Origin of the sequence: Micromonospora sp. RTGN7 (assembly GCF_033804645.1) — a bacterium.
Lineage (GTDB): Bacteria > Actinomycetota > Actinomycetes > Mycobacteriales > Micromonosporaceae > Micromonospora.
On record NZ_JAPZLF010000003.1, the window covers coordinates 172,346 to 403,031 of the forward strand.

Annotated in this window: 149 protein-coding genes, 4 pseudogenes and 1 riboswitch (2 of these 154 cut by a window edge); of the genes and pseudogenes, 103 read left to right on the plus strand and 50 right to left on the minus strand. The window is 70.1% G+C overall.

Annotated features, from left to right (window positions below; translation table 11 throughout):
- Positions 1-3,850, plus strand: partial view of an AAA domain-containing protein gene (locus tag SNR22_RS06215; protein WP_320065489.1) — the 3' portion only. The gene continues 551 nt to the left of window position 1, outside the view; 3,850 of the gene's 4,401 nt are visible here — the last part of the coding sequence; the start codon falls outside the window, past its left edge; its stop codon occupies positions 3,848-3,850.
- A gap of 8 nt (positions 3,851-3,858) precedes the next feature.
- Positions 3,859-4,677, plus strand: a complete 819-nt coding sequence (locus SNR22_RS06220; protein WP_320065490.1) for a hypothetical protein — start codon at positions 3,859-3,861, stop codon at positions 4,675-4,677.
- A 421-nt stretch (positions 4,678-5,098) separates the two neighbouring features.
- On the opposite strand, the gene SNR22_RS06225 is transcribed toward SNR22_RS06220, so the two are convergent.
- On the minus strand, positions 5,099-5,386 hold the full coding sequence (locus SNR22_RS06225) for a hypothetical protein (protein ID WP_320065491.1): 288 nt from the start codon (positions 5,384-5,386) through the stop codon (positions 5,099-5,101).
- A gap of 673 nt (positions 5,387-6,059) precedes the next feature.
- Here SNR22_RS06225 and SNR22_RS06230 point away from each other — a divergent pair.
- The 4 genes from SNR22_RS06230 to SNR22_RS06245 are packed head-to-tail and all read left to right on the plus strand — an operon-like array spanning position 6,060 to position 14,402.
- Entirely contained in the window at positions 6,060-7,634 is a 1,575-nt protein-coding gene (locus tag SNR22_RS06230; RefSeq protein ID WP_320065492.1) for a DUF2397 domain-containing protein, read from the plus strand.
- Complete coding sequence (locus tag SNR22_RS06235) at positions 7,631-8,797, plus strand: TIGR02678 family protein (protein WP_320065493.1); 1,167 nt, start codon at positions 7,631-7,633, stop codon at positions 8,795-8,797. Before SNR22_RS06230 ends, SNR22_RS06235 begins: the two co-directional genes overlap by 4 nt.
- Positions 8,794-13,161 carry an SbcC/MukB-like Walker B domain-containing protein gene (locus SNR22_RS06240; protein WP_320065494.1) on the plus strand — a complete coding sequence of 1,456 codons (4,368 nt, stop codon included), beginning with the start codon at positions 8,794-8,796 and terminating at the stop codon, positions 13,159-13,161. The genes SNR22_RS06235 and SNR22_RS06240 overlap by 4 nt, the downstream gene beginning before the upstream one ends.
- Positions 13,162-13,211: 50 nt before the next feature.
- Positions 13,212-14,402: a TIGR02679 domain-containing protein gene (locus tag SNR22_RS06245; protein ID WP_320065495.1), complete on the plus strand. Its 1,191-nt coding sequence runs from the start codon at positions 13,212-13,214 to the stop codon at positions 14,400-14,402.
- Here the strand turns inward: SNR22_RS06245 and SNR22_RS29345 are convergent.
- The gene (locus tag SNR22_RS29345; protein WP_413775600.1) at positions 14,374-14,610 is read right to left on the minus strand and encodes an IS3 family transposase; all 237 of its coding nucleotides are present in this window, start codon (positions 14,608-14,610) and stop codon (positions 14,374-14,376) included. The two genes, SNR22_RS06245 and SNR22_RS29345, sit on opposite strands and share 29 nt — an antisense overlap.
- Entirely contained in the window at positions 14,586-15,095 is a 510-nt protein-coding gene (locus tag SNR22_RS06255) for a YbfB/YjiJ family MFS transporter (protein WP_320065496.1), read from the minus strand. The genes SNR22_RS29345 and SNR22_RS06255 overlap by 25 nt, the downstream gene beginning before the upstream one ends.
- An 84-nt stretch (positions 15,096-15,179) precedes the next feature.
- Between SNR22_RS06255 and SNR22_RS06260 the strand changes: the two genes are divergently transcribed.
- Both SNR22_RS06260 and SNR22_RS06265 read left to right on the plus strand, forming a co-directional pair.
- Positions 15,180-15,503, plus strand: a complete 324-nt coding sequence (locus SNR22_RS06260) for a hypothetical protein (protein ID WP_320065497.1) — start codon at positions 15,180-15,182, stop codon at positions 15,501-15,503.
- 59 nt (positions 15,504-15,562) lie between these two features.
- A complete protein-coding gene (locus tag SNR22_RS06265; RefSeq protein ID WP_320065498.1) occupies positions 15,563-15,760 on the plus strand; it encodes a helix-hairpin-helix domain-containing protein in 198 nt (65 codons plus the stop codon).
- Between the two features lie 117 nt (positions 15,761-15,877).
- Here the strand turns inward: SNR22_RS06265 and SNR22_RS06270 are convergent, their stop codons facing one another.
- Genes SNR22_RS06270 through SNR22_RS06325 form a run of 12 tightly spaced genes read right to left on the minus strand, consistent with a single transcriptional unit; the run spans position 15,878 to position 26,064 of the window.
- Entirely contained in the window at positions 15,878-16,357 is a 480-nt protein-coding gene (locus SNR22_RS06270; RefSeq protein WP_320065499.1) for a RidA family protein, read from the minus strand.
- Positions 16,354-17,067 (minus strand): 2-keto-4-pentenoate hydratase, encoded by a 714-nt coding sequence (locus SNR22_RS06275; protein ID WP_320065500.1) that lies wholly within the window; start codon positions 17,065-17,067, stop codon positions 16,354-16,356. Before SNR22_RS06275 ends, SNR22_RS06270 begins: the two co-directional genes overlap by 4 nt.
- On the minus strand, positions 17,064-18,086 hold the full coding sequence (gene dmpG, locus SNR22_RS06280) for a 4-hydroxy-2-oxovalerate aldolase (RefSeq protein ID WP_320065501.1): 1,023 nt from the start codon (positions 18,084-18,086) through the stop codon (positions 17,064-17,066). Before dmpG ends, SNR22_RS06275 begins: the two co-directional genes overlap by 4 nt.
- Positions 18,083-18,994, minus strand: coding sequence for an acetaldehyde dehydrogenase (acetylating) (locus SNR22_RS06285; RefSeq protein ID WP_320065502.1), 912 nt, complete (start codon positions 18,992-18,994; stop codon positions 18,083-18,085). The genes dmpG and SNR22_RS06285 overlap by 4 nt, the downstream gene beginning before the upstream one ends.
- Entirely contained in the window at positions 18,991-19,785 is a 795-nt protein-coding gene (locus SNR22_RS06290; protein WP_320065503.1) for a 2-keto-4-pentenoate hydratase, read from the minus strand. The genes SNR22_RS06285 and SNR22_RS06290 overlap by 4 nt, the downstream gene beginning before the upstream one ends.
- Positions 19,782-21,299, minus strand: coding sequence for a 2-hydroxymuconic semialdehyde dehydrogenase (locus SNR22_RS06295; protein WP_320065504.1), 1,518 nt, complete (start codon positions 21,297-21,299; stop codon positions 19,782-19,784). The genes SNR22_RS06290 and SNR22_RS06295 overlap by 4 nt, the downstream gene beginning before the upstream one ends.
- Before the next feature lie 19 nt (positions 21,300-21,318).
- Complete coding sequence (locus tag SNR22_RS06300) at positions 21,319-21,567, minus strand: EutN/CcmL family microcompartment protein (RefSeq protein WP_320065505.1); 249 nt, start codon at positions 21,565-21,567, stop codon at positions 21,319-21,321.
- Positions 21,567-21,893, minus strand: coding sequence for a BMC domain-containing protein (locus tag SNR22_RS06305; protein WP_320065506.1), 327 nt, complete (start codon positions 21,891-21,893; stop codon positions 21,567-21,569). The genes SNR22_RS06300 and SNR22_RS06305 overlap by 1 nt, the downstream gene beginning before the upstream one ends.
- Before the next feature lie 20 nt (positions 21,894-21,913).
- Positions 21,914-22,204 (minus strand): BMC domain-containing protein, encoded by a 291-nt coding sequence (locus tag SNR22_RS06310; protein WP_320065507.1) that lies wholly within the window; start codon positions 22,202-22,204, stop codon positions 21,914-21,916.
- A gap of 20 nt (positions 22,205-22,224) precedes the next feature.
- Positions 22,225-23,052, minus strand: a complete 828-nt coding sequence (locus tag SNR22_RS06315; RefSeq protein ID WP_320065508.1) for a 2-amino-5-chlorophenol 1,6-dioxygenase subunit alpha — start codon at positions 23,050-23,052, stop codon at positions 22,225-22,227.
- Positions 23,045-24,031, minus strand: coding sequence for a tRNA U-34 5-methylaminomethyl-2-thiouridine biosynthesis protein (locus SNR22_RS06320; RefSeq protein ID WP_320065509.1), 987 nt, complete (start codon positions 24,029-24,031; stop codon positions 23,045-23,047). The genes SNR22_RS06315 and SNR22_RS06320 overlap by 8 nt, the downstream gene beginning before the upstream one ends.
- On the minus strand, positions 24,028-26,064 hold the full coding sequence (locus tag SNR22_RS06325; RefSeq protein ID WP_320065510.1) for a hydantoinase B/oxoprolinase family protein: 2,037 nt from the start codon (positions 26,062-26,064) through the stop codon (positions 24,028-24,030). The genes SNR22_RS06320 and SNR22_RS06325 overlap by 4 nt, the downstream gene beginning before the upstream one ends.
- A 121-nt stretch (positions 26,065-26,185) precedes the next feature.
- Here SNR22_RS06325 and SNR22_RS06330 point away from each other — a divergent pair, with 121 nt between their 5' ends.
- Positions 26,186-27,013: an IclR family transcriptional regulator gene (locus SNR22_RS06330; RefSeq protein ID WP_320065511.1), complete on the plus strand. Its 828-nt coding sequence runs from the start codon at positions 26,186-26,188 to the stop codon at positions 27,011-27,013.
- Between the two features lie 5 nt (positions 27,014-27,018).
- On the opposite strand, the gene SNR22_RS06335 is transcribed toward SNR22_RS06330, so the two are convergent.
- Genes SNR22_RS06335 through SNR22_RS06370 form a run of 8 tightly spaced genes read right to left on the minus strand, consistent with a single transcriptional unit; the run spans position 27,019 to position 37,033 of the window.
- The gene (locus tag SNR22_RS06335) at positions 27,019-28,641 is read right to left on the minus strand and encodes a thiamine pyrophosphate-binding protein (RefSeq protein WP_320065512.1); all 1,623 of its coding nucleotides are present in this window, start codon (positions 28,639-28,641) and stop codon (positions 27,019-27,021) included.
- On the minus strand, positions 28,638-29,399 hold the full coding sequence (locus SNR22_RS06340) for an enoyl-CoA hydratase/isomerase family protein (RefSeq protein WP_320065513.1): 762 nt from the start codon (positions 29,397-29,399) through the stop codon (positions 28,638-28,640). Before SNR22_RS06340 ends, SNR22_RS06335 begins: the two co-directional genes overlap by 4 nt.
- Positions 29,396-30,754 carry an adenylosuccinate lyase gene (purB, locus tag SNR22_RS06345; protein WP_320065514.1) on the minus strand — a complete coding sequence of 453 codons (1,359 nt, stop codon included), beginning with the start codon at positions 30,752-30,754 and terminating at the stop codon, positions 29,396-29,398. The genes SNR22_RS06340 and purB overlap by 4 nt, the downstream gene beginning before the upstream one ends.
- Positions 30,754-32,319 carry a class I adenylate-forming enzyme family protein gene (locus tag SNR22_RS06350; RefSeq protein WP_320065515.1) on the minus strand — a complete coding sequence of 522 codons (1,566 nt, stop codon included), beginning with the start codon at positions 32,317-32,319 and terminating at the stop codon, positions 30,754-30,756. Before SNR22_RS06350 ends, purB begins: the two co-directional genes overlap by 1 nt.
- 3 nt (positions 32,320-32,322) lie before the next feature.
- Positions 32,323-34,332: a hydantoinase/oxoprolinase family protein gene (locus tag SNR22_RS06355; protein WP_320065516.1), complete on the minus strand. Its 2,010-nt coding sequence runs from the start codon at positions 34,330-34,332 to the stop codon at positions 32,323-32,325.
- Between the two features lie 30 nt (positions 34,333-34,362).
- Complete coding sequence (locus SNR22_RS06360; protein ID WP_320065517.1) at positions 34,363-35,193, minus strand: ABC transporter permease; 831 nt, start codon at positions 35,191-35,193, stop codon at positions 34,363-34,365.
- Positions 35,190-36,074, minus strand: a complete 885-nt coding sequence (locus SNR22_RS06365; protein ID WP_320065518.1) for an ABC transporter ATP-binding protein — start codon at positions 36,072-36,074, stop codon at positions 35,190-35,192. The genes SNR22_RS06360 and SNR22_RS06365 overlap by 4 nt, the downstream gene beginning before the upstream one ends.
- Positions 36,071-37,033, minus strand: a complete 963-nt coding sequence (locus tag SNR22_RS06370; protein ID WP_320065519.1) for an ABC transporter substrate-binding protein — start codon at positions 37,031-37,033, stop codon at positions 36,071-36,073. The genes SNR22_RS06365 and SNR22_RS06370 overlap by 4 nt, the downstream gene beginning before the upstream one ends.
- Before the next feature lie 142 nt (positions 37,034-37,175).
- Here SNR22_RS06370 and SNR22_RS29350 point away from each other — a divergent pair.
- Together SNR22_RS29350 and SNR22_RS06375 are read left to right on the plus strand one after the other, a co-directional pair.
- A pseudogene (locus tag SNR22_RS29350) lies at positions 37,176-37,412 on the plus strand (hypothetical protein); the annotation flags it as partial.
- The gene (locus SNR22_RS06375; RefSeq protein ID WP_413775604.1) at positions 37,307-37,903 is read left to right on the plus strand and encodes a MaoC/PaaZ C-terminal domain-containing protein; all 597 of its coding nucleotides are present in this window, start codon (positions 37,307-37,309) and stop codon (positions 37,901-37,903) included. The pseudogene SNR22_RS29350 and the gene SNR22_RS06375, both read left to right, overlap by 106 nt.
- Before the next feature lie 488 nt (positions 37,904-38,391).
- Here the strand turns inward: SNR22_RS06375 and SNR22_RS06380 are convergent.
- Positions 38,392-39,154, minus strand: a pseudogene (locus SNR22_RS06380) (transposase family protein).
- Between the two features lie 617 nt (positions 39,155-39,771).
- Here SNR22_RS06380 and SNR22_RS06385 point away from each other — a divergent pair.
- Entirely contained in the window at positions 39,772-40,215 is a 444-nt protein-coding gene (locus SNR22_RS06385) for a hypothetical protein (RefSeq protein WP_320065521.1), read from the plus strand.
- Between the two features lie 188 nt (positions 40,216-40,403).
- Here the strand turns inward: SNR22_RS06385 and SNR22_RS06390 are convergent, their stop codons facing one another.
- On the minus strand, positions 40,404-41,489 hold the full coding sequence (locus SNR22_RS06390) for an IS630 family transposase (RefSeq protein ID WP_413775601.1): 1,086 nt from the start codon (positions 41,487-41,489) through the stop codon (positions 40,404-40,406).
- A 908-nt stretch (positions 41,490-42,397) separates the two neighbouring features.
- Between SNR22_RS06390 and SNR22_RS06395 the strand changes: the two genes are divergently transcribed.
- Complete coding sequence (locus tag SNR22_RS06395) at positions 42,398-43,573, plus strand: ISAs1 family transposase (protein ID WP_320065522.1); 1,176 nt, start codon at positions 42,398-42,400, stop codon at positions 43,571-43,573.
- A gap of 210 nt (positions 43,574-43,783) precedes the next feature.
- On the opposite strand, the gene SNR22_RS06400 is transcribed toward SNR22_RS06395, so the two are convergent.
- Both SNR22_RS06400 and SNR22_RS06405 read right to left on the minus strand, forming a co-directional pair.
- Positions 43,784-44,863, minus strand: a complete 1,080-nt coding sequence (locus SNR22_RS06400; protein WP_320065523.1) for a cyclase family protein — start codon at positions 44,861-44,863, stop codon at positions 43,784-43,786.
- A gap of 5 nt (positions 44,864-44,868) precedes the next feature.
- Positions 44,869-45,951 carry a CaiB/BaiF CoA-transferase family protein gene (locus SNR22_RS06405; RefSeq protein WP_320065524.1) on the minus strand — a complete coding sequence of 361 codons (1,083 nt, stop codon included), beginning with the start codon at positions 45,949-45,951 and terminating at the stop codon, positions 44,869-44,871.
- Between the two features lie 762 nt (positions 45,952-46,713).
- On the opposite strand from SNR22_RS06405, the gene SNR22_RS06410 reads away from it, so the two are divergent.
- The 12 genes from SNR22_RS06410 to SNR22_RS06465 all read left to right on the plus strand — a co-directional run bounded on the left by SNR22_RS06410 (position 46,714) and on the right by SNR22_RS06465 (position 58,947).
- Complete coding sequence (locus tag SNR22_RS06410) at positions 46,714-47,901, plus strand: thiolase family protein (RefSeq protein ID WP_320065525.1); 1,188 nt, start codon at positions 46,714-46,716, stop codon at positions 47,899-47,901.
- Entirely contained in the window at positions 47,898-48,674 is a 777-nt protein-coding gene (locus SNR22_RS06415; protein ID WP_320065526.1) for an SDR family oxidoreductase, read from the plus strand. The genes SNR22_RS06410 and SNR22_RS06415 overlap by 4 nt, the downstream gene beginning before the upstream one ends.
- Complete coding sequence (locus SNR22_RS06420) at positions 48,671-49,831, plus strand: acyl-CoA dehydrogenase family protein (protein ID WP_320065527.1); 1,161 nt, start codon at positions 48,671-48,673, stop codon at positions 49,829-49,831. Before SNR22_RS06415 ends, SNR22_RS06420 begins: the two co-directional genes overlap by 4 nt.
- Positions 49,824-51,878 (plus strand): 3-hydroxyacyl-CoA dehydrogenase NAD-binding domain-containing protein, encoded by a 2,055-nt coding sequence (locus tag SNR22_RS06425; protein WP_320065528.1) that lies wholly within the window; start codon positions 49,824-49,826, stop codon positions 51,876-51,878. The genes SNR22_RS06420 and SNR22_RS06425 overlap by 8 nt, the downstream gene beginning before the upstream one ends.
- A gap of 30 nt (positions 51,879-51,908) precedes the next feature.
- Positions 51,909-53,285 (plus strand): acyclic terpene utilization AtuA family protein, encoded by a 1,377-nt coding sequence (locus tag SNR22_RS06430; RefSeq protein WP_320065529.1) that lies wholly within the window; start codon positions 51,909-51,911, stop codon positions 53,283-53,285.
- 2 nt (positions 53,286-53,287) lie between these two features.
- Positions 53,288-53,611 (plus strand): hypothetical protein, encoded by a 324-nt coding sequence (locus SNR22_RS06435; protein ID WP_320065530.1) that lies wholly within the window; start codon positions 53,288-53,290, stop codon positions 53,609-53,611.
- A gap of 46 nt (positions 53,612-53,657) precedes the next feature.
- Complete coding sequence (locus SNR22_RS06440; RefSeq protein WP_320065531.1) at positions 53,658-54,728, plus strand: CoA transferase; 1,071 nt, start codon at positions 53,658-53,660, stop codon at positions 54,726-54,728.
- The gene (locus SNR22_RS06445; RefSeq protein WP_320065532.1) at positions 54,728-55,600 is read left to right on the plus strand and encodes a branched-chain amino acid ABC transporter permease; all 873 of its coding nucleotides are present in this window, start codon (positions 54,728-54,730) and stop codon (positions 55,598-55,600) included. The genes SNR22_RS06440 and SNR22_RS06445 overlap by 1 nt, the downstream gene beginning before the upstream one ends.
- Positions 55,597-56,574, plus strand: a complete 978-nt coding sequence (locus tag SNR22_RS06450; protein ID WP_320065533.1) for a branched-chain amino acid ABC transporter permease — start codon at positions 55,597-55,599, stop codon at positions 56,572-56,574. The genes SNR22_RS06445 and SNR22_RS06450 overlap by 4 nt, the downstream gene beginning before the upstream one ends.
- Positions 56,571-57,335 (plus strand): ABC transporter ATP-binding protein, encoded by a 765-nt coding sequence (locus tag SNR22_RS06455; RefSeq protein WP_320065534.1) that lies wholly within the window; start codon positions 56,571-56,573, stop codon positions 57,333-57,335. The genes SNR22_RS06450 and SNR22_RS06455 overlap by 4 nt, the downstream gene beginning before the upstream one ends.
- Positions 57,332-58,096 (plus strand): ABC transporter ATP-binding protein, encoded by a 765-nt coding sequence (locus SNR22_RS06460; RefSeq protein ID WP_320065535.1) that lies wholly within the window; start codon positions 57,332-57,334, stop codon positions 58,094-58,096. Before SNR22_RS06455 ends, SNR22_RS06460 begins: the two co-directional genes overlap by 4 nt.
- A gap of 68 nt (positions 58,097-58,164) precedes the next feature.
- A complete protein-coding gene (locus SNR22_RS06465) occupies positions 58,165-58,947 on the plus strand; it encodes an enoyl-CoA hydratase/isomerase family protein (protein WP_320065536.1) in 783 nt (260 codons plus the stop codon).
- 515 nt (positions 58,948-59,462) lie between these two features.
- Here the strand turns inward: SNR22_RS06465 and SNR22_RS06470 are convergent.
- From SNR22_RS06470 to SNR22_RS06480, 3 genes are all read right to left on the minus strand, one after another.
- Complete coding sequence (locus SNR22_RS06470) at positions 59,463-59,999, minus strand: MarR family transcriptional regulator (protein WP_320065537.1); 537 nt, start codon at positions 59,997-59,999, stop codon at positions 59,463-59,465.
- A gap of 308 nt (positions 60,000-60,307) precedes the next feature.
- Positions 60,308-60,577, minus strand: a complete 270-nt coding sequence (locus SNR22_RS06475; RefSeq protein ID WP_320065650.1) for a transposase family protein — start codon at positions 60,575-60,577, stop codon at positions 60,308-60,310.
- A gap of 95 nt (positions 60,578-60,672) precedes the next feature.
- Positions 60,673-61,896 carry an ABC transporter substrate-binding protein gene (locus SNR22_RS06480; protein ID WP_320065538.1) on the minus strand — a complete coding sequence of 408 codons (1,224 nt, stop codon included), beginning with the start codon at positions 61,894-61,896 and terminating at the stop codon, positions 60,673-60,675.
- A 499-nt stretch (positions 61,897-62,395) separates the two neighbouring features.
- Here SNR22_RS06480 and SNR22_RS06485 point away from each other — a divergent pair, with 499 nt between their 5' ends.
- Positions 62,396-62,728, plus strand: a complete 333-nt coding sequence (locus SNR22_RS06485; protein WP_320065539.1) for a hypothetical protein — start codon at positions 62,396-62,398, stop codon at positions 62,726-62,728.
- A 395-nt stretch (positions 62,729-63,123) separates the two neighbouring features.
- Here SNR22_RS06485 and SNR22_RS06490 read toward each other — a convergent pair whose 3' ends face one another.
- From SNR22_RS06490 to SNR22_RS06500, 3 genes are all read right to left on the minus strand, one after another.
- Positions 63,124-63,699, minus strand: a complete 576-nt coding sequence (locus tag SNR22_RS06490) for a CDP-alcohol phosphatidyltransferase family protein (RefSeq protein WP_413775605.1) — start codon at positions 63,697-63,699, stop codon at positions 63,124-63,126.
- 111 nt (positions 63,700-63,810) lie between these two features.
- Positions 63,811-64,359 (minus strand): hypothetical protein, encoded by a 549-nt coding sequence (locus SNR22_RS06495; RefSeq protein ID WP_320065541.1) that lies wholly within the window; start codon positions 64,357-64,359, stop codon positions 63,811-63,813.
- Positions 64,360-64,788: 429 nt separating this feature from the next.
- A complete protein-coding gene (locus tag SNR22_RS06500) occupies positions 64,789-65,445 on the minus strand; it encodes a TetR/AcrR family transcriptional regulator (RefSeq protein ID WP_320065542.1) in 657 nt (218 codons plus the stop codon).
- A gap of 94 nt (positions 65,446-65,539) precedes the next feature.
- Between SNR22_RS06500 and SNR22_RS06505 the strand changes: the two genes are divergently transcribed.
- Positions 65,540-66,607 carry a hypothetical protein gene (locus SNR22_RS06505; RefSeq protein WP_320065543.1) on the plus strand — a complete coding sequence of 356 codons (1,068 nt, stop codon included), beginning with the start codon at positions 65,540-65,542 and terminating at the stop codon, positions 66,605-66,607.
- A 204-nt stretch (positions 66,608-66,811) separates the two neighbouring features.
- Here SNR22_RS06505 and SNR22_RS06510 read toward each other — a convergent pair whose 3' ends face one another.
- Positions 66,812-67,423 (minus strand): TetR family transcriptional regulator, encoded by a 612-nt coding sequence (locus tag SNR22_RS06510; protein ID WP_320065544.1) that lies wholly within the window; start codon positions 67,421-67,423, stop codon positions 66,812-66,814.
- 130 nt (positions 67,424-67,553) lie between these two features.
- Here SNR22_RS06510 and SNR22_RS06515 point away from each other — a divergent pair, with 130 nt between their 5' ends.
- The 24 genes and pseudogenes from SNR22_RS06515 to SNR22_RS06630 all read left to right on the plus strand — a co-directional run bounded on the left by SNR22_RS06515 (position 67,554) and on the right by SNR22_RS06630 (position 138,098).
- Complete coding sequence (locus tag SNR22_RS06515; protein ID WP_320065545.1) at positions 67,554-68,507, plus strand: ABC transporter ATP-binding protein; 954 nt, start codon at positions 67,554-67,556, stop codon at positions 68,505-68,507.
- On the plus strand, positions 68,504-70,096 hold the full coding sequence (locus tag SNR22_RS06520) for a multidrug ABC transporter permease (protein ID WP_320065546.1): 1,593 nt from the start codon (positions 68,504-68,506) through the stop codon (positions 70,094-70,096). The genes SNR22_RS06515 and SNR22_RS06520 overlap by 4 nt, the downstream gene beginning before the upstream one ends.
- Before the next feature lie 331 nt (positions 70,097-70,427).
- Positions 70,428-71,411, plus strand: coding sequence for a Gfo/Idh/MocA family oxidoreductase (locus tag SNR22_RS06525; protein ID WP_320065547.1), 984 nt, complete (start codon positions 70,428-70,430; stop codon positions 71,409-71,411).
- Complete coding sequence (locus tag SNR22_RS06530; protein ID WP_320065548.1) at positions 71,408-72,379, plus strand: Gfo/Idh/MocA family oxidoreductase; 972 nt, start codon at positions 71,408-71,410, stop codon at positions 72,377-72,379. Before SNR22_RS06525 ends, SNR22_RS06530 begins: the two co-directional genes overlap by 4 nt.
- Positions 72,380-72,583: 204 nt before the next feature.
- On the plus strand, positions 72,584-72,802 hold the full coding sequence (locus SNR22_RS06535) for a DUF5988 family protein (protein ID WP_320065549.1): 219 nt from the start codon (positions 72,584-72,586) through the stop codon (positions 72,800-72,802).
- A 44-nt stretch (positions 72,803-72,846) separates the two neighbouring features.
- On the plus strand, positions 72,847-74,040 hold the full coding sequence (locus SNR22_RS06540) for a cytochrome P450 (protein ID WP_320065550.1): 1,194 nt from the start codon (positions 72,847-72,849) through the stop codon (positions 74,038-74,040).
- Between the two features lie 37 nt (positions 74,041-74,077).
- Complete coding sequence (locus SNR22_RS06545; protein ID WP_320065551.1) at positions 74,078-89,527, plus strand: type I polyketide synthase; 15,450 nt, start codon at positions 74,078-74,080, stop codon at positions 89,525-89,527.
- 34 nt (positions 89,528-89,561) lie between these two features.
- On the plus strand, positions 89,562-105,356 hold the full coding sequence (locus SNR22_RS06550) for a type I polyketide synthase (RefSeq protein ID WP_320065552.1): 15,795 nt from the start codon (positions 89,562-89,564) through the stop codon (positions 105,354-105,356).
- Between the two features lie 45 nt (positions 105,357-105,401).
- Positions 105,402-110,840, plus strand: a complete 5,439-nt coding sequence (locus SNR22_RS06555; RefSeq protein WP_320065553.1) for a polyketide synthase — start codon at positions 105,402-105,404, stop codon at positions 110,838-110,840.
- Between the two features lie 73 nt (positions 110,841-110,913).
- The gene (locus SNR22_RS06560) at positions 110,914-116,289 is read left to right on the plus strand and encodes a polyketide synthase (RefSeq protein WP_320065554.1); all 5,376 of its coding nucleotides are present in this window, start codon (positions 110,914-110,916) and stop codon (positions 116,287-116,289) included.
- 52 nt (positions 116,290-116,341) lie between these two features.
- A complete protein-coding gene (locus SNR22_RS06565; protein ID WP_320065555.1) occupies positions 116,342-126,793 on the plus strand; it encodes a type I polyketide synthase in 10,452 nt (3,483 codons plus the stop codon).
- Between the two features lie 25 nt (positions 126,794-126,818).
- Positions 126,819-127,595, plus strand: a complete 777-nt coding sequence (locus SNR22_RS06570; protein WP_320065556.1) for an arylamine N-acetyltransferase — start codon at positions 126,819-126,821, stop codon at positions 127,593-127,595.
- A 29-nt stretch (positions 127,596-127,624) separates the two neighbouring features.
- Positions 127,625-127,792, plus strand: coding sequence for a hypothetical protein (locus SNR22_RS06575; RefSeq protein ID WP_320065557.1), 168 nt, complete (start codon positions 127,625-127,627; stop codon positions 127,790-127,792).
- Positions 127,789-127,974 (plus strand): annotated as a pseudogene (locus tag SNR22_RS29355) (hypothetical protein); the annotation flags it as partial. The gene SNR22_RS06575 and the pseudogene SNR22_RS29355, both read left to right, overlap by 4 nt.
- Positions 127,975-128,012: 38 nt before the next feature.
- Positions 128,013-129,281: a 3-deoxy-7-phosphoheptulonate synthase class II gene (locus SNR22_RS06585; RefSeq protein ID WP_320065558.1), complete on the plus strand. Its 1,269-nt coding sequence runs from the start codon at positions 128,013-128,015 to the stop codon at positions 129,279-129,281.
- Between the two features lie 44 nt (positions 129,282-129,325).
- Entirely contained in the window at positions 129,326-129,550 is a 225-nt protein-coding gene (locus SNR22_RS06590) for a hypothetical protein (RefSeq protein WP_320065559.1), read from the plus strand.
- A gap of 143 nt (positions 129,551-129,693) precedes the next feature.
- A complete protein-coding gene (gene rifK / locus SNR22_RS06595; RefSeq protein ID WP_320065560.1) occupies positions 129,694-130,860 on the plus strand; it encodes a 3-amino-5-hydroxybenzoate synthase in 1,167 nt (388 codons plus the stop codon).
- Positions 130,857-131,933, plus strand: coding sequence for a Gfo/Idh/MocA family oxidoreductase (locus SNR22_RS06600; protein WP_320065561.1), 1,077 nt, complete (start codon positions 130,857-130,859; stop codon positions 131,931-131,933). Before rifK ends, SNR22_RS06600 begins: the two co-directional genes overlap by 4 nt.
- 14 nt (positions 131,934-131,947) lie before the next feature.
- The gene (locus tag SNR22_RS06605; protein ID WP_320065562.1) at positions 131,948-132,643 is read left to right on the plus strand and encodes an HAD-IA family hydrolase; all 696 of its coding nucleotides are present in this window, start codon (positions 131,948-131,950) and stop codon (positions 132,641-132,643) included.
- Between the two features lie 389 nt (positions 132,644-133,032).
- A complete protein-coding gene (locus SNR22_RS06610) occupies positions 133,033-134,193 on the plus strand; it encodes a glycosyltransferase (RefSeq protein WP_320065563.1) in 1,161 nt (386 codons plus the stop codon).
- A 19-nt stretch (positions 134,194-134,212) separates the two neighbouring features.
- On the plus strand, positions 134,213-135,199 hold the full coding sequence (locus SNR22_RS06615) for an NAD-dependent epimerase/dehydratase family protein (protein WP_320065564.1): 987 nt from the start codon (positions 134,213-134,215) through the stop codon (positions 135,197-135,199).
- A gap of 117 nt (positions 135,200-135,316) precedes the next feature.
- A complete protein-coding gene (locus SNR22_RS06620; protein ID WP_320065565.1) occupies positions 135,317-136,090 on the plus strand; it encodes a class I SAM-dependent methyltransferase in 774 nt (257 codons plus the stop codon).
- A gap of 192 nt (positions 136,091-136,282) precedes the next feature.
- The gene (locus SNR22_RS06625) at positions 136,283-136,867 is read left to right on the plus strand and encodes a dTDP-4-dehydrorhamnose 3,5-epimerase family protein (RefSeq protein WP_320065652.1); all 585 of its coding nucleotides are present in this window, start codon (positions 136,283-136,285) and stop codon (positions 136,865-136,867) included.
- A gap of 238 nt (positions 136,868-137,105) precedes the next feature.
- Positions 137,106-138,098 carry a Gfo/Idh/MocA family oxidoreductase gene (locus SNR22_RS06630; protein ID WP_320065566.1) on the plus strand — a complete coding sequence of 331 codons (993 nt, stop codon included), beginning with the start codon at positions 137,106-137,108 and terminating at the stop codon, positions 138,096-138,098.
- A gap of 60 nt (positions 138,099-138,158) precedes the next feature.
- Here SNR22_RS06630 and rfbH read toward each other — a convergent pair whose 3' ends face one another.
- On the minus strand, positions 138,159-139,466 hold the full coding sequence (gene rfbH, locus SNR22_RS06635; RefSeq protein ID WP_320065567.1) for a lipopolysaccharide biosynthesis protein RfbH: 1,308 nt from the start codon (positions 139,464-139,466) through the stop codon (positions 138,159-138,161).
- Positions 139,467-139,757: 291 nt separating this feature from the next.
- Here rfbH and SNR22_RS06640 point away from each other — a divergent pair, with 291 nt between their 5' ends.
- Positions 139,758-140,921, plus strand: a complete 1,164-nt coding sequence (locus SNR22_RS06640; protein WP_320065568.1) for a glycosyltransferase — start codon at positions 139,758-139,760, stop codon at positions 140,919-140,921.
- A gap of 40 nt (positions 140,922-140,961) precedes the next feature.
- On the opposite strand, the gene SNR22_RS06645 is transcribed toward SNR22_RS06640, so the two are convergent.
- Positions 140,962-142,278, minus strand: coding sequence for an aspartate aminotransferase family protein (locus SNR22_RS06645; RefSeq protein WP_320065569.1), 1,317 nt, complete (start codon positions 142,276-142,278; stop codon positions 140,962-140,964).
- Positions 142,279-142,467: 189 nt separating this feature from the next.
- Positions 142,468-143,682: a phthiocerol/phthiodiolone dimycocerosyl transferase family protein gene (locus SNR22_RS06650; protein WP_320065570.1), complete on the minus strand. Its 1,215-nt coding sequence runs from the start codon at positions 143,680-143,682 to the stop codon at positions 142,468-142,470.
- 890 nt (positions 143,683-144,572) lie between these two features.
- Here SNR22_RS06650 and SNR22_RS06655 point away from each other — a divergent pair.
- The 7 genes from SNR22_RS06655 (at position 144,573) to rfbA (ending at position 150,963) form a co-directional block, all read left to right on the plus strand.
- Complete coding sequence (locus SNR22_RS06655; protein ID WP_320065571.1) at positions 144,573-145,397, plus strand: SAM-dependent methyltransferase; 825 nt, start codon at positions 144,573-144,575, stop codon at positions 145,395-145,397.
- Positions 145,398-145,459: 62 nt separating this feature from the next.
- Complete coding sequence (locus tag SNR22_RS06660) at positions 145,460-146,152, plus strand: thiamine pyrophosphate-dependent enzyme (protein ID WP_320065653.1); 693 nt, start codon at positions 145,460-145,462, stop codon at positions 146,150-146,152.
- Positions 146,149-147,060 carry a transketolase gene (locus SNR22_RS06665; protein WP_320065572.1) on the plus strand — a complete coding sequence of 304 codons (912 nt, stop codon included), beginning with the start codon at positions 146,149-146,151 and terminating at the stop codon, positions 147,058-147,060. The genes SNR22_RS06660 and SNR22_RS06665 overlap by 4 nt, the downstream gene beginning before the upstream one ends.
- Positions 147,061-147,171: 111 nt before the next feature.
- Complete coding sequence (locus tag SNR22_RS06670; protein WP_320065573.1) at positions 147,172-148,437, plus strand: cytochrome P450; 1,266 nt, start codon at positions 147,172-147,174, stop codon at positions 148,435-148,437.
- Positions 148,434-148,631: a ferredoxin gene (locus SNR22_RS06675; RefSeq protein WP_413775602.1), complete on the plus strand. Its 198-nt coding sequence runs from the start codon at positions 148,434-148,436 to the stop codon at positions 148,629-148,631. Before SNR22_RS06670 ends, SNR22_RS06675 begins: the two co-directional genes overlap by 4 nt.
- 15 nt (positions 148,632-148,646) lie before the next feature.
- Positions 148,647-150,062, plus strand: a complete 1,416-nt coding sequence (locus tag SNR22_RS06680; RefSeq protein ID WP_320065574.1) for an NDP-hexose 2,3-dehydratase family protein — start codon at positions 148,647-148,649, stop codon at positions 150,060-150,062.
- A gap of 31 nt (positions 150,063-150,093) precedes the next feature.
- On the plus strand, positions 150,094-150,963 hold the full coding sequence (gene rfbA / locus SNR22_RS06685; protein ID WP_320065575.1) for a glucose-1-phosphate thymidylyltransferase RfbA: 870 nt from the start codon (positions 150,094-150,096) through the stop codon (positions 150,961-150,963).
- Positions 150,964-151,067: 104 nt separating this feature from the next.
- On the opposite strand, the gene SNR22_RS06690 is transcribed toward rfbA, so the two are convergent.
- Both SNR22_RS06690 and SNR22_RS06700 read right to left on the minus strand, forming a co-directional pair.
- The gene (locus tag SNR22_RS06690; RefSeq protein WP_320065655.1) at positions 151,068-152,660 is read right to left on the minus strand and encodes a bifunctional 3-(3-hydroxy-phenyl)propionate/3-hydroxycinnamic acid hydroxylase; all 1,593 of its coding nucleotides are present in this window, start codon (positions 152,658-152,660) and stop codon (positions 151,068-151,070) included.
- Between the two features lie 288 nt (positions 152,661-152,948).
- Positions 152,949-154,205: a cytochrome P450 gene (locus tag SNR22_RS06700; protein WP_320065576.1), complete on the minus strand. Its 1,257-nt coding sequence runs from the start codon at positions 154,203-154,205 to the stop codon at positions 152,949-152,951.
- A gap of 650 nt (positions 154,206-154,855) precedes the next feature.
- On the opposite strand from SNR22_RS06700, the gene SNR22_RS06705 reads away from it, so the two are divergent.
- Positions 154,856-155,992, plus strand: a complete 1,137-nt coding sequence (locus SNR22_RS06705) for a helix-turn-helix transcriptional regulator (RefSeq protein WP_320065656.1) — start codon at positions 154,856-154,858, stop codon at positions 155,990-155,992.
- A 100-nt stretch (positions 155,993-156,092) separates the two neighbouring features.
- Here SNR22_RS06705 and SNR22_RS06710 read toward each other — a convergent pair whose 3' ends face one another.
- From SNR22_RS06710 to SNR22_RS06720, 3 genes are all read right to left on the minus strand, one after another.
- Positions 156,093-158,030, minus strand: coding sequence for a multicopper oxidase family protein (locus tag SNR22_RS06710; RefSeq protein ID WP_320065577.1), 1,938 nt, complete (start codon positions 158,028-158,030; stop codon positions 156,093-156,095).
- A 1,607-nt stretch (positions 158,031-159,637) separates the two neighbouring features.
- Positions 159,638-160,684, minus strand: a complete 1,047-nt coding sequence (locus SNR22_RS06715) for a ribonucleotide-diphosphate reductase subunit beta (protein ID WP_320065578.1) — start codon at positions 160,682-160,684, stop codon at positions 159,638-159,640.
- Complete coding sequence (locus SNR22_RS06720) at positions 160,684-163,089, minus strand: ribonucleoside-diphosphate reductase subunit alpha (RefSeq protein ID WP_320065579.1); 2,406 nt, start codon at positions 163,087-163,089, stop codon at positions 160,684-160,686. The genes SNR22_RS06715 and SNR22_RS06720 overlap by 1 nt, the downstream gene beginning before the upstream one ends.
- A gap of 133 nt (positions 163,090-163,222) precedes the next feature.
- Positions 163,223-163,442: riboswitch (cobalamin riboswitch) on the minus strand.
- A 259-nt stretch (positions 163,443-163,701) separates the two neighbouring features.
- Between SNR22_RS06720 and SNR22_RS06725 the strand changes: the two genes are divergently transcribed.
- Positions 163,702-165,324, plus strand: coding sequence for a serine/threonine protein kinase (locus SNR22_RS06725; protein WP_320065580.1), 1,623 nt, complete (start codon positions 163,702-163,704; stop codon positions 165,322-165,324).
- 130 nt (positions 165,325-165,454) lie between these two features.
- Here the strand turns inward: SNR22_RS06725 and SNR22_RS06730 are convergent, their stop codons facing one another.
- Positions 165,455-167,818 (minus strand): AbfB domain-containing protein, encoded by a 2,364-nt coding sequence (locus SNR22_RS06730; RefSeq protein ID WP_320065581.1) that lies wholly within the window; start codon positions 167,816-167,818, stop codon positions 165,455-165,457.
- 64 nt (positions 167,819-167,882) lie between these two features.
- Positions 167,883-168,035: a hypothetical protein gene (locus tag SNR22_RS06735; RefSeq protein ID WP_320065582.1), complete on the minus strand. Its 153-nt coding sequence runs from the start codon at positions 168,033-168,035 to the stop codon at positions 167,883-167,885.
- Positions 168,036-168,098: 63 nt separating this feature from the next.
- Between SNR22_RS06735 and SNR22_RS06740 the strand changes: the two genes are divergently transcribed.
- Complete coding sequence (locus tag SNR22_RS06740) at positions 168,099-169,451, plus strand: phytase (protein ID WP_320065583.1); 1,353 nt, start codon at positions 168,099-168,101, stop codon at positions 169,449-169,451.
- A 56-nt stretch (positions 169,452-169,507) separates the two neighbouring features.
- Here the strand turns inward: SNR22_RS06740 and SNR22_RS06745 are convergent, their stop codons facing one another.
- The gene (locus tag SNR22_RS06745) at positions 169,508-170,248 is read right to left on the minus strand and encodes a GntR family transcriptional regulator (RefSeq protein ID WP_320065584.1); all 741 of its coding nucleotides are present in this window, start codon (positions 170,246-170,248) and stop codon (positions 169,508-169,510) included.
- A gap of 171 nt (positions 170,249-170,419) precedes the next feature.
- On the opposite strand from SNR22_RS06745, the gene SNR22_RS06750 reads away from it, so the two are divergent.
- The 16 genes from SNR22_RS06750 to SNR22_RS06825 all read left to right on the plus strand — a co-directional run bounded on the left by SNR22_RS06750 (position 170,420) and on the right by SNR22_RS06825 (position 187,635).
- Positions 170,420-171,463, plus strand: coding sequence for a Gfo/Idh/MocA family oxidoreductase (locus tag SNR22_RS06750; RefSeq protein ID WP_320065585.1), 1,044 nt, complete (start codon positions 170,420-170,422; stop codon positions 171,461-171,463).
- Positions 171,460-172,329, plus strand: coding sequence for a TIM barrel protein (locus SNR22_RS06755; RefSeq protein WP_320065586.1), 870 nt, complete (start codon positions 171,460-171,462; stop codon positions 172,327-172,329). Before SNR22_RS06750 ends, SNR22_RS06755 begins: the two co-directional genes overlap by 4 nt.
- Positions 172,326-173,279 carry a 5-dehydro-2-deoxygluconokinase gene (gene iolC / locus SNR22_RS06760; protein WP_320065587.1) on the plus strand — a complete coding sequence of 318 codons (954 nt, stop codon included), beginning with the start codon at positions 172,326-172,328 and terminating at the stop codon, positions 173,277-173,279. Before SNR22_RS06755 ends, iolC begins: the two co-directional genes overlap by 4 nt.
- Entirely contained in the window at positions 173,272-174,141 is an 870-nt protein-coding gene (locus SNR22_RS06765) for an aldolase (protein ID WP_320065588.1), read from the plus strand. Before iolC ends, SNR22_RS06765 begins: the two co-directional genes overlap by 8 nt.
- A gap of 14 nt (positions 174,142-174,155) precedes the next feature.
- Complete coding sequence (iolB, locus tag SNR22_RS06770) at positions 174,156-174,998, plus strand: 5-deoxy-glucuronate isomerase (RefSeq protein ID WP_320065589.1); 843 nt, start codon at positions 174,156-174,158, stop codon at positions 174,996-174,998.
- Positions 174,995-176,872 carry a 3D-(3,5/4)-trihydroxycyclohexane-1,2-dione acylhydrolase (decyclizing) gene (gene iolD / locus SNR22_RS06775; protein WP_320065590.1) on the plus strand — a complete coding sequence of 626 codons (1,878 nt, stop codon included), beginning with the start codon at positions 174,995-174,997 and terminating at the stop codon, positions 176,870-176,872. The genes iolB and iolD overlap by 4 nt, the downstream gene beginning before the upstream one ends.
- Positions 176,869-177,828 carry an inorganic phosphate transporter gene (locus SNR22_RS06780; RefSeq protein ID WP_320065591.1) on the plus strand — a complete coding sequence of 320 codons (960 nt, stop codon included), beginning with the start codon at positions 176,869-176,871 and terminating at the stop codon, positions 177,826-177,828. The genes iolD and SNR22_RS06780 overlap by 4 nt, the downstream gene beginning before the upstream one ends.
- Entirely contained in the window at positions 177,825-178,478 is a 654-nt protein-coding gene (locus tag SNR22_RS06785; protein WP_320065592.1) for a DUF47 domain-containing protein, read from the plus strand. The genes SNR22_RS06780 and SNR22_RS06785 overlap by 4 nt, the downstream gene beginning before the upstream one ends.
- Positions 178,479-178,619: 141 nt before the next feature.
- On the plus strand, positions 178,620-179,810 hold the full coding sequence (locus tag SNR22_RS06790; RefSeq protein WP_320065593.1) for an ABC transporter substrate-binding protein: 1,191 nt from the start codon (positions 178,620-178,622) through the stop codon (positions 179,808-179,810).
- Positions 179,811-179,883: 73 nt separating this feature from the next.
- Entirely contained in the window at positions 179,884-181,737 is a 1,854-nt protein-coding gene (locus SNR22_RS06795) for an iron ABC transporter permease (RefSeq protein ID WP_320065594.1), read from the plus strand.
- Positions 181,738-181,739: 2 nt separating this feature from the next.
- Positions 181,740-182,915 (plus strand): ABC transporter ATP-binding protein, encoded by a 1,176-nt coding sequence (locus SNR22_RS06800; protein ID WP_320065595.1) that lies wholly within the window; start codon positions 181,740-181,742, stop codon positions 182,913-182,915.
- Positions 182,912-183,700 (plus strand): HAD family hydrolase, encoded by a 789-nt coding sequence (locus tag SNR22_RS06805; RefSeq protein WP_320065596.1) that lies wholly within the window; start codon positions 182,912-182,914, stop codon positions 183,698-183,700. The genes SNR22_RS06800 and SNR22_RS06805 overlap by 4 nt, the downstream gene beginning before the upstream one ends.
- Entirely contained in the window at positions 183,697-184,542 is an 846-nt protein-coding gene (locus tag SNR22_RS06810) for an inositol monophosphatase family protein (protein ID WP_320065597.1), read from the plus strand. The genes SNR22_RS06805 and SNR22_RS06810 overlap by 4 nt, the downstream gene beginning before the upstream one ends.
- The gene (locus SNR22_RS06815) at positions 184,539-185,387 is read left to right on the plus strand and encodes a Cof-type HAD-IIB family hydrolase (RefSeq protein WP_320065598.1); all 849 of its coding nucleotides are present in this window, start codon (positions 184,539-184,541) and stop codon (positions 185,385-185,387) included. Before SNR22_RS06810 ends, SNR22_RS06815 begins: the two co-directional genes overlap by 4 nt.
- A complete protein-coding gene (locus tag SNR22_RS06820; RefSeq protein ID WP_320065599.1) occupies positions 185,384-186,088 on the plus strand; it encodes an MBL fold metallo-hydrolase in 705 nt (234 codons plus the stop codon). Before SNR22_RS06815 ends, SNR22_RS06820 begins: the two co-directional genes overlap by 4 nt.
- Positions 186,089-186,150: 62 nt before the next feature.
- Entirely contained in the window at positions 186,151-187,635 is a 1,485-nt protein-coding gene (locus SNR22_RS06825) for a CoA-acylating methylmalonate-semialdehyde dehydrogenase (RefSeq protein WP_320065600.1), read from the plus strand.
- 517 nt (positions 187,636-188,152) lie between these two features.
- On the opposite strand, the gene SNR22_RS06830 is transcribed toward SNR22_RS06825, so the two are convergent.
- A complete protein-coding gene (locus SNR22_RS06830; RefSeq protein ID WP_320065601.1) occupies positions 188,153-190,585 on the minus strand; it encodes a glycoside hydrolase family 95 protein in 2,433 nt (810 codons plus the stop codon).
- 412 nt (positions 190,586-190,997) lie between these two features.
- On the opposite strand from SNR22_RS06830, the gene SNR22_RS06835 reads away from it, so the two are divergent.
- The 9 genes and pseudogenes from SNR22_RS06835 (at position 190,998) to SNR22_RS06875 (ending at position 199,255) form a co-directional block, all read left to right on the plus strand.
- Complete coding sequence (locus SNR22_RS06835; protein ID WP_320065602.1) at positions 190,998-191,300, plus strand: urease subunit gamma; 303 nt, start codon at positions 190,998-191,000, stop codon at positions 191,298-191,300.
- Positions 191,301-191,341: 41 nt separating this feature from the next.
- Positions 191,342-191,677 (plus strand): annotated as a pseudogene (locus SNR22_RS06840) (urease subunit beta); the annotation flags it as partial.
- 190 nt (positions 191,678-191,867) lie between these two features.
- A complete protein-coding gene (locus SNR22_RS06845; RefSeq protein ID WP_320065604.1) occupies positions 191,868-193,586 on the plus strand; it encodes an urease subunit alpha in 1,719 nt (572 codons plus the stop codon).
- Between the two features lie 71 nt (positions 193,587-193,657).
- On the plus strand, positions 193,658-194,221 hold the full coding sequence (gene ureE, locus SNR22_RS06850) for an urease accessory protein UreE (RefSeq protein ID WP_320065605.1): 564 nt from the start codon (positions 193,658-193,660) through the stop codon (positions 194,219-194,221).
- Between the two features lie 24 nt (positions 194,222-194,245).
- Positions 194,246-194,923: an urease accessory protein UreF gene (locus SNR22_RS06855; RefSeq protein WP_320065606.1), complete on the plus strand. Its 678-nt coding sequence runs from the start codon at positions 194,246-194,248 to the stop codon at positions 194,921-194,923.
- Between the two features lie 51 nt (positions 194,924-194,974).
- A complete protein-coding gene (gene ureG / locus SNR22_RS06860; protein ID WP_320065607.1) occupies positions 194,975-195,604 on the plus strand; it encodes an urease accessory protein UreG in 630 nt (209 codons plus the stop codon).
- On the plus strand, positions 195,601-196,518 hold the full coding sequence (locus tag SNR22_RS06865) for an urease accessory protein UreD (RefSeq protein WP_320065608.1): 918 nt from the start codon (positions 195,601-195,603) through the stop codon (positions 196,516-196,518). The genes ureG and SNR22_RS06865 overlap by 4 nt, the downstream gene beginning before the upstream one ends.
- Positions 196,519-196,537: 19 nt before the next feature.
- Positions 196,538-197,584 (plus strand): urea transporter, encoded by a 1,047-nt coding sequence (yut, locus tag SNR22_RS06870; protein ID WP_320065609.1) that lies wholly within the window; start codon positions 196,538-196,540, stop codon positions 197,582-197,584.
- Between the two features lie 6 nt (positions 197,585-197,590).
- The gene (locus SNR22_RS06875; protein ID WP_320065610.1) at positions 197,591-199,255 is read left to right on the plus strand and encodes an ammonium transporter; all 1,665 of its coding nucleotides are present in this window, start codon (positions 197,591-197,593) and stop codon (positions 199,253-199,255) included.
- 77 nt (positions 199,256-199,332) lie between these two features.
- On the opposite strand, the gene SNR22_RS06880 is transcribed toward SNR22_RS06875, so the two are convergent.
- Positions 199,333-200,076, minus strand: coding sequence for a YoaK family protein (locus SNR22_RS06880; RefSeq protein ID WP_320065611.1), 744 nt, complete (start codon positions 200,074-200,076; stop codon positions 199,333-199,335).
- Positions 200,077-200,417: 341 nt separating this feature from the next.
- Between SNR22_RS06880 and SNR22_RS06885 the strand changes: the two genes are divergently transcribed.
- Together SNR22_RS06885 and SNR22_RS06890 are read left to right on the plus strand one after the other, a co-directional pair.
- A complete protein-coding gene (locus SNR22_RS06885; protein ID WP_320065612.1) occupies positions 200,418-202,091 on the plus strand; it encodes a glycoside hydrolase domain-containing protein in 1,674 nt (557 codons plus the stop codon).
- A 66-nt stretch (positions 202,092-202,157) separates the two neighbouring features.
- Positions 202,158-203,231, plus strand: coding sequence for an N-acetylmuramoyl-L-alanine amidase (locus SNR22_RS06890; RefSeq protein ID WP_320065613.1), 1,074 nt, complete (start codon positions 202,158-202,160; stop codon positions 203,229-203,231).
- A 215-nt stretch (positions 203,232-203,446) separates the two neighbouring features.
- Here SNR22_RS06890 and SNR22_RS06895 read toward each other — a convergent pair whose 3' ends face one another.
- A complete protein-coding gene (locus SNR22_RS06895; RefSeq protein ID WP_320065614.1) occupies positions 203,447-205,921 on the minus strand; it encodes an Hsp70 family protein in 2,475 nt (824 codons plus the stop codon).
- A gap of 109 nt (positions 205,922-206,030) precedes the next feature.
- Here SNR22_RS06895 and SNR22_RS06900 point away from each other — a divergent pair, with 109 nt between their 5' ends.
- Positions 206,031-206,696 (plus strand): response regulator transcription factor, encoded by a 666-nt coding sequence (locus tag SNR22_RS06900; RefSeq protein ID WP_320065615.1) that lies wholly within the window; start codon positions 206,031-206,033, stop codon positions 206,694-206,696.
- 24 nt (positions 206,697-206,720) lie between these two features.
- Positions 206,721-209,060, plus strand: a complete 2,340-nt coding sequence (locus SNR22_RS06905) for a hypothetical protein (protein WP_320065616.1) — start codon at positions 206,721-206,723, stop codon at positions 209,058-209,060.
- A 71-nt stretch (positions 209,061-209,131) separates the two neighbouring features.
- Here SNR22_RS06905 and SNR22_RS06910 read toward each other — a convergent pair whose 3' ends face one another.
- Complete coding sequence (locus SNR22_RS06910; RefSeq protein WP_320065617.1) at positions 209,132-210,250, minus strand: sensor histidine kinase; 1,119 nt, start codon at positions 210,248-210,250, stop codon at positions 209,132-209,134.
- A 34-nt stretch (positions 210,251-210,284) separates the two neighbouring features.
- Positions 210,285-210,851, minus strand: coding sequence for a sigma-70 family RNA polymerase sigma factor (locus tag SNR22_RS06915; RefSeq protein WP_320065618.1), 567 nt, complete (start codon positions 210,849-210,851; stop codon positions 210,285-210,287).
- 262 nt (positions 210,852-211,113) lie between these two features.
- Here SNR22_RS06915 and SNR22_RS06920 point away from each other — a divergent pair, with 262 nt between their 5' ends.
- The 12 genes from SNR22_RS06920 to SNR22_RS06975 all read left to right on the plus strand — a co-directional run.
- Complete coding sequence (locus SNR22_RS06920) at positions 211,114-212,589, plus strand: glycosyltransferase family 2 protein (RefSeq protein ID WP_320065619.1); 1,476 nt, start codon at positions 211,114-211,116, stop codon at positions 212,587-212,589.
- Positions 212,590-212,671: 82 nt separating this feature from the next.
- Positions 212,672-213,919, plus strand: a complete 1,248-nt coding sequence (locus tag SNR22_RS06925) for a hypothetical protein (protein WP_320065620.1) — start codon at positions 212,672-212,674, stop codon at positions 213,917-213,919.
- 122 nt (positions 213,920-214,041) lie between these two features.
- Positions 214,042-216,258, plus strand: coding sequence for a hypothetical protein (locus SNR22_RS06930; RefSeq protein WP_320065621.1), 2,217 nt, complete (start codon positions 214,042-214,044; stop codon positions 216,256-216,258).
- Positions 216,259-216,270: 12 nt separating this feature from the next.
- On the plus strand, positions 216,271-219,777 hold the full coding sequence (locus SNR22_RS06935) for an AAA family ATPase (protein WP_320065622.1): 3,507 nt from the start codon (positions 216,271-216,273) through the stop codon (positions 219,775-219,777).
- Between the two features lie 139 nt (positions 219,778-219,916).
- Complete coding sequence (gene eccCa, locus SNR22_RS06940; protein ID WP_320065623.1) at positions 219,917-223,882, plus strand: type VII secretion protein EccCa; 3,966 nt, start codon at positions 219,917-219,919, stop codon at positions 223,880-223,882.
- Positions 223,879-225,735 carry a hypothetical protein gene (locus tag SNR22_RS06945; protein WP_320065624.1) on the plus strand — a complete coding sequence of 619 codons (1,857 nt, stop codon included), beginning with the start codon at positions 223,879-223,881 and terminating at the stop codon, positions 225,733-225,735. The genes eccCa and SNR22_RS06945 overlap by 4 nt, the downstream gene beginning before the upstream one ends.
- Before the next feature lie 60 nt (positions 225,736-225,795).
- Positions 225,796-227,199, plus strand: coding sequence for a type VII secretion integral membrane protein EccD (gene eccD, locus SNR22_RS06950; RefSeq protein WP_320065625.1), 1,404 nt, complete (start codon positions 225,796-225,798; stop codon positions 227,197-227,199).
- 1 nt (position 227,200) lies between these two features.
- The gene (eccB, locus tag SNR22_RS06955; protein ID WP_320065626.1) at positions 227,201-228,550 is read left to right on the plus strand and encodes a type VII secretion protein EccB; all 1,350 of its coding nucleotides are present in this window, start codon (positions 227,201-227,203) and stop codon (positions 228,548-228,550) included.
- A 95-nt stretch (positions 228,551-228,645) separates the two neighbouring features.
- On the plus strand, positions 228,646-228,963 hold the full coding sequence (locus tag SNR22_RS06960; protein WP_320065627.1) for a WXG100 family type VII secretion target: 318 nt from the start codon (positions 228,646-228,648) through the stop codon (positions 228,961-228,963).
- Between the two features lie 151 nt (positions 228,964-229,114).
- Positions 229,115-229,405: a hypothetical protein gene (locus tag SNR22_RS06965; protein WP_320065628.1), complete on the plus strand. Its 291-nt coding sequence runs from the start codon at positions 229,115-229,117 to the stop codon at positions 229,403-229,405.
- An 83-nt stretch (positions 229,406-229,488) separates the two neighbouring features.
- Complete coding sequence (locus SNR22_RS06970) at positions 229,489-229,866, plus strand: hypothetical protein (protein ID WP_320065629.1); 378 nt, start codon at positions 229,489-229,491, stop codon at positions 229,864-229,866.
- On the plus strand, positions 229,866-230,686 hold the start of the coding sequence (locus tag SNR22_RS06975) for a hypothetical protein (RefSeq protein WP_320065630.1). It continues 1,948 nt past the right edge of the window; the window shows 821 of its 2,769 coding nt (coding positions 1-821); its start codon is at positions 229,866-229,868; its stop codon lies off the right edge, out of view. Before SNR22_RS06970 ends, SNR22_RS06975 begins: the two co-directional genes overlap by 1 nt.

The window sequence follows — 230,686 nt, forward strand, 5'->3', positions numbered from 1 at the left end:
TCTTGCCGTCGACCAACGGGTAAGGGTTGAGCACCAGGATTTCCTCACCGCTGATGACGGCTACAAGGCGAGCCGGGGCCGCCTGCCCTGGTCCGACACCGAAGCCGTCGGGCTGCAACCGTTTTCGCCGCAATTGTCTCAGTGGTTGGCGGGGTGGAAACGGCGATTCTGGGACCGACCGCTTCAACTCGCCGCGGATCAGTGGGAGCCGCCGCCCCTCGCCGAGGGCGACGAAGCCCAGTTGACAGTGGCTCCCGCACTGTTCCTGCGTCCTCGCGACCGCAGCGGACTGGAGAGGTTCTACAGTGCGATCGCGGACAGCCTCGATCGGCAGGACAGTCCGGCACCTCTCGGACTGGCGCAGCTGGTCACCTCCATTGAGCCGGAACATCGGCTGACCATGCTGAAACACGCAGGCAGCAGTGACCGTCCGAGCGTCAGCGGTGATCCGTTGTTCCCCCTTGCCAGCAACCGCGAGCAGCGTAGGGTGCTCGAGAAGCTAAGTGCTGACACCACCGTCGTCGTGCAGGGCCCGCCAGGAACGGGCAAGACGCACACGATCGCGAATTTGATCTGTGCCCTGCTGGCCGACGGTCAACGTCTGCTGATCACAAGTCAGAAAGATCAGGCACTTCGGGTACTGCGAGACCAGCTCCCACCAGCCGTGAGGCAACTCTGTGTCCTCATGACGGGAATGCAGCGTGCCGGTGCCAGCGAACTCGAGCGCAGCATCACCGCCTTGTCGGAACTAGCCGCAACTGTCAGTCCAGATGAACTCCGCCGAGACATCGCACAACTGCGCGACCGACGCGACGACCTCACCATCGCGCTCACCCAGGCAGTCCGAGACCTACGGTTCGTCCGCGAGCAGGAGTACCTGACGCATCCTTCGGTAGCCCCGGGATACACCGGCACCTTGGCGACACTCGTCGAACTGATCGCCGCAGGACGCGATCGGCATAGCTGGATCGACCCGTTGCCTGCCAGCGCCGCCGCAGGTGTGCCGCTATTGGACGGTGAGGCCCGAGAGTTGTGGAACCTGCTGACCTCGGCTACGCAGAAACGCATCGCACGCGCCCGACAACGTGTCCCTGGAGCCAACATGGTCCCGCCTGCGGCTGAGATCATCGCGTTGATTTCCAAGATCGACCAGGCGGAGCGGATTCTCGGCCCCGACCATACTGGTGCCCGCTGGGCCATGGCGACCCTCGATGACGCCGCCCTAGCCGATATCGAGAGACATGTCGACACCGCAGCCGACGCCCTGGCAATCTGCGGCTTGCCCGACTTCATCTCGAACTGGGAGCAGTCGGACTGGCGGCGCAGCGCCGCAGACGCGCTCCTCGCGCGCCGCAGTCCTGCATATTGGGACGCACTGTTCACGGAACTGCGAGATGTTGAGCCGCACGTCCGTGCACTCGCCGCACTCAACGGCAGCGACATCGACCTGGGCACCACGCCGCTGACCGCAGCGAACCTCAACCGTCTCGCTGGTCAAGCCAAACGCCTGCGTAGCCATTTCTCCAGGGGAGGTCGACTCCGCCGGTACCTACCTGCCCGCGCGCAGCTCAACGCGACGGACCTGCTGGAGGTGTGCACCATCGACGGCGCTGCACCGTCGACGGCCAGTGAGCTCGCCGCACTGATCACCTTTCTGAAGGCCGAGGCTGCCGTTACCGCCGCACTGGAGGCATGGGTGCCGGTTGGTGTGCCCGTCGTATACGGGCCGCTTCGCCGACGGGTAGCGCACCTCGATGACGTCTCGCACAACGCCTCCGCCCTGCGGTCACTCGTCGCCGCTCGTGACGCGATCGAGCAGGTACTGCGCCGCCACAACATCAGGTACGCAGTCCGCAGCCCTGAAGACTGGGACCTTCTGGTCCGCATCGCTCGAGGACGATCGGTCATCGCTGGGGCACGGCACGCTACCGAAACCCTGACCCGCACCAGCGAAACAGTGTGGACCTGGTCTCTGCAGGCTGAGTCAGCCCCTGAGGTAACCGAGGTCGCTGCGGCGCTGCGCCACCGGGATGTCGACCGTTATGCCGTCGCTCGAGCGGCCCTCGACCGCGCCAGGGACGACAAGGAAGCCCAAGATCGCAGCGAGAGCCTCTACCATCGGCTCGTCGACGCCCATCCGGCCTTAGCTCAGGAGTTGACCGACAATCTCGACGACCCGATCTGGGGCCAACGGCTCGATGAGATCGAGGCGGCGTGGGCCTGGGGCGCGGCGGCAACCTACCATCGGCTCGTCCGGCAACCCGACGCCGACCGCACCCACGAGCAACGCATAGACGACATAGAAGCCCAGCTCAGCACTGCGACCGCGGAACTGGCGGGCAAGCAAGCCCTCCTTCAATGTTTGACTCGTATGACGGAGCGGCAGCGGCAAGCGCTGCAGGCGTACAAGACCAACATGAGTGGCCTCGGTCGCGGCCAAGGAAAGAGCAAAGACCGCTATCTCGCGGCAGCCCGAGAAGCGATGCAGGACGCCCAGCAGGCCGTCCCCGCATGGGTCATGCCCCTGGCGACCGTCACCGACACCATCACGCCGCGCCCGGATATCTTCGACGTGGTCATCGTCGACGAAGCCAGCCAAGCCAGCATCGATGACCTCTTCCTCCTGTGGCTGGCGCCACGAGTCATCGTCGTCGGGGACGACAAACAATGTGCCCCCGGCCTCAAGGGAGCAACCGAACTGAAGGTCAGGGAAGAGAGCCTGGACCGTCACCTCGCCGACATGCCCCTGAGTCTGCGCAACGGCTTCAGCCCCACCTCCAACCTCTATGAGCTTCTGTCCACGCGTTTTCCTGACGTGGTCCGGCTATCCGAACACTTCCGATGCATGCCCGAGATCATCGGATGGTCCTCCGCGCAGTTTTACGACAACCGCCTGATCCCCCTTCGTCAGTTCGGTGCCGATCGGCTTGACCCCCTCAAGGTGGTTCACGTCGAAGATGGTGTAGAGATAGGACGCAATTTCACTCTGCGAAACCAAGTTGAAGCTGAAACGGTGATTGACTATCTAGCTAAGATCATCGACGATCCCAGGTACCGGAACAAGAGCATCGGAATCATCGCGCTGCAAGGTGGCAAACAGACACAAATTCTGGACCAGTTGCTCAACGAGCGCATCGATTCCACTGAGATCCGACGGCGAAGAATCCGTGTGGGTCAACCACCGGAGTTTCAAGGAGACGAACGCGACATCGTCATGCTCTCGATGGTCGTCACCAAGGCCAAACGCGCCCTGACCAGTCGAACAGAGCAACGCCGGTACAACGTCGCTGTGACCCGCGCCCGGGATCAGCTGTGGCTTTTCGCCTCCGTGCATGCCAGCAGCCTCAACCCCGCCGACCTACGCCACTCTCTGCTGACCTACATGCTGCACCCGCCGGCCACCCTCGCCATCGACCCCGACCTCGACGACATCACCGCCGACACCCGCGCGGAACCCTTTGACTCGCTACTGCAGCAGCGAGTCTTCCTCGAACTTCGCCGTCGCGGCTACGCCGTCGTGCCCCAGTACCCAGTCGACCACCGCACCATCGACCTCGTCGTCGTCGGCGACAACGGACGACTCGCCGTCGAATGTGATACGCCCAGCCGACCTCTACAGCCTGACGAGGTCGAGCAGGAACTCCACCGTGAACGCGAGCTACGCCGAGCCGGCTGGCAGTTCATCCGCCTCCGCGACAGCGAGTACCTGCTCGACTCGACCGCGGCGCTTGAACCCCTGTGGCAACAGCTGCAGCAACGACGGATCGAACCGCGTTCACTGCCCGCAGCTCCCCGGCAGGAAGCACGGTGGAGACCGACCCTCCTGTCCAACGATGATGACGACTCCTAGGAGACGCTGTGCTTGAAGACATTGACGACAACGCCCTCGACGAGGTCGCCCGTGTCGCCTGCGGGGGAGACGACTACCCGGTCTACCGGCGCGGCGGAGAATTGCCCAAGCTGCTGCAGCAAGCTGGCTGGGACAACGTAGCCCGCTACAACAACGAACCACGCCGCGCCTGGCTCACCAACCAACTCCGCGCTCGCCGGCACGTGCCCGGGGCGATCGACGCCTTCGTGTGCCGCCTCGCCGACCGGCGAGAGTACGTTCACCGCAACGAACCCCTCGCCGCGGCGGAAGTCACCCAACTACTCAACACGATCCTCGCCACTGAAGGCTTTGAGATCGCGCACAGCCAAGGACGACCCATCATCCGGCCCTACAAGCCGCCAACCGACCAGGAACAGCAAACCCCAGACGTGATACTGCACGTCGCCATGGCCGACCTCGTCCGCGACGCCGACCTTGCCACCGTGCTCGAAAGTCGGCTCAACGAAGCCCGCATCTGCGACCGCAACGGCGCCTACGCCAGCGCCGTCATCATGCTCGGCAGCCTCCTCGAAGGCGTGCTGCTCGACGCAGTGAAGGCCCGCATGTCGGGCTCCGAGAAACCGCCTGAGCGGTGGACGCTGCATGACCTCATTGAAACGGCCCACCGAGAGAAGTGGATTCAAGCCGATGTCCGCGGCTTCGCCGGAAAATTGCGGGAGTATCGCAACCTCGTCCACCCGAACGCGCAGGTGAAGATTGGCCACGCTCCAGATCGGGATACGGTCAGCATGTGCTGGCCCGTCATCAACGCAGCACTGAACGACCTCGCGGCAACCGCCACATGATCGATGCGCAACCGGAGGGCGCCGGGACCGGCTGAGCGGACATCGACGGGAGAGGTGTGTTACAGCCGAGTACGGTAGCCGACGATGTGGACCCTGTTGGCCTACGGCCGCCCGGTCACCGCGCGCAGGCCGGAAGCCTGATCAGCGTGCAAGGTGGCCGGGCCAGGTATTCGGCGAGCTTGCGCACGCTCCACCGGGTGAACGGCTGGTCGAGGGCGGGCGGGTGGTGGCCGACATGACGATGAACGCTTGGTCGCCCTCGCTGGTCCGGCGGGCACAGCCACCCACCCAGCTGCCACCCCAACACCCTGACCCTCGACCACCACCAGACCGCGAACGCTGACCGGCGTGTCACCCAACCCGGCAGACGTCCCCCAGTACTCTGAGGGTGTCGAGGCTGAGGCGTCGCTTAGGTCCGCCGCTAGATCAACGGGATCGCCGTCGACAGCGTCGGGCCATGTTGGGTTTTGGTTTGTGTTGCCCCTCGGACACATTTTTTCCCCATGAAGCGTGATTTCTCTTCGCGTTTCGGGCGATCCCCGTCCCGTTGGGCGGAGATCTTTGCTGTGCGGGTCAGGACGCTCGTCGGGGCGGTGAGCGGGAAGACCGCCGTGTCAGTTTCGATGGTCCAGGCGTCGTGGTCACACACGATGATCATGTTGTTGAGCCGCAGGTAGCACGCGACGCTGTCTGGATCCTGGTCGCGCATCGCCGGGTGGTGCCGACGCAGGCAGCTGTCGTGTCGAATCCTGTCCAGGAGATGGTCCTCTCGGACGTAGAGGGTCTTCTGTCGTCTCGATGAGGTGGGTCGGGTGCTGGTGTTGCCGTGTCGGCATCGTCGCGGACGGCCGCACCATCGGATCGCTGCCTGTCGACAACCCGATCACCCCTGGAATGCTGCTGATCTTCAGCGGCCGACGCTGGAAGGTCGTCGCGATCGACACGAGGCAGAAAGTCATCGACCTGGTCAGATCCGGCGGTGGCCGCCCCCCGAGCTTCTCAGGAAGCGGCGGCGAAGTCGCCGACGCCGTCCGACAACGCATGCGCACGATCTACACAACAACCGCGCGGTGTCGGGCTTGGGAAACCTCCTGGTAGGCCGAACCTGGGAAGCCCAACAACGCCAAGTGCCGTGCGCCTTGTTCAGGTTGCGACTGTCGGTGACCCGACAAAACCTAGAGCTTGGGCATGCGGCACTGGTCAGGGGCCGGCTGGCGCTACGAGTGACCAGTCGATCATGGTCGAGTAGGTCGCCGGGCGCCCTTGCGAGCCGGATGTGACAATGCGCAACATTATGCTCGCGTAGCGGCTCGTTCTTGGACTTGACAAGCGCGTCTCGTGCTTGCCCGGAGCGCGAGCCCTGGGATGTGGTGTGGAAGGGGATGCGAGTGCGGCCGGACGGCGCAGAGCTCGACGACCATGAGGAACGGTCGGCTGACGGCCCGGATCTGTGGCAGCTGGCCGGGCTGCCCGGCGGGTTGTTGCAGGCCAGCTATCTGACAAGCCGGTTCTCGGCCCAGTACCGGCTGATCGTCGATGTGCTGCTCGCCGAGCAGGAGCACACCCTGACCGGGGTCGCGGCCACTGAGCTTCCCGGGCTACTGCGCCGCCGTCTGCAGGTGCTGGGTGTCGATCCGGGGCTCCTCGACGATCCCGCGTTCAAGCTGAAGGATCGGATGGGCCGACTCGAACGGTGGGGTGTCGTCTACCGGTTCCAGGACAAAGCGGTCCGAGACGCGGAGTTCGTTCTCGACCGGGACCGGTACCAGCTGACCGAGACCGTCGCCGAACTACACCGGGCGATCACGTCCCTCGGCGACGACACCGCCGCAGCCGCCGCTGCAACCCTGGCCCCCGGAATCCTGATGGCCAACCTGGCCCTGCTGCACGAAAGCTCAGAGGCAGATCCGGCGGGGGCGGCGGCTGCCTGGTCCGTGATCGCGACGACGCACCAGTCAATGGTGAAGGCCGCCGCCGGCTGGCAGGCTCGGCTCGCCGGTGCGCTCGCTGGCCCGCCGACACTGGAGAAGATCACCACGGTCCAGGAGACCCTGCGCCGCTACGTGGACATGTGGGGCGCCGGCGTCGACACGCACTCAGAAGCGATCACCAATCTCGCGGCGAAGCTCGCGATGCTGCCGATACCAGTGTGGCGGCGCATCGCTGTGCACACCCTAGGCGCGAACGCGGACGAGCCTGCGATCGAAGCGCTCGTCAACACCCACTTGCTCACCCTAGAGACGCTGCACCGCTGGTTCGACGGACCGGACTGCCAGGCCCGCAAACTACGCCGACAGATGCGCGACACGATCGGACCGCTATTGCGCGGGCAGCGGACCTTGGCCGCCGTCGGCGGGCACGTCTCTCGCCGAGCGGAACTCATCGAGCTGGCCACCCGCCTGGAATCGACCGCGGACGACGACGCCGCCTGGCGGCTGTGGTGCAGCTCGACCGGGCTATTCTCCGCTCGGCATCTGCCGGGCGCAGGGGACCCACCAGCGGGCAACCCCGGCGCGGTGTCGTTCTGGGATGCCGATCCGATCCCCGTGGAGGCCCGCCTGCGCAAGCAGGGCCCGAAAGCAACGACCGGGACCGCAGCGCGGATTCCCGACCGGACCGGCGCGAAACGCGCTGCCCGCGAACGGGCCGCACAGGCTGCCGCGCAGGCCGCAATCACCGAATCGGCACTCCTCGCCCGCTCCGGGCAACGGCTGTCGCAGTGGCGGGACCTGACCTCCGCCGAGCTGCAAATGCTGCTGGTCCTGCTCGGCGCGGTCGCCGCCGCCCAACCGGACGGCACCGGCCGGCGATCTGCGACCACCGGCGACGCCCGGTGGCTCCTGCGCGCCGACCCGCCGGAGGACGGCGTCCCGGCCGCGGTCGTGCACACACCGGACGGCCGGCTGGTACACCCCGACGTCGTCCTGCACATCACCCCAGCCGGGAGCCGGCCGTGAACACATCTACCTCCGCGTCCGTACGGGAGGTGCAGCAGGCGTTCCTCGGCCTGCTCGCCCAGCCACTCGTTACTCCGGCCACGAACCGGGTCCTGCACCGACACGTCCTGCGCCACCAGCGGCAGATCACCGAGCATGCCCGTCGGGCCGGGTACCGCATCCAGCGGGTCGGCCGGGCCGTACGCCTGATCCGGGTTCCGATCGCCGGGACTGTTACGGCCCCACCCCGCCCGGTGGACGCACCTGGCCGCCGGCTGCTCTCGCTCGTCTGCTGCCTAGCCGCATGCTGCGAGGAGATCTCCGGGACGGTGACGCTGCAGCGGCTGTCCGACATGGTGCGGGACTTGACCTCCACACCCGGGGTCACCGTTACCGGCTACGACCCGGAGCAGAAGCCGCAGCGTCGGCTGCTGCGTGACGCGGCTGCCCTACTCGCCGGGTGGGGCGTGCTGCGCCGCCGGACCAGCGACGAGAAGATGCTCTACGACTGGACCGAAGACGGGGCCGGGCCCGGTGTCGGCTACGAGGTTGACCGGGACGCGCTGCTGCTGTTGACCAGTCCTGATGTGCTCGCCGCTGCCGTGCAACCGCAGGACATCGACGCCGAACAGGTCGCCGCAACCCGCACGGTCCGGCAGCTGCGTGCCCTGCTGGAAACTCCGGCCGTCGTGTACGCGGATCTGGACGAGCAGGACGCCGACGCGTTGCGTAGGGCCCGCGGGCTGCGCACCACCGACCTCGCGCAAATGACCGGCGGGACGGTCGAGGCCCGCGCTGAAGGTCTCGTCCTCGTGCTGCCCGACGACCCGGATCGGTCGCCGACCGTGGCCGACTGGCCGCGCGCGCGAGCGGCTGATTGGGTGGCGCTGTTGATGGCTGACCTTGCTGGACGGCATGGCACCCGTACCGCGTCCGGCACGGTGGTACTCACCGACGGGCAGGTGGACGAGGTCGTCGAAGACCTGATCGGCTGGCGCGGCGAGTACATGTCCAAGGACCAGAAGACCGTGCCCGGCACGGTCCGCGCCGACGCGGAAAGGATCCTGACCGAGCTCGGCCTGCTGCGCGTCGGCCCAGACCAGTCATGGACTTTGTCTCCGGCAGCAGGCCGGTATCGCGACCCCGACGTCACCCTCATCGACCCGACGGAGACGACTCGATGACCACGACCGGCTTGTCGACCCCAGGCCCGGCCGCCACGGACGCGCAGCTGGCCGCGTGGCGCGATGCGGTCACCACCGCCGGCCTGCCCGACCCGGCCCGCCCCCGCTGGCAGGTGCTGCGCGCCGGGGTGGTCGGCCTGTGGGAGTTCGACGTGGCCGAGTACTGGTTCGCCGACGGCCGCGCCCAGTTCGTCGGGCAGAACCAGTCCGGCAAGTCGACGCTGATGGCGCTGACGACCCTGCTCATGCTCGCCGGCAGCCTTGACCGCAGATACGTCGACACGTTCGGCCAGTCCGACAAGGAGTACCGGTACTACGTCGAACCGGTCGCCGACGACCGAGACCGGCGGGATGCCTCCGCCTCCACGAACCGCGGCTGGGCGTGGGTCGAATACGGCCGGATCGGCTCGCTCGGTATGCCGGAGTTCTTCACCACCATGCTGTACACCCAGACCAAACGCGGCGTGGCGCAGATGACCCGCGCGTGGGTCGTCTGCCACGGCACCGCCCGGGTCCGGGCCGGCCTAGACCTGGCCGCTGGCCAGGCGGTCACCGAACCCAAGGCTCTCGAAGCCGTCGACGGCGTCACTGTGTACCCGAAGGGCCAGACCTACGCCGAGCGGCTCGCCACTGACCTGTTCGGGTTCGACGACACCGACCGGTACGCGACCGTGATCGAGATGCTGAAGGTGCTGCGCACCCCACACCTGGGGCAGAAGCTCGACCCTGATTGGTTCACCACACAGATCCGCTCGGCGCTGCCACCGGTTGCGAAGAGCGAGGTAACCGAACTCGCCCACGGCTGGCAGGAACTCGAACAGCTGGCCCGCGATCGGGACTCGGCCGAGGAGGCCCGCAAAGCAATCGCCGTCTATCTCACGCGGGCATGGCGGCCGTGGGCCGACGCCGTCCTTCGTCTGCACGCCGACACCCTGATCGCCGCCGACACCGGTGTCACAGAGGCACGTGTCCAGGTCGGCGCCGCGAAGGCCGCCCTGGACAAGGCCCGCAAACGTCTGGACGAGGAGTCGAGGAACACCCAGTACCTCGAAGAAGCTCGCGACCGTACGCGCATGGAACTGATGCAGTTGTTGCGCTCCGCGGCGTACACGAGCGCGGTAGAGCGGGCCAACGACGCCAAGCGGCTGCGCACGGAAGCGAACGCGGCGAAACGCCGCTCGGAGAAAGCCGCCGCTCACCTCGGACGGACCCGCGCTGACCTCGAAGCGGCCAAGTCCGAGCAGGAGAAAGCCGACGAAAAACTCCGAAATGCTGAGCAGGAGCTGAACCTCGCCGCCCGCCGTGCGGCCGACACAGCGGCGGTTGCCAGGCTCGGCGACCAGGTTCCGCAGTGGGCGGCATCCGGCGACGTCGACCGGTTCGATGCAGCGATCACCGCCCGCCGCGCTCAGGTCGGCACGTTGCGGAAACTGATCCGTGCCGCCAGTAGAGCGTCCTCGGCGTGGCAAGCCCTCGACGACGTGGCTCAGAAGGCGCAGGAGCAGCTCAAGGAACGGATCGAGGTAGCGGAGGCCACCGAGCACGCCCTAGCGCAGGCAGTGCAAATCCTGTCCGACGATCTGGAGCGGTGGGCAACAACACTCGGCGATGCGCGCCCGCCGGTCGAAGTCCGTGACGTGTGGATCACCGCCGTTACGGCCCAGACAGGAACGCTCCGGCCACGGGAGGTACTGACCGGCCTGCTGGCCAGGGAGTGGCTCGACCCAGCAACCCGGCCACTCACCACCCGCGTCGCTGAACTACGGGCCGCAGCGAAAACCGCAGCCGCCCGCGCCGCCGATGCCGAACGCGACGCTGACGCACTCGAGAATGCCGGCGACCCGACGCCCGATCCGCCAGTGCGGTGGATCCGTCGTGCCCGGCCATCATTCCCGTCCGATGCAGGCGCCCCGCTGTGGCGTCTGGTCGACCCGGTCGACGGTCTCAACCCAGTAGTCCTAGACCGGGTGGAGGCCAGCTTGTCGGCCGCGGGTTTGCTGGACGCCTGGGTGACTCCCGACGGTGTCTGGGCACCGGACCGCGACGGAGACGAACTCATCATCGTCCCCGGCACCGTCCCCGCCAGCACGGGAAGCCTTGCGCAAGTGCTGCAACCGGCCGAGGACGCCGGCAGCCTATCCGCCGCGGTACTGCGGACCCTCGCCGGCATCGGATACACCACCGACGGGCCGTTGACCGCACCGACTTGCCTGGCCGCCGACGGACGCTGGCAGACCCCCGTCGCGGCGGGCCGGGCTGGAACCGCGACGCATGGTGCCGAGCTCATCGGCACCGCCGCTCGGGCTGCCGCCCGCCGCCGTGAGATTACTGAGTTGCGCGCGCAGGCGACCGGGTTTCGGGCCGAATTTGGGCAGCTGGCAGGTGAAGCGGACCAGGTCAGTGAGCAGATTGCGAGCCTGCGGGCGGCAGCGGATCAAGCGCCTACCGACGCGGATGTCGTAGCAGCCGCTGCTGCACACACTGCTGCAGCCGACGAGGCGGATAAGGCATCCAGCGCTTACCGTGACGCTCGCGGCCGCGAGCAGGAAGCCCGCCGTGTCTCGGACGCGGCGACTGGAGAGGTGACCAGGTACGCCGCCGAGCACCTGCTGGCAACCGGCGAGGAGCAACTCGACACCCTCGCGGGGGCTCTCGATGAGGCTGCGGCCGCCGCCGGTGGTCTACGTCTCGCCCTCTCTGCACAGAAGGCGGCCATGTCGGCGGTCATGGCCGCAGCCGGACGGGTCGCGATCGAGGACAGCCGAGTCCATGAGGCTGCCAGCACCGCCGAGGATGAGGCGCAAACAGCGCAGACCGCAGACGTGAGCGCGACGTTGGCCGAAAAGTCCGTGGACGCTGACGCCCAGCAACTGTTCACCCAGGCCGAACGCCTAGAACTCCAGGTTGAGGAATACGGGCCGTCGATCTTGGCGAGCAAACGCGAAGGCCTTGCCCGCTCGGCGGCGGCCGGGGAGGCGAACTCCACCTGGCAGCAGCGCTGCAACGACCTCACCGCCGCTCTCGAACGCCAGGACCTCGCAGCTGCGGCATGGTGGGTACCGGTCGACGCCGGCCTGGCCGCAGCCCGCAACCTCACCACCCCGGACAGCCGCGATCTGGATGCCGCGCTCGCGCATGCTCGCACGGCTGCCGACCAGCTAAGACCTCAAATGTGGCCGGTGCGGCTCGACGAAAAGGCCCGACGAACCGAGGCGGCCTTGTCGCGCATGCTCGGCTCGTCGCTAGTCGACCTTCGCACAGTTCTGGAAACCTCTGGCGGCCGATCTGTGATCACCACAGAGGCGGACGAGCAGCATCCCCTGCCATCGGTCACCCTGATCGTGGACGCCTCCGGCACCCAGCTCGATCCCGCTGACGCCATCCGGCATCTACAGATTCTGGTCGAGGATCTGTCGCGCACCCACGACGAGAAGCTGCACCAGATGTACACCGAGCTGCTGTCATCGACTTTCATCGACCATCTCGCCGAGCGGATGAAGAAAGTCATCAAGCTCATGGACGTCGTCAACGACGTACTCAGAAAGCATCCGACTGGGGCGAACAAGACCACGCTGCGGCTGCGCCGCGTCCCGGCCGAAGGACAGGAGCCGGGATTCAAGATCCTCAAGGCATTGCAGGAAGGATCGATCGAATCAGAAAGCGCACAGCAGCAAATCCAGCTGTTCCTCGGCGCCCGGCTGCGCGAGGCGCAAGACGCCGGCCTGGTCGGCACCGAAGACTGGACCGACCGCCTCGCGGAACTCCTGGACTACCGAGCCTGGTTTGACATCGTCGCCCAATACAAGGTGGGTAACGGCGACGACGAGAACCGCTGGAAAGACCTGACAAGGAAGGTCCACGGCGTCGACTCCGGCGGCGGGAAGGTGATCACTCTCCTCCAGCCGCTGCTGGCGACGCTGGTCGCCTTGTACTCCGAATCGGAGGACGCGCCGCGGCCGTTGTGGCTCGATGAGGCGTTCGAAGGCGTCGACCCGGGTAACCGGGCCACGATGATGCGAATGCTCATTGACTTCGACCTGGACTTCCTCTTCGCCGGACCGGCGCCGCTCGTCGCGGTCGCGCAGGTCCCGACAGCCGCGCTATGGATCATCACCCGCGCCCCAGCACCGGCCGACGGCGTTGATCTGTCCCTGATGCTGTGGGCTGGGAAAACCCTAGAGGAGGTTCCGGTCGGCGACTACGCAACCCGAATCCTCACGCCGCGTCGCCCAACCGACGACGCCGGTCCGGACTTGTTCACCACCATTGCCGAAACAGGTGGCCCAGCCGGGTCGAACCACAACGGCAACGACGTGGGCGTTCCAGCGAGCATCGTCGCCGTGGACATGGGCGGGCCGGCATGACCGCCGCAACGGATCGATGGGCGGCTCAGGCCGGCCCGCAGAAGGTACTCGTGGCAGTCCGCAAGCTGTTGGAAGAGCACCGCACAGGAACCGGGGTAACCGTCCGTGTAGCCCTCACCGAGCCTGAACGGGCGCAGGTCGGTCGGATCCTCGGCCTCGACTGGGAAACGTCCGGCCGACCGCTCACCCTCGGCAAGCTGCGGGCCGCGCTGGCCCGCGCCGGTGACGACCTGCTCGACCTGCTGACGCGCACCGGCGGCCCAATCGTCGACGTCCGCGGCTGCAGGGAGCAGGCCGCCGCGCTGGCGGCCGCCACCATCGAATCCGCCTATACCACCCTCGACAAAGCCGGGCTGCCCACGCACGCAGTGGAACTGGCCCGGACCCGGCGCTGGCTTGAACGCCCCAACCCGGACCTGGCCACCAGCCGAGCCGCTGACCTCACAAGGCTGTGGCAGACGCTACCCGGCACCGGCCGACCCCTGGCGGAGGTGGCGAACAGCCTCTTCGCCGACCCGCACCGGCTGGACCGCGACACCGACCTGGGCCGGATCTCCGCCCGCCTCCTCGCCGCCGCCACCGCCGTACCCGCCGACGCCGCAGCCGCCGCTGACACGGCGCTCGGCGCAGCCCGGTGGCGCCAGGTGTGGGCCGGACACGGAATCAGCTGCGACGAGGTGTCCGCCACCGTCCTGGTCCTCAACCTCCCGCTCTCCGGGACCGCGCCGGCAACGAGGATCGCGGCAGCGGCTGCCGGGTGCGGCGAGCCACTGTGGCTGACCAGCCGATCACTACGTGGCTACTGGGCACCCTGCCCGGACGTGGACGTGGTCCGGGTCTGCGAGAACCCGGCAGTAGCGGAAGCTGCTGCCGAGCGTCTCGGCCAGACCTGTCTGCCGCTGGTGTGCATCTACGGTCGGCCATCGTCGGCGGCCTGGACACTCCTGCGCGGCCTGGCCGGCGCCGGCGTGCGGCTGCTGGTAACTGCGGACAGGGACGATGCTGGTCGTCGGTTCCTCACGGAAATGCTCGCTCTCCCCGGCGCCACCGAATGGCTCACGGACGTCGACGGTGTGTACGAGGAGGCCCGCCTGGACGCGCTGATCACCGACCTGACCCCGGCACTGAGCAACGCTGCTACGCGTACGACAGACGATCCTGGCTGCGTACCAGGCCCTGCTCTGAGTTCCCCCCGCTTTGATGGAGCGGTGGTTACCTGCTGCCGGTCGGTGCAGGGGTGACGTTATCTGGCTTGGTCAGGTTGGCCTGTTGGTGGTGCCAGGCGGTCTCGTACTCGTCGGGGCTGAGGTCGCCCAGTTCTTTCTGGATGCGGCGGGTGTTGTACCAGCCGTCGATGTAGGCAAAGATCGCGTTCTCGGCCTCGTCGCGGGTCCGCCAGCTCGTGCGGTAGACGAGTTCGATCTTCAGCGTTGACCAGAAGTTCTCCATTGATCCCCTAGCGCTGGGATCGTCGCGCCGCTGAGGACGATGCCCAACCCGGTGCCCGCGAAGTAGACGGTGATGGGCACGCCGGAGGCGACTCGGGCGGCGATGCGCGATGCGATCACGCCACCGGCGATGAACACCACTGCCCCCGCCGCTCCGGCCGCGGCTCGCGCGGTCAGTAGCGCCAGGTAGTCCTCGCCGGCCGCAGTCGTGGCGAGCGCCACCGCGGTGAGGGCCATCCCCCATCGGAAAGCGGCGGCGGCGCCCAAGCGGTGGACGACGGGGGCGGTCGCCAGTGCGCCGACGAGGTAGCCGAGCCCGTTGGCGGTGCTCATGGCCCCGGCTTCGGCCAGGGTCCATTGCAGGTCGTCACGCATGGCTGGCAGAAGCAGTCCGTAGGCGAAGCGCGCGAGACCGAGGGCCGAGGCGGTGCCCAGAGCCAGTCGCGCCGCCTGCCGCACCCCCTGGCGCAGGACCGGTGACCTCATTGGTCCTGAGTGTGGGACGTCGCGCGGCAGCCGCGGGACGGGACAGGCCAGGCAGCCGCAGTGCCCCGATCGCTGCGAGGGCCGATGAGGGGCAGGTTCGACGTACTACAGCAGTGGTACGACGAGCCTGTCTTCCGCGGCTGCGCGATGCTGAACGCTGCCGCCCAGCACCATGTCGAGGCAGTACGTGCCATCACCGCGCGTCACCTGGGCCGCTACCTCGAACTCCTGACCGGCATCGCCAGCCGCGCCGGAGCCGCCGATCCGCACCTCCTGGGGAGGCAGTTGCTCATCCTGCTGGAGGGTGCAACGGTCGTCGCCGCACATCACTCCGCAGTCGGCGCCGGCGACCACGCTCGCCGCGCCGCCCTCACCCTGTTGTCGGCCGCCCGGAGCGTGTCCGGCTGATCGCGGCGCGCCACACGAGAACGATGCAGCCATAGGCCGGACGCGACATGATGGAGAGCGTGAATTCCTCCCTCGGCACTCTGCCGAAGATCGGTGCACCAGCGACGCGGGCCTTGAACAACGCTGGTTACACGGCCCTGCGTGACCTTGTAGGGGCGTCGCGCGCCGAGCTGGCCAAGCTGCACGGCATGGGGCCGAAAGCGCTCGAGATCATCCAGAGTGCGCTCGAGCAGCACAACCTGAGTCTGGGTGGGTAACTCAACGTCCGCGGGCACCCCGAGACCGGCTTCGGCGGCGAGTAGCCGGCCGAGGGCTGTACGTGTCCGACCATCCGCTGGCTCGGCACCGAGCGGAGGATTTAGGGACCGGAGCACTTAGCGCCCGCCGCCATCGTCTCCGCTGCACCGGCAAGCCGCAGCCTCGCCTGCTCGGGGTCTTCCTCGGACCGGCAACACCGCGATCCCCTGCATCTCGATCAGCAGGTGCGGGTGGGGCAGCTGGTGTACGGCCACGGTGGTGCGAGTCGGCCCGGTCTCGTCGAAGAACTCGGCGTACACGGCGTTGTAGCCGCCGAAGTCGTTCATGCTGACCAGGTACGTGGTGACCTGCACCAGGTCGGACAGGTCCGCGCCAACGTCCCGCAGGATGTCGCGCATGTTCTCGATCACGGCGCGGGTCTGCACGGCGACATCCAGCGACGCGGTGCCCAGGGCGTCCACCGTCGCACCGGCGATCGTGTTGTCGGGGCGACGGCTGCTCGTACCGGACACGAAGGCGAAACCGCCCGCGACCTTGACGTGCGGGAACCGGCCGCGCGGCACCGCCTTGCCGGCGACGACCCGTGCCCCGCTCATGCTGACGCCCTCAGCGACGTCGTGCCGAGCTGCTCGACTGTGACCCGCACGTGCGCGCCCGGCGTCAGCGGCACGGCGGCGGTCGCCGCGCCGGCCAGCAGCACCCAGCCGTCGCGCAGCTCCCCGGCGAGGCGTGCCGCCGCGGGCAGGGCGCGGCGCGGGTCGCCGAGTATCGCGGCGGTGGAGCCGATCTGCGTGACCCGGCCGTCGACCTCCAGCAGCACGCCGAGGTTGTCGACGCCGTCCGGCACCGGCCGCCACGGCCCGAGGACGAAGCCGGACGCGGACGTGTTGTCGGCGATCACCTCCGGCAGGGTGAACCGGAAGTCCACGTAGCGGGAGTCGATGATCTCGATGGCGGGGGCGATCGCGGCGATCGCGCCGCCCTCGATGAGGAATGCGACCTCTGGCTCGACCTTCGGGTGGATGCGCTCGGACAGATCCACCGTGCCGCCGTCCGGTATGTGCATCGCGTCGGTGAGCCGGCCCCAGATCACCTCGTCGACGCCCATCTGGGCCATCTTGGCGCGGCTGGTCAGGCCCAGCTTGAGCCCGACCAGGGCCTCACCGCGGTCCAGCCGCCGCGCCACCAGGGTCTCCTGCACGGAGTACGCGGTAGCCACGTCGAGACCGGCGTCGACGCCGAACTGCGCGACCGCGGTGTGTGACACGGCGGCCTCGTCGAGGCGGATGGCGAGAGTGTCGATCACTGTGGGTCCTTTCCGGCGTGCCGGACCAGGTCCAGCGCCACGTCGACGATCATGTCCTCCTGGCCGCCCACCATCCGGCGGCGGCCCAGCTCCAGCAGGATCGTGCGTACGTCCACCCCGTAACGCCCGGCGGCGCTCTCGGCGTGCCGCAGGAACGACGAGTAGACCCCGGCGAAGCCCAGCGACAGCGTCTCCCGGTCCACCCGCACCGGCCGGTCCTGCAACGGGCGGACCAGGTCCTCGGCGGCGTCCATCAGCGCGAAGACGTCGCAGCCGTGCTGCCAGCCGTTCAGCTCGGCCACCGCGACGAACACCTCCAGCGGTGCGTTCCCCGCCCCGGCACCCATCCCGGCCAGCGAGGCGTCTACCCGGCGCACCCCGTGCTCGACCGCGACGAGGCTGTTCGCCACCCCCAGCGACAGGTTGTGGTGTGCGTGGATGCCGATTTCCGTCGCCGGGTCGAGCACCTGCCGGTACGCGTCCGCCCGCTGCGCCACATCCGCCATCGTGAGTCGGCCACCGGAGTCGGTGATGTAGACGCAGTGCGCCCCGTACGACTCCATCAGCTTCGCCTGCTGTGCCAGGGTGCCCGGGTCGGCCATGTGCGACATCATCAGGAACCCGGCGACGTCCATGCCGTTCTCCCGGGCCCACGCGATGTGCTGCGCGGAGATGTCCGCCTCGGTGCAGTGCGTCGCCACCCGCACGCTGGTGACGCCGAGATCGCGGGCGGCCTTCAGGTCGGCGATCGTGCCGATGCCCGGCAGCAGCAGCGTGGTCAGCTTCGCGCGGGTCAGCACGGCCGCGGCCGCACTGATCCAGTCGGCGTCGGTCGCGGCACCGTGGCCGTAGTTGACGCTGGATCCGGCAAGGCCGTCGCCGTGCGCCACCTCGATCGCCGCCACCCCCGCCGCGTCCAGCGCCGCCGCGATCTCGGTGACCTGCCCGACCGTGTAGCGGTGCCCGATGGCGTGCATGCCGTCGCGCAGGGTGACGTCCTGGATGTAGAGGTCGGTCACGACAAGGCCATCCGTTCGGCGGTGCGCAGCGCGGCGCTGGTCATGATGTCGAGGTTGCCGGCGTACGCGGGCAGGTAGTGACCGGCGCCGGAGACCTCCAGGAAGACGGAGACCTGCAGCCCGGTGAAGTGCCCGCCGAGCGCCGGCACGTGCGCGTCCACCTCGGTGAACTGCACGTCCTGCTTGAGCCGGTAGCCGGGCACGTACTGCCGCACCGCCGCCGCCATCGCCTCCACCGACGCGGCGATCGCCGCCCGGTCGGCGCCCGCGTCCGGGCACAGGCAGTAGACGGTGTCGCGCATCAGCAACGGCGGCTCGGCCGGGTTCAGCACGATCACAGCCTTGCCGCGGCCCGCCCCGCCAACCACCTCGATGGCGCGGGCCGTGGTCTCGGTGAACTCGTCGATGTTGGCGCGGGTGCCCGGCCCGGCCGAGCGGGAGGCGATCGAGGCGACGATCTCGCCGTACGCGACCGCGGCGACCGCGGCGACCGCGGCGACGATCGGCACGGTCGCCTGGCCGCCGCAGGTGACCATGTTGACGTTGCGCTCGCCCAGGTGGGCATCGAGGTTCACCGGGGGTACGACGTACGGGCCGATCGCGGCCGGGGTCAGGTCGACTACCCGAGTGCCGTGCCGGCGCAGCACCGCGTCGTTGTGCCGGTGCGCTCCCGCGCTGGTGGCGTCGAAGACGATGCCGACGTCGGCGAACTGCGGCATCGCGACGAGCCCGTCGACACCCGTCGCGGTGGTGGCCACGCCGAGCCGGCGGGCCCGGGCGAGGCCGTCGGAGTCCGGGTCGATGCCGGCCATCGCCACCATCCGCAGCGACTTCGACAGCCGCAATACTTTGATCATTAGGTCGGTGCCGATGTTGCCGGAACCGATTACCGCCACGCCGGTGGTCATGCGTCACCCTTCGAGAAGCAGGCCCGGACGCTGCCCAGGCCGGAGATCCGAGCCTCGTACGCGGCGCCCGGAGTGACCGTCACCATCGGCCCGAGCGCGCCGGACAGCACGGTGTCCCCGGCGCGCAGCGGCCGACCGTTCGCGGCGAGCGTCGCCGCCAGCCAGGCGACGGCGTGCAGCGGGTTGCCCAGGCACGCCGCCCCGGCCCCGACGGAGACCGGCTCGCCGGCATGCTCCAGCACGGCCCCGCACAGCCGCAGGTCGACGTCACGTATCCGGCGCGGGGTGGTGCCGAGCACGTACCTGCCGCTGGAGGCGTTGTCTGCCACCGTGTCCACGATGGAGATGTCCCAGCCCGCGATCCTCGAGTCGACGATCTCGATGCTGGGCAGCAGGTGATCGGTGGCCCGTACCACGTCGGCGACGGTGACCTGCTCGTCGCAGAGGTCGCGGCCGAGCACGAACGCCACCTCCACCTCGACGCGCGGCTGCAGCAGGCCGCGCGGGTCGATCTCGGCGCCGTCGGGGACGGCCATGTCGCCGAAGATCACACCGAAGTCGGGCTGGAAGACCCCGAACGACTCCTGCACAGTCCGCGACGTCAGGCCCACTTTCGCCCCGACCAGCCGGCGGCCCTCGGAGAGCCAGGCACTGACCTGCGCCTGCTGCACGGCGTACGCGGCCGTCACGTCGCCGGCCGGTAGCAGGTCGTCGCGCAGCGGCGCCCGGGCGACCCCGGTGGCGTACGCGTCGCGCAGCGCTGCGGCCGCGCCGTCGATGTCGGCGTTCATCCGAGGTCCACGCAGACGTTGGTGAGTTCGGAGTAGAAGTGCAGCGAGTGCGCGCCGCCCTCGCGCCCCACGCCGGACGCCTTCACCCCGCCGAACGGGGTGCGCAGGTCCCGCAGGAACCACGTGTTCACCCAGACCAGGCCGGCGTCGAGCCGCGCACCGGCCCGGTGCGCGCGGCCCACGTCGCGGGTCCAGACGGTGGCGGCCAGGCCGTATTCGCTGTCGTTGGCGAGCGCGAACGCCTCGTCCTCGTCGTCGAACGGCGCGATGTGGCAGACCGGTCCGAAGATCTCCTCGCGGACCGTCCGGGCGTCCTGCCCGAGCCCGGTCAGGACGGTGGGCTGTACGTACGAGCCGCCGTCGCGGTTGTCGCCGAACGCGGGCACGCCGCCGCCGGCCAGCACGGTGGCGCCCTCGGCGCGGGCCAGGTCGTAGTGGCCGAGCACCTTTTCCCGGTGCTTACCGGAGATCAGCGGCATCGTCATCGTCGCCGCTTGCGACGGCCAGCCGAACGCCAGTTCCCCGGCGCGCTCCGCCAGCCGGGCCGCGAATTCGTCGAAGACCGGGCGCTGCACGTACAGCCGCTCGGTGCACAGGCACACCTGGCCGCCGTTGGTGAAGCTGGACCGCACGGAGCCTTCGACGGCCGCGTCCAGGTCGGCGTCCGCGAAGACCAGTCCGGCGTTCTTGCCGCCGAGCTCGAACGAGACGGCCTTCACGCCGTCCGCGGCGGAGCGCATGATGGCCGAGCCGGTCGCGGACTCGCCGGTGAAGGTGATCGCGTCCACGCCGGGGTGCCGGGTGAGGAACTCGCCCGCCGAACCGGGGCCGAAGCCGTGCACCAGGTTGAACACGCCCTCGGGTATGCCGGCCGCGGCCATCACCTCAGCCAGCACGGTCGCCGACGAGGGGGTCTCCTCGCTGGGCTTCACGACCACCGCGTTGCCGCACGCCAGCGCGGGCGCCACCTTCCAGGTCAGCAGCAGCAGCGGCAGGTTCCACGGAACGATGATCGCCACCACGCCGACCGGCTTGCGGACCGCGTAGTTCAGCGCCCGCCCACCGCCCGCCGTGACGGTGGTGAACGACTCCGTCGGCGTGGCCGTGATGATGTCGGCGAACGCCCGGAAGTTCGCGGCGCCGCGCGGAATGTCCAGGGTACGGGCCTGTGTCACCGACTTTCCGGTGTCGGCGACCTCGGCCGCGACGAGGTCGTCGAAGCGGCGCTCCAACTCGTCGGCGACCCGGCGGAGCACGACGGCCCGCTCGCCCTCGCCCATCGCGCCCCACGGCCCGTGCAGCGCGGCCCGGGCGGCGGCCACCGCGGCGTCCACGGTGGACGCGTCGGCTTCGGCGACGTGCAGGATCGTCTCGCCGGTCACCGGCGACACCTTCGCGAATGGGGTGCCGCCGGTGACGAATTCGCCGCCGATGTAGTTCGGCAGCAGCAGGTCGCCGCTCGGATGGCCGTCGATCAGGCCGCTCGGCCAGCGGGTGGTACGCCCGGATGTCATGGGCAACGCCTCTCGGTCCCTATCGTTCGGTCGGGGAGTCAGCGACGAGCGCCACGACGGCCGCGTCGGCCGTCGGCTCGCCCGTGGCTGCGGCGGCCGCCTCGTCTGTGACGACCAGCACGATGGTGCCGACGCCCACGTTGAGCGGGTCGATCGCGACGAGGTCGGGCCCGTCGGTGCGGGGCCGGACCAGTACCAGCCGGCGGCCCTGCAGCGACGGCAGGATCTTGTCCGGCCAGACCTTGGCGATGACCTCACCGAGCATCATCAGCTGTCTCCCCGCAGGCTCGCCATGACCTCGCGGATCCGGGCGGCCTCCGGGTCCTCCAGCAGCGCGGCCGTGGTGGGGTGCGGCTTGGGGTACACCTGCGAGCTGCGCAGGTCGCCGTGCGCCCGGATGGCAGCCTCGCCGGAGGCAACGGCCTGTCGGACGGCCGCGAGGGTGCCCTGCACGGCGACGGCGAGGTAGCCGCTGGTTACCCGCTCCACGGCGATACAGCGGACGTCCGCGGTTTTGATCATGGCTTCGATTCCGGCGGACAGGGCCACCACGCCCCGGGTCTCGACGATGCCGATGGCGATGTCAGAAGGCATTAGCTGTTCTCCTTACCGGGTCAGTTGCCGACGAGGCGGGGGTCGACGGCGAGCGCCGACACCGCGTCACAGGGGCTGGCGAAGACGATGGAGTGCACCGTCCGGCTCTTGGCCTTGGCGGTCGCCTCGCCGATGTCGACGGCCTCCTCGACGGTGGCCAGGTCGCCGCGCAGCGCGACGGCGACGATGCCGCCGCCGAGGCGGACGACGCGGGTCACCTCGACCTCGGTGGCCTTCACCATCGCGTCGACCGCGTCGAAGATGGCGGTGTAACCCTCGGCCTCGACGAAGCCGACAGCCATGTTCCGCATGGGTTCTCCTTTTCCGATGTTTAGGGCAGGTTCCAGGACAGGACGGCGCCGCCGGTGCCCCAGAGCGGTCCGTACGCGTGCAGCTGCGCCGGTCCGGCGGCCGCCCCGGCCCCAGCGGCGAACGCCAGCGCGCGGAACTGGCTGTCGGCCTGCGCCTGGCGGGCGAAGTCCTCGCGGATCTTCAGCACCTCGTCGACCTTGCCGGCGGTCAGCAGGTCCAGCACCCGCCGGTTCCAGCGGTCGTGCGCGGGGTCGCCGATGTGATCCTCGTGCGGCTCGATCCACTGCTGGATCAGGCCGGACGACATGCCGCTGACCACCACGACGGCGGCGCGTACGCCGGCCTCGCGGGCCGCGGCCGCGCCGGCCGCGCCGACGTCGGCGAGCGTCTGCGCGTCGGCGTAGAGGTTGCACGACACCTGCGACCAGCGCAGCTCGCGGCCAGGGTCGAGCAGCGCCGACGTGATGATCGTGCCGGTGTCGATCGGGAAGCCGTCGTAGCGGGTGCGCCGGGCCTGCATGCCGCTTTTCTGCACGTGATCGGCCCACCGCTCGGTGAACGGCACGTCGAAGCGCAGGTCGTAACGGAGCTCGCCGTAGTCGTAGGCGTACCAGTTCTCGTCGACGTGCTCGCCGCGCGGGTTCGGGTCGCACTGGAACTGGTGGCCCAGGACGGTGAACCACTGTGTGGACAGCAGCAGCACCACGTCGGGCTTGAGCCGGCGCAGCCGGTCGCCGACGTCGCGGGCGGCGCCGGCCAGGTCGGCCCAGCACTGCGCGGGCTTCTCCGCCAGCAGGTGCGGCATGCCGGGCAGCAGCGCCCCGGCGATGATTCCGGTGTCAGGCACGGCGTTCTCCCTCGGGCACCCACTCGACGACCGCGTTGCCGGTGCCGATGATCGTGCCGTAGCCCAGGACGTCGCCGGGCACCTGCGGCCAGCCCATCGCGGCCAGCATCCACGTGAGGCTGCCGGCCTTGGTCTCCGACGAGGTCGCCTCAATGTGCTCGGGGATCAGCTCGCGCAGCGGCGCGGTCGGCCCGCGGCGGATCGCCTCCAGCAGCTTCATGTCCCAGCGATACTGGTGGTTGTTGTACGGGTGCTCGCGCTCCATGTCCTCTGGCAGGTCCGGCTCCTCGTGCCAGTGCAGGTGCGACAGGGAGTTGGAGGCCAGCAGCACGGCGCGGCGGCCGGTGCGCTCGATGGCCCGGCGGGTCGCCTCGCCCAGCACCTCCATCTCCTCCAGCGACGCGTCGGAGTAGAAGTACGGGTTGTTGTTGGCCGACAGCGACACCACCGGGATGTCCCAGGCCGGGTTGACCAGGTGCAGCGCGCCAATCGTGGCGTAGTCCACCCGCACCCGCGGGTCGCGCAGCTTGCGGGTAACCAGGCCCAGGTCGCTGGCCTCGTCGGCGATGGCCTCGCCCAGCTCGACGTCGGAGCGGAAGTCGTAGGAGTACCGGAACAGGTGCGGGAAGATCGGCTCGACGGAGACGCCGCGCGGGTTGGGCACACAGTTGACGTGGTGGCCGACCATCGTGATCCAGTGCGGGGCGTGCACGATCAGCACGTCTGGGCGGTGCACCTCGCGGATGCGCTGCCGCAGCCGCTCGTACGCCCAGCGCAGCACCTCCCAGCCGCCGGTGGAGCGCGGCTCGTTCTGCGGCGGGTTCTCCGCGTAGATCAGGTGTGGCGGGTGCGGGCTCATCACCCCGGCGATGATGCCGGCGCGGGCGGGCGCCGTCTCCGGCACCCGGTCCGCGGTGTCGCCGCGGCGGGCGCCGCCCAGGCGGGCGGGCGTCACGGGCACCCGGAAGACTCTGCTCATGCCGGTCCCTCCCCGGTCGTGCCCCGGTCGGCCAACACCCGCACGAACGTGCGCTCGTCGGGTTCGGCGCCGAGGATCTGCAGCCCGTCGTCGTTGAGGGCCAGTTGGTCGTCGGCCAGGCCGGCGTCGTGCCGGACCCAGGCCCGCAGGGGAGCGGGGTGCGTGCCGTGGATCTCCACGAGGGCTCCCTCGGCCAGGCCGGCGCCGGGAGCCAGGTAGACGAGCCGCCGCCGGCCGCGCTCCCCGGCGTACGGCGCCCAGTCGGTGGTGGTGACGCGCAGCCATCGCCGCCTCCCGCGCATCTCCTGCCGGGTCGTCGCGGTCCCGCCGAGGTCGACGCGGCCGTCGTCGAGCCGCAGGCCGTAGCGGCTTTCGGCGTCGGCGGCACTGAGGTATCCCTGCGTTACGTCGTCGGCGACGTCGGCGGGTTCCCGGTCGAGCGGGTCACCCCAGCCGCCACCACCCGCGGACTCCATGACGAGGACGTCGCCGGCGCGCATCGGAAAGCCGGCGACCTTGCCGGGGGTCTCGAAGTCGACCCGCTCGCCACTCGCGCGGAGCACGAACGTGACGGTGGGGGCGCCGGGGCCGCCGTGGCGCAGACCGTACGGCGGCACCGTGGTGCGGTCGGTCTGCACGGAGTAGGCGCCGGTGCTCGCGAGCAGCCGGGTTTCGCGCCGGCTGCCGAGTCCGCCGCGGCGCGCCCCGTCGCCGCACGAGCCGAGGCGCAGCTCGGATGCGTCGACGTGGATGGGGATCTCGGTCTCCAGCCGTTCGACGGACTGGATGGTGGAGATGTCCCCCAGGTCGACGGGGTTCATCGCGCTCGGGCCGTCGGATTCGAGGAATCCACCGTTGCCACCCGCCGGGTAGTCGTAGTACAGGTAAGGCCGGCCGGTGCGTTGGTCCACGCCGCCGATGAGGTTCTGGAAGGTGGTTCCGAATTGGTCGGCCGCGATGAGGTCGGGCGCGACCTGGCTCAGCGCGGCCATGACGGCGGAGATGACGCGTTTGCGCACCTCGCTGTGCGCGTTTGCGGGCGCCGGGTAGGTGACGTGCACGACGGTGCCCGGCTCGGTGTGCACCCGCAGCGGGCGGAAGGCACCGTGGTTGACCAGGCCGCCGGGGTCGAGTGCGCTCTTGACGGCGATGAAGACGCCGGCGACGGTCATGGCACGCGAGGAGTTGACGACCGCGGCGACCTGTGTGGACGATCCGCGGAAGTCGGCGTCGATCTCGTCACCGTCGATGGTGAGTACGCAGCGCACCAGCGCGGGATCGTATCGGCCGTCGGTGTAGAGGTCGAGGTAGTCCTCGTAGCGGTAGACACCGTCGGGCAATTCGCGGATGCGGTCGCGCAGCCGCTGCTCGGTGCGGTCCATGTTTGCGGTGACACTGTCGACCAGGAGCTCGGCACCGTAGCGGCCGACGAGTTCGCGCAGCCGCCGCTCGGCGGTGTGGCAGGCGGCGATGCAGCTTTCCAGGTCGCCGCGCCGCTCGTCGGCCATCCGTACGTTGGCGAAGAGGATGGCGTACGCGGCGGCGTTGGGGCGGCCCTGCTCGATCAGTTTGATCGGCGGGATCCGCAGCCCTTCCTGAAGGATCTCGGTTGCCTGCCCGGAGACGCTGCCGGGGGTCATCCCGCCGATGTCGGCCCAGTGCATGCGTACGCAGGGAAAGAGGAACAGCTCGCCGTCGACGAAGACCGGGGTGATCAGGGTGACGTCGTTGAGGTGGCTGCCGCCGCGGTACGGGTCGTTGACGATGTAGAGGTCGCCGGGGCGCATCTCGTCGGCGAAGTCGGCGAAGATCTCGGCGACGGAGGCCGGCATGGCGATGACGTGCCCGGGCATGTCGCGCCCCTGGGCGACCATCTGACCCTTCGGGTCGAACAATGCACAGGAGAAGTCCTGCGCGTCGGCGATGACGGGGGAGTGCGCGGTGCGGAAGATCGTCTGGCGCATCTCGCGCACGATCGAGATCAGACCCTCGGTGACGATCTCGAGGTCGATCGGGTTCAACGTCTTGGTCATGCGACGCCTCATGTGTTCCGGCTCGTGGTGCCGAGCGGTTCGGCCTTGACCTCACGTGGACCACATCGTGGTCCGTGGTTTATATTGTGGGACACTACCAAGTGAGAAAGTGGGAAGCAAGATGTCGCAGGCCGCAGAACCCCCTCCAGCTGCGGAGGAGCCCGTCAGCCGGGAGTCCGGCACCCAGGCGCTCGACCGCGCCCTCAACGTGCTGCTGGCCTTCCGCAGCGGCAGCGTCGAACGCAAGGTCAGTGACGTCAGCCGCGAGCTGGGACTGCACAAGTCGACCGCCAGCCGGCTGTTCCGGGCCCTCGCCGACACCGGCTTCCTGCAGCGCAACGACGAGACCGGCGCTTACCGGCTCGGCGTCACCGTCTTCGAGCTGGGCGCCCGCTTCCTCTCCGGGCTCGACATGCACGCCCTGGCCCGGCCGCTGCTGCACCAGCTCGCCCAGGACGAGGGCGAGTCGGTCAACCTGTCCATCCGCGACGAGTTGGGCGCCCTGTCGATCTACATCGAGCACGGCACCCGCAACGTGCAGCTCGTCTCCCGCCTCGGCCGGCGCATCCCGCTATGGTGCAGCGCCGCCGGCAAGGCCCTGCTGCTCGACCTCGACGACGAGCAGATCCGCGCCATGTTCGCCGACACGCGGTTCACGCCGCTGACCCCCAACACCGTCACCGACCTCGACACGTTCGCCGAGCGTATGCACCAGGTCCGCGAGCAGGGGTGGGCACTTAACGACGAGGAGAGCGAGGAGGGCCTGCGCGTCGTCGCCGCGCCCGTGCGCGACCAGTTCGGCCACGTCACCGCCGCGATCAGCGTGTCGGGGCCGATCTTCCGCCTCGACGAGGCCCGCGTCGCCGAACTGGCCGCCGCCGCCGTGCGCACCGCCGACGAACTGTCGCGTCAGATGGGCCACGGCGTGGGCGCGGTCTGGGGGCACTGACCGGCTCAGAAGTGTTCCTGTACGGCGCCGGGATGCACCCGTACGTGCAGCAGGGCGGGGCCGGTGACCGGCAGCACCGCGTCGAACGCGGCATCGGCACCGGCCTCGTCCGTCACCGTCCAGGCAGGCACACCCAGTGCCCGTGCCACCGCGGCGAGGTCGCGCTCGGGGAAGCGGGCCAGCGACGGATCCACCCCGCGCGGGCGCAGCTTGCGCACTTCTGCGCCGTACGCCGCGTCGTCCAGGACGATCAGCAGCACCGCGGCACCCGTGCGGGCCAGCGTGTCCAGCTCACCCAACCCGGTGAGCAGGCTTCCGTCGCCCTCGAACGCCACCACCGGACGGTCCGGGCGGCCCACCGCGGCGCCCACCGCGAACGGCAGCCCCACGCCGATGCTTCCGAAGTCCCACGGGGCGATCAGCGCCCGATCCACCGCGGGCGAATCCAGCAGCAGGTTCGGCCAGCCACCGAAGTGCCCCACCCCCACCACAGTGGTACGGCGTCGGGGCAGCCGCCGGGCGCACACCCGCAGGAACGCCCGCGGGTCGATCCGGTCCGCCGCCTCCAGCGGGACAAGCCCGGCGAACGGGTCGGCCGTCGCCACCTCCCGCGCCAGCTCCGCCGAACGCCACTGCGGACGCGAGATCAGCGGCAGAACCGCCGCGACCGCGGCCGCCACCGCACCCGCGTCACCCACCACCTGGGCGTCCACCGGCCAGCGGGCGCCCAGCGCCGCCGCGTCGATGTCGACGCCCACCACCTCGGCCTGGGCGAACAGCCGGCCGTGGTCCGCAGTCCACCGATTCAGCCCGGCGCCGAACGCCAGCACCAGGTCCGCCTCGCCCAGCACCCGCCGGGTCAGCGGCCGGGCCAACCCACCCGCAACCCCCAGGCAATACGGGTGGCCCTCGAAGACGCCCGCGCCCATCAGTGTGGTGGCCAGCACCGCCCCGCTGTGATCCGCCAGGTCCCGTACCGCCGCCGCGGCCGCCTCCGCGCCCCGGCCGGCCAGCACCACCGGCCGCTTCGCGTCCCGCAGCCGCTCAGCGAGCATCGCCACGTCGTCCGGATGCGGGACCGGCGGCCCCGGCGGGCGCGGCGCGGCCACCGTGGCGGGCGCCAGCACCCCGTCCGTGACGTCCTCGTCCTGCAGGTCCATCGGAACGTTCAGCACCACCGGCCCACCGGCCGAGCGGGCCAGCCGGAACGCCGCCGCGACGTCACGGGCCGCGCCCGCCGCGCCCTCCACCGGCACCATGCGGCCCGCCGTCGCCAGGGCGAACGGCTGCTGCGGGAAGTTCTGTACGTGCCCCGGGTCCCCGGACGGGGTGTCGCCCGCGACCAGCACCAGCGGGGTACCCGCCTGGCGGGCGATCGTCAGCGCCGCGCCCGCCACGGCCAGCCCCGGCCCCTGGGTCACCGTGGCCACCGCGCACCGGCCGGTCACGCGGGCGTACCCGTCGGCCATCATCACGGCGGCGTTCTCGTTGCGGGCCGCGACGAACCGCACGCCGTGCCGGCCCACCAGGTCGCTGACGAGGAACATGTTGGCGTCGCCGAGCAGGCCGAACACCGTGTCGACGCCGTGCTTGACCAGCGCGTCCGCCAGCAACTGGTACACCTTCACCGGTGCCCGCCCTTCGGATAGGCGCCCGCCGGCCGCAACGCGACGCTGAGCGCACCCAGGTAGGAGTCGTGGGCGGCGGCCTCGAACCGCGGCCCGGCCAGGCGCGCGGCCCGTTTCGTCATGGACCGGCCCACCGGCGAGACGGCGAGCAGCCGCTCGACCACCGCGTCACACGTCACGCCCAGCTCGTCCGCCGGCACCGCCGCCGTGACCAGGTCGTGGCGCAGCATCTCGGCCTGGCCGATCCGCTCGCCCAGCAGCAGCCAGCGCTTCGCCCGGTCCGCCCCCACCAGGTCGGCCAGGATCGCCATGCCGCTCCACGTCAGCGGGATGCCGAAGGTGACCTCCGGGAACGTGAAGAAGCAGCTGTCCGCTGCCACGCGCAGGTCGGCGGCCAGCCCGAGCACCGCGCCGGAGCCGATCGCCGGGCCGTTGAACGCGGTCACCGTCGTCTGCTCCAACCGGTACCAGCGCTCCACCAGCTCGGCCGTGCGGCGCTGCACGTGCATGGTGGCGGACGCGTCCAGGGTGGCCAGCTCGTCCAGGTCGGTGCCAGCGCAGAACGCCGACCCAGCACCGGTGAGCACCAACACCTCCACCTCGGGGTCGCGGCCCACCTCGTGCAGCACGTCCTCGAACCGGGCCAGCATCGCCAGGTCGAAGCTGTTGCGCCGGTGCGGGCGATTCAGCGTGATCCGGGCCAGCCGGCCCGCCCGCTCAAGCAGCACAGACGACTCGGCGGACCGTTCGGTGATCATGGCGACTCCGAGGTGAGTAGGGCGCGGTCCACCAGGGCGGCGGCGTGACCGACGTACGACAGTGGGTCCAACAGCCCGGCGATTTCCTCGCCGGGCAGGGCGGCGGCGACCTGCGGGTCGGCGCGCAGCACGTCGGCGAACGGGCGGTCCTGCTCCAAGCTGTCGCGCACCACCCGCATCACCAGGTGGTGCGCCTGCTCGCGGCCCAGCGCGCCCGCCAACCGCAGCATCACTGCCTCCGACAGCACCAGTCCGCCGGTGACGTCGAGGTTGGCGCGCATCCGGTCCGGATTGACGCCCAGGTCACGGAAGACCTCGACCAGGCGCTCCAGGGCACCGCCGATGAGGATGAAGCACTCCGGCAGCAGCTTCCACAGCGTCATGCCGACGCCCATGTCCCGGTCGTCCTGCGCGACCATCGTCTGCAGGGCCAGCGGCACCTGCGCGCGCAGCGTGCCGGCCGCCGCGATCACCGCCTCGCAGCGGATCGGGTTGCGCTTGTGCGGCATCGTGCTGCTGCCCACCTGGGTCGCGCGCTGCGGCTCGTACGCCTCGCCGATCTCGGTGCGGCCCAGGAAGTACACCTCGCGGGCCAGCTTCTCGCCGCTGGCCGCCACCAGGCCCAGCACCATCAGGCATTCGGCGAACCGGTCCGAGGTGGCGTGCCACGGGGTGTCCGCCACGGCCAGGCCCAGATCCTCGGCGACGACCCGCTCCAGCGCGAACGCCTGCGGCCCGTACCCGGCCATCGTGCCCGCCGCCCCACCCATGCTCGTCACCAGCAGCCGGCCGCGCAGGTCCTGGAGTCGGTCGCGGTGGCGCTGCAGCTCGCTCTGCCACACCGCGCAGCGCAGCCCGAACGTCGTCGGCAGCGCTTGCTGGCCGTGCGTGCGCGCCGCCATCGGGGTGCTGCGGTGCCGCAGCGCCAGCCGGCGCAGCAGCCGTACCAGCTCGTCGAGCTGGCGCCCGACGATGTCCAGGCCGGCGCGGGCACGCAGCACGAACCCGGTGTCCATCACGTCCTGGGTGGTGGCGCCCAGGTGCACGTAGCGCCCCGCGTCGCCTGGGCAGGCTGCGGTCAGGGCGCGCACCAGCGGCACCAGCGGGTGCACGGTGTCCTCGGCGTCGGCGGCCAGCGTCGCGGTGTCCAGCTTCTCCAGCCGGGCCGCCGCGGTGATCGCCTCAGCGGCCGAGTGCGGGATGATCCCGAGCGACGCCTGCCCGCGGGCCAGCGCGGCCTCCACGTCCAGCCAGGACTGCATTAGCTGCCGGTCGTTGAACACCCCGCGCATCTCGGCATTGCCGAAGAAGCTGGTGACGGTCAGCGAATCGAGGAAACAGGACCCCAGATGCATCAGTTCTCCCCCTCGAACAGCGCCAGCGCGGCGCGCCGGTCGACCTTGCCGGACGGCAGCACGGGCAGCCCGGGGACCGCGCGCACCCGCGTGGGCAGCTTGTGTCGGGCCAGCCGCCCGGTGACGGCGGCGACGACCACATCGGTGTCGAGCCGGGCACCGGGCGCGGCGATCAGCAGCGCGCCGACCTCCTCACCCCAGCGCGCCGACGGCACGCCGAGCACGCACGCCTGGCCGACGGCGGGGTCGTCGAGCAACGCGGCCTCCACCTCGGCCGGGCTGATGTTCTCGCCGCCGCGGATGATGAGCTCCTTGACCCGGCCGGTGAGCGTGAACACCCGCTCGGCGGTCAGCGCGCCGAGGTCGCCGGTGCGCAGCCAGCCGTTGACGGTCAGGGCGCCCGCGGTGGCGGCGGGGTCGTCGACGTAGCCGGACATGACCGACTCGCCGCGCACCTGCAACTCTCCCGCCTCGCCCAGCGGCACGGCGTGCTGGGTGCCGGGCTGCACCACGGCCGCGTCGAGGCCAGGCACGATCCGGCCGACGGTCAGCCCGGCCGGGGCGCAGCTGCCGTCGCCCGGGTCGACGCTGATCGTGGGCCCTGCCTCGGTCTGGCCGTAGACGACGGCCACCCGGTCCAGGCCCAGCACGCGCACGGTGCGCTCGCGCAGCGCGGGCGGGCACGGCGCGCCGCCGAGGAAGCCGACCCGCAGCGACGACAGGTCCCACCGGCCCGGCTCGCTCTCGACCCGGTCGGCGAGCATCGTGGCCATCGTCGGGACTGCCTGCAACACGGTGCAGCGGTACCGCTCGACCATGTCCAGCACGGTCTCGGAGCGGAACCGACACGTCGACACCCAGAGCGCCCCGGTGACCAGCGAGAGCACGGCGCCGCTGCTCAGCCCGGCGGCGTGCGCCAGCGGCAGCGGCGAGGCAAGGGTGTCGGTGGGGCGCAGCTTGGCCGCCAGGGCCGTCCACTGCGCGTTGCGCACCAGGTGCCGGGCACTCAGCGCCACCATCTTGGCCGGGCCGGTGGAGCCGGAGGTGAACTGGATGTTCAGCGTGGCGTCGGCGTGACCGCCCGGTGCCGGCGTCCCGTCGGCCCAGCCGGGCAGCGCCGCCAGCGCCGTCCGGCCGCCGTCGTCGTCGAGCGTGTGGATGCCGTCCGGCATGTACGGCAACCCGGCCAGCGCGGCGGCCGCCTCAGCGGGCGCGTTCCGGTGGCGGATCCGACCGGCCACGAACAGCCGCCGGGGCCGGGCCCGGGCCACCGCCTCGGCCAGTTCCGCCCCGGTGAGGGCCGGGTGCAGCGTCACCAGGGCAGCGCCGCGCCAGGCCGCCGCCGCGAGTAGCGTCAGCCAGGCGAGGCTGTTCTCCGACCACACCGCGATCCGGTCACCGCGGCCGATGCCCTGGGCGGCCAGCACGGCGGCGCCCCGGCCCGCCAGTTCGGCGAACTCGGCGTGCGTGACCGGGCGGTCCAGCTCCGCGAAGGCGTACAGCGGCCGGTCCGGATACCGGGCCGCGCCGTCGAGCAGGACGGCATCGAGAGCGAGTGGCGACACGGGTCAGTTCCGGGTGAGCAGCAGGTTGCCGCGCTCGTCGGCAGCGCCGCGCCAGCCGGCTCCGACGACGGTGGTGCTGCCGTTCTCCCGCACCACGGCCGGGCCGGTCACCGTGACGCCGGGCGCCAGTTCGGCTCGCCGCCACACCGCGGCGTCCACCCAGCCGTCCGGCCCGTACAGCCGGGTTTGGCCCAGCCGGGCCTCGCCACCGGCCGGCGCGGCGAAGCGCACCTCGGGGCTGGGCCCGAACGCGGTCAGCCGGCAGTTGACGATCTCCGCCGGGGGGCCGGTCCGCACGTGGGCGTACCGCTCGGCGTAGGCGTTGTGGAACGCCGCGACCAGGTCCTCGGCCCGGGCGGGCAGGTCGTCCACTGCGACGGCCAGGTCGTGGCTCTGCCCACGGAAGCGCATGCCCACCGTCAGCGTGAACGAGACCTGGTCGGCCTCGACGCCGTCCTCCGCCTTGAGCTGCGCCCGGGCGGCGTCCTGCAGCTCCGCGACGACCTCGCGCGCCGCGGCCAGCCCTGACTCGTCGGCGGCCACCAGGACGGTACGCATGTAGTCGTGCCGGGCGCGGGCCGTGACGAACCCCAGCGCGGAGAAGGTGCCCGGCACCGGCGGCACCAGCACCCGGCGGATGCCCAGCTCGTCGGCGAGCGCCGTGGCGTGCATCGGCCCGGCCCCGCCGAACGGCATCAGCACGAAGTCGCGCGGATCGTGCCCGCGGGCGACGGAGATCTCCTTGATCGCGCTGGTCATCTTGATGGTGGCCAGCCGCAGGATGCCGTGTGCCAGCTCCATATCGTCCAGCCCGAGCTGCCCGGCGAGCACCGCCGCGGCCGCCGCCGCTGGCGCCGGGTCCAGCTGTACCTCGCCGCCCAGGCTCTCCTGAGGGTCGAGGTGCCCGACCAGCAGGTGTGCGTCGGTGGTGGTCGGCTCGGTGCCGCCGCGGCCATAGCAGGCCGGGCCGGGCGTGGAGCCGGCGCTGCGCGGACCGATCCGCAGCTCGCCGCCGAGGTCGCGCCAGGCGATGGAACCACCGCCCGCCCCGATCGTGTTGATCTCCACCTGGAATGTGCGGTTCGGGTACCCGGCGATCGTCCCGTCGCTGGTCATCAGCGGCGCACCGCCCTTGATCAGGCAGACGTCGGTGCTCGTACCGCCGATGTCGCAGGTGATCACGTTCGAGTATCCGGCCAGGCCCGCGACGTGGACGGCGGCCGCGACACCGCCCGCGGGGCCGGAGAGCGCCAGGTTGATCGGCAGGCGGCTGGCCTCGTCGGTGGAGACGACGCCGCCGCTGCTGGTCATGATGGACAGCGGGTGCACGTACCCGACGCCGGCCAGGGCGGTGCCGAGCCCGCGCAGGTAGTCGGAGACGGCGCTGCGGACGCTGGCATTGAGCACCGTGGTGGCGAACCGCTCATACTCGCCCTGCTCCGGTACGACCTCGGAGGAGACCGTGCAGACCAGGTTCGGGTGGCGCTCGGCGAGCCGCTGCGCCGCGGCCCGCTCGTGGGCGGGGTTGCGGTACGAGTGCAGCAGGCAGACCGCGACGGCTCCCGGCCCGGCGGCTGCCACCCGGTCCAGCACCTCGTCCAGGTGGCCGGTGTCGAGCGGTTCGGTGACCGAGCCGTCGGCGGCGATCCGCTCGCGCAGCACGTGCCGCAGCGAGCGGGGCGCCAGCGACGGGCGCGCCGCCTCCTTGACGCTGTAGAGCCGCGGTCGGTGCCCGAGGCCCATCTCCAGCACGTCGCGGAAGCCCGCGGTGGTGACCACGCTGACCGGGTCGCCGGAGCCCTCCAACAACGTGTTCGTCACCCGAGTGGTGCCGTGTACGAAGCGGTCCACCGTGTCCAGCGAGACGCCGAGCTTGGCCAGCCCTTCGAAGATCGCGACCGCGGGGTCGTGCGGCGTCGACAGGGTCTTCGCCTCGGCGAGCCGTGCGGTGGCCGGCTCGTAGACGATCACGTCGGTGAACGTGCCGCCGATGTCGACGCCGATGCAGAGCATGCGGGTGCGCCTTTCGTGGGAGGGGGACCGTCAGAAGGTGACGCCGTAGCGGCGCAGAGAGGTCCGCGCGACGGTCCGCAAGATCCAGTCAAAGAGGTAGCCGAGCAGGCCGAGGGCGAGGATGCCGACGAAGACCCACTCGGTCTTGGCGTAGTTGCGGGCGGTCCAGATCAGCGAGCCCAGCCCGCTCTGTGCGGCGACGATCTCCGCCGAGACGATCGTCAGGAACGAGTTGCCCATGGCGAGCCGGGCGCCGGTGACGACGTGCGGCACCGTGGACGGCAGCACCACCGACACGAGGCTGCGCAGCGGCGAGGCCCCCAGGGCGCGGGCCGCCCGCAGTCGCAGCTCGTCGACGGACAGCACCCCGGCGAGGGTGTTGAGCGCGACGATGAAGACGGTGGTGTAGAAGATCAGCGCGATCTTGGACGCCTCGCCCGGGCCGAGCCAGATGATCGCCAGCGTGACGAAGGCGATCGGCGGCACGAACCGGAAGAACTGGATGTACGGATCGAGCATCAGCCGCAGCCAGGGGATGCACCCCATGAGCAGCCCCACCGGCACGCCGATCACGACGCCGAGCGCCCAGCCGGTCAGGATGCGGGTTGACGAGGCGCTGATCGAGGCCCACAGGGTGCCGTCGCGGATCAGGTCGACCGCGCCGTGCCAGGTCAGCATCGGTGACGGCAGGAAGAACGCCGTGTAGTTGCGGCTCACCAGGTCCCACACGGCGATGCCGAGGGCCACGGAGAGCACCGACAGCCCGATCCGGGTCAGCTGGGGCCGGGCGGTCCGCCGGCGCGTCGGGCGGCGCGGCCCGACGGGGGTGGGCGTCGGGTCCGTGCGCACGTCGACGGTCATCGTCCCGCCCTTTCCTGGTCGCCGGCCGGTCGGCCGTCGTGCCCGTCGTCGAGCCCCTGGGCCCGCAGGGTCCGGGCCACCTCCTCGCCGATGTCCTCGCGCAGCTGCCGGAACAGGGCGGCGCTGGCCGGGTCGGTGAGGTCGCGCGGCCGGGGCAGGTCGCACGGGTACACGTTCTTGATGGCGGCGGCCGGGCCGGCCGTCATGGTGACGATGCGGTCGCTGAGCAGGATCGCCTCGCCGATGTCGTGGGTGACGAACAGGATGGTGGCGCCGGTGTCGCGCCAGATCCGGTCCAGCTCGATCTGCATGACCAGTCGGGTCTGGGCGTCCAGGGCCCCGAACGGCTCGTCCATGAGGACGACGGAGGGCTCGTTGGCGAGCACCCGGGCGAGTTGCGCCCGCTGCCGCATGCCGCCGGAGAGCTGGCTGGGGAACCGGTCGGCGCTGTGGCTGAGCCCGACCATCGCCAGGTAGCGGTCCTCCACGGCGGTGCGCTGCGCCTTCGGCATGCGCCGCATCCGGGGGCCGAACGCGACGTTCTGCCGGACGGTCAGCCAGGGGAACAGCGCCTCCGCGCTCTGGAATACCACGCCGCGTGCCACGTCCGGGCCGGTGACCGGGGTGCCGCCGCAGGTGACCTCGCCGCCGGCCGGGGTGACGAACCCGGCGACCGCGTTGAGCAGGGTTGACTTGCCGCAGCCGCTGGGCCCGAGCAGGCAGACGAACTCGCCCGCCGCGATGTCGAGTGTCGCGCCGCGTACCGCATCGAAGTCACCGAAGCGGATGTCGACGTCGCGAAGGGAGACGGGGTCCCCGCCGCGGCCGGTCGAGGACGACCGGCCGGTCGGGGATGCCGTACGGGTGTCGGGGGACGTCACACCACGCCCCTGACCATCACCGTCGCAGGGTCGGCAGCCTTCTGCACGATCTTGCTGTCCTGCTGGAACTTGGCGATTTCGGCGTAGCGCCTCAGGTCATCGTCGGTGAAGTCGCGGACCTTGCACTCCACGCCCTGCAGGAGGGTCTGCGCCTCGGCCGCCGGGACCTTGATCGCCTTCTCGGTGACCGCGCCGGCCTTTGCGGAGTCGGCGGAGAGCTGCTCGCACGCCTTGCCGACGGTGTCGACGACCTTCTTGGCGGCGTCCTTGTTCGCCTCGTACCAGGCGCCGTCGACGCCGATCACGAGGTTGTAGACGTAGCCGATGTCGCCGCTGGTGAGCAGCACCTTGCCGCCGTTGGCCACGCCGCGCGACGGCCACGGCTCCCACATGATGTAGCCGTCGACGTCGCCGCGCTGCAGCAGTGCCGGCATCTCGGCCGGGGAGGCCTTGACGAACTCGACGGCGTCACGGCTGATGCCCTTGGCCGCGAGGACCTTGTTGGTGGCGTACTCGTTGACGGTGCCGGGCACGACGCCGTACTTCTTGATGGCGGCGACGTCCGTGATTCCGGAGCGGGCGACGAGCTTGATGAAGTTGGGCGACTGGGAGAAGACCGCCAGGCCCTTGATGTCACCACGGGTGGCCCGGTTGAGCAGGCTGGATTCGGTGCTGGCGGTGAACTGGCCCTGCTTGGCCAGGATCGCGTCGAGACCGCCGGTGCCCTCCTGGAACTGGGTCACCGTAACGTTGACGCCCGCCGCGGCGAACAGCTTGTCCTGGTCGGCCAGGTAGATCGGGGAGTACGCCGGGTCGACGCCCACACCGAACGTGACGTTGGCGGACGGCGCGACGGCGGAGCTACCGGCCTTGTCGCCCGTCTGGTTCTCGGCGCATGCGGCCCCGGAGACCGTTATCAGCAGAGCCGCGGAGGCTACCCGCAACGTTCGCATCTTCATGGCTACCCCAGTCCTCGACGGCTCATATAGTGGTCCGTGTTTCTTAATATGGGACGGTACTGTGCTGTCGAGCGCAGCGTCAAGAGACTGCGGCCCGCTGACCAGCAGTTCGGTAGATCCAGATTCACAATCGAGGTTTCCCATGATCCTCAGCGCGGGCCCCGAAGCGCCCGGAGACCGCCCCTGGCCCGCCTCGCTGCGCCGCTGGCGGCAAACCGCCGACCCGCCCCCGCTCGGCGACCCGGCGGTCGTCCGCCATGCCGAACAGTCCCTGTGGCTGCACCGCGAACTACCCCCCGCCGGCACGGCCCGCACTACCGCCGCCGTCACCGCCGTGTACGACCAGGGCAGCGGTGCCCTGGTCCGCGTCGTCTCCCGGATCCGCGACGCGCGGGGCGGTCCGCTGGCCACCGCCACCGCGGGCTTCTTCGTCATCGGCGCCGGCGGCTTCGGCGGCGACCGGGCATCCGCTCCCGCCCGGCTGGCCCCCGCCGGACCGCCCGACCACGAGATACGCTCCCCGGTGCCAGCCGACCAGGCACTGCTCTACCGGCTCAGTGGCGATCGCACCCGCTACACAGCGACCCGACGGTCGCCGAACGCGCCGGCCTGCCCCGGCCGCTGCTGCACGGGCTCTGCACGTACGGCTACGCAGGGCGCGCCCTGCTGCACACGGTCGCCGGATCGGACCCGGCCCGGCTGCGTGGCATCGACGCGCGCTTCACCGCCCCCGTGTATCCCGGCGATACCCTGACAATCCGCATCTGGCGCCGCCGCTATGGCGCCGCCTTTCAGGCCGTGGACGGCACCGGTCGTGTCGTCCTCAACCGGGGCGCCGCCCGGGTGCTGCCACGGCCGACGGGCGCCTGAGATCGCATCCTTCCCCGCCGGCACAGGCGTCCGGGGGAGTGCCACCACCCCGGGCCGGCCGCCCAACGTCAACGGGCGGGCGTCGCGGATGTGCGTCTGCTCGGTCGGGATCAGCGGGTTGGGCAGGTTGCGCCAGCGTTCGGTCGGTGTCGAGTAGGTGCAGCACGCTGCGGTCGATCGAGGCGAATGGTGACGCGTCGGCCGGCGAGGCGGTAGTCGATGCGTGGTGCGCGCAGTAGGACGTCAAGGAGCGGATGTCGGAGTTGCTGGCCCGCCGGGTGATGGCGGCGCTGCGGGCCAAGGCAGAGAGGACGATGTTCGACCTGGAAAACGGCTTCTTCGTGCACTGACGGATATAGGGCCCTACAGCGAGGCGGTCCGGCTCGGGCCGGCGGCGGGCCTCCTGTGGTCAGCAAGGCGCGCCGTCACGCTGTTCAGGCGGCCATGTCGAAGCGGTCGGTGGCCGCTGCCGCAGAGAGCCATTATCATCATGCGTAGCGGTGGGCCTCGACGTGGTGGAGGACGAGGATCGCCTGCACGATCGCGGTGGCTCGGCGTGGGCAGCAACGCAGCTTGGCCAGGACCTTCCAGGTCTTGAGGGTGGCGATCGCTCGTCCCGCCGCGGGCGCGGATCTTGGCGTGGGCACGGTTGACCGCCTTCTGCCGGCGGGACAGCTTCGGCCGGAAGCGGCGCTGCTTGAACGGCGTCCGCACGCTGCCACGGGCGCCCTGATAACCCTTGTCGGCGAAGGTCATCACGTTCGCGTTGGTCAGCGCATCGATGATGCCGTGAGAGCGGGCGGCGGTCAGGTCGTGCGTCGAGCCCGGCAGGGCTGGTGACGCCCACACGAGCCGGCCAGCAGCGTCGGCGATGACCTCCACGTTCACGCCGTGCCGCTTGTGTTTACCGCAGTAGTACGGCTTCTGGTCGGCGACCCGGTCGATCGGGATCAGCGTGCCGTCCAGGATCGCGTACGCCAAGGCGCGGACGCGCTGCATCGCGGTGTCCAGGTCATCGGCGGACGCGCTGAGCAGGCTGATCGCTTCCTGAACGTAGCGCCAGGCGGTGGCCACGCCGACGGCGAAGCCGGCCGCGAGGCGGGTGTAGGTGTCGCCGTTGCGCAGGTAGGCCAGGGCGAGCAGAGCCTGCTGACCTGGTTCGAGACACCGCCACCGGGATCGGCGCTGCTGGCGGTGGGCGCGAATGCGGTCGGCGAGGTGGTTCAGGGTCCGGCTGGACAACGGGACCATGGCCGGGGAAGGACAGCATGGCGAGGCTCCCGGTCGGGGCTTCGGGTCTTGGTCGACAGCTGTCCTACCTGGAGCCTCGCACCCATCAGCCACCGGGACCCGCCACACCCGCCCGAGCTGCAAGATCAGCTTGGAAAAGGCTCAGAGAATGAAGATGCGCTATCGTGGCTTGCTCGCTCGAAAGAATGATCGGTAACCGCAATCGGGGGTGGTGGATGTTCCTTTCGTCTGATTATCTTGGATAAGGTTGGGTCGACTCATCTCCATATTGGCACTACTCTGATATTCGTCGGCGTGGGCTGAGGGCGTGTCCTGGCGCTTGCGTTGCTGTTATTGTTGCCGCCGATCGCATTCGGATATGCGTCTTAATGGATACGTCGAACCGGGTTGCGCGACGTGGTGGCGATCGTCGAAGCGCTGAGGTCTGGCGGGCGGAGATAGAGCGGTGTCCGTGCGGTCAACGCGATCAGGGCCCAATCGGCAGGTGCTGGCTCCCTGAGGCGGGGACATCACTGGGTCTTTGATGAATGTAGGTTGGTGTGGTTCGATGCAGCAGACTCCCCGGCCCGTCAGCCGCTGACGGACTGGGGCCAGATGAGACGAGTTGAGGACCTGTGATGGCATTGATGGCAACCTGGCAGCGGTGGTGGGGGGTGGCGGCGGTGGTCCTCGCAGTCGCCGGCTGCGGGCGGGTGGATTCGGGGGACCGCCCGGTTACACCCGATAATTCGGCGGAGATCTGTGTGGACGTCAGGGTGATTGACGAGCGGTACGTCTCCGGTGGTACGCCGGAGGGCCGCGCCTACTACGACGCGGTGGAGGCGGCGTACATCGGCGCTCCCGGTGCGGCTGACTTGGCCGAATTGCGTCGCCGCTATTTTGAGGCCTGGTCCGCGCAACTCCGTCCACTGGTCGAGCGGGTGAGCGACGAGCGACTCCGCACCGTTCTGAGCCACTACATCGACCTACTTCGCCAGCGGGCCTTGGGTGGCGCTGATAAGACGGGGAAGGATTTGATCAGTGTGCGAAAGGAACTGAATGAGGTCTGCCCCGCCGGTTAAACAGGCGGTCGCCTGTTTCTCCGACCGCTCCGGGTCCGAAACATTGTGGCGCCGGTGTGGTTGTCAACAGCTCCGTGACGTCTCCCCAAGTCCGCAAGGGCTGGATATTGACGTCGATGAGAGCTTCTCTGTACGTTGAGCGCGCCATGACGTTGGGATGATCACGGGGGCCCTCATGTTCGGTGTGCCTAGTGTCGCGTGTCTGAGTTCTTTTGACGGTTGGCTTTGGTGAGGATCTGGTCGGCGGTCTTGGTCCAGGCGAATGGTTGGCAGCGTTCGTTGTAGGCGTCGATGAAGGTGCGGATGGCGCCGATCAGGTCGGGGACGCTGGTGAAGGTGCTCCGGCGGATGGCTTGGCGGGTGATGATGCCGAAGAAGACCTCGACGAGGTTCATCCAGGATGCGCTGGTCGGGGTGAAGTGCAGGGTGATGCGGGGGTGTCTGGCGAGCCAGGCTTTGGCGTTCGGGTGGTGGTGGGTGGCGTAGTTGTCGCAGACGACGTGGAGTTTGACGCGGGGGTGGGCCTTGGCGACCTGTTTGAGGAAGGCCAGGAACTCGTTGTTGCGGTGTCGGGGGTAGCAGGCGTCGGTGGTGATCCGGCCGGTGGCGACCTCCAGGGCGGCGAACAGAGCAGTGGTGCCGTGGCGTTTGTAGTCGTGGGTGCGTCGTTCGGCCTGGTCGAAGCGTATGGGCAGCAACGGTGCGGTCCGGTCGAGGGCCTGGATCTGGGACTTCTCATCGACGCAGACGACGACGGCTTTGTCCGGGGGGTCGAGGTAGAGACCGACCACGTCGCGGATCTGGGCCTCTAGCTGCGGGTCGGTGGAGAACTTGAACGTCTCGACCCGGTGGGGCTGCAGACCCCAGCCCCGCCAGATCCGGGCGATCTCGGCGAAGCTGACCGGTGTGCCTGCCCTGGCCAGTTGGTCGGCCAGGGTTCGGGCCGACCAGTGCGTGATCCCCAGGTCCGCCGGTGGCGGGTTCAGCGTCACGCTCACCACGACGGCCTCGTCGATGACCGGCGGGCGGCCCGGACGTGGCAGATCCGCCAAGGCACCGAGCCCGCCGGCGGCGTATCGGGCCCTCCAGGCGATGACGGTCTGACGAGTCGTCCCGACCCGTCGCGCGACCTCCGCGTTGGGCAACCCTTCCGCCGCCATCAACACCATCCGCGCCCGCTGCAAATGCCCAGCCGGCGCGGTCGACGAGCGAGTCAACTCACGAAGACGGACACCATCACCCGGACGCAGAACCAACGGCGCAGCTACAGACACGCCTCATCCTCCCCCACCCCAACCGTAAAGCCATTTCAGACACGCGACACTAGTTGGGATCGGCGCGGCTGCCGGGGCCGGCGTGGGAACAGGCATTGGATGTGCAGCCGGAATTTGGGTGTTCGGTGCGGGATGTGTGTTTGGCATGCCGGTCGGTGCAGGGGTCGGAACTATTGTGGGCGCCGAGGTTGGGCTCTACAAGTACTATGAGAGCTATTTCGAGTCTCGGAAGCCGAAGCCGCTATGGGTGACGCCGCAGCGGGTGGAGGTGGCGCGCATCTGACGGTCCGGTTATTCGGAATCGGGAAAGTGGGTAGGGAAATGGCAGAGTACGGTTGGCCGTGCCTGGCGGGCGGTGAAAAGATTGTTTTTACGCAGAGGGCGTACTTCCCTTTTGGGAGGACCGTCCTGTCCGCTTTTGGTGTCCTGCTCATCCTGACTGACTCCCGGCTGCTCTTCGCCCCTCGCCGACTCCTGGGAATGCCTGGTCTTGGGGAATCGGTAGTGCGGGCCAAGGCGGTAAGCCTTCGGGACATCACTGCAGTGGATCCGGTTGCCAAAGGGGCGATTAACATCACCACGAGGTTTGGGGACGAGGTATTCGTTCGGATACTGCCCCCAACGGGGTCCACTTTCGTTTGGTCGCTACGGCGAGCAGAGCCGTATTGGGACGAAGCTGTGAGACGGATCCGAGAGGCCTGCGCGCAGGCCAGAGCCTGACAGCGCCGCAGGCGGAACGACAGGGCGGGACCCCTCGGGGGTCTCGCCAGGGCCCCGGCAAAGTTGTGACGGTGTCTGACTTGTGAGGCTTGGGGTAGAAGCGCCGCTGTTGGTGGCGGCAAGGCGGCGCATGACCGGCTCGGAAGATCATCAAGGTTCCTACGCCATGCTGATCGCCGAAGTGAGTCATGCCCGCACTGCCATCATCGCTGATCTCGTCGGTGTCCTGCGCACCGGCTCTGACCGTTGCCGAAACCGCCGGCGGGCTACTCGAAGCGCTGGCCGGTGTGCCTGATCCACGCGCCCGGCGCGGTGTCCGGCACCGGCTGGCGGTCGTGGTCACCGCAGCGGTGTGTGCCGTGGTCGCTGGCTACCGCTCGTACGCCGCGATCGGCGAGTGGGTCGCCGACGTTCCGGCAACGACGGCTCTCGCCCTGGGCATGACTCCCGAGCGGCGCCCCTCGGAGGCGATGATCCGTCGCCTGTTGCAGGCCATGGACCCGCAGCTACTGACCGGGGCGATCGGCGTCTGGCTTGCCGGCCGGGCCACCGCCACCACCTCGACATCCGGCCGGGTGATCGCCGTCGACGGCAATGCCCTGCACGGCTCCCGCACCACCGACACCGCCGCCCGGCACGTGATGACCGCCTGCGACCATGCCACCGGTGTGGTCCTGGCCAGCATCGACGTCGACGGCAAGACCAACGAGATCACCCGGTTCGCACCGCTGCTCGACCAGATCAGCGACCTGCGCGACACCGTGATCACCCCCGACGCGCTGCACTGCCAGCGTCAGCACGTCACCTACCTCGCGCAACACGGCGCGCACTGGATCCTGACCGTCAAAGGCCACCAGCCCAGCTTGCACAGCCAACTCGCCGGCCTGCCCAGGCAAGCAGTCCCGGACGCGACCCGCAACCGCAACCGCGACCGCGGGCACGGCCGCCGCGAAATCCGCAGCCTGAAAATCCTGACGATCTCCACCGGAATCGACGTCCCCCACGCCGCCCAAGCCATCCAGACCCGCCGCCGCAGACACCGCCTGGAGCAGCCGAAACGCTTCACCACCGAAACCGTTCACACCATCACCGACCTCCGCGTCCACCAGGCGAAACCGGCCCAACTGGCCGACTGGATCCGCGGGCACTGGTCGATCAAGAACAAGGTCCACTGGGGCCGCGATATCACCTACGACGAAGACCGCAGCCAGATCCGCACCGGCACCGGACCCGAGGTCATGGCCGCCCTCCGCAACGCCGCCATCGGCGCCCTACGCCTGACCGGGGTCACCAACATCACCGCCACCAACAGGCATCACGCCCGCGACAGCACCCGCCCACTGGCACTGCCCGGTATCACCTGACGACTTTGCCGGGGCCCTGACTTCGAATACCGCTACCTACCCGAATCTTGTTGAGATCACGTCACTGTAATATCAGCGGACATCAACTTACTTTTGAATGACCCTACAGCTATCCGATCCCTATTGCCGCCCGCGAAGATCTTGGTCGGGATATATGCTCGGCTCGATAAGTCTCTGCGGTCGATACCACGAGAAATATCCCGCTGGCGCCTATCTGATTGCGATAGCATTCGCAGGAGACCCAGCGCCACCTGGAATCCACAGTGGAACGGCCACAAACATGAAGTCCCATCGCCTATCGCGAGCACATTCCTCCGCGAGCGCCTTGAAGTGGAACAATTCGCCAAAGGGTATGCCAAGATTGCGCAACATCCGCACGTGAGCGGTGTCTTGGGGTGCTGGCATCGGCATCGCCTCGATTCCAGGGTTGTCCGCCGTTACCGCTGACCATCGCTGCTCATGGGCGAGCGTGGCGTGGTCACCAGTAATGCCAGGTGACTGAGGGTGGATGCCGCCCGGTCTGACGGACATGCGTTCCACGCGGTAGGAATCGTCGGCGTCGAGAAAGGTTTCCGTCCAGCCGGTGCGAAAACACACAATGTCGCCGGGTTGAATCTCTATCTCCTGCTCACGCAGGCATCTGATGGTATCGTCGACCGAAATCACGTAGTCCAGGGGCAGCGGTTCGGGGCCTCCTCCACTCACGATTCGGGCTATGTCGAGTAGCACGCCGCGGCCGACGATTCCAACCTGCGCAATCTTGTCGATGCCGCCCCGGTGGGCATGGCCAGTAGAACTCACATCGGCCCGGGTAACCCCGTTGTAGAAGACGCCGTCGACTCCCGGTTCGTCGAACCCGGCGTGAACGAACGCGTCCCACTGAGACGATCCTTGTGTGGCCATCACCACATGGTCGTCATTCGTGACGAGACCTTGCGGTATGACCGTGTTCACGCGGTGGGATACACGCTTGAAGCCGGGGGCATCGATCTTGAACACGGGCACTTGTTCCGGCCCGACGCTGGGCATATTGCTCGGGAGATTGAGCGGAAACCGTTCCCCGGTACGGACGGCGCCAGCGGCACGAGCCACGACGTCGGCGGTGAGGTAGTTCAGTGTCCCAATTTCGTCGTCATCGCCAAACGTGCCCCAGTTGGAAAGGGCGGGCGTTCTCTTCTCGCGGCTGCCATCTGTCATGTGTTGTACCGCCTTCCATCCATTGGGCTTATCTCCTGGCGGGCCGACATCGGGTGGCGGCCTTGAGTTCTTCCCGGTGGCTTGATCGATCATGCTGCTTATCGGGACCAGCGTTCCTCGAGCGCCGACGGATCGAGATCGCGGGCGGGCCGTGGGTGGTCCGTTGGCGTTCGGGCGAACCTCGGCGCGGGCGTCGGCTGGTCGACACCGCCGACGTCGACGAAGTTCCCGCGTGCCCGCTGGTGCGGGTGGTGGGGAGCCTCGGCGAAGCTGAGCACCGGCGTCACGCAGGCGTCGGTGTCGGCGAAGACTGTCTCCCAATGTGCGCGTGGGTGGCGCGCGAACTCCTGCGCCAGCCGGGCTCGTACGCGTGGCCAGTTGGCCCGGTCATTCTGCGCGGCTAGGTCGGCGGCGGTTAGCCCCAGCCCATCCAGCAGCGCGGCGTAGAACTGCGGCTCGATGGCTCCCACGGCCACGTACTCGCCGTCGGCACATTCATAGGTGTCGTAGAACGGTGCGCCGGAGTCGAGCAGGTTGGTTCCGCGCTCGTCCGACCAGCGGTTGGTGGCGCGCAGTCCCCAGATGGCGTTGGCGAGCACTCCGACGCCGTCAATCATCGCCGCGTCGATGACTTGGCCCCGACCGCTGCGGTCCCGTTCCCAGAGCGCGGCGAGGATGCCGACCAGCAGAAACATTGATCCGCCACCGAAGTCGCCGACCAGGTTCAGCGGCGGCACTGGCCGTTGGTCGGCGTGGCCGATTGCCCGCAGTACGCCGGTGAGCGCGACGTAGTTGATGTCGTGGCCGGCGCGTGGGGACAGCGGACCGTCCTGGCCCCAGCCCGTGATCCGCGCGTAGATGAGACGGGGGTTGTCGTCCAGGCATTTGTCCGGTCCGAGGCCAAGCCTCTCCATTACGCCAGGCCGGTGTCCCTCGATCAGCACATCGGCACGGGCGGCCAGCCGCGTAGCCAGTTCCCGGCCGGTCGCCGACTTCAGGTCGACTGCGAAGCTGTCCCGGCCACGTAGAAGATGGTTGGTGGCCACGGGTTCTGAGTCCTGGCCCGGTCGGCAGATCCGCACCACGTCGGCGCCCAGGTCGGCCAGCACCATGGCCGCATGCGGTCCGGGCGCCAGGCCGGCGAACTCCAAGATCCGCAGCCCACTCAGTGGTCCCGCCATTGACTCTTCCTCCGTACCGTTGAGCGTCATCCGTGGATTCCGAGGCAACCGTCCACAGTGGCCGAGTCAGCTTTGCTCAGGCCAGGGGTGCCGGGCCAGGCGAGCGTGCCGGGCCAGGCCAGGGGTGCCGAGCCAGGCCTGGCCTGATGGCGAGCCATGGCATCCGCTTCCGCGTCCCGGTGGAAGATACGTTGCGGGGACGACCTCGGCAAGGGCCGGTTTGCATGGCCCTTAATTCAAATATGTAACTGGATACGCGCTCGCCACCGGATTGGTGACGACGGATCCGGGGCGGTCGCTGTATGCGTCCCGGCAGCACCGACCCGATCCGTTGACGGCCGGGCCGCATGTGCAGAGCGTATTTGATTCACACACTTTGCGTGTTATGGGTATTTTAAGGTCTCCCGTCACGTTCAGTGGGAGATCATCGAGCCGATGCTGCCGTTCCCGAAGGGGATGGGCAAACCGGAGGCGCGTCCCCTATGCGGCCACACCCATCCGGCGCGGCTTCGCCGTGCGCCCTCGCCGGGTGGTTCAAGCAAATCCTGGCCTGGCTGACCGCCCGCCGCGGCCTCGCCCGCGAGCTACGAAACCCACCCCTTTCGCATCGGAAGTCATGATCCGCTGGGCAGCCGTCGGCGGCATCCTCCCCTGGGTCGCCCGAGGTTGCTACCCGCCAACAACGCCCCTGAGCTGGGGTTTTCGGACCCTTGCATTTTCCATGGACAGCAATGTAACGTGACCGCAACCCAAGGAGGGGCGATGCGCGAAGCGGTCATTGTTGACGCCGTCAGGACGCCGTTAGGCAAGGGCAAGCCGTCCGGAACGTTGTCGGGGTGGCACCCTGCCGACCTGCTCGCCCATGTCCTAGGGGCGATCGTCGAGCGGACCGGAGTGGACGCACGCACCATTGATGACGTCATCGTGGGCTGCGTGTCGCAGATTGGCGAACAGTCCTTCAACGTGGCCCGCAACGCGGTGTTGGCGGCCGGCTTCCCGGTCACCGTGCCCGCCACGACGGTCGACCGCCAATGTGGATCCTCCCAGCAGGCCGTCCACTTCGCCGCGCAGGGGATCATGGCCGGCGCCTATGACATTGTGATTGCCGCCGGTGTGGAGTCGATGTCCCGCGTGCCCATGTTCTCCTCGGCGGCGGGCAAGGATCCCAGTGGTCCGGGCGTAGCCCGGCGATTTGAGGAAGGGCTCGTTCCCCAGGGCATCTCGGCCGAACTCATAGCCGCACGCTGGGGCTTCGGCCGCGACGACCTCGACGAGTTCGCCGCTCGCTCACACCAGCGGGCGGCCGCCAGCTCCGATCGTGGCGACATTGTCCCCACCCGGATCCATCGGGGAGATGGCTCCACCGGTGACATTGTGGTGACCGACGAGGGCGTGCGGCCGCAGACGACCGCAGCGTCCATCGCCCACCTCGGTCCGGCCTTCCGCACCGACGAATACGCGCGCCGCTTCCCCGAGATCGGTTGGCACATCACCGCCGCCAACTCTTCCCAGATCTCCGACGGAGCAGCCGGCGTGCTCCTGGCGGAGCGCTCCGTCGCTGAACGCCTCGGCCTTCGCGTCCGAGCCGTGGTCCGCGCATTCTCAGTGGTCGGTGACGATCCACTCCTCATGCTGACCGGCGTCATTCCGGCGACCCGGAAGGCGCTCGCATCGGCTGGGCTGACGATCGATGATGTCGATGTATTTGAGGTGAATGAAGCATTCGCCCCGGTGGTCCTGGCGTGGCAGCGCGAGATGAAGGCTGACCCGGAACGCGTCAATGTGGCCGGGGGGGCAATCGCCAACGGCCATCCGCTCGGCGCCTCGGGCGCCAAGCTCCTGGGGAGCCTGGTCAACGAACTTGAACGGCGCGACGGCCGCTGGGGACTGCAGACGATATGCGAGGGCGGCGGCATGGCGAACGCGACCATCATCGAGCGCGTCCGGTGAGCGGCGCACCTCCGTCGTTCGACGTCTCGGGGCGTTCGGTCCTTGTCACGGGCGGCACAAAGGGGATCGGAGCGATGCTGGCGTCTGGCTTCATATCGGCCGGTGCGACGGTATTCATCTCGGCTCGTTCTGCCGAGGACTGCAAGTCAGTCGCCCACGACCTGGGACCCCGCGCGATCCCGCTTCCGGCTGATCTGTCGACCCCGGCCGGCGTCCGGTGCCTCGCCGAAAACCTTGCAGAGCACGTGGACTCGCTCGATGTGTTGATCAACAACGCCGGGACGACATGGGGTGCTGACCTGGAGCAATACCCCGACGACGGCTGGGACAAGGTGCTCACGCTCAACCTCAAGGCTCCGTTCCAGTTGGTGGTGGCCTGCCTTCCCGCGCTGCGCAGCGCGGTCGTGGCGCGGGGCACGGCCCGGGTCATCAACATCGGGTCCGTAGATGGCCTGTTCGTGCCGCGGTGGGAGTCGTATGCGTATTCGGCGTCCAAGGCCGGTCTGCACCACCTGACCCGTCACCTCGCCAAGCGGCTGGCACCCGAGAGAATCACCGTCAACGCGATTGCGCCGGGCATTTTCGAGTCCCGCATGACCAGCCGTGCATTTGTCCCAGGCGAGTTCCAAGAACTCCACGACGGCAACCCGCTTGGGCGCAACGGTCGGGCTGAGGATGTCGCCGGTGCCGCGATCTACCTCGCGTCGCCGGCGACGGACTGGGTCACGGGTGTGGTTCTGCCGATTGACGGAGGATGGGGAACGCTGCGATGAGTGGGAGCATCTACGAGTCCGAACATGAGCAGTACCGCGACGTCGTACGCCGGTTTGTAGCGACTCGGATCGTGCCGAACCGGGAACGGTGGGAGCGGGAGCACCGAGTGGGCCGGGAGTTGTTCGAGGAGGCCGGTCAGATCGGCGTGTTTGGGTTCGATGCGCCGCCCGAGTTCGGTGGCGCCGGTGTGAGCGACTGGCGGTACAACGCGATCCTCATCGAGTGTCTCGCCGAGGCAGACGTCCTGGCGGTCGGGCTCGGCCTGAGCATGCAGGCCGATATCGCCATGCCGTACCTGGTGGGCTCGGCCTCCAGCGAGCAGCAGGCGCGCTGGCTGCCCAACGCGGTCGCCGGCCATGCGATCGTCGCACTCGCCATGACTGAACCCGGGGCCGGCTCCGACGTCGGTTCGATCGCCACCACCGCGGTGCGCGAGGGCGACCACTACGTCGTCAACGGGTCGAAGACGTTCATCACCAACGGCACGAACGCCGACCTCGTCATCACGGCGGTCAGGACCGGACCCGGCAAGAACCTGAGTCTGCTCGTCATTCCCACCACCGCACCCGGATTCGCCAGGGGCGCGCCGTTGCGGAAGGTCGGCCAGCACGCCGCTGCCACGTGCGAGCTGTTCTTCAACGACGTACGGGTTCCCATAGCGGATCGGCTGGGTGCCGAGGGGGACGGCCTCGCCATCATCAAGCGGCACCTGACGCAGGAACGGCTGGCCGTCGCGGCCCATGCCGAGGCGCAGGCCCGGCGGGCCCTCCATCTCGCGATCGAACACGCGCGGAGCCGCGTCGCCTTCGGCGCCCCGATCGGCGCGCTCCAGAGCGTCCGCTTGACAATCGCGGAGATGAAGACGGAAGTCGACATCGCGCGTGTCTACCTCGACCGGCTGATCCTGCGCCACAACGTGAAGAAGCTCGATCATATCGATGCCGCGCAGGCCAAATGGTGGATCACGGAGATGTGCCAGCGGGTTGTTGACCGGGCTGTCCAGATCCATGGCGGATACGGCTACATGCTCGAATATCCGATCGCCAGAGCCTGGGCCGACAGCAGGGTGCAAACCATCTACGCAGGCGCCAACGAGGTACTCAAGGACACCATCGGAAGGTCACTCGGGCTGAAGGGGACACGGGGAGATGGCTGACCGCATCCGCGCGGAAATCCGCGGCGAGGTTCTTGTGCTCTGGCTCGACGCCGCCGACCGAACCGTCAACGTGGTCGACGAGGTGCTGCTCGCCGAGCTTGATGCGCAGCTACGCGGCCTGGCCGACCGTACGGAGCTGTCCGCCGCCGTGCTCGCCTCGGCCAAGCCGGGGTCGTTCGGGACCGGCGCTGACCTCGACTGGCTACCGCAGCTCGCGCGCCGGGAGGACGCGATCGTGGTCCTTGAAGGCATACACAGCACGATGCTGCGGATGACGGCGTCGCCGAAACCCATCGTGGCCGCCGTCGAGGGTCGGGCCTACGGCGGAGCGTTGGAACTGGCCCTGGGGGCGCGCGTCATCGTCTGCTCAGCGAGTGCCACGTTCGGCTTTCCGGAGGTCACGCTAGGCCTCATCCCGGGTGGGGGCGGCACACAGTTGCTGCGCCGCTTCGTGGGGACGGCCAAGGCACTCGACCTGCTCACGACCGGTCGCAGCCTTAGCGCCAGCGACGCCGCAGCCGCCGGGCTCGCCCGGCTGGTCGACGGCGATCCCGTCACTGCTGCCGTGACGATCGCCCATGAACTCGCCCGGCAGTCGCCCGAGAACACGGTGGCCGAGGAGGCCGACCTGACCGTGATCCGTGATCGCGAGTCCAGGGAGGTCGCCCCCACCGAGGCGAAGCGCGCCATTTTCGCCGCCGTCAGCGCAGGGGTGGCCGGCGGGATCGAGGCCGGACTTCGCGTCGAGCGGGAGCGGTTCGTCAAACTGTTGCGAGGGCCCGAGTTCGCGGCGGCCAGGCACCTGAAAGACATCGAATCGCGCATCCGCCGGGCGACCCGAGCATCCTCGCTGCCGCCGTTGTCAACGCTTGGCGTCATAGGCGCCGGCCAGATGGGTTCGGGCATCGCCGCGGTCGCGTCATCCCGCGGAATCGACGTCGTCATACGCGACGTCGACGACGAACGCCTCGCCGCGGCCCGGGAGCGGCGAAACGAGTTCGTCGCGCAAGGCTCGGGCCACGCCGGATCGTGGACGGCCACGACCGGATGGGACCGCCTTGCTGGCGTCGATGCGGTGATCGAGGCAGTCTTCGAGGTCCCGAAGCTCAAGCACGACGTGCTCACGGAAGTGGCTGCGGTAGTGCCATCCGACGCGGTGATCGCGACCAACACGTCGGCCATCAGCGTCGGCTCGCTGGCGCCATCGGTGCCGAACCCGTCGCGGTTCATGGGCATGCACTTCTTCAGCCCCGTCGAGCGGATGAGGCTCATCGAACTCGTGCCGCACGCCGGGACCACGCCGGCGACCGTGGAGGCGTCGGCTCGTCTCGGCGCCGCCATGGGCAAGGTTCCGATCGTTGTCGCGGACAGCCCCGGTTTCTACACCTCGCGGGTGTACGCGCGATGGCTCGTCGAGGGCGTGCGGCTCGTCATCGAGGGCATGGCGGTCGAGGCGGTCGACCACGCGGCGCGGCTCGCCGGGTTCCCGGCCGGCCCGCTCCAGGCTATCGATCAGGCAACGCTCCAGTTGGTGCTACAGGCCAGCATCGGCCACGTCGCCCGGCGGCTGTTCACCGACCGCCTCGACATCGACGCGGTCGAAGCCGTGCTGACCCGGCTGATCGAGCAGGGCGCCGGCGGCCGGGCAGCCTCGCTCGGCTTCTACCGCTACGAGGCCGGCCGCCGAGCGGGCGCGAACCCCGAACTGAGGGCCGGGCGCGGGCCGAGCGAATCGGCCGCCCGCTCGCGCCTGCTGTTGTCTTTCGTGTCCGAGGCGCTGCTGTGCTGGGACGAGGGCATCATCGAGCACCCCGACGACGGCGACATCGCGGCCGTGCTCGGCATCGGCTTCCCGGGCCCCCTGGGCGGGCCCTTTTATTGGGTCGACCAAGTTGGACCGGCGGCGGCGCGCGAGCGGGCGGCGGGGTTCGGGAAAGCATTTCCAATGGGTTCCGCCCTGGACCGGTTGGTCCAGGACAGAGGGTCGTTCGCGAACGAGTCTCGTCGGCCGACAAATTCAGGTTCCACGATGCGGGCCAGTGACTGACAATCACGACCAGGGGAAGGTAGGGAATACATGGACGTTGTGAGACTCGGCGGCGGAAGCGCAATGTGGGGCGACGCATACGAGCCGGCGCTTGACCTCGCGAAAAGCGGCGAGGTCGACTACATCGGGTTCGACATGCTCGGAGAGCTGGGCATGTCGATTATGCACAAGTTGCGGCTGCGTAATCCGCAGGCCGGCTATTCCACGGACATCATGCCTCGGTTCGAGTCGCTGATCCCGATCGCCCGCGAGAAGTCGATCAAGCTCGTCACCAACGGTGGCGGCGCGAACGCCGAAGGCGCGGGCCGTGCCGTCGTCGACCTGGCCCGACGCAACGGGTGGAACGGACTGAAGGTGGGCACGGTCGTGCAGCCCCACCTCATCGACGACCTCGACAAGATCACCGCAAGCGGGTGGGTGTTCGAGAATCTCGACACCGGGGAGCAGGGACTGGACCGTATCCGCGACCGGATTGTCGCCGCGGACCCTTACACCGGCTCCGAGGGCATCGTCGAGGCCCTCGGCCAGGGCGCCGACGTGGTGATCAGCGGGCGGACCTCCGACAACGCGCTCTGGCTGGGTCCACTCATGCACGAATTCGGATGGACATTCGACGACGGGCACCGCGACGACATCGCCGTCGGCATCATGACCGGGCACCTGATCGAGTGCGGCCCGCTTGTCACCGGCGGGCTGTCGACCCAGTGGCGCCTTGTGAAGGGCGACAAGTCCAACCTGGGCTACCCGATCGCCGACGTGACGCGCGACGGCAAGATCCGGATACGCAAGCTGCCGGGCACCGGCGGTGTCATCAACGAGTTCACGGTCAAAGAGCAGCTGCTCTACGAGGTCCACGACCCGGCGCGATACCTGATGCCCGATGGCGTTGCTGACCTGACCAACATCCGAGTACGAGAAGTGGCCGAGGACGAGGTCGAGGTGACCGGAGTTCACGGGCAGGCCCCGACCGACACGCTCAAGCTGATGATCGGATATCAGGACGGCTGGATCGGGGAGGGCATGATCCTCTGTCCGTGGCCGGATGCGCTGGCCCGGGCCGAGCACTGCATGGAGATGATCCGCGGCCGTGTCGCGCGTCTTGGTATCGAGCTCGACGAGCTGCGGTTCAGCTTCGTTGGTATCAACGAGCTCGGCGGTGCCTTGGTGCCGACGCCGACCGAGGAGCCCAGCGAGGTGGCCCTACGCATCGCGGCGCGGGCCCGCACCCGTGAGGCCGCCGATGCCGTCATCCGGGAGGTCACGCACCTGTGGATCATGGGCCCGGCCGGGATGGCCCTGCACACGCCGCCCCCCGCCCCGCGTCCAGTGATTTCGCTGTGGCCCACGCTGGTGCCCCGCGATGTCGTGTATCCCCACATCCGTACGACAGTGGAGGAGGTCCGCTAACCATGACCACGGTACCGCTCGGAGATCTGGCGTTCACGCGCTCTGGTGACAAGGGTGAGCGCAGCAACATCTGTGTCCTCGCGTTCGATGCGGCCGGGTTCGCCCGCATCGACGCTGTCCTCACTCCAAAGCTCGTCCTCGAGTTCTTTGCCGGCCTCGCGGATGGTCCCGTGACGATCTACCGGGTGCCAAACATGAACGCCTTCAACGTGGTCGTCGACGGAACGCTCGGCGGGGGTTCGACCCGCACCCTGTGGTGGGACGTCACTGGCAAGTCCATGGGTAACCACCTTATGCGCCTGCCAATCGAGGCCCCCGGTGACTGACTGGCCGGACGCGCAACGTTCTTGCGCCGGGACGCCACTGGAGGGGGTGCGCGTTCTGGAGTTCGCGCACCTCATCGCTGGGCCTGCAGCCGGGCTGGCGCTGGCGGACCTAGGCGCCGACGTGCTGAAGATCGAGCGTCCGGGAACAGGTGACGTAGCCCGAGGGCTCGGAGCCATGTATCGGGCATGGAACGGCGGTAAGAGGTCGCTGACCATCGACCTCCACGATGACCGCGAGCGGGCCGTGGTCGTTGACTTGGCGGCACAGGCGGATGTCGTGATTGAGTCGTTCCGGCCGGGTGTGATGGACCGACTCGGGCTGGGGTACGACGACATCCGTGCCGTGAACCCGGCCGTCATCTACATGTCGGTCTCGGGATTCGGGGAACATGAGCGCCTACGGGACCGGGCTGGCGTCGATGCCGTCATCCAGGCCGAGAGCGGCATTATGGCGCAGACCGGGGAGCCGGGCGGTAAGCCGATGCGCGCCGGGATACAGATGATCGACAGCACTACCGGGCTCGCCGCCGGGCAAGCCGTGCTGGCCGCCCTCTACGCCCGCACTCGGCACGGTCGTGGCGACCGCATCAGCCTCTCCCTGTTCGAGATCGCTGTCTACATGCAGTCGCATCAGTTCACCGAGCTCTCACTCACTGGTCGCGAACCCGAGCGCACCGGCAACAGCGTCACGTACGCGTACCCCGTCGGTCTCTTCGAGACCGCCGACGGTGCGGTCATGATCTCCTGTTACATGCCTGGGCACTGGGAACGGCTGTGCGAGATCCTTCACCTCGACATTGACCCGAGGTTCGCGAGCAACGCCGACCGCCTTGCGCTCCGCGACGAGCTGGAACCCCTGATCGAGACGGCGTTTCGGGCCCGCCCCACAGCCGAGGTTCTCGCGACGATGCTCGATGCGGGGCTCACCGCGGCGCGGGTCGCCTCGTACGCCGAGGTGGCCGGCGGCGAGGCAGCACGCCTCAACCAGACCTTCGTCGACGTCGGTGACCACAGCGTCGTTCGCCTGCCCTACCATTTCGCCGCCAACCCGACCATCACGCGCACGCCCGCCCCGCAGCTGGGTGCGGACAACGCTTCCGTCCTCCCGGATTTGTGATGGACACCATTCTCACCGCGGTTGTCTTCGGCATCGCTAACGGGAGTCTTCTTGCGCTCCTCACGTTCGGCCTAGTGCTGGTCTACCGAGCGACCGGACAGCTCAATCTCGCGCACGGCATGATCGGGACCATCGGCGCTTTGGTGGTCGTGGAATACGGCATCATCGATCTCCCGATGCCCGTGATCCTCCTCGTGATGTGTGGCGTGAGCGCGCTGCTCGCATTGGCGACCCAGCAGCTCGTGCTTCGTCCGATGCGCAATTCGCCGGTGTGGTCGGTCGTGGTCGCCACGCTCGCGGTCGCGCTCCTGCTGCGGACCGTCGCGAACATCGCCTGGGGCAACACGCCACGGCCCTTTCCCCCGATTTTCGGACGGAAAGTGTTCCTCATCGGATCGGTGCCCGTCTCGAGCCAACAGGCCGCGACCATCGTGGTGACCGTCGTTTTCCTGCTCGGTTTCGCCGCCTTCTACAAGTTCACCCGGCTCGGTACTGCGCTGCGCGCTATGGCGGCTAACCGCACCGGGGCTGACATCGCCGGTATTCCGACCGGCCGGCTCGAATCGCTTGTGTGGGTTATCGGCGGCGTCTTCGCCGGTCTGACTGCGTTTTTCGGATCCCCGATCACGTTCGTCACCCCGGGCATGCTCGAACCCTTACTCCTCCTCGCGTTGGCCGCGGCGGCCATTGGCGGCCTCACTTCACTGAGCGTGGCGGTCGCGGGTGCGCTCGTGGTTGGTGTGGCGAACGAGTTCGCGAGCCTGTACATCCCTTCCCAGTTCCGCGCGAGCGTGCCCGTGCTCGTCATCGGACTCGCCTTGCTGCTGCGGCCTCAGGGACTTACCGTGCGGCGCCAACGGGGGGCCGTATGAACATCCTATCTCGCTGGTCATCGGTCGCCCTGACGGTCGCTGCGGTCGTGGTGATCGCCATCCTCACGACCGTACTCCCAGGGTTCCGGCTCTCACTCGGAACTCAGTTGTTCGCCTATATTATTATCTGCCTCAGCGCCAACCTCCTGTTCGGCTATGCCGACGAGATCGTGCTCGCGCAGGCGGCGATCGTCGGGTTCGGATCCTACGGCTTCGCGGTGGCGGTCAACGCCGGCGCACCCCTGGTCATGGCCGCGCTGGTCGCGATCGCACTATCTTCTGTTGGCTCCGTCTTGCTCGCGTTCCCGGCGCTGCGCCTGCAGGGACTGTTCCTCGCCATTATCACGCTGGCGTTCCAGTTCGCATTCTCGGGAATCGCCGAGGGCTGGCGCGCTGTGACCGGCGGGCTGAACGGGATCGCGGTGAACAGCCTGTTCACCGCGCCAGTGCCCGGCATGGAAGCCGAAAGGTTCTGGTTCCTGGTCGCAGGTATACTGGCCGTCCTCCTCGTTCTGGCCCTGCGCAGACTCGTCCGCGGGCCTTTCGGCCGCGGCTTGGCGGCGCTGCGCGACGCTCCGGAAGCCGCCGCCGCATTGGGTATGCGGGCGCTGCACTGGAAGCTGGTGACCTTCGCCCTCGCGGGGGGCATCTCCGGTATCGGCGCCGTCCTACTCGTGGGCCGCACGGCGTACGTCAGTCCCGGAAGCTACACGGTCCAGCAGTCCATGCTCATTACGGTGGCGATCATCGTGGGCGGGGTCGCCTCGATCACGGGGTCCGTTCTCGCGGCGATTATTGTCGTGGGGCTGCCGGAGTTGCTATTCGCCCTGGGCGCCTCCGCCGAACTGACACCGGTGATCATCGCGTTGACCATCGTGGTGTGTCTGCGGTTCCTGCCGCGGGGCATCGTAAGCCTGCCAGGACTCGTCGGGCGGCGGCTACGACGTGCCCGCGCGAAAGAGGCGTCGTCGTGACTGAACTGCGCATCCAGGATCTACACGTCGGTTACGGCGGTGACGACATCGTCAACGGTGTCTCGCTCACCATCGCGGGCGGGGAGGTTCTCGTCGTCCTCGGTCACAACGCCGCCGGCAAGTCCACCCTCATGAAGGGCGTGGCGGGGCTCGCGACCTGCACGTCAGGGTCCGTTCAGATAGACGAGGTCGTTCTTGATCGTCTCCCCACCCCCGGGCGGGTGAGAGCCGGGCTGGGTTATGTCCCCGCCGACCGTGCGCTCTTCAACGGGCTTACCGTCCGGGAGCACCTCGTGATCGGTGCCTACACCCTTGGACGGCGCGAGGGACGTGCCCGCGTAGCCGCAGTCGAACAACGATTCGGCGGCGTATTGGGGCGCCTGCGGAACACGTCCATCCAGGGCCTGTCCGGCGGCCAGAAGCAGTTGGTTGCGATCGGGCGGGCGCTGGTGGCGTCGCCGCGGGTCCTGCTCCTCGACGAGCCCACAATCGGCCTGTCACCAGCAGTGGTCACCGAGGTCATGGCGACGATCGATGAGCTTCGCGCCGAGGGCCTCGCGCTTCTCGTCGTCGAACAGAACGTCGCCACGGCGCTTCGCCACGCCGATCGGGCCGTCGTTCTCACCCATGGCCGTATCACCCTCGAGGGCGACGCGGCCAAGCTCCTAGCGGACGACTCGATCGGAGCGCACCTCGTGGCCGACGGCGACCGTGTCGAGGCGACCCGCAACGACGACGAGGCGGAGGGAGAACCCCGATGAGTCAGCCCCTTCTTTCTGTCGACGATGCGGCGGTGCGGTTCGGCGCACACGAGGTGCTTCGCGGGGTCTCGTGTGAGGTCCGCGCGGGCGAGGTCGTAGCTCTCATCGGCCCCAACGGTGCCGGCAAGACGACCCTGTTCAACGCCATCTCGGGTTTCGTCCGACTTTCCCGCGGGTCGATCAGCCTCAACGGCAAGTCGCTCGCCGGCCTACGGCCCGGTCCGCTCTTCGCGGCCGGCGTCGCACGTACCTTCCAGGAAGGGAACCTGTTTGAGTCGATGACGGTCCAGGAGAACCTCTTTGGCGCGTCGGGCATCTCCCGACTTCGTGACGCCTTCGGCACCTTCTTCGCGACGCCGAGCGGGCGCCACCGGGAGGTGGCTGCCCGGGAGCGCGCACGGTCGCTGGCGGACGAGTTCAACGTGACCCGGCTGCTCGACAAGCAGGCATCGGACGTCTCCACCGGCAGCCGGCGGCTGGTCGGCCTCGGCCGTGCGCTCGCCGCCGATCCCGTGCTGCTGTTGCTCGACGAGCCGGCGGCCGGATTGTCGATCAACAACCGCGCGATGCTCTCGCGGATCGTGCGAGCCATCGCCGGGAACGGCAAACGCGGCATCCTACTTGTCGAACACGACCTTGACTTCGTGTCCGACAGCGCAGACCGGGTATACGTGCTGCATCTCGGCGAGATCGTCGCCGAGGGCACGCCGGCCGAGGTACGCCGTGATCCCGGCGTGCGTGCCGCTTATCTGGGCTCGTGAGAAGACTCAGCGGGGGCAAGACCCGTGTACCGCCGATGCAACGGCTGGGCCGATGAAAGGCAGGAGCGATGGGTACGACGAACCTCGCTGATTACCAGGACAAGTACGACATTGTCCACTTTGAACGCGAGGACGGCATCCTCACGATGAGGCTTCACTCCGGTGACGGGCCGTTCATGTGGACGATGCCTGATCACCTCAAGTTGCTGTCGGCCTTCGCGGACGTGGCCGGCGACGAGCAGAACGAGGTCGTCATCCTCACCGGCACGGGCGACGTGTTCAGCGGCCCGCGGCCGACGGCTCCGGAGTCGGGGGCACGGATACGGCCTGACTCAACGCCCCGCGAATGGGAGCGGCGCTACCGGGAAGCGACGCGCTTGGAGCTCAACCTGCTCGACATCGGGGTCCCGGTCATCTGCGCCGTCAACGGTCCGGCCGTGCGCCACGCCGAACTTGTGTTTCTCTGCGACATCGTATTGGCATCGGAGACTGCGGAGTTCCAGGACTCCGTCCATTTTCACGACCATATCGTGCCCGGTGATGGGTGCCACGTCGTCTACCAGGAAATAATGGGAATCCGGCGCGGGACCTACTTCCTCATGACGGGCGAGATAATTTCGGCTCACGCCGCTCACAATCTCGGAATAGTGAACGAGGTCCTTCCCCCTGACGCACTCATGTTGCGGGCGCTCGAACTCGCCCGGTACGTGCGTCAACGGCCGGTCCTGGTACGCCGGTTCACGAAGATCCTCCTGAGCGATAAGCTGCGGACTGCGATGCACCAACGGCTTGGACACGGACTCGCCCTCGAGTCTCTTGCCTACCTCGACGGTGCCGAGGCGGTGAGCTGACAGGTCCGCTGGCCCGCAGCAGGTACGCCGCTACCGCTCCCGGTTGTTCTGCTTCCTCCGCAGGCGCAATCAACACCAGGTGCGCTGGCCCTGCGAGCGGCGGCGGATACGACTCCCGCCGCCGACTCTCCTGCGCACAGGGCCGTTCCAAGATCTTGAACCTGTTGGTGAGGGTCTGGCGAGGTAGGTTGCGATCTGTTTCACGCGCGCGCCGTTTTCTGTCCAGAATGGAACGAAGCTCCGGCCAGCAAGGGTCTTCTCACAGATCACTTGCGGCCGGAGCTTCGTCGTGATCCAGATGTGCCATCTTGGCGGCCGATTCGGTGGCAGCCGAGCCGCTCCGCGGACGCACGACATCACCGGAGCGAACCGCTGGGCCTGCCGCTACATGAGCAGGCCGTTCGCCATCCGCGGCCTCACCTCATGGCCTTGGAACGGCCGTGCTCCTGCGCATGACGTGTCCGATCCGACCCAGGACCGGGCGCGGGCGGCTACGGCGGCCTTGGCCGACTCCTTCAGCTGCGGGAGTGTTGGAGAAGGGCGCTGCGCAGCGCTCGGAGTTCGCCGATCTGATCCGCGGTGAAGACGCTGTCGGTGAAGACGGTCGTGTTGAGTCGCTTGGTCGCGTCGAGAACCACGGCGCGGCCGGTCTCGGTGAGCTGGACGAGCTTCGATCGCCTGTCCGTCGGATGGGGTACCCGAGTGACGAAGCCCTGCTTCTCCAAGCGACCGACCACGATGCTTGTGGTCGTCTGGTGAACCTCGAGCTGCGCGCATATCGTCGTGAGCGGCAACGCTCCGCTCCGGCTGAAGTGCAGGAGAACGAGAACCTCGTAGCGGGAGAACGTTATGTCGAGGCCGCGCAGCTGATCGTCGATGCGCGCGAGCAGCAGGCGGTGCGTCCGGATTAGCGAGGTCACCACCGACATCCCTGGGGCGGCGTCACCCCAGCCATGCGCTACCCACTGGCTGTACGACGCCGCCACTGGATCGTCGAATGCTGGTCGCTGTGGATCTTCGTTGGACTCGATGGCGGGGCCTGCCTTGGTCATGAGATAAGGATATTCTGGGCTGTGTCAGGGATCTTTAACAGGTCGTCGTCGGCGTGCCTGGTCAGGCTGTGGTGGCAAGGTGATCAGCGGAGGGGGCTTCGGCTCGGGTGTCGAAGCGCTGCCGGTGGTACATCTCGATCTTCAGGGTGGGCGAAGAACGATTCGGCGGCGGCGTTGTCCCAGCACACGCCGGTACGAGGTTGGTGAGCCTTCGGGGGGTCTGCCAGCCGATGAGCATGCGGGCGGCCGGGTCGATCACGGCTGAACGTGGACCCCGCCGACAGCCGGCGGGGTCCACTGACGTGATCTCAACAAGATTCGGGTAGGTAGCGGTATTCGAAGTGGGTGAGGTGCAGGGCGGCGCGGACGATGTCGCCGACGCTTCGCGGGCTGGCGGTGCTGTGTCGTAGCGATCGCCATCGGCCGGTGAGGATGACGAAGCCGCGTTCTCCGAGGCACCGCATTGATCGAAGGGCACTGTTGTAGCTGCGGTCGTCGACCGCGAGGCGGCGACGGTCGGAGGGCTGCTTGTGCGGGGTGTGGATGCCCGGGCCAGCGCCGTCGTAGCCGGCATCCAGCCCTGCCCGTTATGGACGTTATGCGTGTGTCATCCCGGTCCACGCCGCAATCCTTGTGGAGATCACGTCACTGGTGTTCGAGCTGCTTGTCGATGTTATGGGATGTACGGCTTGACCGTGCTGAGGTCGACCTTGCTGGGATCGCCTACCGCGGTCATCTTACCGGCCTTGAACTGCACGATCTGGATGCCGCCATTGAACACGTGGTTGTCCGGCCCCACGGCCTGAGGTGTGAACATCGTTTCGGCGGGGTCAAGTTTGGCCGACTCCAGCGCAGCACGGAACGAGTCACGGGTGATCCCCCCGTTGATGCCGCGCAGGGCGGCGACGAGCGCCTGCGCCGCCGAGTACCCGTACTGCGTGTAGACGCCCTTGACAACCTTCGAGTCGCGATTGTCCAGGGTGTCCCGGAAGAGTTGCGCCTGCGGGGAGTCCGCGTTGGGCAGCTGGTAGGGCACGGCGCCGTACACGCCCTCGGCGAGTCCGCCTGCGAGGGTGATAGTCGACGGGTCGGTTGCGCCGGGTCCGGTGTACCAGGTCGGGTGGTAGTCGCGCGCGTCGGCGGCCTGCAGCGCCGCCGTGAGCTCGGTCGGCGAGCCGTAGACGGCGACAGCCTCCGCTTTGGCGTTGCGCAGCTTGGTGATCAGTCCAGAGAAGTCGGTCTGGCCACGGGGGAACTCGTCAGTCAGCACGACGGTGCCGCCGGCGGCCTTAACGCCCTGTTCGAAGCCATGGGCCCACGAGTATCCACCCAAGTCGTTGTATCCCGCGTATCCGACGTTGCGGATACCCAGGCTCTCGACGATGTGCTTGCCGGCGACCGCGCCCTGCACCTCGAGCGGTGTCTGCACCGTGAAGATGTTGGCATCAACCGGAACGACCGTGGACAGGAACCCCGCAGCCGCGGAAACCAGGGGGATCCGTTGCGATTTGAGGTAGGGAAGGATCGCGGAGTAGGTCGCCGCGCTGCTGATCGAGCCGACCGCGATGATCTGATCCTTCTCGACTGCTCGGCGGATGAGCGTGAGGGCGAGCGACGGGTCCGTCTGATCGTCGAGCTGCAGGATGTCGATCTTCCGGCCGCCGACCCCACCCGCTGCGTTGACCTTGTCGATGTAGGACAGGAAGCCGCCATTGATCTGCTCATTGAGCGCGATGAGGCCGGGCGGCGTACCCCCCGACATGGCCTGCGTGATCGCGACCTTGATGGGACCGGAATTCGAAGTTTCGGGTGATTGGGTACCGCACGCGGCGACGGCGGCCACCGCGGCGAGAGCCGCTACGGCCGAGAGGTGCCTGAACGGGGACGGTGCGTTCATGGGCGGGAGGGCTCCTTGTCTGCTTCGGCTCCAGCAAGCCGAGCCATCCCGTCAGCATAATCTCAACTGCAATGATGTCAATGCTTTCTCATTGCTGTAAATGCATCAGGCTGGCCAGGGCGTTCACCTTGATCGACAGCATCAACGGGACTGTATGGAGCTCGCCCGCCAGGGTCTTCGTAAGGTGGCGATATGACGGCTCAACGAAGTGATGGGGTCGGCGAGGTGATGTCAAGCCCCGGGTTTGGTGGAGAGTCCACAGGCTGCAGGTTGTCCAGAGGCCGGACCGGGCAGGCTTGCCGGGGCCGGCCTGTGGCGTGCGGGGTGGGCGGGTCGGTGTGGCCACTCTCCAGCCGCCGGCCGCGCCGGGTGGTGGTGGGGCGGCGAGGTCGGCAGGCACCGGCAGTCCGGGCCCGGACATGCAAGTGCTTGAATCCCTGCCGAGACGTGGATACCGTGGGCGACGGCAACGTCACCGGCGGATCGGGAACGGAATCGGGTGCAACGAGGCGACGACATCGGCCCGGACTCCGGCGCGGCGCACACGGTCATGCTCGGCTGGCACGGCCTGCTGATCGTCGGTTTCTTCGTCATCCTTGGCCGGCAATCGGGGCTCAGGGGGCCGTCGTACGGCAACTCACCCCAGGAAGACATGCTGATCCTCGGCGTCGGCATTGCGCCGGTGGGGATCGGCACCCTGCTGGCCGGGCTGGTCCTGCTCCGGTGGCTCCTGGCGTGGGGCCGGATCGGCTCGATGTTCCTGCTCGGCACCGCCGCCGCGTCACCGACGTTCCTGCTCGTGGCGGTGGCCGCGGGCATGCATCTGCGGTGAGGACCACTCCCGCCCCCGGAGCGAGCACCACCCCGCCCGCGCTGATCGTGACGCCGTCCCAGGTGATGCCCCCGGCGGCAGTGGACAAGGGGTGTCAGCCCCCGAGCATCCGCAGGGCGGGGTGGTGTCGTCTCTCGGACAGCTACGGATTGACGGCTGCCGGTGCCGTGCCCGGATGATCCGCGCCCATCATCTACTCCTACCTCCCGCACTGCTCTTCACCGTCGCGCCCGCCGGCTGTAGCGACGGCGATGGGGTCATGACGACCGATGGACCTCGAGCGGAGCGGCCCCGGCGGCGGTCGTTCGCTCCTGGGCGAAGCCGCGGCTGCTCGCCGAGTATGAGCAGGCTGTCGCCGAAAGTGACTTCCGGCTCGGAACCCTCAAATCGGGCGGTCAGTCGGCGTTCCGCTCGGCGATTCCCGGGTCTGACCAGGCGGGTATCCGACACACCGTCCACAGCGAGACGGTCTTCATGGCGATCACCGCGAGGACGAACACCGTCGCGTAGACCGGTGTCGGGCCGAACGCGACCAGCAGCACCAGGCCCGCGGTGTTCGCGGCCTTGGCCGGAGGCGACCAGTTCCACCGGTAGACGCCTCGGTGAACGAGGTGGAAGTAGTTGATGCTGAGCAGGGGCCAGCGCAGGAAGCTCAGGCTGAGCGCGCAGTCCAGGATGTCGAACTGGATCAGGAAGAGTGCGAGCGGCACGGCCATGGTGGGCCTCAACTGCACCAACGCGGCGATGACAACCGTGCTGGAGGTCCGATCGGCGAGGATGTCGAACACCGCGCCTCGCCGTGTCTCCTGACGCAGCCGGCGGGCCGCCTCGCCGTCGAGGATGTCGCCGATCCAGTACGTGGCGATCGAGGCCAGCGTGAACATGGCGCTGCCGGTCAGAATCGCCGGGATCGCCAGGGCAACGCAACCGACGAGCCGAATGGTGGTGATGACATTCGGAACGTTGCACACCGGCCCGTCCGGGCCGAAGGCCCAACCGTGTACGGGAGCGGTCTGTGGGGCGTGAAGCGCAGTCATGCGATCACCTTCAGACAGTCAGTCTTGGTACCTACGGAAATGGTGTCAACCAGGCAATCCGACGTGTGCCAGCTGGGGGAGCAGGCTCACGGTGATGAAGCGTGCTGTCCGGCCCATGAAGCAGGCCACGGCGAAGGTCGTCACCGGAATCCGGGTCGGCGCCACGACGAACACGGTCAACAGCAGTGGTGGGAATCCCAGCGCCGCGCTGAGGAGCACGATCGGCATCGCCAGCAGCGGCCGGTCCAGCCCGGCGAGCAGACGGCGATTCCCGCGCTCGATAGCCGCGACTGTCATCCGCCACCCACGTCGGCCCGGCCCGCCCTCGGGCGTCGACGCAGCGGCGCCCGGAGTCGGCTTACGGCGGTGGCGGTCCAGCCATCGACGTATCTGTTCGGAACGCAGGGCCCCGCGCAGGGCCAGCAGCATCAGCACCTTCCCGAGCGTCTGCCCCGAACCAGCGGCAAGGCCGAGCAGCAGCGGACCCTGGTCGGTCGTGGCGGCCGCGCCGAGCAGCGCACCCTCCACAGGAAGCGCCGGGATGAAGGCGGACGCCAGGGCGGCGAGGAAGACCCCGGCAAAGGTGCTTAGCACCGACGATCTCGTGAAGATGCCCGAGCCGTCGGCCGGGGAGGTCGCTGGCGTCGAGCAAAGAACGTCATGTGGGCATGATGCCGGGTGGGGGCCGAGCGCGTCGCCCGATGGCGCGGAAACGCGGCGGGTCGCAGAGGTCGGCTCAGGGACACGACGGGCCGCGGCTCCCAGCCTCCGTCACGTCAACCTACGCAAGCCGAACCAGGGCCGAACGCTACGAAGGCGCGGCACGGGAGCGGCTAGGCCGGCTACCTCGCCGAGAAGCGAGCGGCGCGGCAGCGCTGGGAGCAGGCGTACGCCGAGTGGACCGCCGAGATCGGGCACTGGACCGAGTGGGGCGCCATGACGGCGTACCGGGTGGCGCCCGGCCGGGCGATCAAGGACCACAACAAGTGCAAGTACCGGCGTGGCCACCATGACCGACAGTTGTCAGGACGGTTCCGCCGCTGCCGGGAGGTGGAGTTCTACCCTGGCCGGCAGGTCGCCGCCGAGTAGGGCGCGTACGCCGTCGAGATACGCGGGGGCGCTGGTGTCGGCGATCAGCAGGTTCTGCAGGAGGAAGCCTTGGCCCAGTGCGAGCATGGCGGCACCGACCTGGTCGGGTACGGCGTCGGCGGGCAGATTTCCGGCGGCTTGCCAGCGGCGGGCCACCTCGGCGCAGTGTCCGCGTAGTCGCTGGTAGACGCTGCCGGTCCGCTCGGCGATCTCCGGGTTGCGCAGGGCTTCGCCCCAGACCTGCACGGCGATTCGGGTGGTGTCCACGCCCTCGATGGCGTTCCGCGCGAGCTTGGTGATGGCACCCTCGACCAGAGCGGTCACTGTTTCGGCCGGCGAGGGGGTTGCCCCGTCCGCGAGGAGGCGTTCGAAGACTTCCTCTGCCGTGGTCAGGGCGGTCTCGGCCACCGCGCCGATGATCTCTTCCTTGCTCCGGAAGTACCGGTAGACGGCACCGGCCGACATGCCGGATTCGGCGATGAGGTCGGCCATCGAGGTGTTGTGGAACCCATCCTCGGCGAAACGTCTCGCGGCGGCGGAGACGATCTCGGCGCGCCTGCTGGCGCGGTACTCCTCGGTGATGCGGGGCATGGGGTCCACGGTAAAAGCGAATGTTCGTTCTTGACAAGCTCCCGCCTCGCTTCGTACTGTCAAAGCGAACGTTCATTCTCTTTCGGGAGTCATCATGGCCACGAACACCCCGGCCCCTGCCGACGAAGCGCAGGCGCCCTCCCCTTGGACGCAGGTGGCCGTCTCGGTGGCCCTGCTGACGGTGATCATCAGCACTCTGCTCACCGCTTTCGCCTGGCCGGCCGTGCGGACGACGGTCCAGGACGTGCCGATCGCCGTGGCCGGTCCGGCCGCTGCGGCCGACCGGGTCGTCGCGGCGCTGGAACAGCGCCAGCCCGGAGCTTTCGACATCACCCGGGTGGCGGACACCGCCGCGGCAGAGGCCGCTGTGCGCGACCGTGCGGCGTACGGCGCGATCGATGTGAGCGGCAGCGCCCCGCAGGTGATCGTCGCCTCCGCCGCCAGCTCGACCATCGCGCAGGCGCTGCAGAGCGCGGGTGCGACCCTGGCGCAGGCGACCAGCGGCGCGCCGGCCGCGGGAGTGACGGTGCGTGACGTCGCCCCGCTGCCCGCCGACGACCCCCGGGGCGTGGGCCTGAGCGCCGGTGCGTTGCCGCTGGTCATGGGTGGCCTGCTCGCGGCGCTGCTGTTGACCACCCGGCTGCGTGGTACCTCCCGCCGGTTGGCCGGAGCGTTGGGCTTTGCCGTGACAGGTGGGCTCGCGATGGCGGCGATCCTGCAGTTCTGGTTCGGCTCGTTGTCCGGCAGCTACCTGGCCAATGCGGGGGTGGTGGCGTTGTCGATCGCGGCGACCTCGCTGACCGTCCTCGGTCTGGAGTCGTTCCTCGGCTACCCGGGCTTCGCCATCGGTGGGGTGCTCATGATGTTGATCGGCAACCCCCTGTCCGCCAACGGAAACGCGCCGCAGATGCTGCCCGGCTGGTCCGGTGAGCTCGGCCAGTTGCTGCCGCCCGGGGCAGCCGGCACCCTGTTGCGCTCCACCGCCTTCTTCGACGGCAACGGCGCCGCGAAGCCGGTGACCGTCCTGGCCGTCTGGTTGGTGGCCGGGCTTCTGCTGTGCGTCGTCGCTGCGCGGCGAGTCGCCCGGAGACCCGCGCCGGCTGGCACCGCTGCCGAGACCCCGGCCACCGGCACGGCATCCCCTGTCGCCTCGCACGGCTGATCGGTGGTTCGTCTCCGGGTCGCACCCGCCAGGTGCGGCCCGGAGACGTCGTGTGGAACGAGTCGGGATCGCGGTCAGGTCGGTGATTCCCGGGGCGCGTCGTCGGGGCTACCGGTGATCGGACCGCGTTTCTGGTACGAGGCGGCGGATCGCGTCCCTGACCTTTTGGGCATCGACCGGCTGCGTGGAGGGCGTCGCGTGCGGCTAGGCCGGTGCTGGCGGCGGGGCGGTCAGGTATCGCTGGACAGTGGGGGCGCACCAGGCGACGAGTGCGTCGCGGTCCATGTCGGCGACGGGGCTGGCGTGGACCACGTACCGGGCGATGGCAACCCCGAGCAGGTGGGCGCCGGCGAGGGCGGCGCGCGTGTGACCGTCTGTGTCGTCGAGGTGGGGCGAGATGTCGGCGAGGAAGCGTGCGCCGAGGATCGCCTGGAGGCGGTCGGCGGCGCGGTCGGAGGCGATGGCGGAGCGAACGATCGCCAGTAGGGCGCCGGAGCTCGCCGGATCCTCCCACAGGCTCAGGTATGCCTCGACGAGGCGTGCGCCGTAATGGTCCGGGTCGCCGGTAAAAACCTGTCCCATGCGGTGGGCGATCTCCTGCGGGATCTGCAGGGCGGCGTCGAACAGGTCGTCCTTGCTGCCGTAGAAGTGCCGGATCAGGCCGGTGTCGACGCCGGCGGCCGCGGCGATGACCCGCAGTGACGCACCGTCGTAGCCCTTGCCGGCGAACTGCTCGCGCGCCGCGGCGAGGATCGCGGCGCGGGTGCCGCTGTCGCCCGTCCGTCGGCCCGCCGACCGGCGGTTTTCCAGTTCCACGGCTTAGGACAGTAGCAAGGTCGTAGCCTCTCTCATCATGCGTTGACTTCTACGCCCGTGGAATTTATGGTTAGCCTGAACTCCTCACACGTGGAATTCCTGCCACGGCTGCTCGGGAAGGGCACAAGTCATGAAATCCTCGCAGTCCGCGTCCGGCGGCGACGTGGTCATCCAGGTGGAAGGCCTGGTCAAGTCGTTCGGAGCGTTCCGCGCGCTGGACGGCCTGGACCTGCATGTCGCCCGCGGCGAGGTGCACGGCTTCCTCGGCCCGAACGGCTCCGGCAAGTCCACCACGATCCGGGTGCTGCTCGGCCTGCTCAAGGCCAACGCCGGGCAGGTGCGGGTGCTGGGCGGTGACCCGTGGCGTGACGTGGTGAGCCTGCACCGGCGCCTGGCCTACGTGCCCGGCGACGTCACCCTGTGGCCCGGCATGACCGGCGGCGAGGCGATCGACCTGCTCGGCAAGCTGCGCGGCGGCCTGCACGAGGCCCGCCGCAAGGAGCTGATCGAGCGATTCGAGCTGGACCCGACCAAACGCGGCCGGCAGTACTCCAAGGGCAACCGGCAGAAAGTCGCCCTGGTCGCCGCGCTTGCCTCGGACGTCGACCTGCTGATTCTGGACGAGCCCACCTCGGGCCTGGACCCGCTGATGGAGGCGATCTTCCAGGAGGAGATCGTCAAGGAGAAGGTCAAGGGTCGCAGCGTGCTGCTCTCCAGCCACATCCTCAGCGAGGCGGAGGCGCTGGCCGACCGGATCAGCATCATCCGTGCCGGGAAGGTCGTCGAGACCGGCACCCTCGACGAACTGCGTCAGCGCACTCGCACCACCATCCAAGCCGTCTTCACCGACCCGCAGGCGACACTGGACGGGCTGCACGTCATCCACGACGCCCAGCTGCGCGACGGCCGGTTCACCGGCACCGTCGACGCCGAGCAGCTCAGTGCCGCGATGGCCGAACTGAGCCGGTACCCGCTCACCTCGCTGACCGTCGCGCCGCCCTCGCTTGAGGAGCTGTTCCTGCGCCAGTACGGCACGGACACGCAGGTGGAGTCGGCACGCTGGACCGAGGGCGGCGCGGCATGAGACAGACCCTGACCGGAGCACGGCCGCTGCTGCGCGCCGCGTTGACGCAAGATGCCCGCAACATCGGCCCGTGGGTCATGCTGATCACCGCGTTGTCGGCGTCGTCGGTGCTCGCCTACGAGTGGGTCTTCCCCGATGCGCAGAGCCGGACCGAGCTGGCGGCGACGCTCGGTTCGAACCCGGCGCTGAGCCTGATCTTCGGCCCGGCCCGGGACCTGCTCACCGCCGACGGCTTCAACGCCTGGCGGGCCGGCGCCCTCGGCACCTTCTTCGCCGCGCTGATGGCGATCTTCATCGTGGTCCGCAACAGCCGCGCGGACGAGGACTCCGGCCAGGCCGAGCTGCTGGCCTCCGGGGTGATGGGCCGGCAGACCCGGCTGGCCGTCGCCCTACTCATGGCGGTGCTCGCCTCGATCGTGCTCGGCGTCTTCTCCTGGGTGGTCACCGTCGCCTTGGGCGGCGGGGCACTGAACACCCTCGCCCTCTCCGCCTCGTTCACGGCCTCGGGGCTGATGTTCGCCGGTGTGGCCGGTATCGCGGCGCAGATCGGGTCGGACGCGCGGGCCGCGAACAGCATCGCGGTGGCGACCCTGGGCATCGCGTTCGTCGTGCGCGGCTACATCGACGCCAGCGAGGCGTCGTCCTGGTTCGTGTGGCTGACGCCACTGGGCTGGCTGGAGGAGGTTCGTCCCGCGAGCGGGAACAATGCCTGGCCACTGCTGCTGGCGCTCGGTTTCGCGGTGGCGCTGGCCGCGGTGGCGCTGGCGTTGCACGCCCGCCGGGACTTCGGGTTCGGCATGATCGCGCCCCGGCGGGGCCCGGCCCGTGGGGGCATGGTCGCCTCGGTGTGGGGACTCGCGTTGCGGATCAACCGAGGTTCGCTGATCTCCTGGCTGGTGGCGTTCGCCGGCCTGGGTGCGGTGTTCGGGTTCCTGGCCACCTCGGTCGGTGGCGTCTTCGCCGATAACCCTGCCATGGGCGGACTCGTCGCGGCCGGGGCCACCACCGAGGCCGGGCTGATCTTCTCGTTCCTGGTCACCATCATGCAGCTGGTCGGCATCATCGCCGCGGTCTTCGGCGTGCAGATCGTCATGCGCATCTACACGGAAGAGCTCGACCACCGGGTCGAGCCGGTGCTCGCCGGCTCGCTGAGCCGGGCGAAGTACCTGGCCAGTAACACGGTCGTCGCCTTCGGAGCGCCCGCGGTGGCGCTTCTCATCAGCGGCACCGTCATCGGCCTGATCGCCGCCGCCGCCGAACCAGGCATCTCCGCCGGAGATGTCATCCTGCAGGCGCTGGCGACCATTCCGGCGGTGTGGACCCTGGTGGCACTGGCTCTGGCAGCGGTCGGCGCCAACCCGCGGGTGAGGCTGGCCGGCTGGCTCGGCGTAGTGGCCACCTTCGTCCTGACCCTGCTCGGACCGCTGTTCAAACTCTGGGACTGGATCCTGGGGATCAGCCCGCTGTGGCACGTCCCCAACATCACCGCCACCAGCCCGGACTGGACCGGCCTCGGCTGGGTCAGCGGCGTGGCCGTCCTGCTGACCGTGGTCGCCTTCGCCGGTTTCCGCCGCCGCGACGTCCTCTGAGCACCGGAGGAACACCGGTCGTGGCATGACGCAGCGGACGCCGTCCGGGCTCTCCGGGCACCCGGGTGGCGATCTTGGCCGCCATCCGGGAGGTGTTCGCCGACACGGGCTACCACGGCGTCTCCATCCGCATAGTGGTCGCGGTGGCGAGACGGTGCGCAGTGCTGAACTCCGAGCTGTCGCCGGTCCACTCGCGCCAGCCGGCTTTCGCGGGGACTACCCATGTGGGTTATGGCCTCTGACAGCCGCCGTGGGCGAATCTGATCGGGCTTGAAGATCCGCGCCCGTGAGTTCCGTCGGTCCGGCAGCTGGAAGAAGGGCTGGATACGCCATGCGACAGCTTCAGGTGGCACTGATCGGTGCGGGACTGATAGCCCGTCTGCACCTGGGCGCGTGGCTCGACGCCGGAGTGGCCGTCCGGGTCTACTCCGATGACGGCCGCGCCGCCGACGTGGCGCGCGAGTTCGGTGCGGAGGCTGTCGGTTCCCTGGCCGAGGCGCTGGCCGGTGCGGATGCGGTGGACATCTGCACCCCGACGGGCAGCCACCACGAGATCGCCCTGGCCGCCATCGCCCAAGGGGTGGGTGTGGTGTGCGAGAAGCCGTTGGCGGCCAGCACCGCGGAGGCCGAGGAGATCGTCGCCGCGGCGGAGCGGGCCGGGGTGCGGCTCTATCCCGCCCACGACGTGCGCTTCGCCCCGGCGTTCACCCGGCTCCACGAGCTGGTGACGGCCGGCCGGTTGGGCGCGGGCTCGGTCGCCCGGTTCCTCGTCTCCGCGTATCACCCGCGGCCCTGGACCGGAAACGCGTCCGCGCGATCGGGCGGGATCCTCACCGACCAGATGCTGCACGGCGTCGACCTGGCCTACTGGATCTTCGGGGACGTCGTGCGGGTGCACGCCTACTACCAGGGTGAGCTCGCCACCCCGGCCCCGGCGGGGGCCGTCGCGGCCGGCACCGTTGTCCTCACCCACGCCACTGGCGCGCTCAGCCAGGTAGTGGCCCGGTGGACGGCTACGCCGAGACCGCCGGTGCGGGTGGCATTCCATGTCTCGGGTACCGGTGGGACTGTGCGCTACGACTCCGAGTGGCCCCAGGAGGTCCGGGTCGTCGATGGTGAGGCCGAGAACTTCGGCTACTTCGGGGAATCGCCGTTCGTCTCCGAGATGCGCGAGTTCGCCCAGGCCTTCGCGGGCGGGCCCGAGCCGCGACTGGGGGCCCGGGACGCGCTGGCCGCAGTCCGCATCACCCAGGCCGCGGCGGAGTCCGCCTGGACGGGCCGCGCCGTGGAACTGCCTATCAAGGAGGTCGCATGAAGGTCGCCGTACTGTCGTTCGCGCACGAGCGCGCCGAGACCTACGTCCGGCTGCTGCGCGACATGCCCGGCGTCGATCTGGTCACCGCGGATCCCGACGGCCCACCGGGTGATCCGGCTCGCGGCCGGGCAATGGCCGAGCGGCTCGGCGTGTCGTACCTGGACAGCTGGGACGAGGTGTTCGCTTCCCGCCCCGACGCCGTCGTGATCACCAGCGAGGTCGACCGCCATCTCGAACTCGTCGAGCTCGCGGGCGAGGCAGAGGCGCAGGTGCTGTGCGAATACCCGTTCGCCACCAGCGTGGCGGACGCGAAGGCCATGATGGACGCCTGCGACATCGGGGGCGTCCGGCTCACGCTCGCCTCCCCGGCCTGCTTCAGCGAGGCGTTCGCCGCCGTGCGTCGAGGAATCGCCGAAGGCGTCGTCGGCACGCTGACTACCATCCATGGGTCGTACAACACCCTGCCGGCGAGTCGGACGGACGCGGATGGCGGAGCACTGTGCGCCAACGCGGCGTACCTGCTCGACCTGGTGGACGCGGTGCTCGACGGAGAGCCCGCGGAGCAGGTCTACGCGCAGACGAACGGGGTGCTCAGCGCAGAGCCGGGTGTCGAGAGCGCAGCGGTACTCACCGTGCGGTACCCGAGCGGGGTAGTCGTGGCGATTGATTGCAGCTGGAGCTTGTCCCCGACAGGCGGACCGGTCATGACCTTCGTCGGTGACCGGGCCAGCGTGGAGTACGACGCCTGTCCGCGCCTGCTCGGTGGATTCGACGCCGCCACCGACGGTGAACGGTCGGAACCGGGCGGCGTCGACCTGTACTCGGTGATGCTCAGGGACTTCATTGCCGCGTTCGACAGCGGGAAGGGAAACGGCCCGGACGGCCCTGCCGGACTGCGTACCACGCGGGTCATCCGGGCGGCGTACGAGTCGGCGCGTACCGGCCAGCCCGTTGATGTCGGACGGTGATGCCGGCTGAGCCCGGCCCTACCAGCCTGAGGGATGTCCGGAAGTCGTGGCTCGCCTAGTCTGAATTTAGGAATACTCGACTGCATCGTCGCAGGCGAATTGCAAATCTGCTGATCGTATCTCTTGCATGCAGAGCCGATTGTTTCGAAGTGGTCACGTCACGCCCGTTTGTCGGGCGGAACGACCCGGCGAGAGTTGGAAATCATGATGAGCGTGACATCAGTGAAAATCATGTTGAGCGGTGGACCTGTCGAGCTGGCGGCGGTCGACCGCACCGTACCGGTGGCGGATTTGGGGCAAACGCTCAAGATTCGCCACGGGGCCGGCTATGAACATTTCGTCCGCGACGGAGAATCTCAGACGATTGACGGATGTGAGGTAGCGGTCTTTCGCTGGCTGTATCGCACGAAGGTCGCAGAGTGACGCTTTCCGCCCGTCCGCCCGTCGTATCGAGTGAGAAGGATTTCATGACCGACGCCATTTCCTTCGAGGTGCCGTGGGCGCGGATCGACAAGTTCGATCCTCCTGCGGTGTTCGCTTCGCTGCGCGAGGAACGCCCCCTCGCGAAAATGGTGTTTCCGGACGGGCACGTCGGCTGGATCGTCTCCAGCTATGACCTGGTACGCGAGGTCCTCAGTGACCTGCGGTTCAGCCACAGCTGCGAGGTCGGCCACTTCCCGGTGACTCACCAGGGGCAGGTGATACCGACCCATCCCAAGATTCCCGGGATGTTCATCCACATGGACCCGCCCGACCACACCCGGTACCGCCGTCTGCTGACGGGTGAGTTCACCGTCGCGCGGACGAGCCGGCTGACAGCGCGCGTCGAGGCCCTGGCCGCCGAGCAGGTCGACGTCATGCGTGAACACGGGGCCCCCGCGGATCTGGTGGTGAACTTCGCCAGACCGCTCGTCCTGCGGGTGTTGGCCGAGATGGTCGGCCTGCCCTACGACGAGCGCGACCGGTACGCGCACGCACCGGCCCTCTTCCACGACCAGGACGCGGACCCGGCGGAGACCGCAGCCGCCTACGAGCAGGTAGGCGCCTTCTTCGACGAGGTCATCGAGAGGAAACGGAAGCAGCCCGAGGACGACCTCCTCAGCCGACTCGTCGCCGACGGGCAGTTGACCACCGAAGAGCTGCGCAACCTCGTCACCCTTCTGCTCTTCGCCGGCTACGAGACCACGGAGAGCGCGCTGGCCGTCGGTGTCTTCGCGCTGCTGCACCACACGGACCAACTGGCGGCGGTCCGCGCGGACCCGACGAAACTCAACGCCACGGTCGAGGAGCTCCTTCGCTACCTCACCATCAACCAGTACGAGACGTACCGCACCGCGTTGGAGGACGTCGAACTGCACGGTGAGGTGATCAAGAAGGGGGACAGCGTCTCGGTGTCGCTGCCCGCGGCCAACCGTGACCCGGCCAGGTTCGGGTGCCCCGAGAAGCTGGACGTCGATCGTGACACCTCGGGTCACGTGGCGTTCGGCTTCGGTATCCACCAGTGCCTCGGCCAGAACCTGGCGCGCATCGAGCTACGGGTCGCTCTGTCGGCTCTGCTCCAGGCGTTCCCCGACCTCCGGTTGGCGGTCGCGGCCGACGACGTACCGCTGCGCCTGCGGGGTTCCGTCTTCGGGGTGAAGAACCTGCCCGTCTCCTGGTGAGCGTTCCTTCCACCGAGTCTTCGAAAGGATCCGCGGCATGGTGCGTACCGACCTCATCAAGCCGTTGCCCGTCGTACTCCGGGAGAACGCGGCCCGCTTCCCCGACAAGGTGGCCTTCGAGGACGACCGGCGGGCGGTCACCTACGGGGACCTCGAAGCGCGAACGCGCAGGCTGGCCGGGCACCTGGCGAGCCTCGGCATCCGGCCCGGGGACCGGGTGGCCATCTGCCTGCGCAACACGGTCTCCGCGGTGGAGAGCTATCTCGCGATCGTGCGTGCGGGGGGCGTCGGGGTGCCGCTCAACCCCGCCTCGGTCCTCCCCGAGCTGGACTACCTGCTCTCCGACAGCGGCGCCACGGTGGTCATCACCGATGCCGCGCAGGCGGAGCGGCTCCAGTCTGCGCCGCACCTCACGCTGCTGGTGACGGGCGATGTCCCGGCGCGGGAGCGAGCCCACTCGTACGACGAACTCGCCGTCAGCGAACCGGACCAGCCCGCCAGGGACGACCTCGCCCTCGACGACGTGGCCTGGATGTTCTACACGTCGGGGACGACCGGCCGGCCCAAGGGCGTCCTGTCGACCCAGCGCAACTGCCTCTGGTCCGTTGCCTCGTGCTACGTGCCGATTCCCGGGCTGACCGACCAGGACCGGGTGCTCTGGCCCCTCCCGCTGTTCCACAGCCTCTCGCACATCGCGTGCGTTCTCTCCGTCACCGTTGTCGGCGCCACCGCCCGAATCATCGACGGGAGTTCCCCGGAGGACGTGATCAGGGCACTGCGTGAGGACGAGCCGACCTTCCTGGCCGGTGTTCCCACGACGTACCACCACCTCGTGACGGCCGCCCGGCAGAACGGTTTCTCCGCACCTCACCTGCGGATCGGCCTGGTCGGGGGAGCGGTCACCGGATCCGGGCTGCGCCGGGAGTTCGAGGAGATCTTCGGGGTCCCACTGGTCGATGCCTACGGCAGTACGGAGACGTGCGGGGCCATCACCATGAACCCGCCGGACGGCGCTCGGGTCGACGGGTCCTGCGGCCTTCCCGTGCCGGGAGTCGAGGTCCGCGTCGTCCACCCCACCACCGGACTCGATGTGCCCGTCGGCCAGGAGGGGGAGGTGTGGGTCAGCGGCCCGAACGTCATGGTCGGCTACCACAACAGCCCGGAGTCCACCGCCGCGGCGATGCGCGACGGCTGGTACCGGACCGGCGACCTGGCCCGGCGTGACGATGCCGGCTACTTCACCATCTGCGGCCGGATCAAGGAACTCATCATCCGTGGCGGGGAGAACATCCACCCCGCGGAGGTCGAGGCGGTCCTGCGCACCGTCCCGGGTGTCGCGGATGTGGCGGTGGCCGGCGTACCGCACGACACGCTCGGCGAAGTGCCGGTCGCGTACGTGCTGCCCGGCCCCGCCGGGTTCGACGCCACGACGCTGATCGACCGGTGCCGCGAGCAACTCTCCGCCTACAAGGTGCCGGAGCAGCTCCACGAGGTCGCGAGTGTTCCCCGGACCGCGTCGGGCAAGATCCAGCGGCGCCTCCTGGCGGACCAGCCGAGCCGTCTGGTGTACGCGGCGACCGAGCACCCCGATGCGCTGATGAGCGTCGACGAGCCTGACGCGGCCGTCAGGGCTGCTCTGACCGACCGGCTGTCCGGACTGGACGAGCGCGCGCAGTTGGCCCTACTGGAAGACCTGGTGCGGAGGCAGGCCGCCGTTGTGCTGCAGAAGCCGGGATCCGAGTCGATCCCGGCCGACCGCGCCTTCCGCGACCTGGGCTTCACCTCGATGGCCGTCGTCGAACTGCGCAACCGGCTGACGGCGAACACCGGGCTGCGGCTGCCCACCACCGTCGTCTTCGACCACCCCACCCCGGTGGCGCTGGCGGCCCACCTGCGGGCCGAGCTCCTCGGAACCCCCCGGCCGGTCGTCGAGCCGGTCATGGCGGCGGACCCCGGCGAACCGATCGCGATCGTGGGCATGGCCTGTCGGCTGCCCGGCGGGGTGGCGGGGCCCGACGATCTGTGGAAGCTGGTGGCCGGCGGCGTCGACGCCGTCTCCGACTTCCCCGACGACCGGGGCTGGGACCTGGGCCGCCTCTTCGACCCGGACCCTGAGCGCGCGGGTACCTCGTACACGAATCAGGGTGGTTTCCTGCGCGACGCCGCGCTCTTCGACGCGGGCCTCTTCGGGATCTCGCCCCGCGAGGCCCGGGCGATGGACCCGCAGCAGCGGCTGCTGCTCGAGACCTCGTGGGAGGCGCTGGAGCGGGCGGGAGTCAATCCGCTGTCGCTGAAGGGAACCGACGTCGGCGTCTTCTCCGGCGTCTTCGGTCACGGCTACGGGGTCGGCGTGGTCGCGCCGGAGCTGGAGGGCTTCGCGACCACCGGTTCGGCGTCGAGCGTGGCGTCTGGCCGGGTCTCCTACGTGCTCGGCCTGGAGGGGCCGGCCGTGACCGTGGACACGGCGTGTTCGTCGTCGTTGGTCGCGATGCATCTGGCCGCGCAGGCGCTGCGGCAGGGTGAGTGCTCGATGGCGCTGGCCGGCGGCGCGACGGTGATGGCCACGCCCGGGACCTTCGTGGAGTTCTCCCGGCAGCGGGCCCTCGCCCGCGACGGGCGGTGCAAGGCGTTCTCGTCGACGGCTGACGGGACGGGCTGGGCCGAGGGCGCGGCCGTGGTCGTGCTGGAGCGGCTGTCGGTCGCCCGGGAGCGCGGGCACCGGGTCCTGGCCGTGCTGCGGGGCAGTGCGGTCAACCAGGACGGTGCGTCGAACGGCCTGACGGCGCCGAACGGCTGGGCACAGCAGCGGGTGATCCGCCGGGCGCTCGCCGCCGCGGGTCTCACGCCTGCCGACGTGGACGTGGTCGAGGGACACGGCACGGGCACGGTGCTCGGTGACCCCATCGAGGCGCAGGCGTTGCTGGCGACGTATGGGCAGGGCCGTGATGCCGATCGGCCGTTGTGGTTGGGGTCGTTGAAGTCGAACATCGGGCACACGCAGGCGGCGGCGGGTGTGGCTGGTGTGATCAAAATGGTGCAGGCGCTGCGGCACAGAGTGTTGCCGGCGACGTTGCATGTGGACCTGCCCACGACGCAGGTGGACTGGTCGGTCGGTGCGGTCCAGGTGTTGACCGAGCCCCGGGACTGGTCGCGTAACGGTCGTCCACGTCGGGCGGGGGTGTCGTCGTTCGGCGCGAGCGGGACGAACGCGCACGTCATCCTGGAGGAGGCCCCAGAGGAACCCGCCGCCGAGGAGACGGTGCCTCCGGGTGCCGTGCCGCTGGTGGTGTCGGCGGGCACTGCCACGTCCCTCGCGGCGCAGGCGGGCCGGCTCGCGACGTTCCTTGGCGATGCCGCCGAGGTGCCGCTGGTCCAGGTGGCGGGTGCGTTGGTGTCGGGTCGGGCGGTGCTGGGTGAGCGGGCCGTGGTGGTGGCGGGCTCGGCCGACGAGGCGTCGGCCGGGCTGGGTGCGCTGGCTCGCGGGGAGACCGTGCCGGGCCTGGTGACCGGCTCGGGTGTGCCGGGCCGGGTCGTGTGGGTGTTCCCGGGCCAGGGCACGCAGTGGGTGGGAATGGGCCGGGAGTTGCTGGACTCCTCGCCGGTGTTCGCGGAGCGGATCGGGGAGTGTGCTGCCGCGTTGGGGCGGTGGATCGACTGGTCCCTTATGGATGTGCTGCGCGGGGACGCCGAGCCGGGGCTCTTGGAGCGGGTGGATGTGCTTCAGCCGGCGAGTTTCGCGGTGATGGTGGGTTTGGCGGCGGTGTGGGCGTCGGTGGGTGTGGTGCCGGATGCGGTGGTGGGTCATTCGCAGGGTGAGATCGCGGCGGCGTGTGTGGCTGGTGCGTTGTCGTTGGCGGACGCGGCGCGGGTGGTGGCGGTGCGCAGTCAGGCCATCGCGGTGACGTTGTCGGGTCGCGGTGGGATGGCGTCGGTGGCCCTCTCCGAGGGCGAGGCGGTGGAGCGGCTGACCCCGTGGGCGGGGCGGGTGGAGGTGGCGGCGGTGAACGGGCCGTCGTCGGTGGTGCTCGCCGGTGACGCGGAGGCGTTGGACGAGGCCCTGGACGTGTTGAGCGGCCAGGGGGTGCGGGTGCGGCGGGTGGCGGTGGACTACGCCTCGCACACCCGGCACGTGGAGGACCTTCGTGACGTGCTTGCGGAGTCTTTGGCGGGGGTCGACGCGCGGGCGCCGGAGGTGCCGTTCTACTCGACGGTCACCGGGGGGTGGGTCGGCGAGGCCGGTGTGGTGGACGGCGGGTACTGGTACCGGAACCTGCGGAGCCAGGTGGGTTTCGGGCCCGCGGTGGCGGATCTGGTTGCGCAGGGGCACGGCGTGTTCGTGGAGGTCAGCGCCCATCCGGTGCTGGTGCAGTCGATCGCCGAGGTCGGTGAGGTGGTGGCGACCGGGTCGCTGCGGCGCGCCGACGGCGGGCTGCGGCGGCTGCTGCTGTCGATGGCCGAGTTGTTCGTGCGGGGCGTAACCGTCGACTGGGCCGGGATGCTGCCGCCGGTCTCCGCACGGGTGGACCTGCCGACCTACGCCTTCGACCACCAGCACTACTGGCTCCAGCCCGCGCAGTCCGCTACGGATGCCGCGTCGCTGGGACAGGCGGCTGTCGATCACCCGTTGCTGGGCGCGATCGTCAGCCTGCCGAACTCGGCCGGATTCACGGCCACGTCGAGGTGGTCGCCGCAGTCGCAGCCCTGGCTCGTGGACCACCTTGTGGCCGATGCCGTCCTGGTGCCGAACGCGGCCCTGATCGAGGTGGCCATCCGGCTGGGGGACCTGGCCGACACCCCCACCCTCGACGAACTGACCGTCGAGGCACCCCTGGTGCTGCCACCGCGAGGCAGCCGCGACATCCAGGCCATCGTCGGCGAGCCCGGCGAGACCCGGCGGCGGTCCGTGGAAATCTACTCGCGCGCCACGGAGGCCCCGCTCGATGCACCCTGGACGCGTCACGCGTACGGCACGCTGGCCCCCACCGCCTCCCGGGCAACCCGTCCGGATGCCGGGGCCGCCACCGAAGTCAGCCTGGACGGCGTAGCCCTCCGCGACGCCGACCGCTACGGGATGCACCCCGCCCTGCTCGACGCCGCCGTCCGTACCGTCCTCCCCGCCGGCACGCTCGCGTCCAGGTGGGCCGGGGTGACCCTGCTGGCATCGGGCGCCACCGCACTGCACGTGCGACCGAGCGCGACGTCGGAGCGGGGGACCGGTCTGACGCTGACGGACGCCACCGGGCGACCCGTCATGACCGTCGACGCGGTCCTCGGCACACCGTTCTCTCCCGAACAGGCGGGGATCACCGGCGCGTTGCCGCACGACGCCCTGTTCCGCGTCGACTGGACGGCCTTGCCGCTACCCCCCGTGGACCGCGCCCTCGACGTCGTACCCGTCGCGACCGGCGAGGACGTGACCGCGTCGGCCGAGGCTGCTCCCGACGTCCTGCTGTACGAGGCCGTCGCCGGAGACCCCCGTGCGTCGGTCAGCGCCGCGCTGACCCTGCTCCAGGCCTGGCTCGCGGAACCAGCCCTGGCGGAGACCCGACTGGCTGTCGTCACCGGGGACTGCGCCAAACTTGACGCGGCCGCGGTGTGGGGCCTGGTGCGCTCGGCACAGTCGGAGCACCCGGGCCGGATCGTGCTGGCCGACCTCGACGACGCCTCCCGGTCCGTGCTGCCGGCCGTGCTGCTGAGCGGTGAACCACAGCTGAGGGTGCGCGATGGCGTCGCGACGGTGCCACGCCTGGCACGCGTCTCGCCCGACGTCGCGGGAGAGCGCCGTCCGCTCGACCCCGACGGCACCGTGCTGATCACCGGTGGCACGGGAACACTCGGTGCGACGACGGCCCGGCATCTCGTCACCACGCACGGCATCCGGCACCTGGTCCTGGTCAGCCGTCGCGGCCATGCCCCGGACCTCCACGACGAGCTGACCGCGATGGGGGCGTCGGTCACCGTCGCCGCCTGCGACACGGCAGACCGGGCCCAGCTCGAGGCCGTCCTGGCTGCCATTCCGGCCGAGCACCCGCTCACCGCCGTGGTGCACGCCGCCGGTGTCCTCGACGACGGGGTGCTCACCGAACTCAACCCGGAACGCGTCGACACCGTGCTGCGGCCGAAGGTGGACGCGGCGCTGCACCTGCATGAGCTCACCCAGGGCCTGGACCTCGCCGCGTTCGTGCTGTTCTCCTCCGCGGCGGGTGTGCTGGGCAACCCCGGGCAGGCCAACTACGCAGCGGCCAACGCCTGTCTCGACGCGCTCGCGCGACAGCGGCACCGCCTCGGCCTGCCCGCCGTCTCCCTCGCCTGGGGCTACTGGGCGGCGGCCAGCGCCATGACCCAGCACCTGGGCGCGGCGGACCTGCGCCGCAACCAGCGCACCGGCATGTCCGGCCTCTCCGCCACCGAGGGAATGGCGCTCCTGGACGCCACCCTGGGCGCCACCGACACATTCGTGGCGGCGAAGCTCGACGTGGCCACCCTGCGGCGGGCGGCAGCGGCCGGTGATCCGGTCCCGCCGCTGCTGCGTGGTCTGGCCCCGGCACCGCGACCGGTGGCCAGCGCCGCGTCCGGCTCCGCGTCGTTCGCCGAGCGCCTCGCCGGACTCGCCGGCGCCGAGCAGACCGAGGTCGTGCTCGACCTGGTGCTGCGGCACGCCGCCGAGGTTCTCGGACACGCCTCCGCAGCTGCCGTCCACCCGGGCCGGGCCTTCAAGGACGCCGGATTCGACTCGCTGACCGCGGTGGAACTGCGCAATCGGCTGGCCGCCGCGACCGGGCTCACCCTCTCCCCGGCGGTGATCTTCGACTACCCGAAGCCCTCGGCGCTCGCCGAGCACCTCCGCGCCGCGCTCCTCGGCGGCACGCCGCACCGTGCGGCCGGACCCGGTGCCCCCACCACGACGACCGACGAGCCGATCGCGATCGTGGCGATGGCGTGCCGCTTCCCCGCGGGCGTGCACAGCCCGGAGGACCTGTGGCGGGTGGTGGCCGACGAGGTCGACGCCGTCACCGAGTTCCCCGGCGACCGCGGCTGGGACACTGAGCGGCTCTACCACGAAGACCCCGACCACGCGGGCACCACCTACGTGCGCCACGGCGCCTTCCTCGACGACGCCGCCGGTTTCGACGCCGCCTTCTTCGGCATCTCACCGAACGAGGCGCTGGCGATGGACCCGCAGCAGCGGCTGCTGCTGGAGACATCATGGGAGGCGTTCGAACGGGCCGCGATCGACCCGACCACCCTGGCCGGGCAGGACGTCGGCGTCTTCGTCGGCGTCAACAGCCACGACTACAGCATGCGGACGCACCGGGCGTCCGGGGTCGAGGGCTTCCGCCTCACCGGCAGTTCCGGCAGCGTCATCTCCGGTCGCGTCGCCTACCACTTCGGCCTCGAGGGCCCGGCAATCACCATCGACACCGCCTGCTCCTCCTCGCTGGTGGCCCTGCACATGGCGGCGCAGGCGCTGAACCGGGGTGAGTGCACCATGGCGCTGGCCGGTGGCGTGATGGTGATGGGCACCGTCGAGACCTTCGTCGAGTTCTCTAGGCAGCGCGGACTGGCGCCCGACGGCCGGTGCAAGGCGTTCGCCGACGGCGCGGACGGCACCGGCTGGTCCGAGGGCGTGGGCGTGCTGCTGGTCGAGCGGCTGTCGGAGGCCCGCCGCCGGGGCCACCAGGTGCTGGCCGTGGTGCGCGGATCGGCGGTGAACTCCGACGGCGCGTCGAACGGGCTCACCGCACCGAACGGGCCATCACAGCAACGGGTGATCCGAAAGGCACTGGCCAACGCCGGGCTGAGCACGTCGGACGTGGACGCCGTGGAGGCACACGGAACGGGCACGACGCTGGGCGACCCGATCGAGGCGCAGGCGCTCCTGGCGACCTACGGGCAGGACCGATCCGCCGACCGGCCGCTGTGGCTGGGGTCGGTGAAGTCGAACATCGGGCACACCCAGGCCGCAGCGGGCGTCGCGGGCGTGATCAAAATGGTCATGGCCATGCGGCACGGCCGCCTTCCGCGGACGCTGCATGTGGACCGTCCGTCGGCCGGGGTGGACTGGTCGGCGGGGGCCGTGACACTGCTGACCGAGGCTCGCGACTGGCCGGAGACCGGCCAGCCCCGCCGGGCCGGGGTGTCGTCCTTCGGCATCGGCGGCACCAACGCGCACGTCGTCCTCGAGGCGGCCCCCGATCGTCCGTTGACCACCCCACCGGTGCCGGAGCCGACCGGCTTCCCGGTGCCGGTGCCGGTGCCGGTGTCGGCGCGGACGCCCGCCGGGCTGCGTGGCCAGGCAGGCCGCCTCGCCCGGTTCATCGATGACCGGCACGACGTGCGCCTCGCCGACGCCGCCTACGCCCTCGCCACCACGCGCGCCCAACTCGACCACCGCGCGGTCGTCCTCGCGTCCGGCCGGCGACAGCTCGGTGCCGATCTCCGTGCTATCGAGCGGGGTGCGGCAGGTCCCACGGTGGTCTCCGGCACCCCGGTCACGGGCAAGCTGGCCATCCTCTTCACCGGTCAGGGCAGTCAGTGGGCGGGCATGGGACGCGAGCTCGCCGAGACGTTCCCGGTCTTCCGCGACGCGTTCGCCGCCGCGTGCACCGCCGTGGAACAGCACCTCGACAGGCGTACGGCACGCCCGCTGCGCGACGTGGTGTTCGCGCCCGACAGTGAACTGCTCGACCAGACCAGGTACACGCAGGGCGCGCTGTTCGCCCTGGAGACCGCGCTGTACCGGCTCGTCGAGTCCTGGGGCGTGCGCCCCGACCTCCTCGCGGGCCACTCGGTCGGGGAGATCACCGCCGCACACGTCGCCGGGGTGCTGGAGCTCGAAGAGGCGGCCAAGCTGGTCGCCGCGCGCGGCCGGTTGATGCAGGACCTGCCCGCAGGCGGCGCGATGGTCGCCGTCCAGGCGACCGAGGCCGACGTCGCGCCCCTGCTCGCCCAGTCCGAAGGCGTGGTCTGCGTGGCGGCGGTGAACGGCCCTGACTCGGTGGTGCTCTCCGGCGACTCCGACGCCGTGCTCGCCATCGCCGGTGAACTGGCGGGCCGCGGCCGCAAGACGCGGCGGCTGGCGGTCAGCCACGCCTTCCACTCGCCGCTCATGGCCCCCATGCTCGACGAGTTCCGCGCTGTCGTGGCGGAACTGTCGTTCCAGCCGGGCGTCCTCCCCATCGTTTCCACGCTGACCGGCGCCGTCGCCGAGGAGGGGCAACTCGGCACTCCCGGCTACTGGGTCGACCAGGCACGGCACGCGGTCAGATTCAGCGACGCCGTCACCTCGCTGAGCGCGCACGGCGCGACGACGTTTCTGGAGCTGGGCCCGGGCGGGTCCCTCGCCGCGATGGCGCTGGAGGTGCTCGGCGTGCCCGAGCAGAGCTGCCTCGCCGCGCTGCGCAGGGATGGCGCGGAAGCCACCGACGTGGTGGCTGCAGTCGCGGGACTACACGTGCGGGGCGTGGCCGTCGACTGGGCGGCCCTGCTCGCCCGGCGGGCCGCCGTGGCGGATACCGACCTGCCCACGTACGCGTTCCAGCACCACCGGTACTGGGTCGAGACCGACGAGACCGCCACGGGCGGCGCGGAGGCACTCGGTGCCACCAGTGCCCGGCACCCGCTGCTCGGCACCGTGATCGACGTGCCGGGCACCGGCGGACTCCTGCTCACCGGCCGCCTGTTGCCCCGCAGCCCGGGTCTGCTCCCCGGCGGCATCACCCGGGTCCCGGCCGCCGCGCTCCTGGAGATGCTTGCCAAGGCGGGCAACGAGGTCGGCTGCGGGCGCCTCGAGCAGGTCGTCGTCGAGGCACCCCTCACCGTGCCGGAGCACGGGCACACGCAGGTGCGGGTAACGGTGGACGCTCCCGGCCCGGACGGGCGCCGTCGGGCGGTTGTCCACGGCAGACTCGCCGACGCGGCGCGCGCCTCGTGGACGTGCCAGGCCCGAGCGGTGCTGGTACCCGGCATGCCGCCGCCGACCTTCGACCTTCGGGACTGGCCGCAGCCCGACGGGCAGACCCTCGCGGAGGTCGCCCTCCCCGCCGAACTGGCCGAGCAGGCCGCCGCGTTCACCCTCCACCCGGTGCTCGTCGACGCCGCACTGCGGGTCCTGGCGGGCGACGACCACCGCGACCTCTCCGCCTGCGCGGGTATGACGGTGTACGCCGAAGGCGCCGCCGCGCTGCGGCTGCGGATCACGCCGACGCCGGACGGCCGTCACCTGCTGGAGCTGGCGGACACGGCAGGCGAACCCGTCGCGGTCATCGGCCCGGTCACCCTGGCCGCCCCCGCCGTCGAGGTGGTACAGCCTGACATCGAGGCGCAGTCAGTGCCGCTCACCCGGCGCGTGGTGCCGGCCGATGACGCGGCAGGCAACACACTCCTGGACCGGCTGACCGGGCTGGCCCACGCCGAGCAGCTCCGTGCCGTGATGGGGCTGGTCCAGGAGAGCACCGCGGTCGTGCTCGGCCATCACGAGTCGGACGGAATCGACGAGGAACAGTCCTTCAGGAGCCTCGGATTCGACTCGCTGAGCGCGGTCAAGCTCCGAAACCGCCTGCGCGACTTCACCGGGGTGAACCTGCCCAGCACCCTGGTCTTTGACTATCCGACCCCCGCCCTACTTACCGCCCACCTGCGGGCCGAGCTGCTCGGCGATCGACCGGCGGAGCCCGTGGCGACGGTGTCGGCCGCCGCCTCCGACGAGCCGATCGCGATCGTCGCGATGAGCACTCGGCTGCCCGGTGGCGTCGACAGTCCCGAGGATCTGTGGAACCTGTTGCTGGAGCAGCGGGACGCGGTGTCCGGCTTCCCGCTCGACCGCGGCTGGGATGTCGAGGGGCTGTACCACCCGGACCCGGACAACCCGGGCACGAGCTACACCCGCTCGGGCGGGTTCCTGTACGACGCCGCGCAGTTCGACGCCAAGCTCTTCGGGATCTCGCCGCGCGAGGCGCTGGCCATGGACCCGCAGCAGCGGTTGCTGCTCGAGACGTCCTGGGAGGCGCTCGAACGGGCGGGCCTCGACCCGCTGTCGGTCAAGGGCCGTGACATCGGTGTCTTCACCGGAATCGTCCACCACGACTACGTGACCCGGCTCCACCAGGTGCCTGACGAAGTCCAGGGCTATCTGATGACCGGCACGGCGTCGAGCGTGGCGTCGGGGCGGGTGTCGTATGTGTTCGGTCTGGAGGGGCCGGCGGTCACGGTGGACACGGCGTGTTCGTCGTCGTTGGTGGCGATGCATCTGGCCGCGCAGGCGTTGCGGCAGGGTGAGTGCTCGATGGCGCTGGCCGGCGGCGCGACGGTGATGGCCAGTCCGGACGCCTTCGTGGAGTTCGCCCGGCAGCGGGGCCTGTCCGCCGACGGGCGCTGCAAGGCCTACGCGGAGGGCGCCGACGGCACCGGCTGGGCCGAGGGCGTCGGTGTGGTGCTGATGGAACGGCTCTCGGTGGCGCGCGAGCTCGGGCACCCGGTGCTGGCTCTGTTGCGTGGTTCAGCGGTGAACCAGGATGGTGCGTCGAACGGCCTGACGGCGCCGAATGGACCGTCACAGCAACGGTTGATTCGCAGCGCGTTGGCGAACTGCGGCCTCTCGCCCGCCGACGTCGACGTCGTGGAGGGGCATGGCACGGGTACGGCTCTGGGTGATCCGATCGAGGCGCAGGCTCTGTTGGCCACGTATGGGCGGGGTCGGGATGCTGAGCGGCCGTTGTGGTTGGGGTCGTTGAAGTCGAACATCGGGCATACGCAGGCGGCTGCGGGTGTGGCCGGTGTGATCAAGATGGTGCAGGCGCTGCGGCACGGTGTCCTTCCGGCGACCCTGCACGTGGAAGCGCCCACGACCGAGGTCGACTGGTCGGCCGGCGCGGTCCGGGTGCTGACCAAGGCCCGGGACTGGCCGCGCAACGGACGTCCGCGTCGGGCCGGCGTCTCCTCGTTCGGTGCCAGCGGGACGAACGCGCATCTGATCCTGGAGGAAGCGCCCGTCGAGGAGGCTCAGCCTGTCTTGACGCAGGAGCAGCCGGCCGGTGTGGTGCCGTTGGTGGTGTCGGCGGGGACCGCCGGTTCGCTGGCAGGACAGGCCGGTCGGCTGGTGGCCTTGATCAGGAGTTCCGGTGCGGCACCACTCGCCGCGGTGGCCGGTGCGCTGCTGTCGGATCGGGCGGTGCTGGGTGAGCGGGCCGTGGTGGTTGCGGGTTCCGGCGAGGAGGCGGTGGCGGGTCTGGGTGGTTTGGTGCGGGGCGAGAGCGTTTCTGGTCTGGTGACCGGTGGCGTGGATGTGTTGGGGAAGTTGGTGTGGGTGTTTCCGGGTCAGGGTTCGCAGTGGGTGGGGATGGGTCGGGAGTTGTTGGATTCGTCTCCGGTTTTTGCGGGGCGGATTGCGGAGTGTGCGGTGGCGTTGGGGCCGTGGGTGGATTGGTCGTTGGTGGATGTGTTGCGTGGTGATGTGGAGTCGGGGTTTTTGGATCGGGTTGATGTTTTGCAGCCGGCGTGTTTTGCGGTGATGGTGGGTTTGGCGGCGGTGTGGTTGTCGGTGGGTGTGGTGCCGGATGCGGTGGTGGGTCATTCGCAGGGTGAGATTGCGGCGGCGTGTGTGGCGGGTGCGTTGTCGTTGGAGGATGCGGCGCGGGTGGTGGCGGTGCGGAGTCGGGCGATTGCGGTGGGGTTGTCGGGTCGGGGTGGGATGGCGTCGGTGGCGTTGGGTGAGGGTGATGTGGTGGCGGCGTTGGTGCCGTGGGTGGGGCGGGTGGAGGTGGCTGCGGTTAATGGGCCGTCGTCGGTGGTGGTTGCCGGTGATGGTGGGGCGTTGGATGAGGTGTTGGAGGTGTTGTCGGGTCGGGGTGTTCGGGTGCGGCGGGTGGCGGTGGATTATGCGTCGCATACTCGGCATGTTGAGGGTATTCGGGATGTGTTGGGTGAGGCGTTGGCGGGGGTTACCGGGTTGGCGCCGGTGGTGCCGTTTTATTCGACGGTCACGGGTGAGTGGGTTGTGGATGCTGGTGTGGTGGATGGCGGGTATTGGTATCGGAATTTGCGTTCTCGGGTGGGTTTTGGTGCTGCGGTGGCGGATTTGGTGGCGGGTGGGTACGGCGTGTTTGTGGAGGTTAGTGCTCATCCGGTGTTGGTGCAGTCGGTTGCTGAGTTTGGTGATGTGGTGGTGGTGGGGTCGTTGCGGCGTGGTGATGGTGGGTTGCGGCGGTTGTTGACGTCGATGGCGGAGTTGTTTGTTCGTGGTGTGGGGGTGGATTGGGCGGGGGTGTTGCCGCGGGTGTCGGGACGGGTGGACCTGCCGACGTACGCCTTCGACCACCAGCACTACTGGCTGCACGAGGCCGACGCGACCAACGACACCGCCGAACCGGTCGAAGGTGCGGACTCCGACTTCTGGGCCGCCGTCGAGCACGCCGACTTGGACTCCCTCGCCGAGCTGCTCGAAATGGCGTCGACCGACCAGCGCAGCGCCCTGAACACCGTCGTTCCCGTGCTGGCGGACTGGCGGGAGAAGCGCCGCGAGAGGTCGACCGCGGAGAAGCTGCGCTACCACGTGACCTGGCAGCCGCTCGAACGTGAAGCCGCCGGCGTTCCCGGTGGACGCTGGCTCGTCGTCGTGCCGTCGACGCAGCGAGACGACGCCCTCCTCGCCGAGCTGGCCGAACAGGGACTCGGCATGGTCCTGCTGGAGATCGGCGCACAGGACCGCACCCGGGAACGGATCGCCGAACGGCTGACCGACGTCCTGGCCGACCACGACCTGACCGGCGTGCTGTCCCTACTCGCCCTGGACCAGCAGACGCAGAACCCCACCGTTGTCGCGGCGACGACGCTCGCGCTCGTCCAGGCCCTGGGCGACAACAACGCCACCCCACCGTTGTGGTGCGTGACCCGTGGTGCGGTGAACATCGGCATCCAGGACGCCCTCACCGCACCGGCCCAGGCATCAGTGTGGGGTCTCGGCCGGGCCGTCGCGCTGGAGCGCCCCGACCGGTGGGGGGGTCTGGTCGACCTGCCCGCGACGAGCGACCCACGTACGGCCCAGTACCTGCTCGGAGTGCTCAACGGTGCCGCCGGTGAGGACCAGCTCGCGGTGCGGCGGTCGGGCGTCTACAGCAGGCGACTGGTCCGCAAACCCGCCCCGGAGGAGCCAGCGGGCGAGCGCCGTTGGCTGCCCCGGGGCACGGTCCTGGTGACCGGCGGTGCCGAAGGGCTCGGCCGGCACGTCGCGGTCTGGCTCGCGCTCGCGGGCGTCGACCGGCTCATCATCACCACCACCGCGCGCGCACCCGACCAGAGCGTGCCGCAACTGCGTGCCGAACTGGCCCGGCTCGGTGTCGGCACCGTGGTGGAGTCCTGCGCCGACGGTGATCGGAGCGCGATCGCCGGACTGGTTTCCGCGACGACCCCGCAGCAGCCGCTCACGGCCGTCGTGCACGCCGTCGACATCACGCAGACCAGCTCCGTCGACGACACCGGCGAGCGTGACCTCGCCGAGGTGTTCGCGGCCAAGGTGGACACCGCGGTGTGGCTCGACGAGCTGTTCGAGGAGACGCCGCTCGACGCCTTCGTCGTGTTCTCGTCGATCGCGGGCGTGTGGGGTGGTGGTGGTCAGGGCCCCTCCGGCGCGGCGAACGCCGTCCTCGACGCCCTCGTCGAGTGGCGCCGGGCCAGGGGCCTCCGTGCGACGTCGATCGGGTGGGGAGCGCTGGACCAGATCGGCGTGGGCATGGACGAGGCCGCGCTCGCCCAACTCCGCCGCCGCGGTGTCCTCCCGATGGCACCCCCGTTGGCGGTGGCCGCGATGGTGCAGGCGGTGCGGGGCAACGAGAAGTTCGTCTCCGTGGTCGACATGGACTGGGCCTCCTTCATCCCCGCCTTCACCTCGGTCCGCCCCAGCCCACTCTTCGCCGACCTGCCCGAGGCGAAGGCGGCACTGGCGGCGTCGCAGCCCGACGGCGAGAACGGCGACACCGCCGCGTCGCTTGCGGACTCCCTGCGGGCGGTCTCCGACAGCGAGCAGAACCGCATCCTGCTCCGGCTGGTCCGCGGCCACGCCTCGACGGTCCTCGGCCACGGCAGCGCGGACGGCATCGGCCCACGCCAGGCGTTCCAGGAGGTCGGCTTCGACTCGTTGGCCGCCGTCAACCTCCGCAACAGTCTGCACGCGGCCACGGGGCTACGCCTGCCCGCGACGCTGATCTTCGACTACCCCACGCCGGAGGCGCTGGTCGGCTACCTGCGCGCCGAACTCCTCCGGGAACCCGATGACGACCTGGCGGGCCGGGAGGAGAACCTGCGGCGAGTCCTCGCGTCCGTGCCGATCGCCCGGTTCAGGGAGGCGGGCGTGTTGGAGACCCTGCTGGGCCTGGCAGACGCGGACGTGGCAGCGCCGGACGAGCAGGCGCCTGCGGCGACGAACGACGTGGAGCTGATCGACGCACTGGACATCGCAGGTCTCGTGCAACGTGCTCTCGGCAGGACGAGCTGACCACCGATGGTGAACGAATCGTGGAGGATGAGTTATGTCGGCGCCAGACGACCAGATCGTCCAGGCACTGCGTGCCTCGCTGAAGGAGACCGCCCGGCTTCAGCAGGAGAACAGCTCCCTCGTGGCGGCAGCCGCGGAGCCCATCGCGATCGTCTCCATGGCCTGCCGCTACGCCGGGGGCATCCGCGGCCCTGAGGACCTGTGGCGGGTGCTGACCGAGGGCACTGACGTCTACACGGGTTTTCCCACCGACCGCGGCTGGGATCTGGAGGGCCTCTACCACCCGGACCCGGACAACCCCGGCACCACGTACGTCCGGGAGGGCGCCTTCCTGCACGACGCCGCGCAGTTCGATGCCGCCTTCTTCGGCATCTCGCCGCGTGAGGCCCTGGCGATGGACCCGCAACAGCGGCAGCTGCTCGAGGTGTCCTGGGAGACCTTCGAGCGCGCCGGCATCGACCCGCACTCGGTACGGGGCAGCGACATCGGCGTCTTCGCCGGGATCGTGCACCAGGACTACGCGCCCGACCTCAGCGGGTTCGAGGGGTTCCTCAGCCTGGAGCGCGCCCTGGGCACCGCGGGCGGTGTCGCCTCCGGCCGGGTCGCGTACACCCTCGGGCTCGAAGGGCCCGCGGTGACCGTCGACACCATGTGCTCGTCGTCGCTGGTGGCCATCCACCTGGCCGCACAGGCGCTGCGCCGGGGAGAGTGTTCGATGGCGCTGGCCGGCGGCGCGACGGTGATGGCGACGCCGGGCGGGTTCGTCGGCTTCGCGCGTCAGCGCGGGCTCGCCTTCGACGGACGCTGCAAGTCCTACGCGGCGGGCGCCGACGGTTCCGGGTGGGCCGAGGGGGTCGGCGTACTGCTGCTGGAGCGCCTGTCGGTGGCCCGGGAGCGCGGGCACCAGGTGCTGGCGGTGATCCGCGGCAGCGCGGTGAACCAGGACGGCGCGTCGAACGGCCTGACCGCGCCGAACGGTCCGTCGCAGCAGCGGGTGATCCGCAGTGCGCTGGCCGCCGCCGGCCTGTCCCCGTCAGAGGTGGACGCGGTCGAGGGGCACGGTACGGGCACGGTGCTGGGTGACCCGATCGAGGCTCAGGCGCTCCTGGCCACGTACGGGCAGGGCCGGGACCCACGGCAGCCGCTGTGGCTCGGCTCGGTCAAGTCCGTCATCGGGCACACGCAGGCCGCATCCGGCGTGGCCGCGGTGATCAAGACGGTGCAGGCGCTGCGGCACGAGGTCCTCCCGGCGACCCGGCACGTCGACGCGCCCACGCCCCAGGTGGACTGGAGCGCCGGTGCGGTGGAGTTGCTGACCGAGGCACGACAGTGGCCGCTCAACGGTCATCCGCGTCGGGCCGGGGTGTCCGCGTTCGGCGCCAGCGGCACGAACGCGCACCTGATCCTGGAAGAAGCGCCGCAGGACGAGACGACGCCGGTCCCGGCGGAGGTGACGCCCACCGGGGTCGTTCCGTTGGTGGTGTCGGCCGGCACCGCCGTTTCGCTGGCAGCACAGGCGGGTCGGCTGGCGGCGTTCCTCGAGGGTGCCGCTGAGGTGCCGCTGGCGCACGTGGCCGGGGCGCTGGTGGCGGGCCGGGCCGTGCTGGGTGAGCGCGCCGTGGTGGTGGCGGGCTCGGCCGACGAGGCATCGGCCGGGTGGGGCGCACTGGCTCGCGGCGAGACCGCGCCCGGCCTGGTGACCGGCTCGGGTACGCCGGGCAAGGTCGTGTGGATGTTCCCGGGCCAGGGCACGCAGTGGGCCGGAATGGGCCGCGAACTGCTGGACACCTCTCCCGTGTTCGCGGAGCGGATCTCGGAGTGTGCGGCCGCGTTGGAGCGGTGGGTCGACTGGTCGTTGGTGGACGTGCTGCGTGGCGACGCCGAGCCGGGGTTGATGGATCGGGTCGACGTGCTCCAGCCGGCGAGCTTCGCCGTGATGGTGGGTCTGGCGGCGGTGTGGGCGTCGGTGGGAGTTGCTCCCGACGCCGTGGTCGGCCACTCCCAGGGTGAGATCGCCGCCGCGTGTGTGGCGGGTGCGCTGTCGTTGGCAGACGCGGCGCGGGTGGTGGCGTTGCGCAGCCAGGCCATCGCCGCGACGCTCTCCGGACGCGGCGGCATGGCATCGGTCGCGCTGAGCCAGGACGAGGCGGCGCAACGGTTGGCGCCGTGGACGGGCCGGGTCGAGGTGGCGGCCGTGAACGGGCCCTCGTCGGTGGTGATCGCGGGTGACGCCGAGGCGCTCGACGAGGCGCTCGACGTCCTGGACGACCAGGGTGTTCGGGTGCGGCGGGTGGCGGTGGACTACGCCTCGCACACCCGGCATGTGGAGGATGTTCGCGACACCCTCGCCGAGGCGTTGGCCGGGATCGAGGCGCAGGCGCCGAGGGTGCCGTTCTACTCGACGGTGACCGGTGGGTGGATCCGGGACGCCGGGATCGTGGACGGTGGCTACTGGTACCGCAACCTGCGTAGCCAGGTGCGGTTCGGGCCGGCGGTCACGGACCTGCTCGCACAGGGGCACGGCGTGTTCGTCGAGATCAGCGCCCATCCGGTGTTGGTCCAGCCGATCAGTGAGATCGTCGACCGCACCGGTTCCGACGTCGTGGTGACGGGGTCGCTGCGGCGCGACGAGGGCGGCCTGCGGCGCCTGTTGACGTCGATGGCCGAGCTCTTCGTCCGGGGTGTCGCGCTGGACTGGGCCGGGATTCTGCCCGGCGGGGCGACCTCCGCGCGCGTCAACCTCCCGACCTACGCGTTCGACCACCAGCACTACTGGCTCCGGATGGCCGAGTCGGCCGTCGACGCGGCGTCGCTGGGGCTGGTGGGGGCCGATCACCCGCTGCTCGGCGCGGTGGTGCCGCTGCCGCAGTCCGACGGGCTGGTCTTCACCTCGCGTCTGTCGTTGCGGTCGCACCCGTGGCTCGCTGACCACGCGATCGGCGGTGTGGTGCTCATTCCCGGCACGGTGTACGTCGATCTCGCGGTACGGGCGGGTGACGAGTTCGGCTTCGGCGTCCTGGAAGAACTCGTGATCGAGGCGCCGCTGGTGCTGCCCGAGCACGGCGGGGTACGGCTCCAGGTCGCGGTCGGTGGACCGGGGGAGACCGGGTCGCGCCCGGTTGCCGTGTACTCGCTCCGCGAGGATGGCACGGAGGTGTGGACGCGGCACGCCATGGGGCTGCTGTCGACCACGCCGACGACACCGGGAACGGGATTCGACTTCACCGCGTGGCCGCCGCGGGGCGTGCGGCAGGTCGACATCGAGGACTTCTACTCCGACCTCGTCGAGCGGGGTTACGCGTACGGGCCCGCGTTCCAGGGGTTGCGCGCGGTGTGGCGGCGCGGCGATGAGGTGTTCGCCGAGGTCGCGCTCCCCGACGACCAGCGGGAGGATGCCGGCAGGTTCGGCATCCACCCGGCGCTGCTGGACGCCGCCCTGCACACCAACGCCTTCGCCAACCCGGACGACGACCGCCAGGTGCTGCCGTTCGCGTGGAACGGGCTGGTGCTGCACGCCGTGGGTGCGTCGGCGCTACGCGTGCGGGTCGCGCCGTGCGGCCCGGACGCGTTGTCGTTCCAGGCCGCCGACGACACCGGGGCCCCGGTCGTGACGATGGACTCGCTCGTGTCGCTGCCGGTCTCCGCCGAACAGTTGGAGACGGCGGCGCAGGAGAGCCGCGACTCGCTGTTCCGGGTGGAGTGGGCCGAGCTGCCCCCGGTGGCCGGGGAGCCCGTACCGTCCTGGGCGCCGGTGGCCACGGCGGAGGACGTGGCGGCCCTGACGCGGAGTACGGCCGATGCGTCGGCGGCCGTCCTGCACGCTGTCGGCGGCGACGACGGGCCGCTGGCGTTGACCACGCGGGTGCTCGCGGTCGTGCAGGCATGGCTGACCGGCGACGGGCTGGAGGACTCGCGGCTGGTGGTCGTGACCCGTGGCGCGACGCCCGCGGGTGACGGCGTGGTGAGCGATCCCGCCGGTGCGGCGGTCTGGGGTCTGGTCCGGGCCGCCCAGGCCGAGAACCCGAACCGGATCGTCCTGATCGACACCGGCCCCACCGGAGCGGAGCCGATGCTGGGGGCGGCGCTGGCCGGCGGCGAACCGCAGCTCGCGGTGCGTGGGACAACCCTCTTCGTGCCCCGCCTGGCCCATGCCGGCGGCCAGGTGCCGGACGCACCCGCCGTGTTTCGTCCGGAAGGGCCGGTGCTGATCACGGGTGGCACCGGGTCGTTGGGCGCGGTGATCGCCCGGCATCTGCTGTCCCGGCACGGTGTACGCCGTCTGGTGCTGGCCGGTCGGCGGGGTTCGGCCGCCGAGGGGGTGGCGGAGTTGGTCGCCGACCTGTCCGAGCAGGGCGCGGAGGTGTCGGTGGTGGCCTGCGACGTGTCCGACCGGGATCAGGTCGCGGCCCTGCTGGCCGAGCACCGCCCAACAGGTGTCGTGCACATGGCGGGTGTCCTGGACGACGGCGTGATCGGCGCGTTGACCCCCGAGCGGCTCTCCGGGGTGTTCGCGCCCAAGGTGGACGCGGTGCGGCACCTCGACGACCTGACCCGTGGCTCGGATCTCGACGCCTTTGTCGTGTTCTCGTCGGCCGCCGCGCTCATGGGCTCCGCCGGTCAGGGCAACTACGCCGCGGCGAACGCGTTCCTGGACGGGGTGATGGCGGACCGCAGGGCGGCGGGGCTGCCGGGGTTGTCGTTGGCGTGGGGCCTGTGGGAGCAGACCACCGGCCTGACGTCCCGCCTCAGCGCCGTCGACCAGGCGCGGATGAGCCGCGGCGGTGTCCTGGCGATGACCCCTGCCGAAGGCGTCGCCCTGTTCGACATCGGCCTGCACGCCGACCAGGCGCTGCTGGTGCCGATCAAGCTGGACCTGAAGGCGTTGCGCGCCCAGGCCGCGGCCGGCGGGGACGTCCCGCACCTGCTGCGCGGCCTGGTCCGGGTGGGTCGGCGCGCGGCGCGCGCCTCGGCCGGTGACAGCGGCGGACTGGTCCGCCGGCTCGCCGGGCTGGCCCCGGACGAGCAGGAGAAGATCCTGGTGGGCATCGTCCAGGCCGAGGCGACCGGCGTGCTGGGCTTCAGTGGGCCCGAGCTGGCGCAGGGCACCCGCAGTTTCACCGAGATCGGGTTCGACTCCCTGACCGCGGTCGAGCTGCGCAACCGGCTGAGCGCGGCGACCGGCGTGAAACTGCCCGCCACGCTGGTCTTCGACTACCCCACCCCGGTGGCGCTGGCCGGTTACCTGCGTGACGAATTGGGCGACACGGTGGCGACCACCGTGACCACGGTCGCCGTGGTCGCCGATCCTGACGAGCCGATCGCGATCGTGGGGATGGCGTGCCGGTTGCCCGGTGGCGTCGTGGATCCCGACGATCTGTGGCGGATGGTGTTCGAGGGGCGGGAGGGGATGTCGTCCTTCCCCGATGACCGCGGCTGGGATCTCGACGGCCTCTTCGACCCCGACCCGGACAGCCCGGGTACGTCGTACACGCGTCAGGGTGGCTTCCTTCAGGGCGCTGGCCTGTTCGACGCCGGGTTCTTCGGGATCTCGCCGCGTGAGGCGTTGGCGATGGACCCGCAGCAGCGGTTGCTGCTCGAGGCCTCGTGGGAGGCCCTGGAGCGGGCGGGCGTCGACCCGACCACGGTGCACGGAAAGGACATCGGCGTCTTCTCCGGCGTCTCTATCCACGATTACCTCGAATCGCTGAGCAACATGCCGGCAGAACTCGAGGGCTTCGTCACGACCGCCACGGCCGGCAGCGTGGCGTCGGGCCGGGTGTCGTACGTGTTCGGTCTCGAGGGCCCCGCGATGACCGTCGACACGGCGTGCTCGTCGTCGCTGGTGGCGATGCATCTGGCCGCGCAGGCGTTGCGGCAGGGCGAGTGCTCGATGGCGCTGGCCGGCGGGGTTGCCGTGATGGGATCGCCGATCGGTGTGCTCGGCATGTCCCGGCAGCGAGGGTTGGCGGAGGACGGACGGTGCAAGGCCTTCTCCTCGGACGCGGACGGCACGGTGCTCTCCGAGGGCGTCGCCGTGGTGGTCCTCGAACGGCTGTCGGTGGCGCGGGAACGTGGGCACACGGTCCTGGCCGTGCTCCGGGGTAGTGCGGTGAACCAGGACGGCGCTTCCAACGGGCTGACCGCGCCGAACGGTCCGTCACAGCAGCGGGTGATTCGCAGCGCACTGGCGAACGCCGGACTGGCCCCGTCCGACGTGGACGTGATCGAGGCGCACGGAACGGGCACCGCGCTGGGCGATCCGATCGAGGCACAGGCATTGCTGGCCACCTACGGCCGAAACCGCGACACGGAACGGCCGTTGTGGCTGGGCTCGTTGAAGTCGAACATCGGTCACACTCAGGCGGCCGCGGGCGTGGCGAGCGTGATCAAGATGGTGCAGGCGCTGCGGCACGGCGTTCTGCCGCCCACGCTGCACGTGGCCGAGCCCACGAACCAGGTCGACTGGTCCGTCGGTGCTGTCGAGTTGCTGACCGAGGCGCGGGACTGGTCGCGAAACGGCCGTCCGCGTCGGGCGGGTGTGTCGTCGTTCGGAATCAGCGGCACGAACGCACACATGATCATCGAGGAGGCGCCGGCCGAGGACGTCCCGGCCGTCGCGGCGCAGGACGGGCCCGAGGGCGTGCTGCCGCTGGTGGTGTCGGCCCGTAGCGCCGGTTCCCTGGCGGGTCAGGCGGGTCGGCTGGCGGCGTTCCTCGAGGGCGCCGGCGAGTTGTCGCTGAGTCGGGTGGCGGGCGCCCTGCTGTCGACCCGAGCGGTGCTGGGCGATCGCGCCGTGGTGGTGGCGGGCTCGGCCGAGGAGGCGCTGGCCGGGCTCGGGGCGCTGGCCCGCGGCGAGAGCGCGGCCGGTGTGGTGACCGGCAGCGCGGGCGCGTGGGGGAAACTGGTGTGGGTGTTCCCGGGCCAGGGAACGCAGTGGGTCGGCATGGGCCGGGAACTGCTGGATTCGTCCCCGGTCTTCGCCGAGCGAATCACCGAGTGCGTCACCGCGTTGGAGCCGTGGATCGACTGGTCCCTGGTGGACGTGCTCCGCGGTGGTACCGACCCCGAGATGATGGACCGGGTCGACGTGCTGCAGCCGGCCAGCTTCGCCGTGATGGTGGGCCTGGCGGCCGTGTGGGCCTCGGTGGGAGTTGTCCCCGACGCGGTGCTCGGCCATTCGCAGGGCGAGATCGCCGCGGCCTGTGTGGCGGGCGCGTTGTCGCTCGAGGACGCGGCTCGAGTCGTGGCGTTGCGGAGCCAGGCCATCGCCGCGGAGTTGTCCGGACGTGGCGGCATGGCGTCGGTTGCCCTGAGCCTGGACGAGGCGGCTGAGCGGTTGGCTCCGTGGGCCGGTCGGGTCGAGGTCGCCGCAGTCAACGGACCCTCCTCGGTAGTGATCGCAGGGGACGCCGAAGCGCTGGCCGAGGCCGTGGATGCGCTCTCCGGCCGGCGGGTGGCGGTGGACTACGCGTCGCACACCTGGCACGTGGAGGACATCGAGGACCGGCTGGTCGAGGAGTTGACCGGGATCAACGCGCAGGCGCCGGTCGTGCCCTTCTACTCCACGCTCACCGGTGGGTGGATCCAGGACGCCGGAGTCCTGGACGGCGACTACTGGTACCGGAACCTGCGCCACCAGGTGCGGTTCGGCCCGGCCGTCGCCGACCTGATCGGCCAGGGGCACGGGGTGTTCGTGGAGGTGAGCGCGCATCCGGTGCTGGTCCAGCCGATCACCGACGTCGTCGACGGCGCCGAGGCCGACGTCGTGGTGACCGGCACGTTGCGGCGCGCCGACGGTGGTGTGCGGCGGCTGTTGACGTCGATGGCCGGGCTCTTCGTCCGCGGTGTGGCGGTGGACTGGGACGGTGTGCTGCCACCGGTCACCGGGCGGGTGGACCTGCCGACGTACGCCTTCGATCACCGGCACTACTGGTTGCAGCCGGCCGTGGCGGCGGATGCGCCGTCGCTGGGAGTGGCCGGCGCCGATCACCCGATGCTCGGCGCGGTCGTGCGGCTGCCGCAGTCTGACGGGTTGGTCGTCACCGCACGGATGTCGGTGCGGTCGCACCCGTGGCTGGCAGAACACGCGATCGCCGGCGTCGTGGTCGTCCCGGGTGCCGGGCTGGTCGAACTGGCCGTGCGAGCCGGTGACGAAGCCGGGTGCCCGGTCCTCGACGAACTGGTGATCGAGACCCCGCTCGTCCTCCCCGAGCACGGTGGCGTGCGCGTGCAGGTCGCCCTGAGCGGGCCCGGCGAGAACGGCTCGCGCACGGTGGACATCTACTCGCTGCGCGAGGACACCTCGGCGGACGCGTGGACGCGACACGCCACCGGCGTGCTGTCGCACCCGTCCGCGGCACCGGACCGGTTCGACTTCGCTGCCTGGCCGCCTCCCGGTGCGCGCCCGGTCGACATCGAGGAGCTCTACGTCGACCTGGCCGAGCGTGGTCACACGTACGGGCAGTCGTTCCAGGCGGTGCGGGCGGTCTGGCAGCGTGGTGAGGAGGTGTTCGTCGAGGTCGCCCTGCCCGAGGAGCGGAGCGCGGAGGCGGCCAGGTTCGGCATCCACCCCGCGTTGCTGGACGCGGCCCTGCACCCGGCCCTGCTGACGGCGAGCGCGGACGGGCCGGAGCTGCGGCTGCCGCTGGACTGGCGCGGACTGGTGCTGCACGCCGTGGGCGCGTCGATGCTACGGGTGCGGCTGGCGCCCGGCGGTGCCGACACCGTGTCGCTGGACGCGGTCGACGAGACCGGTGGCCTGGTCGTGACCGCAGACTCGCTCGGGTTCCGGGCGGTGCCCGCCGAGCGGTGGGGTGCCGCCGGAACGGACCCGGTGCGCGCCGATTCCCTCTTCCAGGTGGACTGGGCGGAGCTGGCCGATGTCGCGGAGGCGACGGCTGCGTCGTGGGTGGTGGTCGCCGGCGCCGACGACGTGGCTGCCCTGACCGAGGTACCCGCGGCGGTCGTACTGGAGGCGGCCGGTGCGGACGACGCGCTGGCGTTGACCTCGCGGGTGCTCGAGGTCGTACAGGCCTGGCTGTCCGGATCGGGACTGGAGGAGTCGCGGCTGGTGGTCGTGACCCACGGTGCGGTGCCCGCTGGCAACGGCGTGGTGACGGATCCGGCTGCGGCCGCGGTGTGGGGTCTGGTGCGCGCCGCGCAGGGCGAGAACCCGGACCGGATCGTCCTGCTGGACTTGGACCTGGACCTGGCCGCCGGCGAGGGTACGCAAACCGTGCTCGGCCGGGTGCTGGCCAGTGGAGAGCCGCAGATCGCGGTGCGCGGCACGACGTTCTCGGTGCCGCGCCTCGCCCGCGCCGCCCCGACCGCCGATGCGCCTGCCGCCTTCGGCCCGGAGGGGACGGTGTTGGTCTCGGGGGCCGGCGCGTTGGGCGCACTGGCGTCCCGGCATCTGGTGACACGTCATGGCGTACGGCGTCTGGTGTTGGCAAGTCGTCGGGGTGCGGCCGCCGAGGGGGTGACCGAGTTGGTCGCCGAGCTGTCCGAGCAGGGCGCGGACGTGTCGGTGGCAGCCTGTGACCTGTCCGATCGGGATCAGGTGGCGGCCCTGCTGGCGGAGCATCGCCCGACCGCTGTCGTACACACGGCCGGTGTCCTGGACGCGGGCGTGATCGAGACCGTGACCCCGGAGAAGCTGGCCCGGGTGTTCGCGCCGAAGGTGGATGCGGTGCGGCATCTCGACGAGTTGACCCGCAATCTGGATCTCTCAGCGTTCGTCGTCTACTCATCGGTGTCGGCGGTCTTCATGGGTGCCGGCAGCGGCAGTTACGCGGCGGCCAACGCGTTCCTGGACGGCCTGATGGCCCACCGCCGGTCACTGGGTCTGCCCGGGTTGTCGTTGGCGTGGGGCCTGTGGGACCAGACCGCCGGTATGGCGGCCGGCACCGACGAGTTGACCAGGGCCCGGATGAACCGGCGCGGCGGACTTCAGCTGATGACGCAGGACGAGGGCATGGATCTGTTCGACGCCGCCCTCGGGACGGAGCAGGCGTTGCTGGTGCCCGCCAAGCTTGATCTGCGCCTGGTCCGCGCCGACGCCTCGGCCGGTGGCGTGGTGCAGCACATGCTGCGCGGCCTGGTCCGTGCCGGCCGGCGGCAGGCGCGCTCGGGCGGTGGCACCGGCGGGGCACGCGGCCGGCTCTCCGAGCGGCTGGCCGGGCTCACCGCGGCGGATCAGCTGACGCTGTTGCTGGATCTGGTGCGTGGTCAGGTTGCGGCGGTGCTCGGGCATTCGGGTGCGGGGGCTGTTCGGGCGGACGGGGCGTTCAAGGATGCCGGGTTCGACTCGTTGACGTCGGTGGAGCTGCGTAACCGGCTGCGGGAGGCGACCGGCTTGAAGCTGCCCGCCACATTGGTGTTCGACCATCCGAGCCCACAGGCCCTCGCCCGCCACCTGCGCGACGAACTGGGTGACGCCGCGCCGACGTCGATCGCGCCGCCGATCGTGCTCGCCGATCCCGACGAGCCGATCGCCATCGTGGGCATGGCGTGCCGGCTACCCGGCGGGGTGGCCGGACCGGAGGACCTGTGGCGGTTGGTGGCCGACGGCCGGGACGCGGTGTCCGGATTCCCCACCGACCGCGGCTGGGACCTGGAGGGCCTGTTCGACCCCGACCCGGAGCGTCCGGGCACGTCGTACACCAGCCGGGGCGGCTTCCTGCACGAGGCGGGGCTCTTCGACGCCGGGTTCTTCGGGATCTCGCCACGTGAGGCGCTGGCGATGGACCCGCAGCAGCGGTTGCTGCTCGAGACGTCGTGGGAGGCGCTGGAGGCCACCGGGCTGGACGCCACCTCGTTGAAGGGCACCGATGTCGGTGTGTTCACCGGCGTCTTCGGCCAGGGCTACGTCGCGCCGGGGGCCAGCGTGGTCACGCCGGAACTGGAGGGTTTCGCGGGCACCGGCGGGTCGTCGAGCGTGGCGTCCGGTCGGGTGTCGTACGTGTTCGGCTTCGAGGGGCCCGCGATCACGATCGACACGGCCTGTTCGTCCTCGCTGGTGGCCATCCACCTGGCCGCGCAGGCGTTGCGGCAGGGCGAGTGCTCGATGGCGCTGGCCGGCGGTGCGACGGTCATGGCGAATCCAGGTGCCTTCGTCGAGTTCTCCCGGCAGCGGGGTCTCGCCGTCGACGGGCGCTGCAAGGCGTTTGCCGCCGCTGCCGACGGCACCGGCTGGGCCGAGGGCGTCGGCGTGGTGGTCCTCGAACGCCTGTCGGTGGCGCGGGAGCGCGGGCACCCGATCCTGGCGGTGCTCCGGGGCAGCGCGGTGAACCAGGACGGCGCGTCGAACGGCCTGACGGCGCCGAACGGTCCGTCGCAGCAGCGGGTGATCCGCCGGGCCCTGGCCAACGCCGGACTGGCGTTCACCGATGTGGACGTGGTGGAGGCCCACGGCACCGGCACCGCCCTGGGCGACCCGATCGAGGCGCAGGCGCTGCTGGCCACCTACGGCCAGGACCGTGAACCCGGGCAGCCGTTGTGGCTGGGGTCGTTGAAGTCGAACATCGGTCACGCGCAGGCTGCCGCCGGTGTGGCCGGCGTGATCAAGATGGTGCAGGCGCTGCGGCACGGGGTGTTGCCGGCGACGCTGCACGTGGACGCGCCCACCTCCGAGGTCGACTGGTCCGTCGGCGCGGTCGAGCTGCTGACGGAGGCGCGCGACTGGTCTCGGAACGGCCATCCGCGTCGGGCCGGGGTGTCCGCGTTCGGCGTCAGCGGCACGAACGCGCACCTCATTCTGGAGGAAGCGCCGCCGCAGGACGTCACACCCGACCCAGGAGAGGCCGAATCCCCGTACGTGCTGCCCCTCGTGGTGTCCGCACGGAGCGCCGCCTCGTTGGCGCTCCAGGCCGGTCGGCTGGTGGCGCACCTCGAGGGCGCCGACGCGCCGCTGGCGAGCGTGGCCGCGGCGCTGGTGTCCGGTCGGGCTGCGCTGACCGAGCGCGCCGTGGTGGTGGCGGACTCCCGGGTCGAGGCGACGACCGGGCTCGCGGCGTTGGCTCGCGGCGCGGACGCGGCCGGTGTGATCGCCGGCAGGGCGGGCTCGCCGGGCAAGGTCGTGTGGGTGTTCCCGGGCCAGGGGACGCAGTGGGCCGGGATGGGCCGCGAGCTGCTGGATTCGTCTCCGGTCTTCGCCGAACGGATCGCCGAGTGCGCGGCCGCGTTGGCGCCATGGGTGGACTGGTCGCTGATCGACGTGCTGCGCGGCGAGGCCGAGCCCGAGGTGCTGAACCGGGTCGACGTGCTGCAGCCGGCCAGCTTCGCGATGATGGTCGGCCTCGCCGCGGTGTGGCGGTCGTACGGGCTGCGGCCGGACGCCGTTGTCGGTCACTCCCAGGGTGAGATCGCCGCTGCCTGCGTGGCGGGTGCGCTGTCGCTGCAGGACGCGGCACGGGTGGTGGCGTTGCGCAGCCAGGCCATCGCCACGGAGCTGTCCGGGCGTGGCGGAATGGCCTCGGTCGCCCTGAGTGAGGACGAGGCGGCCGCGCGGTTGACGCCGTGGGCGGACCGGGTGCAGGTCGCCGCGCTCAACAGCCCCACCTCGGTGGTGATCGCGGGCGACGCCCGGGCTTTGGACGAGGCGCTCGCGTCGATGGAGGGTGACGGCGTCCGGGTGCGACGGGTGGCGGTCGACTACGGCTCGCACACCTCCCAGGTGGAGACGATCCACGACCTGCTCGCCGAGACGCTGGCGGAGGTGCGCGCGAAGGCTCCGACGGTGCCGTTCTACTCGACGGTGACCCGCGAGTGGATCCGTGACGCCGGGGTCGTGGACGGCGGGTACTGGTACCGGAACCTGCGTAATCAGGTGCGGTTCGGGCCAGCCGTCGCCGATCTCATCGGCCAGGACCACGGCGTGTTCGTGGAGATCAGTGCCCATCCGGTACTGGTCCAGCCGATCAGCGAGATCGTGGACGACGCCGATGTCGTGGTGACCGGGTCGTTGCGGCGCGACGACGGTGGCCTGCGGCGGCTGCTGACCTCGATGGCCGAGTTGTTCGTCCGGGGCGTGGCGGTGGACTGGAACGGCGTGCTGCCCCCGGTGGCAGGACGGGTCGAGCTGCCGACCTACGCCTTCGACCACCGGCACTACTGGCTGCGGCAGCCGACCGGGTCGGCCACCGACGCGACGTCGCTGGGACAGACCGCGGCCGACCACCCGCTGCTGGGTGCGGTGGTGCACCTGCCGCAGTCGGACGGCCTGGTGTTCACGTCCCTGCTGTCGGTGCGGTCGCATCCGTGGCTCGCCGATCACGCGGTCGGCGGGGTCGTGATCCTCCCCGGCAGCGGGCTGGTCGAGCTGGCCGTGCGGGCCGGCGACGAGACCGGGTGCTCGGTGCTGGACGAGTTGGTGATCGAGGCACCGCTGGTGGTGCCGGAGCAGGGCGGGGTGCGGCTGCAGGTCGCCCTCGGCGGACCGGGCGCAGGCGGCACACGCACGGTCGAGGTGTTCTCCCGACGTGACGGCGGCACGGGTGCGTGGACACGCCACGCCACCGGCGTGCTGTCGGCGGCACCGAGCGGCAGCGGCACCGAGTTCGACTTCACCGTCTGGCCGCCCCGGGACGCGGAGCCGATCGACGTCGAGGACTTCTACACCGACCTGGCTGAGCGCGGCTACGGCTACGGCCCCGCGTTCCAGGGCCTGCGCGCGGTATGGCGGCGGGGCGACGAGGTGTTCGCCGAGGCCGCCCTCCCCGAGGACCTGCGAGCGGAGGCGGGCCGGTTCGGTGTCCACCCGGCATTGCTGGACGCCGCGTTGCAGGCCGCCACGGCCGGCGCCACGGGGCAGGAGCCGGGCGAGGCGGTGCTGGCGTTCGCGTGGAACGGGTTCGTGCTGCACGCTGCGGGTGCCGCGGCGCTGCGGGTGCGGCTCGCGCGGCACGGGGCGGAGGCGCTCTCCGTCGAGGCAGCCGACGAGACCGGTGGGCCGGTGCTGACGATGGACTCGCTGGTGTCCCGCCCGGTGTCGGCGGCGCAGCTCGGGGCCGCGGCACGAAGCATCCGGGATGCGATGTTCCGGGTGGACTGGGCCGAACTGCCCGCGACTGCCGCCGAGCCCGTGTCGTCGTGGGCGCCGGTGTCCACGGCCGATGACGTGACGGCGCTGGTCCAGGGTGGCGACGTGCCGCCGGTGGCGGTCGTCGACGCCGGCGGCAGCGACGGTCCGCTCGCGGTGACGTCCCGGGTGCTGGAGGTCGTACAGGCGTGGCTGATCGCGCCCCAGCTCGAGGAGGTGCGCCTGGTCGTGCGGACCCGCGGCGCCGTATCCGCAGGTGGCGATCACCTGGTGACCGACCCGGCGGCCGCAGCGGTGTGGGGGCTGATCCGTTCCGCCCAGGCCGAGAACCCGGACCGGATCGTCCTGCTGGACGCCGACCCCGCCTCCGACGGCGGTGCGGATCTGGTGCTGGCGGCCGGTGAGCCGCAGCTCGCCGTACGCGGGACCACACTCTCCGTTCCTCGACTCGCCCGGACCATCGGCCAGCTCCAGGACGGCCCGGCCGTCTTCGGCCCGGAGGGGACGGTTCTGGTCTCGGGGGCTGGCGCGTTGGGCAGCCTGGTGGCCCGGCACCTGGTGACTCGGCACGGTGTGCGGCAGCTGGTGTTGGCCAGTCGCCGGGGCTCGGCGGCCGAGGGGATGACCGAGTTGGTCGCCGACCTGTCCGAGCAGGGCGCGGAGGTGTCGGTGGTGGCCTGCGACGTGTCCGACCGGGATCAGGTCGCGGCCCTGCTGGCCGAGCACCGGTTGACCGGTGTCGTGCACACGGCCGGTGTGTTCGATGACGCGATGATCGGCGGGCTGACCCCGGAACGGGTGGCCAGCGTGTTCGCACCCAAGGTCGACGCCGTGCGGCACCTCGACGAGCTGACCCGGGGCATGGACCTGGACGCCTTCGTCGTGTTCTCGTCGGTCGCGGGAGTGGTCGGCGGCGGCGGTCAGGGCAGTTACGCGGCGGCGAACGCCTTCCTGGACGCGGCGATGGCCCACCGGCGCGCGGCGGGACTGCCGGGGCTGTCGCTGGCCTGGGGCCTGTGGGAGCGGAGCGTCGGGATGGCCGCCGACCTCAGCGTCGTCGACCACGCGCGGGCGAGCCGCGGCGGCGTCCTGGAGCTGACCCGGGCCGAGGGCCTGGACATGTTCGACGTCGCGTTGCACCTGGACCAGGCGCTGCTGGTGCCGATCAAGCTGGACCCGGCGGCGTTGTCGGCGGACGCGGCAGCCGGTGGCGCGGTGCCGGCGCTGCTGCGCGGTCTGGTTCGCCGGGGCCGGCAGCAGGCGCGGGCGGCGGCCACGGCGGACAACACCCTGGTTCGCCGACTCGCCGGGCTTCCGCCGGCCGACCAGGAAGCACTGCTCCTGGACGTGGTTCGTGCTCAGGTCGCGGTCGTGCTCGGGCATGCGGGTCCGGAGGACGTACGTGCGGACACGGCGTTCAAGGATGCCGGGTTCGACTCGCTGACGGCGGTGGAGCTGCGCAACCGGTTGCGTGAGGCGACCGGGTTGAAGCTGCCTCCGACGCTGGTCTTCGACTACCCGACCCCGCTGGTGATCGCCGGGCACCTGCGAGCGCAACTGCACCCGGACGACGCCGCGCCCACCGCCGACGCGGACGAGGCTCGGCTGCGACAGGCCCTCGCGTCGGTCCCGCTGGCCCGGCTGCGAGCGGCGGGACTGGTCGAGTCCCTGCTCAAACTCGCCGCCACGGGCGAGCCGGACGGCGGTCTCGGTGACGAGACCGGTGACGAACGGGCCATCGCCGACCTGGATGTCGACGACCTCGTGGAACTGGCGCTCGGCGGTGAGTAGTCCCGTGCGGCCCGACAGCTGCTACCGACTGATTGGGGACCTCTGGTGAGTGCGTCGTATGAGAGGGTCGTCGAGGCGCTGCGGAAGTCGGTGGCCGAGGTCGGCGAGCTGAGGAAGCGGAACCGCCAACTCCTCGGCGCGTCCCGGGAGCCGATCGCCATCGTCGGGATGGCCTGCCGGTTGCCCGGTGGCGTCGCCGGGCCCGCGGACCTGTGGCGGCTGGTGTCCGAAGGCCGGGAGGCGGTGTCGGGCTTCCCGGCCGACCGGGGCTGGGACCTGGAGAACCTGTTCGATCCGGACCCGGACCGTTCGGGCACCTCGTACGTCAGCCAGGGCGGTTTCTTGCACGAGGCGGGGCTGTTCGACGCGGGGTTCTTCGGGATCTCCCCGCGTGAGGCGCTGGCCATGGATCCGCAGCAGCGGCTGCTGCTGGAAGCCTCGTGGGAGGCCTTCGAGAACGCCGCCGTCGACCCAACGTCGTTGAAGGGACACGACGTGGGGGTGTTCGTCGGCGCGGCCCCGCAGGGCTACGGTTCCGGTCCGATCGGGCCGGAGATGCAGAGCTTCGCGGGCACCGGGGTGGCGTCGAGCGTGGCATCGGGTCGGGTGTCGTACGTGTTCGGTTTCGAGGGTCCGGCGGTCACGATCGACACGGCGTGTTCGTCGTCGCTGGTGGCGATCCACCTCGCGGCGCAGGCGTTGCGACAGGGTGAGTGCTCGATGGCCCTCGCCGGCGGGACGATGGTGATGTCGAGCCCCAACTCCTTCGTCGTGTTCTCGCGGCAGCGAGGGTTGGCGGCGGACGGGCGGTGCAAGGCGTACGCGGACGGCGCGGACGGAATGGGTCTGGCTGAGGGCGTCGGCCTGGTGCTCCTCGAGCGGTTGTCGGTGGCGCGTGAGCGCGGGCACCGGGTGTTGGCGGTGTTGCGGGGCAGCGCGGTCAACCAGGATGGCGCGTCGAACGGGTTGACGGCGCCGAACGGCCCGTCGCAGCAGCGGGTGATCCGCAGCGCGCTCGCCGACGCCGGCCTGTCGCCGTCCGAGGTGGACGTCGTCGAGGGGCACGGAACCGGAACGTCCCTCGGAGACCCGATCGAGGCGCAGGCGTTGTTGGCAACCTACGGGCAGGGCCGCGATCCCGGGAAGCCGTTGTGGCTGGGGTCGTTGAAGTCGAACGTCGGCCACGCGCAGGCGGCTGCGGGCGTGGCGAGCGTGATCAAGGTGGTGCAGGCGTTGCGGCACGGGATCATGCCGCCCACCCTGCACGTCGACGCGCCCAGCACCGGGGTGGACTGGTCCGAGGGTGCGGTGGAACTGCTGACCGAGGCACGCCGGTGGCCGCGCGACGGAGACCCGCGTCGCGCCGGTGTGTCGTCGTTCGGGGTCAGCGGGACGAACGCGCACCTGATCATCGAGGAGGGATCCGAGGAGCCCGCCGACGAGATCGCGGCCGGCGGTGTGGTGCCGCTGGTCGTGACGGCTCGGAGCGCGGCGTCCCTGGCCGGCCAGGCGGGTCGGCTGGCCGCGTTCGTCGAGGAGGCCGGAATGCCGCTCGCGGGCGTGGCCGGCGCGTTGGTGTCGGGCCGGGCGGTGCTCGACGATCGTGCGGTCGTGGTGGCCGGTTCGGTCGAGGAGGCGCTGACCGGGCTCAGTGCGATTGCCCGTGGCGAGGACGCCACCGGTGTGGTGACCGGCAGCGTCGGCGCTCGCGGGAAAGTGGTGTGGGTGTTCCCGGGGCAGGGCTCGCAGTGGATCGGCATGGGTCGCGAGCTGCTGAGCTCTTCGGCTGTCTTCGCGCAGCGGGTGGCCGAGTGCGAGACGGCGTTGCAGCCGTGGATCGACTGGTCGCTCGAGGACGTGCTGCGGGGCGACACCGATCCTGCCGTGCTGGACCGGGTCGACGTGCTGCAGCCGGCCAGCTTCGCCGTGATGGTCGCCCTGGCGGCGGTGTGGGCGTCGGTGGGCGTACGTCCCGACGCTGTGCTGGGCCACTCGCAGGGTGAGATCGCGGCGGCGTGTGTAGCGGGTGCCCTCTCCCTCGAGGACGCCGCCCGGGTGGTGGCCCTGCGCAGCCAGGCCATCGCCGCGACGTTGTCGGGTCGCGGTGGCATGGCCTCCGTCGCATTGAGCGAGGAGGACGTGGTCGCCCGGTTGGCGTCGTGGGCGGACCGGGTCGAGGTGGCGGCGGTGAACAGCCCGTCGTCGGTGGTGATCGCCGGTGCTGCCCGGGCGTTGGACGAGGTGCTCGAGTCGTTGGAGGGCCAGGGCGTTCGGGTGCGGCGGGTGGCGGTGGACTACGCGTCGCACTCCCGGCAGGTCGAGGACATCCGCGACGCGCTGGCCACGGCGCTGGCCGGGATCACAGCGCAGGCACCGGTGGTGCCGTTCTACTCGACCGTGACCGGTGAGTGGATTCGCGACGCCGGGGTCGTGGACGGTGATTACTGGTACCGGAACCTGCGCAACCAGGTCCGGTTCGGCCCGGCGGTGGCCGACCTGCTCGGCCGGCGGTTCGGGATCTTCCTCGAGGTCAGCGCGCATCCGGTGCTCGTCCAGCCGATCAGCGAGATCGTGGACGACGCCGATGTCCTGGTGACGGGGTCTTTGCGGCGCGACGACGGTGGCCCGCGACGGCTGCTCACGTCGATGGCTGAGATCTTCGTCCGTGGTGTCCCCGTGGACTGGACGGCGATGCTGCCGGCCGGGGCGGCGTCCGCACGAGTGGATCTGCCGACCTATGCCTTCAACCACCAGCACTACTGGCTCCAGTCGGCCGAGTCGTCGACCGACGCGGCGTCGCTGGGTCAGTCGGCGACGGATCACCCCCTGTTGAGCGCGGTGCTGCGGTTGCCGCAGTCGGACGGGGCGGTGTTCACCTCGCGGTTGTCATTGCGGTCGCATCCGTGGCTGGCGGATCACGCGATCGGTGGTGTGGTGCTCTTCCCCGGCACCGGCCTGGTCGAGTTGTCGTTGCGGGCCGGTGACGAGGTCGGGTGCCCGGTGCTGGACGAACTCGTGACGGAGGCGCCGCTGGTGGTGCCCGAGCACGGTGGGGTCCGGGTCCAGGTCGCGGTGGGCGGAGCGGACGACAACGGTGTGCGCACGGTGGCCGTGTACTCGCTGCGCGAGGACGGTGCCGAGGTGTGGACGCGGCACGCCACGGGTCTGCTGTCGGCCACGCCGAGCGGCACCGGCACCGGGTTCGACTTCACGGCGTGGCCGCCGTCAGGTGCGCAGCGGGTCGAGGTCGGGGACTTCTACACCGACCTGGTGGAGCGTGGTTACGCGTACGGGCCGGCGTTCCAGGGGGTGCGGACGGTGTGGCGGCGGGGCGAGGAGGTCTTCGCCGAGGTCGCCCTGCCCGACGAGCACCGCGAGGACGCCGCCGCGTACGGCATCCATCCCGCGTTGCTGGACGCGGCCCTGCAGACCGGGACCGTCGCCGCGGCTGCGGCGGCGACGGGCGAGCAACGCGGGCGTTCGGTGATGCCGTTCGCGTGGAACGGGCTCGTGCTGCACGCCGTGGGCGCGTCGGCGTTGCGGGTCCGGGTCGCGCCGGACGGCCCGGAGGCGATGACCGTCGAGGCCGCTGACCAGACCGGCGGCCCGGTCCTGACGATGGACTCGTTGGTGTTGCGCGCGGTGCCCACCGGGCAGCCGGACACGGCAGGATCCGAATCGCTGTTCCAGGTCGACTGGACCGAGCTGCCTCCGGTGGCGGGGCAGCCCATGCCGTCGTGGGTGGCGGTGGCCACCGCCGGCGACGTGGCTGCCCTGACCGACGTGCCTGCGGTGGCGGTGCTGACGGCGGTCGGCGACGGCGACGCGCTGGCCGTGACGTCGCGGGTCCTGGCGGTCGTGCAGGCGTGGCTGACGGCAGCCGAACTGGACGAGTCGCGGCTGGTGGTGGCCACCCGGGGTGCGATGCCTGCTGGTGACGGCGTGGTGACCGACCCGGCGGCGTCGGCCGTGTGGGGCCTGGTGCGTGCCGTCCAGACCGAGCACCCGGACCGGGTCGTTCTGCTGGACCTCGATCCCGCTGCCGGCGACGGACCGGAAGCAGTGCTGGGTGCGGTGCTGGCCAGTGGTGAGCCGCAGGTCGCGGCGCGCGGAACGGCCCTGTCCGTGCCGCGTCTCGCCCGCGTCGGCCGGGCAGCGGATTCCCCCGCCCGGTTCGGTCCGGACGCGACGGTGCTGGTCTCGGGTGCTGGGTCGTTGGGCGGTCTCGCGGCCCGCCGCCTGGTCACCCGGCACGGTGTGCGCCGCCTGGTGCTGGCCAGCCGCCGGGGCCGGGACGCCGACGGGGTGGCGGATTTGGTCGCCGAGCTGACCGAGCAGGGAGCGGAGGTGTCGGTGCGGGCCTGTGACATGGCCGATCGTGAGCAGGTCGCGGCCCTGCTGGCGGAGCAGCGTCCGACCGCCGTCGTGCACACGGCGGGCGTGTTCGACGCCGGTGTGGTCGGGGCGTTGACCCCGGAGAAGCTGGCCCGGGTGTTCGCACCGAAGGTCGACGCGGCGCGGCATCTGGACGAGCTGACCCGTGACCTCGACCTCGACGCGTTCGTCGTGTACTCGTCCGCATCGTCGATCTTCATGGGCGCGGGCAGCGGCGGTTACGCGGCCGCGAACGCGTACCTCGACGGCTTGATGGCCCACCGCAGGGCAGCGGGCCTACCGGGGCTGTCGCTGGCCTGGGGACCGTGGCAGCAGGTCACCGGCATGGCGGACACCATCGACGACCTCACCCTGAATCGGATGAGCCGGCGCGAGGGGCGTGGGGGAGTCCTGGGTCTCGGGTCCGCCGACGGCATGGACCTGTTCGACGCCGCGCTGGCGTCCGGGCAGGCGCTGTTGGTGCCGATCAAGCTGGACCTGCGGGAGGTCCGTGCCGACGCGGCGACCGGCGGCGGTGTGCCGCACCTGTTGCGCGGTCTGGTCCGGGTGGGCCGACAGTCGGCACGGGCGGCATCCGGCGGGGACGGCGGGCTGGTGCGTCGACTCGCCGAGCTCGCCCCGGCCGACCGGGAAGCACTGCTCCTGGACCTGGTGCGTAGTCAGGTCGCGGTGGTGCTCGGGCACTCCGGAGCGGCTGCCGTTCGGGCGGACGGGGCGTTCCAGGACGCCGGGTTCGACTCGCTCACGTCGGTGGAGTTGCGCAACCGGCTGCGCGAGGCGACCGGCCTGAAGCTGCCGGCCACCCTGGTTTTCGATTACCCGAACGCGCAGGCCCTCGCCCGTTACCTGCGCGACGCACTCGCCGTCGACGAGGTGTCCCCGGTCGACTCCGTCCTGGCCGGTCTCGCCGGCCTGGAGCCGGCGATCGGGTCGGTGGCGTCCGACGACGCGGCCCGCGACCGAATCACCACGAGCCTGCGGGAACTGCTGAAGACAGCCGAGGCGGCGGCTGGCCCTGACACGTCCGACGACGATCTCGACATCGCCAGCGACGAGGAACTCTTCGCGCTCGTCGACCGCTTCGCCTGAGCACCGCCCGATCCGCACCGCCCGACCCGCACCGCCCGACCCGCACACGGACATCTCCTGGGAGCTGAGTTCAGTGGCTGACGAGGTACAACTCCGCGACTACCTCAAGAGGGCCATCGCCGATGCCCGCGACGCACGCAAGCGGCTGCGCGAGGTCGAGGACCAGGCGCGGGAGCCGATCGCCATCGTGGGAATGGCGTGTCGGTATCCGGGCGGGGTGTCCTCGCCCGAGGACCTGTGGCACGTGGTGGCGAACGGGACTGACGCTGTTGCGGGCTTTCCCACCGACCGGGGTTGGGACCTCGCCGGCCTCTTCGACCCGGACCCCGACCGTCCGGGCACGTCGTACACGAGCCAGGGTGGCTTCCTCGACGGCGCGGGCCTGTTCGACGCCGGGTTCTTCGGGATCTCGCCGCGTGAGGCGCTGGCGATGGACCCGCAGCAGCGGTTGCTGCTGGAGACCTCCTGGGAGGCGATGGAACGGGCGGGCATCGACCCGTTGTCGTGGAAAGGCAGCAACGTCGGTGTCTTCGCCGGGTTGTCCAGCCAGGGCTACGGGGCCGGCTCCGGTCGTCAGGTCGCCCCGGAACTGGAGGGTTTCGCGGGTACGGGTGCCGCTCCGTGCATCGCGACCGGCCGGGTGTCGTACGTGTTCGGCTTCGAGGGGCCCGCGGTGACGGTCGACACGGGGTGCTCGTCGTCGTTGGTGGCGATGCACCTCGCCGTGCAGGGGCTGCGGCAGGGTGAGTGCTCCGCGGCGCTGGCCGGCGGTGCGATGGTGATGGCCCAACCCGGCTCCTTCCTGTCATTCTCCCGGCAGCGAGGGCTGGCCACCGACGGACGGTGCAAGGCGTACGCGGACGGCGCGGACGGGATGGGCCTGGCCGAGGGCGTCGGCATGGTGGTCCTCGAGCGCCTGTCGGTGGCGCGCGAACGTGGGCATCGGGTGTTGGCGGTGTTGCGGGGCATCGCGGTGAACCAGGACGGCGCGTCGAACGGGCTGACGGCGCCGAACGGTCCGTCGCAGCAGCGGGTGATCCGCAGCGCCCTGGCCGATGCCGGGCTCTCGCCGGCCGACGTGGACGTCGTCGAGGGCCATGGCACGGGCACGGTGCTCGGTGATCCGATCGAGGCGCAGGCGTTGCTGGCCACCTACGGCCAGGGCCGGGACCCGGAGCGCCCGCTGTGGCTGGGCTCGGTGAAGTCGAACATCGGGCACACCCAGGCGGCCGCGGGCATGGCTGGCGTGATCAAGATGGTGCAGGCGCTGCGGCACGGCGTCCTGCCGGCGACACTGCATGTGCAGCAGCCCACCGCCGAGGTGGACTGGTCGGCGGGTGCGGTGGAGCTGCTGACCGAGGCGCGCCGGTGGCCGCGCGGCGACCGTGCGCGTCGGGCGGGCGTGTCGTCGTTCGGGATCAGCGGGACGAACGCACACCTGATCATCGAGGAGGCGCCCGAGGAACCGGCGCCGGCTGAGCAGACGTCGCCCGACGCTGTGGTGCCGCTGGTGGTGTCGGCGCGCAGCACCGGGGCGTTGGCCGGGCAGGCCGGTCGACTCGCGTCGTACCTGGAGTCGGGTGGGGTGCCGCTGGCAGGTGTGGCCGGGGCGTTGGTTTCCGACCGGGCCCTGCTCGGTGAGCGCGCCGTGGTGGTGGCCGAGTCTCGTGCGGAGGCGCTCGCCGGTCTGGCCGCGCTGGCCCGCGGCGAGGGCGCAGCTGGCCTGGTGACCGGCAGCGCCGGGTTGCCGGGGAAGGTGGCGTGGGTGTTCCCGGGTCAGGGTTCGCAGTGGCACGCGATGGGCCGGGACCTGCTGGATTCCTCGCCGGTCTTCGCGGAGCGGATCTCGGAGTGTGCCGACGCCCTGGCGCCGTGGATCGACTGGTCGCTCGTGGATGTGCTACGTGGCGAGACCGCTCCCGGAATCCTGGATCGGGTCGACGTGGTACAGCCGGCGAGCTTCGCGGTGATGGTGGGTCTGGCGTCGGTGTGGGCGTCGGTGGGTGTCGTTCCGGATGCGGTGGTGGGCCACTCGCAGGGCGAGATCGCGGCGGCCTGTGTGGCTGGTGCGTTGTCGTTGGACGACGCGGCGCGGGTGGTGGCGTTGCGCAGCCGGGCCATCGCCACGAAGCTGTCCGGCCGGGGCGGCATGGCGTCGGTCGTGTTGGGGGAGAACGAGGCGGCCGCCCGGTTGCGGCCGTGGGTTGATCGGGTCGAGGTGGCGGCGGTGAACAGCCCGTCGTCCGTGGTGGTCGCCGGTGACGCTCAGGCGTTGGACGAGGCGTTGCAGGTCCTCTCAGGCCAGGGTGTTCGGGTGCGGCGGGTGGCGGTGGACTACGCCTCGCACACCCGGCATGTGGAGGATATTCGTGACACCCTCGCCGAGGCGTTGGCCGGGATCGAGGCGCAGGCGCCGAGGGTGCCGTTCTACTCGACGGTGACCGGTGGGTGGATCCGGGACGCCGGGATCGTGGACGGTGGCTACTGGTACCGCAACCTGCGCCACCAGGTGGGCTTCGGGCCGGCGGTGGCCGACCTGGTCGAGCAGGGATATCGGGTGTTCGTGGAGGTGAGCGCCCACCCGGTCGTGGTCCAGCCGATCAGCGAGATCGTGGACGACGCCGATGTCGTGGTGGCGGGCACGTTGCGCCGGGAGGACGGGGGCGTGCGGCGGCTCCTGACCTCCATGGCCGAGCTGTTCACTCGAGGCGTCACGGTCGACTGGAGTGGTGTTCTGCCACCCGGTTCCGGGCATCTGGACCTGCCGACCTACGCGTTCGACCACGAGCACTTCTGGCTCCAGACCGAGGAGGCCGCGACCGACGCGGCGTCGCTGGGTCAGTCGGCGGTGGATCACCCGCTGTTGGGCGCGATGGTCCAACTGCCCCGATCCGAGGGGCTGGTGTTCACCTCATGCCTGTCGCTGCGGTCGCACCCGTGGCTGGCGGACCACGCGATCGGTGGTGTGGTGCTCCTTCCCGGCAGTGGGCTGGTCGAATTGGCGGTGCGCGCCGGTGACGAGGTCGGGTGCCCGGTGCTGGACGAACTCGTCACGGAGGCGCCGCTGGCCGTGCCCGAGCACGGCGCGGTCCGGGTCCAGGTCGCGGTGGGCGGTCCGGGCGACAACGGGGTACGCACGGTGGAGGTGTACTCCCTGCGCGACGACGGCGGGGAGGGGTGGACGCGGCATGCCACCGGAGTTCTGTCCGCCACAGAGGCGCCGGCGAAGGGATTCGACTTCACGGCGTGGCCGCCGTCGGGTGCGCAGCGGGTCGAGGTCGGGAACTTCTACCCCGACCTGGTCGAGCGTGGTTATGCGTACGGGCCCTCGTTCCAGGGCGTGCGCGCGGTGTGGCGGCGGGGCGAGCAGGTGTTCGCCGAGGTCGCCCTGCCGGACGACATGCGTACGGAGGCCGGCGGGTTCGGTGTGCATCCCGCGTTGCTGGACGCGGCCCTGCAGCCGATCCTGCTGAGCGCCGGAGACGGCACCGACGAACTGCGGCTGCCGCTCGACTGGACCGGGCTGGCGCTGCACGCCTCGGGAGCCTCGGCGTTGCGGGTGCGGCTGGTGCCCAGCGCAGCCGGAACCATGTCGCTGGAGGCGGCAGACGAGGCGGGCGGGCTGGTGGTGACGGTCGACTCGGTCGTGTCCCGGCCGGTGTCCGTCGAGAAGCTCGCCGCGACGACGGAGACTCGCGACTCGCTGTTCCGGGTGGAGTGGATCGAACTGCCCGCTGCCGCGGTGGAAGCGCCGTCGCTCGACGGTCGGCCCGATGTGGTGGTCCTGGAAGTGGCCGGCGAGAACGACGCGCTGGCGGTGGCCTCGCGGGTGTTGGCGGACGTGCAGGCTTGGCTGAATGGGCCGGAGGAGTCGCGGCTGGTGGTCGTGACCCGGGGTGCGGTGCCCGCCGGTGACGGTGCGGTGGCTGATCCGGCTGCGGCGGCGGTCTGGGGTCTGGTGCGTTCCGCCCAGGCCGAGAACCCGGACCGGATCACCCTGCTCGACCTCGACCCCGACGGCGACCTCGCGCAGCTGCCGGGTTCGGTGCTGGGCAGTGCGGAGCCCCAGATCGCGGTGCGCGGGACGGCCTGCCTTGTCCCGCGCCTCGCTCGTGCCGACGGTCAGCCGCCGGACGCGCCCACCGTGTTCCGCCCGGAAGGGACGGTCCTGGTTTCCGGTGCGGGAGTGCTCGGGGCGGTGCTGGCCCGGCACCTGGTCACCCGGCACGACGTGCGGCGTCTCGTGCTGGCCAGCCGGCGGGGGCCGGACGCCGACGACATGGCGGGCCTGGTCGCCGAGCTGACCGAGCGGGGCGCGGCGGTCTCGGTGGTCGCGTGCGACGTGTCGGACCGGGATCAGGTGGCGGCCCTGCTGGCGGAGCACCGTCCGACGGGCGTGGTGCACACGGCGGGCGTGCTGGACGACGGCGTGATCGGCGCGTTGACCCCGGACCGGCTGGCCACCGTCTTCGCACCCAAGGTGGCAGCGGTGCGGCACCTCGACGACCTCACCCGGGACCTGGACCTGGACGCCTTCGTGGTGTTCTCGTCCGGGTCGGGGGTGTTCGGCTCTCCCGGTCAGGGCAACTACGCGGCGGCGAACGCCTTCCTGGACGCGGCGATGGTGAACCGCCGGGCGGCCGGTCTGCCCGGGTTGTCGTTGGCGTGGGGCCTGTGGGAGCAGGCCACGGGCATGACCGCACATCTCGGCGGGGCAGACCAGGCGCGGATGAGCCGCGGTGGGGTGCGGGCGATGACGGCGGCGGAGGGCATGGAGCTCTTCGACGCCGCGCTGGCCTCCGAACAGGCCCTGTTGGTGCCGGTCAAGCTGGACCTGCGGGGAGTACGCGCCGGCGGTGCGGTGCCGCACCTGCTGCGCGGTCTGGTGCGGCCAGGACGGCAGCAGGCGCGGGCCGTGGCCGGCGGGGACGGTGGGCTGGTGCGGCGGCTGGCCGGGCTCGCCGCGGCGGAGCAGGAGGCGCTGTTGCTGGATCTGGTGCGTGGTCAGGTTGCGGCGGTGCTCGGGCATTCGGGTGCGGGGGCTGTTCGGGCGGACGGGGCGTTCAAGGATGCCGGGTTCGACTCGTTGACGTCGGTGGAGCTGCGTAACCGGCTGCGGGAGGCGACCGGCTTGAAGCTGCCCGCCACGCTGGCGTTCGACTACCCCACTCCGTTCGTCCTCGCGCGCCACCTGCGCGATGAGCTGGGGACGGGCGGCGACGCGCTCTCCCAGGTGAACACCAGGATCGCCGATGTCGAGTCGCTGATCGGCACCCTGGCTCTCGACGAGTCGACGAGAGCCGCCATCACGCTTCGCCTTCAGGGCCTGGTGGCCAAGTGCAACGGAGTCCGCGAGCAGGCGGACGTCGCCACGGTTGCCGAGCAGCTCGAATCCGCGTCCGCCGACGAGGTCCTCGACTTCATCGACGCGGAGCTTGGCCTCGGCTGACACCGCTTCGAGGCTTCCCGCCCCATCAAGATCTTCGTGAGGACTGACGAGAATGACCACGAACGAGAGACTCCTCCAGTACCTCAAGCGCGTCACGGCCGAGCTGCACACCCTGAAGCAGCAGGGCTCGCGGCATGCTGACGAGCCCCTCGCCGTCGTGGGCATGGCGTGCCGCTTCCCGGGTGGGGTGTCCTCACCGGAAGACCTGTGGCGACTGGTCGCCGGCGGGGTCGACGCCCTCTCCGACTTCCCCGACGACCGGGGCTGGAACCTGGAGGGCCTGTTCGACCCGGACCCCGACCGCCCCGGCACGACGTACACCAGCCAGGGCGGCTTCCTGGGCGGCGCCGGGATGTTCGACGCGGGGTTCTTCGGGATCTCGCCGCGTGAGGCGCTGGCGATGGATCCGCAGCAGCGGTTGCTGCTGGAGACGTCGTGGGAGGCGTTGGAGAACGTCGGTATCGACCCGGTGTCGCTGAGGGGCACCGACGTCGGGGTGTTCTCCGGGGTGTTCACCCAGGGCTACGGGGCCGGTGCGATCACGCCGGAGCTGGAGGGCTTCGCGGGCACGGGCTCGGCGTCGAGCGTGGCGTCCGGCCGGGTGTCGTACACGTTCGGGTTCGAGGGACCGGCGGTCACGATCGACACGGCGTGTTCGTCGTCGCTGGTGGCCATCCACCTCGCCGCGCAGGCACTGCGGCTGGGGGAGTGCTCGATGGCGCTGGCCGGCGGCGCGACCGTGATGCCGACGCCCGGCACCTTCGTGGCATTCTCCCGGCAGCGGGTGCTGGCCGCCGACGGGCGGAGCAAGGCGTTCGCCGCGGCCGCCGACGGCACCGGCTGGTCCGAGGGCGCCGGCGTCGTGGTGCTGGAGCGGTTGTCGGTGGCGCGCGAGCGTGGGCACCGGATCCTGGCCGTGTTGCGGGGCAGCGCGGTGAACCAGGACGGCGCGTCGAACGGCCTGACGGCGCCGAACGGTCCGGCGCAGCAGCGGGTGATCCGCAAGGCGCTGGCCGGCGCCGGTCTGGTGCCGTCCGACGTGGATGTCGTGGAGGCCCACGGAACGGGAACCCCCCTGGGCGACCCGATCGAGGCGCAGGCGCTGCTGGCGACCTACGGGCAGGGCCGGGAGCCGGACAACCCGTTGTGGCTGGGCTCGGTGAAGTCGAACATCGGTCATACGCAGGCGGCTGCGGGTGTGGCCGGCGTGATCAAGATGGTGCAGGCGCTGCGCCGCGGTGTCCTGCCGCCCACGCTGCACGTGGACGAGCCGACGCCGCAGGTCGACTGGTCCACCGGCGCGGTCGAGCTGCTGACCGAGGCCCGGCAGTGGCTGCGCAACGGTCATCCGCGTCGGGCCGGGGTGTCCGCTTTCGGGATCAGCGGGACCAACGTGCACGTGATCATCGAGGAGGCACCCGTCGACGAGGAGGCACCGGTCTCGGCGGAGACGCCCACCGGTGCGGTGCCGTTGGTCGTGTCGGCGGGCAGCGCGGCCTCCCTGGCGGCCCAGGCGGGCCGGCTGGCGTCGTTCCTCAGGTCTGACGAGGCACCGCTGGCGCGCGTGGCCGGGGCGTTGGTCTCCGAACGGGCGCTGCTGGGTGAGCGCGCCGTGGTGCTCGCGGGTTCGACCGAGGAGGCGTTGGCCGGGCTGGGTGCGCTGGCCGGTGGTGAGACCGCGCCCGGCCTGGTGACCGGTTCGGGTGTGGCGGGCCGGGTGGTGTGGGTGTTCCCGGGGCAGGGTTCGCAGCGGGTGGGCATGGGGCGTGAGCTCTACGAGCGGTACCCGGTGTTCGCGCGGGCGTTGGACGAGGCCTGTGGGTTTCTGGACTCGGGTCTGGCCGGGTGGGTCGATCACCCGGTGCGGGAGGTGGTTCTGGGCCGGGTGCCGGGCGGCGGCGACCTCTTGGACCAGACGGTGTTCACGCAGGCAGGGCTGTTCGCGGTGGAGAGCGCCCTGTTCCGGTTGATGGCGTCGTGGGGGGTGCGGCCGGATGTGGTGCTCGGGCACTCGGTCGGTGAGATCACGGCCGCGTACGCGGCGGGGGTCCTGTCGTTGGCCGACGCGGCGCGGTTGGTGGCGGCTCGGGCTCGGCTGATGCAGGCGTTGCCGCCGGGTGGGGCGATGGTGGCGGTGGCGGCGAGTGAGTCGGAGGTCTCCGAGCTGCTGGGCGCGGGTGTGGAGCTGGCGGCGGTCAACGGTCCGTCGTCGGTGGTGCTCTCCGGTGACGACGAGGCGGTCCTCGCCGTGGCCGATCGGATGCGGGATCGGGGGCGCAGGACGAAGCGGCTGGTGGTGTCGCATGCGTTCCATTCGCGGCGGATGGAGCCGATGCTGGCCGCCTTTGCCGCGGAGCTCGCTGATGTGGTGTGGCAGCCGCCGGTGATTCCGGTGGTCTCGAATCTGACCGGGCGGCTGGCCGAACCCGGCGAACTCGCCGACCCGCGGTACTGGGCCGAGCACGTGCGCCGGCCGGTGCGGTTCGCTGACGGAATCGCGGCGGCGGTGGAGTACGGCGGCACGCTGTTCGTGGAACTCGGTCCGGGGGCGGTGCTGACCGCGATGGTCACGGAGACGGCCGCAGCGGTGGACGCCGAGGTGCGCTCTGTTCCGGCCTTGCGGGACGGCCGCCCGGAGGACCAGTCGTTGCTGGCTGCGGTGGCCGAGCTGTTCGTGCGCGGCGTGGCCGTGGACTGGACCACCATGCTTCCGCCGGTGACCGGGCACGTGGACCTGCCGACGTACGCGTTCGACCGCCAGAACTACTGGCTGCCGCCCGGCGACCCGGCGGCGGACGTCACGTCCCTGGGGCAGTCGGCGGTCGACCATCCGCTGTTGGGTGCGGTCGTGCGGTTACCGCAGTCGGACGGGTTGGTCTTCACGTCGCTGCTGTCGCTGCGGTCGCATCCGTGGCTGGCCGATCACGAGATCGGCGGAGTGGTGCTCGTCGCGGGCACCGGATTGATCGAACTGGCGGTCCGCGCGGGCGACGAGGTCGGGTGCTCGGTGCTCGAGGAACTGGTGATCGAGGCGCCGATGGTCGTCCCGGAGCGCGGCGGGGTGCGGGTCCTGGTGTCGGTGGACGGTCCGGGGGAGACCGGGTCACGCACGGTGGACGTGTACTCGCTGCGCGACGGCGACGGGGACGCCTGGACCCGGCATGCCACGGGACTGCTGTCGGCCGGGCCGGCGGGACGGGGCTCCGGGTTCGACTTCGCAGCCTGGCCGCCGCCGGGTGCACGGCCGGTCGAGACCGAGGGCTTCTACGCCGATCTGGTCGAGCGTGGCTATGCGTACGGGCCGTCGTTTCAGGGGTTGCGGGCGGTGTGGCGGCGGGGCGAGGAGGTGTTCGCCGAGGTCGCGCTGCCGGCGGACCTGCGCACGGAAGCGGGCAGGTTCGGCATCCACCCCGGGTTGCTGGACGCCGCCCTGCACGCGGGCATGCTGGGTGCCGCGGCGGCGGAGGAATCCGGGCCGCCGGTGCTGCCGTTCGCCTGGAACGGGATGGCGTTGCACGCCGCGGGCGCCTCCGCGCTGCGCGTACGCCTGGTAGCCGACGGGCCCAGCGGCATCTCGGTGGAGGCGGCCGACGAGACCGGCGCCCTCGTGTTGTCGGTGGACTCGCTGGTGTCCCGGCCGGTATCCACCGAGCAGTTGGACGCCGCGGCGGCGGGCACCCGCGACGCGCTGTTCCGGGTGGACTGGACTGTCCTGCCCGTGGCCTCCGGGGAGCCCTCGCCTTCGTGGGCGTCGGTGGCCACCATCGACGACGTCGCGGCTCTTGCCGACGACGCGCCCGCGGTGGCGGTGCTGGAGGCGGTCGGTGCGGACGACGCACTGGCCGTCACCTCGCGGGTGCTGGGCGTCGTGCAGGCGTGGCTCGGCGCCGGGCCGGAGGAGTCGCGGCTGGTGGTCGTGACCCGGGGCGCGGTGCCCGCCGGTGACGGCGTGGTGGTTGACCCCGCTGCGGCGGCGGTGTGGGGTCTGGTGCGTTCCGCTCAGGCCGAGAACCCGGACCGGATCGTCCTGCTGGATCTCGACCTCGACGGTGCCGTCGCACAGGTGTTGGGGGTGGTGTTGGCCTCCGGTGAGCCACAGGTCGCGGTTCGTGGCGGCGCACTCTCGGCTCCCCGGCTCGCTCGCGTCACCGCTGCGGCGAGCGATGTCCCCGCCGTGTTCGGCCCGGCGGAGACGGTCCTGGTCACCGGAGGCACGGGGTCGCTGGGCGCTCTGGTCGCGCGGCATCTTGTGTCCCGGCACGGGGTACGGCAGCTGGTCCTGGTCAGCAGGCGGGGTCGGAATGCCGACGGTGCGGGAGAGTTGGTCGCCGAGCTGACCGAGCGGGGCGCGGCGGTCTCGGTGGTCGGGTGTGACGTGTCGGACCGGGATCAGGTGGCGGCCCTGCTGGCGGAGCACCGTCCGACGGGCGTGGTGCACACGGCGGGCGTGTTGGACGACGGCGTGATCGGTGCGTTGACCCCGGACCGGCTGGCCACCGTCTTCGCGCCGAAGGTGGACGCGGTGCGGCACCTCGACGAGCTCTCCCGGGAGCTGGATCTCCACACGTTCGTGGTGTTCTCGTCCGCGTCCGGTGTCTTCGGGTCCGCCGGTCAGGGCAACTACGCGGCGGCGAACGCCTTCCTGGACGCGGCGGTCGCCGCGCGTCGGGCGGCCGGTCTGCCGGGCGTGTCGCTGGCGTGGGGCCTGTGGGAGCAGACCGACGGCATGACTGCTCACCTGGGCGGTGCCGACCAGGCGCGGATGAGCCGCGGTGGTGTCCTGGCGATGACGCCTGCCGAGGGCATGGGCCTGTTCGATGCCGCCGTGGGTTCCGGGCAGGCGCTGTTGGTTCCGGTCAAGCTGGACCTGCGGGCGACCCCCGTGAACGTTCCACACCTGCTACGCGGCCTGGTCCGGCCGAGCCGGCAGCAGGCGCGTGCGGCCTCCGCCGGCGACGGTGGGCTGGTTCGGCGGCTGGCCGGTCTCGGGCCGGCCGAGCGGGAGGCGCTGCTGCTGGACCTGGTGCGCGGTCAGGTCGCGGTCGTGCTCGGGCACTCCGGTGCGGAGGCCGTACGGCCGGACACGGCGTTCAAGGAGGCCGGATTCGACTCGTTGACGTCGGTGGAGCTGCGCAACCGGCTGCGCGAGGCGACCGGGTCGAAGCTGCCCGCGACGCTGGTCTTCGACTACCCCACGCCGGTGGCACTCGCGCGTTACCTGCGGGACGAGCTGGGTGACACGGTGGCCGGTGCGCCGACGACGGTCGTCGCGGTTGCGGATCCCGACGAGCCGATCGCGATCGTGGGAATGGCGTGCCGGTTGCCGGGTGGGGTGGCGAATCCGGACGATCTGTGGCGGCTCGTCTTCGAGGGTCGCGAGGGTGTGTCGCCCTTTCCGGACGACCGCGGTTGGGACCTGGAGGGCCTGTTCGACCCGGACCCCGACCGCAGGGGTACGTCCTACACCAGCCAGGGCGGATTCCTACCGGACGCCGGGATGTTCGACGCGGGGTTCTTCGGGATCTCACCGCGTGAGGCGCTGGCGATGGATCCGCAGCAGCGGTTGCTGCTCGAAGCGTCGTGGGAGGCCCTGGAGGGCGTCGGCATCGACCCGATCTCGCTGAACGGCACCGACGTCGGCGTCTTCACCGGGGTCTCCGCGCAGGGTTACGGGATCGGTGTCCCCGCGCCTGAGCTGGAGGGATTCGCGAGCACGGCCGGGGCGTCGAGTGTGGCCTCCGGCCGGGTCTCGTACGTGTTCGGTCTCGAGGGCCCGGCGGTCACGATCGACACGGCGTGTTCGTCCTCGCTGGTGGCGATGCACCTGGCCGCTCAGTCGCTGCGGCAGGGCGAGTGCGCGATGGCGCTCGCCGGTGGGGTGACCGTGATGGCGACGCCGGGCACCTTCGTGGCGTTCTCCCGGCAGCGTGGCCTGGCCGGCGACGGGCGGTGCAAGGCGTACGCGGACGACGCGGACGGCACCGGCTGGGCCGAGGGTGTCGGCGTGGTGGTCCTCGAACGCCTGTCGGTGGCGCGGGAACGTGGCCATCGGATCCTGGCCGTGCTGCGGGGCAGCGCGGTGAACCAGGACGGTGCCTCCAACGGTCTCACCGCGCCGAACGGGCCGTCGCAGCAGCGCGTGATCCGTCGGGCCCTGGCGAACGCCGGCCTCTCCCCGACTGATGTGGACATCGTGGAAGGGCACGGAACCGGGACGGCGCTGGGAGATCCTATCGAGGTGCAGGCCCTGCTGGCCACGTACGGGCAGGGCCGGGATCCCGGGAAGCCGTTGTGGCTGGGCTCGGTGAAGTCGAACATCGGCCACGCGCAGTCGGCGGCGGGTGTGGCCGGCGTGATCAAGATGGTGCAGGCGCTGCGCCACGATGTCCTGCCCCCGACACTGCACGTCACGAAGCCCACGACCCAGGTCGACTGGTCCGCAGGCGCGGTCGAGCTGCTGACCGAGGCCCGGGAGTGGTCGCGCAACGGTCATCCGCGTCGGGCGGGCGTGTCGTCGTTCGGGATCAGCGGGACGAACGCGCACCTGATCATCGAGGAAGCCCCGCCTGAGCAGGCGCGGCCGGTTTCCGACGAGACGCCTGACGCGGTGGTGCCGTTGGTCGTCTCGGCGCGTAGTGCCGGTTCGTTGGCGGGCCAGGCCAGGCGGCTGGCGGCGTTCGTCGCGAAGCCCGGTGCGGCGTCGCCGGCGTGGGTGGCCGGTGCGTTGGTCTCCGATCGGGCCGTGTTCGGCGAGCGTGCCGTCGTGGTGTCGGGGTCTCGTGCGGAAACGCTGGCCGGATTGCAGGCGCTGGCAAGCGGTGAAACCGCGCCCGGTCTGGTGGTCGGCAGGATGGCTGCGTCGGGTGTGGTGGGCCGGGTCGGGTGGGTGTTTCCGGGTCAGGGTTCGCAGCGGGTGGGTATGGGCCGGGAGCTTTATGACCGGTTCCCGGTGTTCGCGCAGGCGTTTGACGAGGCGTGTGGATATCTGGATTCGTGTCTTGCCGGGTGGGTGGATCACCTGGTGGGGGATGTGGTGTTGGGTCGGGTGCCGCGTAGTGGCGATCTTCTGGATCAGACGGTGTTCACACAGGCGGGGTTGTTCGCGGTGGAGAGCGCGTTGTTTCGGTTGGTGGCCTCGTGGGGGGTGCGCCCGGATGTGGTGCTGGGGCATTCGGTGGGTGAGATTTCGGCTGCGTATGCCGCGGGGGTCCTGTCGTTGGCGGATGCGGCGCGGTTGGTGGCGGCTCGCGGTCGGTTGATGCAGGCGTTGGCGCCGGGTGGGGCGATGGCGGCGGTGGCGGCCGGTGAGGTGGAGGTCGCCGAGTTGTTGGGCGAGGGCGTGGAGATCGCGGCGGTCAACGGCCCGTCGTCGGTGGTGCTCTCCGGTGATGAGGACGCGGTCCTCGCGATGGCTGATCGGTTGCGGGAGCGGGGGCACAGGACGAAGCAGCTGGTCGTGTCGCATGCGTTCCATTCGCGACGGATGGAGCCGATGTTGGCCGAGTTCGCCGCGGTGCTCGGGGATGTGGTGTGGCAGCCGGCGGTGATTCCGGTGGTGTCGAATGTGACCGGGCGGCTCGCCGAACCCGGTGAGCTGGCCGACCCGGGGTATTGGGCTGAGCATGTGCGCCGGCCGGTGCGGTTCGCTGATGGGATCGCGGCGGCGGTGGAGTTCGGTGCGGCATTGTTCGTGGAGCTTGGTCCGGGTGCGGCGCTGACGGCAGTGGTCGCGGAGACGGCCGTCGAGGTGATGTGTGTTCCGGCGCTGCGTGACGGTCGCCCGGAGGACCGGTCCCTGCTGGCTTCGATGGCCGAGCTGTTCGTGCGCGGCGTGGTCGTGGACTGGACCGCGGCCCTGCCCGCTGGGACGGCGTCCACCCGGGTGGACCTGCCGACGTACGCCTTCGACCACGAGCACTTCTGGCTCCACGCGACCGAACCTGCCACCGACGCGGCGTCGTTGGGTCAGTCGGCGGCCGAACACCCGATGCTCGGTGCTGTCGTGGAGCTGCCGCAGTCCGACGGGCTGGTGTTCACCTCACGGTTGTCGCTGCGGTCACACCCGTGGCTGGCCGATCACGCGATCGGCGGTGTCGTGATCGTCCCCGGTAGCGGGCTGGTCGAGCTGGCGGTGCGGGCCGGTGACGAGGCCGGGTGCTCGGTGCTCGACGAGTTGGTGATCGAGGCGCCGCTGGTGGTGCCCGAGCAGGGCGGTGTCCGCGTGCAGGTCGCGCTCAGCGGACCGCACGAGCATGGCTCGCGCACGGTCGACGTGTACTCCCGACGCGACGACGCCGGCGCGGGTGCGTGGACCCGGCACGCCACGGGCGTGCTGACGAGCGCACCCGCCGCGCATGAGCGGTTCGACTTCACCGCCTGGCCGCCGCCCGGCGCGCAGCCGGTGGAGATCAGCGGCGGCTACGGTCGGCTCGCGCAGGTGGGGTACGGATACGGGACGACGTTCCAGGCCGTGCGGGCGGTGTGGCGGCGGGGCGAGGAGACCTTCGCCGAAGTCGCACTGCCCGAGGAGCACCGCAAGGAAGCCGGGAGGTTCGGCCTCCACCCCGCGCTGCTGGACGCGGCCCTGCACTCGACCATGCTGCACGCCGCGGCGGCTGCTGGCGACACCGACGGCGAACCGGAGAGGCGGGAGCTGTCGCTGCCGTTCGCGTGGAACGGGCTGCGACTGCACGCGGCCGGTGCCGCGGCGATGCGCGTTCGGGTCACGAAACCCGAACCAGCCGCGATGTCGCTCGAGGCCGTGGACGAGGCCGGCGGCCTGGTCGTGACGATGGACTCGCTGATGGGCCGGCCGGTGTCCAGCGAGCAGTTGGATGCCGCGGCGGCGGGTGCCGTGCGCGCCGACTCGTTGTTCCGGGTGGAGTGGACCGGGCTGCCCTCGGCTTCCGGTGAGCGTGCACCGTCGTGGGTGCCGGTGGCCGACGCGGAGCGGGTGGCGACCCTGGCCGACGACGTGCTGTCGGGGGCGGTGAACGCCCCGGCGGTGGCGGTCCTGGAAGCGGTCGGCGGCGGCAGTGACGTGCTGGGGTTGACCACCCAGGTACTGGATGTGGTCCAGTGCTGGCTCGATGGGGGTGGGTTCGAGGAGTCCCGGTTGGTGGTCGCGACGCGAGGCGCGGTGCCCGCCGGTGACGGTGTGGTGAGTGATCCCGCGGGTGCGGCGGTGTGGGGGTTGGTCCGTGCGGCCCAGGCCGAGAACCCCGACCGGATCATCCTGGTCGACCTCGACCCGGCCTCCGGCGACGGAGCGGAATCCGTGTTGGGTTCGGTGCTGGCGAGCGGGGAACCTCAGGTTGCCGTCCGTGGCACCGCGTTGTCGGTGCCTCGACTCACCCGCGCCACCGGTCGGCCGACGGACGCCGCGGCGGTGTTCGGCCCGGAAGGGACGGTTCTGGTCACGGGTGGCACCGGGGCGTTGGGTGGGCTCGTGGCCCGGCATCTGGTCACCCGGCACGGTGTGCGGCGTCTGGTGCTGGCCAGTAGGCGCGGCCCGGATGCCGAGGGCGCGGCGGCTCTCGTCACCGACCTCACCGGGCAGGGCGCGGCGGTGTCGGTCGTGGCCTGTGACATGTCCGACCGCGACCAGGTCGCGGCCCTGCTGACGGAGCATCGCCCGACCGCTGTCGTGCACACGGCCGGCGTCTCGGATGCCGGGGTGATCGGGACGGTGACGCCGGAGCGGCTGGCGGAGGTGTTCGCGCCGAAGGTGGATGCGGTCCGGCACCTGGACGAACTGACCCGCACCTCGGACCTCGACGCGTTCGTCGTCTACTCGTCGGTCTCGTCGGTGTTCATGGGCGCCGGTAGCGGTAGCTATGCGGCCGCGAACGCGTTCCTCGACGGGTTGATGGCTCACCGCCGGTCGCTGGGCCTGCCGGGATTGTCGTTGGCGTGGGGCCTGTGGGAGCAGACCACCGGCATGGCGGCCGGCACCGACGAGCTCGCCAGGACGCGGATGAGCCGACGCGGGGGACTCCTGGCACTGACATCCGCGGAAGGCCTGAAACTCTTCGACGCCGCTGTCGGCTCCGGGCAGGCGCTGCTGGTGCCCGCCAAACTTGACCTGGGCGGTGTGCGCGCGGACGCGGCGGCGGGTGCCGTGGTGCCCCACATGCTGCGTGACCTGGTCCGGTCCGGCCGGCAACTGGCGCACACCGGGGCCGTCGGCGACGAGCGCGGGCAGCTATCCGAGCGGCTGGCCGGACTGGCCACCACCGAGCAGGTGAAGGTCCTGCTCGACCTGGTGCGGGCCGAGGTGGCCGCGGTGCTGGGCCACAGCGCGACCCACCACATCGACGTGGATCAGGGCCTCTTCGAGATCGGCTTCGACTCGCTCACCGCCATCGAGCTCCGCAACCGGCTGCGCGACATCACCGACAGGAAGATCGCCGCCAATCTCGTCTTTGCCTATCCGACACCAGAAATGATCGCCGAGCACCTGCACGAGCTGATCTGCGGTGACCAGGCCGCGACCCGTTGGTGAGCTCCGTCTGAAAGAAGGTGATGACATGTTCGACGTGGATGGCTATCTCCGGCGTATCGGCTGCGACGGAGAGGCGGGTGTGAACATCGAGACGTTGCGGAAGCTGCAGAAGAAGCATCTTATGGCGATTCCGTACAGCAGCGCTGCCTATGCCCTCATCGACGGGATAGACATCGTCGACCTCGACGACGACGTGGTGTTCGAGCGGAGCATCGTCGACGGGCACGGCGGCGTCTGCTACCACCTGAACCGCCTGTTCCATCGGCTGCTCCGCGAGCTGGGCTACGACGTCACCCTGATGGCCGGCAGCACCACGGAAGGCCGGCAGAACTTTGGGACCGAGATCGAGCACATGTTCAGCCGGGTTGTCCTGGACGGCGACGAATGGCTGGTGGACGTCGGCTACCCGGGCCCGACCTACGTCGAGCCGCTGCGGGTCTGCGACGCGGTGCAGACCCAGTACGGGAGCCAGTTCCGGCTGGTCGACCACGAATCCGGGATCGCGCTGCAGCGCAGGGGAGTGGCCACCCGCTGGAGCGTCGTCTACACCTTCACCATGAAGCCCCGGCAATGGAGCGACTGGAAGGAGATGGAGGACAACTTCCGGGAAATTGTGGCGGATCCGGGGCGGGACGACACCCAGGAAATCCTGTGTGGCCGGACCGTCGAGAACGGTCAGGTCTTCATGCGACAACGCCGGCACCTGACCATTCGCAACGGTCGTGAGCAGGTGCGCACGATCATCGACGACAACGAGCACCGGATGCTGCTGGCGGGCATCCTCTCCGGCGACCTCGACTGAGTTCGCGCCCGTACGAACCAGATTGGGGAATGATGAAGAACGAGGGGCGTCCGTTCGCGTGGTTCGTCGACTTCTGCCGGACCGCGTGCCAGGAGTACGGCCGGTTCGCGTGGGTCTTTTACGGCGGTGAGGCTTTGGTGCGGGCTGCGGACCTCGTGCCCAAGCCCTCGCGGGAAGTCGTGGAGAAGGCGCCGTGAGAGAGGCAGTGCCGGTCCGACTCGGGGACCGGTCGTACGACGTGTTCGTCGGCTCGGGGGTACGCACGTCGCTCGCCGAGGTCATCCGGCGGCTGGGCGCCGCCAGTGCCGGCGGGAAGACCGCGGTGAACCTGCCGGAGGGCAGGAACCTGGTCGGCATGTTCTGGCAGTCCAGCGCGGTGGACGACGTCGGAGCCGGCACGGCCGATGCGGCACCGGCATGAGACGGTTTCCGCAGCGGCCGGCCGACACCGGAGGCCCGGCCCACGCCCCCTGTCCGGTGGACCGGCTCCTGGCCCGTCGGCTGAACGAGGCGCTTGCCCGCTCCGCAGCACAGCAGCCGTGCTGGCCGCACCTGGAGCGGGCCGGCGCCGTCATCGAGCAGTTACACCAAGCCGATCCGATCGTGGCGCCGGACGAGACCGCGCGGCTGTCCGACCTGCTCGCATCGGTTGCCCACGGCGAGGCGTTCCTGCTGCAGGGCGGCGACTGCGCCGAGACCTTCGCCGACAACACCGAGTCGCACCTGCGAGCCAACCTGCGGATCCTGTTGCAGATGGCCGCCGTGCTCACCCACGCCGCAGGCCTGCCGGTGGTCAAGATCGCGCGGATGGCCGGGCAGTACGCCAAGCCCCGGTCCAATGCCGTGGACGCGCTGGGGCTGCCGGTCTACCGCGGCGACATCATCAACTCCGCAGAACCCACCCCCGTCGCCAGAACGCCCGACCCGCAACGAATGCTGCGGGCCCACGCCCACGCGGCCGGCGCGATGGACGTGGTCCGTAGGCTCTGCGCGAGCGGGGTCTACGTCAGCCACGAGATGCTCCTGCTCGACTACGAGCGTGCCGTGCTGTGGGCGGACGCCAGCGGCCCCGAGCCCCGGCTGGCGAGCGGGCTTGCCCACTTCCTGTGGATCGGTGAGCGCACCCGTCAGCTCGATGGTGCCCATGTCGCGTTCGCGGAGCTGCTGTCCAACCCGATCGGTCTCAAGATCGGGCCGAGTGTGACCCCGGAGTTGGCCGTCGAGTACGTGGAGCGTCTCGACCCGCACTGCACGCCGGGCCGGCTGACGTTGGTGAGCCGGATGGGGCACGGCCTTGTCCGCGAGGTTCTGCCGCCGATTGTGGAGAAGGTCAAAGCCTCCGGGCACCAGGTGGTCTGGCAGTGCGACCCGATGCACGGCAACACCCGAGCGGCGGGGAACGGGTACAAGACCCGGCACTTCGACCATGTGGTCGACGAGGTCGCCGGCTTCTTCGAGGTGCACCGCGAAATCGGCACCCATCCCGGCGGCATCCATGTCGAGGTGACCGGCGAGGACGTGACGGAGTGCCTCGGTGGTTCCTCGGCCGTCGCCGAGACCGACCTGCCCACCCGCTACCGGACTGCCTGCGACCCGCGGCTCAACGCCGAGCAGTCGGTCGAGCTCGCCTTCTGCGTCGCGGAGATGCTGCGCGGGCACCTCACGGACGTCCGGGACAGGCCGTGACGACCGGGCCGGACCGTCACCTCGGCCGGAGGCGGACCTGGACGGTGCTGACCATCGCCGTGAACGCCACACCGTTCGGGCTGAACCCCGACGACCCGCTGCCATTCCGCCCGCATTTTTCCCCGCCGGGCACTGTTGTGGCCGGCATCATGGCAAACCCCGGGAAACGCGGCTTCTCCGTGAAGCCGCAGCGCTCGGGCACCACGTCCATCACGGAATCGAACTGCTCGACGGGCGCTCGCCTCATACCGCGCTTTTTGCCTGGATGACGTGCCGACGACTACCAGATCAAGGGATGCGCACCGCCGAGCGGATTCATATTCTGACCGGAGAGGCTGAGCTTACAATTCTCTCGCCGCACGGCCGATCATGCTTTTTCTCAATCGGACCCACTACGGAGAATCGGAGAGACATGAACGCGCGCCAGGCACCAGAATTTCCCGTGTGGCCTCAGTACGACGACGCCGAGCGGGACGGCCTGATCCGTGCGCTCGAGCAGGGTCAGTGGTGGCGCATGGGCGGGGGGGAGGTGGACGCCTTCGAGCGCGAGTTCGCCGACCACCACGGCGCCGAGCACGCGCTGGCGGTCACGAACGGAACGCACGCGCTGGAACTGGCCCTCCAGGTCATGGGCGTCGGGCCGGGCACCGAGGTCATCGTGCCCGGGTTCACCTTCATCTCCTCCTCCCAGGCAGCCCAGCGGCTCGGCGCGGTCGCGATCCCGGTCGACGTCCACCCGGACACCTACAACATCGACGCTGCCGCGGTCGCCGCCGCCATCACACCGCGCACCAAGGCGATCATGCCGGTGCACATGGCCGGTCTCATGGCGGACATGGACGCGCTGGCGAAGATCTCCGCGGAGACCGGCGTGCCGATGCTGCAGGACGCCGCGCACGCGCACGGCGCGCGCTGGCAGGGCAAGCGCGTCGGTCAGCTGGGCAGCATCGCCGCGTTCAGCTTCCAGAACGGCAAGCTGATGACCGCGGGCGAGGGCGGCGCTCTGGTGTTCCCCGAGGGCGAGAGTGAGAAGTACGAGACGGCGTTTCTCCGGCACAGCTGCGGCCGGCCCCGGGACGACCGCCGGTACCTCCACCGGATCGCCGGTTCCAACCTACGTCTCAACGAGTTCTCGGCGTCCGTGCTGCGGGCGCAGCTGCGTCGCCTCGACGGGCAGATCGCGGTACGCGACGAGCGCTGGACGCTGCTGTCCCGGCTGCTCGGGGCGATCGACGGGGTCGTGCCGCAGGGCGGCGACATGCGCGCCGACCGCAACTCGCACTACATGGCGATGTTCCGGATCCCCGGGATCAGCGAGGAGAACCGCAACGCTCTGGTCGATCGGCTCGTCGAGGCCGGTCTGCCCGCCTTCGCGGCGTTCCGCGCGATCTACCGCACCGACGCCTTCTGGGAGATCGGCGCACCCGACGAGAGCCTGGAGGCGATCGCCGAGCGTTGCCCCCACACCGACGCCATCAGCCGGGACTGCGTCTGGCTGCACCACCGGATCCTGCTGGCCGGGGAGCCGGAGATGCACGCAACGGCTGCGATCATCGCCGACGCCGTGGCCACGGCATGACCGTCCGGGTGGCGGTGGTCGGGCTCGGCTGGGCAGGGCGGGAGCTGTGGCTGCCGCTGTTGCGCGAACACACCGACTTCGAGGTGGTCGCCGCCGTCGACGCCGACCCGGCCTCGCGGGAGGCGTTCACGAAGGCGACGGGCGTCACCGCGTACCCCTCGGTGGACGCGCTCACCGCACGGTCGGTCGACCTGGCCGTCGTCGCGGTGCCCAACTACCTGCACGCGCAGGTGGCGGGCGCCCTGCTTGCCGTCGGGGTCTCCGTCTTTCTTGAGAAGCCGGTGTGCCTGACCTCGGCCGAGGTCGACGTCCTCGCGGCGGCTGAACGCGGCGGCGGGATGCTGCTGGCCGGCAGCGCCATCCGGTACCGCGGTGACATCGAGGCGTTGCGGCGGATCCTGCCGGACCTGGGCGACATCCGGCACGTCGACCTGGGCTGGGTCCGGGCGCGTGGCGTACCGCGGGCGGGCGGCTGGTTCACCCGGCGGGACAAGGCCGGCGGGGGAGTGCTGTTCGACCTCGGTTGGCACCTGCTCGACACCCTCGCGTTCCTGCTCGGCCCGGTCCGGTTCACGCAGGTGGTCGGCGTGACGTCGGACGACTTCGTCAACGCCGGAGCCTGGCGTGCGGCATGGCGGCGGGATCAGCCCGGGGCCGACACCGCCGACGTGGAGGACACCGCTCGCGGCTTCCTGGTCCGCGACGACGGCGTCTCGGTCGCCCTGCGGGCGAGCTGGGCGTCGCACGAGGCACGGGACGTGTCGTCGATCCAGGTCGAGGGCAGTGCCGGCACTGCGGAGCTGAGGTGCACGTTCGGTTTCAGCCCCAACCGGGAGCCCGAACCCGTGCTGACGGTGACCCGGGAGGGCGCCGCGACGCGGCTCGCGGTGCCGACCGAGCAGATCGGCGTCGAGTACCGGCGCCAGCTCGACGGCCTCGCCGCGATGCTGGCGGACCCGGACAACCGCGGCAAGGCCGTCGCCGAGGCTCGCCCGATCGTCCGCATGATCGAGAGTTTCTACACGTCGGCCCGTTCGGCCCGCGCCCGACGGGCGGAGCCCGCCTTCCAGTAGATCCGGAGGTGCCCATGGCAGTCCCCCTGGTCAAGCGGCCAGCCGCCGTGACCGACACGTCCGTACCGGTCCGGCACGCCGTCATCTTCGACCTGGACGGGGTCGTCGTCGACAGCTTCGCGGTGATGAGCGAGGCCTTCGCCATCGCCTACGCCGAGGTCGTCGGCGACGGTCCCGCACCCTTCGAGGAGTACCGGCGCCACCTGGGCCGCTACTTCCCGGACATCATGCGGATCATGGACCTGCCGCTGGAGATGCAGGAGCCGTTCGTCCGCGAGAGCTACCGCCTCGCCGACCAGGTGCAGGTCTTCGACGGGATCGTCGAGCTGTTGCTGACACTGCGGGTGCGCGGCCTGCGGCTCGCCATCGCCACCGGTAAGAGTGGGCCGAGGGCGCGCTCGCTGCTCGACCGGCTGGGCCTGCTCCCGTTCTTCGCGCAGGTGATCGGCTCCGACGAGGTTGCCCGGCCCAAGCCGGCCCCGGACATCGTGCGGCACGCGCTGAGCCTGCTCGACGTGCCCGCCGAGCGGGCCATCATGGTCGGCGACGCACCGACTGACGTGGCCAGCGCCAGAGGCGCAGGCGTCGCCACGGCCGCCGCGCTGTGGGCCGGCCCCGAAGAGGCGGAACTGCTCGCCGCCGGTCCCGACGTGGTGCTACGACGCCCGGTGGAGCTCCTCGCCTGCTGCCCGTCGGTGCCCCGCCGCTGACGCGGATCAAAACGCCGCGGCCGCCGGGCACCGGCCGTGGCGGTAGCCCCGGAACTACCCACGCTGGTGATGGCTCCGGCGTCCCACCTGGGCAGAATTAGGGAAAACCCGGTTGCGTGGGGAGCAATTCGTGACACGAGCTGGAATTCGCGTGCGCTGGCACCCACCGAAACCCCACGCCGTGGTCAGCGTGATGAACTGGGGGCGGACGCCCCCATTCGTACGCCGGACGGCCTGCGGTTTAAAGCTGAGCCGCCTGACGCGGCAGCCGTGATCGCCGGTGTCGGTGTTGGTGTCGGCGATTCTCGAACTGCCTCAGCTTTCCATTCTTCCAGCTTGGTTATATGAACGGATCTTGGTGATCTAACGGGCTGCGGTCAGGAGGAGTTGTGAAGGTCATCATTCTCGCCGGGCTGACCCCGTCGACATTCTTCAATCATGTCGCGTTGGGCACCGAGTTGCGTAATGCGGGGCATCAGGTGATGGTGACCGCCTCCAGTGACGAGGTGATGCCGACCATCGCCAGGGCCGGATTGCCGGCCCTGCCGGTGATGGAGCCGGGCCTGACTCGGAAGCAGATCATGGCCGCCGCGGGGCTGGGGCGAGTACCCGAAGACGCGGTCGAGCGTGAGCGGATGGCGGGCCGGTGGATGGCGCTGATCGACGTCACGCCCTGGCAGGCCCTGCTGGACTTCGCCGAGTACTGGTGCCCGGATGTGGTGATCGGCGGGCGGCTGTGCTACGCCGCCGGGCTGTTGGCGGCCCGCCTGGGCGTCCCCTACGTACGCCAGGCCTGGGATATCCACGACCCGTGGCTGTTCGACGCCGGGGCGGCCGAGCAGTTGAGCGACCAACTGGCCGATCTGGGCCTGGAGGGCCTGCCCGTCCCGGACCTGGCGATCGAGATCGCGCCGCCGAGCCTGCGCCCACCAGGCGCGGCACCCGCGCAGATGATGCGGTGGATCCCGGGCAACTCCCCGTGCCGCCTGGAGCGGTGGATGTACACCCGCGGCGCCGACGCCCGGATCGGCGTGACCATCGGCACCACCGTGGCCGACTACGACCAGTACGACTATCTCGAAGGCATCGTCACCAGCCTATCCACCTTGGAGGCGGAGGTGGCGGTGGCGGTGACCGAGGATGCCGCCCCCCGGATGCGCGAACGGCTGACCAGCGCCCACGTGGGCTGGATCCCCCTGGACGTGCTGGCCCCCACCTGCGATGTGCTGGTGCACCAGTCCGGCGGCAACACCATGATGACCGCGCTGAGCTTCGGGGTGCCCCAGGTTCTGATCCCCGACCCCGGGCAGCACCGCCAGGTCATGATGGCGCGCCGCCTCGCCGAGGCCGGCGCCGGGATCGTGGTCTCCCAGCAGGAGGCCACCAGCGAGGCAATCGCGAAGGCCTGCCAGCAGATCATCTCCGACCCCGGGTACGCCGCGGTCGCGGCCGGGCTCGGCCGGGAGATCGCCGCCCTGCCGCTGCCGTGCGAGGTGGTTCGGCGCATCGAGGGGCTCGTCCTCCAGGCATCCGGCCGACGCCGGGACTGAGAGAGGAGTCCGCGGTTACATGTCAGCGCAGCACTGGGCCGACAAGACGGTCGTCGTGACGGGCGGCACCGGTTTCATCGGATCGCACTTCGTCGAGGAACTGCTGGCGCGTCAGGCATATGTGATCTGTCTGTACCGGAGCGACGACAGGCGCATGTTGTCTCCACTGCCCGCCACGGATCGACTGTGGAGCATCCGCGTCGACCTGTGCGACGAAACCGCCCTGCGTCGCGTGTTCGAGTGGGCGCCGCGAGGCGTAGCGGCTTTGATCCACTGTGCTGCGATGTGGGGAAGCGCGGGGTTCCGATACGAGCAACCCGAGACAGTCTTCGAGGCCAACCACCGGCCCGTTGTCAACGTGCTCAAGTGTGCGCAGAGATACGGGACTTCGGAAGTTGTCCTGCTCGGTTCCGGCGAGGTGTACCGGTCGCCGGCAAGCCACCCTCTGCGGGAGGAGGACGACTTCCGCGCGGCCACACTGCACCCGACCGACGGGTACTACCTGGCGAAGGTCCACGAAGAGGCGCTGGTGGAGACCTACCGGTACGAGTACGGGATGAACGTCTTCCGGCCCAGGCTGACCGGCATCTACGGGCCACGCGACAACTTCAAGCCGGGCGCGGACCGCGTGATCCCCACCATGCTGGCCAGGGCCGCCGGCGACCAGGAGATCGTCGTCTGGGGGGACGGGAGTCAAACCCGCACCTACATGTTCGTGACCGACCTGGTGCACGCGGTTCTGCAAATGGTCGAGAAGAACAAGCACCAAACTGTCAACGTGGGGACGTCGGAAACCGTTACCCTGCGACAGTTGGCGCATCTCGTGTGTGCTGCTCTGGGAAAACCGGACCGAATTGCGTTCGACACCGAAAAACCCATAGGCCGGTCGAGTCGGACACTGGACCTCACCCGCCTCCACGGAATCATAGATTTCCCTCCACGCGGCCTTCAAGATGGTTTGGAGCAGACGGTCGACTGGTGTCGAAGGAGTCGAATTTTCGCGTAAGCCCTCGATTTTGCCTCCTATTTCCTCGGGCTGACAGGGGCATTTAGGGGAGTGCCCCGAGTTGTCGTCCGAACTGTTCATCAGCAACTACCGAGAATCCCGAAGGGGAGTGCCTCCATGGCTGACAGGGAGTTCACCGATCCGCGGATTGTGCCGCACGAGTCCGACCAGGAGCGTGACGTCCGCGAGCGGCTGACCAAACTCTTGGTCGACAGTCCCATCCCGCCCAAGTACCTGATCGACAACCTGCCGGTCTACCTGCGGCGTCACCAGCTCGCCGACCTGCTGAGCATGGACGCCCTGTATCGGATGCTGCCCGAGGTGCCTGGCATCATCATGGAGTTCGGTGTGCTGCATGGTCGGCACCTCATGACGCTTACCGCACTGCGTAGCATCTACGAACCGTTCAACTCGCTTCGCCGCATCGTCGGCTTCGACACCTTCACCGGCTTTCCTGACATCGAGGACGTGGACCGGGTCAGCACCAGCGCGGTCCCGGGGCGCTTCGCGGTTCCCGACGGCGAGGTGGACCACCTGCGAGAGGTGCTTGCTGCCCACGAGGCCAGTGAGCCGCTCGGCCACACTCAGCGCTCCTTCCTCGTTCAGGGTGACGTCCGGGAGACGGTCCCGAAGTACCTCGAGGACAATCCGGAGACCATCATCGCGCTGGCCTACTTCGACCTTGACCTCTACGGGCCCACCAAGGAACTCATCGAGGTCATCAGGCCGTACCTGACCAAGGGCAGCATCCTCGCCTTCGACGAGCTAGCTCACCCGAAGTGGCCCGGAGAGACGGTGGCCCTTCGCGAGGTCCTCGGCCTCGACCGCGCTGCGCTTCGCCAACTGCCCGGCCGTGAGCCCCCGGTGATCTACCTGAAGTGGGGCGAGTGAGCCCGTTCTCCCACGGCTGATGGTGTTGACCCCATGCCGTGAAATAGCCGGGGAGGCGCCTTCTGAGCTGGGGCGATGGGGTTGTTCAAGGCTCCAGAATGCCGCACCGACCAAGAAGGGATCACCTGACCATGGCACTTCGCGTTCCCTCGTCGAGCAGGCCCGCCGGAAACCTGGGGAGGGGTGAGCAGCGTGCAGGTACGTGAGCTGGCGGTCGCTGGTGCTTTCGAGTTCACCCCCGACATCCACACCGACCAGCGGGGCCTGTTCGTCGCGCCTTACCAGGAACCGGCGTTTGTCGCGGCGGTGGGGCGACCGTTCTCCGCTGTGCAGAGCAACTACAGCCGGTCGGTGCGGGGGACGATCCGGGGCCTGCACTACACCCGGACGCCTCCCGGGCAGAGCAAGTACGTGTACTGCGCCGACGGACGCGCGCTGGACGTCATACTCGATACCCGCGTTGGCTCCCCAACCTTCGGCAGGTGGGACTCCGCCGAACTCGGGGGCGGGTCTTTCCGGGCTGTGTACTTCCCGTTGGGCGTCTCGCACAGCTTCGTGGCGCTGGAGGACGACACCGTTATGACCTACCTGGTCAGCAGCAGCTATGTCGCCGAGCTGGAACTGGCCATCCACCCACTGGACCCGGAGCTGGCCCTGCCCTGGCCTCGGGACATCACCCCGGTCCTCTCCTCCCGCGACGAGGCGGCCCCGAGTCTCGCCGACGCCCTCGCGGCGGGCCTGCTACCGCGCTACGAGGACTGCGTCGGGGCAGAATAGGACCGGCGGGCCCTGACCGAATTCTCCGGCCGCCAGGACCTGAGGGCGGCCGGAGAAGTGCACTGACTGCGTTGACGCGGAGAGGAGAGGCCCGTGGTCGCCACTGCTGAGGACCCGGTCGGTCGTGCGAGGCACCGACGACGCCGATCGACACCATGATGGGTGGACCCTGGCGGCAGGCCACCTGCCTGATTCGGTACGGCGACCACATCGATATCGGGGCGCGCACTCCGCTGACGTGCCCGCACCTGCTGTGGTGACCGGCGCGATCGGCATCGGTGTCCTCGGCTGCGGGGACATCGCGTGGCGGCGGATGCTGCCGGCGTTCCTGGCGGACCGGCACCTGCGAGTCGTCGCCGTGGCCAGCCGGACCGGGGAGCGGGCGGCGAGGTTCGCGGCCGAGTTCGGCTGCGCCGCCGTCGAGGGTTACCGAAGTCTCCTGGATCGCGGCGACGTCGACGCCGTCTACCTACCGCTGCCACCCGGCCTGCACGCGGAGTGGATCAGACGTGCCCTCGACGCCGGCAAGCATGTGCTGACCGAGAAGCCGGCTACGACGTCCGCCGAGGACACCGCGGAGCTGATCGCGCTGGCCAGGGCCAACGGGCTGGTGCTGATGGAGAACGTCATGTTCGCCCAGCACTCCCGCCACGACCGGGTCCGGCGGTTGCTGGCCGACGGGGTGGCGGGCGAGGTCAGGTCCTTCCACAGCACGTTCACCATTCCCGCCAGGCCGGACGGTGACATCCGGCTGGCCGGAAACCTCGGCGGCGGGGCCTTGCTGGACAACGGTGTCTATCCGGTCCGGGCGGCGCTACTGCTGCTGGGACCGGATCTCGAGGTGGCCGGCGCGCACCTGATGACGCACCCGCGGTACGGCGTCGACATCGCCGGTTCCGCGCTGCTGTACCGGTCCGACGGTGTCGCCGTGCAGCTCACGTTCGGCATGGACCACCACTACCTCAACGACTACCACGTGCACGGCAGCAGCGGACGGCTCAGCGTCGATCGCGCGTTCACCCCAACGGCCGATCTCACGACGGAGATCATCGTGGCGCGGCAGGGCCGGGTCGACCGCGTGACGCTGCCCGCCGAGGACCAGTGTGCCAAGACCGTCGCCGCATTCGTCGCCGCGATCCGGGCGGGCACCTGCCCGGACCCCGGGACGATGCTGCGCCAGGCGATGCTGATCGACGAGATCCGGGAACACGCAAGGAGGATGCGGAGATGAGGGAGAGCACGATCGCGGCGCCGGCCCCGGCGCTGCGCCGCGCCGGGCCGGTTCGCTCGCTCAGTGCGTGGTGACGAACTCCTTGAACGAGCCAATGACGTATTCGATCATTTCCGCGGTGATGCCCGGGTAGACGCCGATCCAGAACGTCCGCTCGGTCACCGCGTCGCTGTTGGTCAACGAGCCGACGATGCGCTGCGGCTGGCCGATATAGGCAGGGTGCCGGGTGAGGTTGCCCGCGAACAGCCGCCGGGTGCGGATCTTGCGGGCCTCCAACCAGGCGACGACGTCCGGGACCGTGAAGCCCGCGTCCGGCAGCACCGTGATGATGAAGCCGAACCAGCTCGGATCGCTGCCCGGCGTGGGCTCGGGCAGCAGCAGCCCGGGCAGGCCGTCCAAGCCCTCGCGTAGTTGGCGCCAGTTGCGCCGACGCGCCTCGATGAAGTCGGGCAGCTTGGCCAGCTGGCTCAGCCCCAGGGCGGCCTGCAGGTCGGTGCTCTTGAGGTTGTAACCGACCTGCGAGAAGACGTACTTGTGGTCGTAGCCGTCCGGCAGCGTCCCGGGTGAGAGGCCGAATCGCTTCAGGCAGCGGTCGTCCTCGCCGGGTTCGCACCAACAGTCGCGACCCCAGTCACGGAACGACTTCGCCAACTGGGCCAGCTTGATGTCCGAGGTCAGCAGCGCGCCGCCCTCGCCCATGGTCAGGTGGTGCGCCGGGTAGAAGGACACGGTGGAGAAGCGGCCGAAGGTCCCGGTGAGCCTGCCGCCGTAGGTCGAGCCCACCGCGTCGCAGTTGTCCTCGATCAGGTGGCAGCCGTGCCGCGCGGCCAGCTCGGCGATCTCCGCGACCGGGAACGGATTGCCCAGCGTGTGCGCGATCATGATCGCGCGCGTGCGCGGGGACATCGCCTCCTCGACCCGCTCGGCTGTCGTGTTGTACGTGCCGAGCTCGATGTCCACGAAGACCGGTACGAGGCCGTTCTGCAGGATCGGGTTCACCGTGGTCGGGAACCCGGCGGCGACCGTGATGACCTCGTCGCCCGGCTTGAGCCGCTCGTCGCCCAGCTCCGGCGACGTCAGCGTGCTCAGCGCCAGCAGGTTCGCCGACGACCCGGAGTTCGTCAGCAGCGTCTTGCGCCGCTTGAGCACCTTGGCGAGGGAAGACTCGAACTTCGCCGCGATGCCGCCGGAGGCGATCCGCATGTCGAGCGCGGCGGCCACCAGGGCCTCCCGGTCGTCGGCGTCCAGCACCGCCCCGGAGGAGAGGATCGGAGTCTGCCCCGGGATGAACGGCGTCGGTCCGGGGACCTGGGCGTCGTGGTAGCCGCGGACCTGTTCCAGCAGTCGTGCTCGGGCTGAGTCGACCATGTCGTATCCCCTACGGTCTAGCGCGAGCTTCGCTGCACCTTGCGCTGAAGTCTCACGACGGCGGCTTCAGTTCGACGGTGGTTACGGGTTCACTCGGATCCGGCTCACAGGGTGCGGCGTCGCACGCGGTTCTCGAATCTGTAGTAGACATGCTGAACGCAGCAGGACGATCCAAGATCCCTCAACCTGGTAGGGCCAGGCCGAGACTACCCACGTTGGTGATGGCCCCGGTGAATGGCGTGGGCACACTTACCCGTCTTGAGATTTCCGCACTACCGCAGGGAGGCCCCCTTGAAGGTCGTCATTCTCACCGGTCCCAGCCCATCCACGGTATTCAGTCATGCGCCGCTCGGGGCGGCCCTGCGCAACGCGGGGCATCAGGTGATGATGACCTCCTGTATGGAGGAGATGATCCCGATCATCGTGGGGGTCGGGTTCTCCGCCCTGCCGATCACCGACCCGGACCTGCCCGCGGCGAAGATCATCGCGCCCGACGGCACGATGCCGCAGCTACCGGCCGAACCGATCGAGCGCGAACGTCTCACCGGCCGGTGGTACGCGCGGCTGGAGGCCGTGACCCTCGACGCCCTGCTGGCGTTCGCCCAGGACTGGCGTCCGGACGTCGTCATCGGCGGCGTGAACGCCTATGCCGCTCCGCTGCTGGCGACCCGCCTCGGCGTCCCGTACGTGCGCCAGGCCTGGGACATCAACGATCCGCGGGAGATGGATCTCGGGGCGGCCGAGGAGTTGCGCGAGCAACTCGCGGAGCTGGGCCTGGACCGCTTTCCCGATCCGGACATGATGATCGAGATCACGCCGCCGAGCCTGCTCCCGCCGGATGCCGCGCCCGCGCAGATGATGCGGTGGATCCCGGGCAACTCGCAGTGCCGCCTGGAACCGTGGATGTACACGCGGGGCGCGGGCACCCGGGTCGGCGTGACCATCGGTACGGGCGTGATCCGCCACAACGAGCTCGACTTCCTCCACGAGATCGTCGAGCACATCACCGCCCTGGACGCGGAAGTGGTGGTGCCGGTGCAGGACGAGGCTGCCCCCGTCCTGCGTGAACGGGTGAAGAATGTCCGGGCGGGCTGGATCCCCCTGGACGTCCTCGCGCCGACCTGCGATGTCCTTGTACATCAGACCGGCGGCAGCACCATGATGACGGCTCTGAGCTTCGGGGTGCCCCAGATTCTGATCCCCGACCCCGGCATGTGGCGCCAGACCGAGATGGCCAACCGTCTCGCCGAGGTCGGCGCCGCAATCGTGCTCACCCCGGAGGAGGCCGCGAGCGACGCCATCGTGAAGAGCTGCCAGGAGATCATTTCCAATCCGGCCTACGCCGCGGCCGCGGCCGCGCTCGCCCGGGAGATCGCCGCCCTGCCGTCGCCCTCCGAGGTGGCCCACCGCATCGAGTCGCTCGTTCACGAAGCGTCCCGGGGAGGCCGTGACTGAACCGTCCGTTCCCCGACGAGCGTGGTGCGTTCTGCGAGGTCTACCGCTCGCCGAGTTGGACCAGTGACGTGCGCAGCGCCTCGCCGAGGAAATCCAGGTCGGCATCCGTGGCGTTCAGCGGAGGCGCGACCAACAGGCCCTCACCGCTGCGGTCGGGGTGCCATCCGACGAAGGGGTACAGCAGCAGACCGTTGCTCCTGGTGATCTGCAGGGCGTCGCGGATGGTGCCCGGGGCCAGTTCGATTCCGTAGAAGTAGCCGAGGCCGCGCACATCCTTCACCATCGGCATGTCCCGCGTCGCCTCGGTCACGGTCTTGCCCACGGCCGCGCCGCGTACCTGATCGCGGTCGAGAGCACCGAGTTCGTCCAGCACCGACAGCACCGCGAGCCCGACCCGTCCCTGTAGCGGGGTCGCTGACATCGTTCCCATCAGCGGCAGCCACCTGCCGCTCGACAGGATGGTCTCGGCCAGCTCCGGCGCGATCATCGTGGCAGCCAGGGGGATGAACCCCGCGCCGAGCCCTTTCGCCAGCGTCACGATGTCCGCTTCCGCGCCCGCGGTGTGGTGCGAGCCCAGCGGGAGCCCGGTGCGGCCCAGCCCGGTGAGCACCTCGTCATGGATGACGAGGACACCGTACTCGTCGCAGATCTCGCGCACCGCTCGCAGATATCCGGCCGGCGGCACGTATCCACCGCCGGTCGTGCCGTTGACGGTTTCCATCAGCACCGCGGCGACGCTCTCCGGCCCGGCGTTGACGATGGCCTCGCGCACGACCCGTGCGCATTCTTCCCGGCAGTTGGGGAAAGGACAGCCGAGATGCTGTCCGGGGTAGGGCGGATCGAAGGCGGGTGCGATGCCGAAGCTGTCGTCCTCGTGCGGCCGCCGGGAGCGGTGACCGGACAAGGCGAGCACCAACGCGCTGTTGCCGTGGTAGCCCAGCGAGGCCGTCAGTACCTTGTGGCGGCCCGTCTCGCCCCGTGACCGCTGCGCCAGCCTCGCCAGGGCGATGGCGGCCTCCGTGGCCGACGTGCCGGTGGGGGTGAACATGACCCGGTCGTCCGGCCGGTGCACGGCCCTCGCCGTGGCGGAGGCCAACTGCTCCAATTGGGTGGGCGCGAACGATCCCGGGCTGGCGTATGTGCAGATCCCCACCTGGTCCCTCAGCGCCTCGACCACCGTGGGATGGGCGTGGCCGATGTTCACGTTGACGATCCCGCTGCAGGCGTCGAGGTAGCGCCGCCCGTCGGAGGAGAATATCCAGGATCCGAAGGCGTGGCTGTAGGAAATCGGGACGATCTGCAATCGCGCGGCCAGCAGCTGCGATGTGTCCGCAGCCTCGTTCACGGTCGTGGTCACGGTAGGAGTCCTCCTGGCACTCGATTCTGATGTCACCGGTGAGCAGTCGATGCGCGCGCGACTCCTGCCGGTTCAGCCGGACGTCGGCTGCTCACCGGTCCGCGGCTGCTCGCTCGGTGACGTGATCGACGTAGGGCCTGGCCTCGTTGCGTAGGTCGGCTGCCCGATTGGCACCGGAGACACCGGACCTCACAGGTCACTGGTCACGCGGCCCAGTTGTTCACGCAGACAGTCGATGCGCCTCGGCAGCTCCGGATCGCCCTCGGGCCAGGCCAGATCGATGCCGAGCCGTCCGTCGAAGGTGCTCACCACGTAGCCACCGAGGGCCACGGCCTCCCTGGTGTAGGAAGCGGAGCGGAGGTTGGTCAGTCGCAGACCGTCCGGGGGCCGGATCGGCGGTACCACCCCCCAGTTCATCATGCTGACCACGGCCGGGGTGAGATGCGGGTCCCACGGTCTCGCGCCGGGCGCCGGCTTGTGGAAAATGTCGAGGAGGCTGCGCTGGATGGATCCGTCGGTTAGCCCCGCCCGCAGTTGCTCACCGATCGCCCGACCGATCGAGACGGCGTCGGGCTCGATTCCGTCGGTGACCCGAAACCCCACGCCGCCCAGCACGTTGGTGCCCTCGGTCGCGCCGACCGGCGGAGAGAGGTGCTGGCGCAGATTCACCGCGTACCGGTAGACCAGGTCGCTCAGCGGCAGGCCGCGGATCTCGGCCTCGGCGAGAAGTATGGTGCCCGACAAGAGGCCGTTGATCGTCACGTGCTCGCGGTGGGCGCGTTCCACCAGCGCCGTCGTCTGAGCCGCCGTCAAGCGATGTTGGACCACGTGCCGGACGACCCGGGCCGGTGGGGACATCGCCTGGCTCGGCAACGGCATCGGGGTTCGTGCCGCGCCGGGTGCGTGCGCGTGGATGCCGCGCTCGGCCAGCAGGTCCTCCAACGACCTGGGATACGGGTGGCTGGGCAGGTCGAGGGGTACACCGTTGACCACATCGGTGTAGCAGGACCAGAGCGCCACGAGCACCTCGATGGCGTGTTGGGCGTCGGCGATGCTGTGATGGAGCGCCAGGCACACGCTCGCCTCGTCGCCGTCGTACACGACGTTGAGCGCGCTCAGCGACCGGAGTTGATTCAGCTCAACCCCGGTCAACGGTTGCTCGACGTCCCCGTCGCAGAATCGGACCTGCTGCCGAGCGCCGGACTCCGCGAAGACAGGTCCGTCGTCGTCGGCTTCAAGCCGGGCCGCGAGCTGGGGATAGGCGTCGCGCACGGCCTCGTAGGCGGTTGTCAGGGCATCCGGATTCAGCCGGCCGACGGCGTGCACCGCGTATCCGATGTATGCCTCTTTGCGGGCATGGACTCTTTCGGTAGGTGACAGCGCACGCAGTCCGACCCTTGTCACGAATTGCCTCCAGTCAGCGTGCGTTCCGACCTTGATCAGGCTTGCCGACGGCGTTCGCTGGGGCCATCACCAACGTGGGTAGTCTCGATCTGCTGTCGGGCACGGCCGGCGCCAGGCTGAATGGGTGCCGGCCGAGGGCGGGCCCGTCCGTCCGGCATGGGTGGCCGTCGCGGGACGTCGCTGCCCGTCTCGTACTGTCAGAGCTGAGGATGCCCGGGCGCATGGGCCTGTTCTATCCTGAGGAGCTTCACCACGCACCTGCGGCGTGTCTCTAAGCAGTGTCAAACACGTCAATGTATGGCGTGGTTCCGCGCATGGTGGGCAGATATGCCTTTTTCGAGCCGCGGATTTACCTTGACCAGCGAAAACTTGCCTCCGAAACAGCTTTCTGGCACCCCACTAGACGCGACGCCTCGCCGAAGGTATGGTCGGTAATTGGTTGGCTGCCCGGTGTAATCGGCGGCCAGGATAAACCCGTTGAGGGGCCGGGGCCCGAGGGAGAGTACCTTGTCTTCTTTGCCGAGACTGGCACCTGCCGGACTGGATCTTGCCTGGGGCCGAAACCGCCGAACACCGCTATTTCGATTTCCTCGGCACTCTTCTGCGGAAAGTCTGGATGATTCCTTGCCGGGCTCATGTGAGGCCGCCGATATTTATCGGCGGTCCGCCTTTTCGTGGTGCGGCGGACGGCTCGACGTGGGGCTGCGGTTCGCCGCAGCGGTGGTCGGCAGGCAGTTGTTCAGCTCTCGGCACACCGGCGCATTCGACCTCAAGAAGGTGTACCGGGAGATGGGCGTCGCGTCGCGCGTCGGGCTGGTAAGCAGTGTGACACCGCCGTTGCTTGCTGGAACGGCATGACAATCCGGAAAAATGATGGTTGAGGGGGACGCGTGACAAAGCCGACGCCGACCGAGATTGGCCATGGCTACGACGCCTTCGCGGATCTGCTCGATCAGATCTGGGGCGAGAATCTGCACCACGGCTACTGGGACGACACGTTCGACGAGACGTCGCTCGAAGACGCGACCAACCGGCTTACCGACAAGCTGAGTGGACTGCTTACCATCGAGCCGGGCGATCGTCTGCTCGATCTCGGTTGTGGCATCGGTGAGCCGGCCATCAAGCTGGCCACGGCGCATGACATCGAGGTCGTGGGAGTCTCGATCAGTGAGCGGCAGGTGCAGCGGGCGAATGACCGCGTCGCCTCCGCCGGGCTGGCCGGCCGACTGTCCTTCCAGCTCGCCGACGCGATGGAACTGCCATTCCCGGACGAGTCGTTCGACATCGTCTGGGCATTGGAGTCCTTGCACCACATGCCGGATCGGTGGCATGTGCTCCGTCAGGTGGCCAGGGTGCTGCGACCCGGCGGCCGGGTGGCGATCGGTGACTTTCTGCTGGTCTCGGGCGCCGACGGGCAGGAACCCGATGCCGCCCGCGTGCGTGAGGTCAGCAAGGGTGTGCTGTCGATCGTCGGGATTGACGAGTACCTGTCCAACATCCGCGCGGCCGGACTCGTGCCCGAGGCCATCGAGGACGTCAGCAAGCATACTCAGCCATCATGGGGCAAGGCCGCGGTGCGGTTCGAAGCGCTGCGGGACCAGGCCCTGCCGCACATCGGGGCAGAGCAGTTCGAGCTCACGCTCTCGAGGTTCCACGGATTCAGCGAGGAATCGACGCTGGGGTACGTCCTCCTGACTGCTCGCAAGCCCGTCTGATCACCACAGCCCGGCTGGTCGTGGTGCTTTCTCAAGTATCGAATACGTTCCGGGGTGGAATCATGCAGACAACAGAAGAGACGATACGAAGCCTCTTCAGCAGGATGGTCGGGGATGAGAAGCACGGGTGGGCAGCCGCGTCCACGCTGCACGCACTCTGGGTCCTCTACGATCGTGTGCTCGACGTCTCGCCGGCGAATATCGACGATCCCGACCGGGACCGGTTCTATCTTTCCAAGGGCCACGGTCCGATGGCCTACTACGCGGTGCTCGCCGCGAAGGGCTTCATGGAGCCAGAGACGCTGGACACCTGGCGAACGTTCGGCTCGCCGCTCGGCATGCACCCGGACCGCACGCTGGCGCCCGGCGTGGAGATCAGCGCCGGCTCCCTCGGCCACGGGCTCCCGCTCGGCGTGGGAACCGCGCTCGGGCTGCGCGCGCAGGGGCGGCGTGCCCGCGTGGTGGTGCTGATGGGTGACGGCGAGTTCGACGAGGGCAGCAACCACGAGGCGATGGCCATCGCCGGGCGCCTCGGGCTCGACCGCGTCACCGCGATCGTGATCGACAACGGCACGGCGAGCCTCGGTTGGCCGGGCGGCATCGCCGGGCGCTTCGAGGGGGAGGGCTGGGATGCGACCACGGTGGATGGCCGCGACCACGACGAGCTGTACCGGGCGCTGACCCGGGAACCCGACGGGCGACCGCAGGCCGTGGTGGCGGAGGTTCGCGAGATTACGGAAGGAAGCGCGGCATGAGCACCCAGGTGACCCGGAAGCCGATGCGGAGCGTCTTCGTCGACACCATGATCGAGTCACTGGCCGCCGACCCCAGGCTGGTCCTGTTGACGGCCGACATCTCGTCGTGGTTCTTCGACGCCGCGCGGGCCGAGTTCCCAGACCGCGTGATCAACGTCGGGATCCGCGAGCAGGCCATGATCGGGATTGCCGGTGGCCTGGCGCTGACCGGGCACCGGCCGGTGGTGCACACCTACGCGCCGTTCCTGGTCGAACGGCCTTTCGAGCAGCTGAAGATCTGCCTCGGGCACCAGGACGTCGGCGCGGTGCTGGTCAGCGTCGGCGCCTCCTACGACGACCCGTCGTGGGGCCGGACCCATCAGGCACCCGAGGATGTCGCGCTGCTCGACACGCTGCCCGGCTGGACCGTACACGTGCCGGGGCACGAGGACGAGGTCCAGCCGCTGCTGCGCAGGGCGATGTCCGGCGACGGGCGGGTCTACGTACGGCTGTCCGAGAGGGTCAACAGCGAGGCGGTGCCGGTCTCGGAGGGGTTCACTGTGCTGCGCCGGGGCGGCGCCGGCGTGGTGATCGCGGTCGGCCCGGCGCTGGACCAGGTGCTCGCCGGGACATCCACGATCGATGCGACGGTGCTGTACGCGTCCACGATCCGACCGTTCGACCACGTCGGCCTGCGCGCCGCGGTGGCCGGCTCGCGGCCGAACGTGGTGGTGGTCGAGCCGTACCTGCGGGGGACCTCGGCGCACGAGGTGGCCGAGGCGCTCGGCGACGTGCCACACCGGCTACGGTCGTACGGCGTGTGGCGGGACCGGGAGGCGCGCGTCTACGGCACGGCCGAGGAACACGACCGGTTGTACGGGGTGGACGCCGCGAGCCTCGCCGAGTCGATTTCCAGCTTCTTCCACTAGCCCGACCGGGCCCCTGAGAACCGCACGAACTCTTTTGGTCGGCTGTAGCTCGGCACGGCGACGAGAACGCCGCGGTTGAATCATTTCCCGCACCCCGAGGAGTAGCCCGAAGTGACGACCAGGACGACCGAAACCCCGCCCGCCGAGGAATCGCTGCGCGCACCGCTGTCCCCGGAGTTCCTTGAGCGCGACGACGCGTTCACGCCGCCGGCCGCCCTGATGGCGCTGGCCGAGCAGTCCCCGGTCGTCAGGGCGACCCTGCCGGGCGGTGACCCGTTCTGGTTGGTGTCCGGGTACGAGGAGGCCCGCGCGGTGCTCGTGGACCCGCGGTTCTCCGCCGACCGGTTCCAGTACCACCCGAGGTTCAAGGAACTTCCCGAGCAGTTGCGGGAGCAGTTGCGCGACGACAAGGCGCGGGCCGGGTCGTTCATCAACATGGACCCGCCGGAGCACAACCGTTACCGCAAGTTGCTCACCGGGCAGTTCACCCTCCGGCGAATGCGCCAGCTCACCACCCGGATCGAGGAAATCGTCACGGAACGACTGGATGCCATGTTGGCCAAGGGAAACACCGCCGACCTGGTGACCGAGTTCGCGATCCCGGTGCCCACGCTGGTGATGTGCGAGCTGCTCGGGGTGCGCTACGAGGACCGGGAGGAGTTCCAGCGCAGCACGGCGGCCCTGCTGCAGATGAACGTGCCGGTCAAGGAAGCGCTGGCGAACCTCCAGGCCCAGCGCGCGTTCATGCAGCGGCTGATCGCCGACAAGCGGGAGAACCCGACCGACGACATGATCTCCGGTCTGATCCACCACGCTGGGGCTGACCCTGCGCTGACCGAGGACGAGCTGATCAACATCGCCAACCTGCTGCTTGTCGCCGGCCACGAGACCACCGCGAACATGCTGGGACTCGGCACCTTCGTGCTGCTGCGACGACCCGATCAGCTCGCCGCGCTACGCGACAACCCGTCCCGCATCGATGATGCCGTCGAGGAGCTGCTGCGCTACCTGTCGATCGTCCACGTCGGGATCTTTCGCTTCGCCAAGGAGGACCTGGAACTCGGCGGCGATCACCTCCCGGTTGGCTCGACCGTGGTGATCTCCCTGGTGGCCGCCAACCGCGACAAGCAGCACTGGCCGGACCCGGACGTGCTGGACGTGACCCGGGTCCGGAACCCGCACCTGGCGTTCGGCCACGGCGTGCACCAGTGCCTTGGCCAGCAGTTGGCCCGGGTGGAGATGAGGGTCGGGTACAGCGAACTGCTGCGTCGCCTGCCCAACCTCCGCCTCGCCGTGCCACCCGAGGAGGTTCCCCTGCGCACCGACATGATCACCTACGGCGTGCACGCCCTACCGGTCGTCTGGGACGCGCCATGAGGGTGCGCGCCGACCGGGAGGCCTGCGTTGGCTCGGGCCTGTGCGCGCTACGCCTGCCCGAGCTGTTCGACCAGAGCGAGGACGACGGCACCGTGTTGCTTCTGCGGGCTGAGCCCGAACCTGACCAGGAGGCCGCCGCGCTCGAGGTGGTTGAGGTCTGCCCGTCCAGGGCGCTGCGGATCGATCGCGCTTGACGGAGGAGTATCCCCATGCGTAGCCCCACGGTCTCCGGGCCACCCCGGGTGCCCGCACCGCGTCCCCGTGAATCGCTTCCCATCCGTCGCCGGATTGCCGCGTCCGCGCGGGCGGAGGGGCTCTTCACCGAGACCGAGGACATCCCGCGGTGGCTCGACGAACGCCGCCGGTCCCGAGAGTTCAGCGTCCGGCGCATCCCGTTTCACGCGCTCGACGCGTGGTCCTTCGCACCCGGCACCGGCGACCTGGTCCACCGTAGCGGCCGCTTCTTCACCATGACCGGCCTACACGTCACGGAGCTCGCCGAGCCCTACGGCGACGGACCAGCCCGCGACTGGCACCAGCCGATCATTGAGCAACCGGAGGTCGGCATCCTCGGCATCCTGGCCAAGGAGTTCAACGGCGTCCTCCACTTCCTCATGCAGGCCAAGATGGAACCGGGCAATCCGAACCTGGTGCAGCTCTCCCCGACTGTGCAGGCCACCCGCAGCAACTACACCCGCGCCCACCAGGGCTCGGCGGTGCGCTACATCGAGCATTTCGTCGCCCCGGCACCGGAGCGGGTGATCGTGGATGTGCTCCAGTCCGAGCACGGCGCCTGGTTCCTCCACAAGTCGAACCGGAACATGGTGGTGGAGGCGACCGGGGAGGTCGCCCTTCTGCCCGACTATCGCTGGCTGACGCTGCGGCAGATTCACGACCTCCTGCGGCTGGACAACGTGGTGAACATGGACGCCCGTACCGTGCTGTCCTGCCTGCCCGACGCTGAGACGGACCAGGCCGCGCTGATGCCGGACGTCGAGTTGCTGTCGTGGTTCACCGGCGAGCGAACCCGGCACCAGGTGAGGGCCCGGAGAACGGGTCTCGGCGACCTCCCGGGCTGGCGACGGGACCCGTACGCAATCCGTCATGAGCAGGGGCGGTACTTCTCGGTGGTGGCCGTCGCCGTGCACGCGGCCAACCGCGAGGTCGCGGGCTGGACGCAGCCGCTGATCGAACCGGTGGCCCCCGGCATAGCGGCCTTCTACACCAGGGCCTTCGCCGGCGTCCGCCACGTCCTGGTCCACGCGCGAGCGGAAGGTGGCTTCCTCGACACCGTCGAGCTGGCGCCGACGGTGCAGGGCACACCGGTCAACTACGCCCACCTCGATCCTGCCGACCGCCCGCTGTTCCTGGGCCATGCGGCCACCGTGGCCGACAGCGCGATCCGCTACCAGGTGACGCACTCCGAGGAGGGCGGTCGCTTCCTCAACGCAGAGAGCCGGTACCTGATCGTCGACGCCGATGGCCTTCCGGAGGTGCCGGTGGAGCCGCCCGACGGCTACGCCTGGGTCACCCCGGGCCAGTTGGCTGCGCTGTCCCGGCACGGCCACTACCTCAACGTGCAGGCTCGCACGCTGCTGGCCTGCCTGCGCTCGCTACAGGCCTGAACGGTGCACACAGTCCCGGAGAGGACCACTCGTGAAAGGTGTCATCCTGGCCGGGGGAAACGGCAGCCGACTGCATCCGATCACCCTCGGCATGTCCAAGCAGATGCTGCCGGTCTACGACAAGCCGATGATCTACTACCCCCTGTCGGTGCTCATGCTGGCCGGCATCACTCAGATCCAGATCATCTCCTCGCCGGCGGATGTCGGCGGCTTCCAGCGACTGCTCGGCGACGGGTCGACGCTCGGAATCAGCCTCTCGTACGCCGTGCAGGAGGAGCCGCGCGGGCTGGCCGAGGCCTTCCTCATCAGCGCCGGACACATCGGTTCCGACCCGGTTGCCCTGGTGCTCGGGGACAACCTGTTCCACGGCCCCGGCTTCAGCACGCTGCTGGAAAGCAAGGTGCGGCACGTCGATGGCTGCGTGCTCTTCGGCTACCCGGTGCATGACCCGGGCCGCTTCGGCGTCGGCGAGGTCGACGAGGCGGGCCGTCTTGTCTCGATCGAGGAGAAGCCGGCGCGGCCGCGGTCCAACCTCGCACTGACCGGTCTCTACCTGTACGACAACGACGTGGTGGACATCGCGAAGAACCTCCGCCCCTCGAAGCGGGGCGAACTGGAGATCACCGACGTCAACCGGCTCTACCTGGAGCGCGGTAAGGCGGAGTTGGTGGCGCTCGGGCGCGGATTCGTCTGGCTCGACGCCGGAACGCCCGACGCGCTCGTCGAGGCGAACCAGTACGTCCAGATCCTGGAGAACCGCCAGGGCATCCGGATTGCCTGCATCGAGGAAATTGCGTGGCGCATGGGTTTCATCGACCGCGAGGCCTGCCACCGCCTCGGCGTCCGCCTCAGCGGCTCACCGTACGGCCGCTACATCATGGACATCGCCGCCAGGAGCTGAACACCGGAGGATTCCGGTGACCGGCGGAGTTGGCATCACCGGGTCGCACGACGTCCGGGGGCTCCTGTCCGGCTGGTGCGCGTCGCCCGGATCCAGGTGACCCGTCAGCCGGCCTGGTGCGGTGCACCCGCTGGCACCGCGACAAGCAACTGGTCCCGCAGGTCGTCGACCAGCGTCGCCACGCCGCTCCGGCCGCTCGAGGCGCCGAAGACGTGGTAATCCGGACGGACGAGCAGCCACGTCGCTTCGAAGCGCGCCAGATATGGCCGGTAGACGTCGTCCACATCCACCACGCCCTGCTCCGGTGCGCTCCCGGGTGGCAGTAGCCGCACCACGTGGGCCTTCAGACCGGCGAGGAAGGAGAGCCGGTCCTCGTCGAGTGCGGTCCGCGGATCGTCGGTGGTCAGCAGGACGAAACCAGGGCCGACGACGTCGTCGAACAGCCCGGTGCGACCCCGCAGGCTCACTCGCCCCTGCGGTACGACCGCACCCGCCGGCGGCTCGACCACGTCCGTTCCGGGCCGCCGGTGAAGCAGCCCGCTCGTGAGCGGCTTGGCCGGCTCCGGTCGCGTCGGCGGCCGGCCGCGTCGGTTGGCCAGCACCGTGGCGTCCCGCTCGGCGGCGGCCGCCGGATCCGTCACGCAGATCACTCGGCCCAACTGGACCGAGGCCAGAATTGCCTCCTTGGCCTGTGTGCGGCGCTCCTGCGGGTAGCTGTCCAGAATCGACTCGGCCGCCAGGCCGCGTAGCGTCAGGTCGAGCTTCCACGCCAGGTTGATGACGTCCCGGATGCCGGAGCACATGCCCTGCCCGGCGAAGGGCGGCATGAGGTGGGCCGCGTCGCCGGCCAGCAGGACATGGCCCACCCGCCACTGGTCGGCCCACCTGGCCTGGAAGATGTACGTGGTGCTGCGCAGCAGGGTGGCGGTGTCGGGGGTGACGCCGAACGGTGCCAGCAGCCGCCACGCCGTCTCGTCCTTGTTCAGGTCGGCGGTGCTCTCGCCCGGCAGCCGCATGAACTCCCAGCGCCGTCGCCCGGGGCCGCTGCCGACCAGGGTCGTGGGCCGGGCCGGATCGCAGATCTGCACGTTCGTGGGGACGAACTCGCGCGGCTCACGGAGTTCGACGTCGCAGAGCAGCCACTCGTAGGAGAACCCGAGATCGGTGACCGACACGTCGAGGTTGTCACGTACGAAGCTGTTGGCGCCGTCGCACCCCACCACCCACCGTGCGGAGAGGGTTCGCGTCTCGCCGTCGTCGGCGACGGCGGTCACCTCCACCTGTTGGTCACCGTCGGTGATGCCTACGACCTCGTGGCCCCGCAGCACGGTGACGCCGGGCAGGGACGTCACCCTGGCCGCGATGAGCTCCTCGAGAGCCGGCTGGTGCATCGTGTTCGCGTCCGGCCAGCCGTACGGGCCGACCGTCGTGAACGCGATGTCAAGCAACGTCTCGCCGGCGCTGGTGCGCCACTGGTAGCCGTTGGCCGGCACGGTGATCCGGCGCAGGCCCGGGCCTATCCCGGTGGTGGCCAGGAGTCGGGCGGTCTCACCGTCGAAACTGGTCGCCCGGGGAAGCCGGTACGGCCGGGGACGGCGTTCCAACACGGTCACTCGCCAGCCGTGTTCGGCGAGTAGCACCGACAGGGTCGCGCCGATCGGGCCGTTGCCGACAATGACGACGTCCGCGTCCACCAAGGAAAACCTCACAGGTTCGAGATGGTGTCGACTGCGGGCTCGTGGCGACGTCCTGGCGGCCCGGGTACTGGACCGCCAGGACGTCCACCGGGGGCGAGTGCTTAAACACCGGGTGGAAGAAGCTTGCCGAACCGCCGACGTGGGGGCAGGCACACCAGGCGGACCGTACAACCCGGCACCGGGTGAACCTGCTTACCCACTTCTCGGCCTGCTCCGTGGGTGGAGCCACAGCCAGAGTCGCTTCCCGGAGTCATCCGCAGCGGGATGGCTCCACGACGCGAAGGACGCTCAGACGAGCTTCAGCGGAAGGTCCCTGGTCCGGGTGAACCCGGGCCGCAGAATCCACGGGATCTCTTCGCGCGGCACCGCGAGGGACAGGTTCGGGAACCGGGTGAACAGCCCTTGCAGCGCCACCTCCGCCTCCTGGTAGGCGAGGTGTTGACCGAGGCAGCGGTGGATGCCCTTGCCGAACCCGAGGTGGCTCTCGCTGCCGACGCCCAGCCGGTCGACGATCAGCTCTTCGGGATTGGGGAACTTGCGGGGGTCGGTGTTCGCGGCCGTGATGAGCGGCACGACCGGCTCCCCCGCCGGGATCACCGTGCCGCCGACCTCGATGTCCTCCGTGGGGAACCGCGGCTGCCCGAACTGGATCGGTCCCAGGCGTTGCAACTCGCGCACCGCCTGCGGCCACAGCGACGGGTCCGCCTTCAGTCGCGCGAGCTGGTCGGGGTTCTCGAGGAGGATGAGTACCGAGTTCCCGATCAGGTACGTCGTCGTCTGGTGCCCGGCCGTCACCAGGCTGAACAGAATTCCGATCAGCTCCCGGTCGGTGACTCGGTTGCCGTCGGCTGCCTGTGCCTGCACGAGCGCGGTGACCAGATCGTCCTTCGGCTCGCGGCGCCTGCGATCGAGCACCTCCTGCCCGAGGTCGATGCACCTGAGTAGGGTGCGCGGGATGGCCGGGCCATCCATGGTGGCCATGGCGTCGCCCCAGGCACGCCAGTCGTCGCGGTGCTCCTCGTCGATGCCGACCATCTCGCAGATCACGGTGACCGGTAGCGGGTAGCAGAACGTCTGGACGAGATCGATCGGCGTGCCGTCGCCGCCGAGCTCCTCGAGCTCGTCGAGCAGGTCCGCGGTGATCTTCTCGACCCTGGGCCGCAGCTTGTTCACCCGGTGCGCGGTGAGCGCGTAGGAGACCAGCTTGCGCAGCCGGGTGTGGTCCTCGCCGTCGGCCGCATTGATGATGTTCGCCATCCACGGGACCAGCTCGGGTGGGAACTCCAGATGCTTGAACACCCCGTCCCGGATGTCCGTCATGGGGGAATCAGCTGGCGGGTTGACGAGGAACCGCGGATCGGTGAGGACCTGGCGCACCTCGTTGTAGCTGGTGGCCAGGTACATCGGCGGCCCGCCCATGAAGGTGCCCATCATCATCGTGGGCGCCTCGCGCAACCGCGCGTGCTGACCGAACGGGTCGGCGACCACTTCTGGTGAGAACAGGTCGACCGGCTCCTCGACCAAATTCTCGGCGGTGGCGGTCATAGGCCTCTTCCTTCCGTGTCGGAAAAGCGTGCGATCCGCTGGGGTGGGACAGGCGTGCTGTTGCCCCGTTTCGGAACGATAGGGAAGGGACGGCCGGCTGAGCATCCCTCAACCTGATAGGGCTTGACGTGGGATGGGTAGCAGCCTGCCCGATTTGCGCGGGTTGCCTGATCGCTGATGTCGCGAGCCGCGGCGGACATCACGCCGGCATCGCTGTGGGCAACCACAATATATTCACGCAGAGTGATATAGATATCCACGCAGCGTGAACTGTTTTGTCCATGTTTTCGGGAATCTGGCATGATGCAACGCTGCGACCAGCGTAAATGTCTCCCGCCGGTGGCTGGGCAATGCCCACTGGACGCGAAGCCGCACCGGTAGTAACATTGGTAATGGATTGACTACTGCGTGTAATCTCCTATCGGGCAAGCCATGCGAGGATCATTGGGGGAACTTTGTCTTCTTTGTTGAGGCCGTCGCCTTCCGGCGTGGAGAGTCCCTCTGGCCGAAACTGCTACACACCGCAGTTGCGATTTCCCCAACATCCTTTCGTCGAATTCGTGGATGATCTTCTTTTGGATTCATGTGAGGTCGCCGGTCTTTTTCGACGCTCCGCTTTCTCGTGGTGTGACGGGCGACTCGACGTGGGATTGCAGTACGCGGCATCGGCAGTCGGCGTCAAATGTGAAGAGAATCACGAGTTCTGCGAGTTGGCGCCATTTTGGCGCATCGCGTTGCTGACCAAGGCCAGGGAGCTCGAGGCCGGCTGGCGGGCGATCAACTCCCTTGACGTGTGCAGGGGCAAGCCGGAGGCGCAGGTCATGACTGCGACGTCGCACGTGATCCGGGGTGAGCTGCTGTTCGCCATGGGCCGTGTCGACGAGGGTCTCGCGGAGGTGGACGCGGGGTTGCGGATCGCGGAGCGTTGCCATGTCCGGTCGTTGCTGCCCACCGGTTACGTCGTGTTGGCGCTCGGTGCGCTGCGTCGAGCGGATATGCGAGCCTGCCAGCATTTTGTGGACAAACTGACTGGTGAGGCCCTGCTGGGCTACTTCGGGCAGGCTGCGGGGGCGTGGGTCACCGCTCAGGCAGCCGAGGCTCGTGGTGGGGTGGAAAGGGCAGCGGATCTCATTACTGGAATTGTCACCAACTCCCGCGTTCTTCGTCAGCTTCTGGTGTCGGAGCCGGCGGCGGCTTCCTGGCTGGTTCGCGCCTCCGGCGCGTTGGGCGCCCATGATCTCACCAACGCAGTGGTGACGGCGGCCGCTGCTGCGGCTGCCACACATCCGCGTCTCGGGGTCATTCGGGCGGCGGCTTTGCACGCCGCCGGACTGCTGGAGAAAGACTCCAGCACATTGCTCGAAGCGGCGAATACCTATCCTGATCTATGGTGCGGGGCGTCCGCGCGGGAGGACCTGGCCGGCGTGCTGGCGAAGCGGCGGTCCGAACGGAACAACACGATTCGCATCTTCGAATCGGCTCTTGGCACCTACACCGCGATCGGTGCCACGCGCGATGCTTCCCGCGTCGTGAACAAACTCCGGGATTTCGGTGTGCGTCGTGGCGCGATCCGTGCCGCGGAGCGAGAAGGAAATTTGCCGCACGGGCTCACCAACACGGAGTTCGCGGTCGCGGAGCTCGTGAGCCAGGGGCACACCAACAATGACGTCGGCCGGCAACTGTTCATCTCTCGGCACACCGTGGCATTCCACTTGAAGAAGGTGTACCAGAAGATGAGCGTCGCATCGCGTGTCGAGTTGGCGGCCAGTTGGAAACCAACGCAGTGAGGTGATCTCGGTGAATTGCGGGCAGTACGCGGCATCCCCGTCGGCCGGGTCCGCGGCGGTGGCCGGCCCTGTCGTGATTGGGCCGGCCACCGTGTGGATGTTACGAGTGGCCGCCGTGGCCTGAGACGCCGCCGTGACCGGATCCCCCCGGGTGCATGTGGAACCGGGCGATCTCGGGCGGGTGCACGACGAACGGCCGCATCATGCCCTCGTCCTCGTGGTCGAGGATGTGACAGTGGTACATGAACTCACCGCTCGCGCCTTCGAACTGGCCGGCGATCGTGAGCCACTCACCCTGCCGCAGCTGGAACGTGTCCTTCCAGCCCTCCTCGTAGCTCTGGATCTGCGGGCCGTCGCCCGGCACGGGCAGCGGTGTGGTGGTGCCGCCGGCCGCGATGTCGAAGGGCTTCAGGTTGCCGTAGGTTCGCCGGTTCAGCAGCTGGAACCGCGCCATGTGGATGTGCGTCGGGTGCGGTGGGCCGCCGAGCTGGATCAGGTTCCACACCACCCACCGGCCCTGATTGATGAAGATCGTCCTCGTGTCGTCGAACAGGCTCGCGACCCTCCGGAACGTCCGAACCGCCCCCGTGGCCGGATCGGTGATCTGGATGATCCCCTCCGCCGGGAACTGCGTCGGCAGCTCGGCCGGATCGGTGATCTCCTTCAGCTCCCACATCTGCGGGTGCGCCTTACCGGCCGTGCCGGGCGGGATCGTCGCCACGAACACCTCGTCGTGGTCCACCGGCACGGTCGTGCCGGGAACCAGCCGCCGGTATGCCGGCGACAGCTGCTCCGGCAGCAGGAACGAGTCGTTTCGCCCGCGGCTCTCGACGCGGAACTCCATGATGTCCGGCTCGACCGAGGCACCGGTGTTGGTGAGGCGCAGGTGCTGCCCCTTGAACCGGCTGAAGTCGATCAGCAGGTCGACTCGTTCCCCCGGGGTGACGGTCAGCCCGCCCGCGGGCAGCGGCGCCGGGGCGGGCAGCAGGCCGCTGTCCGTCCCGATGATCCGCACCGCGTCGTTCACCACGACTCCCGCCTCGTCGACCAGGTCGAGGCGGAAGAACCGCGCGTTCGCCGCGTTGAGCACGCGGAAGCGGTACCAGCGCGCATCGACGTCGAGATGTGGCCAGATGACCCCGTTGACGAGGGTGAACGGCCCGGTGACGGGGGCGGTCGTGCCGGTGGCGGTCAAATACTGGTATTTGAAGAGCAGTTGGCCGGTGAGCGCACCGGTCACCGGGTCGGTGTCGAGGTTGCGATCGGCGATGATCAGCGGGATCTCGTGGTCGCCCTTCGGCAGCCTCAGCCCGTCCTCCTCGTCGTCGCGCACCAGGTACATGCCGGCCAACCCGGCGAACACATTGAAGCGCGTCACGGCCATCGCATGGTCGTGGTACCAGAGGGTCGTGGCCGCCTGCCGGTTCGGGTACTCGGTGAGCTGCGCGCTCCCTGCCCGAATGCCGTTGTGCGCCCAGCCGTCGTTGCCTGCGTTCGTCAGCGCGCCGTGCAGGTGCACGACGGTCCACGGCGGCAGGTCGGCGACACCGTCGATCAGTTCCACCCCGGCGGCCCGGGTGCCGTCCGGGTTGAGGTAGCCGGGCGTGTTCGCCGCTGACGGCTGTGCGAACGGCACCCGCACCGCGACGAGCGGGATCGTTTCCTGAAGGTCGTTGTGCCACGCCACCCGCAGCTGCCTGCCGCTGCGCACCTCGATGGTCGGGCCGGGGAAGTGCCCCTCGTAGGTCCAGAGTGCGGTCAGGGGCAGCTGCGAGTGCAGCCGCATCCGCGTGTTCGTCATGTTGACCGTGATCATGTCCTGACGCCGCGACGAGTGCGGCCGGATCGACGGCGGAATTCGCAGCGAGTCACGGAACTTGGTGAGACCGAAGTTCGGTGCCGGTGACAGGGCGAGGCGTGCTGGTTGGGCCACCGCCTCGCGGGTGCTCGAATTGAGCAGGCTCACGCCCGCCACGACGCCCGCGGATCCGAGCACGGCGGAGGCGAGGAACCTGCGACGGTCGACGGAGTCGTTCATCAGTTTTCCTCCGGGGTTGCATGTTCAGTTGGTCTGTATCGGTGCGGAGGCGGGCGATTCCGGACCCGGCACCGGCAGTGCCGCGGTGGTCGCGGGGGAATTCCCGCAGGTGGTGGCTCGGTGCCGTCGACGGCTATGCGGTAGCGACTGACCAGTTCAGCGTCACCGCGGTAGCCGCCGGGTACTTGTCCGTGCTCTCCCTTCCACCAGGTTGGACACGCGGCGCGTCAACGTACAGAAATTCCCCTTCGGCACAACGCAAACAAGGCACTACGCTCCGATGTGGACTCTGTGATCGCTCGCATCGCACCAACATGATCAGTCACAGCGCCTATCGGACTCACACCGGGGTGGCGAGAGATCTCTCAGCTCGCGTTTTGCGTTCCGAGGCTGGTCAACGCACCTTGTTGCGCGACGCCGGTTTGTCTCGTGTGCGGGGGCCTCGACCACAGTTTGTAGAGGCGGGCAGGTGAATTGTTCGAATTGCTCGCTACGGTGCGCCGCATGTGTGGGCCGGTGCGGGTCGTTGCTGCGAACCATCGACGATCGGTTGGTTCTAACGGCGACGAGAACCGCACTGGCGGTCACTACTGTAGCGTCACGGGGCTCGACCGTTCGGGCATGAAATCAAGGCGCCTCGACAGCTTTGAATCCCCCTCGGGTCAGGTTTGATTGATATCCGTCCGCCGAAGGTGTTCAGGTAGCCACCGATCGTCCGGCGTAGGTATCGGCGCTGTCGGCCTCCACTGTCGCGCGGACCGCAGCGGGCGGTGCTCTCGGATCCCCTGCTCGGTCAGCGGGTCTTCCCACGGCCTGGAATGCCGGTGGCGGGGCAGGTCGAGGTGCAGGCGGTCGGACCGCATCGGGGTAGCAGAACCACCGCGCGGCGAGCGCTACGGGTGGCGGCGGTGCGTGTTAGGTCTGCAGGCGCAGGCGCAGGCGCAGGCTCGCGCCGTCGCGCATGGTGTTGAGCGTCCTGAACAGCCCGTGCGTACCCAGGGCATTTCGGCCCCAGCCAGCCGATCGTTATGCAGGGTCATTTCGGCTCGTGTCACTAATTGCCCCTCCAGTCAGCATCCGCGGCTTCGGAAAAGTCGTGCATTCGTAGGGTGAACTGCGGATTAATGCCTGAAAGGCCAGCGCGGTGGTGCCTCGGCAGGTGGCCACTTAGGGCCGGGCAAAAGTCGTGCGGGTCTTCGAGCTCGAGATGGGTGGGTGGGGACTCCGTCGACGTGTCGGCGTCTGCGGCATTCGCGGGCGGGATCGGCAGGGCGGCGGCTGGCAGCAGGGTGGCGGCTGGCGGCGGGACCAGCGCGGACCAGCGCGGACGGGACGGACGGGCTTCCGTAGGGGGCCCTCCGCCGAATCGGTCTCCGCCGAATCGGCCTACCCTCCTCCGGCCCATACAGAGCACGTCCCCCGTCAGGCGCGCGGACGTCGACCAGACCACCATCGGACTACGGACTACGGACTACCCGGGTACCTCGGACACGGAGTCGATCGGTTGAGGATCCGGCCGCCGAGCGAATCAGCACCACGGGCGAGACCAGCGCACCGCTGTCCTGGGCGACATCGCAGCCCAGGACAGCGGTGAACAGCCGGCTGAGCTAGAACTCGTCGTCGAAGCTGACGCTTCCGGTCACGCCCACCTGGTACGCCGAGACGCGCCGTTCGAAGAAGTTCGACAGCTCCTGGACATCCTGCAGTTCCATGAACGCGAACGGGTTGCGGCTGCCGTAGAGCGGATCGATGCCCAGTTGGGCGAGCCGGCGGTCGGCGACGTGTTGCAGGTACTCGCGCATGTCATCCAGGGACATGCCGCTGATGCCCTGCTCGAGCAGGTCGGCGGCGAACTGCACCTCGCACTCGACGGCCTCGGCGAGCATGTCCCTGACCTGTTGGACCATGGCGTCGTCGAAAAGGTCGGGTTCTTCGGCACGGACCGTGTCGACGACGTCGAAGGCGAACGCCATGTGCATCGACTCGTCGCGGAAGACCCAGTTCGTGCCGGACGCGAGGCCCTGCAGAACGCCGCGGGAACGCAGGAAGTACACGTACGCGAAGGCGCCGTAGAAGAACAGGCCCTCGATGCAGGCGGCGAAGCAGATCAGATTGAGCAGGAACATCCTGCGGTCGTCGCGGGTCCTCAACTCGCGTAGTTCGAAGATCGAGTCGATCCACCTGAAGCAGAACTCGGCCTTGCGGGCGATCGACGGAATGTTCTCGACGGCGGCGAAGGCCTCGAAGCGTTCGTGATCGTCGGGGACGTAGGTGTCGAGGAGGTTCAGGTAGAACTGGACGTGCACGGCCTCCTCGAACAGTTGCCGGGAGAGGTAGAGCCGGCCCTCGGGGGAGTTGATGTGCTGGTAGAGGTTGAGTACCAGGTTGTTGGCGACGATCGTGTCGCCGGTGGCGAAGAACGCGACCAGCCGGGACACCAGGTGCCGCTCCGCCGGGGAGAGCTTGGCGAGGTCGGCGAGGTCGGAGTGCAGATCGATCTCCTCGACGGTCCAGGTGTTCCTGATGGCGTCCTTGAACCGGTCGAAGAAGTGCGGGTAGCGCATCGGGCGCAGGGTCAGATCCATGCCGGGGTCGAGCAGCCGCTGCCTGGCGGCGGGGACGTCATCGGTCGTACGGGGTTCGGGAATGGTCATCACTGGCAGGCCTCGCAGCTCTCGGGGTTCTCCAGGGAACAGGCCAGGGCCTCCTCGTCCGGCACCGCCGGATCGAGGCCGGCAGCCGGCGGACTCGTCGCGGGGGAGAGGGAGACGGTGGCCTGCTGGATGCGCGTCGCGGGGCGCGAGCGCAGGTAGTACGTGGTCTTCAGCCCGGCTTTCCAGGCGTATAGGTACATCGACGAGACCTTGCCGATCGTCGGTGCACTCAGGAACAGGTTCAGCGACTGCGACTGGTCGATGTACGGCGCCCGGGCCGTAGCCAGGTCGATCAGTGCGCGTTGCGGCAGCTCCCAGGCCGTGCGGAACAGTTCTCGGACGTCGGCCGGCAGGCCGGTGATGCCCTGCACAGAACCCTCGGCGCGTTTGATCTGCTCGCGGATCGGAGCGGTCCAGAGGCCGCGGGCTTTCAGTTCGCGTACCAGGTAGGTGTTGATCTGCAGGAACTCACCGGACATGGTCTCGCGCTTGAACAGGTTGGAGACCTGCGGCTCGATGCACTCGTAACAGCCGGCGATCGACGCGATCGTCGCAGTCGGCGCGATCGCCACCAGCAACGAGTTCCGCAGACCGTGCGCGGCGATCCGGTTCCGCAGGGCGGCCCACCGCTGCGTCTGGGTGGGTTCGACACCCCACAGGTCGGGGTGCAGCTCCCCGCGGGCCGCGCGGGTCTCGGCGTACGCCGGATGGGCGCCGAACCGTTCGGCCAGCCCGGTGGAGGTCTCCAACGCGGTCAGGAAGATCTCCTCCTGCACTCGGGTGGACAGCTCCGTGGCTTCGGCGGAGCCGAACGGAAGCCGTAGCGCGAAGAAGGCGTCCTGCAGGCCCATCAGCCCGAGCCCGACCGGCCGCCAGCGGGGGTTCGACGCGGCGGCCTCCTCGCTGGGGTAGTAGTTGATGTCGATGACCCGGTCCAGGAACATGACCGCGGTGCGCACCGTCTCACGAAGCTTGTCCCAGTCGATCCCGTCCGCGTTCAGGTGAGCGCCGAGGTTGACCGAGCCCAAATTGCAGACCGCGGTCTCGTCGTCGGAGTTGACCTCGAGGATCTCGGTGCACAGGTTCGACAGATGGATGGTGTTGCCGGGAGCGCCGGTCTGGTTCGACAGCCGGTTCGACGGGTCCTTGAACGTCATCCAGCCGTTGCCGGTCTGGGCCAGGGTCCGCATCATCCGCCCGTACAGGTCGCGGGCCCTGACGGTCTTGACCGCCTTCTTCTCCGCGACCCGATAGGCGGCCTCGAAGTCCTCGCCGAACAGGTCCGGCAGCTCCGGCGCGTCCGACGGGTCGATCAGCGACCAGTCGGCGTCCGCCTCGACCCGGCGCATGAACTCGTCCGGGATCCAGTTGGCGAGATTGAGGTTGTGCGTGCGGCGTGACTCCTCGCCGGTGTTGTCGCGCAGCTCAAGGAATTCCTCGATGTCCGGGTGCCACGGTTCCAGGTAGACGCAGGCCGCGCCCTTGCGCCGGCCGCCTTGGTTGACCGCCGCGACGCCCGCGTCGAGGGTCTTGAGGAACGGCACGATCCCGTTCGACCGGCCGTTGGTGCCGCGGATCAGGGCGCCCCGCCCGCGTACCCGGGACCAGGAGATGCCAATGCCGCCGGAGAACTTCGACAACCGCGCCACCTGGTGATAACGCTCGTAGATCGAGTCGAGCTCGTCGCGCGGCGAGTCCACCAGGAAGCACGACGACATCTGGGTGTGCCGGGTGCCGGAGTTGAACAGCGTCGGCGAACTGGGCAGGTATGCCAGCGAGGACATCAGCCGGTAGAAGCCGATCGCCTCACCGGGGGTCTCGGAGAGGCCGCAGGCGACCCGCAGCAGCCAGTACTGCGGAGTCTCCAACACCAGCCGCGACTGTGGGTGTCGCAACAGGTAACGGTCCGCGACCGTCCGCAGGCCGAAGTATTCAAACCGAAGATCGCCGCTGAGATCGACGGCGTCGTCGAGCTTGCGGGCGTTGCGGGCCACGAACGCCGCGGTCTCGTCGCCGATGAGTCCCTGGTCGTAGGCGTGCCGGATCGCCTGGCTGAAGCTGGCGACGCCCTGCCCTCGGACCTCCTTGTCCACGTACGCAGCCAGCAGCCGCGCCGCGAGCTTCGAGTACTGCGGCTCCTCGCCGATCAGTTCGGCGGCGGTCTGGATGGAGAGCTTGTCGAGTTCGGCGGTGGTGGCGCCGTCGTACAGGCCGTTGATTGTCTTGGTGGCGACCCGCAGCGGGTCCACCTCGTCGAGATCGGCCACCCACCGCTCGACCGCCCTCACGATCTTGTTGACATCGACCGGTTCGGTGTCGCCGTCGCGTTTCCGTACCTGCATCGCGTGCCGGCGCCGCTCCGGCGCCTCCTGCTCGGACGCAGCCATCTTCTGCACAGTCGTCATGTCCCCTCCGCACGCGCTCTCCGCACGATCGGCGGGCGCGCAGAAGACGCCACCGCCCCCTGGCGGAGTCGTCCGCCGGGGGACCGGCTGATGGCGTCGACCGTCCCGCGCGGCCTCCGACCACCGCACGCCGGACGGCATGCGGTGCGCTGGCAGGTCTTCGGACTCGCGGGCACGGCCGGGGAACCCCGGTCTCCTACTGGCCGTCGCTTCCCAGACCCTCTCCGGTCCAGTGCTTCTTGACGGCGGTCGTTCCCACTCACCGCTGCGGGGCAGTCCCGGACTCACACCGGGTTCCCTCTTGCCTCGACCATGGCTGAACCAGTGGTCGAACCAGCTACGAGCAACACCATATATGGGTGTTGCGGCAAAAGAACAACCCCAGATGGTGTGTCGGGCGGGTCGCACCCCTCATGTCACGCTCCGTGATTCAGGCGATATCCCCGGTATGGATTCCTCGCTGGCGGAGCAGCCGCCTCGGGCGGTCCAAGGTCCACCGTCCGGTTGCCGTAAGTCGGCTCCGCCCACGAGCCGGGCGGCCCTCGAATCTTTGCGGATCATGCCGTGACCTGGTATACCGTAGCGGGCTTACTACGATTGGGGAGGCACAAAGTGGACACCGCTGGTGGCGTGCATCCACTACTCTCGATCGATTCCGCCACGCTGGGGGCCTACCAGCTGATCGGCCGGCTGGGCACCGGCGGCCGGTTGGCCGTCTACCTCGCCGAGGGCGCGGACGGCAGCCGTGTGGTCATCAAACTGATCCACGCCGACCTCGCCGCCGACGCCGAGTTCAGCGGCCGGTTCCGCAGCGAGGCTGAGCGGGCCCGCCAGGTGCCGTCGGCCTGCACGGCCGAGTTCATCGGCGCCGACCTTGATCACGATCCGCCCTACCTCGTGGTGGAGTACGTCGACGGCCCGAGCCTGGAAGAGGTCGTCGCGGAGCGGGGTCCACTGCAAGGTGGCGAGCTGCACTCGCTGGCGGTGGGGGTCGTCACCGCGCTGACCGGCATCCACGGCGCGGGGGTCATCCACCGCAACCTGAGGCCGGGCAATGTCCTGCTGCCACCGGGCGGCCCCAAGGTGATCAACTTCGGCATCGCCCGGCCGTTCGAGGCGACCAGCCAACACACCCGTACCGACGTCACGGTCGCCTACCTGGCGCCGGAGCAGTTGTCCGTCGAGGCGCGGACGCCGGTGACCCCGGCGGCCGACGTGTTTGCGTGGGGCTGCGTCATCGCGTACGCCGGCACCGGCCGCACGCCGTTCCTCGGTGACTCGTCCACCGCGGCCGCCGGCAGCGGCCTGGCCCAGCCGCCACGTCTGGACGGGCTGCCGGAGTCGCTGCGAGCTCCGGTGCTGCTGGCCCTCGCGAAGGATCCGGCAGACCGGCCGACCGCGCCGAAACTGCTCGCCATGCTGCTGGGCGAGGAGCCCGTCCCGCACCTGCGGGCGACCGTTGAGCCGAGGCACCGCCGGCATCTCCCGCCGAGGCACCGCCGGCGCTTCCTTCTGCCGGCCGTCCTCGCCATGGCGCTCCTGCTCGCCGGGCTGACGACCGCCGGCCTCCTGCGCAACCGGGACGCCGACCCACAGGCGGCCATCCTGGCACCCAACCGGACCGCCACCGCCGTCGCCCCGCCGGCGCCGGCCGGCTCACCACCCGCCCCACCGGCCCCGCTCTCCGCCGGCGCGAGCCCGTCGACGGGCGCGTCCACCCAGAAGACGCCGTCGACCTCGCCCTCCGCCGGCCCGTCCGCCGCCGCCACGCCCACCGCCGGCCCCTCTGCCGGCCCTTCCGCCGGCCCCTCCGCCTCCGCCTCCACCGTCTCGGCCTCGGCCAATTCGACCCGCCGTAACCTGGCCCTCGGCCGCAGCGCCACCGCATCCAGTTCGGAGGGCCCGCTCTTCGAAGCGGCTGAGGCCGTCGACGGCGACCGGGAGAGCCGGTGGAGCAGTGGCTTCAGCGACCCGCAGTGGCTGACCGTGGACCTCGGTTCCCGCTGGCAGATCAGTGAGATTGTGCTGCGCTGGGAACGGGCGCACGCGGTGCGCTACCGGGTGGAGGTCTCGACCGACGGAAAGGCCTGGAAGTCCGTGTATTCCACCTCCGCCGGCCAGGGCGGGGCCGTCAGCGTCACTACCGCCCAGGTGCCCGGCCGCTACGTCCGGGTGTACTGCACCCAACGCTTCAACGAGTACGGCTACTCCCTCTTCGAGCTCGAGGTGCGCTGAGGCGGCCTCAGGGCCCGGTGGAACCCGGCCAGGCAGGAGGGCTGCGCCTGCTCACCTCGAGCGTCCACTACCCTCCGCGCGCGGATCGACGCCGCGGGGCCGCCGTCGGCCGGCCCCGCGGCGTCGCCCGTCAGGGGGCCCAGGGGGTGGTGATGTTCCAGGTGCTGTCGGCGGCCCAGAGGGCGGGCGTGTTCCACGCCGCGCCGCCGGTGCCGTTGCTCAGCCACACCTGGGCGTCGTAGTGGCGCAGGTACTTGCCGCGGTAGTTGTAGGACTCCAGGGAGACGCCGGTGCCGGTGAGCCCGACCCGGGCGCACCAGGTGGCATCGGCGCGCATCAGCGCCGTCCCGTCGTTCGGTGAGTTGCGCACCCGGGACTCGGCGTGCCGGAGGTACTGGCCCGGGAAGTTGATCGATTCGAACGAGTAACAGGTGGCATCGGCCAGTCCGGGGCGGACGGTGTAGGTCGCGTCGTTCTTCAGCTGTGCCGGGCTGCCGGCGTTGACCACTTCGGTGTAGGCCAGGCTGTCCTGGTGGCGCAGGTAGCGGTTGGTGTAGCCGGGGGTCGTCACCTGGAACGACCGTCGGGTGTCGACCGGCAGCGCGACGGGCGTCGCGCCACCCGCCGTCCTCGAGGCATTGATCAACGCTGTGTTGGCGGCGCGGACCCGCGCCTCGTCCATCTTGACCACCTGGCGGTCGTAGGTCAGGAAGCCGTTCAGTTCACCCTCGAGGTCGGTGATCTCGGTGTAGATCGAGGCGCTGAGCCCCTTGCCGAGCATGAGGTTCTGCACGCCCTGCACCAGTCCGACGTACCGATCGGTGAGTGCGGTGGGATTGGTCTGCCACTCGTAGGCGAAGAACTCACCGCTGGGGCTCCACTCGTGGCCCGGGGTGTGCAGGCCCAGGCCGCCGAACTCACCCAGCACCGCTACCCGGGTGCTCGAGGGTGAGGGCGAGTCGGGCCCCAGGTAGATGTGCCAGTCGTCGAGGTCGCCGTTGCCGGGGTTGCCGAGGGACTGGCAGCAGTTGTAGCCGCTGTGCGGGTTGAGCAGTCGGGTGGGGTCCTGGTTCTTGATGTTCTGCGCGACGCGGCGGGTGTCGGAGAGGGCGCGCTCCCCCCAGCCCTCGTTGTACGCGGTGTAGGCCACCACGGCGGGGGAGCTGCGGTGCTCGTCGACGATCTCCCGTGCCTCGGCCTCGAACTGCGCCTGCTGGGCGTCGGTGGGATTGATGTCCTGGGCGGTCATCGAGGGGATGTCCTGCCAGACCAGCAGGCCGAGCCGGTCGGCGTGGTAGAACCAGCGCTGCGGTTCGACCTTGATGTGTTTGCGCACCATGTTGAAGCCGAGATCCTTGTGCTTGCGCAGGTCGAAGGCGAGCGCGGCGTCGGTCGGCGCGGTGTAGACCCCGTCCGGCCAGTAGCCCTGGTCGAGGGTGCCGACCTGGAAGACGAACTGGCCGTTGAGCTTCGGCCGCAGCACGCCGTTGACCACGCCCGTGGTGATCTCCCGCATGCCGAAGTAGTGCGTGGTCCGGTCGACCTGCGCGCCACGGGCGTCGCGGAGGGTGATCCGGAGGTTGTAGAGGAACGGGTCCTCGGGTGACCAGCGGCGGGCGTTGGGCACCGGCACGCTGAAGTCGGTGAAGCCGCCGATGGCCGACCCGACCACGGTGGCGCCGTTCAGCGCCTCGGCCAGGACATCGTGACCGCTGACGTCGCCCCGGGTGAAGACCCGGACCCGCAGCGTGTTGTTGGCGAGGTTGGGGTAGACGTCCACGCTGCTGATCGAGGCCGTCGGCACGGGTTCCAGCCAGACGGTCTGCCAGATGCCGGAACTGGGGGTGTAGAAGATGCCACCCGGCTGTTTGGTCTGTTTTCCGATGGGCGGCAGGCTGCCGTTCTGCCGGGTGTCGGTGGGGTCCCAGACCTTGACCACGATCTCGTTGGACCCCGTGCTGAGGTACGGGGTCACATCGAAGGTGAAGGCGTCGTACCCCCCGGTGTGCCGGCCCGCCTGCGTGCCGTTGACCCAGACCGTGGTCTGCCAGTCGACCGCGCCGAAGTGCAGCAGGGTGCGCCGTCCGGACCAGTTCGCCGGCACAGTGACGGTACGACGGTAGAACAGGTAGTTACGGTTGTCGTTCGCGGCGCGCTGCACTCCGGACAGGGCGCTCTCGACCGGGAACGGCACGTTGACCCGCTCGGGCAGATCGGTGCCGAACTGCGGGGCGTCGTCCGTGGCGGACTGTCGTAGCTGCCACTCCCCGTTGAGGTTGAGCCAGTCCGCGCGGGTCATCTGCGGACGTGGGTACTCCGGCAGCGGTGTGCCGACCAACGCCTGGCTGGTCCATGGGGTGGTCAGGGGCGGTGGCTTGGCGGGCGCGGCCTGGGCCGGTGCGGCCGGGGTAGCCGGGGCGGCTAGGACACCGACGAGCAGGGCGAGGGCGAGCAGGAGGGGGCGGTAGGGGTGGATGGTGGCCTGACGAGTCATGCCGTCTCCAGAGGTCTGTCAATCTACATATGACGTTATAGAGGCACGGCGGACGTCCCGTCAATCACTGGCCATCGATGCCTGCTTCGCCGAACTGGCCGAGGCCGCCATCCGGCAGGCCGCCGAGCTCGGCTACACGCTGTTGATAGCCAACGCCGTCGGCCTGTCCCGGCATCAGGCCCTGCCAATATGTCGTGACTATTGTTTGTAAGGACATGCTGATGTAACGTCCGTGACCGCAAGGTTCTCCCTCATCCCCGTCCCACGTCCGGGAGGCACAATGCGCTTCAAACCCGACCGCCGTCTGCTGACGGCGGCCTCGTTCTGCCTGACAGCGGTAGTTGTCGTGGCGTCGACCTCGACGCCGGCCGCCGCCATGGCCGTTCCGACCATCAAGGCGGAACTCGAGACGCCCACACTGTTCGACGATGCCGCAGGCGGCGACGCCAATGCCGACGATCCTGCGATCTGGGTGCATCCGACCAACTCGGCCAAGAGCCTGGTGGTGGGGACCGCCAAGGAAGGTGGCCTGCGGGTCTACAACCTGTCCGGTGGGCTGGTGCAGAGCATCGCGGCACCGGCAGCTCCGGGGCCGGACGACGAGCCCGGCCGATTCAACAACGTGGACCTGCTGTACGGGGTCCGGGTCGGTGGCGCCACCGTCGACCTCGCCGTGACGACCGACCGTGGCCGTGACACGCTGCGGATCTACCGGATCAACCCGGCCGGTGGCAGCACGGCGCTCACCGATGTGACGAACGCGGCGGCTCCGCTGGTGTTCTCCGCGAACGCGGGAGAGGTCAACGACGGGCGCACGGCCTACGGGCTGGCGACGTGGAAGGACCGCGCGACCGGGCGCAACTACGCGCTGGTGAGCCAACGGCACGAGACCGCCGTGACGCTTCTGGAGCTCACCGTCACCCCGGCCGGGACCGTCACCTACCACAAGGTTCGCAGCCTCACCCTGCCGCAGAGCTTCGCGCTGCCCAACGGCAGCACCTGGACGCCGTGCGACGACCCTGGCGACCTGCCGCAGGTCGAGGGCATGGTGGTCGACGCCACCAGCGGTGTGCTCTACGCCGGTCAGGAGGACGTCGGTATCTGGAAGGTGTCGGCAACTCTGACCGGGACTCCGGTCCTGATGGACAAGGTGAAGGAGTTCGGCCTCCCGCTCGCCTACGACCCGGTGACCGAGGAGTGCTACCAGGCCGGCCCCGATCCCGGCTACGGTGGCACGCACATCACGGCCGACGTCGAGGGCCTGACCATCTACTACCGGGCCAACGGCAAGGGTTACCTGTTGGCGTCGAGTCAGGGCGACAACACGTTCGTGGTGTATCAGCGCTCCGGCGCCAACACCTTCCTCGGTTCGTTCCGGGTCGGGCCGCACTCCGACCCCACCCACCCGGACGGCTCGGAGGAGTGCGACGGGGCGATGGTGATGAACGTGCCGCTCGGTGACCAGTTCGACGAGGGTCTGTTCGTCGTCCAGGACGGCTTCGACGGCCCTGAGGTGCTCGACGGCAATGGCGAGCCGCGCACCACGACGAACTTCAAGTTCGTCGAGTGGGACGACATCGCTGAGGATCTCGATCTGGCTGTCGACCCGACCGGCTGGACTCCCCGAAGCTGAACACACCGTCGCCCGGTCCCGCGACGCGGGGCCGGGCGACGGCGCATGCGTCACGATCAGCGCTCGACGAGTGCGATCTCGAAGGTGTACAGCGTCGCCCGATAGACGTGCGAGCCGTATTCGACGGCACGGCCGTTGTCGTCGTACGTCGTACGGGTCATCGTCAGCAGTGGTGCGCCACGCCGTTCGTGCAGCAGCTTCGCCTCCGCGAGGGTCGCGGCGCGCGCGCCGATGCGCTGGTTGGCGACCCGCATGTGGACGCCGGCGGCGCGCAGCATTTCGTAGAGGCCGCGCTGCTCCAGCCGTTCGACGGTGAGGTCGGTCAGCCCGTGCGGCAGCCAGTTGCGCATGATCGCCAGGGGTTCCCCCTGCGCGAACCGCAGCCGCTGCACGTACACCACCTCCGTGCCCGCCGGGACCCGCAGGGCGAAGGCGATGTCGTCATCGGCCGGAACGCGAGCGGTGTCGAGCACGGTGGTGGTGGGTCGCTTGCTGGCCATCGCCAGGTCGTCGTAGAGGCTCGACAACTCCACCGACCGCTTCACCATGCTGTGCACAACCTGGGTGCCGACCCCACGCTTGCGCACCAGCAGCCCCTTGTCGACGAGGTGCTGGATGGCCTGCCGCAATGTCGGGCGGGACAAACCCATCTGATCGGCCAGCTGGATCTCGTTGTCCAGCCGGTGGCCGGCGGGCAGGGTGCCGGCGTCGATCATCGCCTCTATCTGCTGGGCGACCTGGAAGTACAACGGGACCGGACTCGTCCGGTCGAGCGTGATCGACAGGGAAGTGGTCAATGGTTCCTCACGCTTCGTCGCAGACCCTGATGCTGACACCAACAAGTTAGCAGACATCAGAATGTCCTGACAAAGTCTTGACTTCGGTGTGTGACGGGGACTACGAATCATGGCATGCATCGTGCTGGCGCCTGCCGCCACCGATGTTCGACACGTGGGAGGTATTCGTTCATGCGCATTGGACTGCTCGGCGTCGGACGCATCGGTGCGACACACGCCCAGTTGCTCGCGAGTCACCCCGAGGTGACCGAGCTCGTGCTCGGCGATGTCATGCCCGAGCGCGCTCGTGACGTGGCGGAACGCCTTGGCGTACGCGCTGCCGGTCCGATCGACGAGGTGTTCGCCACGTCCCTCGACGGCATCGTCATCGCCACGCCCACGGCCACGCACGCCGACCTGATCGAGCGCGGGGTCGACGCTGGGCTGACCGTGTTCTGCGAAAAGCCGGTCGCGGCCGATCTGGCCCGCACGGTCGAGATCGCCCAGCGGGTGGCGGCGGCCGACGGCCGCGTGCAGGTGGGGTTCCAGCGCCGCTTCGACGCGGGTTACCGAGCGGCCAGGGAGGCGCTGCGCAGCGGCGCGGTCGGCACCCTGCACCGGCTGCATCTGCTCACCGCCGATCCGACGCCTCCGCCGGCCGAGTACATCCCGCTGTCCGGCGGCATCTTCCGCGACTGCCACATCCATGACTTCGACATCGCCCGCTGGCTGACCGGCCAGGAGGTCGTCGAGGTCTACGCCACCGGCGCGAACCGGGGCGCCAGCCTCTTCGCCGAGGCAAGCGACGTCGACACCTCCGTAGCCATCCTGACGTTCGCCGACGGCACCCTGGCGACCCTGCAGGGCTCGCGGTACAACGGCGGCGGTTACGACGTGCGCGCCGAACTCGCCGGCACCGAAGCGACCTTCGTCGTCGGTCTTGACGACCGGGCGCCGCTGCGCTCGGCCGAACCCGGTGTCACCTATCCCAGCGGTGAGCCGTGGCCGGACTTCTGGCAGCGCTTCAGCGCGTCCTACACCGCGGAGATGAACGCGTTCCTCGACTATGTGGCCGGTCGGCGTAGCAGCGCGTGCACGGTTTCCGAGGCGCTCGAGGCGCTCTACATCGCCGAGGCCGCCGACCGCTCGCGGCGTGAGCGCCGGCCCGTACGGGTCGAAGAGATCCGCGCCAGCGGCCCCGCGAACGGGCTGAAGCACTCGGTGGTGCTGGCATGACGCGGCGACTGGCGGGCGCGCCCATCTCCTGGGGCGTGTGTGAGGTGCCCGGCTGGGGCCACCAGTTGGACGTGGACCGGGTGTTGGCGGAGATGGCGGCACTCGGGTTGACGGCCAGCGAGTTCGGCCCGGACGGGTTCCTGCCTGCGGACGGCGCGGCCCGCCAGGAGACACTGCGACGGCACGGACTACGGGCCGTCGGTGGATTCCTGCCGGTGGTGCTGCATGGATCGACCCAGGATCCGGTGTCGGAGGTCGCCGCCGCCCTGCAGCAGTTCCGGGCGGCGGAGGCCGGTGTCCTCGTCCTCGCCGCGGCGACCGGGCTCGACGGATACGACTCCCGCCCGGAGCTCGACGCCGACGGCTGGCGGACCCTGCTGTCGAACCTTGACCTGCTCGATCGGGTGGCCGCCGACGCCGGCGTGACCGCTACGCTGCACCCGCACGTGGGCACCATGATCGAAAAACCGGAGGAGATCGAGCGGCTGCTCGACGGCTCCGGCATCGGGCTCTGCCTGGACACCGGCCATGTGCTGGCCGGCGGCGGCGATCCGGTGCGGCTGGCCGGCAAGGCCGCGGAGCGGGTGAAACACGTGCATCTCAAGGACGTCGACGCGGGGCAGGCCCAGCGGGTCCGTGCCGGTGCGGTGAGCTACCGCGACGCGGTCGCGCAGGGCCTCTACCGCCCGCTCGGCCAGGGTGACGTGGACATTGCCGCCATCGTCGCCTCGCTGGAGGAGGCCGCTTACGCCGGCTGGTACGTGCTGGAGCAGGACCTCGTCCTGGACCGGGAACCGCCGGCCGGGGCCGGACCGGTCACCGAGGTTGCCGCCTGCCTGGCCTATCTGCGGGGACTACCGTCGTGATCGACTTCGACCTCATCACCGTCGGTAGGTGCGGCGTCGACCTCTACCCGCTGCGTTCCGGTGTCCCGCTGTCCGAGGTGGACACCTTCGGCCGGTTCCTCGGCGGATCGCCGACCAACGTCGCAGTCGCCGCCGCCCGACTCGGGCGGCACGTCGCGGTGGTGACGCGCACCGGAGACGACCCGTTCGGCGACTTCGTGCGAACCGCGCTCAGGGAGTACGGGGTCGACGACCGGTTCGTCCGGCCGGTGCCGCATCTCAAAACGCCGATCACCTTCTGTGAGATCTTCCCGCCGGACAACTTTCCGCTGTACTTCTACCGCGAACCCAAGGCTCCTGATCTGGAGATCGCCGCGCAGGAGTTGGACCTGGACGTGCTCAGTGCGGCGCGGATCGTCTGGCTCACCGGCACCGGCCTGTGTGCCGAGCCCAGCCGCGCCGCGCTGCACGCGGTGCTTGCCCATCGCCGCGGACCGATCGTGCTGGACCTGGACTATCGGCCGATGTTCTGGTCCTCGGCCGCGGAGGCCACCGGGCACTACCGGGCCGCGCTCGCCAGTGGGGCGGTGAGCGTAGCCGTCGGCAACCGTGAGGAGTGCGCCGTGGCCACCGGTGAAGATGATCCGGAGCGGGCCGCGCAGGCGCTGCTCGACTTCGGTGTCGCCCTGGCCGTGGTGAAACTCGGACCGAAGGGAGTGCTCGGCTGCACGGCCGACGGCCAGCGGGTACGGGTGCCACCCACTCCGGTCGAGGTGGTCAACGGCCTGGGTGCCGGCGACGCGTTCGGCGGCGCGCTCTGCCACGGCATGCTCGCCGGCTGGCCGCTGCGTCACACCCTGCGGTACGCCAGCACGGCGGGAGCCATCGTCGCCTCCCGGCTGGCCTGCTCCGCTGCCATGCCCACCGCCGACGAGGTGTCGGCCCTGCTCGGGGAGAATCCGGATGTCTGATGCCAGTGCCCGCGTCGGTGAACTGGTCCGGCGCCGCGCCAGCCGCCCCGCGTCGGTCGTGGAGTCCGCGCGGTCCCGACGGCGGCTGTCCGACTGGGGTGACCAGCGGCTGATGATCATCGCCGCGGACCATCCGGCCCGCGGCACGATCGGGGTCCGGGGCCGGGCCGACGCGATGGCCAGCCGGACCGACCTGCTCGACCGGCTCTGCGTAGCGCTTGCCCGCCCCGGCGTGCACGGTGTGCTCGCCACCGCCGACATCGTCGAGGACCTCATGCTCCTCGGCGTCCTGCACGACAAGCTCGTCATCGGATCGATGAACCGTGGCGGCATCACCGGCTCGGTGTTCGAGCTGGACGACCGGTTCACCGGCTACGACGCCGAGACGATCGCCGCGATGAACTTCGACGGCGGCAAGATGCTGTGCCGCATCGACCTCGATGACCCCGGCACGGTCAACACCCTGGAGGCGTGCGGCCGCGCGGTGACGGCGCTGGCCGGGCGCGGCCTGATGGCGATGGTCGAGCCGCTGCCGGTGAGCCGGGTCGACGGCCGGACGCAGCTCGACCAGCGCCCCGAGGCGCTCATCCGGGCGATCAGCATCGGTCAGGCGCTCGGCGCGACCTCGGCGTACACCTGGTTGAAGATCCCGGTCGTCGAGGAGATGGACCGGGTCCTCGACGCCACCACGCTGCCCGTGCTGCTGCTCGGCGGTGAGGCGCCGCCCGAACAGGCCTACGCCGGTTGGCAGAAGGCGCTGGAACTGCCCGGCGTGCGCGGACTGGTGGCCGGACGCGCGCTGCTCTACCCGGCCGACGACGATGTGGCGGCCGCCGTCGACGCGGCCACCGCCCTGCTGTGAAGGTGGTGAGCGCGGTGCACATTTCCCGGGGCGCCACCACGACACCTGGGTGGACGGTCCAGGTGACACCGGAAGTGGCCGGTTGGACCTACTGCGGGCTGCGGGTGTTGGACCTGGAAGCCGGTCAGACGCGCGTCTTCGCCACTGGTGATGACGAGATGCTGGTGCTGCCACTGACCGGTTCGGCAATGGTCGACTGCGACGGGACGCGGTTCGAGCTCGTCGGCCGAACCAGCGTCTTCGACCGGGTCAGCGACTTCTGCTACCTGCCGATCGGGGCACGGGTGGAGGTGTCCAGCACGACAGGTGGGCGGTTCGCGCTGCCGTCGGCGCGGGCCGGACGCCGGCTGCCCCCGCGTTACGGCCCGGCCGAGCAGGTGCCGGTGGAGGTGCGTGGGGCAGGGACGGCGAGCCGCCAGGTGAACAACTTCTGCGCCCCGGACGCTTTCGACTGCGACAGGCTTGTCGCCGTCGAACTGCTCACCCCGGGCGGGAACTGGTCGTCGTACCCGCCACACAAACACGACACCGAGACTCCCGGCGAGGCGGTTCTTGAGGAGATCTACTACTTCGAGACGCGCGGCCTGGCCTACCAGCGGGTGTACGGCACCACCAACGTGCTGGCCGAGGTCAGTGCCGGCGACGTCGTCCTGGTGCCGAACGGCTACCACGGGCCGTCGATGGCCGCCCCCGGCTACGACCTCTACTACCTGAACGTCCTGGCCGGCCCGGCCACCGAGCGGTCGATGGCCTGCGCCGACGACCCCACCCACGGGTGGATCCGTAGCTCCTGGTCCGGCCAGCCGGTCGACCCACGCGTACCGATGACGACCTATCTGGGGAGGACCGGCGCATGAAACTCACCGTGGCGCAGGCGACCATCCGCTTCCTCGCCAACCAGTACAGCGAGCGTGACGGGCGACGGCACCGGCTGATCGCCGGCTGTTTCGGAATCTTCGGCCACGGCAACGTCGCCGGGCTCGGCCAGGCGCTGCGGCAGGCCGAGCTGGACGGCGACCCGGGGATGACCTACTACCAGTGCCGCAACGAGCAGGCGATGGTCCACACCGCGGTCGCCTATGCCCGGATGACCGCCCGGATGTCGACGTTCGCCTGCACCACCTCGATCGGGCCGGGCGCCACCAACCTCGTCACGGGCGCAGCCCTGGCCACCGTCAACCGGCTGCCGGTCCTGCTGCTGCCCGGGGACATCTTCGCCACCCGGGTGGCCAATCCGGTCCTCCAGGAGTTGGAGGATTCCCGCTCCTACGACGTGTCGGTCAACGACACGCTGCGGCCGGTGTCGCGGTTCTGGGACCGAGTCAACCGCCCCGAACAGTTGCCGGCGGCGCTGCTCGCCGCGATGCGAGTGCTCACCGACCCGGCCGAAACCGGAGCGGTCACGCTGGCCATGCCGCAGGACGTGCAGGCCGAGGCGTACGACTGGCCGGACGAGCTGTTCACCGAGCGAACCTGGTACGTGCCGCGCCCGGTACCCGAGCCGGCCGCGCTGGCCCGAGCGGCGCAGGCCCTGCGCGCGGCACACCGCCCGCTCATCGTCGCCGGCGGCGGCGTGACCTACAGCGACGCCAATGACGAGCTCGCCTCCTTCGCCCGACGCACCGGCATCCCCGTGGCCGAGACCCAGGCCGGCCGCGGCGCGCTCCCTCACGACCATCCGTGCGCGGTCGGCCCGATCGGCGTGACCGGATCCACGGCCGCCAACGCCCTCGCCGCCGAGGCCGACGTGGTGCTGGGCATCGGCACCCGCTACGCGGACTTCACCACCGCTTCGCGGTCGTTGTTCGCCGAGCCGTCGGTGCGGTTCGTCAACCTGAACGTGGCTGCCTTCGACGCGGCGAAGCTCGGCGCGGTCAGCCTGGTCGCGGACGCGCGGGAAGGGCTGCGGGCCCTCGACGCGGCGCTGCCGCGCTGGCAGGTGAGCGAGGAGCGCAGGAAGCTGGCCGTGACCCTGACCCGCCGGTGGGACGACGCCGTCGACGAGGCCCGCCGCTCTGGGCCAGGCCCCCTCACCCAGAGCCAGCTCATCGGCGCGGTGAACGACGCCGCCCACCCGGCCGACGTGGTCGTCTGCGCGGCCGGTTCCATGCCCGGCGACCTGCACAAGCTGTGGCGGCCGGCGAGTCCTCGGCAGTATCACGTCGAGTACGGCTACTCCTGCATGGGCTACGAGATCGCCGGTGGCCTGGGCGTGAAGCTGGCCCAGCCGGACGCCGAGGTCTTCGTCCTCGTCGGGGACGGCTCCTACCTGATGATGGCGCAGGAGTTGGTCACCGCCGTGGCGGAGGGACTCAAGCTGGTGGTGGTCCTGGTCGACAACGGCGGTTACGCCTCCATCGGGGCGTTGTCCGAGCAGGTGGGCGGTGCCCGGTTCGGCACCGTCTACCGATACCGCAACCCTGTCTCCGGCCGCATCGACGGACAGCCGCTGCCGGTCGACCTGGCCGCGAACGCGGCAAGTCTGGGCGCCGACGTCCTGACCGCGGACACCCTCGACGAGGTCCGCGCGGCGCTGGTGAAGGGGCGCGCCGCCGCCACCACCACCGTTGTGCACGTCCGTACCGAGCTCGGCGGTCCGGGGAGCCCGGCCAACGACACGTGGTGGGACGTCCCGGTGGCCGCGGTGTCGACCACGCCGGACGGCGCGCCGGCCAGGCAGCGGTACCTGGAACGCAAGGCGACGCAGCGCGGTCACTGGTCAGGTCTGTGAGCGTCGTGTTGTCCGTGCTCGCCGCCGTGTTCGTCTTCGTCTGCGGCGCCAACGACGGCGGTGCGTTGCTCGCCCTCGCCCTACGCCACCGCGCCGTCGCCGGCATCGCCATGCTCGGACTTCTTCTCGCCGCCATCGTCGCCGGTCCCCGCCTCTTCGGACTGGATGTGGCGCATGCGTTCACCGGCCGGCTGGTCGCCTCCGGCGATCGCGGCGGGCAGCCGATCGTCGTGATCGGCGTGGCGGCGGCGGTCGCACTGGTCCTGGTGCTGACGTGGCGAGGCGTACCGACGAGCGTGACCCTGGCGATCATCGGTGGGTTGGCGGGCGCCGGGCTCGGGCTCGGGCTCATGCCGTCGTGGAGCACTCTTGCGACGATGCTCGGCATCGGCGCGGCCGCGCCCCTCGTCGGTGGGCTGCTGGGCTATCTGCTCGGCGTGCTGGCCCAGCGGGTCCCGACCACCGGTCGGGCATCGGCCACGGTCCGGCTGGCGCACGTCGGCGCGTTCGGCTGCCAGTGTCTGGCCTACGCGGCCAACGACGGGCAGAAGATGTTCGCGGTCGCCGCGGTCGCGGTCGCCGCCGTCCACGGCTCGGCCGAACTGTCGCTGCCGGTGTTGTCCGCCGTGGCGGCGCTGTTCGCCGCGGGGGCGTTGACGAGCCTGCGGCGGATGTCGCGCGGTGCCACGTTCAGTCTGTCCCCGCCACGTCCGTGGCAGATCGTCTCGGCCGAGATCGCCTCGTCCGCAGCGGTGTTCGGCACCGCCGGGCTGGGTGTGCCGGTCAGCATGACCCAGTCCGTGGCGGCCGGCCTGGTCGGCGTCGGCGCCAGCCAGGGCGCACGCCGGGTGCGCTGGCAGTACGCCGTGCCGATCCTGATCTCGTGGCTGGTGACCCTGCCGGCCAGCTTCGGCATGGCGGCGGTGGCCGGGCTGGCCGTGCGAGGGCTCCGGTGACCGGCCGCCGGCTGCGTCGGGTCTGGCGGATCGTGGATGACCTCGCTGGTCGCTCCCACCATCGGGTCGTCGGCATCCTGCTGCGCCAGCTCGAGCAGAACCAGGAGGCGGTGGACCTGGCCGTCGACGTGGTCACCAGGGCCGTGCCGTCGGCCACGGGCCGGACCCGGATGGGCGACATCGAACACGCCGGCGACGACCACCGGCGGCAACTCGTCGTCGAGCTCGCCGCCTCGCTCACCACGCCGATCGACCGCGAGGACCTGTTCCGGCTTTCCCGGTCGATCGACGACGTGCTGGACAACCTACGCGACTTCGTACGGGAGAACGACCTCTTCGGTGCGCCCACCGTGGACGCTGCCGTGCCGGCGCTCATCGCCGTTCGGGAAGGACTCGCGCTGCTGCGCCGTGCCCTTCAGCAACTGGTCGACCATCCGACCGACGTCGCCGACCTCGTCCTGGCCGTACGAAAGCGGGCCGGTGTCGTGCGTCGCGTGTACCAGGAGGCGATCGGGCAACTGCTGGCCGGGGACGTGACCTCCGAGATGCTGCGACAGCGTGAGCTGCTGCGGCGCATCGACGTCGTCGGCCTTCGGCTGGCCGAGTGCTGCGACGCGCTGGCCGACGCGATGCTGAAGCGAATCATCTGAAGGGCTGATGTACATATGTCTTGACAAAGATTGCCCCCGTATTACGCTCAGGACACTCCGCGGATGTGATTCGCCTTCACCACATCCGACGGACGAGTTGGCTCTCACCCGCATGCTCCGCCACCGAGGAGGTTCGCGCACGTGGACAGCCGCCATATAACGATCCCGATCCGTCCCACCCGTCGCCTTGCCGCTGCCGCAGTCGGCATCGCCGCGCTCGTCGCAGCCGCCGCCTGCGCCCCGTCCAGCGGAACCGACCAGCCCGGCGCGCTCCCCTCTGCCTCCGTCGACGCCACCTTCGACCTCGACGCCCTCGTCGCGGCGGCGAAGAAGGAGGGCAGCGTCCTCGTCTACGACTCGACCGGCGACATCAAGAAGGTCGCCGAGGCATTCACCGCCAAGTACGGCATCAAGGCTGAGGGGGTGAAGTCCGACACCCAGAAGACCGCCGAGAAGCTCGTCCGGGAGAAGGAGGCCGGCAACGTCGCCGTCGACCTCACCCTCTTCTCCGACGGCCCGTTGCTGGCCGGCGAGCTGCTGCCCCGCCAGGTCGTCTACACGTGGTTGCCGCCGGATCTGATCAAGGACATCCCGGAGACCAACCGCAACCCACTGTTGGTGCTCTCGAAGGCCAACGTCTGGGTGTACAACCCGAAGATCTACCCGAACGGCTGCCCGGTGAAGAACGTCTGGGAACTCACCGAAGACAGCTGGCGCGGCAAGGTGCTGCTACAGGATCCGCTGGGCAAGGCGACCATCGTGCAGTGGCTCAGCCAGACCGCCGGCCACGGCGCCGCACCGCTCGCCGACGCCTACCAGCGGCACACCGGCAAGGCCCTGCAGACGACCGAGAAGAACGCCGGCTGGGAGTGGGTCAAGAAGCTGGCGAAGAACAAGCCGATCATCAACAGCGAGGACGAGAACATCGCCGCCGCCGTCGCCGCGCCGCAGCAGACCGAGGGTCGCATCGGCCTGGTGTCGATCGCGAAGTTCCGCGACGTCGAGGGCAAGGGCTACCACATGGCCGTCTGCGAGGGTCTGAGCCCCTGGGTCGGGTTCTCCTACTCCAAGTACGTCGCGATCGCCACCGGGACGAAGCACCCCAACGCCGCCAAGCTGTTCGTCCACTTCGCCATGACGCAGGAAGGCATCAAGCACGAGATGGAGGAAGGCGGCGTCTCGGGCAGCACCGCCGTACCGCCCAGCGACGGCAACCCGAAGGGCCTCACCGACTGGGGTACGCAGTTGTTCGCGATGGACCCGAAGGGCCTGCTCGACGACTACCAGAACACCCAACCCGTCCAGGACTTCTGGCGCGTGCAGCACAACTGATCCGGCGGGTGCTCACCGAGTCATCACGATCGGTGGGCACCATGGCTCTGCTTGAAGGGACAAGACACTCAAGATGGCAGTCATCGACCGTCCGGCACCGCCAGCGCCGCCGCCGTCCACGCAGACGCCGGCCAGCCGTTGGGGCCGGATACGGTACCGGGCACGGGTCCTGCTCGCCGAACCGACCACCCTCATCGGCATTGCCCTCGTGCTCATCTTCGGTTACCTGGTCATCGCGCCTCTGGTGGCGATCGTGTCGGATGCGGCACGCGTGCAGTTCGGCGACGACAGCCGAGCCGGGGCGCCGGCCGGATCGCTCACGGGCTACTACCTGTGGCGGGTGTTCCGGTCACCGATCAGCGCAAGCCTGTTCTGGGAGCCGTTGTCACACACCGTGGTCGTCGGGCTCGGCGTGGTCGTGTTCGCAGTGGTGCTCGGCGGTTCGATGGCGTGGCTGGTGACCCGAACCAACGTGCCCGGCCGCAAGTTCCTCGCCGGCGCCCTCGTCGTGCCGTACATGCTGCCGTCCTGGACGTTCGCCTTGGCCTGGCTGACCCTGTTCAAGAACGGCCGGTCCGGCGGGACCCCGGGCTTCCTGGAGACCTGGGGTGTCCAGACCCCCGACTGGCTCGCGTACGGCGCCGTGCCGATCATCGTCACCCTCGGCCTGCACTACTACCCGTTCGTGTTCCTGCTGTTCGGCAACGCGCTGCGGCGCATCGACTCGCAGTTGGAGGAGTCCGCGCGGGTGCTCGGCGCCAACAGGAGCCAGGGGATGCGTCACGTGGTCCTGCCGCTGCTGCTGCCCTCGCTCTCCTCCGCCGTGCTCCTCGTCCTCGGCCGGGTGCTGGGCACCTTCGGCACCCCGTACATCCTCGGCCTGCCCACCGACTACGCGATGTTGTCGACCAGCCTGTATCGCAGCATCCACACCCGGGCTCCCGGCGTGGCCGCCGTCATCGCCGCCGTCATCGTCCTGCTCGGGGTGCTCGTCGTGCTCATCGACATGCGCCTGGTTCGTGAACAACGCCGGTTCGTCACCATCGGCGGCAAGGGCAGCATGGACCGGGCCGCCGACCTGCGCCGCTGGCGGTGGCCCGCCTACGGCCTCGCCATGGCCGTCTTCGTCACCAGCGTCGTCGTGCCGCTCATGACCCTCGCGTTGTCCACGGTGACCTACGCGCCAGGCGTGTTCCGTGCCGACAACTTCACGCTGAAGTTCTGGACCGCCGAGTCGATCCCGGAGGCGGTCGGTTTCCCGCACGGCCTGCTGCGCAGCGATGACCTCTACGAGGCGATGTGGAACAGCCTGCGCATCGTCGGCATGGCGTCCCTGGTCTGCGGCGTCGTCGGGCTGATGGTCGGGTACGTGGTGGCTCGCTCGCCCAGCCGCCGACTGTCGGGCACCCTGCGGCAGGTCTCGTTCCTGCCCTACCTGGTGCCGGGCATCGCCTTCGCCGCCGCCTACCTGACGCTGTTCGCCGTCCCGCGCGGCCCGATCCCGGCGCTCTACGGCACGACCCTCCTGCTGGTCGTGGTGATGGCGATCACCCACCTGCCGTACTCGTCGCGGTCCGGCATCTCCGCCATGATGCAACTGGGCCGTGAACCGGAGGAGGCGGCCCAGGTGGCCGGCGCCGGCTGGCTCACCCGGCTGCGCCGGATCGTGCTGCCCATCCAGAAGGGCGCGCTGACCACCGGCGTGTTACTGCCGTTCATCTCCGGGCTCAAAGAGCTGTCGATCGTCATCATGCTCACGACCGCGAGCACGCCCCTGTTGACCACCCTGTCGATCAACCTGGTCGACTTCGGATATCGGCAGCAGGCCAACGCGGCGGTACTCATCATCGCCGCGCTCTCGTTCACCGTCACCTACCTGGCCCAGCGGGCCACCAGAAGCAACCTCGCCACGGGCCTGGGAGGCTGAACATGCCGAACATCGAACTCATCGGCGTCGACAAGAGCTACGTCGCCGGCCAGTACGCGGTGCGTGACCTGCACCTGACCATCCCCGACGGCGGCTTCATGTGCCTGCTCGGCCCGTCCGGCTGTGGCAAGACCACGACCCTGCGGATGATCGCCGGACTCGAGCAGCCCACCAGGGGCGACATCCGGGTCGGCTCACGGCTGCTGGACTCCGTGGGGAAGGGCCTCTTCGTGCCACCCGAGAAGCGGGGCATGGGGCTGGTGTTCCAGAGCTACGCGCTGTGGCCGCACATGACGGTCACCCGCAACGTCGAGTTCGGGCTGATGATGCGGAAGACGCCCACGGCCCAACGAGCACAGCGCGCCGCCGAGGCCATGGAGATGCTGCACATCGCCGAGTACGCCGCCCGCTACCCCTCGCAGCTGTCCGGCGGCCAGCAGCAGCGGGTCGCACTGGCCCGGATGCTCGCGGTCGACCCGGAGGTCATGCTGCTCGACGAGCCGCTGTCGAACCTCGACGCGAGGCTTCGCCTCGAGATGCGCGCCGAGATCAAGAGAATCCACCAGCGCTCGCACGCCACCGTCGTACTGGTCACCCACGACCAGCTGGAGGCGATGACGATGGCCACCCACGTCACCGTCATGAACGAGGGAGTCGTCGAACAGACCGGCACGCCGATGGAGGTCTACGAACGGCCGGCAAGCGTGTTCGTGGCCCAGTTCGTCGGCAGCCCACCGATGAACACCATGCCGTTCGGGTCGGCCGACGTGGGCGGTCCCGGCGCCACCGTGGCGGACTACGTGGCCGCCCGGGTCGGCCGCCCGCCCACCGACGGAACGGGCGGTGTCCGGCCCGAGGCACTCAACATCGCGTACGCCGACGCCGACGTTCCCGACGGCGCCTGGCGGGCGCCGGCCGTGGTCGAGACGGTCCTGCCCACCGGCTCCGCCTGGACCGTGCAGCTGCGATGCCACGGCGAACCGCTGTACGTCCAGTCCTACCGGAAGATCGAGACGACGCCGGGCGCCGAGGTGACCCTCTGGGCCACCGCGGCTGACCTGCACGTGTTCGACGCCGACGGCCGCCGGTTGACCGGCTGGGACCAGTTCCTGCGCGAACAGCGGACCGGGCGGCAGCCCGCCGCCGGGCCGGCCGTCGCCTCCGGGTCCGGCCGGTGATCGCCGCACGGCTGCCGCGGCCTCGCGCGCTGCTGCTGGACTTCGGTGGCGTCGTCGTGCAGACCGAACGCCGGGACAGCTGGGTCACCGACCTCGCCACCGAGGTCGTCGCGATGCTCGGCGCGGCTGGCTGCGCCGAGCTGACCATCGATGACGTGGTCCGTGACGTCCGGGCCGCCGCCGCCGCCGACTCCGCCTGGAAGAATGCGATGTCGCGGCTGGCCGCGCCGGCCGAGCTGACCTGGCGGATGTTCTGGTCGGAGTTCGTCGCCGCCGACTGGCCCGAGCAGGCGCGTGCGTTGGTGACCAGCCAGGCGTGGCTCCTGTGCCGACGCCAGGGTGAGTTGCGTTCGACCCGAGTCGCCCGCAACGGCATCGAGGATCTGCTCAGGGGTGCGCGGGAACGGGACATCCCGGTGGCGATCGTCAGCAACGCGATGTCGGGCATCGTGCACCGGGACTGGCTCGCCCGGGCCGGCCTCGACAAGGACCTGGCGCTGCAGCTGTACAGCGACGAGCTCGGCATCCGCAAACCCAACCCGGAAATGATCCGCCTGGCGTGCCGCGCGCTCGCGGTCGCGCCGAGTGACGCGTGGTACGTCGGCGACAACTTCGACCGTGATGTCGTCTGTGGCCGCCGGGCCGGGGTCGGAGTGACCGTCCTGATGACTGCCCGCTCCACCCACGACCGGCCGTTCGTCGTCGCCCAGACGCCCGACGCGGTCGTCGACGACCCAGCCGAACTGCTGCGGCTGCTCACCCTCACCGACGAGAGGCACGCATGACCACGATCGACGTGACCCGCTCCGCCCAACTGGCGGAGGTGGCCGCCGAAGCCGCCACCGCAGTCGGTGACATGCTCCGCGGGGCGTTCCGCTCCCGACCCGAGGTCGACTACAAGCGCGATCGGCACGACCCCGTGACCGTGCACGACAAGGCGGCCGAGGCGCGTATCCGCGAGATTGTGCTCTCCGCCGAGCCGGACAGCCGCATCGTCGGCGAGGAAGGCGGCGCGGTCGGCGAGGGCCACGTCGAATGGCACGTCGACCCGATCGACGGCACGGCGAACTTCGCCCACGGGCTGCCCTTCTTCTGCACCTCGATCGGTGCTGTGGTCGACGGGCGGGTCGTCGCCGGAGCGATCTACGACCCGCTACGCGACGACCTGTACACCGCCACGCCCGCCGGGGCCTGGCACAACGGACGGCCGCTGGCCAGCGTCGGTGCCGCCAGCGAGCAGCAGGCGCTGCTGCTGACCAGCTACCCGAGCGCGCGGGAGATCCGCGCCGCCCCCCGCCGGGCGGTGCGACGGCAGACCGACCTCATCATCGAGTACCAGACGATGCGTCGCATCGGCAGCGCCGCGCTGAGCCTGGCGCATGTCGCGACCGGCTGGGCGGATGCGGCACTCGGTATCGGTGTCAGCAGCTGGGATGTCGCGGCCGGCTCGCTGCTGGTGACCGCCGCCGGCGGCCACTACCTCGGGCTGCGCCCGAACGCCGTCGAGACGGACCAGGCGGCCTGGCGTGAGCCCGGCTACTTCGCCACCGTCGGCACGCTCGACCCGGTCGGATCGACCGCGATCGAGGCGTTCGCCGACACTCACCGGCCGGTGTCGCTGAGATGACCGGCTCCGACACCCGCCTGGGCCCGGGTGCCGCCTTGCGGTATCGCTGGATCGTCACCGACCTCGACGGCACACTGGTCGACCGCGACCTCACGATGGTCCCGCGTAGCCGGGAAGCCCTACGGGCATTCCGCAGCGCCGGCGGCGAGGTCGTCATCGCCACCGGACGCAGCGCCGCCTCGGGTCGGCGCTACTACGACGAACTGGGTCTCACCGGACCGGCGATCCTGCTCAACGGTGCGCTCATCGCCAACCTGCACACCGGTGACGTGCTGCACGAGAGCCGTTTCGACGAGACGGCGTGGACGGCGGTCCGCGCGGTGGTCGAGACGCTTCCACCCGACGTCGCCGCCGTCGCGTTCGTCGGTGAACGGGCCCTCGCCACGCACCAGCCGGCCTGGGTCGATGCCTACGCCGCCCGCGACCGCATCACCGTCGAACACATCGAGAACTGGCACGACATCGACGGCATCAGCAAGGTCATGTTGCTGTGCGCCGACACCGACGCCGCGCACCGCATCGCCGCGGTCGCCCACAGCGCCGCCGAGGTGACCGTCGTGATGTCCGAGGCCACCTACGTGGAACTGCTCCCCCCGGGCGTCGACAAGGGCGTCGCGCTGCGCTGGCTCGCCGACCACGAGCAGGTGGCCCTGGCCGAGGTAGCGGCCGTCGGTGACAACCCCAACGACGTGCCCCTGCTGCGGGCCAGCGGATTCGGCGTGGCGGTCGGCGACGGACACCCGGAGGTCCTGGCCGCGGCCTGCGCGGTGGCGGGCACCTGCCTCGAAGGCGCCGTCGCCGACGTCGTCGCCATCGCCATCGGCCCCGCGCCGACCGCCGAATGAGGCTCACCGTGATCGGCTGTTCGGGCTCCGCACCCGGCCCGGACGCGGCGTGCTCCTGCTACCTGGTCGAACAGGACGGATGGCGGCTCCTGCTCGACCTGGGCACCGGAGCGGTGGGGCCGCTGCAGCGGTACGCCCCCGTCACCGCGCTCGACGCGGTCTTCGTCACCCATGCGCACGGAGACCACTGCGACGACCTCACCGCACTGGCCTACCTCCGATCCGCTGCGGGCGACGCCGGGTCGCTGCCGGTGTACGGTCCGGCCGCCGTCGAGAGCCGGTTGGCGGAGCGGCTTCCCGCCCATCGGAAGTTCACCTTCGGGCCCGCCCCCGAACGCATCGGCCCGTACCGGGTACGTACCGCTGTCGGTCGGCACCAGGTGGAGAACTGGGCTGTCCGCCTCGACGACCAACTGTGTTACACCGGCGACAGCGCACCCTGCGACGCCCTCGACGACCTGGCCCACGGATGCGCCGTCGTGCTGGCCGAGGCGTCGGGCTTCGACGACGAGCCCGTACCGAACCATCTGACTGCCGGCGACGCCGGCAGGCTCGCCCACCGGGCGGGAGCCCAACTTCTCGTGCTTACCCACATCCGGCCCTGGCATCGGGATCGGGTCGCCGACCTGCTGGCCGAGGCCGCCCGGCACAGCTCCTGCCCCGTCCTCCTCGCCACTGCCGGCCTCACCCTGAACCTCTGACGGATCCGTCCGGGTGATGTCGCCGGCCCGGGCCCGTCAGCCTCCGTTAGGAAAGGAACACCATGCGCAGCATCGAGCACTGGATCGACGGCAAGCCGACCCAACCCCTGTCGGGCCGCACCGCCTCCGTCTGGAATCCGGCCACCGGCCAGCCGCAGGCCACGGTGCCGCTGGCCAGCTCCGCGGAGGTCGACACGGCTGTCGCCGCCGCGGCGCAGGCGTGGCTCTCGTGGCGTGAGACCTCGCTGACCGCCCGGACGAAGGTGCTCTTCGCCTTCCGCGACCTGGTCGAGAGGCACACCGACGACCTGGCCCGCATGATCACCGCCGAGCACGGCAAGGTCCTCGACGACGCCCGTGGAGAGGTGACCCGTGGCCGGGAGGTCATCGACTTCGCCTGCGGCATCCCGCAGCTGCTCAAGGGCAGCTACTCCGACCAGGTGTCCAACGGCGTCGACTCGTACACGTTCCGGCAGTCGCTCGGCGTGTGCGTCGGTATCACGCCATTCAACTTCCCCATCATGGTCCCCCTGTGGATGCACCCGATCGCCATCGCCTGTGGCAACTCCTTCGTCCTCAAACCCAGCGAGCGTGACCCCTCCCCGTCGAACCTGATCGCCGAGCTGTACGCCGAGGCCGGGCTGCCGGCCGGCGTGTTCAACGTGGTTCACGGGGACAGGGAGGCCGTCGACCGGCTGCTCGACCATCCCGACACCGCCGCGGTGTCCTTCGTCGGTTCCACGCCGGTCGCACGCTACGTCCACCAGCGGTCCAGCGCCTCGGGCAAACGGGTCCAGGCACTCGGTGGCGCCAAGAACCACGCCGTCGTGCTTCCCGACGCCGATCTCGCCGACGCCGCCAGGCAGATTACCGCCGCGGCGTACGGCTCGGCCGGGCAACGGTGCATGGCGATCTCCGCCGTGGTCGCGGTCGGCTCCGCCGCCGACGAGCTTGTGTCCCTGCTCACCGAGCAGGCACGCCGGGTACGCGTCGGGCCTGGGGACGCGGAGAGCAGCGAGATGGGACCGGTCATCACCGCCGAGGCCCGTGACAGGATCACCGGGTACGTCACCCGGGCCGCCGAAGCAGGCGTCCCTTTGGTCGTCGACGGGCGTGCGGCACCCGTCCGCGACGGTTTCTTCGTCGGCCCGACCCTGTTCGACACGGTCAGCACCGACGCCGAGGTGTACCGCGACGAGGTGTTCGGACCCGTGCTGGTCGTCGTACGCGCCGACAGCTTCGATGATGCCGTGCGCATCGTCAACGCGAGCGAGTACGGCAACGGCGTCGCGCTGTTCACCGGAAGCGGGGCGGCGGCCCGCCGGTTCGCCCGTGCGGTGACCGTCGGCATGGTGGGCGTCAACGTGCCCGTTCCGGTGCCGATGGCCTACCACTCATTCGGCGGCTGGAAGAACTCCCTGTTCGGTGACACCCACGTGCACGGCCCCGAGGGCGTCAGCTTCTACACCCGGGGAAAGGTCGTCACGACCCGGTGGCCCAGCGGATCCCCCTCGACGGTCAGCCTGAGCTTTCCCACCGCAAGCTGACGGCCTCTCTTCTCACGTCCAGGACTGGCCCCACCACCAGCCCAGGCCGATGTTCCCGCCTGGAGTACGGGCATTCGCGTCCATGGGTCGGCGGGCTCGTGCCGGTGATGGCACCCGTCTTCGGACCGTAGACCTCGAACTCCCAGAGGGAGTAGCCGAAGCCGGTGGCGCGTTGGTGCCCAACATGCGTACGTAACGGGCCGTGGTGTTGAGGAGGTGTTCGTCGGTGCCGCCGTCCCCGGCGGTGGTGGTCGTGGCGGTGGCCCAGGTGGTGCCGTCGGTGCGAGGTCTGGAGCTGGTACGCGCGGGCGTAGGCGGCTTCCCAGCGCAGTACGACGCGGGAGAGTCCGTGGCTGCTTCCCGCCGTCCACTGCTTCAGCGCCGGCCTGCAGATCACCCGGCACCGCCGGGGCCGGCACCGCCGGGGCCGGCACCGCCGGCACGACGATCAGTGCGGCGGCGACGGCACCACCGCGCCGATGATGCTGATACGTCGGAAACGCATGAACTGCTTCCCTCAGATCGTGCCGCCCTCGGCGGACACCGCCTGGTAGCGGTGCCCGGCCTCGGCGGCGAACGTCACCTGGTTGCCCGAGCGGGTCACCGCGACGGTTCGGTTGGTGGTCAGGTCGACCAGCGGCGCGGTGGCCAGCATCGGGTTACGAACCGTCAGGTTGCCGCTGCTGCCGGCGGCCAGCGTGATCCGCTCGGCCAGCCGGTTGCGCCACTGCGCGTCCAGGGTCAGGTTGCCGCGTGCCTTGAGGCCGCCGAACGAGCCGGTCGGCCAGGCGGCCGGCACGGCCGGCAGGACGTCGACCACCCCGTGCTGGCTCTGCAGCAGCATCTCCGCCATACCGGCGGTGGCCCCGAAGTTGCCGTCGATCTGGAACGGCGGGTGGGTGTCGAACAGGTTGGCGAGCGTGCTGCTCTTGAGCTGCTCGCTGAGCATCTTGTGGGCGTGATCGCCATCGAGCAGCCGGGCCCAAAAGTTGATCTTCCAGGCTTTGCTCCAGCCGGTGCCGCCGTCGCCGCGCGCCGTGAGGGAGACTCTTGCGGCGTCGGCGAGGGCCGGGGTGGTCAGCGGCGATATCTGCCGGCCCGGGTGCAGGGCGTACAGGTGCGAGACGTGCCGGTGGTCGTTCGTCGGGCTGTCCCAGTCCGCCTTCCACTCCTGCAACTGACCCCAGGAGCCGACCCGCAGGCCGGGGTCGAGCCTGCTCAGCAGGGTCTGCCACCGCGCGCGCAGGGGAGCGTCGACGCCGAGCGTGGTGCTCGCCTCGATGGTGTTGGTGAGCAGGTCCCACACGATCTGCTCGCTCATCGAGGCACCGGCCGAGAAGTCACCCTGCTCCGGTGAGTAGCTGGGCGAGACGACCAGCTTGCCGTCGCGCGGGTCGACGTGCAGGTTGGCCCGCCAGAACTCCACGGCCTCCTTCATAGCCGGGTACGCCTGGTCGCGCAGGAACGTGGTGTCGCGGGTGAAGCGGTAGTGCTCGTAGAGGTGCTGGCACAGCCACCCGGCCGCCTCCGGGAACCAGAAGGCGGTGGCCCAGTCCTGGACGCCGGTGAAGCCGTACGGGTTGCTGCTGAGGTGGGTGACCCAGCCGGTCGTGCCGTAGATGCTCCGTGCGGTGACCCGACCGGGAGCCCGCAGGGCGTCGATGAAGTCGAAGAGCGGAGTGGCGGTCTCGGAGAGGTTCGTGGTCTCCGCCGGCCAGTAGTTCATCTGGATGTTGACGTTGGTGTGGTAGTCGGCCTGCCAGGGCGGGTTGTTGGAGTTGTTCCAACTGCCCTGCAGGTTGGCCGGCAGGGAGCCGCCGCGGGAGGACGCGATGAGCAGGTACCGGCCGAAGGAGAAGTACAGCGACTCCAGCGCGCGGTCCTGGGCCCGTCCGGCCGCGCCGGTGTAGGCCGACCGTAGCTCGTCGGTGGGCACGTTCGGCAGCTGCCCGCCCACGTCGAGCCGGACGCGGTCGAAGAGCCTCTGGTAGTCGGCCAGGTGTTCCGCGCGCAGGGCCGCGGGCGTGGCGGCGGCGGCTCCGTCGACTGCCTCGGTGACCAGGGCGTGCGGGTCCGTGCCGCGGTAGGCGGGGTAGGTGTCCGCGTACGACGTCGCGGCGCAGAGCACGACGAACGCCGAGTCGGCGCCGACGACCGTGACCCGGTCGGTGCCGTCGGTTCGGGTGCCGCCGGTGGTCACCACCTGGTACTGGGTCTCGTGGATCAGCCCGTTGCCGGGCAGCGCGCCCCGCGCGGTGAGCCGGCCGTTCGCCACCGTGACGGTGCTTCCCGGCTGGGCCGGCACGGTGCGCAGCACGAAGGAGATCTTCCCGGCCTGGCTGGCCGACAGCCGCGCGACGATCACGTTACGGGGGTGGCTGGCGAAGTACTCGCGCTGGTAGGTCACCCCGTCGTGGGAGTATCCGACGCGGGCGGTGCCCTCGGCGAGGTCCAGTTCGCGCCGGTAGCCGTTCACTGCGGCGGGGGTGCCGGAGATGTCGAGGTACATGTCGGCGAGGTTCTGGTACGAGCCGAATCCGGCCGGCGGCTGGCCGAGCGCGGTGGCGACCGCGTCGGGCGCCATCCGTCCGTCCCGGTCGATCTGAGCCTGGACGCCCGCCAGGGCCCCGGGCCGTGCCGACGTCCAGTTGCCATGGGTCTCTCCGGCGGTGCCGGGCCCGCCGGTCCAGAGCGTCTTCTCGTTGAGCTGCAGGCGCTCGGTCTGGATGCCGCCGAAGACCATGGCACCGAGCGCGCCGTTGCCCAGCGGCAGCGCGTCGCTCTCCCAGTTGGCCGCAGGCTCGTCGTACCAGAGCACAAGCTCGGGATCGGTGCCGGCCGTGGCCTCGGCCGGACCGGAGCGGACGGACCTCGGTGTCAGGGATGCGGCAACGGGGAGGATCACGGCGGCGGCCCACAGGATCGCCCGGATGCCGCCCGCGACATGCATAGAGGCTATTCTATGTGTCTCCGCGACCGGTGACGAGGTGCTGCTGCCGCGCGGCAGCCGCCGCGCCCCGGGACTCGCTGCGGCGGGGGCCGAGGTCCGGGTGGCCCGGCGAGGCCGGTCAGCACGGCTGACCGGCGGAGCCCTCGGTCGATCGCCGTCGGCGGTGCCGGCCACCGGTGACCCCGAGGTGGGGGCGGCGATGGCCGCCGCAAACGCGGCGCGGGTGAAGTGCCGTCAACCTTGCGGATTCGGTCCCCCGGGAAGCCGGGCGGCGGGTATGTTCATCCGCAGAACCGGACAAAAGCGGCTCAAGAGTCAAATACCCTAGATTGGGCAACGGTGCCGGCAGTCAAGGCTCGAGCCCTCGGCCGCTCTCACTGCCCCCAATCGACAGTCGCGAAGGATCAGGACAGTGCATCTGACACCGAGGGAATTCGACAAACTGACCATCCTCACGATGGCGGTGGTGGCCAATGCCCGCAGGGCGAAGGGGTTGAAGCTCAACCATCCCGAGGCCGTCGCGGTCATCTGCGCCTCCGCCCTGGAGGGCGCCCGCGAGGGAAAGACCGTCGAAGAGGTCATGGACGAGTCGCGCACCGTGCTCGGCGCCGACGACGTGATGCCGGGCGTGGGGCACATGCTCCCGATGGTCCAGGTCGAGGCGGTGTTCACGGACGGATCCCGGCTGGTCACCATCCACTCGCCCATCCAGTAGGCAGCGAACGGAGACACGTTCTCCGAAAGAGCGGAGGAGCAATGACCAAGCAGCATCCCGGCCCGAACTCCAAGCACCTGCGGCCGATCGGCGGCTACAAGCTCAGCGACCAGCCGCTGGAGCTCAACGCCGGTCGACCGGTGATCGAGGTGGTCGTGCAGAACACCGGCGATCGGCCCATCCAGGTGGGCTCCCACTTCCACTTCTTCGAGGCCAACCGGTACTTGGAGTTCGACCGGCCGTCCGCCTTCGGCAAGCGGTTGGACATCCCCGCCACGACGTCGATCCGGTTCGAGCCGGGCGACCGGAAGACGGTGCAGTTGATCCCGTTCGGCGGCCGGCAGCGGGTGTGGGGATTCAACGGTCTGGTGCAGGGCTGGACCGGGGATGGCCCCACCCCGGACTACCGGCCGGAACGGGCCGAAGCGCACCACAACGCCAAGACCCGCGGCTTCAAGTCCACCTCCGGGCAGCAGGAGCAGGGCAAGGACGAGGGCAAGGGCAAGGGCAAGAAGCAGTAGGCACACCATTTCGAGGCGCGAGCGCCGGAGCTGGAGCGAAAAGACCATGAGTCAGATTTCGCGGCAACAATACGCGGGAATGTACGGCCCGACGACGGGTGACCAGATCCGACTGGCCGACACGGACCTTTACATAGAGATCGAGAAGGACCTGCGCGTCCTGGGCGACGAGGTCATGTACGGCGGCGGCAAGACGCTGCGTGACGGCATGGGCAGCAGCAGCCAGGCCACCAGTGCCGAGGGCGTGCTGGACCTGGTGATCACCAATGTCACCGTCGTCGATGCGCTGCTCGGCGTGGTCAAGGCCGACGTGGGGGTCAAGGACGGCAAGATCGTCGGCATCGGAAAGGCCGGCAACCCGAACATCATGGACGGGGTCACCCCGGGCCTGGTGACCGGGCCGGGCTCCGACGCCATCTCCGGCGAGCACCTGATCCTGACCGCAGGTGGCATCGACGCGCACGTTCACCTGGTCTCCCCGCAGCAGGTCTACGCGGCCCTGAGCAACGGGGTCACCACCCTCTGGGGCGGCGGCACCGGCCCCACCGACAGCAGCAACGGCGTCACCATCACCCCCGGGCCGTGGAACATCCACGCGATGATGCGCGCCTTCGAGAGTCTCCCGATCAACATCGGGCTGATGGGCAAGGGCAACAGCAGTGGGCGCGCACCGCTGGTGGAGCAGATCATGGCCGGGGTTCCGAGCTTCAAGATCCACGAGGACTGGGGTGCCCCGCCTGCGGTGATCCGGAGCTGCCTCTCCGTCGCCGACGAGTTCGACGTGCAGGTCAGCATCCACACGGACACTCTCAACGAGAGCGGCTACATCGAGGACACGATCGCCGCCTTCGAGGGCCGCACCATCCACACCTTCCACACCGAGGGTGCCGGCGGTGGGCACGCGCCGGACATCATCAAGGTGGCCGGCCAGATGAACGTGCTGCCCGGGTCGACCACGCCCACCGTGCCGTACGGCATCAACAGCCAGTCCGAGCTGTACGACATGATCATGGTTTGTCACAACTTCAACCCTCAGGTGCCCTCCGACGTCGCCTTCGTGGAGAGCCGCATCCGGACCGAGACCATCGCCGCCGAAGATGTGCTGCTCGACGAGGGCGTGATCTCCATGATGCAGAGCGACTCGCAGGCCATGGGCCGGGTCGGGGAGACCTGGCTACGGACGATCCAGCTCGCCGGCCAGATGAAGACCGCACGCGGCAAGCTCGCCGAGGACTCCGACAGCAACGACAACTTCCGGGTGCTGCGCTACGTGGCCAAGATGACCATCAACCCGGCCATCACGCAGGGCATTTCGCACGTTGTCGGGTCGGTCACCCCGGGCAAGCTCGCCGACCTCGTGCTCTGGGAGCCCGCCTTCTTCGGCGTGAAGCCGAAGATGGTGATCAAGGGCGGAATGATCGCGTGGTCGATCATGGGTGACCCGAACGCCTCGCTGCCCACGCCGCAGCCGGTCTTCTACCGGCCGATGTTCGGCGCGCTGGGCTCGCAGGTGGCCAAGAGCTGCGTGACGTTCGTGTCCCGGGCCGCCCATGAGTGCGGCATCGGCGAGCAACTGGGTCTGCAGCGGCAGGTCATGCCGGTCTACCGGACCCGGGGACTCACCAAGCGGGACATGGTCCGCAACGACCGCACGCCGAAGCTCGAGGTCGATCCCGAGACCTTCGCGGTGAAGATGGACGGCGTGCACGCGACCGTGCCGGCGGCCAGGAACCTTCCCATGAGCCAGCTCTACTTCTTCAGCTGACCCCGACCCTGACCAGGCCTCGCCCGATCACGCGCGTGGTCGCCGCACCCCCGAAATGAAAGGAGACACCAGTGCTCGTCGAAACGGTGTTGGGCAACATGAACGAGCCGAGCTGGACCGACCGGCTCAGGGAAGCGCGTATCGACGATTTTGTGCTCGACCAGTGGGACGCCCAGAAGAGCCGCATCCGCAAGATGACCAGTTCCGGCGCGGAGTTGGCGGTCTCGCTGAGTCGGGGGATCAGGCTGCGGGACGGGGACATCCTCGCCTGGGACGATCTGACCGCCACCGCGGTGGTGGCCCGGGTCAAGCTCGGCGACGTGATGGTGGTGCACCTCGACAAGCTGCACGGTGAATCGCTCGACCTGGTGATCCGCTCGGCCGTCGAACTCGGCCACGCGATCGGCAACCAGCACTGGCCGGCCGTGGTCAAGGGCACGAAGATGTACGTCCCGTTGACCGTTGACCGCAAGGTCATGGACTCGGTCATGCGTACCCACGCGTTCACCGGAATCTCCCACGAGTTCGTCCCCGGCACCGAGATCATCGCGTATCTCGCGCCGCACGAGTCGCGGCGGTTGTTCGGTGGCGCGGACTCGACCCCGCACACCCACCTGCCCGCTCAACTCAACTGAGGGCGGTGCCGGCCGGTGCGCACGATGGTCGAGACACTCAAGCTGCTCCAGTTCGGCGATTCGGTCTTCCCGGTCGGCGCGTTCTCCTTCTCCAACGGTCTGGAGATGGCCGTCCAGCAGGGGGTCGTCCACGACCGGACCACCCTGCAGGACTTCGTCCGGACGGTCACCCGGCTCGCCGCCACGGGGGACGGCGTCGCACTGCTCACCGGGCATCGCGGGGCCGTCGCCGGCGACCTCGACCGGATCCGGCAGGCGGACGAGGCCGTCTACCTGCGCAAGATCAACGAAGAGATGCGCACCATGTCCGTACGAATGGGGCACAAGCTGGCCGAGGCCTCGGCCCGGATCGTCGGCGAGTCGCTGCTCAAGGAGCGGATCGGCGGCGCGGCGAACGGTGTGCCGGTGACCTATCCGGTCGCGCTCGGGGTGCTCTTCGCCGAGCTCGGGGTGACGGAGGAGGACGCCTTCGCCGCCCACCAGTACGGTGCGGCCTCGATGGTGCTCGGCGCGGCGCTCCGGTTGATCCGGGTGGACCACCTCGACGCGCAGTCGATCCTCTTCGCGGTCAACGAGAAGGTCGCCGACGACTACCGGGACGTGTACACCGCGGAGCTCGAGGACATGCAGGGTTTCGCCCCGCACATCGACATCCTGGCAGGCGCGCACCAGCACGCACACGTGCGGATGTTCATGAACTGAGAACCACCCCCTGAAATCGTTCGACTCTTCTTCCAAAGGACAGGTCACGTCATGAAGTCGGCAAGTCGTATCGGAGTGGGTGGCCCGGTGGGGAGCGGCAAGACCGCGATCATCGAGGCTGTCGTGCCGCGCCTGGTGGAGAACGGACTGCGGATCCTGGTGATCACCAACGACGTGGTGACCACCGAGGACGCGAAGCACGTGCGGCGTGCGCTGACCGGGGTTCTGGTCGAGGAGCGGATCATCGGGGTGGAGACCGGGGCCTGCCCGCACACCGCCGTCCGCGAGGACCCGAGCATGAACCTGGCCGCCGTGGAGGACATGGAGACCCGCTTCCCCGACAGCGACGTGGTGCTGATCGAGAGCGGCGGGGACAACCTCACCCTCACCTTCAGCCCCGCCCTGGTGGACTACTTCATCTACGTGATCGACGTCGCAGCCGGCGACAAGATCCCGCGGAAGAACGGCCCTGGGATCTCCAAGTCCGACATCCTGGTGATCAATAAGACCGATCTCGCGCCCTACGTGGATGCCGACCTCGACGTCATGGCGCACGACGCGGACCTCATGCGCGACGGCAAGCCGGTCGTGTTCACCAACTGCAAGACGGGCGAGGGCATCGACGAACTGGTCTCCCTGGTCCGTCGCAACGCGCTCTTCGACGCCGAAGTGGTCGCATGACCTCACTGGACACCGTGCGGGAGTTGGCGCCGTACCAGGACCAGCCGGCCCAGCTTCCCGCTGCGTCGAACGGCAAGGTGGGGGTGCTGCGTCTCGGGTTCGCCCGCCGTGGCGGGCGAACGATCCTCGCCGACCTCTACCGTCAGTCGCCGCTGTTGGTGCAGCGGGCGCTCTACTGGGACGAGGAGATGCCGGAGCTGCCCTGCGTCATGATCCTCACCACCTCGGGCGGGGTGTTGCAGGGGGACCGCCTCCGGATGGACGTCGACATGGGGCCGGACAGCCAGGCACACCTGGTCACCCAGGCCGCCACCAAGATCCAGCAGATGGACGCGAACTACGGCTCGCAGATCCAGCGCTTCACCCTCGCCGACGGCGCGTACCTGGAGTTCCTTCCGGAGCCGGTGATCCCGTACCGGAACAGTCGGTTCGTCACCGACACGCGGGTGCGGCTGCCGGGAAGCGCCACCATGCTCTACGCCGAGGTGTTGCAGCCGGGGCGCAAGTACTACCGGGACGGCGAACTCTTCGCCTACGACCTCTTCTCCTCCACCCTGCGAGCGGAGCGGCCGGACGGCCGGCAGTTGTTCACGGAGAAGTTCGTGGTGAGCCCCGGGCGCTTTCCGGTGGCTCGGGCCGGGGTGATGGACCGCTTCCACATCTTCGGCAACGTCGTGCTGCTCACCGACCCCGAGCGGGCCACCCGGGTCTTCGACCGCACCTGCACGCCGGTCTGGGACGAGGAGACTCCGCTGGCGAGCGCCGTCAGTCGGCTGCCGAACGACGCCGGGCTCATCTTCAAGGTCCTGGGGCAGGAGACGGAGCCGGTACGCGCCGCGGTACGCGCCTTCTGTGTCGCCGCCCGCGAAGAAGTGACAGGGCGGACATTCCCGCCCCCGTTCAGTTGGCGCTGATCCCGCGAAGGAGGATGACATGACCGGGGCTGTCCGGGGCTGGAGCGGTCTGAGTGACCGCAATCCGCTGATCGAGTTCGTCGACGCCTGTCTGCGCGGGCCCGCGCAGGTCGTCTTTCAGAACAATCCGCTGAGCGGCCTGCTCATCCTCGTCGCGCTCGCCTGGGGCGCGTTCGACGGCGGCCAGCCCCGAATCTTCGGCGGGGCCGTGCTCGGTCTTGTCGTCGGCACGGTGACGGCCCTCGTCCTTCAGGTCGACCGGGCCTCGTGGCGCAAGGGGCTGTTCGGCTTCAGCCCGGTGCTGACCGGGATCGCCGTCCCGACGTTCCTCGACGACCGGCCGCTGATGTGGCTCTACCTGGTGCTCGGCGCGGCGGCCACGACCGTGGTCACCCTGGCCCTGAACGCGATCTTCAAGACCTGGGGACTGACCGCGTTCACCATGCCGTTCGTCCTCACCACCTGGGTGCTCCTGTTGGGCGCGTACCAGTTCAACCGGTTCACCGTGCTGACCGACCTGAAGCCGATGCTCCCCGGCGAGGGAACGCTGACCGAGGGCAGGTTCGACTGGGACCTCGTCCCCACCTTCCTGCGCGGGATCTCCCAGGTGTACCTGACCAACAGTTGGGTCAGCGGCCTGATCATCCTGGTCGCACTGCTGATCAACTCGCGCTGGTCGGCGCTCTTCGCGGTGGTGGGCAGCGTGGGGGCGACCCTGCTGGCGCTCTGGTTCGGGGCCGACGGGGCCTCGCTCGACAAGGGCCTCTACGGCTTCAACGCGGTCCTGACCGCGATCGCGGTGGGCGCGGTGCTGCATCGCCCCGGGGCGCTGGTCACCGTCTACACCCTCTTCGGGATCGCCCTGACGCTCTTCGTCCAGGTGGCCCTGGCCACCGTACTCACCCCGCTGGCCATACCCGTGCTGACCGGGCCGTTCAACATCGCCACCTGGTTGCTGCTGCTGCCCAACCGGCACTTCGCGCCTCTGCCCAACCACGAACGCGTCAAGGAGACCCTTGTCTCCACGGCGAAGCGCACCGTCCGACGACAAGCGGAAGAGAGGTGAGGTGCCATGCTCGCTCAGGACGCGGTGAACTCGGGCGACACCGCCTGGGTGCTGGTCTGCGCCGGCCTCGTGCTGTTCATGACCCCCGGCCTGGCCGTCTTCTACGGGGGGATGGTCCGCACCCGCAACGTGCTCGCGATGCTGCAGCAGAACATCATCGCGCTGGGCGTCGTCAGCCTGACCTGGGTGCTGGTGGGCTACACCATCGCCTTCGGTGACGACGCCGGCAGTGGCCTCTTCGGCAACCTCGAACTGCTCGGGCTGACCGATCTCAGGGTGCCGCCCGCGCCTAACCTGCACGTGGCTGCCGGCCAGGTGACGATCCCGACCCTGGCGTTCATCGCCTTCCAGATGATGTTCGCGGTGATCACTCCCGCGCTCGTCACCGGGGCCACGGCCGGACGGTTGAGGTTCTTCGGCTGGGCGGTGTTCCTCGCGATCTGGTCCATCGTGGTCTACGCCCCGATCGCGCACTGGCTCTGGCACCCCGGCGGCTGGCTGGCCAAGTTCGGCACCCAGGACTGGGCGGGTGGGCTGGTGGTGCACGCCTCGGCGGGTGCCGCGGTGCTGGGTATCCTGCTGGTCGTCGGGCGTCGCCGGGGCTGGCCACACGCCGAGGCGCCGCCCAACTCGATCCCGTTGACCATTCTCGGTGCGGGAATCCTCTGGTTCGGCTGGTTCGGCTTCAACGGCGGCGACGGGCTCCAGGCAAACGGGGTGGCGGCCCAGGCAGTGATCAACACTCACCTCGCGGCGGCGGCCGGCATGCTGGTGTGGCTGGTCGCGGAGCGGCTCAAGGACGGTCACAGCACCGTCGTGGGCAGCGTCTCCGGTGCGGTGGCGGGGCTCGCCACGGTCACCCCGACCGCCGGGTACGTCAACGCGCTCTCCGCCATCGCCATCGGCGCGATCGCCGGCATCGTCTGCCACACCGCGCTGCGGTTGAAGTATCTGTTCCGGCTCGACGACGCGCTGGACGTCCTCGCGGTCCACTTCGTCGGCGGCATGCTCGGCACACTGCTGCTTGGCTTCTTCGGCAACAGCGGCATCAACCCACTCGGCGCGGACGGTGTCTTCTTCGGCGGTGGCGGGTCGCTGCTCTGGCACCAACTCGTCGGTGTGGTCAGCGTGGTGGTCTTCTCCTTCGTGCTCAGTTGGGCGATCGCCGCCGCCGTGCAGGCGGTCATCGGGCTACGTGCCCCGCTCGACAGCCAGGACAGCCTCGACCAGACCCAGCAGGGCGCCGACGCCTACCACCTGGGCGGGGTGTCGGGACTCAGCGGCGCCGGGGGGCCGCAGCGCCAGCGCCGGACCAGACGGAACCGGCCCGTCGAACGGCCCGCCCGGCGGGCCGGCCAGCAGGCCCGGCTCGTCACCGCGATGGTGGATCCGGCTCTGCTGCGGAACACCCGGGAACTGCGGGACGCGCTGCTCGGCGCGGGAGCGACCTCCGTGGTGGTCTCCGACGCCACGGTCTCCACCGTCGAGCCGGCCTCCCGGTCGCTGCCCCGCGGCTACTGGCAGGAGCAGGATCTCCTGGACCGGATCCGCGTCGACGTGGTGACGGACCACGATGCCGCGCCGGCGGTGCTGGACGTGCTCGGCCGGTACGGCGCCGACCGGTCGGACAGTTTCGTGCAGGACGTCCAGCCCGCGACGGACGTGCGCTGACCGTTGGCTGTTGCCGGTTGCCGGTTGCCGGTTGCCGGTTGCCGGGTGCCGGCCGGCGTCGGCGCGGCCCTCGGCGTTCACGGCCGGGAACGGGCCGGGCGGGCCAGGCTGAGGGTCACGATCGCCAGGGCGAGTGTCGCCCAGGTCGGAGCCAATAGGGGGCGCTGCTGCGCCAGCGCTCCGATGCCGCCCCCGAGGGCGTAGCTGGCGAGCATCATGAGCCCGAGCAGCAGTGCCCGCCTGGCCCGTCTCCGGTCGGCGCTCGGGCCGGCAAGCCAGGCCGCGATGCGCTCGCCGGTCTTCGCCACCGTGCCCGACTGGTACGTGATGGTGCTGGCGATCCCGGCGGTGCGGACGAAGAGCGTGGCCAGGGATCCCATGGCGAGGCCGCCGACGGCGGCCAGCACGATCTTGCCCACGGTGCCGTGTCGGCCGTACTCGAGCAGGACGTTGAGGACCGCCCAGAACGCCATGGTCAGCACGGCGGCGGCGATGCCCCGGGCGGACGACGACCACCGGCTCGCCATCAGCCGGACCCAGGTGCTGAGCGCGGCTCCGGCGGCGAACCCCACCAGCGAGGCCGCCGCAGCCGGCCAGGCCGGGTGTTGCCCGACCGCGCCGATGCCGAAAAGGATGACGTTGCCGGACTGGTTGGCGACGAAGACGCCGTAGCGCAGGAACGCGAAGGCGTCGAGGAAGCCCGCGATGCCGGTGGTCAGCGCCAGGACCAGCAGCGGGCAACGGAACTCGCTGAACGAGTCCTTCGGGTCGGGCGGTTTCGCCCGGTCCGCGGACGTGTGTGAAGGCTCAGGGTTACCCACCGGTCCACCACACCTCCCGGCGCATGCTCAGGCTGGTCCGTCACGCCCTACCAGCAGAACACAGGACGTGCGCGCTGCCTCGCGTTCAAGGAACTTTCCGCGCCGTCGGTGGGGATGGTCGCGGCGGCTGCGGGGCGGCGAAGCGCCGTGCACGGCGGCGCAGGGGCGGCTCGTGCCCGTGGGGGCCGCGACCGCCCCGGAGATGCCAAGATCTCGATCTCAAATTCATCGAGGTCCGTCCCTGGAAGTGGCCGCCCAGGAGTGGTAGAAATCTTGCAGCTCAGATCTCCTGTTGGTAATTTTCTTCCTAAGGTGAGGCTCGCGTGCGGATAAGAAGGATCATGGCCAGCCTTGCGGCGGTCATCGTCGGTGCGGCGGGGATGGCCACCCCGACCTGGGCGGCCCCCACGGAGGAGCGCACCGTCAGCTATCGCGGTCTCCGCCTGGCGGTGCCCGCGCACTGGCAGGTCGTCGACCTCGCCGACGACCCGCATGCGTGCGTCCGGTTCGACCGACCCACGGTCTACCTGGGCCACCCCGGCGACGAACCCCGGTGCCCCACGGACCTGGTCGGGCGGACGGCAGGGCTGGTCATCGAGCCGATCGATGCCGTCAGCGCGGCCCGGGTCACGGCCGACACGGCCGTCACCGTGAAGGGCCGGGCGACCGCCGACACGCTGCGGTCGCGCAACGACTCCATCCAGCTCGCAGTCCGCGACGCGGGTGTGCTGGTCACGGCCGAGCACACGCCGGGCACCGAGTCGACGGTCCGCCGGATTCTGGCCTCCGCCAGCCTCGGCCGGGGTGCGGTCCCGGCGTCGCTGGACGTCGCGCGCGCGGCGTCGGAGTCCGCCACGGTGACGCCGTTGGCGGCGTCCGGCCCGCAGCCGGGCACCTACACCGGCAAGGGCTTCGACACGTGCACCGCCCCGGCGCAGTCGACCATGAACACGTGGCGCAACAGTTCGCCGTACCGGGCGGTCGGCGTGTACATCAGCGGCGCCAGCCGATCGTGCACGCAGGCCAACCTGACCGCGACCTGGGTGACCAACCAGACCAACAACGGCTGGCACCTGATCCCGATCGAGCTCGACAACCAGGCACCGTGCGGTACCCGCACGCCGAAGATGTCGTACGACCCGGCTACCGCCCGGTCCCAGGGCGCGACCCGGGCGACCAGTGCGGTGAACGCGGCCAAGGCGCTGGGCATCCCCGCCGGCAGCGCGATCTACAACGACATCGAGCAGTATCCCGCGGGTGAGTCGTGCAAGGCAGCCGTGCTGTCGTACCTCTCCGGCTGGACCGAACGGCTCCACACGCTCGGCTACCTCTCGGGCATGTACTCCAGCGGCTCCTCCGGCGTGCGGGATCTCTGCGCCGCCTACAACGACACCCGGTACACGCGCGTCGACCACCTCTTCCTCGGCTGGTGGAACGGCGTGGCGGACACCGACGCGGGCAGCTACTGCCCGGACGGGTACTACGCCAATCGTCAGCGCATCCACCAGTACACCGGTGATACCAGCGAGACCTGGGGTGGCGTGCAGATCTACATCGACCGCGACTACCTCGACGTCTCGACCGGGACCCCGCCGCCGTCGCAGGACTTCAGCGTGACGATCGACAACACCACCTCGGGACGGTTCACGGCGAGCGCGAACTGGGGCACCTCGGCCTATTCCAGCCAGCGGACCGGGCCCGACTACCGCTACGCCAGCCCCGCCGCCGTCAGCGATGCCGCCTGGTACAACGCGACCCTTCCCGAGACGGGCAGCTACGAGGTCTCGGTCTGGTATCCCGCAGTCGCGGGCTACAACACCTCGACGCCGTACGTGGTGGCGACCACCACCGGCAACCAGACCGTGCGGGTCGACCAGAGCGTCAACGGCGGCCGGTGGGTCTCGCTCGGCGTGTTCACGCTGGCCGCCGGGGCCGGCGACAAGGTGGGCGTGAGCCGGTGGACCAGCACCACCGGCTACGTCATCGCCGACGCGGTCCGCATCACCCGGATCTGAAGTGCACCTCCAGCGCCGTGACCCGAGCTCCCACACCCCAAGTCAACCCGTAGTCGAGAGGCCCTGATGTCCAGTTTCGGCAACTCCGCCATGCGCCGCCGTACGCTGCTCGCCACCGCGGCGGGCGTACTGGCCGCACCCCTGCTCGCCGGCCGTGCGCAGGCCGCCGTTCCCCGCGTCTACATCGACCCGGGCCACGGCGGCACCGACTCCGGCGCGGTCGGCAACGGCCTGCAGGAGAAGAACCTCACCCTCGCCATCTCGCTCCAGGTGCGCGACATCCTGCTCGCCAACTACAGCGTCGACGTGCGGATGTCGCGCACGACCGACCTCACCCGCAGCCTCGCCTACCGCACGGACGACGCCAACGCCTGGGGCGCGACCATCTTCGTGAGCATCCACATCAATTCCGGCGGCGGCACCGGCTTCGAGAGTTACCGCTATCCCAGCGGGGGTGCGGGGGACCTCAGCCTGCACAACGCCTTGCACCCGCGGATCCTCTCCGGCATGCGGTCGATCGGTTCGGTGACCGACCGGGGGCAGAAGACTGCCAACTTCCACGTTCTTCGCGAGAGCGCCATGCCTGCGGTCCTGACCGAGAACCTGTTCATCGACTCAGTCGCCGACACGAACCTGCTCAAGCGCGCCGACTTCATCACCGCCGTCGCGCGTGGGCACGCCCAGGGCATCGCCGCCTACCTGGGACTGAGCACCACTCCGCCGCCGACGTCGTTCAGCACCATCGTGGACAACGCCACCGTGGGCCGCTTCACCGCCAGCGCCAACTGGTCCAGCTCGGCCTACTCGGCGCAGCGCTACGGCGCCGACTACCGCTTCGCCAACCCGGTGCTCGAGAGCGACGCGGCCTGGTTCAAGGTGAACATCCCGGCGGCCGGCAACCACCGGGTCGACGTGTGGTATCCGGCCGTTGCCGGCTACAACACCGCGACGCCGCACGTCGTGGTCACCGCCTCGGGCACCCAGACGGTGAACGTGGACCAGAGCACCGGCGGCGGGGTGTGGCGTTCGATCGGCACCTTCAACCTCGCCGCCGGCGACCGCAATCTGGTCGGCGTGAGCCGCTGGACCAACGCCGCCGGATACGTGATCGCCGACGCGGTGCGGGTCACCCGGGTCTGACCTGCCGGGGGGGCTTTCTGACGTCCGGACCGACGGGGGTCCGGCGGACGAACCGCTCCGGCACAGAAACGGTGGCGGCCGTCCTCGGTGGTCGATGACCGCGAGGGAGGCCACCCGGTCGGCCGCCACCGCCCGAGCCCGTCCGATCGGGTGCGTACCACCACCCCCGCCGGTGGCCCGGGTCGATGGGCCGCCGGGGTCTTCCGGCAGCGGGGTCAGCCGCGGAACAGCATGTCCGCCGGCCAGCTGTCGTCGGACGGGCACGGCAGGGCCCGCGGCGTTTTGTCGGACGCCAGGCTGATGCACCGGCCGGTTCGTAGATTGCGGTAGCCGGTCCCCGTGCCCGACGGTGTCGACCCGGTGGCCGTGCGCGCCTCGGTCACCCGCTGCCAGAGCTGGTAGACGTTCGGGTTCAGGCACGGCATGGCGTAGATGGCGCCGTCGTCGTTGCTGTCGAGGCAGAGGTCGGTCTGCTGGTCGATCAGCCGGTACCAGTCGTCGCCCGGAACGTTGTCCTTGGGAAGCGGCTTTCCCTCGCGCCACTTCTGGCCGGTCCCACCGGTGCAGGCAGCGCCGAAGGCGTGTCCGCCCACGGCCTTGCCGTTCCGCGTCGTCACCGGGTCGGTGTTGCTGTCCAGGCAGAGCCCGGTGGCCACGCTGCGGAGCACGCCGGTGCTGCCGCCGGAGCCCTTGGCAGCCGCCGGTGCGGAAATGGCCGGGCTCTGGCCGGCCGGGCCGCGGGCCTTGTCGGATCCGCTCGGGCCGGGCTTGGCGGGCCCGGTCGGGCTCACGCCGACCGAGGCGGCCCCGGACAGCGCGGCATTCGTGGCGGAGGGGCCGCCGACGGTGTGGACGTCGAGCTCCCAGATCGAATAGCCGTAGCCGCTCGCCCGGGTGGTGCCGTGCACCCGCAGGTACCGGCCGGTGCCGGAGACGGTGAGGTTCTGGGCGCCGCCCCTACCGGCCGTGGTGGAGTGGACGTCGGTCCAGCTCTTGCCGTCGGTGGAGAGCTGAATCTGGAACGCCGTCGCGTAGGCGCTCTCCCACCGGATCGACACGCCGCACACGTCGACCGAGCTGCCCAGGTCGACCTGGAGCCACTGCGGATCGCCGACGGTGCTGCTCCAGCGACTGGTGGTGTTGCCGTCGACCGCGTTGGTCGCCGCGAATCCTGCGCCCTCCGACGACGAGGCGGTGGTCGGCCGTTTCAGGGCCGCGTTGGCGGTGCCGCAGGCAGCGGTGCCGCTGGTCCACAGTTGGGGCGCGACCAGGTACGACATGGCCAGCAGTGCGGCGACCAGGACGAGCGCGGGCGGCAGGAGTTGCCAGAGCTTCGATCGACGTCTCACCGCAGCGTGCCCGGTCGGCTTCTGCCCGCGCCGGTCGGCCCCGGCCCCGGCGGCGCCCCGCGTGCGGGGTGGCGGCGCCGGCGCGACCGGCGCGACGGGGGTGGCCCCGGCCCCGGCCGCGACGGTCGCGGTCCGGGCTGATGGGGGCGCGGCGCTGACGGCGGTGCGCGGTGTGGATCGGGGGGCGACCCGGGTGACCCGCGACGCCATGGCCTGCGCGCTCAGCATGGCGGCGCCCAGCGCGACCGCGTGCTTCGGATGGGTGTTGATCAGGATCGGCCGGCGGAGCGTGTCCCGCAGCACCTCGGTGACCCGTGGTATCTGCGAGGAGCCGCCGACGAGGAGGACCGCGGTGAGGTCCTGCGGGGTGACGCCGGCGGCCGCCAGGGTCCGCCGGAACGCCTCGACGGTGGCGTCCAGGGACGGTGTGATCGTCTTCTCGAACGCGTCCCGGGTGACGGTCACGTGTCGGACGCCGTCGGGCAGGGGCACCGTGACATCCGCCTGAAGGCGCGTGGAGAGGGCCTCCTTCGCCAGGACACACTCACGCCCGAGGGCGGCCAGCAGCGTCACGGTAGCGGGGTCGGCCGGATCCAACTGGTTGATGGCGCCGCCCAGCTGGCGGTTGACATGGTCGAGGATCGCCTGGTCGAAGTCGGCGCCACCGAGCCATTCGATGCCCTCCGGGGTGCCGACGATCTCGAGCCCGACCTCGCCGTTGCGCACGACCGCGCTGTCGAAGGTTCCCCCACCGAGGTCGTAGACGGCGAGCAGGCCGTCCGGGGGCAGCGGGTGGGTGGAGCAGTAGTAGGTCGCCGCCGCCACCGGCTCGGTGACCGTGCGGACCGTCGGGCCCCCGGACTCCGGCACCGGGTCCCCGTGCGGGTCGCTCGGTCGGGGCAGATCCGCCAGGGGCGGGATGGCGGCGAACTGCTCCCGCCGGTACGGACCCCAGACGGCCGGGTGGGTCAGCACGATGTGCTCGGGTGGCCCGCCCTGGGCCCGGCTCACGCTCTCCATGACCGTGCCCAGCAGGGCGGCCATCAGCGCGGTGGGGGAGTGCGGCGCGCCGGCGAGGATCACCGGGGTGGGATCGCCGAGGCGGCGCTTGAACTCCCGCGCGACCCGGCTCGCGTCCTGGAGACCGAGGCGGTCGGCCACCTCACCGGTGAGCAGCCGGCCGTTCTCGTCGAGGTATGCGGCCGACGGGGTCACCATCGCCTGTCCGCCGAGGCGCACCATGTCCAGGGTCCCGGCGTGTGCCACCGCCGCAGCGGTGAAACTCGTGCCCAGATCGACGCCGACCCCGTACATCCAGCCGCCCTCGTCCAAGATCGTCACCGTCATTCATAATTGACCGAGCGCTGCCGCCAGTCAAGGCGCAAGAAGCACGATACGTCGCAGCGGCGGAGGCGCCGAGATGACGGGTGCTGATCGGGGGAGGCAGGCCATGGACGTCGCGGTGGCCGATGACGGCGCCCTCTTCCGGGAGGGGCTGCAACTGCTGTTGTCCGCAGCGGGCCACGAGGTCGTCGGCTGCGTGGAGGACGGCGACCAACTGCTCGAACTGATGGCCAGCACGCCGGTCGACGTGGCCATCATGGATATCCGGATGCCGCCGGGCCTGGACGGCGGGTTGGACACCGCCCAGCGGGTCCGGGCGCGGCACCCCGACGTGGGCCTGCTGCTGCTCTCCCAGCACGCCGAGGCCCACTACCTGTACCGGCTGCTGGAAATCGGGACCGAACGGATCGGGTACCGGCTCAAGGACCAGGTGGCCGGGGTCGCCGTGCTCGCCGACACGCTGGTCCGCATCGCCGCCGGGGAACTCGTGATCGAGCCGGCCCTGGCGGTAAAGCTTGTGGACCGGCCGAGCCCGCAGGCCCGGGGCCCGTTGGCGGACCTCACGGACCGGGAGCGCGGCGTGCTGCGACTGATGGCCGAGGGACGGTCCAACGGGGGAATCGCCGGGGAGATGTTCCTGTCGGTCAAATCGGTCGAAAAGCACATCGCCAGCATCTTCACCAAGCTGAAGCTGTCAACGGAGCCCACGGCGCACCACCGTCGGGTGCTGGCCGTGCTGGCGTACCTGCGGTCCAACCGGATGGCAGACTAGGGGCATGGCCGACACCACCGCCCCGTGAGAGGGCTGGCGCGCTCGCCCCGGCCCGCCGGACCCTTCACGGTCCTGGCCCGGCTGGTCCCGTCGGACGAGTTGCCCACCGTGGACGGGCCGGACGACGGCCTGGGAGGCTACCAGCCGGTCCTGCGAAAGCTGTTGCGCGACCTCGGCCACGGCTACGGGGTGCGATACGCGGCGCTGTGGCTGCCGGCGGCCGAGAGCGCCGCCTGCCCGCACTGGGCCCCCGCCGTGGCCTGGCAGCTCGGGCACCAGGCGGCGGTGCCGACGTTGCCGGACCGGGTCGACGACCCCGATCTGCTGCTGACCTCGGCCGGCGTCGCCGCGACGGTGGACGTGACCGTCGGCGGGGCGCGGTACGGCATCCTGGTGCTGGCCCACCGGGACGAGCCCGAGCCCTGGCCCGTGCCGGCGGCCTTGCTGGGCGAGACAGCGCTCTGTGTCGGGCTGCTGCTACGCCTGACGCGGCACCGCGCGGCGGGTACGGCCGCGCAGACCCGGGCCGACCGGGCGGTCCGGCAGGCCGACGTCGTCCGGCTGGAACTCTCCGCGGTGCAGGCCGTGGAGCGCGACCGACTCGCTACGGCCGTGACCGCGACCCCGGACCGGCAGCTGCAGGCGATCCTGACCCATGCCCGCGCCCTGGAGGGTGCGCTGGCCGCCGGCTCACCCGAGGCCGAGGCGATCGCCGCCACGATCCGCGCCGGCCTGCATGAGATGATCGAGGGGTTCCGGACCGTGGTCCGCGGCGTGTATCCGCAGGTCCTGCGCGGCAGCGGAGTCGCCACCGCGTTGGAGGAGATCGCCGCGTCGCTCTCCGTGCCGGTGGTCTTCGAGGGCAACCTCGGCCGGCGCCAGGGCTGGGAGATCGAGTCCAGCCTGTACCAGGCGGCCGCCGCGGCGGTGGCGGCACTGAGCGCCCGCGGCGGCGACGAGCCGGTCTCCGTCGAGCTGTCCCGCGAGGGCGACGTGCTGGCGATCCGGGCGCAGCGGGCCGAGGTCGACGAAGCCCGCGTCGCCGAGGTCCTGCACGACGACTCCCGGCGCCTGGCCGCGCTCGGCGGGCGGCTCTCGGTCGACCGGGCACCGGCAGGCGCGGCCACCGTGGTGGACATCCGGCTGCCGGAGCGGCTCGGCGGAAACTGGCCGGAGCCGACGCATACCGCCCGGCCGGCACCGGCCGGGCGAGCCGGGGCACCGGAGGACCTACGCGGGGACGACGCCGCACCCGGCGCCCTCCTGTGCCGCCTGCTCGGGCTGCTCGCGGACCGTCAGGAAGCGTCCGCCGACAGCAGGCCGGTGCGGGTTGCCCTCGGGCGGCAGGATCGCCGCGCCCGCGTGGTGGCCGTCGGGGCGCAGGCGGAGCGGTTCCTGGGGGTGCTGTGCGACCTTCCCGAGGACATCGCCGCTGCGCCACCGGGCGGGGTGGGCGCGGTCCCCACCTGCTACGAGTACGGGCCGTACCGGCGGCTCACGCTGGAGCCGGTGCGCGGTGAGCCGCCGTGGCGACCGGTCCGGATCCCCGACTGGTCCGGCGTCGGGTGGCCGGACGCGGCGGCCGGCCTCGACCGCCTCCTGGTCGAGGCCCCTGCGGACGCACTGCGCGACCTGCGGCTGCTGCACTGTCGCGACCGCGTCGACGCCGACCTCGGGGTGCGGCTGCGCCGCTGGTCGGATGAGGTGCACGGGCTACCGGACGCGGTCGTGCTCGCGCTGGACGGCCCGGCCAGCGCGGCGGAGTCGGAGTTTCTCACCGTGCTGCGGGCTGCGGGCCCGGAGGGGTTCTCGCCGGTGGTGATCTCCGCGATGGGCGAGGGCGCTGCCGCGAGCCCCAGGTCGCGACAGTGGTTGGAAACGATGAGTGACGCGCTCGTCGACTGGCATCCGGCCGCCGAAGGCGGTCACGCCGTCGGCGAGGCGTTGCGGACCCGGCTGCTGGCGTCGACCGGGGTGCTGGCCGCCCGGTGGGCGCTGCGCGCACTGCTGGCCTGCCGCGCCGCCGGGCAGTTGGACGACGAGTTCGCCCACGCGGTGGAGGCGGCCTCGACGGGCACCTACCAGGTGGCGGAGCTGGATCTGTTGCAGACGTTGCAGGGGCGGATCAGGCTGCCGCGCGGGCACGACGACGCCCTACGGCTGCTCGGCGTGCACGGGCTGGACCCCTGGTCCCGGCTCGGTCTGGCCGGTGACGTCGGCTCGGAGCAGGTGACCCGGGCCGCCGGTCGGGCGCTTGCGTTCTGGCGTACCCAGTGCATGGCCCCTGATTCGGGGCCGGAGGTCCGCGCCGCGTACGCGCTGCTGGTCCGCGCGTGCGAGCGGCTGTTCGCCGCCGGCGGTTGACCGACCGACGGCCCGCCGTGGGCACCCCGGGGCGGGTGCCCCGGGCGGGCCGGCTCAGGCCGTGCTGAGCATCAGGCCGTGACGTGCCCGCTGACCCGGGTGCCGTCGCCCCGGCTCGACCGGACGCTCAGCGTGCCGCCGACCGACTCCAGGCGGGCGGCGAGGTAGTGCAGCGGCATCCGTCCGCCGGTGTCGAATCCAGGCCCGGTGTCGGCCACCTCGAAGCTCAGACCCCTCGCGACGGTGCGTAGCGTCAGGGTGACCGTCGCCCCCGGTGCGTGCTTGTGGGCGTTGCTGATCGCCTCCAGGCAGGCCAGGTAGATGGTGGTCTCCACCTCCGACGGGTATCGCCGGCCGGTCAGCAGCGGGTCGACGTCGAGGATGACCGTGTCCAGCGGGTCCAGTCGATCCCGCAGCGCGGCGACCAGACCATGATCGGCCAGGGGCCGCGACAGCAGCCCGGTCGCCGTGGTGTGCAGGATCTCCTCGGTGCTGGCGAGGAGCTGTCGCAGGCGGTCGAGGTGGTGGGCGGCCTCGGTCGTCTTCCCTGCGCTGAGCTGGTGCTCGACCATGCCCAGCGACATCTGCAGCGCCACCATGTGGTGCTGGGCCCCGTCGTGCAGGTCTCGTTCGAGCTGGTAGCGCTGCCGCTCGATCTCCCCGGCGGCGCGCGAGCGGGCGTCGGCGAGCAGGGCGGCGCTTCGGCCGATCAACTTCCCGGCGTCGCCGACGGCAAGCTGGGACTGGATGTCCGACAGCAGCAGGCGGGTCACCACCTGCAACTCGGGCCACCGGCGCAGCCGCTCGCCGGCCCCCGCCGGGCGGACGGAGACGTCGGCGAGGATCTGCTGACCGTCGCCGAGCCGGAACGGCGACGTGCCCCGGTGCGCGGCCGCCTCCGGCTCCCCGCCGGGGGCTTCCCGACCGGAGGCGCTCCAGTGGTACTCCCGCACGCCACCCTGGGCCGCAGCCCCGTCCGGGTCGTCGGCCGCCGGGAGGGGAAGCCGCAGGCAGATCGTGACCGACTCGGCGCCGAGGCACTCACCGAGCGCCCGGGTCAGGGCCGTGGCCTGGACACCCGGCGGCGGTGGCCCCGGCAGACCGTGCACCGCCTCGACCACCCGCGCCACATCCTCCGGCGGGCCCGGTGCGGGGGGAGCTTCTCCGGCTCGCCGGGTCGAGCGGGGCATGGGAGCACTATAGGCGTCGGAGTTTTTCCGGATGTCACGCGGCGCGGAGCATCTGATCGCCCAGATCGGGCGGGTCGGCCAGAGCCGCCCGGACCGCACGCATCGCGTAGTGCACCCGGCTCTTGACCGTTCCGACCGGAACGCCGAGCACCGCGCTGACCTCGGCCGCGGTCCGACCCTTCAGGTATGTCTCCACCAGAGCGGCCCGGTGCTGTGGCCAGAGCCCCTCCAGAACCTGCTCGACGAAGACGGAGTTCACCACGTTGGTCGTGAGATCCGGCGCGGCCACCGTCCCGGCGTTCTCGATCTCGACCTCCGCCGGCCGTGACTTCTGCGCGCGGTACCCGTCCATCACCAGGTTGTGGACCACCCGGCGCAGCCAGCCCAGCACCGAGCCACGGTCCTCGGTGAGCCGATCGATGTGCGTCCACGCCCGCAGGAACGCCTCCTGTACGACGTCCTCGGCGCGTGCGGTGTCGCCACCGGTGAGCTGCTGCGCGTACTTCAGCAGTGGCTGCTGATAGGTACCCATCAGGTCGTGGAGGCGACGGTCGCCGTCCACGGCGCTCGCCCGTCGCGTGCTTTGCACTCGTTCGGTCATGCCTTGACAGTGCCCCTGATCGCCTGTCTCCCGATACAGGGTGTTCCCTGCTCAAGTGGGGGCTGTCCCGCCGGTGGGGGAGGGTTATCCCTACCCTCGCGGGCTCCGGGCGGATCCGTCGGCGCGACGGTGAACCCGGCGGCGCCGCGACACCGTGCCCCATGTGTACTAACCGCACACGCCCCGAACTCGGACGGTGCCGCGCCCCGGGTGCCGTGGCCACGTGTGGTGGCGCCGCAGCGTCCCGACTGAAGAGGTGGTCATGCAGGACACTGACTCCCCGGCCGTGGGCGTGCAGGACACTGACTCTCCGGCCGTGGGCGTGCAGGACACTGACTCCCCGGCCGTGGGCATCGGGATCACGACGCACAACCGTGGCGCCGTGCTCCGGACCGCGCTGGAGGCTGTCCGCAAGTACGCCCCCACCGGTGCCGTGATCGTCGTGGTGGACGACGCCAGCGACGAGCCGGTGGAGGAGGCGACCTTCCGCTTCGACACCAACGCCGGCATCGCCCGGGCCAAGAACAAGTGCCTGGAGCTGCTGATCGAGCAGGGCTGCGAACAGCTGTTCCTCTTCGACGACGACTGCTGGCCGGTCGTGGACGGGTGGGAGCGGCCGTACCTGGAAAGCCCTGAGCCGCACCTGATGTACATGTTCGTCGACACTCCGATGGGCCGGCTGCCCGACTCGACCGAGATCTATCGGGACGAGCAGCACAAGGCGTACACCCATCCCCGGGGTTGCATGCTCTACTTCGATCGGCGGGTGCTGGACCGGGTGGGCGGGTACGACACGCGATACGGCCGATGGGGGTACGAACATCTCGACCTCTCCAACCGGATCCACAATGCCGGCCTGACCTCGTTCCGGTTCGCGGACGTGACGGGCAGCGAGGGCCTCATCTTCAGCTGCGACCAGCGCAGGATCGTGGGCTCGACCGTGCCCGACCTCGAGCGCTTCCACCTGGTACGCGACCTCAAGACGCGCTCCGAGGCGAGCTACCGGTCGGTGGAGTACCGCGAGTTCCGCACCCGGGCCGTGGGCGAGGCGGCGACCACCGGGGTGGTCCTCACGACCTATCTGACCGCGCAGCCCGACCCGCAGCGCGGCACGGCCTGGACGCCGGCCTACCAGCAGCTGGACGAGTTGCGGCGCTCCGTCGAGCGGCACGGTCGCCAGCTCGTCATCCTGCACGACTGCCTCGACGTCGCGGACACCGAACTGGTGACGCACGTGCGGGTGCCGGCCGGTGGCAAGGGCGCTTCGCCGTACTTCCACCGGTGGCTCTGCTATTGGCGGTACCTGCGCGAACACCCCGAGGTCGAGCAGGTGTGGTGCGTCGACGGCACCGACGTCGAGATGCTGCGGGACCCCTTCCCGGAGATGGGCGACCGGCTTTACGTGGGCGACGAGCAGCAGCCGCTCTGCATCCCGTGGATGATCTACCAGCACGGGGGCAGCACCACGCTGCTGGAGTTCCTGTCGGCCAACCGCGGCGATCAGCTGCTCAACGCCGGAATCGCCGGCGGCAGGCGGGAGACCGTCCTGGAATTCTGCCGGGACCTGTTCCAGTTCTGCGTCACCAACGCCCGCGAGGCCGGACCGGTCGACATGGGACCGTTCAACTACGTGGCGCGCACCTGGTATGCCGGGATGATCGTGCACGGGCGGCAGGTCAACACCGTCTTCCAGAAGTACGACAGCACCAGCACCGAGTCGTGGTGGCGGCACAAGTGAGCGGTGAAGTCCGCAGCCCGGTGAACCCGATCGACCACCAGGAACGTGCCACAGATGAGTCGGGGCGCGAGGAGGAAACAGGGTGACGATGGACGTGGACATGTCACCGAAGGCGGCGTGGGGCGGGGACCGCGACGAGGTGGCGGAGGGAAACCTGCACGTACTGCTGCTGCGGTTGGCGGGAACGCTGCAGGACGGCCTGCTGACCGACCTGCGTGGCTGGCTGGCCGAGGGCCGGCGCCGGGACGTCGTGCAGGCACTGGCCTTCGAGGCGGTCTCGCAGCCGCTGCAACTCGCCGCCGACGAGATCAACCTGCTGCGGGTGGAGCTGATCCGCGCCGGTGCCGACGGCGACCTCGCGATGGCCCTGGAGGAGCTGCGGGGAGAACGCCCGCAGCCGCCGTGGATGTTCCTGTCGGCCCTGTCGACCGACGAGGACGACGCCGATCCGGTGGCCTGGCCGTTGGACCTCACCGGCGAGCCGCCGGAACACCTCGACGTGGTGGATCGGGCGCTCGTCGCCGAGGCGTCGACCGTGGCGGGCATGCGCGCGGTGTGGCGAGCCTGGCGGATGCCGTCGAGCGCCCGGCCGTGGCAGCAGCCGGTACGCATCGCGGTGGTCAGCGTCGACGAGGAGATCGCCGCGCTGCCCTGGCTGGCTGTCCGACTGCGTCAGGTCATGATCGAGGCCGGTGACGGCAACGCCCAGGTGGAGGTCTGCTGGGCCGGGCTCGACGTGCCGTTCTACCAGACCCTGGCCCGCTCCTGCGGCGCCCTGCTTTGGGCGTCGAGGCCGGCGGCGCCGATCACGACCGCCCGGGTCTTCGACGGGGTGGACCCGGTCCGCGGCCCCTGGTTTACCACGAACCGCCCGGTCGTCGCCGACGATGCCGAGCGCGACCGGCTGGTCACTGCCCTGCGTTCGGCTGTGGTCATCACGTGGAGCAGCGCCGAGATGGCGGACGTGCTCGCGCCCGAGCGTGGCGAGGTCGTGCCGCTGCACCTGCGCACCGACGGCACCTGGGTGTGGAGCGACGCGGTCGCCTACTACCTGGAGAACTACGGCCTGGCGCCGGACCCGGACCTGGCCGCGCACCTCAGCGAGCCGGACGCCGTCGAGGGGCTGGACGAGATCTCCGTGCACCGCACGCTCGCGCACCTGTTCGACCACCGGGCCGGTGAGGTCGTGTGGCAGCCGCCCCATTCCGGTGCTGCCCCGCTGCGCCCTGACACGCCGTCGGACGCGCCGGCACCGCCGAACCCCTGGCGGTCGGACGAGCAGGCCGAAGCTGATCCGGATGTCGGGGCGGAACGTCCGGTGCGGGCGTGAGTCACTTTCCTGCCGGCTTGACCGTGCGAGCGTCGGCCCGCTCGGCCCTGCCGTCGTCCTGGGCTCGTCCGCCGACGGCAGCGGCGGGGACCGCCCCGGACCCACCCGAGGGAGTCCGGGGCGTGCGACGGTACCTGCGCCACGCGTCGCAGGTGGTGGGGGCCGCGATGGAGCGCATCCGGGCGGTGGACTCGGGGGGGCCGGTGCTCGCCCCGGGGCCGTGGGACGCGCCGGGGTCGATCACCCCCGGGCCGGCCGGCTGGTTCACCATCGCAGTCGAGGTCGACGCGGTCGGTTTCCGGCTGGACGGCCGGTCGCTCACCGCCGCCGAACTGGCCGGCATGGTCTGGCGCTGTCCCCGCTGGCGGGGTCGACCCGTGCTGTTGGTCACCCAGCCGTCTGCGCCGGCCGACGGTGCCGGACCGGTGCTGCGCCAGCTCTGTGCCGACCTCGGTGCGCCGGTCTACGCCTCGGACGCCGGTGTCCGCTTCACCTTCGGCCGAGCCCTCGCCGACGGGCTGTTCTGGTGCTGGAAGCCCGGGGCCGATGGCGACGCGCCGGAGGTGGCGGGGGGTGTCCTGCCGCCACCGGGATCTGTCCGTGTGCACAGGGCTCGCACGACCGTGGTGACGGCGGCTCCCGTGGCGCCGGCTTCCGCCCCGGCCCCGCAGCCCGGGTTGCAGCGGTTGGCGATGCCGCTGGTCAAGATTCCTGACCTGGACCTCGGCGTCCGACCGGTGACCCTGCCGACGGTCGAGGCCCTCCGGCCGGAGCTGGGAATCCACCGGCCGTCGATCGCCGATCCGGCGTCCGGCCAGGACGCCGAGGTGGCCGATCCGGCGTCCGGCCAGCACATCGACACTGTCGGTCCACCGTCCCGCCCGGCCGTGGCGACCGACTTCGACTCGGCCGTGCCCCGGCCTGCGGAGTCGCCCCGGCCTGCGGAGTCGCCCCGGCCTGCGGAGTCGCCCCGGCCTGCGGAGTCGCCCCGGCCTGCGGAGTCGCCCCGGCCTGCGGAGTCGCCCCGGCCGGAGGTGCCGGCGGGTCGCGACATGGATGAGTGTCAGTCGGTGGTGCCGTGCGTGCAGGTGGAGCCGTCCCGGCCGGGTGTAGCGATGAGGCGCCTCAAGGCTGGAGCTCTGTCGTCGGAGCCGTCGCGTTCGGTGGAGCAGTCCCGTCCCGTGGAACAGCCGCGCCCGGTCGTGGCGATGGGCCTCGATGTGAGCACGCGTCGACCGGGGGAGCCGTCCCGGTCGGTGGAGCAGACCCCGCCGGTGGAGCAGCTCCGTCTTGAGGAGCAACTCCGTCCCGTGCAGCCGTCCCGGCCGGTCGTGGCGGTGGACCTCGACGTGGAGCCGTCCCGGCCGGTGGAGCCGTCCCGGCCGAGTGTGGGTGCGGGTCCCGGCGTGGGTGCACGCCGCGCGGGGGAGCCGTCCCGGCCGGTCCTGGCGACCGGCCCCGACCTGAAGCCGCGCCGGCCGGCCGGGCCTGAACCGGATGGGCACCGGGCCGGGCAGCCGAACTGGTTCCCCGTGCGGGCCGGCAGCGAGGAGGGCGATCGCGAGCGTATGCGGGCATTGCTGGGATGGAAGTTCCAGTCGTACTCCCGTGCCGTGGCCCGGGCGCTGTCGCTGCACCCCGGGCTGCGTAACACCATCAAATCGCAGGATCTCGTGGCGGGGCTCGTCGCGGTGCTGGCCCTGATCGACGGGGGCGGAGATCGGGTCAACGGCGCGCTGCGCGGCCCGGGTACGCCCGACGAGGACAGCCAGCTGCTGGCCCGGTGCGCCTGTTCGGGGCTGGTACACCTACCGGCCGTCGGCGGACCGGTCTTCGGCACGGCACCGGCCGGGCCGGACGTCGCGGCCCTGTACCAACCCGGCGAGGTGCTGGTGGAGCCCGGGTTCACCGAGGTCTCGTTGACCGGCGGCACCGCCGACGGACCGCGATACGCGATCTGGTCGGCCACCGCGCGCCGACTCGACCAGCTGCGCTCCCCTCAGGAGTTGGCCGCCCGCAGCGGGCAGGTGATGTTCGCCGCCGGTTCCCGGTTCGTGGTGCTCGGCGTCGAGGCGACGGGACCGTCCGGTGCGCCCTGCGTGTTGCTGCGCGAGGTCGTCTTCGACCGCCCCGACAATGGGCTCGACGAGCGGGTCGCCCGCAAGCTGCGCGACGCCCTCGCGGCCCAACCGGAGCGGGCCCAGAGCTCGACACCACTACCGTGGCCCCTGGGCGTCGACGCCGGAAGTCGTCGGTTCACGAGCCTGGCCGGTTCCACCGGCGCGAGCCGGCCCACGCGGGGGCATACCGCGGGCGACGACGGCCATGACAGCGCGTAGAGGAGCAAATCCGTGACCACCAGCGTGCTGTCGGTGTCGGCGAGGGACACCGGGTGCCTGACCGACATCTCCCGGGCCCTGGCCTCGGCGACGCCCGGCGACACCGTGGCGGTGCGTCCCGGGGTCTATCGCGAGGCCCCGCTGTTCCACCGGGACATCGTCCTGGTGGCGGAGGACGGCCCCGGCACGGTCACGATCGAGGTGCCGCCCGGCGGGGCAGTGCTGGCCGCCGACGGGAAGGTCCTGATCCGCGACATCGCCATTCGCGGCGGTGACGAACAGATGCCGCTGCTCCAGGTGGCCGGCGGCCGCGTACGACTGGAGGGGTGCACGGTCGACGCCGCCGCGCCGGCCGCCATCCACGTCCGCGGTGGTGTGGTGGAGATGGCCGGGGGCGCGGTCAGCAACACCGGGGGCGCCGGCGTCGTCTACGAGGCCGGCTCGGGCGAATACACGGATGTGCGCCTGCACGACATCAAACGCTCCGCGGTGATGGTGGCCGGTGCCTGCAACCCGGTGTTCCTGGACTGCACCTTCACCGGGATCGGGGAGGTCGCGCTGCTGGCCATCGGTTCGAGCAGCCCTCGGTTGGAGGGGTGCCGCATCGACGAGGTGGCGCAGTACGCGGTCGTCGCGCAGCAGAACAGCCGGCCACACCTGCTCCGCACCTCGGTGGTGGGCGGTGAGATCGGGTTGCTCGTCTGCGACCAGGCGGCCCCGGTGGTGGACGGCTGCGAGATCCTGGATGCTCGGGTGCACGCCGTCGTGACGATGGGCCAGGCGGCGCCCACACTCTTCGGTTCCCTGATCGCCCGCGCCCGCGGTCACGGTCTGCACTGTATGGGTGATTCGGCGCCGCAGCTCAACGGATGCGAGATCCGCGATTCCGGTGCCGCCGGGGTGCTGGTCACCGACGCGGCGGCGCCGCGGATCAGCGGTGGCGCGGTGGTGGGATGCGCCGACGCCGGTGTGTTCCTCACCGGCCGCTCACGGGCGCGGTTGGACGGCGTGAGCGTGCGGGACAGCCCCATCGGTGTGGCGGTCGAGGAAGAGGCCGCCCCGGAGCTGGTCGGGCTCTCCGTCGAGGGGGCGCGGTACGGGCTGCACGCGACCGGCGGTGCTGGTCGCTTCGAGGACAGTCACGTCAGCGGTGCCAACGCCGCCGGGGCCCGGCTCGCGGGCACCGCCACCATGGCGCTGTGCAACTCCCTGTTCACCAGCTGCCGCATCGGCGTGGAGGTGACCGGCAACGCCCGCTCGGAGCTGTCCTCGCTGTCGGTGGAGGACTCCGGTGGCGCGGGCGTGTTGACCGGCGGGTCCTGCACGACGCACCTCTCCCGCAGCCGCATCAGCGGCAACCGGGGGCCGGGCGTGCGGGCCGGCGTCGGCAGCACGCTGGACGCGATCGACTGCGAGATCGTGGGCAATCAGGGGCCGGGAGTTCAGGTAGAGACGAAGCTGCCGGTCCGGCTGCGGGGCGGGGTGATCCGCGGCAACGGGGGCGTCGCGGTGGACGCGGCCGGCCAGACCGCCGCCATCGAAGTGGTCGACGTCGACACCCGCCACAACGCTCAGTCGGTCCAACTGCCGGCGCGGACCGTCGGTCGCCCGAAGGCCGCGGAATCCGACTTCCCGACCACGCAGCCCGCGTCCCAGACCGATTCGCGGGGCACCGGCGCGGAGGCGAGGCGGGACACCCCGGAGTCCGACCACATCCCGACGGCGGCGCCCACCCCGGCCGGAGGCGCCGACCCGCGGCCGACGCCGTCGCGGGAGCCGGCCGCTCTTCGCCCGCCCGCCGACGAGGTGCCCGGCCTCGGAGCAGCCAACGATGGGGGGCCCGGCGGCGGACCGGCCGGTGACGATGCCTCCGGCGGCTCGGTGAAGGCCCTCCTGGCGGAACTGGAGGCCCTGGTCGGATTGGCCGGGGTCAAGCACGAGGTCGCCACCCTCGTCGGGCTGAACCAGATCGCCAAGCGCCGACGGGAGGCGAAGCTGCATGTGCCGCCCATGTCCCGCCACCTGGTGTTCGCCGGGCCGCCCGGCACCGGCAAGACCACCGTGGCCCGGATCTTCGCCCGGGTCCTGGCCACGCTCGGGGTGCTCTCCGGCGGGCAGTTGGTGGAGGTGTCCCGCTCCGACCTGGTCGCCGAGCACGTGGGCGGCACGGCGGTCAAGACCACCGCGAAGTTCGAAGAGGCCCTCGGGGGCGTCCTGTTCATCGACGAGGCGTACACCCTCTCGCCGGGTGGTGGCCACGACATGTTCGGCCGCGAGGCGATCGACACGCTGGTGAAGCTGATGGAGGACCACCGGGACGAGGTCGTCGTGGTGGCGGCGGGGTACTCACCGAACATGCGGACCTTCCTGGCCGCCAACCCGGGTCTGGAGTCCCGCTTCTCCCGGACCATCCAGTTCGACAGCTACTCCGACGAGGAGTTGGCCACGATCGTCGAGCGGCTGTGCCGCTCCCACCACTACGTGCTGGAGTACGAGACGCGGCAGGTCCTGGTGAAGCACTTCGCCGAGCAGGCCCGCAGCGAGACGTTCGGCAACGCGCGGCTGGCCCGGCAGGTCTTCGAGGACATGCTGGGGCGTCAGGCGTACCGGTTGTCGAACAACCCGCAGACCCCGGACCTCGAGCTGGCGCGGCTGCTGCCGGAGGACCTGGGTGAGGCGGCGGCCGAGCAGGGGGAATCGGAGGGCCGGCGGCAGGTCGTCGACGACCTGCTCGGGCGACTGAACGCGATGGTCGGCCTGGACGCCGTCAAGCGGGAGGTGACCGACGTCGTCGACCTGATCACCTCCACCGAGGCCCGCAACCGGGCGGGCCTGCCCACCCCGACCATCTCCCGGCACCTGGTCTTCGCCGGCCCGCCCGGTACCGGCAAGACCAGCGTGGCCCGGCTCTACGGGCAACTGCTCAACGCGATGGGCGTGCTGCGGACCGGGCAGGTCGTCGAGGTCTCCCGGGCCGACCTGGTCGGGCAGTACGTGGGGCACACCGCGATCAAGACCACCGACGTCTTCAACCGAGCCCGCGGGGGCGTGCTCTTCATCGACGAGGCGTACGCGCTGAGCGGTCAGGGCAACGACTTCGGCCGTGAGGCGATCGACACGCTGGTGAAGCTGATGGAGGACCATCGCGACGACGTGGTGGTGATCGCGGCCGGGTACACCGGCGACATGCAGCGGTTCCTGGCCAACAACGTCGGACTGGCCTCGCGGTTCAGCCGGCATATCCCGTTCGACTCCTACACCGCCTCCGAGCTCGTCTCGGTCGTCCAGGTGCTGGCCCGCGACGGCGGCTTCGAGTTCAGCAACGACTGCGTTCCGGTGCTGTACCAGCACTTCGAGGGTCTGGTCCGGGGCGAGGCCTTCGGTAACGGCCGGTACGCCCGCCAGTTGCTGGAGCGGGCCATCACCAAGCAGGCCAACCGGCTGCGCGGCGGCGCGGTGACGGTCGAGGACATGCGGCAACTCTGCGCGGCGGACGTGCGGGCGGCCGTGGCGGCCTGACGGCGACCCACGCCGGCGGCGTCGACCCCGGGGCCGACGCCGCCGGCACCCCTGTCCAGCGGGCGGGGCGGGCGTCGGCGGATTTCGACGAACATGCCGAGACGGGAAACTCTTTGCGGTCCGCATCCGTGTGGTGAGTGTGAGCACCAAACCTTTCCGGCGGCCGGCCCGCCGCAACGGCCCCGAGCTCCCGCACGGCGACATCTCCCTGCAGGAGCCGCCGGTCGTCCCGGAGGTCCAGGCCGGCGGGATCCGTTCGGTCGGGATGATCCTGCCGAGCCTCATGATGACCGGCGGGATGATGTTCATGTTCTTCGGGCGGAGCGCGCTCGACAGCCCGATGGGCATGATCATGATCATGATGATGGGCGGCGGCATGCTGGGCATGTTCGTCATGCAGATGACGAGCGCCTCCGGCAACCGCAAGGACCAGATCAACGGCGACCGTCGCGACTACTTCCGCTACCTGTCGCAGACCCGGGGGCAGGTCCGCAAGTACGCCGAGAAGCAGCGGGACGCGCTGGCCTGGCGGCATCCACACCCGGAGTCGCTGTGGTCGCTGGCGATGACCAGCCGGCTGTGGGAGCGCCGGCCGACGCATCCGGACTTCACCGAGATCCGGATCGGGACCGGCTCCCAGCGGCTGTCGGTGCGCATCACCCCCGTGCAGAGCAAGCCGGTGGAGGACCTGGAGCCGGTCTGCGCCAAGGCGCTGCGCCGGTTCATCAAGGCGTACACGACCCTGCCCGACCAGCCGGTGGCGCTGAACCTGGCGGGCTTCGCGCACGTGCGGATCGGCGGCGACCGGACCGTGGCGCTGGGCATGGTGCGCGCGATGCTCGCCCAGCTCACCACCTTCCACGCCCCCGACGAGCTGCGGCTGGCGGTCTGCGTCGGCGCGGAGCAGGCCCCGGAGTGGGAGTGGATCAAGTGGCTGCCGCACGCCAAACACGCCTTCGACGTCGACGCCGCCGGTGCTGTCCGGCTCTCCGGCAGCACGCTGGAGGAGGTGGAGGCGTTGCTGGGCAGCGACTTCTCGGCCCGCTCCCGGTACGACGGCACCGCCCAGCCCTCGCGGGACGAGCCGTTCGTGGTGGTGGTCTGCGATGGCGGCCTCATCCCGCCGGGCGCCCGGCTCGTCGTCTCCGGATACCGCAACGCGGTCCTCATCGACTTCGACGGGCGCGGCGCGGCGAACGACGAGCAGGTGCTGAACCTGGACGTGTCGGCGGCGGACGTGCACATGGTGGAGCGGGACCACGTGGGGCGGGAGGTGCGCACCCGGCTCGCCGCGCCGGACGGCGTGGACCAGGTGCGGCTGCGGGCCCTGGTGCGGATCATGGCCCGGCACGGCACGAAGGTCACCGGGGAGCAGCCCGCGACCGGGCTCAGCGCGGTCCTCGACCTGCCAGACCTGCTGCAGATCCCCAGCCTGGACGACTTCGATCCCGCCCCGCTGTGGCGTGGACGAGCGCCCGCCGACCGGCTGCGGGTGCCGATCGGGGTGGCCGCGGACGGCTCGGCGATCACCCTGGACATCAAGGAGTCGGCCGAGGGTGGGATGGGGCCGCACGGCATGCTGATCGGGGCGACCGGGTCGGGCAAGAGCGAACTGCTGCGGACGCTCGTGCTGGCCCTGGCCGCCACCCACTCCTCCGAGACGCTCAACTTCGTGCTCGTGGACTTCAAGGGCGGCGCCACGTTCGTGGGCCTCGACCGCCTCCCGCACGTCTCCGCGCTCATCACCAACCTCGCCGACGAGGCCGCCCTGGTGGACCGGATGCAGACCGCCGTGCACGGGGAACTTGTCCGCCGGCAGGAGCTGCTGCGCCGGGCCGGGAACTTCAGCTCGGTGCGCGACTACGAGAAGGCCCGCGTGGACGGGATGGACCTCGATCCGCTGGCCACGCTCTTCGTCATCGTGGACGAGTTCAGCGAGCTCATCGCCGCGAATCCCGACTTCATCCAGCTCTTCGTCATGATCGGCAGGCTCGGTCGATCCCTCGGGGTCCACCTGCTGCTGGCCTCGCAGCGGCTGGAGGACGGCCGCATCCACCAGTTGGAGGGCCACCTGTCGTACCGCATCGGGTTGCGCACCTTCTCCGCGATGGAGTCCCGGGCGGTCATCGGCGTGCCGGACGCCTACGAGCTGCCGGCCGAGCCGGGCAACGGCTACCTTCGCTCCAGCGTCACGAGCATCACCAGGTTCAAGGCGGCGTACGTGTCCGGTCCGCACCGCGTCCGCAGCACCAAGCTGCACCACGAGGTGATCGCCAGCCAGGTCGTCCCGTTCACCGCCCGGCACCTGGCGTTCCCGACGCCGCCGGTGGACCGGGAACCGGAGCAGCCCGTCGAGACGGGCACCACCGTGCTACACGCGCTGGTGGACCGCCTCGTCGACCAGGGGCCGCCCGCGCACCAGGTCTGGATGCCGCCCATGGAGCAGCCGCCGACCCTGGACGAGGTCCTCCCGCCCCTGCTGCCCGACCCCGAACACGGGCTGCGCCCGGTCGACGCGGGCGGGCAGAGCTACCTGCGGCTGCCGATCGGCCTCATCGACAAGCCGTTCGAGCAGATGCGTGACTTGCTCGTGGTGGATCTGTCCGGTGTCGGCGGCCACATCGGCGTCGCCGGGGGACCGCAGAGCGGCAAGAGCACCCTGCTGCGGTCGTTGGTGTGCGGGCTGGCCCTGACCCACTCCCCGGAGCAGTTGCAGTTCTACTGCCTCGACTTCGGCGGCGGGTCCCTGGCCGGGCTCGCCGGGCTGCCCCACATCGGCGGTGTGACCGGCCGGCACCAACCCGAGCGGGTGCTGCGCACGGTGGCCGAGGTCCGCTCGATCCTGGTCGACCGGGAACGCCGGTGCGCGGAGCTCGGTATCCATGGTCGGGACATGTACCGGCAGGCCCAGGCGGCCGGCAGGATCCCGCAGGACCGCTTCGGCGATGTGTTCCTGGTGGTGGACGGGTGGTTCACCCTGCGCCAGGAGTTCGAGGTGGCCGAGGAGGTGACCCGCGACATCGCGGCGCGGGGCCTGAACTACGGCATCCACGTGATGTGCTCCATGGGCCGCTGGTCCGAGCTGCACATGTCCATGCGGGACAAGATGGGCACCCGCCTGGAGCTGCGCCTGGGCGACCCGGTCGAGTCCGGGATCGACTTGCGCGCGGCGGCGCAGGTGCCCCGCCGGCCCGGTCACGGCCTGACCGAGACGAAGCTGCACTTCCTCGGCGCGTTGCCCCGCATCGACGGCGTGCAGTCGGCCGAGGGACTCGACGCCGCCACCGGGGAGCTGGTCTCGGCGATCCTGGACAACTGGCCCGGGGAGCGGGCCGCCGAGGTTCGGACGCTGCCCCTGGCGCTGTCGACCGACGAACTGCCGGCACCGGAGTCGACGCGCATCGCGCTGGGAGTTGACGAGGATCGGCTCGCGCCGGTCTGGCACGACTTCCGGGCGATGCCCCACCTGACCGTGCTGGGGGACACCGAGAGCGGCAAGACCAACCTGCTGCGCCTGGTGGCCCGCGCGGTCGCGGCGAGCCACACGCCGGCGCAGGCCCGCATCATGGCGGTCGACTACCGGCGGCAGCTCTTCGACGACATTCCCGAGGCATACCGGCTGGGCTACTCGGTCTCCGCGGACAGCACCCGGGCCACGGTGGCGGATGCCCTCGCCGGGCTGGCCCGGCGGGTGCCCGGCGCGGACATCACCCCGGAGCAGTTGCGCGCCCGCGACTGGTGGAGCGGCCCCGAGCTGTTCGTCCTGGTGGACGACTACGAACTGCTCGCCGGGCACGACAGCCCGTTGAGCGGGCTGATTCCGCTGCTGCCCCAGGGCGGCGACATCGGCCTGCACGTGGTCGTCACGCGGGCCGCCGCCGGGGCCATGCGACTGTCGATGGACCCGCTGTTGCGGCGCATCCAGGAGCTGAACACCCCGGACGTCGCGCTCTCCTGCCCACCGACCGAGGGCCCGCTGCTGGGCAACACCAAGCCGCGCACCCTGCCGCCGGGCCGGGCGCTGTTGTGCACCCGGCGGGGCGGCCGGCTGATCCAGACCGGCCGGGTCCCCGAGCCCGCGGCCCAGCCCAGTACCGGCCGATGACGCGCACCGACACCCGTCCGTGCCCGCCGGCGGCCCCGGCGTCCGATCGGGCGGCGGGCGCACCGGCGCCCCGTCAGGTCCGTCGGGCGGCGGAGGAACTGGCCCGTCGGCTGCACGCCCACGCCTGCCTGCCCGGACCGTCGGCCGCGCCGACCGCGTGGCCGAGCGACCTGGCGCTGGTGGGCTGGCTGCGCCGGCTGACCTATGCGGGCCTGTACGCCTGGGCGGCGGAGGAGAACGTCGCGCGACGCTGGATCGGCGGTGACATCTTCCACACCCGGCGCGTACCCGACATGCCCGAATTCCTCAGCGGTGTGGATCTGCGTCGCCTCGCGCCGCACCTGGTCGCGCCACTGTTGCGGCGACTCAGCATGACCCGGGCCGCGCCCCGGGGGGCCGGCCTGGCACCCGCCGCGCTGGCGGCCGACGCCGGCCGGGTGAGCACGCATGCGCGGACCGGCCGCGAGCGGTGCTGGGGGCAGCCGGAGCAGACGCCGCCGCTGCCGGCGACCACCGTCATCCCACACGTCGTGCACGGCATCTGGCTGGGCCGGGCGCTGCCCGCCGCGAACAGTTTCTGGGCCAACTACGGCGCCGCGGCGGCGCACTACGCCGGCGAGGTCGACTTCGTGCTGTGGACCGACATCCCCCGCGCCCAGTTCGACGCGGCCCGCCTGACCCCGCCTGCCCCGGCCGGTCGGTCCGACCCGCTGGCCGGAGTCCGTGACCTGCTCACGTGGGCCGAGGCCCACGGCATCCACCTGGTCAGCGTGTTCGAGGTGTTCCACGCGCGAGCACCGATGATCCTGCACACCCCGTTCGCCCTGGAGATGGGGCGGCGGTCGCCGCAGGCCTTCGCGGCGGCCAGCGACCACCTGCGGGTCGAGGTGATCTACCGCTTCGGTGGCCTGTACGCCGACGGGGACCTGCTCTTCCTGCCCGACGCCGAGGGGCCGCCCGGGAAGGGGCCCGGCGGCCCCGAGCGCGAGGAGGCGACGTCGGGCAACGGTGCCGGGTATCGGCTGTTCCAGGGTCGGTGGCCGGGTCGGCCGGACGCCGACGGCCCGACCCGGCTGCCGGCGTTGTTCGACCGGGTCGCCGCGTCACCGCACGGGTTCACCCTGCACGTGCTCACCGACCGGGTCGTCCTCAACGATGTCGTCCTGGCCCCGGCGGGGCATCCCGCGCTGGCCCTCTGGGTGGAGGGGGCGCGCTACAACTACCTGCGCGACCAGCGGGTCGTCTTCGCCGCGCAGGAGCCGGCGAAGCCCGAAACACCCGCCGTCGGTGAGGCGGCGACGTGGACCTGGGCGGTCACCCCGATCCGCACCGGCCGGGTGCACCAGTGGGTGCTGGCGCGGCTGGGCATCAGCGCAGCCGAGTTGGTCAAGCCGGCGCCCGCCGTGCGCGGGAACAGCGACCTTAGCTGGCTGCCGCCGGTGGGCGGCGAGGCGCCGATCCCCTGCCTGGACCCGGATCCGTTGCCGACCCTGATCGACTGCGTGAGCCTGCTGCGCTGGCAGCAGTTGTCGCGCGGCGGGGATCTCGCCCTCACCGCCGTCGCGCCGCTGATCCGTGGGCTGCCGGACCCGGACACGGCCTGGACCGCGCTGCTGCTCGCCTTTCCGTACCTCAGCGCCGACCTCGGCGCGGTCACGTCGGTCACCGACCGCCGGCGCAACCAGGACAAGACCCTGGACGTCGTCGTGCTGCCGCCCGAGGCGGAGGCACTGCTGGACCGCACCGCCGAACCCGACGTCTGGTTCGGCTCCGACGCCGGCACGGGACGGGAGTTCTGGTTCCTGGGCGAGTGCAGCGCCCCGGCCCGGCTGCGGGAAGCGGCGGCGCGGTGACATGTCATCGACACCCACCGTCACGGTGAACTTCAGCCGAGAACCAGGCGTGGTAGAGGTATGAGCCAGGATCGCGGGGACCTCTGCCGGCTGCTGGTCGTGGGGCCGACCAGCCAGGTCGACGTGAGCCTACCCACCCACATCCCGCTGGCCGACATGATGCCGGCCCTGCTGGGCGCGCTCGGCCCTGACCTCGCCGACCGAGGGCTGGAGCACAGCGGGTGGATCGCGCGCCGGCTCGGCGGCCCGGCGCTGGACGAGTCACGGACCGTGGCCGACCTGGAACTGCTCGACGGGGAGCTGGTCTACCTGCGCCCCCGCACCGACCAGATCCCACCGTTGGCCTACGACGACCTCATCGACGGCGTCTCCGCGGGCATCCGCAAGCGGTCCGGACGGTGGCTTCCGCAGACCACGCGGCTGGCGGGGCTGCTGCTCCTGGCCGCCTGGCTGGGCACCGCTCTCGCCGCCATGCAGGTGTGGCAGGACCACTTCGGTCGCACGGTGCTGCTCGCGACGGTGGCGGTGCTCTGCTGCGTCGCCGGGTACGCGGTGGCCCGCAAGTGGGCCGACCGTGCGATGGCCGGCATCCTCGGCGGCGCCGGCGTGGGCGCGACGGTGCTCGTCACCGTCGACGTGGCCGCCTGGCTCTTTCCGGCCACCGACGCCGGGGCGGCCCTGCCTCCGTTGATCTTCGCGGGGGTCACCGCCGGTACGCTCTCCGCGCTGCTGGTATGCCTCTTGGTCGCCCCGCGCACCAGCAGGCGGCCGGTCATCGCCGGGCTGGCGTGCCTGTGGCTGCTCGCCATGGTGGCGGTCATGCTGCGTGAGCAGGCTGCCTTCGGCTGGACCGGGGTCGCCGCGGCTCTGGTCACGGTCACTACGGTGCTGCGGCTGGCCGTGCCGGCGGTCACGTTCAAACTCGCCGGGTTCACCCTGCCCGAGATGCCGACCGAACCGTCCGAGCTGCAGAAGGACATCGAGCCGTATGCGGCGGAGGAGGTGCTCGTCGGGGCGGCCGTCGCGGACCAGTTCATGACCGCCCTGTACGCGGCGCTGGGACTGGTCTCCGGGGTCGCGATGGTGTGGCTGGTCACCGCGCCGGGCTGGGCCGCCCCGCTGGCCGCGTGGCTGGCGGCCGCCGCCCAGATCCTCGTCACCCGCCCGATGACCAGCACCTGGCACCGACTGGCGCTCGCCGGGCCGGCGCTGGTCGCCATGGCGGTCTGGTGCCTGAGCGCGACCGCCGGGCGAGGTCCGTCGACCGCGATGCTGGCCGTCGCCTTCTGCCTCGTCCTGGCGGCGGTCTGCGGTACGGCCGCGCGGGTGGCGAGCCGTCGGCGGTTCAACCCGATCTGGGGCCGGCTGGGCGACTGGACGCACACCGCCGCCGTCGCCGCGCTGCTGCCGACGGCCGTGGTGACCATGGGCGTGATCGCGCTGGTCCGGGCGGAGGTGGGCTGACATGGCCTCACGTCGGGACCAGGTGGATGCACAGCGGCACATGATGGCCCGGGTGACCGGGGCGCTGGTGCTGGCCGAACCGGAGACCTCCGAGTCGCCGACCCGGCGGGACCGGACCGGCACCATCGCCGGTGTCGTGCTCGGGGTCCTGCTGCTGGCCGGGATCGGGGTCTGGGCCCTGTTCCCGGGGTCGTCGGGCTCGACCCGGTGGCAGCAGGCGAACACCCTGGTCGTGGACGCCTCGACCGGCGCGCGGTACGTGCTGGCCTCCGGCCGGCTGCGGCCGGTGAACGACCTCGGCACGGCGACGCTGCTCGCCGGTGGCCGGCTGACCCCGGTGACGGTGGCCTCGTCCCAGCTCGCGAAGGTCCCCCGGGGCGAGCCGGTGGGCAGTGCGGACGGTCCTCAGGTCCTGCCGCCGAAGCGAATCAACCAGCGCGTGTGGCGCGTCTGCGACCAGGGTGCCGCCGGTCTCGCGGTGCACATCGACGTACCCGTGGCCCCCTCGCCGCTCGGCCCGGATGAGGCCCTGACGGTGACCGCGGCCGGCCGGACCCACCTGCTCTGGGGCGGCCGGCGAATGCTGCTCGGGCAGGTATGGGTGGCCCACGTGCTCGGGTTGGGGCTGTCGGTCCCGACGCCGGTCGACCCGTCCTGGCTCGACCTGATCCCGCCTGCGGGCACGGTCGGCCCGCCGGTCGTTCCCGGCGCGGGCGAACGCGGGCGAACGGTGGCCGGTCGGCGGACGACGGTGGGTGACATGTTCCGCGTCGACCTGGGCAGCACGATCGGCCACTACCTGATGACCACCGAGGGGCTGGCTCCCCTGACCGACACCGAGTACCTGCTCGAACGGGCCAGGCCGGGCTCCACAGGGGAGGCCACCATCACGGCGGCCGACCTGGCGGCGAACGCCCGCGACGCCTCGGCCCGTCCGCTGACCACGTTGCCGGTGAGCCCACCGAAGCCGCGGGCCACCCCGGACGGCGCCGCGGTGTGCCTGGAGTACTCGGGGCGGTCCCAAGGGCCGGCGGTCGTGCTGACGGCGGCCACCGCCGCGCCGGCGGCCACCGACGGCCCGGTCAGGGCCGCCGGCAGCGGTAAGCCCCGGGTGGCGGTGCGGGTCCTGCCGGGCGGGGGCGCCCTGCTGAGGCCCCCGGGCAAGGACCCCGCGTGGCCGGCGCAGCAGCGACCGCACACCCTGATCGACGAGCGGGGCGTCGCCTACCAGGTCGCCGTGGTCGACCTCGCCGCCCTCGGATACTCGGCCGATCAGGCCGTTGTGATGCCAACGGCACTGGTCAGCCTGCTTCCGATCGGCCCGACGCTGGTCCGTCCGGGAGGGGGGTGACGAGCGGAACCACCAGCCAGCTCGGGATCACCGCACGACACCACACCACCGACTGGCGATGGCCACATCGCCCGCGCACAGACAGGGAGAACAGCGTGCCAGCAGGAGGAATTGTTGCTGATCAGGCGACTATCACCGCCATGGTCAGCGCGTTCGAGCATTGCCAGGCCGAGTGCCGCAACGTCCAGGCGACCGTCGAGTCCCTGGCCGGTCAGCTCAGGACGCAGTGGCAGAGCGACGAGGCCGCGCCGAAGTTCATGAACGCCATCGCCGAGTGGCAGAACGGCTTCGTCCGGGTCCAGCAGGGCCTCAACATGCTCAACGAGAACATGCAGACCTACTCGAGCCTGACGGCCACGACGGAGAGCACCGTCGGCGCGCAGGCCGGTACGTGGGCCGATTTCGGGGGCTAGAAGGCGCAGGCCGTGCCCGGCGGGGCGAACGGACCGCACCTCCTTCCCAGCCCGTACAACCCGATGCAGCACAACGAGATGGGGGCCACCTGGACCTGATCGCCGAACCCTCGACACGCATCCGACCGCAGCCAACATTGAGGAGACCAAAATGGCCAACTACAGCATCAATCCCGCCGCGGCGCACGCCGTCGTGGATGAACTCGTCGCGGTGACCAGGAGGCTGGATGCGTCGCTGGCCACCCTGCAGGCCTCGGTGGTGCAGTTCACCCAGGCGAACAACGGTAACGCACCCGCTGCCTACACCAGCGCCCAGCAGTCGTGGAACAACGGCCAGGGCCAGATGAAGGTGGCCCTGGCCCGCGGCAACCAGACCCTTCAGGAAATCATCCAGCAATACCAGCGGGGTGACCAGCGGGGCGCGGGCATCTTCGGCGGATAGGGTCGGACATCGAAACGCGTCGCCGCCGGGCGGTGCGGCCGGCCCCGTCCGTTCGGCGGCGACTTCTCCTCGGAGGAAAAACGATGAAGAACAATGAAATTATCATCAACCAGGCCTACCTGACGCAGCTTCAGGGCGTATACACCGGACAGGTCGACGAGATCGACAAGGTGTACGGCAAGGTCGTCCAGTACGGTAACCTGCCGGACTCGACCGTCGACATGACCAAGCCGTTCGTGCTGCGGCTCGGTGGGGCGAAATTCGCCGAGGCGGTGGACATGGTAGGCAGGCTCGATACCACCCGGTCGGGTCTGGCCGCGCGCTTCAGTTCCGCCCGTGCCCAGCTCTACGCGCTGGAGTACGGCATCAAGTTCCTGCTGGCCGAGGCCGACACCGCCGAGGAGTTGAACGCACTCAGCTCCACGGATTTCGAGGGCTTCATTCCCAAGTCAGGCTTGTAGTGGCGACACCAAACATCTCGACGATCGAGGATGTCCTGCTGAACATTCTCGGTCTGGTGCTCGGCGACATGACCGGGACGCACCAACTGGCCACCTCCGGTAGCGGGGGTGGCCAGTCGGATCCGAGTAAGAGCTTGATCAATGAAGCGTACCGGCCGAATGCGGTCGCTTCCGGCCCCCCCTGGCTGATCGCGCAGACGTCCACACTGAGCCACACGGGTTCCTGGGCACCGGAATACAACAAGGACGCCGTCACCTTCTACAAGTGGCAGCAGGACGGCTGGGTCAAGCGCATCACCCGCGTCACGGTGTGGGTGGGCCTGACCAACAGGGACAACGCCCAAGGGCAGAAGACCAACACCGCCGATCCGACGAAGACGGTCAACGCCTCGGCCAACCCGGTCATCGGGTTGGGGGCCGCGTGGGAATATCTCCTCGGCGAGATTCCCGACGTGGCCGGGCCCGGCACCTCGTTCGACCCGAACTCGCTGGAGTCGGCCCGGCAGGTGTTGTTCGGCCTGGCCGGGAGGGCCGGGGCGATGTCCACCGCCCTGCAGCAGCAGATCGGGCAGGTGAACACCAAGAACCCCGAGTTCAAGGGTTCCGCGGAGTCTGCCTGGTATCAGCGAGTGCGTGTCGCCGACCAATTCCTCAACGACATCGGCACCCAGTACGTGCGGTGGGACGCCGCGCTCGGCTCGATGGCGGATGCGTCGAGAGCATTCATCAAGGCCCTGCTGAATGCCGTGATGGTGTGGAATAAGATTTCGCCTGCCCTCCACTGGCAGCATCCGTACCGCATCATCGCCAGCATGTTCAA

Bases quoted from the DNA above. Each gene is read 5' to 3' on its own strand.
- SNR22_RS06480 (WP_320065538.1), bottom strand. From the start codon at position 61,896: ATGAACGCACCGTCCCCGTTCAGGCACCTCTCGGCCGTAGCGGCTCTC.
- SNR22_RS06675 (WP_413775602.1), top strand. From the start codon at position 148,434: ATGAGGGTGCGCGCCGACCGGGAGGCCTGCGTTGGCTCGGGCCTGTGC.
- SNR22_RS06750 (WP_320065585.1), top strand. From the start codon at position 170,420: ATGCGCATTGGACTGCTCGGCGTCGGACGCATCGGTGCGACACACGCC.
- SNR22_RS06520 (WP_320065546.1), top strand. From the start codon at position 68,504: ATGAGACAGACCCTGACCGGAGCACGGCCGCTGCTGCGCGCCGCGTTG.
- SNR22_RS06435 (WP_320065530.1), top strand. From the start codon at position 53,288: ATGACCACGGTACCGCTCGGAGATCTGGCGTTCACGCGCTCTGGTGAC.
- SNR22_RS06965 (WP_320065628.1), top strand. From the start codon at position 229,115: ATGGCCAACTACAGCATCAATCCCGCCGCGGCGCACGCCGTCGTGGAT.
- SNR22_RS06615 (WP_320065564.1), top strand. From the start codon at position 134,213: ATGTCAGCGCAGCACTGGGCCGACAAGACGGTCGTCGTGACGGGCGGC.
- SNR22_RS06565 (WP_320065555.1), top strand. From the start codon at position 116,342: ATGACCACGAACGAGAGACTCCTCCAGTACCTCAAGCGCGTCACGGCC.
- SNR22_RS29345 (WP_413775600.1), bottom strand. From the start codon at position 14,610: ATGGAGAACTTCTGGTCAACGCTGAAGATCGAACTCGTCTACCGCACG.
- SNR22_RS06310 (WP_320065507.1), bottom strand. From the start codon at position 22,204: ATGCGGAACATGGCTGTCGGCTTCGTCGAGGCCGAGGGTTACACCGCC.
- SNR22_RS06680 (WP_320065574.1), top strand. From the start codon at position 148,647: ATGCGTAGCCCCACGGTCTCCGGGCCACCCCGGGTGCCCGCACCGCGT.
- SNR22_RS06225 (WP_320065491.1), bottom strand. From the start codon at position 5,386: ATGCGCGACCAGGATCCAGACAGCGTCGCGTGCTACCTGCGGCTCAAC.
- SNR22_RS06620 (WP_320065565.1), top strand. From the start codon at position 135,317: ATGGCTGACAGGGAGTTCACCGATCCGCGGATTGTGCCGCACGAGTCC.
- rifK (WP_320065560.1), top strand. From the start codon at position 129,694: ATGAACGCGCGCCAGGCACCAGAATTTCCCGTGTGGCCTCAGTACGAC.
- iolD (WP_320065590.1), top strand. From the start codon at position 174,995: ATGAAACTCACCGTGGCGCAGGCGACCATCCGCTTCCTCGCCAACCAG.
- SNR22_RS06385 (WP_320065521.1), top strand. From the start codon at position 39,772: ATGGCATTGATGGCAACCTGGCAGCGGTGGTGGGGGGTGGCGGCGGTG.
- SNR22_RS06900 (WP_320065615.1), top strand. From the start codon at position 206,031: ATGGACGTCGCGGTGGCCGATGACGGCGCCCTCTTCCGGGAGGGGCTG.
- SNR22_RS06890 (WP_320065613.1), top strand. From the start codon at position 202,158: ATGTCCAGTTTCGGCAACTCCGCCATGCGCCGCCGTACGCTGCTCGCC.
- SNR22_RS06540 (WP_320065550.1), top strand. From the start codon at position 72,847: ATGACCGACGCCATTTCCTTCGAGGTGCCGTGGGCGCGGATCGACAAG.
- SNR22_RS06730 (WP_320065581.1), bottom strand. From the start codon at position 167,818: ATGACTCGTCAGGCCACCATCCACCCCTACCGCCCCCTCCTGCTCGCC.
- SNR22_RS06550 (WP_320065552.1), top strand. From the start codon at position 89,562: ATGTCGGCGCCAGACGACCAGATCGTCCAGGCACTGCGTGCCTCGCTG.
- SNR22_RS06370 (WP_320065519.1), bottom strand. From the start codon at position 37,033: ATGAAGATGCGAACGTTGCGGGTAGCCTCCGCGGCTCTGCTGATAACG.
- SNR22_RS06810 (WP_320065597.1), top strand. From the start codon at position 183,697: ATGACCACGATCGACGTGACCCGCTCCGCCCAACTGGCGGAGGTGGCC.
- SNR22_RS06755 (WP_320065586.1), top strand. From the start codon at position 171,460: ATGACGCGGCGACTGGCGGGCGCGCCCATCTCCTGGGGCGTGTGTGAG.
- SNR22_RS06395 (WP_320065522.1), top strand. From the start codon at position 42,398: ATGCCCGCACTGCCATCATCGCTGATCTCGTCGGTGTCCTGCGCACCG.
- SNR22_RS06535 (WP_320065549.1), top strand. From the start codon at position 72,584: ATGATGAGCGTGACATCAGTGAAAATCATGTTGAGCGGTGGACCTGTC.
- SNR22_RS06815 (WP_320065598.1), top strand. From the start codon at position 184,539: ATGACCGGCTCCGACACCCGCCTGGGCCCGGGTGCCGCCTTGCGGTAT.
- SNR22_RS06525 (WP_320065547.1), top strand. From the start codon at position 70,428: ATGCGACAGCTTCAGGTGGCACTGATCGGTGCGGGACTGATAGCCCGT.
- SNR22_RS06830 (WP_320065601.1), bottom strand. From the start codon at position 190,585: ATGCATGTCGCGGGCGGCATCCGGGCGATCCTGTGGGCCGCCGCCGTG.
- SNR22_RS06545 (WP_320065551.1), top strand. From the start codon at position 74,078: ATGGTGCGTACCGACCTCATCAAGCCGTTGCCCGTCGTACTCCGGGAG.
- SNR22_RS06290 (WP_320065503.1), bottom strand. From the start codon at position 19,785: ATGAACGCCGACATCGACGGCGCGGCCGCAGCGCTGCGCGACGCGTAC.
- SNR22_RS06470 (WP_320065537.1), bottom strand. From the start codon at position 59,999: ATGACCAAGGCAGGCCCCGCCATCGAGTCCAACGAAGATCCACAGCGA.
- SNR22_RS06230 (WP_320065492.1), top strand. From the start codon at position 6,060: ATGCGAGTGCGGCCGGACGGCGCAGAGCTCGACGACCATGAGGAACGG.
- SNR22_RS06970 (WP_320065629.1), top strand. From the start codon at position 229,489: ATGAAGAACAATGAAATTATCATCAACCAGGCCTACCTGACGCAGCTT.
- SNR22_RS06445 (WP_320065532.1), top strand. From the start codon at position 54,728: ATGGACACCATTCTCACCGCGGTTGTCTTCGGCATCGCTAACGGGAGT.
- SNR22_RS06765 (WP_320065588.1), top strand. From the start codon at position 173,272: ATGTCTGATGCCAGTGCCCGCGTCGGTGAACTGGTCCGGCGCCGCGCC.
- SNR22_RS06305 (WP_320065506.1), bottom strand. From the start codon at position 21,893: ATGCCTTCTGACATCGCCATCGGCATCGTCGAGACCCGGGGCGTGGTG.
- SNR22_RS06855 (WP_320065606.1), top strand. From the start codon at position 194,246: ATGGTCGAGACACTCAAGCTGCTCCAGTTCGGCGATTCGGTCTTCCCG.
- SNR22_RS06430 (WP_320065529.1), top strand. From the start codon at position 51,909: ATGGACGTTGTGAGACTCGGCGGCGGAAGCGCAATGTGGGGCGACGCA.
- SNR22_RS06800 (WP_320065595.1), top strand. From the start codon at position 181,740: ATGCCGAACATCGAACTCATCGGCGTCGACAAGAGCTACGTCGCCGGC.
- SNR22_RS06605 (WP_320065562.1), top strand. From the start codon at position 131,948: ATGGCAGTCCCCCTGGTCAAGCGGCCAGCCGCCGTGACCGACACGTCC.
- SNR22_RS06700 (WP_320065576.1), bottom strand. From the start codon at position 154,205: ATGACCGCCACCGCCGAGAATTTGGTCGAGGAGCCGGTCGACCTGTTC.
- SNR22_RS06240 (WP_320065494.1), top strand. From the start codon at position 8,794: ATGACCACGACCGGCTTGTCGACCCCAGGCCCGGCCGCCACGGACGCG.
- SNR22_RS06735 (WP_320065582.1), bottom strand. From the start codon at position 168,035: ATGTCCTTACAAACAATAGTCACGACATATTGGCAGGGCCTGATGCCG.
- rfbH (WP_320065567.1), bottom strand. From the start codon at position 139,466: ATGGTCGACTCAGCCCGAGCACGACTGCTGGAACAGGTCCGCGGCTAC.
- SNR22_RS06910 (WP_320065617.1), bottom strand. From the start codon at position 210,250: ATGCCCCGCTCGACCCGGCGAGCCGGAGAAGCTCCCCCCGCACCGGGC.
- eccD (WP_320065625.1), top strand. From the start codon at position 225,796: ATGAGCCAGGATCGCGGGGACCTCTGCCGGCTGCTGGTCGTGGGGCCG.
- SNR22_RS06920 (WP_320065619.1), top strand. From the start codon at position 211,114: ATGCAGGACACTGACTCCCCGGCCGTGGGCGTGCAGGACACTGACTCT.
- SNR22_RS06260 (WP_320065497.1), top strand. From the start codon at position 15,180: ATGAGGGGCAGGTTCGACGTACTACAGCAGTGGTACGACGAGCCTGTC.
- SNR22_RS06420 (WP_320065527.1), top strand. From the start codon at position 48,671: ATGAGTGGGAGCATCTACGAGTCCGAACATGAGCAGTACCGCGACGTC.
- eccB (WP_320065626.1), top strand. From the start codon at position 227,201: ATGGCCTCACGTCGGGACCAGGTGGATGCACAGCGGCACATGATGGCC.
- SNR22_RS06500 (WP_320065542.1), bottom strand. From the start codon at position 65,445: ATGCCCCGCATCACCGAGGAGTACCGCGCCAGCAGGCGCGCCGAGATC.
- SNR22_RS06845 (WP_320065604.1), top strand. From the start codon at position 191,868: ATGAGTCAGATTTCGCGGCAACAATACGCGGGAATGTACGGCCCGACG.
- SNR22_RS06945 (WP_320065624.1), top strand. From the start codon at position 223,879: ATGACGCGCACCGACACCCGTCCGTGCCCGCCGGCGGCCCCGGCGTCC.
- SNR22_RS06885 (WP_320065612.1), top strand. From the start codon at position 200,418: ATGGCCAGCCTTGCGGCGGTCATCGTCGGTGCGGCGGGGATGGCCACC.
- SNR22_RS06360 (WP_320065517.1), bottom strand. From the start codon at position 35,193: ATGACCGTCGACGTGCGCACGGACCCGACGCCCACCCCCGTCGGGCCG.
- yut (WP_320065609.1), top strand. From the start codon at position 196,538: ATGACCGGGGCTGTCCGGGGCTGGAGCGGTCTGAGTGACCGCAATCCG.
- SNR22_RS06330 (WP_320065511.1), top strand. From the start codon at position 26,186: ATGTCGCAGGCCGCAGAACCCCCTCCAGCTGCGGAGGAGCCCGTCAGC.
- SNR22_RS06460 (WP_320065535.1), top strand. From the start codon at position 57,332: ATGAGTCAGCCCCTTCTTTCTGTCGACGATGCGGCGGTGCGGTTCGGC.
- SNR22_RS06530 (WP_320065548.1), top strand. From the start codon at position 71,408: ATGAAGGTCGCCGTACTGTCGTTCGCGCACGAGCGCGCCGAGACCTAC.
- SNR22_RS06465 (WP_320065536.1), top strand. From the start codon at position 58,165: ATGGGTACGACGAACCTCGCTGATTACCAGGACAAGTACGACATTGTC.
- SNR22_RS06865 (WP_320065608.1), top strand. From the start codon at position 195,601: ATGACCTCACTGGACACCGTGCGGGAGTTGGCGCCGTACCAGGACCAG.
- SNR22_RS06570 (WP_320065556.1), top strand. From the start codon at position 126,819: ATGTTCGACGTGGATGGCTATCTCCGGCGTATCGGCTGCGACGGAGAG.
- SNR22_RS06405 (WP_320065524.1), bottom strand. From the start codon at position 45,951: ATGGCGGGACCACTGAGTGGGCTGCGGATCTTGGAGTTCGCCGGCCTG.
- SNR22_RS06300 (WP_320065505.1), bottom strand. From the start codon at position 21,567: ATGATGCTCGGTGAGGTCATCGCCAAGGTCTGGCCGGACAAGATCCTG.
- SNR22_RS06400 (WP_320065523.1), bottom strand. From the start codon at position 44,863: ATGATCGATCAAGCCACCGGGAAGAACTCAAGGCCGCCACCCGATGTC.
- SNR22_RS06600 (WP_320065561.1), top strand. From the start codon at position 130,857: ATGACCGTCCGGGTGGCGGTGGTCGGGCTCGGCTGGGCAGGGCGGGAG.
- SNR22_RS06710 (WP_320065577.1), bottom strand. From the start codon at position 158,030: ATGAACGACTCCGTCGACCGTCGCAGGTTCCTCGCCTCCGCCGTGCTC.
- SNR22_RS06355 (WP_320065516.1), bottom strand. From the start codon at position 34,332: ATGCTCTGCATCGGCGTCGACATCGGCGGCACGTTCACCGACGTGATC.
- SNR22_RS06340 (WP_320065513.1), bottom strand. From the start codon at position 29,399: ATGATCACCGAACGGTCCGCCGAGTCGTCTGTGCTGCTTGAGCGGGCG.
- SNR22_RS06505 (WP_320065543.1), top strand. From the start codon at position 65,540: ATGGCCACGAACACCCCGGCCCCTGCCGACGAAGCGCAGGCGCCCTCC.
- SNR22_RS06410 (WP_320065525.1), top strand. From the start codon at position 46,714: ATGCGCGAAGCGGTCATTGTTGACGCCGTCAGGACGCCGTTAGGCAAG.
- SNR22_RS06255 (WP_320065496.1), bottom strand. From the start codon at position 15,095: ATGAGGTCACCGGTCCTGCGCCAGGGGGTGCGGCAGGCGGCGCGACTG.
- SNR22_RS06720 (WP_320065579.1), bottom strand. From the start codon at position 163,089: ATGACGACTGTGCAGAAGATGGCTGCGTCCGAGCAGGAGGCGCCGGAG.
- SNR22_RS06875 (WP_320065610.1), top strand. From the start codon at position 197,591: ATGCTCGCTCAGGACGCGGTGAACTCGGGCGACACCGCCTGGGTGCTG.
- SNR22_RS06325 (WP_320065510.1), bottom strand. From the start codon at position 26,064: ATGACCAAGACGTTGAACCCGATCGACCTCGAGATCGTCACCGAGGGT.
- ureG (WP_320065607.1), top strand. From the start codon at position 194,975: ATGAAGTCGGCAAGTCGTATCGGAGTGGGTGGCCCGGTGGGGAGCGGC.
- SNR22_RS06915 (WP_320065618.1), bottom strand. From the start codon at position 210,851: ATGACCGAACGAGTGCAAAGCACGCGACGGGCGAGCGCCGTGGACGGC.
- SNR22_RS06450 (WP_320065533.1), top strand. From the start codon at position 55,597: ATGAACATCCTATCTCGCTGGTCATCGGTCGCCCTGACGGTCGCTGCG.
- SNR22_RS06575 (WP_320065557.1), top strand. From the start codon at position 127,625: ATGATGAAGAACGAGGGGCGTCCGTTCGCGTGGTTCGTCGACTTCTGC.
- SNR22_RS06425 (WP_320065528.1), top strand. From the start codon at position 49,824: ATGGCTGACCGCATCCGCGCGGAAATCCGCGGCGAGGTTCTTGTGCTC.
- SNR22_RS06285 (WP_320065502.1), bottom strand. From the start codon at position 18,994: ATGACCACCGGCGTGGCGGTAATCGGTTCCGGCAACATCGGCACCGAC.
- SNR22_RS06660 (WP_320065653.1), top strand. From the start codon at position 145,460: ATGCAGACAACAGAAGAGACGATACGAAGCCTCTTCAGCAGGATGGTC.
- SNR22_RS06825 (WP_320065600.1), top strand. From the start codon at position 186,151: ATGCGCAGCATCGAGCACTGGATCGACGGCAAGCCGACCCAACCCCTG.
- SNR22_RS06820 (WP_320065599.1), top strand. From the start codon at position 185,384: ATGAGGCTCACCGTGATCGGCTGTTCGGGCTCCGCACCCGGCCCGGAC.
- SNR22_RS06320 (WP_320065509.1), bottom strand. From the start codon at position 24,031: ATGAGCAGAGTCTTCCGGGTGCCCGTGACGCCCGCCCGCCTGGGCGGC.
- SNR22_RS06665 (WP_320065572.1), top strand. From the start codon at position 146,149: ATGAGCACCCAGGTGACCCGGAAGCCGATGCGGAGCGTCTTCGTCGAC.
- SNR22_RS06715 (WP_320065578.1), bottom strand. From the start codon at position 160,684: ATGACCATTCCCGAACCCCGTACGACCGATGACGTCCCCGCCGCCAGG.
- SNR22_RS06270 (WP_320065499.1), bottom strand. From the start codon at position 16,357: ATGAGCGGGGCACGGGTCGTCGCCGGCAAGGCGGTGCCGCGCGGCCGG.
- SNR22_RS06585 (WP_320065558.1), top strand. From the start codon at position 128,013: ATGAGACGGTTTCCGCAGCGGCCGGCCGACACCGGAGGCCCGGCCCAC.
- SNR22_RS06295 (WP_320065504.1), bottom strand. From the start codon at position 21,299: ATGACATCCGGGCGTACCACCCGCTGGCCGAGCGGCCTGATCGACGGC.
- SNR22_RS06740 (WP_320065583.1), top strand. From the start codon at position 168,099: ATGCGCTTCAAACCCGACCGCCGTCTGCTGACGGCGGCCTCGTTCTGC.
- SNR22_RS06515 (WP_320065545.1), top strand. From the start codon at position 67,554: ATGAAATCCTCGCAGTCCGCGTCCGGCGGCGACGTGGTCATCCAGGTG.
- SNR22_RS06795 (WP_320065594.1), top strand. From the start codon at position 179,884: ATGGCAGTCATCGACCGTCCGGCACCGCCAGCGCCGCCGCCGTCCACG.
- purB (WP_320065514.1), bottom strand. From the start codon at position 30,754: ATGCATCTGGGGTCCTGTTTCCTCGATTCGCTGACCGTCACCAGCTTC.